The sequence below is a fragment of the Rhodobacter xanthinilyticus genome (genome assembly GCF_001856665.1).
GTDB classification, from domain to species: Bacteria; Pseudomonadota; Alphaproteobacteria; order Rhodobacterales; family Rhodobacteraceae; genus Rhodobacter; species Rhodobacter xanthinilyticus.
In genome coordinates this window covers 2,620,001-2,838,730 of the sequence record NZ_CP017781.1, presented here as the reverse complement: position 1 = coordinate 2,838,730, position 218,730 = coordinate 2,620,001, and the positions used below count along the sequence as shown (strand labels likewise).

The 218,730-nt window shown below is 67.4% G+C and carries 227 protein-coding genes and 7 tRNA genes (2 of these 234 only partly in view); 145 read left to right on the top strand and 89 right to left on the bottom strand.

Annotated elements, in window-relative coordinates; translation table 11 throughout:
• The 6 genes from fusA to LPB142_RS13860 form a co-directional block, all read left to right on the top strand.
• Positions 1–1,818, top strand: partial view of an elongation factor G gene (gene fusA / locus LPB142_RS13885; protein ID WP_071166713.1) — the 3' portion only. Its footprint begins 306 nt before the window's first position; 1,818 of the gene's 2,124 nt are visible here — the last part of the coding sequence; its start codon lies beyond the left edge, outside the window; it ends in the stop codon at positions 1,816–1,818.
• A gap of 68 nt (positions 1,819–1,886) precedes the next feature.
• Entirely contained in the window at positions 1,887–3,062 is a 1,176-nt protein-coding gene (tuf, locus tag LPB142_RS13880; protein WP_071166712.1) for an elongation factor Tu, read from the top strand.
• A gap of 211 nt (positions 3,063–3,273) precedes the next feature.
• Positions 3,274–3,582, top strand: a complete 309-nt coding sequence (rpsJ, locus tag LPB142_RS13875; protein ID WP_013066043.1) for a 30S ribosomal protein S10 — start codon at positions 3,274–3,276, stop codon at positions 3,580–3,582.
• A gap of 11 nt (positions 3,583–3,593) precedes the next feature.
• Positions 3,594–4,313 carry a 50S ribosomal protein L3 gene (gene rplC / locus LPB142_RS13870; RefSeq protein ID WP_071167262.1) on the top strand — a complete coding sequence of 240 codons (720 nt, stop codon included), beginning with the start codon at positions 3,594–3,596 and terminating at the stop codon, positions 4,311–4,313.
• On the top strand, positions 4,310–4,930 hold the full coding sequence (gene rplD / locus LPB142_RS13865) for a 50S ribosomal protein L4 (RefSeq protein ID WP_068765032.1): 621 nt from the start codon (positions 4,310–4,312) through the stop codon (positions 4,928–4,930). Before rplC ends, rplD begins: the two co-directional genes overlap by 4 nt.
• The gene (locus LPB142_RS13860; protein ID WP_068765031.1) at positions 4,927–5,223 is read left to right on the top strand and encodes a 50S ribosomal protein L23; all 297 of its coding nucleotides are present in this window, start codon (positions 4,927–4,929) and stop codon (positions 5,221–5,223) included. The genes rplD and LPB142_RS13860 overlap by 4 nt, the downstream gene beginning before the upstream one ends.
• A 56-nt stretch (positions 5,224–5,279) precedes the next feature.
• Here LPB142_RS13860 and LPB142_RS13855 read toward each other — a convergent pair whose 3' ends face one another.
• Positions 5,280–5,582, bottom strand: a complete 303-nt coding sequence (locus tag LPB142_RS13855; RefSeq protein ID WP_071166711.1) for an SH3 domain-containing protein — start codon at positions 5,580–5,582, stop codon at positions 5,280–5,282.
• Between the two features lie 273 nt (positions 5,583–5,855).
• On the opposite strand from LPB142_RS13855, the gene rplB reads away from it, so the two are divergent.
• The 17 genes from rplB to LPB142_RS13770 all read left to right on the top strand — a co-directional run bounded on the left by rplB (position 5,856) and on the right by LPB142_RS13770 (position 13,537).
• A complete protein-coding gene (rplB, locus tag LPB142_RS13850) occupies positions 5,856–6,692 on the top strand; it encodes a 50S ribosomal protein L2 (protein ID WP_068765029.1) in 837 nt (278 codons plus the stop codon).
• A gap of 3 nt (positions 6,693–6,695) precedes the next feature.
• Complete coding sequence (rpsS, locus tag LPB142_RS13845; RefSeq protein ID WP_068765028.1) at positions 6,696–6,974, top strand: 30S ribosomal protein S19; 279 nt, start codon at positions 6,696–6,698, stop codon at positions 6,972–6,974.
• Positions 6,975–6,979: 5 nt separating this feature from the next.
• Positions 6,980–7,360: a 50S ribosomal protein L22 gene (rplV, locus tag LPB142_RS13840; protein WP_068765027.1), complete on the top strand. Its 381-nt coding sequence runs from the start codon at positions 6,980–6,982 to the stop codon at positions 7,358–7,360.
• Positions 7,360–8,076 (top strand): 30S ribosomal protein S3, encoded by a 717-nt coding sequence (rpsC, locus tag LPB142_RS13835; RefSeq protein ID WP_068765026.1) that lies wholly within the window; start codon positions 7,360–7,362, stop codon positions 8,074–8,076. The genes rplV and rpsC overlap by 1 nt, the downstream gene beginning before the upstream one ends.
• 13 nt (positions 8,077–8,089) lie before the next feature.
• Complete coding sequence (gene rplP / locus LPB142_RS13830; RefSeq protein ID WP_068765025.1) at positions 8,090–8,503, top strand: 50S ribosomal protein L16; 414 nt, start codon at positions 8,090–8,092, stop codon at positions 8,501–8,503.
• A 179-nt stretch (positions 8,504–8,682) separates the two neighbouring features.
• Positions 8,683–8,883 (top strand): 50S ribosomal protein L29, encoded by a 201-nt coding sequence (gene rpmC, locus LPB142_RS13825; RefSeq protein WP_068765024.1) that lies wholly within the window; start codon positions 8,683–8,685, stop codon positions 8,881–8,883.
• A gap of 12 nt (positions 8,884–8,895) precedes the next feature.
• The gene (gene rpsQ, locus LPB142_RS13820; protein WP_068765023.1) at positions 8,896–9,129 is read left to right on the top strand and encodes a 30S ribosomal protein S17; all 234 of its coding nucleotides are present in this window, start codon (positions 8,896–8,898) and stop codon (positions 9,127–9,129) included.
• 89 nt (positions 9,130–9,218) lie between these two features.
• A complete protein-coding gene (rplN, locus tag LPB142_RS13815) occupies positions 9,219–9,587 on the top strand; it encodes a 50S ribosomal protein L14 (protein WP_013066055.1) in 369 nt (122 codons plus the stop codon).
• Positions 9,587–9,892 (top strand): 50S ribosomal protein L24, encoded by a 306-nt coding sequence (gene rplX / locus LPB142_RS13810; RefSeq protein ID WP_071166710.1) that lies wholly within the window; start codon positions 9,587–9,589, stop codon positions 9,890–9,892. The genes rplN and rplX overlap by 1 nt, the downstream gene beginning before the upstream one ends.
• Positions 9,892–10,449, top strand: coding sequence for a 50S ribosomal protein L5 (gene rplE / locus LPB142_RS13805; RefSeq protein WP_068765021.1), 558 nt, complete (start codon positions 9,892–9,894; stop codon positions 10,447–10,449). Before rplX ends, rplE begins: the two co-directional genes overlap by 1 nt.
• 18 nt (positions 10,450–10,467) lie before the next feature.
• Entirely contained in the window at positions 10,468–10,773 is a 306-nt protein-coding gene (gene rpsN, locus LPB142_RS13800; protein WP_068765020.1) for a 30S ribosomal protein S14, read from the top strand.
• Between the two features lie 12 nt (positions 10,774–10,785).
• Entirely contained in the window at positions 10,786–11,184 is a 399-nt protein-coding gene (gene rpsH / locus LPB142_RS13795; protein ID WP_068765019.1) for a 30S ribosomal protein S8, read from the top strand.
• 10 nt (positions 11,185–11,194) lie between these two features.
• Positions 11,195–11,728 (top strand): 50S ribosomal protein L6, encoded by a 534-nt coding sequence (gene rplF, locus LPB142_RS13790; RefSeq protein WP_068765018.1) that lies wholly within the window; start codon positions 11,195–11,197, stop codon positions 11,726–11,728.
• A 14-nt stretch (positions 11,729–11,742) separates the two neighbouring features.
• Positions 11,743–12,102 carry a 50S ribosomal protein L18 gene (gene rplR, locus LPB142_RS13785; protein ID WP_071166709.1) on the top strand — a complete coding sequence of 120 codons (360 nt, stop codon included), beginning with the start codon at positions 11,743–11,745 and terminating at the stop codon, positions 12,100–12,102.
• A gap of 118 nt (positions 12,103–12,220) precedes the next feature.
• On the top strand, positions 12,221–12,778 hold the full coding sequence (gene rpsE / locus LPB142_RS13780; protein WP_068765016.1) for a 30S ribosomal protein S5: 558 nt from the start codon (positions 12,221–12,223) through the stop codon (positions 12,776–12,778).
• 12 nt (positions 12,779–12,790) lie between these two features.
• Positions 12,791–12,979 (top strand): 50S ribosomal protein L30, encoded by a 189-nt coding sequence (gene rpmD / locus LPB142_RS13775; protein ID WP_068765015.1) that lies wholly within the window; start codon positions 12,791–12,793, stop codon positions 12,977–12,979.
• Between the two features lie 228 nt (positions 12,980–13,207).
• Complete coding sequence (locus LPB142_RS13770) at positions 13,208–13,537, top strand: ribonuclease E inhibitor RraB (RefSeq protein ID WP_068765014.1); 330 nt, start codon at positions 13,208–13,210, stop codon at positions 13,535–13,537.
• A 19-nt stretch (positions 13,538–13,556) separates the two neighbouring features.
• Here LPB142_RS13770 and LPB142_RS13765 read toward each other — a convergent pair whose 3' ends face one another.
• Positions 13,557–14,039, bottom strand: a complete 483-nt coding sequence (locus tag LPB142_RS13765) for a hypothetical protein (protein WP_068765013.1) — start codon at positions 14,037–14,039, stop codon at positions 13,557–13,559.
• A 214-nt stretch (positions 14,040–14,253) separates the two neighbouring features.
• On the opposite strand from LPB142_RS13765, the gene rplO reads away from it, so the two are divergent.
• From rplO to LPB142_RS13675, 18 genes are all read left to right on the top strand, one after another.
• Complete coding sequence (rplO, locus tag LPB142_RS13760) at positions 14,254–14,712, top strand: 50S ribosomal protein L15 (RefSeq protein WP_068765012.1); 459 nt, start codon at positions 14,254–14,256, stop codon at positions 14,710–14,712.
• A 102-nt stretch (positions 14,713–14,814) separates the two neighbouring features.
• On the top strand, positions 14,815–16,173 hold the full coding sequence (gene secY / locus LPB142_RS13755) for a preprotein translocase subunit SecY (RefSeq protein ID WP_083392693.1): 1,359 nt from the start codon (positions 14,815–14,817) through the stop codon (positions 16,171–16,173).
• Between the two features lie 20 nt (positions 16,174–16,193).
• Positions 16,194–16,784 (top strand): adenylate kinase, encoded by a 591-nt coding sequence (locus LPB142_RS13750; RefSeq protein ID WP_068765010.1) that lies wholly within the window; start codon positions 16,194–16,196, stop codon positions 16,782–16,784.
• A 171-nt stretch (positions 16,785–16,955) separates the two neighbouring features.
• Entirely contained in the window at positions 16,956–17,324 is a 369-nt protein-coding gene (gene rpsM, locus LPB142_RS13745) for a 30S ribosomal protein S13 (protein WP_068765009.1), read from the top strand.
• Between the two features lie 15 nt (positions 17,325–17,339).
• Positions 17,340–17,729 carry a 30S ribosomal protein S11 gene (rpsK, locus tag LPB142_RS13740; protein WP_068765008.1) on the top strand — a complete coding sequence of 130 codons (390 nt, stop codon included), beginning with the start codon at positions 17,340–17,342 and terminating at the stop codon, positions 17,727–17,729.
• Between the two features lie 122 nt (positions 17,730–17,851).
• Complete coding sequence (locus tag LPB142_RS13735; protein ID WP_068765052.1) at positions 17,852–18,868, top strand: DNA-directed RNA polymerase subunit alpha; 1,017 nt, start codon at positions 17,852–17,854, stop codon at positions 18,866–18,868.
• Between the two features lie 150 nt (positions 18,869–19,018).
• Positions 19,019–19,435: a 50S ribosomal protein L17 gene (rplQ, locus tag LPB142_RS13730; protein WP_068765007.1), complete on the top strand. Its 417-nt coding sequence runs from the start codon at positions 19,019–19,021 to the stop codon at positions 19,433–19,435.
• 304 nt (positions 19,436–19,739) lie between these two features.
• Entirely contained in the window at positions 19,740–20,324 is a 585-nt protein-coding gene (locus tag LPB142_RS13725) for a helix-turn-helix transcriptional regulator (RefSeq protein ID WP_231878928.1), read from the top strand.
• 51 nt (positions 20,325–20,375) lie between these two features.
• Positions 20,376–20,960 carry an acyl-homoserine-lactone synthase gene (locus LPB142_RS13720; protein ID WP_071166707.1) on the top strand — a complete coding sequence of 195 codons (585 nt, stop codon included), beginning with the start codon at positions 20,376–20,378 and terminating at the stop codon, positions 20,958–20,960.
• A gap of 151 nt (positions 20,961–21,111) precedes the next feature.
• Entirely contained in the window at positions 21,112–22,425 is a 1,314-nt protein-coding gene (locus LPB142_RS13715; protein WP_071166706.1) for a replication-associated recombination protein A, read from the top strand.
• 46 nt (positions 22,426–22,471) lie between these two features.
• A complete protein-coding gene (gene crcB, locus LPB142_RS13710) occupies positions 22,472–22,852 on the top strand; it encodes a fluoride efflux transporter CrcB (protein WP_068765003.1) in 381 nt (126 codons plus the stop codon).
• On the top strand, positions 22,849–23,931 hold the full coding sequence (locus tag LPB142_RS13705; protein WP_071166705.1) for an RluA family pseudouridine synthase: 1,083 nt from the start codon (positions 22,849–22,851) through the stop codon (positions 23,929–23,931). Before crcB ends, LPB142_RS13705 begins: the two co-directional genes overlap by 4 nt.
• The gene (locus tag LPB142_RS13700; protein ID WP_071166704.1) at positions 23,928–24,593 is read left to right on the top strand and encodes an HAD-IA family hydrolase; all 666 of its coding nucleotides are present in this window, start codon (positions 23,928–23,930) and stop codon (positions 24,591–24,593) included. Before LPB142_RS13705 ends, LPB142_RS13700 begins: the two co-directional genes overlap by 4 nt.
• Positions 24,590–25,300 (top strand): ATP12 family chaperone protein, encoded by a 711-nt coding sequence (locus LPB142_RS13695; RefSeq protein WP_071166703.1) that lies wholly within the window; start codon positions 24,590–24,592, stop codon positions 25,298–25,300. Before LPB142_RS13700 ends, LPB142_RS13695 begins: the two co-directional genes overlap by 4 nt.
• A 220-nt stretch (positions 25,301–25,520) precedes the next feature.
• Entirely contained in the window at positions 25,521–26,537 is a 1,017-nt protein-coding gene (locus LPB142_RS13690) for an amino acid ABC transporter substrate-binding protein (protein WP_068764999.1), read from the top strand.
• Positions 26,538–26,649: 112 nt separating this feature from the next.
• Positions 26,650–27,915: an amino acid ABC transporter permease gene (locus LPB142_RS13685; protein ID WP_071166702.1), complete on the top strand. Its 1,266-nt coding sequence runs from the start codon at positions 26,650–26,652 to the stop codon at positions 27,913–27,915.
• A 1-nt stretch (position 27,916) separates the two neighbouring features.
• Positions 27,917–29,224, top strand: coding sequence for an amino acid ABC transporter permease (locus LPB142_RS13680; protein ID WP_068764997.1), 1,308 nt, complete (start codon positions 27,917–27,919; stop codon positions 29,222–29,224).
• Positions 29,225–29,235: 11 nt separating this feature from the next.
• On the top strand, positions 29,236–30,027 hold the full coding sequence (locus tag LPB142_RS13675) for an amino acid ABC transporter ATP-binding protein (RefSeq protein WP_068764996.1): 792 nt from the start codon (positions 29,236–29,238) through the stop codon (positions 30,025–30,027).
• 81 nt (positions 30,028–30,108) lie between these two features.
• On the opposite strand, the gene LPB142_RS13670 is transcribed toward LPB142_RS13675, so the two are convergent.
• From LPB142_RS13670 to argB, 3 genes are read right to left on the bottom strand one after another with little or no spacing between them, the layout of a single operon-like run.
• Positions 30,109–30,630: a SixA phosphatase family protein gene (locus LPB142_RS13670; protein WP_071166701.1), complete on the bottom strand. Its 522-nt coding sequence runs from the start codon at positions 30,628–30,630 to the stop codon at positions 30,109–30,111.
• On the bottom strand, positions 30,627–31,256 hold the full coding sequence (locus tag LPB142_RS13665; protein ID WP_068764994.1) for a ferredoxin: 630 nt from the start codon (positions 31,254–31,256) through the stop codon (positions 30,627–30,629). Before LPB142_RS13665 ends, LPB142_RS13670 begins: the two co-directional genes overlap by 4 nt.
• Positions 31,253–32,131 (bottom strand): acetylglutamate kinase, encoded by an 879-nt coding sequence (gene argB / locus LPB142_RS13660; protein WP_071166700.1) that lies wholly within the window; start codon positions 32,129–32,131, stop codon positions 31,253–31,255. Before argB ends, LPB142_RS13665 begins: the two co-directional genes overlap by 4 nt.
• Before the next feature lie 130 nt (positions 32,132–32,261).
• Between argB and LPB142_RS13655 the strand changes: the two genes are divergently transcribed.
• A complete protein-coding gene (locus LPB142_RS13655) occupies positions 32,262–32,993 on the top strand; it encodes an SDR family NAD(P)-dependent oxidoreductase (protein WP_071166699.1) in 732 nt (243 codons plus the stop codon).
• Here LPB142_RS13655 and LPB142_RS13650 read toward each other — a convergent pair.
• Entirely contained in the window at positions 32,981–33,682 is a 702-nt protein-coding gene (locus LPB142_RS13650; RefSeq protein ID WP_068764991.1) for an HAD family hydrolase, read from the bottom strand. The genes LPB142_RS13655 and LPB142_RS13650 overlap by 13 nt on opposite strands.
• A gap of 155 nt (positions 33,683–33,837) precedes the next feature.
• Between LPB142_RS13650 and clpS the strand changes: the two genes are divergently transcribed.
• The 3 genes from clpS to LPB142_RS13635 are packed head-to-tail and all read left to right on the top strand — an operon-like array spanning position 33,838 to position 36,107.
• Positions 33,838–34,161 carry an ATP-dependent Clp protease adapter ClpS gene (clpS, locus tag LPB142_RS13645; protein ID WP_068765051.1) on the top strand — a complete coding sequence of 108 codons (324 nt, stop codon included), beginning with the start codon at positions 33,838–33,840 and terminating at the stop codon, positions 34,159–34,161.
• Positions 34,162–34,190: 29 nt separating this feature from the next.
• Positions 34,191–35,258 (top strand): methyltransferase, encoded by a 1,068-nt coding sequence (locus LPB142_RS13640; RefSeq protein WP_071166697.1) that lies wholly within the window; start codon positions 34,191–34,193, stop codon positions 35,256–35,258.
• 39 nt (positions 35,259–35,297) lie between these two features.
• Positions 35,298–36,107, top strand: a complete 810-nt coding sequence (locus LPB142_RS13635; protein WP_068764989.1) for an SDR family NAD(P)-dependent oxidoreductase — start codon at positions 35,298–35,300, stop codon at positions 36,105–36,107.
• 44 nt (positions 36,108–36,151) lie between these two features.
• Here the strand turns inward: LPB142_RS13635 and LPB142_RS13630 are convergent, their stop codons facing one another.
• Positions 36,152–36,556 (bottom strand): hypothetical protein, encoded by a 405-nt coding sequence (locus tag LPB142_RS13630; RefSeq protein WP_071166696.1) that lies wholly within the window; start codon positions 36,554–36,556, stop codon positions 36,152–36,154.
• 100 nt (positions 36,557–36,656) lie between these two features.
• Here LPB142_RS13630 and hemF point away from each other — a divergent pair, with 100 nt between their 5' ends.
• Positions 36,657–37,538, top strand: coding sequence for an oxygen-dependent coproporphyrinogen oxidase (hemF, locus tag LPB142_RS13625; protein ID WP_156506756.1), 882 nt, complete (start codon positions 36,657–36,659; stop codon positions 37,536–37,538).
• Positions 37,539–37,663: 125 nt separating this feature from the next.
• Positions 37,664–39,649 (top strand): DEAD/DEAH box helicase, encoded by a 1,986-nt coding sequence (locus LPB142_RS13620; protein ID WP_082872835.1) that lies wholly within the window; start codon positions 37,664–37,666, stop codon positions 39,647–39,649.
• A 54-nt stretch (positions 39,650–39,703) separates the two neighbouring features.
• On the opposite strand, the gene hemE is transcribed toward LPB142_RS13620, so the two are convergent.
• The gene (gene hemE, locus LPB142_RS13615; RefSeq protein WP_071166695.1) at positions 39,704–40,735 is read right to left on the bottom strand and encodes a uroporphyrinogen decarboxylase; all 1,032 of its coding nucleotides are present in this window, start codon (positions 40,733–40,735) and stop codon (positions 39,704–39,706) included.
• Positions 40,736–40,852: 117 nt separating this feature from the next.
• Here hemE and hemC point away from each other — a divergent pair, with 117 nt between their 5' ends.
• The 3 genes from hemC to LPB142_RS13600 all read left to right on the top strand — a co-directional run bounded on the left by hemC (position 40,853) and on the right by LPB142_RS13600 (position 44,593).
• The gene (gene hemC, locus LPB142_RS13610; RefSeq protein WP_068765049.1) at positions 40,853–41,800 is read left to right on the top strand and encodes a hydroxymethylbilane synthase; all 948 of its coding nucleotides are present in this window, start codon (positions 40,853–40,855) and stop codon (positions 41,798–41,800) included.
• Positions 41,801–41,938: 138 nt separating this feature from the next.
• The gene (locus tag LPB142_RS13605; protein WP_071166694.1) at positions 41,939–43,315 is read left to right on the top strand and encodes an FAD-binding oxidoreductase; all 1,377 of its coding nucleotides are present in this window, start codon (positions 41,939–41,941) and stop codon (positions 43,313–43,315) included.
• A gap of 69 nt (positions 43,316–43,384) precedes the next feature.
• Positions 43,385–44,593, top strand: a complete 1,209-nt coding sequence (locus LPB142_RS13600) for an MFS transporter (protein ID WP_068764985.1) — start codon at positions 43,385–43,387, stop codon at positions 44,591–44,593.
• Here LPB142_RS13600 and LPB142_RS13595 read toward each other — a convergent pair.
• Complete coding sequence (locus LPB142_RS13595) at positions 44,590–45,303, bottom strand: arylesterase (protein ID WP_071166693.1); 714 nt, start codon at positions 45,301–45,303, stop codon at positions 44,590–44,592. The genes LPB142_RS13600 and LPB142_RS13595 overlap by 4 nt on opposite strands.
• Between LPB142_RS13595 and LPB142_RS13590 the strand changes: the two genes are divergently transcribed.
• On the top strand, positions 45,287–45,970 hold the full coding sequence (locus LPB142_RS13590; RefSeq protein WP_071167261.1) for an ABC transporter ATP-binding protein: 684 nt from the start codon (positions 45,287–45,289) through the stop codon (positions 45,968–45,970). The genes LPB142_RS13595 and LPB142_RS13590 overlap by 17 nt on opposite strands.
• Positions 45,967–48,474: an ABC transporter permease gene (locus LPB142_RS13585; protein WP_071166692.1), complete on the top strand. Its 2,508-nt coding sequence runs from the start codon at positions 45,967–45,969 to the stop codon at positions 48,472–48,474. Before LPB142_RS13590 ends, LPB142_RS13585 begins: the two co-directional genes overlap by 4 nt.
• Before the next feature lie 114 nt (positions 48,475–48,588).
• On the opposite strand, the gene LPB142_RS13580 is transcribed toward LPB142_RS13585, so the two are convergent.
• Positions 48,589–49,053: a lytic transglycosylase domain-containing protein gene (locus tag LPB142_RS13580; protein ID WP_068764982.1), complete on the bottom strand. Its 465-nt coding sequence runs from the start codon at positions 49,051–49,053 to the stop codon at positions 48,589–48,591.
• A 114-nt stretch (positions 49,054–49,167) separates the two neighbouring features.
• Positions 49,168–51,615 (bottom strand): heavy metal translocating P-type ATPase, encoded by a 2,448-nt coding sequence (locus LPB142_RS13575; protein ID WP_071166691.1) that lies wholly within the window; start codon positions 51,613–51,615, stop codon positions 49,168–49,170.
• A 146-nt stretch (positions 51,616–51,761) separates the two neighbouring features.
• On the opposite strand from LPB142_RS13575, the gene LPB142_RS13570 reads away from it, so the two are divergent.
• From LPB142_RS13570 to mnmH, 3 genes are all read left to right on the top strand, one after another.
• A complete protein-coding gene (locus tag LPB142_RS13570) occupies positions 51,762–51,971 on the top strand; it encodes a YgaP family membrane protein (RefSeq protein WP_068764980.1) in 210 nt (69 codons plus the stop codon).
• A gap of 166 nt (positions 51,972–52,137) precedes the next feature.
• On the top strand, positions 52,138–52,740 hold the full coding sequence (locus LPB142_RS13565; RefSeq protein WP_068764979.1) for a L,D-transpeptidase: 603 nt from the start codon (positions 52,138–52,140) through the stop codon (positions 52,738–52,740).
• Positions 52,740–53,786 (top strand): tRNA 2-selenouridine(34) synthase MnmH, encoded by a 1,047-nt coding sequence (mnmH, locus tag LPB142_RS13560; protein ID WP_071166690.1) that lies wholly within the window; start codon positions 52,740–52,742, stop codon positions 53,784–53,786. The genes LPB142_RS13565 and mnmH overlap by 1 nt, the downstream gene beginning before the upstream one ends.
• Here mnmH and selD read toward each other — a convergent pair.
• The gene (selD, locus tag LPB142_RS13555) at positions 53,779–55,944 is read right to left on the bottom strand and encodes a selenide, water dikinase SelD (protein ID WP_071166689.1); all 2,166 of its coding nucleotides are present in this window, start codon (positions 55,942–55,944) and stop codon (positions 53,779–53,781) included. The genes mnmH and selD overlap by 8 nt on opposite strands.
• A gap of 144 nt (positions 55,945–56,088) precedes the next feature.
• Here selD and LPB142_RS13550 point away from each other — a divergent pair.
• Positions 56,089–56,165: transfer RNA gene (locus tag LPB142_RS13550), tRNA-Met, on the top strand.
• A 281-nt stretch (positions 56,166–56,446) separates the two neighbouring features.
• A complete protein-coding gene (locus LPB142_RS13545; protein WP_071166688.1) occupies positions 56,447–56,635 on the top strand; it encodes a DUF1127 domain-containing protein in 189 nt (62 codons plus the stop codon).
• A gap of 66 nt (positions 56,636–56,701) precedes the next feature.
• Here LPB142_RS13545 and LPB142_RS13540 read toward each other — a convergent pair whose 3' ends face one another.
• From LPB142_RS13540 to LPB142_RS13520, 5 genes are all read right to left on the bottom strand, one after another.
• Complete coding sequence (locus LPB142_RS13540; RefSeq protein WP_068764975.1) at positions 56,702–57,052, bottom strand: hypothetical protein; 351 nt, start codon at positions 57,050–57,052, stop codon at positions 56,702–56,704.
• Positions 57,053–57,135: 83 nt separating this feature from the next.
• Entirely contained in the window at positions 57,136–58,008 is an 873-nt protein-coding gene (locus LPB142_RS13535; RefSeq protein WP_071166687.1) for a 50S ribosomal protein L11 methyltransferase, read from the bottom strand.
• Positions 58,009–58,202: 194 nt separating this feature from the next.
• Positions 58,203–58,838, bottom strand: coding sequence for a peptide-methionine (S)-S-oxide reductase MsrA (msrA, locus tag LPB142_RS13530; RefSeq protein ID WP_071166686.1), 636 nt, complete (start codon positions 58,836–58,838; stop codon positions 58,203–58,205).
• 56 nt (positions 58,839–58,894) lie between these two features.
• The gene (locus LPB142_RS13525; protein WP_071166685.1) at positions 58,895–60,121 is read right to left on the bottom strand and encodes an MFS transporter; all 1,227 of its coding nucleotides are present in this window, start codon (positions 60,119–60,121) and stop codon (positions 58,895–58,897) included.
• 92 nt (positions 60,122–60,213) lie between these two features.
• The gene (locus LPB142_RS13520; protein WP_071167260.1) at positions 60,214–62,397 is read right to left on the bottom strand and encodes a primosomal protein N'; all 2,184 of its coding nucleotides are present in this window, start codon (positions 62,395–62,397) and stop codon (positions 60,214–60,216) included.
• Positions 62,398–62,634: 237 nt separating this feature from the next.
• On the opposite strand from LPB142_RS13520, the gene fsa reads away from it, so the two are divergent.
• From fsa to LPB142_RS13495, 5 genes are all read left to right on the top strand, one after another.
• The gene (gene fsa / locus LPB142_RS13515) at positions 62,635–63,288 is read left to right on the top strand and encodes a fructose-6-phosphate aldolase (protein ID WP_071166684.1); all 654 of its coding nucleotides are present in this window, start codon (positions 62,635–62,637) and stop codon (positions 63,286–63,288) included.
• 103 nt (positions 63,289–63,391) lie between these two features.
• On the top strand, positions 63,392–64,093 hold the full coding sequence (locus LPB142_RS13510; protein ID WP_071166683.1) for a DUF484 family protein: 702 nt from the start codon (positions 63,392–63,394) through the stop codon (positions 64,091–64,093).
• The gene (locus LPB142_RS13505; RefSeq protein WP_071166682.1) at positions 64,093–65,016 is read left to right on the top strand and encodes a tyrosine recombinase XerC; all 924 of its coding nucleotides are present in this window, start codon (positions 64,093–64,095) and stop codon (positions 65,014–65,016) included. Before LPB142_RS13510 ends, LPB142_RS13505 begins: the two co-directional genes overlap by 1 nt.
• A gap of 129 nt (positions 65,017–65,145) precedes the next feature.
• Positions 65,146–65,490 carry a hypothetical protein gene (locus LPB142_RS19440; RefSeq protein WP_198037837.1) on the top strand — a complete coding sequence of 115 codons (345 nt, stop codon included), beginning with the start codon at positions 65,146–65,148 and terminating at the stop codon, positions 65,488–65,490.
• Positions 65,491–65,573: 83 nt separating this feature from the next.
• On the top strand, positions 65,574–66,269 hold the full coding sequence (locus LPB142_RS13495; protein ID WP_071166680.1) for a CDP-alcohol phosphatidyltransferase family protein: 696 nt from the start codon (positions 65,574–65,576) through the stop codon (positions 66,267–66,269).
• Here LPB142_RS13495 and LPB142_RS13490 read toward each other — a convergent pair.
• The 6 genes from LPB142_RS13490 to LPB142_RS13465 form a co-directional block, all read right to left on the bottom strand.
• Entirely contained in the window at positions 66,266–67,102 is an 837-nt protein-coding gene (locus LPB142_RS13490; protein ID WP_068764966.1) for an EamA family transporter, read from the bottom strand. The genes LPB142_RS13495 and LPB142_RS13490 overlap by 4 nt on opposite strands.
• Before the next feature lie 181 nt (positions 67,103–67,283).
• Positions 67,284–70,190 (bottom strand): isoleucine--tRNA ligase, encoded by a 2,907-nt coding sequence (gene ileS / locus LPB142_RS13485; protein ID WP_071166679.1) that lies wholly within the window; start codon positions 70,188–70,190, stop codon positions 67,284–67,286.
• 357 nt (positions 70,191–70,547) lie between these two features.
• A complete protein-coding gene (locus tag LPB142_RS13480) occupies positions 70,548–71,459 on the bottom strand; it encodes a pirin family protein (protein WP_071166678.1) in 912 nt (303 codons plus the stop codon).
• Between the two features lie 119 nt (positions 71,460–71,578).
• Positions 71,579–72,205: a TadE/TadG family type IV pilus assembly protein gene (locus LPB142_RS13475; RefSeq protein WP_071166677.1), complete on the bottom strand. Its 627-nt coding sequence runs from the start codon at positions 72,203–72,205 to the stop codon at positions 71,579–71,581.
• Between the two features lie 10 nt (positions 72,206–72,215).
• On the bottom strand, positions 72,216–72,818 hold the full coding sequence (locus LPB142_RS13470; RefSeq protein ID WP_071166676.1) for a TadE/TadG family type IV pilus assembly protein: 603 nt from the start codon (positions 72,816–72,818) through the stop codon (positions 72,216–72,218).
• Between the two features lie 4 nt (positions 72,819–72,822).
• The gene (locus tag LPB142_RS13465; protein ID WP_198037836.1) at positions 72,823–74,571 is read right to left on the bottom strand and encodes a TadE/TadG family type IV pilus assembly protein; all 1,749 of its coding nucleotides are present in this window, start codon (positions 74,569–74,571) and stop codon (positions 72,823–72,825) included.
• 307 nt (positions 74,572–74,878) lie between these two features.
• Between LPB142_RS13465 and dnaG the strand changes: the two genes are divergently transcribed.
• From dnaG to ribD, 7 genes are all read left to right on the top strand, one after another.
• Complete coding sequence (gene dnaG / locus LPB142_RS13460) at positions 74,879–76,861, top strand: DNA primase (RefSeq protein ID WP_071166674.1); 1,983 nt, start codon at positions 74,879–74,881, stop codon at positions 76,859–76,861.
• A gap of 145 nt (positions 76,862–77,006) precedes the next feature.
• A complete protein-coding gene (gene rpoD, locus LPB142_RS13455) occupies positions 77,007–78,995 on the top strand; it encodes an RNA polymerase sigma factor RpoD (protein WP_068764959.1) in 1,989 nt (662 codons plus the stop codon).
• Positions 78,996–79,075: 80 nt separating this feature from the next.
• The gene (locus LPB142_RS13450; protein WP_198037835.1) at positions 79,076–79,549 is read left to right on the top strand and encodes a hypothetical protein; all 474 of its coding nucleotides are present in this window, start codon (positions 79,076–79,078) and stop codon (positions 79,547–79,549) included.
• A gap of 64 nt (positions 79,550–79,613) precedes the next feature.
• Positions 79,614–79,925, top strand: coding sequence for a hypothetical protein (locus LPB142_RS13445; protein ID WP_068764957.1), 312 nt, complete (start codon positions 79,614–79,616; stop codon positions 79,923–79,925).
• Positions 79,925–80,335: a secondary thiamine-phosphate synthase enzyme YjbQ gene (locus LPB142_RS13440; RefSeq protein ID WP_068764956.1), complete on the top strand. Its 411-nt coding sequence runs from the start codon at positions 79,925–79,927 to the stop codon at positions 80,333–80,335. Before LPB142_RS13445 ends, LPB142_RS13440 begins: the two co-directional genes overlap by 1 nt.
• A 144-nt stretch (positions 80,336–80,479) precedes the next feature.
• Positions 80,480–80,947, top strand: coding sequence for a transcriptional regulator NrdR (nrdR, locus tag LPB142_RS13435; RefSeq protein ID WP_068764955.1), 468 nt, complete (start codon positions 80,480–80,482; stop codon positions 80,945–80,947).
• Positions 80,944–82,035: a bifunctional diaminohydroxyphosphoribosylaminopyrimidine deaminase/5-amino-6-(5-phosphoribosylamino)uracil reductase RibD gene (gene ribD / locus LPB142_RS13430; RefSeq protein WP_083392692.1), complete on the top strand. Its 1,092-nt coding sequence runs from the start codon at positions 80,944–80,946 to the stop codon at positions 82,033–82,035. Before nrdR ends, ribD begins: the two co-directional genes overlap by 4 nt.
• On the opposite strand, the gene LPB142_RS13425 is transcribed toward ribD, so the two are convergent.
• The 3 genes from LPB142_RS13425 to LPB142_RS13415 all read right to left on the bottom strand — a co-directional run bounded on the left by LPB142_RS13425 (position 82,032) and on the right by LPB142_RS13415 (position 86,547).
• Entirely contained in the window at positions 82,032–84,053 is a 2,022-nt protein-coding gene (locus tag LPB142_RS13425) for a capsular polysaccharide biosynthesis protein (RefSeq protein WP_071166672.1), read from the bottom strand. The genes ribD and LPB142_RS13425 overlap by 4 nt on opposite strands.
• Positions 84,053–85,183: a polysaccharide biosynthesis/export family protein gene (locus LPB142_RS13420; protein ID WP_197474192.1), complete on the bottom strand. Its 1,131-nt coding sequence runs from the start codon at positions 85,181–85,183 to the stop codon at positions 84,053–84,055. Before LPB142_RS13420 ends, LPB142_RS13425 begins: the two co-directional genes overlap by 1 nt.
• A 77-nt stretch (positions 85,184–85,260) precedes the next feature.
• Entirely contained in the window at positions 85,261–86,547 is a 1,287-nt protein-coding gene (locus tag LPB142_RS13415; RefSeq protein WP_071166671.1) for a capsule biosynthesis protein, read from the bottom strand.
• Between the two features lie 160 nt (positions 86,548–86,707).
• Between LPB142_RS13415 and LPB142_RS13410 the strand changes: the two genes are divergently transcribed.
• The 7 genes from LPB142_RS13410 (at position 86,708) to LPB142_RS13380 (ending at position 91,168) form a co-directional block, all read left to right on the top strand.
• On the top strand, positions 86,708–87,298 hold the full coding sequence (locus LPB142_RS13410) for a riboflavin synthase (RefSeq protein ID WP_068764953.1): 591 nt from the start codon (positions 86,708–86,710) through the stop codon (positions 87,296–87,298).
• On the top strand, positions 87,295–88,428 hold the full coding sequence (gene ribB / locus LPB142_RS13405; RefSeq protein WP_068764952.1) for a 3,4-dihydroxy-2-butanone-4-phosphate synthase: 1,134 nt from the start codon (positions 87,295–87,297) through the stop codon (positions 88,426–88,428). Before LPB142_RS13410 ends, ribB begins: the two co-directional genes overlap by 4 nt.
• Positions 88,429–88,439: 11 nt before the next feature.
• Positions 88,440–88,991 carry a 6,7-dimethyl-8-ribityllumazine synthase gene (locus LPB142_RS13400; protein ID WP_068764951.1) on the top strand — a complete coding sequence of 184 codons (552 nt, stop codon included), beginning with the start codon at positions 88,440–88,442 and terminating at the stop codon, positions 88,989–88,991.
• Positions 88,988–89,488: a transcription antitermination factor NusB gene (gene nusB / locus LPB142_RS13395; RefSeq protein ID WP_068764950.1), complete on the top strand. Its 501-nt coding sequence runs from the start codon at positions 88,988–88,990 to the stop codon at positions 89,486–89,488. The genes LPB142_RS13400 and nusB overlap by 4 nt, the downstream gene beginning before the upstream one ends.
• Positions 89,489–89,597: 109 nt before the next feature.
• A complete protein-coding gene (locus LPB142_RS13390) occupies positions 89,598–89,939 on the top strand; it encodes a hypothetical protein (protein WP_071166670.1) in 342 nt (113 codons plus the stop codon).
• A 340-nt stretch (positions 89,940–90,279) separates the two neighbouring features.
• A complete protein-coding gene (locus LPB142_RS13385) occupies positions 90,280–90,678 on the top strand; it encodes a diacylglycerol kinase (RefSeq protein WP_071166669.1) in 399 nt (132 codons plus the stop codon).
• A gap of 31 nt (positions 90,679–90,709) precedes the next feature.
• A complete protein-coding gene (locus LPB142_RS13380) occupies positions 90,710–91,168 on the top strand; it encodes an MmcB family DNA repair protein (RefSeq protein WP_071166668.1) in 459 nt (152 codons plus the stop codon).
• Here the strand turns inward: LPB142_RS13380 and LPB142_RS13375 are convergent, their stop codons facing one another.
• Positions 91,169–91,420, bottom strand: coding sequence for a DUF6324 family protein (locus LPB142_RS13375; protein WP_068764946.1), 252 nt, complete (start codon positions 91,418–91,420; stop codon positions 91,169–91,171).
• 146 nt (positions 91,421–91,566) lie between these two features.
• On the opposite strand from LPB142_RS13375, the gene LPB142_RS13370 reads away from it, so the two are divergent.
• Together LPB142_RS13370 and LPB142_RS13365 are read left to right on the top strand one after the other, a co-directional pair.
• Positions 91,567–91,643, top strand: a tRNA-His gene (locus LPB142_RS13370).
• A gap of 70 nt (positions 91,644–91,713) precedes the next feature.
• Positions 91,714–92,109 (top strand): VOC family protein, encoded by a 396-nt coding sequence (locus LPB142_RS13365; RefSeq protein ID WP_071166667.1) that lies wholly within the window; start codon positions 91,714–91,716, stop codon positions 92,107–92,109.
• Between the two features lie 138 nt (positions 92,110–92,247).
• Here the strand turns inward: LPB142_RS13365 and ilvD are convergent, their stop codons facing one another.
• The 4 genes from ilvD to LPB142_RS13345 all read right to left on the bottom strand — a co-directional run bounded on the left by ilvD (position 92,248) and on the right by LPB142_RS13345 (position 97,484).
• Positions 92,248–94,083: a dihydroxy-acid dehydratase gene (ilvD, locus tag LPB142_RS13360; protein WP_071166666.1), complete on the bottom strand. Its 1,836-nt coding sequence runs from the start codon at positions 94,081–94,083 to the stop codon at positions 92,248–92,250.
• Between the two features lie 81 nt (positions 94,084–94,164).
• Positions 94,165–94,641, bottom strand: coding sequence for a YbaK/EbsC family protein (locus LPB142_RS13355; RefSeq protein ID WP_071166665.1), 477 nt, complete (start codon positions 94,639–94,641; stop codon positions 94,165–94,167).
• Positions 94,638–96,596, bottom strand: a complete 1,959-nt coding sequence (gene parE / locus LPB142_RS13350; protein ID WP_071166664.1) for a DNA topoisomerase IV subunit B — start codon at positions 96,594–96,596, stop codon at positions 94,638–94,640. The genes LPB142_RS13355 and parE overlap by 4 nt, the downstream gene beginning before the upstream one ends.
• Before the next feature lie 225 nt (positions 96,597–96,821).
• Positions 96,822–97,484 carry a glutathione S-transferase family protein gene (locus tag LPB142_RS13345; RefSeq protein WP_071166663.1) on the bottom strand — a complete coding sequence of 221 codons (663 nt, stop codon included), beginning with the start codon at positions 97,482–97,484 and terminating at the stop codon, positions 96,822–96,824.
• 161 nt (positions 97,485–97,645) lie between these two features.
• On the opposite strand from LPB142_RS13345, the gene ppk2 reads away from it, so the two are divergent.
• The 5 genes from ppk2 (at position 97,646) to LPB142_RS13320 (ending at position 102,007) form a co-directional block, all read left to right on the top strand.
• On the top strand, positions 97,646–98,683 hold the full coding sequence (gene ppk2 / locus LPB142_RS13340; protein ID WP_071166662.1) for a polyphosphate kinase 2: 1,038 nt from the start codon (positions 97,646–97,648) through the stop codon (positions 98,681–98,683).
• A gap of 102 nt (positions 98,684–98,785) precedes the next feature.
• Positions 98,786–99,382: an SAM-dependent methyltransferase gene (locus LPB142_RS13335; protein ID WP_071166661.1), complete on the top strand. Its 597-nt coding sequence runs from the start codon at positions 98,786–98,788 to the stop codon at positions 99,380–99,382.
• Positions 99,383–99,494: 112 nt separating this feature from the next.
• Entirely contained in the window at positions 99,495–99,941 is a 447-nt protein-coding gene (locus LPB142_RS13330) for a c-type cytochrome (RefSeq protein WP_068764938.1), read from the top strand.
• Positions 99,942–100,006: 65 nt separating this feature from the next.
• Complete coding sequence (locus LPB142_RS13325; protein WP_071166660.1) at positions 100,007–100,579, top strand: cytochrome b/b6 domain-containing protein; 573 nt, start codon at positions 100,007–100,009, stop codon at positions 100,577–100,579.
• 78 nt (positions 100,580–100,657) lie between these two features.
• On the top strand, positions 100,658–102,007 hold the full coding sequence (locus LPB142_RS13320; RefSeq protein WP_071166659.1) for an MATE family efflux transporter: 1,350 nt from the start codon (positions 100,658–100,660) through the stop codon (positions 102,005–102,007).
• Between the two features lie 7 nt (positions 102,008–102,014).
• Here LPB142_RS13320 and LPB142_RS13315 read toward each other — a convergent pair whose 3' ends face one another.
• Positions 102,015–102,824 carry an alpha/beta fold hydrolase gene (locus tag LPB142_RS13315; protein ID WP_071166658.1) on the bottom strand — a complete coding sequence of 270 codons (810 nt, stop codon included), beginning with the start codon at positions 102,822–102,824 and terminating at the stop codon, positions 102,015–102,017.
• Entirely contained in the window at positions 102,824–103,423 is a 600-nt protein-coding gene (locus tag LPB142_RS13310; protein WP_068764934.1) for a 2-hydroxychromene-2-carboxylate isomerase, read from the bottom strand. Before LPB142_RS13310 ends, LPB142_RS13315 begins: the two co-directional genes overlap by 1 nt.
• A 115-nt stretch (positions 103,424–103,538) precedes the next feature.
• Here LPB142_RS13310 and LPB142_RS13305 point away from each other — a divergent pair, with 115 nt between their 5' ends.
• On the top strand, positions 103,539–104,558 hold the full coding sequence (locus tag LPB142_RS13305; RefSeq protein WP_071166657.1) for a ribose-phosphate pyrophosphokinase: 1,020 nt from the start codon (positions 103,539–103,541) through the stop codon (positions 104,556–104,558).
• Positions 104,559–104,606: 48 nt separating this feature from the next.
• On the top strand, positions 104,607–105,461 hold the full coding sequence (locus LPB142_RS13300) for a DMT family transporter (RefSeq protein ID WP_071166656.1): 855 nt from the start codon (positions 104,607–104,609) through the stop codon (positions 105,459–105,461).
• Here the strand turns inward: LPB142_RS13300 and LPB142_RS13295 are convergent.
• From LPB142_RS13295 to LPB142_RS13285, 3 genes are all read right to left on the bottom strand, one after another.
• The gene (locus LPB142_RS13295; protein WP_071167258.1) at positions 105,458–106,522 is read right to left on the bottom strand and encodes a 5-(carboxyamino)imidazole ribonucleotide synthase; all 1,065 of its coding nucleotides are present in this window, start codon (positions 106,520–106,522) and stop codon (positions 105,458–105,460) included. The two genes, LPB142_RS13300 and LPB142_RS13295, sit on opposite strands and share 4 nt — an antisense overlap.
• The gene (gene purE / locus LPB142_RS13290) at positions 106,515–107,000 is read right to left on the bottom strand and encodes a 5-(carboxyamino)imidazole ribonucleotide mutase (protein WP_083392691.1); all 486 of its coding nucleotides are present in this window, start codon (positions 106,998–107,000) and stop codon (positions 106,515–106,517) included. The genes LPB142_RS13295 and purE overlap by 8 nt, the downstream gene beginning before the upstream one ends.
• A 68-nt stretch (positions 107,001–107,068) precedes the next feature.
• Positions 107,069–107,287, bottom strand: coding sequence for a YdcH family protein (locus tag LPB142_RS13285; RefSeq protein WP_068764930.1), 219 nt, complete (start codon positions 107,285–107,287; stop codon positions 107,069–107,071).
• A 198-nt stretch (positions 107,288–107,485) separates the two neighbouring features.
• Here LPB142_RS13285 and LPB142_RS13280 point away from each other — a divergent pair, with 198 nt between their 5' ends.
• Together LPB142_RS13280 and LPB142_RS13275 are read left to right on the top strand one after the other, a co-directional pair.
• Positions 107,486–107,908, top strand: a complete 423-nt coding sequence (locus LPB142_RS13280; RefSeq protein ID WP_068764929.1) for an Hsp20 family protein — start codon at positions 107,486–107,488, stop codon at positions 107,906–107,908.
• A complete protein-coding gene (locus LPB142_RS13275) occupies positions 107,908–108,135 on the top strand; it encodes a DUF1150 family protein (RefSeq protein ID WP_068764928.1) in 228 nt (75 codons plus the stop codon). Before LPB142_RS13280 ends, LPB142_RS13275 begins: the two co-directional genes overlap by 1 nt.
• Before the next feature lie 175 nt (positions 108,136–108,310).
• Here LPB142_RS13275 and LPB142_RS13270 read toward each other — a convergent pair whose 3' ends face one another.
• Together LPB142_RS13270 and trxB are read right to left on the bottom strand one after the other, a co-directional pair.
• Positions 108,311–110,017 (bottom strand): bifunctional sulfate adenylyltransferase/adenylylsulfate kinase, encoded by a 1,707-nt coding sequence (locus LPB142_RS13270; RefSeq protein WP_068764927.1) that lies wholly within the window; start codon positions 110,015–110,017, stop codon positions 108,311–108,313.
• A 275-nt stretch (positions 110,018–110,292) separates the two neighbouring features.
• Complete coding sequence (gene trxB, locus LPB142_RS13265) at positions 110,293–111,234, bottom strand: thioredoxin-disulfide reductase (RefSeq protein ID WP_071166654.1); 942 nt, start codon at positions 111,232–111,234, stop codon at positions 110,293–110,295.
• Positions 111,235–111,412: 178 nt separating this feature from the next.
• On the opposite strand from trxB, the gene LPB142_RS13260 reads away from it, so the two are divergent.
• On the top strand, positions 111,413–111,913 hold the full coding sequence (locus tag LPB142_RS13260) for an Lrp/AsnC family transcriptional regulator (protein WP_068764925.1): 501 nt from the start codon (positions 111,413–111,415) through the stop codon (positions 111,911–111,913).
• Positions 111,914–112,034: 121 nt separating this feature from the next.
• Here LPB142_RS13260 and LPB142_RS13255 read toward each other — a convergent pair whose 3' ends face one another.
• The 4 genes from LPB142_RS13255 to LPB142_RS13240 form a co-directional block, all read right to left on the bottom strand.
• On the bottom strand, positions 112,035–113,006 hold the full coding sequence (locus LPB142_RS13255) for a Gfo/Idh/MocA family protein (protein ID WP_068764924.1): 972 nt from the start codon (positions 113,004–113,006) through the stop codon (positions 112,035–112,037).
• Positions 113,007–113,076: 70 nt separating this feature from the next.
• Positions 113,077–113,976 carry an RNA polymerase sigma factor RpoH gene (gene rpoH / locus LPB142_RS13250; RefSeq protein WP_071166653.1) on the bottom strand — a complete coding sequence of 300 codons (900 nt, stop codon included), beginning with the start codon at positions 113,974–113,976 and terminating at the stop codon, positions 113,077–113,079.
• Between the two features lie 170 nt (positions 113,977–114,146).
• Entirely contained in the window at positions 114,147–115,412 is a 1,266-nt protein-coding gene (locus LPB142_RS13245; protein ID WP_071166652.1) for a hypothetical protein, read from the bottom strand.
• Between the two features lie 55 nt (positions 115,413–115,467).
• Positions 115,468–116,517 carry an RluA family pseudouridine synthase gene (locus LPB142_RS13240; protein ID WP_071166651.1) on the bottom strand — a complete coding sequence of 350 codons (1,050 nt, stop codon included), beginning with the start codon at positions 116,515–116,517 and terminating at the stop codon, positions 115,468–115,470.
• Between LPB142_RS13240 and LPB142_RS13235 the strand changes: the two genes are divergently transcribed.
• Together LPB142_RS13235 and LPB142_RS13230 are read left to right on the top strand one after the other, a co-directional pair.
• Positions 116,516–116,824: a DUF6476 family protein gene (locus LPB142_RS13235; RefSeq protein WP_231878927.1), complete on the top strand. Its 309-nt coding sequence runs from the start codon at positions 116,516–116,518 to the stop codon at positions 116,822–116,824. The two genes, LPB142_RS13240 and LPB142_RS13235, sit on opposite strands and share 2 nt — an antisense overlap.
• Entirely contained in the window at positions 116,821–117,249 is a 429-nt protein-coding gene (locus LPB142_RS13230) for an NUDIX hydrolase (RefSeq protein ID WP_071166650.1), read from the top strand. The genes LPB142_RS13235 and LPB142_RS13230 overlap by 4 nt, the downstream gene beginning before the upstream one ends.
• A gap of 123 nt (positions 117,250–117,372) precedes the next feature.
• Here the strand turns inward: LPB142_RS13230 and LPB142_RS13225 are convergent, their stop codons facing one another.
• Entirely contained in the window at positions 117,373–117,618 is a 246-nt protein-coding gene (locus LPB142_RS13225; protein ID WP_068764919.1) for an accessory factor UbiK family protein, read from the bottom strand.
• 157 nt (positions 117,619–117,775) lie between these two features.
• On the opposite strand from LPB142_RS13225, the gene lgt reads away from it, so the two are divergent.
• The 5 genes from lgt (at position 117,776) to LPB142_RS13205 (ending at position 122,006) form a co-directional block, all read left to right on the top strand.
• Positions 117,776–118,657 (top strand): prolipoprotein diacylglyceryl transferase, encoded by an 882-nt coding sequence (gene lgt, locus LPB142_RS13220; protein WP_071166649.1) that lies wholly within the window; start codon positions 117,776–117,778, stop codon positions 118,655–118,657.
• Entirely contained in the window at positions 118,654–119,763 is a 1,110-nt protein-coding gene (locus LPB142_RS13215) for a class I SAM-dependent methyltransferase (protein ID WP_071166648.1), read from the top strand. Before lgt ends, LPB142_RS13215 begins: the two co-directional genes overlap by 4 nt.
• Positions 119,747–120,508, top strand: coding sequence for a peptidoglycan editing factor PgeF (gene pgeF / locus LPB142_RS13210; protein ID WP_071166647.1), 762 nt, complete (start codon positions 119,747–119,749; stop codon positions 120,506–120,508). Before LPB142_RS13215 ends, pgeF begins: the two co-directional genes overlap by 17 nt.
• 236 nt (positions 120,509–120,744) lie before the next feature.
• Positions 120,745–120,918: a hypothetical protein gene (locus tag LPB142_RS19435; protein WP_197474191.1), complete on the top strand. Its 174-nt coding sequence runs from the start codon at positions 120,745–120,747 to the stop codon at positions 120,916–120,918.
• A gap of 398 nt (positions 120,919–121,316) precedes the next feature.
• Positions 121,317–122,006, top strand: coding sequence for a Hint domain-containing protein (locus tag LPB142_RS13205; protein ID WP_068764915.1), 690 nt, complete (start codon positions 121,317–121,319; stop codon positions 122,004–122,006).
• Between the two features lie 42 nt (positions 122,007–122,048).
• Here LPB142_RS13205 and LPB142_RS13200 read toward each other — a convergent pair whose 3' ends face one another.
• A complete protein-coding gene (locus LPB142_RS13200; protein ID WP_071166646.1) occupies positions 122,049–123,872 on the bottom strand; it encodes a M3 family oligoendopeptidase in 1,824 nt (607 codons plus the stop codon).
• Between the two features lie 86 nt (positions 123,873–123,958).
• A complete protein-coding gene (locus LPB142_RS13195) occupies positions 123,959–124,411 on the bottom strand; it encodes a hypothetical protein (RefSeq protein WP_071167257.1) in 453 nt (150 codons plus the stop codon).
• A 75-nt stretch (positions 124,412–124,486) separates the two neighbouring features.
• Here LPB142_RS13195 and LPB142_RS13190 point away from each other — a divergent pair, with 75 nt between their 5' ends.
• From LPB142_RS13190 to LPB142_RS13170, 5 genes are all read left to right on the top strand, one after another.
• Entirely contained in the window at positions 124,487–124,933 is a 447-nt protein-coding gene (locus tag LPB142_RS13190; RefSeq protein WP_068764913.1) for a MarR family winged helix-turn-helix transcriptional regulator, read from the top strand.
• Between the two features lie 142 nt (positions 124,934–125,075).
• Entirely contained in the window at positions 125,076–126,491 is a 1,416-nt protein-coding gene (locus LPB142_RS13185) for a circularly permuted type 2 ATP-grasp protein (RefSeq protein ID WP_068764912.1), read from the top strand.
• A 58-nt stretch (positions 126,492–126,549) separates the two neighbouring features.
• Positions 126,550–127,503: an alpha-E domain-containing protein gene (locus LPB142_RS13180; RefSeq protein WP_071166645.1), complete on the top strand. Its 954-nt coding sequence runs from the start codon at positions 126,550–126,552 to the stop codon at positions 127,501–127,503.
• A complete protein-coding gene (locus LPB142_RS13175; RefSeq protein ID WP_068764910.1) occupies positions 127,500–128,312 on the top strand; it encodes a transglutaminase family protein in 813 nt (270 codons plus the stop codon). The genes LPB142_RS13180 and LPB142_RS13175 overlap by 4 nt, the downstream gene beginning before the upstream one ends.
• Positions 128,313–128,344: 32 nt before the next feature.
• Positions 128,345–129,070 carry a peptidase gene (locus tag LPB142_RS13170; RefSeq protein ID WP_068765041.1) on the top strand — a complete coding sequence of 242 codons (726 nt, stop codon included), beginning with the start codon at positions 128,345–128,347 and terminating at the stop codon, positions 129,068–129,070.
• A gap of 7 nt (positions 129,071–129,077) precedes the next feature.
• Here the strand turns inward: LPB142_RS13170 and LPB142_RS13165 are convergent, their stop codons facing one another.
• Together LPB142_RS13165 and LPB142_RS13160 are read right to left on the bottom strand one after the other, a co-directional pair.
• Complete coding sequence (locus LPB142_RS13165) at positions 129,078–130,058, bottom strand: alpha/beta fold hydrolase (protein WP_071166644.1); 981 nt, start codon at positions 130,056–130,058, stop codon at positions 129,078–129,080.
• Positions 130,055–130,342 (bottom strand): SCP2 sterol-binding domain-containing protein, encoded by a 288-nt coding sequence (locus LPB142_RS13160; protein WP_068764908.1) that lies wholly within the window; start codon positions 130,340–130,342, stop codon positions 130,055–130,057. Before LPB142_RS13160 ends, LPB142_RS13165 begins: the two co-directional genes overlap by 4 nt.
• A 63-nt stretch (positions 130,343–130,405) precedes the next feature.
• Here LPB142_RS13160 and LPB142_RS13155 point away from each other — a divergent pair, with 63 nt between their 5' ends.
• The 5 genes from LPB142_RS13155 (at position 130,406) to LPB142_RS13135 (ending at position 135,440) form a co-directional block, all read left to right on the top strand.
• On the top strand, positions 130,406–130,966 hold the full coding sequence (locus LPB142_RS13155) for a tetratricopeptide repeat protein (protein ID WP_083392688.1): 561 nt from the start codon (positions 130,406–130,408) through the stop codon (positions 130,964–130,966).
• A 19-nt stretch (positions 130,967–130,985) separates the two neighbouring features.
• Entirely contained in the window at positions 130,986–133,799 is a 2,814-nt protein-coding gene (locus LPB142_RS13150; protein ID WP_071166643.1) for a helicase-related protein, read from the top strand.
• Between the two features lie 3 nt (positions 133,800–133,802).
• On the top strand, positions 133,803–134,117 hold the full coding sequence (locus LPB142_RS13145) for an RNA-binding S4 domain-containing protein (RefSeq protein WP_068764906.1): 315 nt from the start codon (positions 133,803–133,805) through the stop codon (positions 134,115–134,117).
• 106 nt (positions 134,118–134,223) lie between these two features.
• Complete coding sequence (gene fdxA / locus LPB142_RS13140; RefSeq protein ID WP_068764905.1) at positions 134,224–134,562, top strand: ferredoxin FdxA; 339 nt, start codon at positions 134,224–134,226, stop codon at positions 134,560–134,562.
• A 368-nt stretch (positions 134,563–134,930) separates the two neighbouring features.
• Complete coding sequence (locus LPB142_RS13135; RefSeq protein WP_068764904.1) at positions 134,931–135,440, top strand: CarD family transcriptional regulator; 510 nt, start codon at positions 134,931–134,933, stop codon at positions 135,438–135,440.
• 51 nt (positions 135,441–135,491) lie between these two features.
• On the opposite strand, the gene LPB142_RS13130 is transcribed toward LPB142_RS13135, so the two are convergent.
• The 5 genes from LPB142_RS13130 to LPB142_RS19115 all read right to left on the bottom strand — a co-directional run bounded on the left by LPB142_RS13130 (position 135,492) and on the right by LPB142_RS19115 (position 143,345).
• Positions 135,492–137,384, bottom strand: a complete 1,893-nt coding sequence (locus tag LPB142_RS13130; RefSeq protein WP_068764903.1) for a monovalent cation:proton antiporter-2 (CPA2) family protein — start codon at positions 137,382–137,384, stop codon at positions 135,492–135,494.
• A gap of 105 nt (positions 137,385–137,489) precedes the next feature.
• Positions 137,490–140,558: a hypothetical protein gene (locus LPB142_RS13125; RefSeq protein ID WP_071166642.1), complete on the bottom strand. Its 3,069-nt coding sequence runs from the start codon at positions 140,556–140,558 to the stop codon at positions 137,490–137,492.
• A gap of 162 nt (positions 140,559–140,720) precedes the next feature.
• The gene (locus tag LPB142_RS13120; protein WP_071166641.1) at positions 140,721–142,004 is read right to left on the bottom strand and encodes an O-acetylhomoserine aminocarboxypropyltransferase/cysteine synthase family protein; all 1,284 of its coding nucleotides are present in this window, start codon (positions 142,002–142,004) and stop codon (positions 140,721–140,723) included.
• 150 nt (positions 142,005–142,154) lie between these two features.
• Complete coding sequence (locus LPB142_RS13115; RefSeq protein WP_197474190.1) at positions 142,155–143,144, bottom strand: hypothetical protein; 990 nt, start codon at positions 143,142–143,144, stop codon at positions 142,155–142,157.
• A 117-nt stretch (positions 143,145–143,261) separates the two neighbouring features.
• Positions 143,262–143,345 (bottom strand) — tRNA-Tyr (locus tag LPB142_RS19115).
• A gap of 175 nt (positions 143,346–143,520) precedes the next feature.
• Here LPB142_RS19115 and rlmB point away from each other — a divergent pair.
• Both rlmB and LPB142_RS13105 read left to right on the top strand, forming a co-directional pair.
• On the top strand, positions 143,521–144,303 hold the full coding sequence (gene rlmB, locus LPB142_RS13110) for a 23S rRNA (guanosine(2251)-2'-O)-methyltransferase RlmB (RefSeq protein WP_068764900.1): 783 nt from the start codon (positions 143,521–143,523) through the stop codon (positions 144,301–144,303).
• A gap of 196 nt (positions 144,304–144,499) precedes the next feature.
• Positions 144,500–144,919 (top strand): CoA-binding protein, encoded by a 420-nt coding sequence (locus tag LPB142_RS13105; RefSeq protein ID WP_071166640.1) that lies wholly within the window; start codon positions 144,500–144,502, stop codon positions 144,917–144,919.
• A gap of 40 nt (positions 144,920–144,959) precedes the next feature.
• Here the strand turns inward: LPB142_RS13105 and LPB142_RS13100 are convergent, their stop codons facing one another.
• The 14 genes from LPB142_RS13100 to hisA form a co-directional block, all read right to left on the bottom strand.
• Entirely contained in the window at positions 144,960–146,264 is a 1,305-nt protein-coding gene (locus tag LPB142_RS13100) for an NAD(P)/FAD-dependent oxidoreductase (RefSeq protein ID WP_071166639.1), read from the bottom strand.
• A 3-nt stretch (positions 146,265–146,267) separates the two neighbouring features.
• A complete protein-coding gene (locus LPB142_RS13095) occupies positions 146,268–147,635 on the bottom strand; it encodes a glutamine synthetase family protein (protein WP_071166638.1) in 1,368 nt (455 codons plus the stop codon).
• A gap of 138 nt (positions 147,636–147,773) precedes the next feature.
• Entirely contained in the window at positions 147,774–148,454 is a 681-nt protein-coding gene (locus LPB142_RS13090) for a type 1 glutamine amidotransferase (RefSeq protein ID WP_068764896.1), read from the bottom strand.
• 223 nt (positions 148,455–148,677) lie between these two features.
• Entirely contained in the window at positions 148,678–150,009 is a 1,332-nt protein-coding gene (locus LPB142_RS13085) for a glutamine synthetase family protein (protein ID WP_071166637.1), read from the bottom strand.
• Positions 150,010–150,013: 4 nt separating this feature from the next.
• Positions 150,014–150,847 (bottom strand): ABC transporter permease, encoded by an 834-nt coding sequence (locus LPB142_RS13080; RefSeq protein WP_071166636.1) that lies wholly within the window; start codon positions 150,845–150,847, stop codon positions 150,014–150,016.
• Positions 150,844–151,725 carry an ABC transporter permease gene (locus LPB142_RS13075; RefSeq protein ID WP_071166635.1) on the bottom strand — a complete coding sequence of 294 codons (882 nt, stop codon included), beginning with the start codon at positions 151,723–151,725 and terminating at the stop codon, positions 150,844–150,846. Before LPB142_RS13075 ends, LPB142_RS13080 begins: the two co-directional genes overlap by 4 nt.
• A gap of 70 nt (positions 151,726–151,795) precedes the next feature.
• Complete coding sequence (locus tag LPB142_RS13070) at positions 151,796–152,512, bottom strand: transporter substrate-binding domain-containing protein (protein ID WP_068764892.1); 717 nt, start codon at positions 152,510–152,512, stop codon at positions 151,796–151,798.
• Positions 152,513–152,552: 40 nt separating this feature from the next.
• Positions 152,553–153,365 (bottom strand): ABC transporter ATP-binding protein, encoded by an 813-nt coding sequence (locus LPB142_RS13065; RefSeq protein WP_071166634.1) that lies wholly within the window; start codon positions 153,363–153,365, stop codon positions 152,553–152,555.
• A gap of 172 nt (positions 153,366–153,537) precedes the next feature.
• Positions 153,538–153,981, bottom strand: coding sequence for a tellurite resistance TerB family protein (locus LPB142_RS13060; protein WP_071166633.1), 444 nt, complete (start codon positions 153,979–153,981; stop codon positions 153,538–153,540).
• A 126-nt stretch (positions 153,982–154,107) separates the two neighbouring features.
• The gene (locus LPB142_RS13055) at positions 154,108–154,428 is read right to left on the bottom strand and encodes a DUF1330 domain-containing protein (RefSeq protein ID WP_068764889.1); all 321 of its coding nucleotides are present in this window, start codon (positions 154,426–154,428) and stop codon (positions 154,108–154,110) included.
• Positions 154,425–154,727, bottom strand: a complete 303-nt coding sequence (locus LPB142_RS13050) for a DUF1330 domain-containing protein (protein ID WP_071166632.1) — start codon at positions 154,725–154,727, stop codon at positions 154,425–154,427. The genes LPB142_RS13055 and LPB142_RS13050 overlap by 4 nt, the downstream gene beginning before the upstream one ends.
• A 70-nt stretch (positions 154,728–154,797) precedes the next feature.
• Positions 154,798–155,109 (bottom strand): phosphoribosyl-ATP diphosphatase, encoded by a 312-nt coding sequence (locus tag LPB142_RS13045; protein ID WP_068764887.1) that lies wholly within the window; start codon positions 155,107–155,109, stop codon positions 154,798–154,800.
• Between the two features lie 88 nt (positions 155,110–155,197).
• Positions 155,198–155,956 (bottom strand): imidazole glycerol phosphate synthase subunit HisF, encoded by a 759-nt coding sequence (hisF, locus tag LPB142_RS13040; RefSeq protein ID WP_068764886.1) that lies wholly within the window; start codon positions 155,954–155,956, stop codon positions 155,198–155,200.
• 181 nt (positions 155,957–156,137) lie between these two features.
• Positions 156,138–156,857, bottom strand: a complete 720-nt coding sequence (hisA, locus tag LPB142_RS13035) for a 1-(5-phosphoribosyl)-5-[(5-phosphoribosylamino)methylideneamino]imidazole-4-carboxamide isomerase (RefSeq protein ID WP_071166631.1) — start codon at positions 156,855–156,857, stop codon at positions 156,138–156,140.
• A 133-nt stretch (positions 156,858–156,990) separates the two neighbouring features.
• On the opposite strand from hisA, the gene LPB142_RS13030 reads away from it, so the two are divergent.
• Complete coding sequence (locus LPB142_RS13030; RefSeq protein WP_068764884.1) at positions 156,991–157,374, top strand: DUF2147 domain-containing protein; 384 nt, start codon at positions 156,991–156,993, stop codon at positions 157,372–157,374.
• A 31-nt stretch (positions 157,375–157,405) separates the two neighbouring features.
• On the opposite strand, the gene hisH is transcribed toward LPB142_RS13030, so the two are convergent.
• Both hisH and hisB read right to left on the bottom strand, forming a co-directional pair.
• On the bottom strand, positions 157,406–158,044 hold the full coding sequence (hisH, locus tag LPB142_RS13025; RefSeq protein WP_068764883.1) for an imidazole glycerol phosphate synthase subunit HisH: 639 nt from the start codon (positions 158,042–158,044) through the stop codon (positions 157,406–157,408).
• The gene (gene hisB, locus LPB142_RS13020; protein WP_068764882.1) at positions 158,044–158,631 is read right to left on the bottom strand and encodes an imidazoleglycerol-phosphate dehydratase HisB; all 588 of its coding nucleotides are present in this window, start codon (positions 158,629–158,631) and stop codon (positions 158,044–158,046) included. The genes hisH and hisB overlap by 1 nt, the downstream gene beginning before the upstream one ends.
• A 235-nt stretch (positions 158,632–158,866) precedes the next feature.
• Here hisB and LPB142_RS13015 point away from each other — a divergent pair, with 235 nt between their 5' ends.
• Complete coding sequence (locus tag LPB142_RS13015; RefSeq protein ID WP_156506751.1) at positions 158,867–159,319, top strand: hypothetical protein; 453 nt, start codon at positions 158,867–158,869, stop codon at positions 159,317–159,319.
• Between the two features lie 132 nt (positions 159,320–159,451).
• On the opposite strand, the gene LPB142_RS13010 is transcribed toward LPB142_RS13015, so the two are convergent.
• The 3 genes from LPB142_RS13010 to LPB142_RS13000 form a co-directional block, all read right to left on the bottom strand.
• Positions 159,452–159,526 (bottom strand) — tRNA-Gly (locus LPB142_RS13010).
• Between the two features lie 19 nt (positions 159,527–159,545).
• A tRNA-Gly gene (locus LPB142_RS13005) sits at positions 159,546–159,620 on the bottom strand.
• Between the two features lie 293 nt (positions 159,621–159,913).
• Positions 159,914–163,348, bottom strand: coding sequence for a pyruvate carboxylase (locus LPB142_RS13000; RefSeq protein WP_071166630.1), 3,435 nt, complete (start codon positions 163,346–163,348; stop codon positions 159,914–159,916).
• Positions 163,349–163,535: 187 nt separating this feature from the next.
• Here LPB142_RS13000 and LPB142_RS12995 point away from each other — a divergent pair, with 187 nt between their 5' ends.
• Positions 163,536–164,984, top strand: a complete 1,449-nt coding sequence (locus LPB142_RS12995) for a TrkH family potassium uptake protein (protein WP_071166629.1) — start codon at positions 163,536–163,538, stop codon at positions 164,982–164,984.
• A gap of 34 nt (positions 164,985–165,018) precedes the next feature.
• Here the strand turns inward: LPB142_RS12995 and LPB142_RS12990 are convergent, their stop codons facing one another.
• Positions 165,019–166,770 (bottom strand): peptidoglycan-binding protein, encoded by a 1,752-nt coding sequence (locus LPB142_RS12990; protein ID WP_071166628.1) that lies wholly within the window; start codon positions 166,768–166,770, stop codon positions 165,019–165,021.
• A gap of 180 nt (positions 166,771–166,950) precedes the next feature.
• Here LPB142_RS12990 and LPB142_RS12985 point away from each other — a divergent pair, with 180 nt between their 5' ends.
• The 8 genes from LPB142_RS12985 (at position 166,951) to glmM (ending at position 177,338) form a co-directional block, all read left to right on the top strand.
• The gene (locus LPB142_RS12985; protein ID WP_068764877.1) at positions 166,951–167,892 is read left to right on the top strand and encodes a glycine--tRNA ligase subunit alpha; all 942 of its coding nucleotides are present in this window, start codon (positions 166,951–166,953) and stop codon (positions 167,890–167,892) included.
• Positions 167,886–168,299 carry a DUF6446 family protein gene (locus LPB142_RS12980; RefSeq protein WP_068764876.1) on the top strand — a complete coding sequence of 138 codons (414 nt, stop codon included), beginning with the start codon at positions 167,886–167,888 and terminating at the stop codon, positions 168,297–168,299. The genes LPB142_RS12985 and LPB142_RS12980 overlap by 7 nt, the downstream gene beginning before the upstream one ends.
• Position 168,300: 1 nt before the next feature.
• Positions 168,301–170,361 (top strand): glycine--tRNA ligase subunit beta, encoded by a 2,061-nt coding sequence (gene glyS, locus LPB142_RS12975; protein WP_071166627.1) that lies wholly within the window; start codon positions 168,301–168,303, stop codon positions 170,359–170,361.
• Between the two features lie 104 nt (positions 170,362–170,465).
• A complete protein-coding gene (locus tag LPB142_RS12970; protein ID WP_071166626.1) occupies positions 170,466–173,009 on the top strand; it encodes a putative PEP-binding protein in 2,544 nt (847 codons plus the stop codon).
• A 293-nt stretch (positions 173,010–173,302) separates the two neighbouring features.
• Complete coding sequence (locus LPB142_RS12965; RefSeq protein ID WP_330390650.1) at positions 173,303–173,920, top strand: cell wall hydrolase; 618 nt, start codon at positions 173,303–173,305, stop codon at positions 173,918–173,920.
• 102 nt (positions 173,921–174,022) lie between these two features.
• Positions 174,023–174,937 (top strand): dihydroneopterin aldolase, encoded by a 915-nt coding sequence (locus tag LPB142_RS12960; protein WP_068765038.1) that lies wholly within the window; start codon positions 174,023–174,025, stop codon positions 174,935–174,937.
• Positions 174,938–174,975: 38 nt separating this feature from the next.
• Complete coding sequence (gene folP, locus LPB142_RS12955; protein ID WP_068764872.1) at positions 174,976–175,995, top strand: dihydropteroate synthase; 1,020 nt, start codon at positions 174,976–174,978, stop codon at positions 175,993–175,995.
• Positions 175,992–177,338 carry a phosphoglucosamine mutase gene (gene glmM / locus LPB142_RS12950; RefSeq protein ID WP_071166625.1) on the top strand — a complete coding sequence of 449 codons (1,347 nt, stop codon included), beginning with the start codon at positions 175,992–175,994 and terminating at the stop codon, positions 177,336–177,338. Before folP ends, glmM begins: the two co-directional genes overlap by 4 nt.
• A gap of 19 nt (positions 177,339–177,357) precedes the next feature.
• Here glmM and LPB142_RS12945 read toward each other — a convergent pair whose 3' ends face one another.
• The gene (locus LPB142_RS12945) at positions 177,358–177,747 is read right to left on the bottom strand and encodes a hypothetical protein (protein WP_068764870.1); all 390 of its coding nucleotides are present in this window, start codon (positions 177,745–177,747) and stop codon (positions 177,358–177,360) included.
• A gap of 81 nt (positions 177,748–177,828) precedes the next feature.
• A complete protein-coding gene (ilvC, locus tag LPB142_RS12940; RefSeq protein WP_071166624.1) occupies positions 177,829–178,851 on the bottom strand; it encodes a ketol-acid reductoisomerase in 1,023 nt (340 codons plus the stop codon).
• A gap of 126 nt (positions 178,852–178,977) precedes the next feature.
• On the opposite strand from ilvC, the gene LPB142_RS12935 reads away from it, so the two are divergent.
• The 6 genes from LPB142_RS12935 to ureC all read left to right on the top strand — a co-directional run bounded on the left by LPB142_RS12935 (position 178,978) and on the right by ureC (position 183,182).
• The gene (locus LPB142_RS12935) at positions 178,978–179,436 is read left to right on the top strand and encodes an Lrp/AsnC family transcriptional regulator (RefSeq protein WP_071166623.1); all 459 of its coding nucleotides are present in this window, start codon (positions 178,978–178,980) and stop codon (positions 179,434–179,436) included.
• Positions 179,433–179,891 (top strand): Lrp/AsnC family transcriptional regulator, encoded by a 459-nt coding sequence (locus LPB142_RS12930; RefSeq protein WP_068764868.1) that lies wholly within the window; start codon positions 179,433–179,435, stop codon positions 179,889–179,891. Before LPB142_RS12935 ends, LPB142_RS12930 begins: the two co-directional genes overlap by 4 nt.
• 142 nt (positions 179,892–180,033) lie before the next feature.
• Positions 180,034–180,849, top strand: coding sequence for an urease accessory protein UreD (locus LPB142_RS12925; protein WP_071167255.1), 816 nt, complete (start codon positions 180,034–180,036; stop codon positions 180,847–180,849).
• 9 nt (positions 180,850–180,858) lie between these two features.
• Positions 180,859–181,161 (top strand): urease subunit gamma, encoded by a 303-nt coding sequence (locus LPB142_RS12920; protein ID WP_068764867.1) that lies wholly within the window; start codon positions 180,859–180,861, stop codon positions 181,159–181,161.
• A 9-nt stretch (positions 181,162–181,170) separates the two neighbouring features.
• On the top strand, positions 181,171–181,476 hold the full coding sequence (locus LPB142_RS12915) for an urease subunit beta (RefSeq protein ID WP_068764866.1): 306 nt from the start codon (positions 181,171–181,173) through the stop codon (positions 181,474–181,476).
• The gene (gene ureC / locus LPB142_RS12910; RefSeq protein WP_068764865.1) at positions 181,476–183,182 is read left to right on the top strand and encodes an urease subunit alpha; all 1,707 of its coding nucleotides are present in this window, start codon (positions 181,476–181,478) and stop codon (positions 183,180–183,182) included. Before LPB142_RS12915 ends, ureC begins: the two co-directional genes overlap by 1 nt.
• Positions 183,183–183,252: 70 nt before the next feature.
• On the opposite strand, the gene LPB142_RS12905 is transcribed toward ureC, so the two are convergent.
• A complete protein-coding gene (locus LPB142_RS12905) occupies positions 183,253–183,618 on the bottom strand; it encodes a hypothetical protein (protein ID WP_068764864.1) in 366 nt (121 codons plus the stop codon).
• Between the two features lie 81 nt (positions 183,619–183,699).
• Here LPB142_RS12905 and LPB142_RS12900 point away from each other — a divergent pair, with 81 nt between their 5' ends.
• The 8 genes from LPB142_RS12900 (at position 183,700) to urtE (ending at position 191,692) form a co-directional block, all read left to right on the top strand.
• Positions 183,700–184,197 carry an urease accessory protein UreE gene (locus LPB142_RS12900; protein ID WP_071166622.1) on the top strand — a complete coding sequence of 166 codons (498 nt, stop codon included), beginning with the start codon at positions 183,700–183,702 and terminating at the stop codon, positions 184,195–184,197.
• Positions 184,184–184,831 (top strand): urease accessory protein UreF, encoded by a 648-nt coding sequence (locus LPB142_RS12895; RefSeq protein ID WP_071166621.1) that lies wholly within the window; start codon positions 184,184–184,186, stop codon positions 184,829–184,831. Before LPB142_RS12900 ends, LPB142_RS12895 begins: the two co-directional genes overlap by 14 nt.
• Complete coding sequence (gene ureG, locus LPB142_RS12890) at positions 184,828–185,460, top strand: urease accessory protein UreG (RefSeq protein WP_068764861.1); 633 nt, start codon at positions 184,828–184,830, stop codon at positions 185,458–185,460. Before LPB142_RS12895 ends, ureG begins: the two co-directional genes overlap by 4 nt.
• Positions 185,461–185,709: 249 nt before the next feature.
• Positions 185,710–186,984, top strand: coding sequence for an urea ABC transporter substrate-binding protein (gene urtA / locus LPB142_RS12885; protein WP_156894444.1), 1,275 nt, complete (start codon positions 185,710–185,712; stop codon positions 186,982–186,984).
• A gap of 54 nt (positions 186,985–187,038) precedes the next feature.
• Positions 187,039–189,024 (top strand): urea ABC transporter permease subunit UrtB, encoded by a 1,986-nt coding sequence (gene urtB / locus LPB142_RS12880; protein WP_082872829.1) that lies wholly within the window; start codon positions 187,039–187,041, stop codon positions 189,022–189,024.
• A 3-nt stretch (positions 189,025–189,027) separates the two neighbouring features.
• Positions 189,028–190,257, top strand: a complete 1,230-nt coding sequence (gene urtC / locus LPB142_RS12875; protein WP_071166619.1) for an urea ABC transporter permease subunit UrtC — start codon at positions 189,028–189,030, stop codon at positions 190,255–190,257.
• Positions 190,254–190,994 (top strand): urea ABC transporter ATP-binding protein UrtD, encoded by a 741-nt coding sequence (gene urtD / locus LPB142_RS12870; RefSeq protein ID WP_068764858.1) that lies wholly within the window; start codon positions 190,254–190,256, stop codon positions 190,992–190,994. The genes urtC and urtD overlap by 4 nt, the downstream gene beginning before the upstream one ends.
• A gap of 2 nt (positions 190,995–190,996) precedes the next feature.
• A complete protein-coding gene (gene urtE / locus LPB142_RS12865; protein ID WP_068764857.1) occupies positions 190,997–191,692 on the top strand; it encodes an urea ABC transporter ATP-binding subunit UrtE in 696 nt (231 codons plus the stop codon).
• A gap of 121 nt (positions 191,693–191,813) precedes the next feature.
• On the opposite strand, the gene LPB142_RS12860 is transcribed toward urtE, so the two are convergent.
• The 3 genes from LPB142_RS12860 to LPB142_RS12850 all read right to left on the bottom strand — a co-directional run bounded on the left by LPB142_RS12860 (position 191,814) and on the right by LPB142_RS12850 (position 194,074).
• The gene (locus LPB142_RS12860) at positions 191,814–193,019 is read right to left on the bottom strand and encodes a UbiH/UbiF family hydroxylase (protein WP_068765034.1); all 1,206 of its coding nucleotides are present in this window, start codon (positions 193,017–193,019) and stop codon (positions 191,814–191,816) included.
• Positions 193,020–193,087: 68 nt separating this feature from the next.
• Positions 193,088–193,303, bottom strand: a complete 216-nt coding sequence (locus tag LPB142_RS12855; RefSeq protein WP_068764856.1) for a hypothetical protein — start codon at positions 193,301–193,303, stop codon at positions 193,088–193,090.
• Positions 193,304–193,390: 87 nt separating this feature from the next.
• Positions 193,391–194,074 (bottom strand): pyrimidine 5'-nucleotidase, encoded by a 684-nt coding sequence (locus tag LPB142_RS12850; protein ID WP_071166618.1) that lies wholly within the window; start codon positions 194,072–194,074, stop codon positions 193,391–193,393.
• A 110-nt stretch (positions 194,075–194,184) separates the two neighbouring features.
• Here LPB142_RS12850 and LPB142_RS12845 point away from each other — a divergent pair, with 110 nt between their 5' ends.
• Entirely contained in the window at positions 194,185–194,820 is a 636-nt protein-coding gene (locus LPB142_RS12845; protein WP_068764854.1) for a GntR family transcriptional regulator, read from the top strand.
• A 3-nt stretch (positions 194,821–194,823) separates the two neighbouring features.
• On the opposite strand, the gene LPB142_RS12840 is transcribed toward LPB142_RS12845, so the two are convergent.
• Both LPB142_RS12840 and carA read right to left on the bottom strand, forming a co-directional pair.
• Positions 194,824–196,884, bottom strand: coding sequence for a glycosyltransferase (locus tag LPB142_RS12840; RefSeq protein WP_232230895.1), 2,061 nt, complete (start codon positions 196,882–196,884; stop codon positions 194,824–194,826).
• A gap of 130 nt (positions 196,885–197,014) precedes the next feature.
• Complete coding sequence (gene carA / locus LPB142_RS12835) at positions 197,015–198,181, bottom strand: glutamine-hydrolyzing carbamoyl-phosphate synthase small subunit (protein ID WP_068764853.1); 1,167 nt, start codon at positions 198,179–198,181, stop codon at positions 197,015–197,017.
• 168 nt (positions 198,182–198,349) lie between these two features.
• On the opposite strand from carA, the gene LPB142_RS12830 reads away from it, so the two are divergent.
• The gene (locus LPB142_RS12830) at positions 198,350–198,808 is read left to right on the top strand and encodes a GatB/YqeY domain-containing protein (protein ID WP_068764852.1); all 459 of its coding nucleotides are present in this window, start codon (positions 198,350–198,352) and stop codon (positions 198,806–198,808) included.
• Between the two features lie 179 nt (positions 198,809–198,987).
• Here LPB142_RS12830 and LPB142_RS12825 read toward each other — a convergent pair whose 3' ends face one another.
• Both LPB142_RS12825 and lipB read right to left on the bottom strand, forming a co-directional pair.
• Positions 198,988–199,392 (bottom strand): c-type cytochrome, encoded by a 405-nt coding sequence (locus LPB142_RS12825; protein WP_068764851.1) that lies wholly within the window; start codon positions 199,390–199,392, stop codon positions 198,988–198,990.
• A gap of 84 nt (positions 199,393–199,476) precedes the next feature.
• Positions 199,477–200,178: a lipoyl(octanoyl) transferase LipB gene (gene lipB / locus LPB142_RS12820; protein ID WP_071166617.1), complete on the bottom strand. Its 702-nt coding sequence runs from the start codon at positions 200,176–200,178 to the stop codon at positions 199,477–199,479.
• A 185-nt stretch (positions 200,179–200,363) separates the two neighbouring features.
• On the opposite strand from lipB, the gene LPB142_RS12815 reads away from it, so the two are divergent.
• The 6 genes from LPB142_RS12815 to LPB142_RS12790 all read left to right on the top strand — a co-directional run bounded on the left by LPB142_RS12815 (position 200,364) and on the right by LPB142_RS12790 (position 209,028).
• A tRNA-Leu gene (locus LPB142_RS12815) sits at positions 200,364–200,450 on the top strand.
• A 202-nt stretch (positions 200,451–200,652) separates the two neighbouring features.
• Positions 200,653–204,360 carry a Hint domain-containing protein gene (locus LPB142_RS12810; RefSeq protein ID WP_071166616.1) on the top strand — a complete coding sequence of 1,236 codons (3,708 nt, stop codon included), beginning with the start codon at positions 200,653–200,655 and terminating at the stop codon, positions 204,358–204,360.
• 85 nt (positions 204,361–204,445) lie between these two features.
• Positions 204,446–205,537: an ABC transporter ATP-binding protein gene (locus LPB142_RS12805; protein ID WP_198037834.1), complete on the top strand. Its 1,092-nt coding sequence runs from the start codon at positions 204,446–204,448 to the stop codon at positions 205,535–205,537.
• A gap of 97 nt (positions 205,538–205,634) precedes the next feature.
• Entirely contained in the window at positions 205,635–206,711 is a 1,077-nt protein-coding gene (locus tag LPB142_RS12800; protein ID WP_068764847.1) for an ABC transporter substrate-binding protein, read from the top strand.
• A gap of 94 nt (positions 206,712–206,805) precedes the next feature.
• On the top strand, positions 206,806–208,056 hold the full coding sequence (locus tag LPB142_RS12795; RefSeq protein ID WP_068764846.1) for an ABC transporter permease: 1,251 nt from the start codon (positions 206,806–206,808) through the stop codon (positions 208,054–208,056).
• Between the two features lie 12 nt (positions 208,057–208,068).
• The gene (locus LPB142_RS12790; RefSeq protein WP_071166614.1) at positions 208,069–209,028 is read left to right on the top strand and encodes an ABC transporter permease; all 960 of its coding nucleotides are present in this window, start codon (positions 208,069–208,071) and stop codon (positions 209,026–209,028) included.
• A gap of 220 nt (positions 209,029–209,248) precedes the next feature.
• Here the strand turns inward: LPB142_RS12790 and LPB142_RS12785 are convergent, their stop codons facing one another.
• From LPB142_RS12785 to LPB142_RS12755, 7 genes are read right to left on the bottom strand one after another with little or no spacing between them, the layout of a single operon-like run.
• Entirely contained in the window at positions 209,249–210,193 is a 945-nt protein-coding gene (locus LPB142_RS12785; RefSeq protein ID WP_071166613.1) for an AEC family transporter, read from the bottom strand.
• A gap of 27 nt (positions 210,194–210,220) precedes the next feature.
• Positions 210,221–211,021 carry an MBL fold metallo-hydrolase gene (locus tag LPB142_RS12780; RefSeq protein WP_071166612.1) on the bottom strand — a complete coding sequence of 267 codons (801 nt, stop codon included), beginning with the start codon at positions 211,019–211,021 and terminating at the stop codon, positions 210,221–210,223.
• Entirely contained in the window at positions 211,018–211,815 is a 798-nt protein-coding gene (locus tag LPB142_RS12775) for a TatD family hydrolase (protein WP_071166611.1), read from the bottom strand. Before LPB142_RS12775 ends, LPB142_RS12780 begins: the two co-directional genes overlap by 4 nt.
• 22 nt (positions 211,816–211,837) lie before the next feature.
• The gene (locus LPB142_RS12770; RefSeq protein ID WP_071166610.1) at positions 211,838–212,983 is read right to left on the bottom strand and encodes a DNA polymerase III subunit delta'; all 1,146 of its coding nucleotides are present in this window, start codon (positions 212,981–212,983) and stop codon (positions 211,838–211,840) included.
• On the bottom strand, positions 212,980–213,591 hold the full coding sequence (tmk, locus tag LPB142_RS12765) for a dTMP kinase (RefSeq protein WP_071166609.1): 612 nt from the start codon (positions 213,589–213,591) through the stop codon (positions 212,980–212,982). Before tmk ends, LPB142_RS12770 begins: the two co-directional genes overlap by 4 nt.
• A gap of 5 nt (positions 213,592–213,596) precedes the next feature.
• Complete coding sequence (locus LPB142_RS12760) at positions 213,597–214,760, bottom strand: D-alanyl-D-alanine carboxypeptidase family protein (protein ID WP_071166608.1); 1,164 nt, start codon at positions 214,758–214,760, stop codon at positions 213,597–213,599.
• Positions 214,761–214,774: 14 nt separating this feature from the next.
• Positions 214,775–215,692: an SPOR domain-containing protein gene (locus tag LPB142_RS12755; protein ID WP_068764838.1), complete on the bottom strand. Its 918-nt coding sequence runs from the start codon at positions 215,690–215,692 to the stop codon at positions 214,775–214,777.
• 282 nt (positions 215,693–215,974) lie between these two features.
• Here LPB142_RS12755 and LPB142_RS12750 point away from each other — a divergent pair.
• From LPB142_RS12750 to LPB142_RS12730, 5 genes are all read left to right on the top strand, one after another.
• Positions 215,975–216,064: transfer RNA gene (locus tag LPB142_RS12750), tRNA-Ser, on the top strand.
• A gap of 126 nt (positions 216,065–216,190) precedes the next feature.
• Entirely contained in the window at positions 216,191–217,744 is a 1,554-nt protein-coding gene (locus LPB142_RS12745; RefSeq protein WP_068764837.1) for an acyl-CoA carboxylase subunit beta, read from the top strand.
• Between the two features lie 11 nt (positions 217,745–217,755).
• Positions 217,756–218,160: an OadG family transporter subunit gene (locus tag LPB142_RS12740; RefSeq protein WP_071166607.1), complete on the top strand. Its 405-nt coding sequence runs from the start codon at positions 217,756–217,758 to the stop codon at positions 218,158–218,160.
• On the top strand, positions 218,160–218,543 hold the full coding sequence (locus LPB142_RS12735; RefSeq protein ID WP_071166606.1) for a biotin/lipoyl-containing protein: 384 nt from the start codon (positions 218,160–218,162) through the stop codon (positions 218,541–218,543). Before LPB142_RS12740 ends, LPB142_RS12735 begins: the two co-directional genes overlap by 1 nt.
• Positions 218,544–218,553: 10 nt before the next feature.
• Positions 218,554–218,730 carry the start of a sodium ion-translocating decarboxylase subunit beta gene (locus LPB142_RS12730; protein ID WP_071166605.1) on the top strand. The gene runs 951 nt beyond the window's last position, so the window shows 177 of its 1,128 coding nt (coding positions 1–177); its start codon is at positions 218,554–218,556; its stop codon lies beyond the right edge, outside the window.

Sequence of the window (218,730 nt, the reverse complement as noted above, 5' to 3'; positions counted from 1 at the left end):
ATCGAAGTCGAACGCTCGCTCGCGGTTCTCGACGGTGCGGTCTGCCTGCTCGACGCCAACGCCGGCGTCGAACCCCAGACCGAAACCGTGTGGCGTCAGGCTGACCGCTACAAGGTTCCGCGGATCGTGTTCGTCAACAAGATGGACAAGATTGGCGCGGACTACTTCAAATGCGTCGACATGATCAAGGATCGCACCGGCGGCACGCCTTGCCCCGTTGCGCTCCCGATCGGCGCCGAAGACCAGCTTGAAGGTCAGATCGACCTGATCAAGATGGAAGAATGGGTCTGGAAGGGCGAAGATCTCGGCGCGAGCTGGATCCGTCAACCGATCCGTGAAGAGCTGAAGGACCTCGCCGAAGAATGGCGCGGCAAGATGATCGAGCTCGCCGTCGAAATGGACGACGACGCCATGGAAGCCTACCTCGAGGGCAATGAGCCCGACGAGGACACGCTGCGCAAGCTGATCCGCAAGGGCACGCTGGCGATGGCGTTCTTCCCGGTGCTCGCCGGCTCGGCGTTCAAGAACAAGGGCGTGCAACCGCTCCTGAACGCGGTCATCGACTTCCTGCCCGGTCCGCTCGACGTTCCGGCCTATGTCGGCTTCGCCCCGGGCGACGAGACCGAAACCCGCAACATCGAGCGTCATGCCTCGGACGACGAGCCCTTCTCGGGCCTCGCGTTCAAGATCATGAACGACCCCTTCGTCGGCTCGCTGACCTTCACCCGGATCTATTCGGGCACCATGAAGAAGGGCGATTCGGTTCTGAACTCGACCAAAGGGAAGAAAGAGCGCATCGGTCGTATGATGATGATGCACTCGATCAACCGCGAAGAGATCGAAGAAGCGTTCGCGGGCGACATCATCGCGCTCGCCGGCCTCAAGGAAACCACCACGGGCGACACGCTGTGCGATCCGTCGAAACCGGTGGTCCTCGAAACCATGACCTTCCCCGATCCGGTGATCGAGATCGCTGTCGAACCGAAGTCGAAAGCCGACCAGGAGAAGATGGGCCTCGCCCTCGCTCGCCTCGCGGCCGAAGACCCGTCGTTCCGCGTCGAGACCAACTTCGAATCCGGCCAGACGATCATGAAGGGCATGGGCGAACTTCACCTCGACATCCTCGTCGACCGTATGCGTCGCGAGTTCAAGGTCGAGGCGAATATCGGTGCTCCGCAGGTGGCCTATCGCGAAACCATCTCGCAGCCGGCTGATATCGACTACACGCACAAGAAACAGACCGGCGGTACCGGCCAGTTCGCGCGCGTCAAGCTCGAGATCAAACCGACCGAGCCGGGCGAAGGCTATTCGTTCGAGAGCAAGATCGTCGGCGGTGCGGTTCCGAAGGAATACATCCCGGGCGTCGAAAAAGGGATCAAGTCGGTCATGGACTCCGGTCCGCTCGCCGGCTTCCCGGTTATCGACTTCAAGGTCGCGCTGGTCGACGGTGCGTTCCACGACGTCGACTCCTCGGTGCTCGCCTTCGAAATCGCGACCCGCGCCGCTATGCGTGAAGGCCTCAAGAAGGCCGGCGCGAAGCTGCTCGAGCCGATCATGAAAGTCGAAGTGGTGACCCCGGAAGAATACACCGGCGGCATCATCGGCGACCTGACCTCGCGTCGGGGCATGGTCCAGGGCCAGGACACCCGCGGCAACGCCAACGTGATCAACGCGATGGTGCCGCTGGCGAACATGTTCGGCTACATCAACACCCTGCGTTCGATGTCCTCGGGCCGTGCGGTCTTCACCATGATCTTCGATCACTACGAAGCCGTGCCGCAGAACATCTCGGACGAAATCCAGAAGAAATACGCCTGATCGGGCAGGGCGTCCGGGGCAACCCGGGCGCCACACCCCTCAGGATAACCGACTAAAGGAGGCCATTCATGGCAAAGGCAAAGTTTGAACGGACGAAACCGCACGTCAACATCGGCACGATCGGCCACGTTGACCACGGCAAAACGACTCTGACGGCTGCGATCACGAAGTATTTCGGTGAGTTCAAGGCCTACGACCAGATCGACGGCGCGCCGGAAGAGAAAGCCCGCGGGATCACGATCTCGACCGCGCACGTTGAATATGAATCGGCGACGCGTCACTATGCGCACGTCGACTGCCCCGGCCACGCCGACTATGTGAAGAACATGATCACCGGTGCGGCGCAGATGGACGGCGCGATCCTGGTGGTGAACGCGGCTGACGGCCCGATGCCGCAGACCCGCGAGCACATCCTGCTCGGCCGTCAGGTCGGCATCCCGTACATGGTCGTCTACATGAACAAGGTCGACCAGGTGGATGACGAGGAGCTGCTCGAGCTCGTCGAGATGGAAATCCGTGAACTGCTGTCGTCCTACGACTACCCCGGCGACGATATTCCGATCGTCCGTGGCTCGGCTCTGGCGGCGATGGAAGGCCGTGACCCGGAGATCGGCGAGAACTCGATCCGTGCGCTGATCGCGGCGGTGGACGAGTACATCCCGACGCCGGAGCGTGCGGTTGACCAGCCGTTCCTGATGCCGATCGAAGACGTGTTCTCGATCTCGGGCCGCGGCACCGTGGTGACCGGCCGTGTGGAACGTGGCGCGGTGAACGTCGGCGACGAACTCGAGATCATCGGGATCCGTCCGACCAAGAAAACCACCTGCACGGGCGTTGAAATGTTCCGCAAGCTGCTCGATCGCGGCGAAGCGGGCGACAACATCGGCGCGCTGCTGCGCGGCGTTGACCGTGACGGCGTCGAGCGTGGCCAGGTCCTCGCGAAGCCGGGCTCGGTGACCCCGCACACCGAGTTCGAAGCCGAGGCCTACATCCTGACCAAGGAAGAAGGCGGCCGTCACACGCCGTTCTTCGCGAACTACCGTCCGCAGTTCTACTTCCGCACGACCGACGTGACCGGGACCGTGAAGCTGCCGGAAGGCACCGAGATGGTGATGCCGGGCGACAACCTGAAGTTCACCGTCGAGCTGATCGCGCCGATCGCGATGGAAGAGAAGCTGCGCTTCGCCATCCGTGAAGGCGGCCGCACCGTCGGTGCCGGCGTCGTCTCGAAAATCCTCAAGTAATTGAGGGGGCGGGCGGGCTTTCGGGCCCGGCCGCGCGAGATCGGAAAATAACTGGGTGGCGCGCTTTCGGGCGCGCCATTTGCTCTTGACAGACTCAGGTATCGCGCATATCCGGCGCCCCTGATCTCCAAGAGATTGCGGTTCGATGCAGGCGTCGCATTCGGCGAAGTCTGCCTCTCAACCTGAAAGCCCCTGCGAGAGGCAAGACTAAATGAGTGGTCAAAACATCCGCATCCGGCTCAAGGCGTTCGATTACCGTGTGCTGGACGCCAGCACCCAGGAAATCGTGAACACCGCCAAGCGCACCGGTGCTCAGGTTCGCGGGCCCATCCCGCTGCCGAACAAGATCGAGAAATTCACGGTTCTCCGTGGTCCGCACATCGACAAGAAGTCGCGCGACCAGTGGGAAATCCGCACGCACAAGCGTCTTCTGGACATCGTCGATCCGACCCCGCAAACCGTGGACGCGCTGATGAAGCTCGACCTCGCCGCGGGCGTTGACGTCGAGATCAAGGTCTGAGGAGGGGCATGATGCGTTCTGGTGTTATCGCCAAGAAGCTGGGCATGACCCGGCTGTTCCTCGAGGATGGCAAGCAGGTCCCGGTGACCGTGCTCCAACTCGACAATCTGCAAGTCGTGGCTCAACGCACCGACGAGAAGGACGGCTACACCGCCGTTCAGCTCGGCGCGGGCGAAGCCAAGGCCAAGCGCACCACCGCGGCCATGCGCGGCCATTTCGCGAAAGCGAATGTGGCGCCCAAGCGCAAGCTGGCCGAGTTCCGCGTGTCGCCGGAAAACCTCATTGAAGTCGGCGCCGAGATCTCGGCCGAGCACTACAATGCGGGTCAGTTCGTCGACATCGCCGGCACCTCGATCGGTAAAGGCTTTGCCGGTGCGATGAAACGTCACAACTTCGGCGGCCTTCGCGCCTCGCACGGTGTGTCGATCTCGCACCGTTCGCACGGTTCGACCGGCCAGTGCCAGGACCCCGGCAAGGTGTTCAAGGGCAAGAAGATGGCGGGTCATCTGGGTGCGGTCCGTGTGACCACCCAGAACATCCAGGTCGTCAAGACCGACGCCGATCGTGGCCTGATCCTCGTCAAGGGCTCGGTTCCGGGCGCCAAGGGCGGCTGGGTCACCATCAAGGACGCCGTGAAGAAGCCGCTGCCGTCGGACGTTCCGATGCCGGCCGCTCTGAAGGGCGCTGCTGCTCCGGCTGAAGAAGTTTCGGTCGAAGGGGGTGAAGCATGAAACTCGATGTGATCAAGCTCGACGGCGCCAAGGCCGGTTCGATCGATCTCGACGAAGCGCTGTTCGGCCTCGAGCCGCGCGCCGACATCCTGCACCGCGTTGTCCGTTGGCAGCGCGCCAAGGCGCAGGCTGGCACCCACTCGGTGCTGGGCAAGTCGGATGTGTCGTACTCGACCAAGAAGATCTATCGCCAAAAAGGCACCGGCGGCGCTCGCCACGGGTCCAAGAAGGCTCCGATCTTCCGTCACGGTGGCGTCTACAAGGGCCCGACCCCGCGGTCGCACGCCCATGACCTGCCGAAGAAGTTCCGCGCTCTGGGCCTGAAGCATGCGCTTTCGGCGAAAGCCAAGGCCGGCAACCTCGTCGTGCTCGAAGCCGCCGAAATGGCCGAAGCCAAGACCAAGCTGCTGGCGCAAGCCGCCAAGGAGCTCGGCTGGAAACGTGTGCTCGTCATCGACGGCGCCTCGGTCAACGAGAACTTCGCCAAAGCCGCGCGCAACATCGAAGGCATCGACGTGCTGCCGTCGATGGGCGCCAACGTCTATGACATCCTCAAGCGTGACACGCTCGTGATCACGAAGGCGGGTGTCGAAGCTCTGGAGGCTCGCCTGAAATGAGCGCGAAAGCTGAACACTACGACGTGATCGTCAAGCCGATCATCACCGAGAAAGCCACCATGGCCTCGGAGAATGGTGCGGTTGTCTTCCAGGTGGCGAAAACCGCGACCAAGCCGGTCATCAAGGAGGCCGTCGAGGCGCTCTTCGGTGTCAAGGTCAAGGCCGTGAATACCACCGTCACCAAGGGCAAGACCAAGCGTTTCCGCGGCATGGCCGGCGTGCGCTCGGACGTCAAGAAAGCCTATGTGACGCTCGAAGACGGTCAGACGATCGACATCTCGACCGGCCTCTGAGCCCGTCGCAAGCGATTGGACAGGCCCTCGCGCAAGCGGGGGCCTTTTCCTTTGGCTCAGCGGCTTTCGCGCAGATAGGCGTCGGCGACATAACCGGTCAGCCCGCGCGCGATATCGAGCGAGACCTTGCACCAGCGCGTGCCGCCGATCAGCTCGCAGCTGCGCACATGCACCACCGTGTCATTGGGCAGGCCGAGGATGATCTTGTAGCCAAGCCCCGGCCCGGCGCGCAGCTTGAGCATATCCTCGCCCTTCACGCCATAGACCTCATAGGTGCCGCGGGTGCCGGCCTGGGCGGGGGTGGTAAGGGCGAGGGGGGCGGCCACGAGGGCGGCCAGGGCGAGGGAGAAGGGGCGCATCGTCGGTCCTGTCATCTGCTTTTGGCGCAGGTTAGACAGCCCGCCGCGCCGGGGGAATAGGGCAGGGCGCCGGGGCGGCATATTCCTGCCATCTTGGCTATAGACTCGCCCCCGCATCCCTGCTACATCGCGCCAGTCTCGCAGCCCCGGATTCGTTCCGGGGCTCATGACTTTTGAACTTTGGGACCTTCGGGGCCCTTTACACGTGGGACCTTCGGGGCCCTTGAACAGATAGCGGGGCAACCCGCTGCAAGCTAACGGAAGACAGAAAGCATGGCACTCAAGTCGTATAAACCGACGACGCCGGGCCAGCGTGGGCTGGTTCTGATCGACCGTTCGGAGCTTTGGAAAGGCCGTCCGGTCAAAGCCCTCACTGAGGGCCTGACGAAGACCGGTGGCCGGAACAATACCGGGCGCGTCACGATGTGGCACAAGGGTGGTGGCGCCAAGCGTCTCTACCGGATCGTCGACTTCAAACGTCGCAAGTTCGACATCCCGGCGGTCGTTGAGCGGATCGAATATGACCCGAACCGCACCGCCTTCATCGCGCTGGTGAAGTATTCGGACGGTGAACTCGCCTACATCCTCGCGCCGCAGCGCCTCGCCGTTGGCGACAGCGTGATCGCGGGCGCGAAACAAGACATCAAGCCCGGCAACGCGATGCCGTTCTCGGGCATGCCGATCGGCACGATCGTGCACAACGTCGAGCTGAAGCCCGGCAAGGGCGGCCAGCTGGCGCGTGCGGCGGGCACCTATGCCCAGTTCGTCGGCCGTGACGGCGGTTACGCGCAGATCCGCCTCTCGTCGGGCGAACTGCGTCTCGTGCGTCAAGAATGCATGGCCACCATCGGTGCCGTGTCGAACGCCGACCACTCGAACCAGAACTTCGGTAAAGCCGGCCGTATGCGTCACAAGGGCGTCCGCCCGACCGTGCGCGGCGTTGCCATGAACCCGATCGACCACCCGCATGGCGGTGGTGAAGGCCGCACCTCGGGTGGCCGTCACCCGGTGACCCCGTGGGGCAAGCCCACCAAGGGCAAGCGCACCCGGTCGAACAAGAAAACGGATAAATACATCCTCCGTTCGCGTCACGCTAAGAAGGGTCGTTAAGATATGGCACGTTCTCTTTGGAAAGGCCCTTTCGTTGACGCCTATCTGCTGAAAAAAGCGGAAAAAGCGCGCGCGTCGGGCAAGGGCGAAGTGATCAAGATCTGGTCGCGTCGTTCCACCATCCTGCCGCAGTTCGTGGGCCTCACCTTCGGGGTCTACAACGGTCAGAAGCACATCCCGGTCAACGTGACCGAGGAAATGATCGGCCAGAAGTTCGGTGAATATTCGCCGACCCGGACCTATTACGGTCACGCCGCCGACAAGAAAGCCAAGAGGAAGTAAGAGCCATGGGTAAGGAAAACAATCCGCGCCGCGTGGCGGATAACGAAGCCTTCGCCAAAACGAAGATGCTTCGCACCTCGCCGCAGAAGCTGAATCTCGTCGCCGCGCTGATCCGTGGCAAGAAGGTCGACAAGGCTCTGGCCGATCTGACCTTCTCGAACAAGCGCGTTGCGCTCGACGTGAAGAAGTGCCTGCAATCGGCGATCGCCAATGCGGAAAACAACCATGGTCTCGACGTCGACAGCCTCGTCGTCGCGGAAGCCTGGGTTGGCAAGAACCTCGTGATGAAGCGTGGCCGTCCGCGTGCCCGTGGCCGTTTCGGCAAGATCATGAAGCCGTTTTCGGAAATCACCATCAAGGTGCGTCAAGTCGAGGAGCGTGCGTAATGGGACAGAAGGTTAACCCCATTGGGATGCGTCTCCAGGTCAACCGCACCTGGGACAGCCGCTGGTATGCCGACAGCAAGGACTACGGCAACCTCCTGCTCGAAGACCTCAAGATGCGTGAATTCATCCACGAGGAAGCCAAGCAGGCCGGTATCTCGCGCGTGATCATCGAACGTCCGCACAAGAAGTGCCGCGTCACGATCCACGCCGCGCGTCCGGGCGTCATCATCGGCAAAAAAGGCGCCGACATCGAAGTGCTGCGCAAGAAGCTGGCGAATTTCACCGCTTCGGAACTGCACCTCAACATCGTCGAAGTCCGCAAGCCGGAGCTCGATGCGCAGCTGGTCGCCGAGTCGATCTGCCAGCAGCTCGAGCGTCGTGTCTCGTTCCGCCGCGCGATGAAACGCGCCGTGCAGAACGCGATGCGCATGGGCGCCCTCGGCATCCGTGTGAACGTTTCGGGCCGCCTCGGTGGCGCCGAGATCGCGCGGACCGAATGGTACCGTGAAGGCCGCGTGCCGCTGCACACGCTGCGCGCCGACATCGATTACGCCCTGGACGAAGCCATGACCCCCTATGGGATCATCGGTGTGAAAGTCTGGATCTTCAAAGGCGAGATCATGGAACATGATCCGCAGGCCCGTGATCGCAAGGCCGCCGAAGCCCAAGATGGCCCGGCGCCCCGCGGTCCGCGTCGCGACCGCGACGCACGCTGAGGAGTGACTCGAGATGCTGCAACCGAAACGGACGAAATTCCGCAAACAGCACAAGGGCCGCATCCACGGTGAGGCCAAAGGCGGCTTCAACCTGAACTTCGGTTCCTTCGCCCTCAAGGCGACCGAACCGGAGCGTGTGACCGCGCGTCAGATCGAAGCGGCCCGCCGCGCGATCACCCGCCACATGAAGCGTCAGGGCCGTGTCTGGATCCGCGTGTTCCCCGATACCCCGGTCTCGTCGAAGCCGACGGAAGTCCGGATGGGTAAAGGCAAGGGCTCGGTCGATTACTGGGCGGCCAAGGTCAAGCCGGGCCGGATCATGTTCGAGATCGACGGCGTGTCCGAATCGATCGCCCGCGAGGCGCTCCGCCTTGGCGCGAACAAGCTTCCGGTCATGACCCGCATCGTGGCCCGCGAAGACTGGTAATCCGGTCTCGTGCGACAGACAGGAGCCCCCGGTGCGCCGGGGGCTCTTTTTATTTCGGAATCGCTTGCAGGATGGGGCGCGCGGTGCTATGGCCCGCGGGTCCGCTTGCGGACTGACATAACCCACCAGACACAGGGTCACCCTCCGGGGGCCCTCTGGTGCCAAGAAAGGACCCTGGGATGAAAGCCCAAGAACTCAAGGCGAAGACGCCTGACGAGCTCCGTGACGCGCTCGTCGCGCTGAAGAAGGAAGCCTTCAACCTCCGCTTCCAGCAGGCCACCGGTCAGCTCGAAAACACCGCCCGCATGCGCGCTGTCCGTCGTGACGTCGCCCGCATCAAGACGGTTCTGAACGCCAAAGCCGCTGAAGCCGCGAACTGAGGAGAGCTTTCCATGCCCAAACGTATCCTTCAAGGCGTCGTGACCTCCGACAAGAACGATCAGACGATCACCGTTCTCGTGGAACGCCGCTTCAAGCACCCGCTGCTGCAAAAAACCGTGCGTAAGTCGAAGAAATACCGTGCGCACGACGCGGCGAACCAATTCAAGACTGGCGACGTTGTCCGCATCGAGGAATGCGCGCCGATCTCGAAGACCAAGCGCTGGACGGTCGTCGTCGAGGCCTGATTTTCATCAGGCCCGGCGATAAACACCAGTTTATCGAAACCCTGGGGCGATTAACTGCATAATCGTCTCCAAAGGTCGGGAGAAACCAAATGATCCAGATGCAGACCAATCTGGATGTCGCTGACAACTCCGGCGCTCGCCGAGTTCAGTGCATCAAGGTCCTGGGCGGCTCGCATCGCCGCTACGCCTCCGTGGGCGACATCATCGTGGTGTCGGTCAAGGAAGCGATTCCGAAAGGCCGTGTGAAAAAGGGTGACGTCCGCAAGGCCGTCGTCGTGCGCACCGCCAAGGAAGTCCGTCGCGAAGATGGCACCGCCATCCGCTTCGACCGCAACGCCGCCGTCATCCTGAACAACCAGGGCGAACCGGTCGGCACCCGTATCTTCGGGCCGGTCGTTCGCGAACTGCGCGCGAAGAACTTCATGAAGATCATCTCGCTGGCTCCGGAGGTGCTGTGATGGCTGCGAAACTCCGCAAAGGCGACAAGGTCGTCGTGCTCACCGGCAAGGACAAGGGCAAGCAAGGTGAAATCACCACCGTCATGCCCAAGGACAACAAGGCGATCGTCGACGGCGTGAACATGGCGATCCGCCACACCCGTCAGAGCCAGACCTCGCAGGGCGGCCGCATCTCGAAAGCGATGCCGATCGATCTGTCGAACCTCGCGCTCGTCGATGCCAACGGCAAAGCGACCCGCGTCGGCTTCCGCATGGAAGGCGAGAAGAAGGTCCGTTTCGCCAAGACCACCGGGGAGGCGATCTGATGCTCGACCAAGCCACCTATACCCCGCGCCTCAAGGCGCTCTATGCCTCGACGATCCGGGCCGCTCTGAAAGAAGAGTTCGGGTTCAAGAACGACATGATGATCCCGAAGCTCGAAAAGATCGTGATCAACATGGGCGTTGGCGAGGCCGTCAAGGACACCAAGAAGGTCAAGCAGGCCGCCGAAGAGCTCTCGCTCATCGCCGGTCAGAAGGCTGTCATCACGAAAGCCAAGAAATCGGTCGCCGGTTTCCGCGTTCGTGAAGAGATGCCGCTGGGCTGCAAGGTCACCCTGCGGGGCGACCGGATGTTCGAATTCCTCGACCGTCTGATCAACGTTGCGATGCCGCGCGTGCGCGACTTCCGTGGCGTGAAACCGGCGTTCGACGGCCGTGGCAACTTCGCCATGGGCCTGAAGGAGCACATCGTGTTCCCGGAAATCGACTTCGACAAAGTGGACGAAGTGCTCGGCATGGACATCATCATGGTGACCTCGTCGAAATCGGACGCTGAAGCCAAGGCGCTGTTGAAGGCTTTCAACATGCCGTTCAACGCCTGATCGCGGGGAGACAATCATATGGCTAAGAAATCCATGGTTGCGCGCGAAGTGAAGCGTCAGCAACTCGTCACCAAATACGCCGGCAAGCGCGCTGCGCTCAAGGCGATCGTTGCCAACGCGGACCTGCCGATGGAAGAGCGCTTCAAGGCGTCTCTGAAACTGGCGGAACTGCCCCGCAACTCGTCGGCCGTCCGCCTGCACAACCGGTGCCAGCTCACCGGCCGTCCGCATGCGTACTATCGTAAGCTCAAACTCTCGCGGATCATGCTGCGCGAACTGGCCTCCTTCGGCCAGATCCCCGGCATGGTGAAGTCGAGCTGGTAAGGGAGACCGGGAATGTCTGTGAACGATCCCCTCGGCGATATGCTGACCCGCATCCGCAACGCGCAAATGCGCGGCAAGTCCACCGTGAAAACCCCCGCGTCGAAGCTGCGCGCCTGGGTTCTCGACGTGCTTGCGGCGGAAGGCTACATCCGTGGCTATGAAACCAAGACCTGCGAGAAGGGCCTGCCCGAACTCGAGATCAGCCTGAAGTATTTCGAAGGCGCCCCGGTCATCCGCGAACTCAAGCGCGTTTCGACCCCCGGCCGCCGCGTTTATGCTTCGGTCAAGGAAATCCCGACCGTCCGTCAGGGCCTCGGCATTTCGATCGTCTCCACGCCGAAAGGCGTCATGACGGACGCGGCTGCGCGCACTGCCAACGTTGGCGGTGAAGTGCTCTGCACCGTGTTCTAAGGAGGTTCTGATGTCTCGTATTGGTAAGAAACCGGTCGAGCTGCCCGCTGGCACCACTGCCACGCTGGCCGGTCAGACCATCGAAGTGAAGGGCCCGAAAGGGACCCGCAGCTTCACCGCCACCGACGACGTGACGATCGCGATTGACGGCAACACCGTCACCGTGACGCCGCGCGGCACGTCGAAGCGCGCCCGTCAACAGTGGGGCATGGCCCGTTCGATGATCGAGAATCTCGGCATCGGCGTGACCACCGGCTTCAAGAAAGAGCTCGAAATTCAAGGTGTGGGTTACCGCGCCGCGATGCAGGGCAATGTTCTGAAGCTGTCGCTCGGCTATTCGCATGAAGTGAACTTCGAGGTTCCCGCCGGCGTGACCGTCGCGACCCCGAAGCAAACGGAAATCACCGTCGAAGGCATCGACCAACAGCTGGTCGGCCAGGTTGCGGCGAATATCCGTGAGTGGCGTCGTCCCGAGCCCTACAAGGGCAAAGGGATCCGCTATAAGGGCGAGTACGTCTTCCGCAAGGAAGGCAAGAAGAAGTAAGGGGCGCGAGAAAAATGGCGAACAACAAACGAGAGCTGTTCCTCAAACGCCGCCTGCGCGTCCGGAACAAAATCAAGGCGATGGCCAATGGCCGCGCTCGTCTGTCGGTGCACCGCTCGTCGAAGAACATCAGCGTCCAGCTGATCGACGACACGAACGGCGTGACGCTTGCTGCGGCTTCGACCCTCGAGAAGGATCTCGGGCTCGTCGGCAAGAACAACGTCGAAGCGGCCACCAAAATCGGTGCGACGATTGCCGAGCGCGCGAAAGCGGCTGGCATCGAAGAGTGCTACTTCGACCGCGGCGGCTTCCTGTTCCACGGGAAGATCAAAGCGCTGGCCGATGCGGCCCGCGAAGGCGGCCTGAAGTTCTGAGCCAGTGGGGGACGTCCGCGTCCCCCCGATGATCCGGGAGCGCCCCCGCGCCTGTGGCGGGCGCTCACCAGGATTGGATTGAACGGCGTGATACCACGCCTCACGAAAGGAATGCCTCATGGCAGAACGTGAAAACCGCCGGGAACGCCGCGCCGAGCGCGAGGAAACCCCGGAATTCGCCGATCGTCTGGTGACGATCAACCGCGTCTCGAAAACCGTGAAGGGTGGTAAGCGCTTCGGCTTCGCCGCGCTCGTCGTCGTCGGTGACCAACGTGGTCGCGTCGGCTTCGGCAAAGGCAAAGCGAAAGAAGTGCCGGAAGCGATCCGCAAGGCGACCGAGCAGGCGAAACGCTCGCTCGTCCGCATCCCGCTGAAAGACGGCCGCACGCTGCACCACGACATCGAGGGCCGTCACGGCGCTGGCAAGGTCGTGATGCGCACCGCGGTTCCGGGCACCGGGATCATCGCGGGCGGCCCGATGCGCGCCGTCTTCGAGATGCTGGGTGTTCAGGACGTCGTGGCGAAATCGCTCGGCTCGCAGAACCCCTACAACATGATCCGTGCGACCATCGACGGCCTCAAGCAGGAATCGTCGCCCCGTCACGTCGCGGCGCGCCGCGGCAAGAAGGTGGCCGACATCCTCGCGAAGCCCGAAGCCGAGTCGGCGGAAGCCTGAGGAGACTGACCAATGGCGAAAACCATCGTTGTGAAGCAAATCGCGTCCGCTGCCCGCCGTCCGGCGATCCAGGCGGCGACGCTCAAGGGCCTGGGCCTTGGCAAACTCAACCGCACCCGTGAGCTCGAGGATACCCCCTCGGTCCGCGGCATGGTCAACAAGATCCCGCATCTGGTGACCATCGTGGAAGAGCGCGGCTGATCCAGCCCCTCTGACGACATCGACGCGCCCCGGTCGCTTGGCCGGGGCGCGTTCGCGTTTCAGCCCCGATTGCGCGGTGCGCGGCGCGGGGCTAGCCTCTGGCCAAACGGGCGCGGGGGAATATGCGCCGTCTGGCGCGCTGTCTGACACGGGGCGGCGCCCGGCGTCGGTTTGGGCGCGGCGGCGGCTCAAGGCAATTCAGGCGCGCGCGGCGCGAAGGAGCAGGCGATGGAACTCGAGGAATTGAAGGCCGAAACCGCGAAGTTTTTCGCGCAGCTCGAGGCCGAGGGCGGGTTGCCCGCGCAGGCGGTGGCGGTGTTCCGGTTCCTGCCCGAGGGGCCGGATGCCGATTGGGACGCGTTTTCCGAGGCGGCCGAGGCGGGCGGGTTCGAGGTGAGCTGGTATGAGGCGGAGGGCGATGAGCCGGAGTGCCTCGAGGTCGAGACCCCGCCCGGCGTGCCCTCGGCGGCCTGGATCTGGAGCTGGGAGGAGCCCTTGATCCTGCTCGGCGCGCTGCATGGCTTTGCGGCCGAGGGCTGGGGGATCGAGGGGGTCTGAGCCCCCTCGCGGTCTCGGCTCAGAGGCAGGCGACGGTGACCGTGAAGGTCTGATAGACCGTCGGATAGGCGCTGGTGTAGCTGCGGACCGGCTTGTCGCCGACGCGCGAGATCTCGCGCCAGGCGCCGCCACAGGCGGTCTGCGCCTTTTTCGCGATATTGGGCTCGAGGAAGCGGCCGGCGAGGACGCCGTTGAGGGTCGTCGTCACGCGGATTTGGGCCGTGCGCCCGGTCGCTGCGGGGGCCGGATAGGCGGCGGGCGCCGACGCGGCGGCGGCATAGGGCGAGGCCATCGGCGCGGGCGCTTCGAGCACGGCGGGCACATCGGCGGCCGGGGCCGCCATCGGCGCGGCCGGGGCGGCCATCGCGACGGGCGCGGCGGGCGCGCCATAGCCCGGCGCGGCATAGGTTTGCGGGCTGTAGGGGGCGTTGACCGGGGCGGAGCCGCAGGCAGCCAGGGCGCCGCTCAGGGCGAGCGCGGAAAACGGGCGGAGAAATCGCATGGGAAGATCCTGAACCAATCGGGATAGTTTGACGGCGCCGAAGCTAGGGCAGGGGGGGGCAACAGCGCAAGGCCCGGCGGGCGGAAGGCTGTTGATTTGTGGGCGGGGCCGCTCTATACGCCCCCGGTGGCACTCGGCCACGAGAATCAATCAAGAAACGCCGCGTGTGCCCCTCTGTCGCTTGTGGGGGCATTTCCGGCAAAGGAGAAGCGACATGAAACTGAACGAACTTCGCGACAACGAAGGCGCTGCCCGCAAGAAAAAACGCGTTGCGCGCGGCCCGGGCTCGGGCAAGGGCAAAACCGCTGGCCGTGGTATCAAGGGCCAGAAATCGCGTTCGGGCGTGGCTCTGAACGGCTATGAAGGCGGCCAGATGCCGCTCTACCGGCGTCTGCCGAAGCGCGGCTTCACCAAGCCGAACCGCCTCTCCTTCGCCGTCGTGAACCTCGGCCTGATCGAGAAATTCATTGGGCTGGGCAAGCTCGACGCCTCGGTCGCGATCACCGAAGACGCGCTGGTCGCCTCGGGCCTCGTGCGCCGCAAACTCGACGGCGTGCGCGTGCTCGCCAAGGGTGAGATCACCTCGAAAGTGACCCTCGAAGTGACCGGCGCCTCGAAAGCCGCGATCGAAGCCGTCGAAAAGGCCGGCGGCAAGCTGACCGTTGCCGAATAATGTTGTGGGCGGGTCGCGGCCCGCTTACATAGGCAACAGTTTTCCAGGCGCCGCCGAACCGGGGAACGGTCCGGCGGCGCTTCGCATGAAAGAGACGGGCATATGGCATCTGCTGCAGAGCAAATGGCGGCGAACCTGAGCTGGGGCGCCCTGGGCAAGGCCACCGAGCTTCGCCAACGGATTTTCTTCACGATCGGTCTTCTGATCATCTACCGCCTCGGCACCTATATCCCCGTCCCGGGGATCGACGCCGATCGGCTGCGCGAATTCATGGAGGGGGCGGCCTCGGGCCTCGGGGGGATGCTCTCGATGTTCACCGGCGGCGCGCTTGGCCGCATGGGGATCTTCGCGCTCGGCATCATGCCCTATATCTCCGCCTCGATCATCGTGCAGCTGCTCACCTCGCTGGTGCCGTCGCTCGAACAGATGAAGAAAGAGGGCGAGCAGGGCCGCAAGAAGATCAACCAGATCACCCGCTATGCGACCGTGGGTCTGGCGACCTTCCAGGCGCTCGGCTTGGCGCGCTCGCTCGAAGCGGGCGATCTCGCGCATGACCCGGGGATGTTCTTCATCGCTTCGGTGGTGATCACGCTCGTGGGCGGCACGATGTTCCTGATGTGGCTCGGCGAGCAGATCACCGCGCGCGGCATCGGCAACGGCGTCTCGCTGATCATCTTCGTCGGCATCATCGCCAACATCCCGGCCGCTCTGGCGAGCTTCTTCGAGCAAGGCCGCGCCGGCGCGATCTCGACGCCGGTGATCCTTGGCGTGATGGTCATGGTGGTGCTGGTGATCGCCTTCGTGGTGTTCATGGAACGCGCGCTGCGCAAGATCCATATCCAGTATCCTCGCCGCCAGGTCGGCATGAAGATCTATGACGGCGGCTCCTCGCATCTGCCGATCAAGGTCAACCCGGCGGGCGTGATCCCGGCGATCTTCGCCTCGTCGCTGCTGCTTCTGCCGACCACGATCGCGACTTTCTCGGGCTCGCAGACCGGGCCGGTGATGTCGACGATCCTGGCCTATTTCGGCCCGGGCCAGCCGCTCTATCTCGCGTTCTTCACCGCGATGATCGTCTTCTTCGCCTATTTCTACACCGCCAACGTCGCCTTCAAGGCCGATGAGGTGGCCGAGAACCTGAAGAATCAGGGCGGCTTCATCCCGGGGATCCGCCCGGGCAAGAAGACCGAGGATTATCTCGATTACGTCGTCGCGCGCGTGCTGGTGATCGGCTCGGCCTATCTGGCGGCGGTCTGTCTGCTGCCGGAGATCCTGCGCTCGCAACTGTCGATCCCGTTCTACTTCGGCGGCACCTCGGTGCTGATCGTGGTCTCGGTGACGATGGACACGATCAACCAGGTTCAATCGCATCTTCTCGCGCATCAATACGAGGGTCTGATTGAGCGTTCGCAACTGCGGGGCAAGAAGAAGACGACCCGCAAAGCGCCGGCGCGGCGCTGATCCTTGAGGGGGGACATCCGATGACCAACATCATTCTTCTGGGGCCGCCCGGCGCCGGCAAGGGCACGCAGGCCACCCGTCTCGTCAAGGAGCGCGGCATGGTCCAGCTCTCGACCGGCGACATGCTGCGCGAAGCCAAGACCTCGGGCACCGAGATGGGCAAGCGCGTCGCCGAGGTGATGGACCGCGGCGAGCTCGTCACCGACGAGATCGTGATCGGGCTGATCGAGGAGAAGCTCAAGGCCGGTGGCGGCGCGGGCTTCATCTTCGACGGCTTCCCGCGCACGCTCGCGCAAGCCGATGCGCTCAACGCGCTTCTCGCCAAGCTCGGCCAGAAGCTCGAGGGCGCGATCCAGCTCGTCGTGGATGACGAGGCGCTGATCTCGCGGATCGTCGGCCGCGCCGACGAAGCCCGCGCCGCCGGCCTGCCGGTGCGCGCCGATGACAACCCGGAAGTCTTCGCCGACCGCCTGCGCGCCTATTACAAGAGCACCGCGCCGCTGATCGGCTATTACTACCATGCGGGCGATCTCTTCACCGTCGACGGGATGGCCTCGCCCGACGCGGTGGCCGGCCAGATCGCCGCGATCCTCGACCAACAAGCCGAATGAGCGAGATCTCGCTTGACCGGAAGGGCAATACCCTCTAGGTCACGGCGTCTCGACTGAGAATCGCCTGAGTCTGTTCGCAGGCTCAGGCGTTTTAGCGGCCCGGCCTTCTTACCGGGTCAGTTGTGAAAAAAGGTTCTGGGGCTACGGAACCGCAACAAAAGGAAAGTCGCTTTGGCACGTATTGCTGGCGTCAACATTCCGACCGGGAAACGCGTCCCGATCGCTCTTCAGTATATCCATGGCATCGGCCCGCTGTTCGCGAAGCAGATCGTCGACGCCGTGGGCATCGACGAGACCCGTCGCGTCAACGACCTCACCGACGCCGAAGTTCTCGCGATCCGCGAATACATCGACGCCAACTTCACCGTTGAGGGCGACCTGCGCCGTGAAGTCTCGATGAACATCAAGCGTCTGATGGACCTCGGCTGCTACCGCGGCCTGCGTCACCGTCGCAACCTGCCGGTTCGCGGTCAGCGCACCCACACCAACGCCCGTACCCGCAAGGGCCCGGCCAAGCCGATCGCCGGCAAGAAGAAGTAAGGGGGAGGGTGAGATATGGCTCGCGATAAGACCCGCGTCAAACGCAAGGAACGCAAGAACATCGCCGCTGGTGTGGTGCATGTGAATTCGTCGTTCAACAACACCAAGATCCTGATCTCCGACGTTCAGGGCAACGCCATTTCGTGGTCGTCCTCGGGCACCATGGGCTTCAAGGGTTCGCGCAAATCGACCCCCTACGCCGCCCAGATGGCTGCTGAGGACGCTGCCCGCAAGGCGCAGGAACACGGCCTCAAGACCGTCGACGTGGAAGTTCAGGGCCCGGGTTCGGGTCGTGAATCGGCGCTGCGCGCGCTGGCCGCTGTCGGCCTCACGATCACCTCGATCCGGGACGTGACCCCGATCGCGCACAACGGCTGCCGTCCGCCGAAGCGTCGCCGCGTGTGATCTGATATTTCCGGGTCGGGCCGTGTGGGGGAAAGCTCCGCGCGGCCCGGCCTCTTTGGCATTTTCCTCGGGCGTTCCGGTCTTTGGGACATGGGTCCGGAACAAGTATGGAGGCAGAGCGCATGATCCACAAGAATTGGGCTGAGCTGATCAAGCCGACGCAGCTTGAAGTCAAGCCGGGCAATGACCCGCAGCGTCAAGCGACCGTCGTCGCCGAACCGCTCGAGCGCGGCTTCGGCCTGACGCTCGGCAACGCGCTGCGCCGCGTGCTGATGTCGTCGCTGCAAGGCGCGGCGATCACCTCGGTGCAGATCGACAACGTCCTGCACGAGTTCTCCTCGGTCGCGGGCGTGCGGGAAGATGTCACCGACATCATCCTCAACCTCAAGGGCGTGTCGCTCAAGATGGACGTCGAAGGGCCCAAGCGCCTCTCGATCTCGGCCAAGGGGCCGGGCGTGGTCACCGCGGGCGACATCTCGGAATCGGCGGGCATCGAAGTGCTCAACAAAGAGCACGTCGTGTGCCACCTCGACGATGGGGCGGATCTGTTCATGGAACTGACCGTCAACACCGGCAAGGGCTATGTCGCCGCCGACAAGAACAAGCCTGAAGATGCGCCGATCGGCCTGATCGCGATCGACGCGATCTATTCGCCGGTCAAGAAGGTCGCTTACGAGGTCCAGCCGACCCGTGAGGGCCAGGTGCTCGACTATGACAAGCTGACGATGAAGATCGAAACCGATGGCTCGATCTCGCCGGAAGACGCGGTGGCCTATGCCGCGCGCATCCTGCAAGACCAGCTCTCGATCTTCGTGAACTTCGACGAGCCGGAAGCGGCGGGCAAACAGGACGCGGACGACGGGCTGGAATTCAACCCGCTGCTGCTCAAGAAAGTCGACGAGCTCGAGCTTTCGGTCCGCTCGGCGAACTGCCTCAAGAACGACAACATCGTCTATATCGGCGATCTCATCCAGAAGACCGAAGCCGAGATGCTCCGCACCCCGAACTTCGGCCGCAAGTCGCTCAACGAGATCAAGGAAGTGCTCTCGGGCATGGGTCTGCATCTCGGGATGGAAGTCGAAGATTGGCCGCCGGAAAACATCGAAGATCTGGCGAAGCGCTTCGAAGATCAGTTCTGATCCGAGCCGCTTGACAGCTTCGGGGGGCGCGGCTAAAGCGCCCCCCAGAAATGCCCGGTCAGCCGGGGAACCCTGGGCACCCGCCCCAACGACGCACCGCCCAACGCAGGCGGCGCAACACAAAGCAAAACGCAACTACGGAGATACCCCATGCGTCACGCCCGTGGCTACCGCCGCCTGAACCGCACCCACGAACACCGCAAGGCGCTGTTCGCCAACATGTGCGGCTCGCTCATCGAGCACGAACAAATCAAAACCACGCTTCCGAAAGCCAAGGAACTCCGCCCGATCATCGAAAAGCTGATCACCCTGGCGAAGCGGGGCGACCTGCATGCCCGCCGTCAGGTCGCGGCGATGCTGAAGGAAGACAAGGATGTCGCGAAACTCTTCGCCGTCCTCGGCCCGCGCTACAAGGAGCGCGCCGGTGGTTACACCCGCGTCCTGAAAGCCGGCTTCCGCTATGGCGACATGGCGCCGATGGCGATCATCGAATTCGTCGACCGTGACCCGGCCGCCAAAGGCGCCGCCGACAAGGCGCGTCTGGCTGCGGAAGAAGCCGCCGAGTAATCTTCTCGCCGCCGCGCGAGATCTGAAACCCCGCCCTGGTGGCGGGGTTTTGCAGTTTGCAACGAGTCTTCCGAACCGTTCGGTCGTGCGGATCTGTCAACTGGCGCCGGCGCCAACAGGTCAGAAAAATTAACCGCATCGGGCGATGATTTCGCCAACTTCCCCCGCGAAGAGTGTTCTGCGCGGCCAACGTTCTATATACAGGGCACACCCCCCACCGGGTCCCGAGAACTCAATTTAAAGTTGACGGATAGCCCCCCAACCTGTCTAAAAGGATATGTCATTTAACCGCGCAACGACGGAAATGTTGGACGAACTGGCTCAGCTTTCACCCCTCGGATTCACCGTAGGGCTGCATATTCGCTTCGCGACGCCGCTCGTCTATCACAGCACCTTCCCCGCGGGTTGGGTGCGCCACTACAACGACAACGCTTTTTATCTGCGCGATCCGCTCGTGTTCTGGGGGATTGGCACCACCGGTGTCACCCGCTGGAGCGAGATCACGCTGCCCGACCCGTTTGAGGTGATCAAACAGGCCGGTGACTTCGGCCTGAAATACGGGGCGACCTCGTCCTGTGGGCCGATTACGTCGCGTTCGATCGTCGGGATCGGTCGGGGGGACCGAGAGTTTACCGACGCGGAGCTGGCGAAGCTGGAGGGAATCGCGAGGCGGCTGCACGAGGAGAATACCCCTCCGAGTGAACTGACCCAGGCTCAAATCGAAGCATTGCAATGCATTTCGAATGGGGATCGCCACACTGCTGCGGCTGCCAAGCTGGGAATTTCCGAGAGCGCATTCAAGGCCCGACTGAAATCGGCGCGGATCCGGCTGCAAGCCCGGACGACCTCGGAAGCCGTGCGCAAAGCGCGAGAATACAGACTGTTGTAAGCCCGAGGTGGCGCTTCCCCTGAGGTTTTTAACCCCAAGGAGGCAAAACTCATGGAAGCGACCACTCTCTCCTACACCAACTTGCACAACCATGGCGAGCTTTTCGCCAATTTCTTTCGCGCGCGGCACGAAACCTTTATCGGCCGCAAGCGTTGGGATCTGCCGCAGGTCGATGGCATGGAATTCGACCAATATGACACGGCGGCGAGCCGCTGGGTGGCGGTGCATGACCGCGGCCAGGTGCTCGCGGGGGTGCGGCTTTTGCCCACCACCCACAGCTGCGGGATCTATTCCTACATGATCCGCGATGCGCAGCGCGGGCTCCTGGGCTCGATCCCGAGCCAGCTTTTGTGGCGCGAGGCGCCGATCGGCCAGCATATCTGGGAATGTTCGCGGATCTTCGTCTCCGAGGCGGTGCCCGCGCGCGCGCGTCTCGGCGTGCAGTTCCAGCTGATCCACGAAATGGTGCTCTCGGCGCGCGATTTGGGCGCCTCGATGGTGCTCGGGCTGATCCCGGCCAATGCGCCGCGGCTCGCGCGCCGGGTCGGGCTCGATTGCCAGCCGATCGGCGAGGTGATGCAGATCGGCGAGCCCCATGTCTGCGTGGAAATCTCGCTCGCGACGAAAATGCATTAACGTTACCGGCGTTAAGGCTTGCGTAAGGAGTCGGGGCGTAACCTGACCCTGTTGAGACCCATCGTTCTCTCCCTCCTGCCCCCGCGCCCGCGCGGGGGCTTTTCTTTGCGCCCCCCTTTCGCGGCGCGCCGCGCGGCGTTATCTCTGGCGCATGCCCGATCTTTTCGACGCCCCCGGGGCCGGCGAGGCCGCTCCGCCCGCCCATCGCCCGCTCGCGGACCGGATCCGCCCGCAACATCTCTCCGAGGTGATCGGGCAGGAACATGTGCTCGGCCCCGAGGCGCCCCTGGGCGCGATGCTCGCCGCGGGCTCGCTCAGCTCGCTGATTCTCTGGGGCCCGCCCGGTGTCGGCAAGACCACGATCGCGCGCCTCCTCGCCTCGGAAACCGACCGCGCCTTCGTGCAGATCTCGGCGATCTTCTCGGGCGTGCCGGAGCTGCGCAAGGTCTTCGAGGCGGCGAAACTGCGCGCCACCCAGGGCCGCGGCACGCTCCTCTTCGTCGACGAGATCCACCGCTTCAACAAGGCCCAGCAGGACAGTTTTCTGCCCTATATGGAGGACGGCACGATCCTCCTCGTCGGCGCCACGACCGAGAACCCGAGCTTCGAGCTCAACGCCGCCGTGCTCTCGCGCGCGCAGGTGGTGATCCTTGAGCGGCTGACGCTGGCGAGCCTCGAGCGGCTCGCGCAGCGCGCCGAGAAGGCGCTCGGCCGGGCCTTGCCGCTGAAGGCCCCCGCGCGCGAGGCGCTGCTCGAAATGGCCGATGGCGACGGGCGCGCGCTTCTCAACCTGATCGAACAGGTCACAGCCTGGAAACTCGCGCAGCCGCTCGATGTGGCGGGGCTCTCCAGCCGGCTGATGCGGCGCGCGGCGAAATACGACAAATCCGGCGATGAACATTATAACCTCATCTCCGCGCTGCATAAATCGGTGCGCGGCTCGGACCCGGACGCGGCGCTTTACTGGTATGCGCGGATGCTCGAGGGCGGGGAGGATCCGCGCTATCTCGCGCGGCGGCTGATCCGCATGGCGGTCGAGGATATCGGGCTCGCCGACCCGCAGGCGCAGAGCCACGCGCTCCACGCCTGGGAGACCTATGAGCGGCTCGGCTCGCCCGAGGGCGAGCTGGCGCTCGCGCAAACGGTGATCTATCTCGCGCTCGCGCCGAAATCGAACGCGGGTTATGTCGCCTACAAGGCCGCGCGGGAGGCCGCGCGCAAGACCGGCTCCGAGCCGCCGCCGCGCCATATCCTGAACGCGCCGACGCGGCTGATGGAGGAGCAGGGCTTCGGCGCGGGCTATCACTATGACCATGACGCCGAGGACGGGTTCTCGGGGCAGAATTACTTCCCCGAGACGATGAAGCGCCCGGTGCTTTACGCCCCCGTCGAGCGCGGCTTCGAGCGCGAGCTGAAAAAGCGGGTCGAGTGGTTTGCCAAGCTGCGCGAGAAGCGCGGCGGTTGACATTCGGGCGCGGCGGCGCTTTTGAGGCAGGCCAAAGGAGAGAGCCATGCTCGGAACCATTCTTCAGGTCGCGCTCGGAGGGGCGATCGGCGCCTCGGGGCGCTACCTTTCGGGGGTGGCGATCTTGCGTCTCTTCGGGCCGCAGGTGATCCCGCTCGGGGTGATCTTCGTCAATGTGCTCGGCTCGTTCCTGATGGGGGCGCTGGTCGCCTTTCTCGGCCAGAAGGGCCTGAGCCATTGGAACGCGTTTCTCGCGACCGGGGTCCTGGGCGGGTTCACGACGTTCTCGTCCTTCTCGCTCGAGACCTGGACGCTGATCGAGCGCGGCGATGTGGGCCACGCGGCCTTTTATGTGGCGTTTTCGGTGGTGGTCTCGCTGTCGGCGCTGGTGTTTGGGATTTATACAATGCGGTGGGTGCTGGCATGAGCGGAGTTCAGATCCTCAAGGTGACCGAGGATGAGGGCGAGCAGCGGCTCGACCGGTGGCTGAAGCGGCGGTTTGCGCAGCTCAGCCAGGGCGCGATCGAGAAGATGTGCCGCACGGGGCAGCTGCGCGTCGATGGCGGGCGGGTGAAGGCCTCGAGCCGCGTCGCGCCGGGGATGGAGGTGCGCGTGCCGCCCCTGCCGGCGGCGGCGCCTGTGCCCGAGGGCGAGGCCGCGGCGCGCGGGCCGCGGGGCCCGCGGGCTCCGGGCGGGCGGATCTCGGACGCGGATGCCGAGATGATCCAGGCCTGCGTGCTGTGGCGCGATGAGCATATCATCGCGCTGAACAAGCCGCCGGGCCTGCCCTCGCAGGGCGGCTCGGGGCAGGGCGACCGCCATGTCGACGGGCTGCTCGAGGCGCTCAAATTCGGCTACAAGGATCGCCCGAAGATGGTCCACCGGCTCGACAAGGATACCTCGGGCGTGCTCCTGATCGCGCGCACCGACCGGATCGCGCGCGCGCTCTCCGAGGCCTTCCGCCACAAGACCACCCGCAAGATCTATTGGGCCGCCGTCGCCGGCGTGCCGAGCCCGAAGATGGGCACGGTGCGCTTTGGCCTGATGAAGGCGCCCGGCCATGGCCGCGGCGGCGAGGGCGAGAAGATGGTCTGTATCCACCCCGCCAAGCTCGGCGATTACCCCGACGCCAAACGCGCCACCACCGATTATGCGGTGCTCGATGCGCTGGGGAGCCGCGCGGCCTGGATGGCGCTCGTGCCGATCACCGGGCGCACCCACCAGCTGCGCGCCCATATGGCCGAGATCGGCCATCCGATCGTGGGCGACGGCAAATATGGCGGCTCGAGCCAGGAAAACTTGGGCGATGGCTGGGGCGCGCAACTCGGCGGCGAGATCTCGCGCAAGCTGCATCTGCACGCCCGCCAGATCTCCTTCGACCACCCGATCACCAAGAAGCGCGTCACCGTCGTCGCGCCCTTGCCCGAGCACATGAAGCGCACCTGGAAGACGCTCGGCTGGGTCGAGAACGACGTGCCCGCCGACCCGTTCGAGGAGCTCGAATGAAGCTCGTCCTCTTCGACGTCGACGGCACGATCTCCGACAGCCAGGCGCAGATCTGCGCGGCGATGGATTACGGCTTCACCGAGCTCGGCCTGCCGGTGCCGCCGCGCGCGGCGATCTTGTCGATCGTCGGGCTGTCGCTGCCGGAGGCGGTGGCGCGGCTCGTGCCCGATCAGCCGCCCGCGGTGCAGGACCGGATCGTCGCCTATTACAAGCAAAGCTACATGGCGCACCGCAAGGTCGAGCCCGCGCCGCTCTACCCCGGCGCGGCGGAGCTTCTGCACCGGCTCGCCGCGCGCGAGGATATCTTTCTCGGCGTCGCGACCGGCAAATCGCGCCGCGGGCTCGAGGCGCTGATCGCCCATCACGGGCTCGAGGGGCTGTTCTTCACCCGGCAGGTGGCCGATGACCACCCCTCGAAGCCGCATCCCGCGATGGTCGAGGCGGCGCTCGCGGAGACGGGCGTGGCGCCCGGCGCGGCGGTGATGATCGGCGACACGAGCTATGATATCGAGATGGGCCGCGCGGCCGGGGTGGCGACGATCGGGGTGGCCTGGGGCTATCACCCGGTGGCCGATCTCGTCGCCGCGGGCGCGGGGCGGCTGGTGGCGGATTTCGCGGCGCTCGAGGCCGCGCTTGAGGAATTTCTGGGGGAGAGCGCATGAGCGGCTGGGCACCGAAACGGTTCTGGAAAGAGGCGACGGTCGTGGAGGCGGAGGGCGGCTATACCGTCTCGCTCGACGGGCGCGCGGTGAAGACGCCGGCGAAGGCGCCCCTTGTCGTGCCCGCGCGCGCGATGGCCGAGGCGATCGCGGCGGAATGGGAGGCGCAGGCCGAGAAGATCGACCCGAACACGATGCCGGTCACCCGCGGCGCCAATTCCGCGATCGACAAGGTCGCCAGGCAACATGCCGAGGTGGCCGAGCTGATCGCGGCCTATGGCGGCACCGATCTCCTGTGCTACCGCGCCGAGGCGCCCGAGCCCTTGGTCGCGCGGCAGGCGGCGGGCTGGGATCCGCTGCTTGATTGGGCCGCGGCCGAGCTCGGCGCGCGGCTGACCGTCACCGCCGGGGTGATCCCGGTGGCGCAGCCCGCCCCCGCGCAGGCCGCGCTTGCCGCGCGCGTCGCGGCGATGGACCCGTGGGAGCTCGCCGCGCTCCATGATCTCGTCGGCATCACCGGCTCGCTGGTGCTCGGCCTCGCGGTCGCCCTGGGCCGGATCGACGCCGCCACCGCCTGGGATCTGGCGCGCATCGACGAGGCCTGGCAGATCGAGCAATGGGGCGAGGATGAGGAGGCCGCCGAACAGGCCGCCTTCAAACGCGCAGCCCTGCTCGACGCCGAGCGATTCTGGCAGCTGCACCACGGCTGAGCCCGCGAGACCCCGCCCGGACCGGCCGGGAGGGGGCAATCTTTTTGGGCAGTTGTCCGAAAGAGAGGCACTTGGCGCGGCGGAAATCGGAAACGGTCCTTGACCTTCTTTGATCAAATGGCCCAAACTTTCTTCATTGGGGTCAACCCAAGGACGTTTCAGCCCAACAAGGGCCTAGGACCGCCTCACCAAGAGGCGGCAACTCAGGAAGAGGTAACCAATGAAGAAATCCGTATTTCTCGGCACGCTGGCGGTTGCGGCGCTCGCGGGTGGCATCGCCGGTGCCAGCACGCTCGATGACGTCAAGGCCCGTGGCGAGCTGAACTGCGGCGTGAACACCGGCCTCGTCGGCTTTGCCGCGCCGGACGCCAATGGCAACTGGTCGGGCTTCGACGTCGCGCTGTGCAAGGCCGTCGCCGCCGCCGTTCTGGGCGACCCGGCGAAGGTCAAATATGTGCCGACCACCGGCCAGACCCGCTTCACCGCGCTCGCCTCGGGCGAGATCGACATGCTGGCGCGCAACTCGACCTGGACCTTCTCGCGCGACACCGACCTCAAGCTCGATTTCGTCGGCGTGAACTATTACGACGGCCAGGGCTTCATGGTCCGCAAGGAAAGCGGCATCACCTCGGCGAAAGAACTCGACGGCGCCTCGGTCTGCATCCAGACCGGCACCACCACCGAGCTCAACCTGGCTGACTATTTCAAAGCCAACAACATCACCTACCAGCCGATCACCATCGACAGCAACGCCGAGGGTGAACAGCAATATCTGGCCGGCGCCTGCGACGCCTATACCACCGACGCCTCGGGCCTCGCGGCGACCCGTGCGGCCTTCGCCGACCCGGAAAACCACATCATCCTGCCGGAAATCATCTCGAAAGAGCCGCTCGGGCCGGCCGTGCGCCACGGCGACAACCAGTGGGGCGATATCGTCCGCTGGACGCTCAACGCGCTGATCGCCGCCGAAGAATACGGCATTACCTCGGCCAATATCGATGAGCTGGCCAAAGGCACCGAGAACCCGGAAATCAACCGTATCCTCGGCGTCGAAGGCGAGCTCGGCAAGATGACCGGCCTCGACAACGACTGGGCGGTGCGCGCGATCAAGGCGGGCGGCAACTACGGCGAGATCTTCGCCGCGACGATCGGCGAATCGACCCCGATCGGGCTGGCGCGCGGGCTGAACGCGCAATGGACCCAGGGCGGGCTGCTCTACACCCCGCCGTTCCGTTGATCTGACTTCGGCAGGGGCGCCCGGGTGGCGCCCCCGCCTTTACATGTGACCCGACGGCGCGAAGAAACGCGGGCAAAAGCCCGGAGGCACCGCGGGGACAGGGGAAACAACTATGACCAGCGCCTCAGATGTGCCGGAGCACCGCTTCCGGCTCAGTCAGCTCATTTACGACACCCGCTACCGCTCGCTGACGATCCAGGTCGTCACGCTGATGCTGGTGATGGCGGGGGCGGGCTGGCTGATCGACAACACGATCCAGAACCTCCACCAGCTCGGCAAGGATTTCAACTTCAGCTTCCTGGGCAACCGGGCGGGCTATGATATCGGCCAACAGCTGATCCCTTACACCAACGACAACACCCATGCCCGGGCGATGCTCGTGGGGCTCTTGAATACGCTCTGGGTCTCGGTGCTCGGCTGCGCGACGGCGACGGTGCTGGGGGTGATCATCGGCGTGCTGCGGCTCTCCAACAACTGGCTCGTGGGGCGGCTGATGACCGTCTATGTCGAGACCTTCCGCAACATCCCGGTGCTGCTGTGGATCCTCGTCTCGATCGCGCTGCTGACCGAGGTGACGCCGAGCCCGCGCGATTACAAGATCGACGCGGCGACGGGCGCGGCCAAGGCCGAGATGATCCTGTTCGACTCGATCGCCTTCACCAACCGCTATACCGCGATCCCGGCGGTGCGGTTCGAGAACAGCCTCGGCGCGATCCCGACCCCGCTCGCGCCGATCTCGCTGAATTTCCTCGCGCTCGCGGCGGTGCTGATCGCCTCGGTCTGGGCCAATCGCCGCCTCAAGGCCCATGCCGCACGGGTGCAGGAGACCACGGGCCGCCGCCCGGTGACCTGGTGGAAGAGCCTCGCGCTGCTGACCGTGCCGTTTCTGGGCGTGTTCGTCGCGCTCGGCGGGCATCTGGTCGAGCCCGCGCTCAAGGGCTTCAACTTCACCGGCGGGATGAATGTCTCGAACGCCTTTGTCGCGCTCTGGGCGGGGCTGTCGCTCTACACGGCGGCCTTCATCGCCGAGATCGTCCGCGCCGGCATCCTCGCGATCTCGAAGGGCCAGACCGAGGCCGCCTATGCGCTCGGCCTGCGCCCCAACCGCACGATGAGCCTCGTGGTTCTGCCGCAGGCGCTGCGGGTGATCGTGCCGCCCTTGATCTCGCAATATCTCAACCTGACGAAGAACTCCTCGCTCGCGATCGCGGTGGGTTACATGGATCTGCGCGGCACGCTGGGCGGTATCACGCTCAACCAGACCGGCCGCGAGCTCGAGGCTATCTTGTTGATGATGCTCATCTATCTCGCGGTGTCGCTGACCATCTCGGGGCTGATGAACCTGTTCAACAACGCCGTCAAACTGAAGGAGCGGTGAGATGAGCCCCCAATCCCAATCCTTCGTGCGCGCCGAGATGCTGCCCCCCAAGGCGCCGCCCGCGACCCAATCGGGCGTGCTCAAATGGCTGCGCGAGAACCTGTTTTCGGGCCCGCTCAACACGGTGCTGACGCTCGCGGGGCTCGCGGTCGTCTACCTTCTCGTGACGCATTTCTACCCCTGGTTCCGCCACAGCGTCTGGAACGCGAATTCGATGGCCGAATGTCGCGCCACGATCGCCGCGACCTGGGGCGAGGGGGCGACGGGCGCGTGCTGGGGCGTGATCCGCGAGCGCTGGCACCAGTTCCTCTTCGGCTTCTACCCGCCCGAGCTTTACTGGCGCCCGATCCTGACCTTCCTCGGCCTGTTCGTGGCGGTCGCGCCGGTGCTCTTCACCGGCCTGCCGCGGCAGATGCTCGCCTTCTCGGCGGCGTTTCCGCTGCTGGCGATCTGGCTGCTCTGGGGCGGCTCGGTCTGGCCGGTGGTGATGATCGCGGCGGGCTTTGCGCTCGGTTTTGCGGCGCTCAAGGTGCTCGGGCCGCGCTCGACGCTCCTTGCCACGATCGCGGCGGTGGTGGGGCCGGTGCTCTTTTGGCTCTTCGTGACCGGGCCGGTCGATGACCTGCTGACGCAGATCGTGCCGATCGCGCTGACCCCGGTCGCCTCGGACCGCTTCGGCGGGTTCCTGCTTGCCATCACCATCGGCGCGGGCGGTATCGCGCTCTCGCTGCCGCTGGGCGTGGTGCTCGCGCTTGGCCGGCAATCGAACATGTTCCTGATCAAATCGCTCTCGGTGATGTTCATCGAATTCATCCGCGGCGTGCCGCTGATCACGCTCCTGTTCGTGGCCTCGCTTCTGCTGAACTATTTCCTGCCGCCGGGCACCCAGTTCGACATCATTCTGCGCGTCATGATCCTCGTCACGCTCTTTGCCGCGGCCTATATCGCCGAGGTGATCCGCGGCGGGCTCGCGGCGCTGCCGCGCGGCCAATATGAGGCGGCCGACGCGCTCGGGCTCGATTACTGGAAGGCGCAGCGGCTGATCATCCTGCCGCAGGCGCTGAAGATCTCGATCCCGGGGATCGTCTCGACCTTCATCGGCATGTTCAAGGACACCACGCTCGTGACCTTCGTCGGCCTCTTCGACCCGCTCAAGGGCATCCCCGATTTCATCCGCGCCGATTTCGCCTGGAAAGGCATCTATTGGGAGCCCTTCCTCTTCGTCGGCGCGATCTTCTTCCTCCTCAACTTCAGCATGTCGCGCTACGCAATGTATCTCGAGCGCAAGCTGAAGCGTGACCATCGCTAAGGAGTTCCCCCATGACGGAACCGCATTTCGAACGCAACGTCGACCGCTCGCATATGCAGGTCTCTGACGAGGTCGCGATCCAGATCGAGCAGATGAACAAGTGGTATGGCCAGTTCCACGTGCTGCGCGACATCAACCTCACCGTGAACCGCGGCGAGCGGATCGTCATCGCCGGGCCCTCGGGCTCGGGGAAATCGACGATGATCCGCTGCATCAACCGCCTCGAGGAGCACCAGTCGGGCAAGATCATCGTCGATGGCACCGAGCTCACCTCGGATCTGAAGAACATCGACAAGGTGCGTTCCGAGGTCGGCATGGTGTTCCAGCATTTCAACCTCTTCCCGCATCTGACGATCCTCGAGAATTGCACCCTCGCGCCGATCTGGGTGCGTAAGGTGCCGAAGAAGGAAGCCATTGAAACGGCGATGTATTTCCTCGAGAAGGTGAAGATCCCCGATCAGGCGCACAAATACCCCGGCCAGCTCTCGGGCGGCCAGCAACAGCGCGTCGCGATCGCGCGCAGCCTGTGCATGAAGCCGCGGATCATGCTCTTTGACGAGCCGACCTCGGCGCTCGACCCGGAGATGATCAAGGAGGTGCTCGACACGATGATCGAGCTCGCCGAGGAGGGGATGACGATGCTCTGTGTGACCCATGAGATGGGCTTTGCGCAGGCGGTGGCGAACCGGGTGATCTTCATGGATCAGGGGCAGATCGTCGAGCAGAACAACCCGCACGATTTCTTCCACAACCCGCAGTCGGAGCGCACCAAGCTCTTCCTGAGCCAGATCCTCGGGCATTGAGGAAGGCCGGGGGCGCTGCCCCCGGACCCCCGGGATATTTTTGCATCATTGAAGGGGCGGCCGGCGGGCGGCCCCTTTTCTTCAGGCGCCCCGGTTCGAGGGGGTGAAGAAGTCGAGCATCGAGCCGAAGCCGGGTTTGACCTCGGACCAGTCGTCGATCTGGAAATCGATGATCAGGGTCGCGCAGGTCGGGAATTTGCGGAAATCGGGGTCGAAGACGGGGCGCGCGGGCAGGCGGGCGGCGAATTCGGCGATGCCGGGGTTGTGGCCGATCATCATCACCGTCGGCTGGGTGGCGTGGCGCAGATGGGCGAGCATGACATCGGGCGCGGCGTGGTAGAGGGCGTCGAGGTAGCGCACCTCGGGGCGGGTTTCGAGCACGGCGCCGGCGACGCGGTCCCAGGTTTCGCGGGTGCGCTGGGCGGTGGAGCAGAGCACCTCTTCGGGTTCGAGGCCGCGCGAGGCGAGGAAATCGCCCAGTTCGCGGGCGGCGGCGATGCCGCGGGCGTTGAGCGGGCGATCGTGGTCGCTCATCAGCGGGTCATCCCAGCTCGATTTCGCGTGGCGGGTGAGGATCAGACGGCGGTGACCGAGCGGTGTCATGGGTGGAAGTGCCTCATATGCCAAGCGGATTGTGAGGCCAGCCTGCCATAGCTTTGCCCGGGCGGGCAAGCGCGGCGCGCAAGGCAGCCGAAGGAAAGGCAGGTTTCGCCTTCCGGGGTGTTAAGAAATTCGTGGCAGCGGGGCACGTCATAGCCCGTCTCGGACATCGCGCCGACGGGGCAGGTGGTGGTGCAGGGGCGCGCGCAGGCGGCGCAAGGCGTGGGCGGCGGGGCGGCCTCGGGCGGTGCGCCGCCGATCTCGAGCGCGCCGCGCAGGCTGGCCCAGAGGCCCATTCGCGGATGGACGAGAAGCGCGACGGGGCTTGCGAAAAACGCCCCGGACGCCAGCGCCCATTGATAGAAGGGCGGCCAGGGCGGGCCCTCGAAGGGGAAGCGCGCGACGCCCTCGAAGCGCGCGGCGAGCCCCTCGATCACCCGTTTCGACCAGCGGTCGAGCGGGTCGGGCGCGCCGTCGGCCCATTCGGGCGCGGCGCTCAGATGCGCCCAGAATCCGGGCTCGTCGGGGGCGAGAAGGAGCCGTTGCCCCGTCTCGCAAGCCATTGACCCTGCGACGAAAAGCCGCTCGGCGGCGAGGGCCTCGGCAAGGCCCGGCGGCAGGCCGGTCATCCGCGGCGCGGCTTCACCCGCGGGATCGTCGAGCGGATCATCGAGCCCGCGCCATGTTCGGTGAAGAGCTCCAGGAGCACCGCATTCGAGACCCGGCCGTCGAGGATGACGACCGCGCGCACCCCCTCCTTCACCGCCTTGAGCGCGGTTTCGACCTTCGGAATCATCCCGCCCGAGATCGTCTCATCGGCGATCAGCGCGGTGACCTCATCGGGCGTCATCTGGGTGATGACCTCGCCGGCCTTGTTCTTCACCCCCGCGACATCGGTCAGCAGCAGCAGCCGGTCGGCCTGCAACGCGCCCGCGATCGCGCCCGCGGCGGTGTCGCCGTTGACGTTGAAGGTCTCGTTGTCGTTCACGCCCGTCGCCACCGGCGCGATCACCGGGATCATCCCGGCGCCATAGAGATCGCGGATCACCTGCACGTTCATCTCGACCGGGCGCCCGACGAAGCCCAGCTCCGGGTCATCGGCCTCGCAGACCATCAGGTCGTCGTCCTTGCCCGAGATGCCGACCGCGCGCCCGCCCTGATCGTTGATCGCCTGCACGATGCGCTTGTTCACAAGCCCCGAGAGGATCATCTCGACGACCTCGACGGTGGCCTTGTCGGTCACCCGCTTGCCGCGCACCCAATCCGATTTGATGCCGAGCTTGGCCAGCATCTCGTTGATCATCGGGCCGCCGCCATGCACCACGACCGGGTTCATGCCGACCTGTTTCATCAGCACGATATCGCGCGCGAAATCGGCCATCGCCTCATCGTCGCCCATCGCATTGCCGCCGAATTTCACGACGACGACCGCGCCGGTGTAGCGCTGCAGGTAGGGAAGGGCCTCGGAGAGGGTCCGGGCGGTGGCGATCCAGTCACGATCCATGGTCTGTTTTCTCATCATTTGCCCCCGGGGAAAACGCGCCCCCTTGTTACGGCCATTCGGGGGGGCTGCCAAGGGCATTGCCATTGCCGCGCGGGGGATTAGGTTCGGGGCAAAGTGCAGAGAGGATGCCATGGACGAGCGCAAGGTGATGCTGTTGACGGGGGCGAGCCGCGGGATCGGCCATGCCACGGTGAAGCGATTCGCGCGGGAGGGCTGGCGGATCATCACCTGCTCGCGCCAGCCCTTCCCGGAGAAATGCCCCTGGGGCGGCGGGCGCGAGGACCATATCGAGATCGACCTCGCCGACCCGAACGCGACGATCGCCGCGATCGAGGAGATCCGGGCGCGGCTCGGCGGCAAGCTTCATGCGCTGGTCAACAATGCCGGGATCTCGCCGAAGGGCCCGGGCGGGGCGCGGCTCAATACGCTCGACACCGATCTGCGGACCTGGGGGCAGGTGTTCCACGTCAATTTCTTCGCCTCGATCGTGCTGGCGCGCGGCCTGAAGGACGAGCTCTCGGCGGCGCGCGGCGCGGTGGTCAATGTCACCTCGATCGCGGGCAGCCGCGTGCACCCGTTCGCGGGCGCGGCCTATGCCACCTCAAAGGCCGCGCTGAAGGCGCTCACCCGCGAAATGGCCCATGATTTCGGGCCCTTGGGCGTGCGCGTGAATGCGATCGCGCCCGGCGAGATCGAGACCTCGATCCTCTCGCCCGGCACCGAGAAGATCGTCGAGGGCCTGCCGATGCGCCGGCTCGGCCAGCCCTCCGAGGTCGCCGATGTGATCTGGTTCCTGTGCACCGATGCCTCGAGCTATGTCACCGGCACCGAGATCGAGGTGAACGGCGGTCAGCACGTCTGAGCGATCCGCGCGACGAGGCCCGGCAGCGCGCCGAGATCGGCGATCTCGGCAAAGCGCGGCTCCTCGCGCGGCGGCTCGGCCGCCTCGAGCTCCCAGGTCAGGCCATGCGGCACATGGACCCCCCAGCCGCCCGCCTCGATCATCGGAATCACATCCGATTTCAACGAGTTGCCGACCATTATCGCCTGCTCCGCGCCGCTGCCGTGGCGGGCGAACACGGTGCGATAGACGCCCGCGCGCTTGTCCGAGACGATCTCCACCGCGTCGAAGAGCTCGCCCAGCCCCGATTGCGCGAGCTTGCGCTCCTGGTCGATCAGGTCGCCCTTGGTCACCAGCACGATCCGGTAGCGCCCCGCCAGCGCCTCGATCGCCGCGCGCGCCTGCGGCAAAAGCTCGATCGGATGGGCCAGCATCTCGCGCCCCGCGGCCAGAATCTCGCCGATCACCGCGCCCGGCACACGGCCGCCGCTCACCTCGACCGCGGTCTCGATCATCGAGAGCGTGAACCCCTTCACCCCGAACCCATAGGCGCCGATATTGCGCCGCTCGGCCGCCAGAAGCCGCTCGGCCAGCCGCTCGGGCGGGGCGTGATCGGCCATCAGCGCATGAAAATGCGCCTGCGTCAGGCGGAAGAACCGCTCGTTGTGCCACAGCGTGTCATCGGCATCGAACCCGATCGTGGTGAGCATTCCGTCAACTCCCGGCCTTGCGCGGCGCTATCGGGCCCGAACGCGGCGGAAAACGCAATTCCTTTCGCTCAAAGGGTTTTCAACCGTGACGATCTCCCTATATTCGCTCTGAGACCCACCCGATTCCTGCGAGAGTGATGCGCGAGCCCGTCCATATGATGGCCGATCAAGAGAACGATGCCGAGAACGATCTCGGCCTCGCTCTGAAGACGCGCCCGAAGACGCAGCGCCCGCCGATGTACAAGGTCTTGCTGCTCAACGACGATTTCACCCCGATGGAATTCGTCGTGCATATCCTCGAGCGGTTCTTCCACCTCGATCATGCGCAGGCCTTCGAGATCATGCTGATGGTCCATAAAAAGGGCCTCGCGGTGGTGGGCGTGTTCTCCTATGAGGTCGCCGAGACCAAGGTCACGCAGGTGATGGAGTTCTCGCGCCGCCACCAGCACCCGCTGCAATGCACCATGGAAAAGGAATGACCGGGCCGCATCCGGTCTTGTGAGGTCCGATGTCGCATCCCCGTCTGTCGCTGGCGCTTGCTGCGCCTGAGGCCCTCCCGTCCGAGGGGGTGATCGCGCTGTTTCGCCCGACCGCCGAGACCGATCTGTCCGATCTGCCCAAAGCCCGGCTCGAGGCGGTGCAGGGTTTTGCCCCCGATGCCGCGGCGCTCGAGGCCAAGGGCATCAAGACCCGCCCGACGCCGGGTGAGGGCTATGCGGCGGCGGTGGTCTTCCTGCCCCGCGCCAAGGCCGAGGCGCGCGCGATCCTGTTCGAGGCGGCGGCGCGGGTGGTGCCGGGCGGGCCGATCTGGGTCGATGGCGTGAAACATGATGGCGTCGATTCGGTCCTGCGCGATCTGCGCAGCTGGACCGAGGTCTCCGACCCGATCGCCAAGGCCCATGGCAAGATCTTCGCCTTCCGCGCCGGCGCCCCCGCGCCGGAGGCCTGGCGCGCGGTCGAGGGCCACCCGGCGCCCGGGTTTGTGACCCTGCCGGGGGTGTTCTCGGCCGATGGCGTGGATCGCGGCTCGGCGCTGCTCGCGGCGGCGCTTCCGGCGAAACTGCCCGGCCGGATGGCCGATCTCGGCGCCGGCTGGGGCTGGCTCTCGGCGCAGGTTCTGGCGCGCGAAGGGGTCGAGAGCCTCGATCTGATCGAGGCGGAGCATGCCGCGCTCGATTGTTCGAAAAAGAACATTTCTGACCCCCGCGCGCGGTTCATCTGGGCCGATGCGACGCGGTATACATCGGAAAATCGCTATTCCGGGATCGTGATGAACCCGCCGTTCCATGCCGCGCGGGCGGCCGATCCGGGGCTCGGGCTGGCGTTCATCCGCGCCGCGGCGGGGCTTTTGTCGCTGTCGGGCACGCTCTGGATGGTCGCGAACCGCCACCTGCCCTATGAAGAGGCGCTGCGCGGGCTGTTCCATGAGGTCGAGGAGATCGGCGGCGATGGCGGCTTCAAGCTGATCCGCGCCGCGAAGCCGATCGCCGGCGCCACCAAGGCCCCGCTGCGCGCGGCCCCCGAGGCGCCGCGCGCCGTCGCGTCACGCCGTCGCGCCCCTCGCCCGCGGCGTTAATTTCGGTTAAAACGCCCGTCACCTGATCAGGAGACCCGCATGTCGCTCGCAATCACCGGCAAGACCGCGATCATCACCGGCGCGGCGCATGGCATCGGCCTCGCGATCGCGCGCCATTTCATCGACCGCGGCGCGCATGTGATGTGTGCCGATATCGACGAGGCCAAGCTCAACGCCGAATTCGGCGACGAGGCGCGCAATGATGGCCCGGTGCGGATTTTCGCGGGCGATCTGTGCCAGAAGCTGACGGTGAACAACCTGCTCTCGGCGACCGTCGATGCCTATGACCGGATCGATATCCTGATCAACTCGGCGCGCGCTTTCGCGCCCTGCGACCCGCTCGAGCCGATCCAGGATGTGCTCGAGGATATGTTGCGCCAGAACATGATGGGCGCGCTGCGGCTCTCGCAGATGACCGCCAAGCGGATGATTTCGCTCGCGGAAAAGGAAAATCGCACGACCGGCGAGGTGGGCACGATCATCAATGTCTCGACGCTGGCGGCGCAGCGCGCCCAGCCTGAGCTGCTGGCCTATTCGATCGCTTGCGCGGCGCAGGATCAGGCGACGCGCAGCCTCGCGGTCGCGCTCGCGCCGTATCGGATCCGGGTCAATGGCGTCTCCTTCGCCTCGGTTATGAGTGCGTCCTTGCAGGCCGCGCTGAAGGAAAACGGCGATTGGCGCGAGGCGATTGTCGCGGGCACGCCGATGGGCCGCATCGCGCCGCCTTCGGAGCTTGCCGAGACGGTGCAATATCTCGCCTCCTCGGGCGCGGGCTTCGTCACCGGCCAGGTGATCCAGGTCGACGGCGGGCGTTCGGTGATCGACCCGATCGCGGTGCCGGTCTACTGAGCCATTAAGTAAATTTAACGCGCCCGCCCCGGAATAAGCGCGGCTTATTCCGGGTAGGTCGCCTTGCAGGCCGCGATATTGGCGCGCATCTGAGGGCCAATCGCGCGGATCTTGGCGCGCAGCCCGGCGGCCTTGCGCTCCTCGGCGCCGGGGTCGATGGCGATCTGGCGCTGGCGGGTGATGGTATCCTCGACGAGGCAGCGCTCGGGCTTTTCGATCACGGTGCCGTTCGGGCGGGTGATGGTGCGGGTGCCGCAGACCTCCCAGCGGGTGACCGGCACCTCATAGCTCTCCCAGGCGTAGCCGCGCGCGAGATTGCCCTCGACCTCGGCCAGCAGCCGCTCGAGGTTTTGCGTCTCGCGGGTGGCGCGGTAGATGCATTGTTCTTGCGGCGTGCCGCAGGCGGCGAGAAGGGCGAGGGCGGCGAGCGAGGCGAGAGCGAGGCGCATGTGGGTCTCCGAAATTGCGCCCATCCTGACGCGGGCGCGACGAAAACGCAATTCCCGCCCGCGCGGTGGCCTGCTAAGGAGGGCCAAAAGGGAGCGCGACATGACCGATATTGATTTCACCGAGCGCAAGGCGCGGGCGAGCGCGTGGTTCTCCGAGCTGCGCGACCGGATCGTGGCGCGGTTCGAGGCGCTCGAGGACGCCGGGCCCGGGGCCGGCGCGCCGGGGCGGTTCGAGGTCACGCCGACCACCCGCAAGGGCCCCGAGGGCGAGGATCATGGCGGCGGCAAGATGTCGGTGATGCGCGGCGGGCGGGTGTTCGAGAAGGTCGGCGTCAATATCTCGACCGTCTGGGGCACGCTGGCGCCGCGGGCGCAGGCGGCGATGGCGGCGCGCGGTGTGCCGGGGATGGCGGAGGATCCGCGGTTCTGGGCGAGCGGCATCAGTCTCGTGGCGCATATGCAAAACCCGCATACGCCGGCGGTGCATATGAATACGCGGATGTTCTGGACGCCGGGGGCGTGGTGGTTCGGCGGCGGCGCCGATCTCAACCCCTGTCTCGAATATGCCGAGGATACCGCGCATTTCCATGACACGCTGCGCGCGGCCTGCGAGGCGCATGATGCGGGCTATTACCCGCGTTTCAAGGCCTGGGCGGATGAGTATTTCTTCGTGCCCCATCGCGGGCGGGCGCGGGGCGTTGGCGGGATTTTCTATGATGATCTCAACACCGGCGACTGGGAGGCGGATTTCGCCTTTACCCGGGCGGTGGGCGAGGCGTTCTTGCCGGCTTTCGTGCCGGTGACCGAGCGGCGGCTCGGCACGCCGGCCTCCGAGGCCGACCGCGAGGCGCAGCTCATTCATCGCGGGCTCTATGCCGAGTATAATCTCGTCTATGACCGGGGCACGAAATTCGGGCTCGAGACCGGGCATAACGCCGATGCGGTGCTGATGAGCCTGCCGCCGCTGGCGCGCTGGCCGTGAGGGGGGAGGGGGCTCTGCCCCCGCTTGCGCTCCCCCGGGATATTTGGGCATCGTTGAAAGGGGCTTTCCTTTAGGGGGGAAAAGGTCTAGAACGCGCGCTTTCCGCCTCTCCGAAAGCTCCTGACATGACCCAGTTCGAACATCTCCCCGCGGCGCTCAACGAGGCGCTGGCCGCGAAGGGCTATGCGGCGCTTACGCCGGTGCAGGAGGCGGTGTCGCAGCCGGAGCTGGCGGGGCGCGATCTTCTGGTGTCGGCGCAGACCGGGTCGGGCAAGACGGTGGCCTTCGGTCTGGCGATGGCGCAGGAGCTGATGGCCGATGGCGGGCTCTCGCCTTACGCCGATCTGCCGCGCGGGCTGATCATTGCGCCGACGCGCGAGCTTGCGCAGCAGGTCAGCCGCGAGCTCTCCTGGCTTTTCGCGCAGGCGGGTGCGGTGATCACCGGGGCGGTGGGCGGTATGGACGCGCGGGCCGAGCGGCGCGCGCTCGAGCGGGGGGCGCATATCGTGGTGGGCACGCCCGGGCGGATTTGCGACCATATCCGGCGCGGGGCGCTCGATCTCTCGGCGCTCTCGGTCGTGGTGCTCGACGAGGCCGATGAGATGCTCGATCTCGGCTTCCGCGAAGACCTTGAATTCATTCTCGAAGGGGCGCCCGAGGCGCGGCGCACGCTGATGTTCTCGGCGACGGTTTCGCCCGAGATCGCGCGGCTGGCCACGACGTATCAGCGCGATGCCGAGCGGATCTCGACGATCGCGGCGAAGAGCCAGCACGCCGATATCGATTATCGCGCCTGTCTGGTCGACAAATCCGACCGCGAGAATGCGATCGTGAACCTGCTGCGGTTCCATGAGGCGGAGCGGGCGATCGTGTTTTGCTCGACGCGGGCGGCGGTGACGCATCTGACCGGCAAGCTTCTGAACCGCGGGTTCTCGGTGGTGGCGCTCTCGGGGGAGCTGACCCAGGACGAGCGCTCGCGCGCGCTGCAGATGATGCGCGACGGGCGGGCGCGGGTCTGTATCGCGACCGATGTGGCCGCGCGCGGCATCGACCTGCCGGGGCTCGAGCTCGTGATCCACGCCGATCTGCCGCAAAACCGCGAGGCGATGCTGCACCGCTCGGGGCGGACGGGGCGTGCGGGCTCGAAGGGGATCTCGGCGCTCGTGGTGCCGCTCAATGTGCGCACCAAGGCCGAGCGGCTGTTGCGCGAGGCGCAGATCAACGCGACCTGGGAGGCGGCGCCGGGGCCCGATGAGATCCTCGCGCGCGATGGGGAGCGGCTGTTGCGCGAGCCGGTGATCCTTGAGCCGGCGACGGCGGATGAGCTCGACGGGATCGAGCGGCTCCTGGCGACCTTCGAGCCGCGTCAACTCGCGGCGGCGGTGCTGCGCAATTTCCGCGCCGGGCGGTCGGCGCCCGAGGATCTGGTGCCGGTCACCGCCGAGGGGCCGAAGCCCCGCGCGCGCAATGAATTCGAGAATGCGGCCTGGTTCCGGCTCGCGATGGGCCATGATCAATATGTTGATCCGAAATGGCTTTTGCCGATGCTGTGCCGGGTTGGCGATCTGACGCGGCGCGATATCGGGATGATCCGCGTGCAGGAGAGCGAGACTTTCGTGCAGATCCATGCCGAGGCGGCGAGCCGCTTCGCGGCCGGGCTCGGGCCCTCCAAACGGCTCGAGGACAAATGTTTCGTCGAGCCGATGGCCGCCGCCCCCGAGGGGCTCGACCGGCCCGCGCCGAAGCCTGCGCGCTGGCGCGAAGGCGGCGATGCCCGTGGCCCGAAGAAGCCCCATCGCAAGGGCGGCCCGCGCGAAGAGGGCGAGGGCTATGCGCCCAAGGCCCGCAAGGCCGCGCCCTGGGCGCGTGAGGGCGGCCATGGCGCCGCCGCCGCCGAGGGGCGCCCGGCCAAGCCCAAATACGAGGGCAAACCGAAGTTCGAGGGCAAGGGCGGCTATGAGGCCAAGCCGAAGTTCGAGGGCAAGCCCAAGGCGAAATTCGACGCCAAGCCCGGCGCCAAACCGGGCGCCAAACCGGGCGCGAAATTTGGCGCCAAGCCCGCGCTGAAGGGCGGCAAATTCGCCCCGAAAGGCCCGCGCAAAGGCGCATGAAAAAGGGGGCTCCGGCCCCCTTCTTCTTGGCAAAAATACGCTCTTTTCCGCGGCTTAGCCCTTGCGGATCGTCTCGATCATGAGCGCGACATTCTCCGGGTCGGCATCGGGGGTGATGCCATGGCCGAGGTTGAAGATATGCGGCCCCTTCGAGAAGGCGCGCACCACCTCGCGGGTGGCCTCAACGAGCGCCACGCCGCCGGTGACCATATGGCGCGGGTCGAGGTTGCCCTGCACGCAGCCGTCCTTTTGCACATTGGCCGCCGCCCAGTCGGCCGAGACCGAATTGTCGATCGCGACACAATCGGCGCCGGTTTTCTGCGCAAACCCGACATAACCCTCGCCCGCCTCGCGCGGGAAGGCGATGATCGGCAGACCGGGGAAGCGCGATTTCAGCGCGGCGATGATCCGCGCGGCGGGCGCCACGGCGAAGTCCTCGAAATCCTGGCCCTTGAGGCTGCCTGCCCAGCTGTCGAAGAGCTTGATCACCTCGGCGCCGGCGACGACCTGCTGGCTGAGATATTCGATCGTGGCTTCGGTGAGCAGGTCGATGATCCCCGCGAAGGTCGCGCGGTCGGCGGCCTTGAGCGCATGGGCGGGGCCCTGATCGCGCGTGCCGCGGCCGGCGATCATGTAGGTCGCGACCGTCCAGGGCGCGCCCGCAAAGCCGATCAGCGTGGTCTCGCGCGGCAGCTCGCGGCGCAGGATCTTCACGGTTTCATAGATCGGCGCGAGTTTCTCATGCACATCGCCGGGCGCTTTCAGGGCGGCGAGCTCGGCCGCCGTCGTGGTGGTCGACATCCGCGGGCCCTCGCCGGTCTCGAACCACAGATCGACGCCGAGCGCCTGCGGCAGGAGCAAGATATCGGCGAAGAGAATCGCCGCGTCGAACCCGTAGCGGCGGATCGGTTGCAGCGTCACCTCGGCGGCGAGCTCGGAATTGTAGCACAACGACAGGAAATCCCCGGCCTGGGCGCGCGTCGCGCGATATTCGGGCAGGTAGCGGCCGGCCTGGCGCATCATCCACACCGGCGGCGTGGGCAGAACCTCGCCCTTCAGGGCGCGCAGGATCGTCTTGTCGGTCATCTCGGTCTCCTCGGTTGCCCCCCAAAAGCCTGCCCTGCGGCGCGATGTCAAGCGCGGGCGCCGCACGCACCGCTTGCGCGGGCCGTTTGCCGCAGCTATCGCTTGGCCATGACCAAGATGCCCTCCGAAACGGACCCGCTGAAGATCGGCACGCGCGGCAGCCCTCTGGCGCTGGCGCAGGCCCATGAGACCCGCCGCCGGCTGATGGCCGCGCATGGCCTGCCCGAGGGCGCCTTCGAGATCGTGGTGATCAAGACCACGGGCGACAATGCCGCGCTGATCGCCGCGGACAAGCCGCTCAAGGAACTGGGCGGCAAGGGGCTCTTCACCAAGGAGATCGAGGAGGCGATGCTCGCCGGGCGGATCGATATCGCGGTCCATTCGATGAAGGATATGCCGGTCGCGCAGCCCGAGGGGTTGGTGCTCGATTGCTACCTGCCGCGCGAGGATGTGCGCGATGCCTTCGTCTCGCCCAAGGTCGCGCGGCTGATGGATCTGCCCGAGGGCGCGGTGGTGGGCTCCTCGAGCCTGCGCCGGCGCGCGCAGCTCGCCAATCGCCGCCCCGATCTCAGAATGGTCGAGTTCCGCGGCAATGTGCAGACCCGGATGAAGAAGCTCTCCGAGGGGGTGGCCGAGGCGACCTTCCTCGCGATGGCGGGGCTGAACCGGCTCGGTATGGCCGAGGTCGCGCGCTCGGCGATCGCGCCCGAGGAGATGCTGCCCGCCGTGGCGCAGGGTGCGATCGGGATCGAGCGGCGCGGCGCCGATGGCGCGACCGCCGCGCTGCTCGCGCCGATCCACGACCGCCCGACGGGCGAGCGGCTCGCGGCCGAGCGCGCCTTCCTCGCGACCCTCGACGGCTCCTGCGAGACGCCGATCGCGGGGCTTGCGATCCTCGAAGGCGGCGCGATCTGGCTGCGCGGCGAGATCTTGCGCCCCGATGGCTCGGAGGCGATTGCGGGCGAGCGGCGCGGGGCGATCTCCGACGCGGCCGAGCTCGGCGCGGATCTCGCGCGCGAGCTTCTCGGCCTCGCGCCGAAGGGCTTTTTCGACTGGCGCGGCTGAGCCTTTGCTCGGCCGTTCGCGGCTGAGTAGGGCGGAATTTGCGTATTTCGGCCAAGAAGAAGCGCAGGGCTCTCCTCTTCTTCTTGGCAAAAATACGCAAAATCGACGGTGGGGGCGGGCGGGCGGCCGGGAGGGGATATGGCGTTTCTCGAGGCATTGCGGGCGGAAATCGGTGCGGCGCAGGTTCTGACCGGGGCGGAGGCTGCCGGGTTCGGGCGCGAATGGACCGGGCATTATCATTGGACGCCGCTGGCGGTGGCGCGGCCGGGGTCGACGGCGGAGGTGGCGGCGGTGATGCGGCTGGCCTCGGCGGCGGGGGTGGCGGTGGTGCCGGTGGGCGGCAATACCGGGCTCAATGGCGGCACTCATGCCGAGGGGGCGCTGATGCTTTCGCTGGCGCGGCTCAATCGGGTGCGGGGGCTGAACGCGGCGACGCGCACGGTGGTGGCGGAGGCGGGCGTGGTGCTCGAGCGGCTGCATGAGGTGGCGGCGGAGGCGGGGCTCGTCTTCCCGCTGACTTTCGGGGCGAAGGGCTCGGCGATGGTCGGGGGCTTTCTCTCGACCAATGCGGGGGGCTCGAATGTGGTGCGCCATGGCTCGGCGCGCGCGCTGTGTCTCGGGCTCGAGGTGGTGTTGGCCGACGGTCGGGTGATGGATCTGATGACCGAGTTGCACAAGGATAACACGGGCTATGACCTGCGCGATCTGATGATCGGGGCGGAGGGGACGCTCGGTGTGATCACCGCCGCCGTGCTCAAGCTCGTGCCGGCGCCGGCGGGCTATGGCACGGCGCTGATCGGGGTCGAGAGCCTCGAGGTTGCGCTCGATCTGCTCAACCGGGTGCAGGCGGGGTCGGGCGGCGCGGTCGAGGCGTTTGAATTCATGCCCGCGCGCTACATGGACCGGCTCGCGCGGCTCAAGCCGGAGCTTGCCTGCCCGTTCCCGCCGCAGCCGGTCAATATCCTGATCGAGATCGCCTCGACGCGGGCCGATGAGAGCCCGAGCGCGCTTCTCGAGGAGATCCTCGGCGGTGCGCTCGAGGCGGGGCTGATCGGCGATGCGGTGATCGCGGGGAGCGAGGCGCAGCGGCGCAAGCTCTGGCTGATGCGCGAATCAGCGGCCGAGATCACCTTCACGACGCCCAATCTCGTCGATACCGATGTGGCTTTCCCGCTCGACCGGCTGGAGACCTTCCTGCACCGGATGACGGCGCGGCTTGCGGTGCTCGACCCGGGGGCGGAGGAGTTGGTGATTGCGCATCTGGGCGATGGCAATATCCATTATACCGCCTATCCGACGCGCGACGACGCCGGTTTGCGCGACACAATCCGCGCGGCAGTGGCCGAGGAGGCGGTGGCGCTGGGGGGCAGTTTCTCGGCCGAGCATGGGGTCGGGCTCTCGAAGCGCCCGACGATGGCGGCGCACAAGAACCCGGTCGCGCTCGAGGTGATGCGCGCGATCAAGGCCGCGCTCGACCCGCGGGGGATCTTGAACCCGGGCAAGACGCTTCCGTGACCGGGGCCCCGCGCGGGGCGGGCTTGCATCGGCGCGCGGGGCGGCGCATCAGGGGGCGTGAGGTTTCCCATGCCATTGCCCGCGTCCCTGCGCCCGATCATCCGCGACCCGGTGTTGCTCCTTGCCGGGGCGCTTTTGGTGCTCTTTGGTGCCCATGCGGCGACGATTGCGCCCTATGTCTCGGCGCTGGCGGTCACGCTTTTTCACCTCAGCGACGGGGCCTATTCGGCGCTGCTGATTGTGGCCTCCGGGGTCTCGGTGGCGGCCTCGGTGGGCTTTGGCATCCTCGCCGATCAGCGCGCGAACCGGCGGGTGATCGCGCTGGCTTCGGGGGGCTTCTTGCTCACCGGCACGGCGCTGATGGTTCTGGCGCCGGGGCCTTTGGTCTTTGTCGTGGCCCATGCGCTGATCTTGCCGCTTTCGGGCTCGCTCTTTGGGCAATTCTTCGCGCTGGCGCGGCTCGCGGCGAGCCTGCACCCCGAGGCGGAGCGCCCGGCGATTCTCGCCACGCTGCGGGCGGCGTTCGCGCTGCCCTGGGTGGTGGTCTTGCCGATCTGGGCGGTGGTATTCGACGCGGGGGCGCCGCTTTTGGTGCTTTACCCGGTGACGCTGATCTTTGGCGGGGTGCTGTTGGGCCTCGTGTGGCGGTTCTGGCCGAAGGACGGCGCGACGCGCTGGCCCGACCCGCCCTCGGGGCTCAGCTTCGCGCAGAGCCTGCGGGAGATGGCCGAGGGGCGGGTGCTCGTGCGGGTTTTGGCGCTGGGCACGGTGCATGGCGCGGTGACGCTCTATCTCGTGGTCGTGGGGCTGGTCTTTGCCGCGATCCCGGGGCGGGGGGCGGCCGATACCGCGCTTTATGCGGGGATCGTGGCGGGGCTCGAGGTGCCCTTCATGCTGGCGCTGCCGCGGGTGCTCGGGCGGGTGTCGCAGACCGCGCTGATCTGGATCGGCATGGGGCTTTATGCGGTGCATCTCGCCGGGATCCCGCTTCTGGCCGAGACGCGCTGGGTCTGGGGGCTGACGCTGGCGGGGGCGGCGGGGGGCGCGGTGGTGCTGACCCAGCCGATGGCTTACCTGCAGGAGCTCCTAGCGGCGCGGCCCGGGGCGGGGGCCTCGCTGATGGCGCTGCAAAAGCTCGCGGGCGATGCGATTTGCGCCGCCGTCTTCGCGGTCGGCACCGGGCTTGGCGGCTATGGGCTCGCGGCGGGGCTCGGCGCGGGGCTCGGGCTTGTGGGCGCCGGGGCGCTCTGGGCGCTCGACCGGCGGGGGGCGCGTTAGGGCGCGGCTTTCGCGACGAGCTCCTGCACTTTGGGCCCGAGCGCCTCGACGACCATCGCGACGCCCTTCGCCGAGGGGTGGATATTGTCGCCCTGCATCAGCCCTTCGGCGGCGCGGGTTTCGGGCGGCAGCGCGGCGATCGGCGCGAGCAGATCGGGCAGCAGGAGCGCGCCGTGTTTGGCCGCCAGATCAGGCCAGATCGCGTCGAAATCGGCCTGATACGCGGCGCCGTAATTGCCCGGCGCCTTCAGCCCGACAAGCAGAACCGGCAGCCCGCGCGCGCCCACCGTGGTCAGGATCGCATCGAGATTGGCGCGCGCCTCTTCGGGGGCGAGCCCGCGCAACAGGTCATTGCCGCCGAGCGCCACGATCACCGCGCCGACCTCGGGGGTGAGCGACCACTCGACCCGCGCCCGCCCGCCCGCGGTCGTATCGCCCGAAACGCCCGCGTTGATCAGCTCGGCCTCGGTGCCATGGGCGGCGAGCCAGCGCCCGAGCTGCGGCACGAGCCCGTCCTCGGGCGGCAGGCCATAGCCCTGGGTCAGGCTGTCGCCGAGCGCGAGCACGGTGACCGGCGCGGCGAGCGTCGGCGCGCCAAAGGCCGCAAATATCACGAAAAAGAGCCCCGCCAGACGGTTGAGCCCGGCCCCGCGCGCCCCATATCGGAGGGAAGCGAGACGAAGGAGCCCCTTGATGACCGACCCGATCATGACCCTCAACGCGGCGCGGCTCACGCTCGATGGCAATGCCGGCCCCGTGGAAATCCTGCGCGGCATCACGCTGTCGGTCGCGCGGGGGGAAAGTCTCGGGCTGACGGGGCCTTCGGGGTCGGGCAAATCGTCTCTCCTGATGCTGATGGGCGGGCTCGAGCGCGCCACGGGCGGGCAGATCGCGGCGCTCGGCCATGACCTGACCGCGATGGGCGAGGATGAGCTGGCGCGCTTCCGCCGGGCTAATATGGGGGTGGTGTTTCAGTCTTTCCACCTGATTCCGACGATGACCGCGCTCGAGAATGTCGCGCTGCCGCTCGAGATCGCGGGGGCGGCGGATGCCTTTGCGCGCGCCGAGGCGGAGCTTGCGGCGGTCGGGCTCGGGCATCGGCGGGGGCATTATCCGGCGGAAATGTCGGGGGGCGAGCAGCAGCGCGTGGCGCTGGCGCGCGCGCTCGCGCCGCGGCCGGCGATCCTCTTGGCCGATGAGCCGACGGGCAATCTGGATGCCGCGAATGGCGCGGCGGTGATGGATCTGATCTTCGGGCTGCAGGAGGCTTATGGCGCGACCTTGATCATGGTCACCCATGCGCCCGAGCTTGCGGCGCGCTGTGGGCGGGTGGTGCGGCTCGCCGATGGGCAGCTCGTGGGCGAGGCGGTGGCATGAGCGGGCTTGCGGTCGCGGCCACCATCGCGCGGCGCGAGCTGCGCGGCGGGGTGCGCGGGTTTCGGGTGTTTCTGGCGTGCCTTGTGCTCGGCGTGGCGGCGATTGCGGCGGTGGGGCTCGTGCGCGAGGCGATCCGGTCGGGGCTGGCCGATCAGGGGGCGGAGCTTCTGGGCGGCGATGCGCGGCTCGAGTTCACCTATCGCGCGGCGAGCGCTGAGGAGCGCGCCTGGATCGAGGGGCGGGCGGGCGCGGTCTCCGAGGTGGTGAGCCTGCGCTCGATGGCGGGGTCGGGGGACGATCGCGCGCTGACCCAGCTCAAGGCGGTCGATGATGCCTATCCGCTGATCGGGGCGCTCGAGCTTGACCCGCCGGTCGGGCCGGGCGCGCTGGCGGGGGTGGGGGGGCTGCCGGGCGCGTTTCTCGACCCGCTTCTGGCCGATCGGCTGGGCCTTGCGCCGGGCGATCGGTTCACGCTCGGGGGGATCGACTTCGTGCTGATGGCGCGGCTCCTGCGCGAGCCCGATTCGCTGGGCACCGGCATGGCCTTCGGGCCGCGCTCGATCGTCTCGCTCGACGCGCTGCGCGGCACGGCGCTTCTGGCGCCCGGCGCGCTTTATGAGACGGAATATCGCGTGGCCTTCCCGCAAGGCACGGATCTTGCTGCAGAAAAAGCCGCCGCCGTGGCGCGGTTCGAGGGCGCGGGGATGCGCTGGGCGGATAGCCGCCGCGCGAGCCCGGCGGCCGAGCGCTTCACCGACCGGCTGGGCAGTTTCCTCGTGCTTGTCGGGCTCGCGGGGCTCGCGGTCGGCGGGGTGGGGATCTCGGCGACGGTGGCGGGCTGGCTCGAGCGCAAGGCGGCGACGGTCGCGACGCTGCGCGCGCTTGGCGCGAGCGGGGCGGTGATCCGCGGCGCCTTCCTGATCCAGCTCGCGGTGCTGACCGCGCTGGGGCTCGCGGGCGGCGTGACCTTGGGCGCGGGGGCGGTTTGGGCGGCCTCCGGGCCGATCGCGGCGGCGCTGCCCTTCAAGGTCGAGATCGCGCTCAGCGCGCGGCCCTTGGCGGAGGCGGCGCTTTACGGGGCGCTGATCGCGGCGATTTTCGCGCTCTGGCCGCTCGCGCGGATGAGCGAGATGCGCGCGGCGCTGCTCTACCGGGCGAGCGGGCGGGCGCGGCGGGTGCCGCCGCTGCGGGCGCTGGTGGTGATCGGGGCGCTGGGCGCGGTTCTGCTGGCGGCCGCGGTGATGTTTTCGGGGCTGAAGGGGCTGACGCTCGCGGCCTTTGCGGCGGTGACGGGGGCGCTTTTGGTGCTCGCGCTCGTCGCGCGCGGGGTGCGGTGGCTCGCGCGGCGGGCCGGGGCGGCGGCGCGCGGGCGCCCGATCTGGCGCACCGCCCTTGCCGCGATGGGCGCGCCGCGCTCCGAGGCGGGGGCGGTGATCGTGTCGCTCGGGCTCGGGCTCTCGGTTCTGGCGGCGGTGGGGCAGGTCGATGCGGGCCTGCGCGGGGCGATCGCGCGCGATCTGCCGAAGACGGCGCCGGCGTTTTTCGCCATCGATATCCAACCCGATCAGCTCGCGGCCTTCCGCGACCGGCTGACCGGCATGCCCGATGTGACCAAGGTCGAGACCGCGCCGATGCTGCGCGGGGTGATCACCGAGATCAACGGCCGCCCGGCGCGCGAGGTGGCGGGGGATCATTGGGTGCTGCGCGGCGACCGGGGCGTGACCTATGCCGAGGCGCCGCGCGAGGCGCTGACCGAGGGGGCATGGTGGGCGCCCGATTATGCGGGCCCGCCGCTCGTTTCGGTGGCGGCGAAGGAGGCCGGCGAGCTCGGGCTGAAGCTCGGGGACCGGCTGACGGTGAATATCCTCGGGCGCGATATCGAGGCCGAGATCGCCTCGTTCCGGGCGGTGGATTTCGCGACGATGGGGATCGGGTTCGTGCTGACCTTCAACCCCGCCGCGCTCTCGGCGGCGCCGCATTCGGCGCTCGCCACGATCTATGCGCCGCCCGCGGCCGAGGCGGGGATCATGCGCGCGCTGGCGCAAGAGTTCCCCAACGTGACCGCGATCGGCGTGCGCGAGACGATCGGGCGGGTCAGCGAGGCGCTCGGCGCGATTGCGCGGGCGACCTTGATGGCGGCCGGGGTGACGCTGGTGACGGGCTTTGTGGTCCTGATCGGGGCGGCGGCCTCGGGCGAGGCGGCGCGGGCGCGCGAGGCTGCACTGCTCAAGACGCTCGGCGCGACGCGGGGGATGATCCTCGGGGCCTTTGCGCTGCGGGCCGCGCTGATGGGGGCGGCGGCGGGCGTCGTCGCGATCGGCTTTGGCGGGCTCGCGGGCTGGGCGGTGGTCGATCTGGTGATGGGGGCGGAGTTCCGCTTCGCGCCGGCCAGCGCGATCGCCATCGTCGCGGGGGGCGTCGTCGCGGTTCTGGCGGCGAACCTGATCTTTGCGCGCGGCGCGCTTGGTGCCCGCCCCGCACAGGTCTTGCGCGCGCCGGAGTGAGGCAGCGGAATTTGCGTATTTGGACCAAGAAGAAACGGGGGAGTTTGCGAGCCCCTGCCGTTTCTTCTTGGCAAAAATACGCAAGCAACAGACGGCCTGGGCGCCGCGCCGGGATCAGCTTTTGAGGCCGGTTTCGCGCAGGATGCCGCGGCGTTTGGCTTCGTAATAATAGCCCTTCGAATACCACATCACCGCGCGGTCATGCGAGCCATCGGCGCACAGCCAGGCGCCGCGCAGGTATTTGACCGCATATTTGAGGTTGGTTTCGGCGCGCAGGAGTTCCCCCGGTTCGCCGCGGAAGCCCATGCCGCGGGCGGTCTGCGGCGAGATCTGCATCAGGCCGTAATACTGGCCGTTGCGGGCGGTGGGGTTGTAGCTGCTTTCGCGCCGCACGACGCGGTGGACGAGCGCGCGGGGCACTTCGTAGTGATCGGCGTAGCGGTCGATCAGGGCGCGCATCTCGGGCGTTTCGCCGGGGCGCATCTCGGTGGGCACGTTCTTCGAGGATTCGCGCGGGCCGCCGCCACAGGCGGAGAGGGCGAGCGCGGACAGGATCACGGCGCGGCGGGAGAGCTGCATGAAGGCCTCAAATCTCTTTGCTTCAAGAGAAATGCGCCGAAAACCCCTGTCTGGGAAGGAAATTTTACCACGATCGGCGGAGCTTTGCCGACGGGGCGGGCGCAGGCGGGCGCCTTAGCGGCCCGCGCGGCGCAGCCGGAGCGCGTTCGTGACCACGAAAACCGAGGAGAAGGCCATCGCGCCCGCGGCCAGCATCGGCGAGAGGCCGGGCCCGCCGAAGGGGCGCAGAACGCCCATCGCGACCGGGATCAGGGCGGTGTTATAGGCGAAGGCCCAGAAGAGATTTTGCTTGATATTGCGCATGGTTGCGCGGGAAAGGGCGAGTGCGCGGGCGACGCCCTGCGGGTCGCCCTGCATCAGCACGACATCGGCCGCTTCGATGGCGACATCGGTGCCGGTGCCGATCGCGATGCCGATATCGGCGGCGGCGAGGGCAGGGGCGTCATTGATGCCATCGCCGACGAAAGCGGTGACAGCGCGTTCGCGCAGATCCTTGACGGCGGCGACCTTGCCCTCGGGCAAAACCTCGGACACCACGCGCAAGATGCCGAGCGTGCGGCCGACGCTTTCGGCGGTGGCCTTCATGTCGCCCGAGATCAGCGCGACCTCGACGCCGTCATATTGCAGCGCGGCGACGGCATCATGGGCGTGTTTCTTGAGCGGGTCGGAGACCGCCATCAGCGCCGCGAGGCGGCCATCCTGCGCCAGCCAGAGCGGCGTCTTGCCCTCGCGCGCAAGCGCCTCGGCCACCGGCGCGAGGAAGGTGCAATCCACCCCGGCCTCGGCGAGCGCGCGGGCATTGCCGAGGAGGATCTCATGGCCCTCGACCTGCGCGCTGAGCCCGCGCCCGGGCAGCGCCTTGACCGCGCGGGCGCGTGCGGGGGCGACGCCGCGGGCGGCGGCTTCGGCCAGCACCGCATGGGCGAGGGGATGCTCGGAGCGCGCCTCGGCGCCCGCGGCGATGGCGAGGATCTGCTCGGGGGTGAAATCGGGTGCGGCGGGGAAGAGATCGGTCAGCGCGGGGCGGCCCTCGGTCAGGGTGCCGGTCTTGTCGAAGGCGACGATCCGGGCCTCGGCGAGGCGTTGGAGCGCATCTCCGCGCCGGAAGAGGAGCCCGAGTTCGGCGCCGCGGCCGGTGCCGACGAGGATCGAGACGGGGGTGGCGAGCCCCATCGCGCAGGGGCAGGCGATGATCATCACCGAGATCGCGGCGACGAGGGCGTGGGTGAGGCCCTGGCCCGCGGCCAGCCACAGAACGAAGGTCAGCGCCGAGAGCCCCATCACCGCGGGCACGAAGATGCGGGTGACCTTGTCGACGAGCGCCTGAACGGGGAGTTTCTGGCCCTGCGCCTCTTCGACGAGCGCGATGATCCGCGCCAGAACGGTATCGGTGCCGGTCGCGGTGACGCGGAAGGCGAGCGCGGCGGGGCCGTTCACGGTGCCGCCGGTGACCTTCATGCCCGGGGTTTTCTCGACCGGGGCGGGCTCGCCGGTGAGCATGCTTTCATCGACCCAGCCATGGCCCTCGATCAGCTCGCCATCGACCGCGATCCGCGCGCCGGGGGCGATTTCGACGATATCGCCGGGGGCGAGTTCCTCGACCGGCAGCTCGACGAGCCCCGCGGGGCGGCGGACCTGGGCGGTGGCGGGGCGCAGCGCGACGAGGCGCGAGATCGCCTCGCCGGCGCGGCCCTTGGCGCGCGCCTCGAGCCAGCGGCCGACGAGGATCAGGGTGACGATGGTGGCGGCGGCCTCGAAATAGATCTCGAGCGCGCTGGGCGGCAGGAGCCCCGGCGCGAGCATCACCACCGCCGAATAGCCAAAGGCCGCCAGCGCCCCCATCGCGACGAGCGAGTTCATCTCGGGCGCGCCGCGCAGGAGCGCGGGGATACCGAGCGCCAGAAAGCGCCGCCCGGGGAAGGCGAGCACGAGCGCGGTCAGCACGAACTGGATCCACCACATCACATCCTCGCCGATCATCCGCGCGAGCCAGTGGTGGAGCGGGTGATACATGTGGCTGACCATGGCGAGGAACACCACCGGCGCGGTGAGCAGGCTCGCCACGATCACATCGCGTTTGAGCGCGCGCGCCTCGGCGGCCTGGCGGGCGGCGACCGGGGCGGGGGGGGCGTCGGCGGTCTGCACGCGGGCGGGGTAGCCTGCGTCGGTGACGGTGCGGGCCAGCTCGGAGGGGGCGATGGCGCCTTGCGCATAGGTGACGGCGGCGCTTTGCGTGGCGAGGTTGACGGCGGCGGAGATCACGCCCGGGGTCTCGGCGAGGGCGCGCTCGACCCGGCCCGCGCAGCTCGCGCAGGTCATCCCCTCGATATCGAGCCGCGCCTGCGCCTCGTTGACCGGGTAGCCCGCCTTGGCCAGCGCGGCGGCGAGGCTCGCCGGGGTGGCGGGCGCGGCAAATTCGACCCGCGCCGAGCGCGCCATCAGGTTCGCCGCGGCCGAGGCCACCCCCGGCTCGGCGGCGAGCGCGCGCTCCACCCGCCCGGTGCAGGCGCCGCAATGCATGCCGTCGATGATGAAGGTGGTGTGCGACAGCGGCTCGGTCATGGCGGCTCTCCTTGTTCCCTCTCCCACTTGGCGCGCCGGGCGGGCGGGGTCAAGGTCGGTGGGCGGCGCAAAACATTCGAGACCTTGAATACATGCCCCGGGGATGTTACCTGAGAGCCCAGAAACCTTCCCTGACGGAGATCCCGATGTCGCTCGACCGTATCATGTTCGCTTTCGCCGGGGCCATGGTCCTGATCAGCGTGATCCTGACCCAACTCGTCTCGCCCTATTTCATGTGGTTCACCGTGTTCATCGGCGCGAACCTGCTGCAATCGGCCTTCACCGGCTTCTGCCCGGCGGCGAAGATCTTCGCCAAGCTCGGCTTCAAGACCGGCTGCGCCTTCGAGGCGAAGTAATCTCCGCTCATCGGCGGACGGCGCGGGCGGGGGCTTCCCCGCCCGTTTTCGTGAATCCCCCCCCGTTTTCGTGAACCCCCCCGTTTTCGTGAACCCTGAGCCCTGCTTGGGAGTTGAGCCGGAGAAAGGCGCCTGTTAGCCTGCCCCAAAGAGATCGGAGAAAGCCATGTTCCGCCGCCATTTCCTGACCACGCTCGCCGCGCTCGGCGCGACCGCGCCGCTGGGCGCTCAGGCTGCCAGCACCGCGCCGGAGGTCGAGACCGCCTCCGCCCCCGCCGAAGCGCCGAAATGGCCGATCGCGCGGCAATATTACCCGACCGAGGTGCGCGTGCGCCCCGAACTGCCGGTGGGCTCGATCATCATCGTTTCGGACAAGTTCTTCCTTTACCACATCATCGCGCCGGGGCGTGCGATGCGCTATGGCGTGGCGGTGGGCCGGGGCGAGCTGAAATTCCGCGGGCAGGCGGTGGTCGGGCGCAAGGTCGAATGGCCGAGCTGGAAGCCCACGCCCGAGATGGTGCAGCGCAGCCCCGAGCATTACGCCCGCTACGCCGAGACCGGCATGCCCGGCGGCCCGAAAAACCCGCTCGGCGCGCGGGCGATGTATCTCTATCAAAACGGCCATGACACCGCGATCCGCATTCATGGCACCACCGAGCCGAGCTCGATCGGCCATGCGGTCTCGAACGGCTGTTTGCGGATGGTCAACGACCATGTGATCGCGCTCTTCGATCAGGTGCCTGTCGGGACGCCGGTCACGGTTTACTGATGCGGCTGAGCACGGTGGACGAGCCCCTCGGCGCGGGGTTCGATACGATCATCGACGTGCGCGCGCCCTCGGAATTCGCCGAGGACCACCTGCCCGGGGCGATCAACCTGCCGGTGCTCGACGATGCCGAGCGCGCCCGTGTCGGCACGATCTACAAGCAGGTCTCGCCCTTTGACGCGCGCAAGATCGGCGCGGCGCTGGTGGCGAAGAATGCCGCGCGCCATATCGAGGGGCCCTTGGCGGCGATGCCGGGGGGCTGGCGGCCGCTCGTCTATTGCTGGCGGGGCGGGCAGAGATCGGGGTCTTTCGCGACGATTCTGCGCCAGATCGGCTGGCGGGTGGAGCTGGTCGAGGGCGGCTACAAGGCCTGGCGGGGCTTGGTCGTTGCGGCGGTGGCGGCGCCGGTGGTGCCGCGCGTGGTGGTGCTTGACGGCAATACCGGCTCGGCCAAGACCGAGATTTTGCTGGCCGCGCAAGGGCTTGGCGCGCAGGTGCTCGATCTCGAGGGGCTGGCGAACCATCGAGGCTCGATCTTCGGGGCGCGGCCGGGGGGGCAGCCCTCGCAAAAGGCCTTCGAGCGCGAGCTGGCGCTGGCGCTTGGCGGCTTCGACCCGGGGCGGCCGGTTCTGGTCGAGGCGGAGAGCTCGAAGATCGGTGCGATCAACCTGCCGAAGGGGATCTGGGCGGCGATCTGCGCCGCGCCCCGGGTGCAGATCGCGGCGCCTCTCGCGGCGCGGGCGGAGTATCTCGCGCGGGCCTATGGCGATGTTGCGGGCGACCGGGCGGAGCTTGCGCGGCTGATCGACAAGCTGCGGCCGTTTCAGCCGGCCGAGGCGGTCGAGCGCTGGCTTGGCTGGGGCGCGGCGGGGGCCCTCACCCCGCTCGCGGGCGAGCTGATGGCGCTCCATTATGACCCGCGCTACGCCAAGCACCGCGCGCGCCATGGCGGCGCAGCGGTCGAGATCGCGGCGCCGAGCCTTGCGCCCGAGGCGGTTGCGGGGCTTGCGCGGGCGGTGATCGCGGCGGCGGAGCGGCTCGTCAGCTGACCCGGATCAGGATCTCGCCGGGCTCGGTCATCTGGCCGATCCGCGCGGCGGCGATGCCGGCCTCGGCCAGCGCGGCGAGAAGGGCCGCGGCCTCGCGGGCGGGCACCGCGGCGAGGAGCCCGCCCGCGGTTTGCGGATCATGGAGCAGATCGGTGCGCGGCCCGGGCGGGGCGAGAACGCGGCCCGCGGTGGCGGCGATATTGGCGGGCAGGAGGCTCGAGCCATGGCCCGCCGCGGCCAGCGCCTCGGCCCCGGGCAGGAGCGGCACGGCGGCAAGCGCGATCTCGGCGCCGGTGTTCGAGGCCTCACAAAGCGCGCTCAGATGGCCGAGCAGGCCAAAGCCCGTCACATCGGTCATCGCATGGGCGCGCGGCGCGAGGATCGCGGCATCGCGCGCGAGCGGGCGCGACATCGCGGCGAGCGCGCTCGCCACCACCTCGCCGGGCGCGGATTTGAGCATCTCGGCGGCGAAAATGACGCCGGTTCCCAAGGGCTTGGTGAGGAGAAGCACATCGCCCGGGCGCGCGCCGCGGGTCTCGATCGCGCGGTCGGTCAGGCCGGTGAGCGCGAAGCCGAGGCTGAGTTCGGCGCCGAAGCTCGTATGGCCGCCGACGAGATCGGCGCCCGCCGCGCGCATCACCTCGCCCGCCGCCGCGAGGATCTCGGCGAGGGTGCGCTCGGCCAGCTCCTCGCTCATCCGAGGCAGGGTGACCTGCGCCAGCGCGGCCTGCGGCGCGCCGCCCATCGCCCAGATATCGCCAAGCGCATGGGTCGCGGCGATGCGGGCGAAGAGGCCGTAATCCTCGAGGAAGGCGCGCATGTGGTCGGTCGTGAAGATCTGGGTGCGCAGCCCGAGGCGCAAGATCGCGGCGTCATCGCCGGGGCCGGTGAGGACATCGTCGCGGGCCGGGGCGGGCAGGCTCGCGAGCGCCCCGCCGAGCGCGGCGCGGCCCAGTTTCGAGCCGCAGCCGCCGCAAAGGGGCTTTGGCCCGAGCGCCTCGGCGACGCCCTGCGCCAGATCGCGCGGCAGGGGGGGCGCGGGCATCGCGGGCAGGTCGTGGACCATCGCCATGAAGCGCGTGTCGATGCGGTTTTTCCAGCGCCAGAGCCAGCGGCCATCGAGCGGCAGGCCCCATTTGTCGGCGACCGCGTGTTGGTCGCCCGTCGAGATCAGCTTGAGGTAATCGCGCTGCGGGCGGTAGGGGCGCAAGGCGCGCCCCATTGCGGCGGCGCGCAGGTTGTCAAAGAGCACAGGCGCCGCGCGCACCGCGTAGACGCCGGCTTTCGGGCGGGGCGCGAAGGCGAGATGGGCGATGTCGCCGGCGGCGAAGATCGCGGGGTCGGAGCTTTGCAGGGTGGGCGAGACGGTGACGAAGCCCTCGTGCAGCGCGAGGCCGGTCTGGGCGAGCCAGTCGGCGGGGCGGGTCGCGCCGGTGCCGAGCGTGAAATCGGCCGCGACGGTGCGGCCATCGGCGAGGAGGAGCGCGCCCGGGCGGGCCTCGGCGACGCGGGCGTTTTCCTCGATCTCGACGCCGAGGCGGGCGCAATGGGCGCGCAGGCGCGCGCGCGCGCCCGGGCCGATCAGCGCGAGCGCCTCGGGGCCGGCCTCGTAGACGGTGACGCGGGCGTCGGGGCGGCGGTGCGCGAAGGCGAGCGCGAGTTCGACCCCCGCGACGCCGCCGCCGATCACCGCGATGCGGGGGCCTTCGGGGGCGGTGGCGGCGAAATGTTCCCAGGCGTCGGCGAAGGCGTTGAGCGGTTTGGCGGGGATGACATGGGCGGAAAAGCCCGGAAGATCAGGCATTTCGGCGGTGATGCCGGTATCGATCGAGGCGATGTCGTAGCGGATCGGGGCGCGGCCCGGCACGGTGATCTCGCGGGCGGCGCGGTCGATGCCGGTGGCGTGGCCGAGGATCAGCCGGGCGCCGGCGTGGCGGGCGAGGCGCACGAGGTCGAGTTGCAGCGCGGCGCGGGGGTAATGGCCGGCGATATGGCCCGGCAGCATGCCCGAATAGGCGGCGGTGGCGCGCGGGTTGATCACGGTCAGCCGCACGCCGGGAAGCGGCGCCATGCCCCACATCCTGAGCGCGATCGCATGGGCGTGGCCGCCGCCGATCAGGACGATGTCACGGGTGAGCGGCAGGGCGGAAGTTTCCATCGGCGACTCCTTCGTTGCGCCCGTGCTACCGCGCCCGGCGCGGCAGGCCAACGGGCAAAGTGCCCGGCGGATGCAAGTGCCGCAAAACTTTCTCGGTTTCGGCTCTTGACGGCCCGCGCGGCTTCGCTTAGTCAGCGCGCCAGTGGCTAGGTAGCTCAGTTGGTTAGAGCATGCGACTCATAATCGCAGGGTCGGGGGTTCGAGTCCCCCCCTCGCCACCACTTTCCTCCTTTCGTTAAACTTGTTCGCAGTTTCCCGCGGCCGGATTTCGGCTATCGGCTTGCGAATTTCGTTTGGCTGCGACGGATGGGCGCAAAAAACCGTTACATATCAGCCCTATCGAGGGGCTTGCGCGGGGGTGGCCCGGCACCGGCGCAGCCATTCGCGGCGTGCATGGCAGGGCTGCTCTCGCGGGGGTTGTTTTCGCATAGGGCCAAATATAGATGCGGCACCTCGAAGAACGAGCCTGAAACTTAAGCAGTTTATGAACGGAGACGGTCCGATGTCGGCTGTGGATACCAATCGCATGTCTTTCCGCGCGTCGCGGAATGGTCTGTTTGGCAAGATGATCGACGCCGTGCTGGCGTGGAATGAAGCGCGGATCACGCGTTCGGCGCTGTCGCGTCTGAGCGATCGCGAACTCAATGATATCGGGCTGACCCGCTACGATATCGACCGCGTCGCGCGCTGATGGCGGGCGATGAAGAAAGGGCCGCGCTCCGGTAGGAGCGCGGCCCTTTTGCTTGCCCGGACGGGCTCATCCCAGATGCAGGAACGGCCGCAGCGCGGCGGCGACGACATGGGTCGCGGGCTCGGCCTTCATCAGCCAGGCGCCGAAGCGCTCGAGCGGGTTGCCAGCGGCGAGCTCGGCCACGCGGGTATCATAGGCCGCGCCGAGCCAGGCATAGACGGTGCCCTTGAAGAGCAGTGCGCCGGCGAAGAAGAAGGTCATGCCTTTCCACGGCAGGCTGCGCCGCGCGGGCGGGCGCATCGCGTCGAAATAACTGCGCCCAAGCGCGCCGGTCGCCTCGAAGGCGCCGCCGCTGGCGTTGATTTTCTCGATCCGGTCGAGCCGGTCCTGGAAGGTCGGTCTGGTTTCGTTGGTCATGGCGAACACCCGGACTGCCGTGCTCCCTCAGCACGGCCCCAGTATGCGCCGAAATGCTTAACCTAACGATAACCAAGATCGGCTTACTGTTTCCGTTGCAGGACCAGTGTCGTCCAATCGCCGAATTCGTCGCGGGAAACGAGGGTAAAGCCCTGCGCCTGATAGGCGGCGATCACCTCATCGGCCTGCTCGTGGAGGATGCCAGAGAGGATGACATGACCTGATTCGGCACAATAGCGGCCCATATCGGGGGCGAGCCCGATCAGCGGCGCCTTCAGGATATTGGCGAAAATAAGGTCGAAGGGCGCGGCGGATTTGATTTCGGGGTGCTCGAAGCCCGCGGCCTCGAGGCAGATCACCCGATCGCCGAGCCCATTGCCGGCGCAATTGGCCGCGGCGGTCTCGACGGCGACCGGGTCGATGTCGGAGGCGAGCATTCGCTCGGGCCAGAGTTTCGCCGCCGCCATGGCGAGCACGGCGGTGCCGCAGCCGATATCGACGACGTTATGGGCACGCAGGCCCGCGCGTTCGAGCCGGTCGAGGGCGGTCAGGCAGCCGAGCGTGGTGCCATGATGGCCGGTGCCGAAGGCCATCGCGGCGTCGATGCGCAGCGGGATCGCCTCGGCGGGAACCTTGTCGGCGTCGTGGCTGCCATAAACGAAGAAGCGGCCGGCGACGACCGGGGCGAGTTCGCGCCGGACATGGGCGACCCAGTCGATCTCGGGGAGCTCGGAGACCACGAAGGGCTGCGCGCCATGGGCCGCGGCGAGGAGCAGGAGCGCGACCTCATCGGGGGCTTCGAGGAAATAGGCGCCGACCTCCCAGCGCTCGGACCCGTCCTCGATCTCGAAGACGCCGACGCCATAGGGCGCGGGGTCGAGCTCTTCGACGAGCTCGGAGAGGGCTTCGGCCGCGTCGCGGTCGGCCAGCGTGGTGAAGGCGGTATAGGTGGTCATGGCGGCTCCCCTTGGGCTTCTCCCTGCTTTGGCGCAGGGGGGCGGGCGGGTCAAGCCTGCCGGGCGGCGTGGCGCGTGGCTTCGGTGGAATTTGCGTATTTGGACCAAGAAGAAACGGGAACGTTTCCGAGAGCCCTGTCGTTTCTTCTTGGCTAAAATACGCATTCCCCGGCCGGGCGCAGGCGCGGCGTGGGTCAGAGGGCGAGCCCGATAGGGCAGCTCACGCCGGTGCCGCCGATGCCGCAATAGCCTTCGGGGTTTTTCGCCAGATATTGTTGGTGGTAGTCTTCGGCGAAATAGAAGGCTGGGGCGGGCAGGATCTCGGTGGTGATCGGGCCATAGCCGGCAGCGGCGAGGCGGGGGGCGTAGGCGGCGCGCGAGGCCTCGGCCGCGGACTGTTGCTCGGCGTCATAGGTATAGATGCCGGAGCGGTATTGGGTGCCCTGGTCGTTGCCCTGGCGCATGCCCTGGGTGGGGTTGTGGTTTTCCCAGAAGAGGCGCAGCAGGTCGGTGTAGGAGATTTGCGCGGGGTCGAAGGTGATGCGCACCACCTCGTTATGGCCGGTCAGCCCGGTGCAGACCTCGCGGTAGGTCGGGTTCGGGGTGAGCCCGCCGGCATAGCCGACCGCCGTCAGCCAGACGCCCTTCTGCCCCCAGAACTTGCGCTCGACGCCCCAGAAGCAGCCCATGCCGAACATCGCCTCGGCGTAGCCTTCGGGGCGGGGGGCGCGCAGCGGGCGGTGGAAAAGGAAGTGATCCTCGGCGAGCGGCATCGGTTCGGGGCGGCCGGGGAGGGCCTCGGTGGCGGTGGGCAGGCGGGTCGGGCGCATCTTCGGGCTCCTTCAGGGGGTGCCGGTAATATAGGGGCGGGGCGGCGCCGGTCCAGTCAGCGGCGGCGCGCGAAGATCGTCTCGTAGCCCTTTTCCGGGTGGCGCGGGATCAGGAGCGACAGGCCGAGCGAGACCGCCGCCATGCCCGCCGCGAGCGCGAAGACCGCCGCCGGCGAGGCGAGCCACAGATAGCCCAGCGCCGCGGGCAGGAACACCGCCGCGATATGGTTGATGGTGAAGGCCACGGCCGCGGTCGGCGCGATATCGGCGGGGTCGGCGATCTTCTGAAAGTAGGTCTTTTGCGCGAAGGCGAGGGCGAAGAACAGGTGATCGAGCACATAGAGCGCGGCGGCGACCCAGACGCTCCAGTTGAACCAGTAGAGCCCGCCGTAGGCGAGGAAGACGAAGATCAGCCCGATATATTCGACGCTGAGCGCGCGCCGCTCGCCCCAGCGGCCGACCGCGCGGCCCATCGCGGGGGCGGCGATCATATTGGCGGCGAAGTTGATCAGAAACAGCGCCGAGATCTCATCGACCCGGAAGCCGAAGCGTTCGACCATCATGAAGGCGGCGAAGACCACGAAGATCTGGCGTCGGGCGCCGGCCATGAATTGCAGCGCGTAATAGAGCCAGTAGCGGCGGCGCAGCACGAAGGTCTTGAGCTGCGGGTGGGGGGATTGAAACTGCGGGTAGAGGAGCGCGGCGGCGATGGCGAGGAGGAGCGTGGTGCCGCCCGCGACGCCATAGACGAGGCCATAGCTGAGGTTGAAGGTCTTCCAGGTCAGCACCAGCACCGCATAGGCCGCGAGCGAGGCGCCCGAGCCCACCGCGACGATCCGGCCCAGCGTCTGCGGCGCGCGGGCGCGGTCGATCCACTGGAGCTGGAGCGATTGGTTCACCGTCTCGAAATAGTGAAAGCCGACCGAGCTGAGGAAGGTCACGAGCATCATCCCGCCGACCTGCGGGAACATCGCGGTCACCGCCGTGGCCGCGCCAAGGAGGCCAAGCGCGAGGAGCGCGAGCACCTGTTCGCGCAGCACCCACAGCAGCACGATCACCCCGATCGCCAGAAACCCCGGGATCTCGCGCACCGATTGCAGCCAGCCGATCTCGCGGCCGGTGAAGGAGGCGACCTCGATGACGAAATTGTTCAAAAGCGCCGACCAGGTGGCGAAGGCGATCGGCATCGCGGCGGCCATCAGGTAAAGGAGCGCATCCGGCCGGCGCCAGCGCGGCAGGGTCTGGGCCTCGGAGAGCGGGAGTTCGGCGAAGAGCTTGGTCATGGCTCGCGATACGCCCGCGCGCGCAGGCGCGCAAGCGGGGCGATAAGCGCGCAGGCGCGGGCCCGGCTGCGCGCAAGTGCTCAGAAAAAGCGTTAGAGGAAGCTCTGCGGGTCGATGTCGATGGCGAGGCGGATCGCGGGGGGGATTTTCACCGCCCGCAGCCAGGCGCGGATCGCGTCTTGCAAGGCGGCGCTCTTCGGGGCCTTGATCAGCATCCGCACCCGGTGGCGCCCGCGCACCCGAGCGATGGGCGCGGGCGCCGGGCCGAAGAGCTCGGCGCCGATGCGGGCGAGCGGCGCGGGCGCGCGGGCGAGCGCCTGGCCGATCTCGAAGAGCGGCGCGAGTTCGGGGCCGGAGAGGATGATCCCGGCCATGCGGCCAAAGGGCGGCACGCCGGCTGCGCGGCGGCCCTCGGCCTCGGCGCGCCAGAAGGCCTCCTCCTCGCCCGAGAGGATCGCGCGGATCACCGGATGCTCGGGCTGGTAGCTTTGCAAGAGCGCCAGCCCCGGGCGCTCGGCGCGGCCGGCGCGGCCGGCGACCTGGCGCATGAGCTGGAAGGTGCGCTCGGCGGCGCGCAGATCCGAGCCCTGCAGCCCGAGATCGGCATCGACCACGCCGACGAGGGTCAGGAGCGGGAAGTTGTGGCCCTTGGCGACGATCTGGGTGCCGATGATGATATCGGCGCCACCCGCGGCGATCTCGGCGATCGTGTCTTTGAGCGCGCGCGCCGAGCCGAAGAGATCGGAGGAGAGCACCGCCACGCGCGCCGTCGGGAAGCGCTCGGCAACCTCCTCGGCGAGGCGCTCGACGCCCGGCCCGACGGGGGCGAGGCGGCCCTCGACGCCGCAGCTCGGGCAGGCGGCGGGGATCGGCTTTTGCTCGCCGCATTGGTGGCAGACGAGCCGGTTGAGGAACCGGTGCTCGACCATCCGCGCATCGCAATGATCGCAGGCGATCTGATGGCCGCAGGCGCGGCAGATGGTGACCGGCGCATAGCCGCGGCGGTTGAGGAAGAGCATCGCCTGTTCGCCGCGCGAGATCCGCTCGAGCACCGCGCCGACGAGGCTGGGCGAGATCCAGTGGACCGATTCGATGCGCTCCTCGCGCATGTCGATGGCGCGCATCTCGGGCAGTTCGGAGGCGCCGAAGCGGCTTTTCAGATCGATCCGGGCGTATTTGCCGGCCTCGGCATTGGCCCAGCTTTCGAGCGAGGGCGTGGCCGAGGCGAGCACCACCTGCGCCGAGGCGAGCGAGGCGCGCAGGACCGCCATGTCGCGGGCGTTGTAGAGGACGCCCTCCTCCTGCTTGTAGGAGCTGTCGTGTTCCTCATCGACGACGATCAGCCCGAGGTCGCGGAACGGCAGGAAGAGCGACGAGCGCGCGCCCACGACGAGCTGCGCCCCGCCCGAGGAGACCATCCGCCACAGCCGGCGCCGCTCGGATTGCGTGACGCCCGAATGCCACTCGCCCGGGCGCGCGCCAAACCGCGCCTCGACGCGGGCGAGGAACTCCGCCGAGAGCGCGATTTCAGGAAGCAGAACAAGGGCTTGGCGGCCGCGGGCGAGGCAATCGGCGACCGCTTCGAGATAGACCTCGGTCTTGCCCGAGCCGGTGACGCCCTTGAGCAGGGTGACCCCGAATTCGCCACCGCCCGCGCGCAGGGCCTCGGCCGCGGCGGCCTGATCGGGTGAGAGCGCCTTGCCGGGCGCGGCCGGGTCGAGGCGCGGATAGGGCAGATCGCGCGGCTGCTCGACCTCCTCGACGGCGCCGAGCTTGACGAGGCCCTTGACCACCTGCGGCGTGACGCCGGCGAGCTGGGCGAGCTCGCTGAGGTAGAAGGCCGCGTCCTGCTGCTCCTCGAGCACGGCGAGAACCTTGGCGCGCGCCTCGGTCTCGCGGGCGGGGGCGCCGCGGCCGAGCCGATAGACCTTGCGCGCGCCGGGCGGCTCGAAAAGCCCCGGCGTGCGGGTGGCGAGCCGCAGAACCGCCATCTGCGAGGCCATCACATAGCGCGCCATGCGGATCAGGAACTCGCGCAGCTCATCGCGCATCGGCGCCACCTCGAGCACCCGGGTGACGGGGCGCAGCCTGGCCGCCTCGAACCGCCCGTCGCCCGGGCCCCAGACCACGCCGATCACCCGCCGCGGCCCGAGCGGCACCTCGACAAAAGCCCCGAGAAAACAGCCGCCCTCCGGCGCGAGATAATCGAGCGGGCGCCCCACGGGTTCGGTGGTCAGCACCGAGACCCGCCCGCCCGCCTCGAACCAGCTCGGCATGCTCGTGCCCCGCGCGCTCAAGGGTCTTGCCTCCGGCGGGGATATTTATCGCATCGTTGAAGGGCAGGGCGCGGGCTCCCCTTCAATGATGCGGAAATATCCCGGGGGGTGAGGCCCGCAGGGCCGAGGGGGGCAGCGCCCCCTTTGCGCGCGGCGGGGCGGGCGCGGCGATTCCCCTCTGGCCCGGCGGGCCGGTTTGCGCTATCAGGCGCGCAACTGCTGCTCAGGAGACCTGCCATGAAATTCTTCGTCGATACCGCCGACGTCGCCGCGATCAAGGAGCTCAATGATCTCGGGATGGTCGATGGCGTGACCACCAACCCCTCGCTGATCCTGAAATCGGGGCGCGACATTCTCGAAGTGACCCGCGAGATCTGCGACATGGTCGAAGGCCCGGTCTCGGCCGAGGTCGTGGCCACCGAGGCCAAGGACATGATCGCCGAGGGGCTCAAGCTCGCCAAGATCGCCTCCAACATCGCGATCAAGGTGCCGCTGACCTGGGCCGGGCTGACCGCCTGCAAGGCTTTCGCATCCGAGGGCCATATGGTCAACGTCACTTTGTGCTTCTCGGCCGCGCAGGCGATCCTCGCCGCCAAGGCCGGCGCGAAGTTCATCTCGCCCTTCATCGGCCGGCTTGACGACATCAACCTCGACGGGATCCAGCTGATCGAGGACATCCGCACGATCTACGACAATTACGATTTCGACACCGAGATCCTTGCCGCCTCGATCCGCAACGTCAACCACATCACCGAGGTCGCCCGCATCGGCGCCGATGTGATCACCGCGCCGCCCGCCGTGATCAAGGCGATGGCGAACCATGTGCTGACCGACAAGGGGCTCGAGCAGTTCCTCGCCGACTGGGCCAAGACCGGCCAGAACATTCTCTGAGCGCGCCGCCAGGCCGCGGGGCAAGGGGGCGATTTTTCGCCCCCTTTTTTCATGAACTCGTGTAGAGTGGCAAAAAACGAGCAAAGACTTGAACGAGGCAGGCATGAGCGAGAACGCCCTGGCGGCTGAGCTGCGGGAAAAAATCATTTCGGATCCTGAGGTTGTGCTGGAGGACCGGGATCTGATGCGGGCGCTGACGGCGGCGAATGAGCGCGCGATGGGCGCCAATATCGTCGATCTGCGCGGCATCGCGATGCAGCGGCTCGAGGCGCGGCTCGACCGGCTCGAGGACACCCATCGCTCGGTGATCGCGGCGGCTTACGAGAACCTCTCGGGCACCAATCAGATCCATCGCGCGGTGCTGCGGCTTTTGGAGCCTTCGAGCTTCGAGGAGTTTCTGGCGGTGTTGCAGGGCGAGGTGGCCGAGGTGCTGCGCGTCGATGCGGTGCGGCTCGTGCTCGAGAGCCTGCACAGCGAGGCCGACCCGGCGCTCAAGCGGCTCGGCGATGTGCTCTGTGTGGCGGAGCCGGGGTTCATTCAGGAATACATGGGCAGCGGGCGCGGCCCGGCGCGGGGCGTGGTGCTGCGCCAGACGCAGGGGCTCTCGCGCGCGATCTATGGCGATGCGGCGGATTGGATCCGCTCCGAGGCACTGATGCGGCTCGATTTCGGGCCCGGCCGTCTGCCCGGGCTGCTGGTCATGGGCGCCGAGGATCCGCATCAGTTCAAGCCCTCGCAAGGGGTTGATCTGCTTGGCTTCTTCGCCGGGATCTTCGAGCGCGCGATGCGCCGCTGGCTCGGCTGATGGAGCTTGGCTTCAGCCCGGCGGCGGGCGAGGCCTTGGCGCGTTGGCTCGATCATCTGCGCGCGCTCGAGGGCGCGTCGGAGGCCACGGTGACCGCCTATCGCGCCGATGTCGCGGGGTTCTTGGGGTTTTTGCACCAGCATGAGGGCGAGAGCCTCGGGCTGGCGCGGCTGGCCGAGGTGGGGCCGCGCGAGATGCGCGCCTGGATGGCGGAGGCGCGCGGGCGCGGGCTCGGGGCGCGCTCGCTCGCGCGGGCGCTCTCGTCGGTGAAGAGTTTCTACCGCTGGCTCTCGGCGCGGGAGGGGTTCGACCCGACCCATGTTCTGGCCGCGCGGGCGCCGAAATTCACCCGAAAACTGCCCCGGCCGCTGAGCGAGGAGGCCGCGCGGGCGGTGATCGAGGCGGTCGATACTCAGGCCGCCGAGCCCTGGATCGCGGCGCGCGATGCGGCGGTGGTGACGTTGCTTTACGGCTGCGGGCTGCGGATTTCCGAGGCGCTGGGCCTTGAGGGCGGGGCGCATCCCTTGCCCGAGGTGCTGCGCATTCGCGGCAAGGGCGGCAAGGAGCGGCTGGTGCCGGTCTTGCCGGCGGCGCGGGCGGCGGTGGCCGAGTATGTGGGCCTTTGCCCCTATGATCTCGCCCCGGGCGAGGCGCTCTTTCGTGGCGCGCGCGGGGGGGCCTTGAACCCGCGCCAGATCGCGCGGGCGATGGAGCGCGCGCGGATGGGGCTTGGCCTGCCCGCGACGGCGACGCCGCATGCGATGCGCCATTCGTTCGCGACGCATCTTCTGGCCGCGGGGGGCGATCTGCGGGCGATTCAGGAGCTTTTGGGCCATGCGAGCCTGGCCACGACCCAGGTCTATACCGCCGTCGATGCGGCGCGGCTGATCGATGTCTATCGCGCGGCGCATCCGCGGGCGTAAGGGGCGGCGATCAAGCGGATGTGAGACAAATCGGGGGTAAACCCCCTGCGGCGGCGCAGCAATCGTAAGCCTTTCTTAGCAATTCGGGCGCAGGCTCCGGGGCGCGAGGTAGCAGAAAGGATGGTTGCGATGAACGTGACGTCCATCTCCGGCCTGTCGAGCCTCACGGCGCTTCAGTCCACGAATGCGGCTCAGACGAGCCAGACGACCCAGTCGAGCGAGACCGAGGAGACCAAGGGCTCCGGCCCGCCGCCCGGTGGCCCGCCCCCCGGTGGTCCGCCTCCGGGAGGCCCGCCGCCCGGCGGTGCGCCCGGTGGCTCTGAGGCCGCGTCCACCGAGGACGAGACCGAGACGCTTTATCAATCGCTCTTCGAGGCGCTGACCTCGGAGGACAGCGAGGAGAGCGAGGCCACAACGGTCAGCGTCGACCGCATGAAGACCGATCAGTTCCTGTCTCTTCTCTCCGAGATCTGAGCTGAAGAGCCCGCGCGCGCGCAAGCTTTGGCCGGCGCGCGCGTGTGGCTTGTGATCTTGCCCGCTTTGCGGCAAGAGGAGGCATGGATCTTCGTTTCAAAGCCCTCTCCGTCCACCTCCTGACCGCCACGGGCGCGGTGCTCTCGATGCTGGCGATGCTCGCCGCGGTCGAGGAAAAGTGGAGCCTGATGTTCCTGTGGCTCGTCGTCGCGCTTTTCGTCGACGGCATCGACGGCCCCTTGGCGCGCCGCTATCAGGTCAAGACGAACTGGCCGATCTATGACGGGGTTCTGATGGACCTGATCGTCGATTACCTGACCTATGTCTTCATTCCGGCCTATGCGCTCTTCAAATCCGGGCTGCTGCCGGGTTGGACGGGCTGGCTCGCGATCATCGCGATCACCTATGCGAGCGTCATCTATTTCGCCGATACCCGCATGAAAACGAAGGATAATTCCTTCTCCGGCTTCCCGGCGTGCTGGAATATGGTGGTGCTGGTGCTGTTCGCGCTGAAGCCCGGTTACTGGGTGACGCTCGCGGTGGTTCTGGTGCTGGCGGTGGCGATGTTCTTCCCGCTCAAGTTCATCCACCCGACCCGGACGCGGCGCTGGCGGGCGCTGTCGCTGCCGATGGCGCTGGGCTGGACGGTGTTCGCGGCCTGGGCGGCCTTTGTCGATTTCCACCCGCAAAGCTGGGCGCATTGGGGGCTCGTGGTGAGCTCGGTCTATCTGATGGGCGTGGGCATCTTGCAGCAGATCGTGCCCGCGCGGCGGGGCTAAAGCCGGGTCAGCATCACGCCGGCAACGATCAGAACCGCCGCAAGCGCCTTGGCGCGGGTCATCTTCTCGCCAAAGACCAGCCAGCCGATCACCACCGCAAAGAGGATCGAGGTCTCGCGCAGCACCGCGACGAGGGCAATCGGCGCGATCGTCATCGCCCAGATCGAGATCGCATAGGCGCCGTAGGAGGCCGCCGCGCCCGCGCCCGCCACTGCCCATTCACCGGGCCGGGCGCGCAGCATCGCGGGCCCGCGCAGCCCAAGCATCAGCGCCGCAAAGCCGAGGCCCCCGCCGATCATCAGCCAGCCGACATAGCCCACCGCATCGCCCGCGACGCGCGCGCCCATGCCGTCGACGAGCGTATAGGTCGCGGTGGCGAGCGCCGAGCCGAGCGCGAAGGGCAAGAGCCGCCGGCTCTCGCCATCGGTGAAGACCCCGCGTGCCATCAGCAAGATCCCGAGGCCGAGAACCGCGATCCCGGCGTAGCCCATCGGCGCGATGTGATCGAGCGCGAAGGCCGCCGAGACGATCGCGACGAGCATCGGCGCGGCGCCGCGCGCGATCGGGTAGACGCGGCTCAGATCGCCCTGTTCATAGGCCTGCGCGAGGAAGAATTTATAGGCGAAATGGACGAAGCCCGCGCCCGCGATCCAGGGCCAGGCGGCGGGGATCGGCATCGGGCGGGCCGCGGCGATGGCGGCGCCGACCAGGGCCTCCATCAGCGAGAGCATGACCATCGCGCGGATCTTCGAGCCGCCAAGCCGGATCAGCGCGTTCCACAGCGCATGGAGGAAAGCCGCGGCGAGGACGGACAGCAGGATCGGCAGGCTCATCGGCACCTCGGGCTCAATGGCACAGGCCTAGCCGAGCCTGTCGGGCCGGGCAAGGGGGCGCTGCCCCCTTGGACCCCCGGCGTATTTTTACCAAGAAGAAGAGGGGGTTTCTTCTTGGCGCAAATACGCCCGCCGGAGGCTTGAAGTCGGGGCGCCCGGGGCGCCCTTGTCTTGGTTCGGCTCAGCTCAGCGCGGCGTTGCAGCGCGCGCAGGTATGGGGATGCGCATGGGCGCCGACATCGGGCAGGATCTTCCAGCAGCGCTGGCATTTCTCGCCCTCGGCGCGTTCGAAGACCACCGAGACGCCGGCGATTTCGGGCAGGCGGAAGGCCTCGCCCGGGGCCGGGTCGGTGGTGAGCGCGAGGCCCGAGGTGATGCAGAGCTCGGCGAAATCCACCGATTTCAGCGCGCTCGCGAGGGTTTCATCCTCGACATGGACCACCGGCGCGGCCTCGAGCGAGGCGCCGATCACCTTGGCGGTGCGTTCGACCTCGAGCGCGGCGGTCACCGCGCGGCGGGCCCGGCGGATGCCCTCCCATTTCGCGGCAAGCGCCGGGTTCGCCCAATCGGCCGGCACCGGGGCGAAATCCTGCAGGTGGACCGAGCTCGTCTCGCCCGGGAAGCGCGAGAGCCAGACATCCTCCATGGTGAAGGGCAGGATCGGCGCGAGCCAGGTCGTCAGGCGGTGGAACAGGATATCCATCACCGTGCGGCAGGCGCGGCGGGTGAGCGAGCCGGGCGCGTCGCAATAGAGCGCGTCCTTGCGGATATCGAAGTAGAAGGCCGAGAGATCGACGGTCGAGAAGGTGAAGAGCGTCTGGAACACCGACTGGAAGTCGAAGCTGCGGTAGCCCTCGCGCACGGCCGTGTCGAGCTCGGCCAGGCGGTGGAGCACCCAGGCCTCGAGCTCGGGCATCTGGGCCAGATCGACGCGTTCGGCCTCGTCAAAGCCCGCCAGCGCGCCAAGCATGAAGCGCAGCGTGTTGCGCAGGCGGCGGTAGCTGTCGGCGGTGCCTTTGAGGATCTTCGGGCCGATGCGCTGATCGGCGGTATAGTCGCATTGCGCGACCCAAAGGCGCAGGATATCGGCGCCGTATTCGTCGATAACCTCTTGCGGGGCCACGGTATTCCCGAGCGATTTGGACATTTTCATGCCCTTCTCGTCGAGCGTGAAGCCATGCGTCACGACGTTGCGATAAGGTGCGCGGCCGATCGTGGCCGAGGCTTGCAAGAGCGAGGAATGGAACCAGCCGCGGTGTTGGTCGGTGCCTTCGAGATAGACATCGGCGATGCCGTCCTTGGTGCCATCGGCGCGGTCGCGCAGCACGAAGGCATGGGTCGAGCCGCTATCGAACCACACGTCGAGCACGTCGAAGACCTGCTCATAGGCCTCCGGGTCGGCGATGCCCTCGAGCACGCGCGCCTTGAAGCCGGTTTCATACCAGACATCGGCGCCGGCCTGTTCAAAGGCGGCGACGATGCGCGCATTCACCTCGGCCGAGCGCAGCAGGTAATCCGCGTCGGTCGGTTTGGCGCCGCGCTTGACGAAGCAGGTCAGCGGCACGCCCCAGGCGCGTTGGCGCGAGAGCACCCAATCGGGTCGGTTCTCGATCATCGAATGGAGGCGGTTGCGGCCGGTGGCCGGGGTGAATTTCACCAGCTCCTCGATCGATTTCAGCGCGCGGGCGCGGATCGTCTCGCCATAGGTGGCCATGTCATCGGCGAGTTTGACGTCGATCGCGGCGAACCATTGCGGCGTGTTGCGATAGATCAGCGGCGCTTTCGAGCGCCACGAATGCGGGTAGGAATGTTTCACCTTGCCCTTGGCCAACAGCGCGCCGCAATAGGCCAGCTGTTTGATATTGCTGACGTTTGCCGGGCCGTCCTTGCCGTTTTCGTCGATGATCGCCTGCCCGCCGAAGAGCGGCAGATCCTTGCGATAGCTGCCATCGGGCTCGACGTTGTAGGTCATCTTCAGGCCGAATTTCAGGCCGAGCTGATAGTCGTCATCGCCATGCGAGGGCGCGGTATGGACAAAGCCCGTGCCCGCGTCGTCGGTGACGTGATCGCCCGGCAGGAGCGGCACGTCGAAATCCCACTCGCCCGCGCCGCCCTCGACGCCGGCGTAGGGGTGGCGCAGGATCACGCCCTCGAACTCGGCTGCCGGCACGTCGCGCAGGCGCGTGAAGGCCTCGATCTTGGCGGCGCCACGCACGCTCTCGGCCAGCGCATCGGCGAGGATCAGCACCTCGCCCGCCACCGCGGTCGCGCCCTCGGCCACCGCATCGACCCGGTAGGCGCCATAGGCGATGGCCGGGTTATAGGCCACCGCGCGGTTTTGCGGGATCGTCCAGGGCGTCGTCGTCCAGATCACCACCGAGGCGCCCTCGAGCGCCGCGACCGGCTTGAAACGCACCCAGATCGTGTGGCTGGTATGGTCGTGATATTCGACCTCGGCCTCGGCGAGTGCGGTTTTCTCGACCGGCGACCACATGACCGGCTTCGAGCCCTGATAGAGCGCGCCGTTCATCACGAATTTCATGAATTCCTCGGCGATCACCGCCTCGGCGTGGAAATTCATCGTGAGGTAAGGGTCGGCCCAGTTGCCGGTGATGCCGAGACGCTTGAATTCCTCGCGCTGCACGGTGACCCAGTTTTCCGCGAATTTGCGGCATTCCTGGCGGAAGGAAACGATGTCGACATCGTCCTTGTTCAGCCCCTTGGCGCGGTATTGCTCCTCGATCTTCCATTCGATCGGCAGGCCGTGGCAATCCCAGCCGGGGACGTAGCGCGCGTCATGGCCCATCATCTGATGGCTGCGCACGATGATGTCCTTGATGGTCTTGTTCAGCGCGTGGCCGATGTGGAGATGGCCGTTGGCATAGGGGGGGCCGTCGTGGAGGACGAAGGGCGGGCGGGCCTCGGCGCGGCCCTTCTCGCGCAGCCGGTCGTAGACGCCGAGGCGCTCCCAGCGGGCGAGCCAGTCGGGCTCGCGCAGGGGCAGGCCCGCGCGCATCGGGAAATCGGTTTCAGGCAGGAAGACGGTGTCGCGGTAATCGACAGAAGTTTCGGGCGTATCGGCGCACATCTGGGGAGATCCTTGATCGAAGGAAGGGCGCGCGGCCCGCGCCCGAGGCTTTGCACATGTCCCGGCTACCCTGACGCGTCAGAGCGCCGGGCCGCTAATTCGATGGATATGCAAGAGCCGCGTCATGGCGGCCTTATAGGCGGCGCGCGGGCGCGCGGCAAGCGCGCAATCGGGCGGGATTTGCGGAGCGGCGGGGGCAGGGGGCGCTGCCCCCTCGGCCCTTCGGGCCTCACCCCCGGGATATTTTCGCATCATTGAAGGAGGGGGGGAGGCTGCTTTTCAACGATGGGAAAATATCCTCGGGGGGTGAATGCCGCAGGCAGAGGGGGGCAGACGGCCCCCCTGCGCCCGTCGGGATCAGTGTTGTGGCTTGATGAAGGTGCCGTTGCGCAGGTCGCGGAAGGCCTGGTGGAGTTCGGCCTCGGTGTTCATCACGATCGGGCCGTGCCAGGCGACGGGTTCCTCGATCGGTGCGCCGGAGATCAGCAGGAAGCGCAGGCCGCGCTCGCCGGCCTGCACGGTGACCTCATCGCCCGAGCCGAAGCGCACCAGCGTGCGGTTGCCCGAGAGGTCGCGGATATTGACCTCCTGGCCCATCACCTCTTTCTCGAGCAGCACGCCCTGGGGCGCGGAGGCATCGGTGAAGAAGCCGTCGCCGTCGAAGACATAGGCGAAGGCGCGGCGGTAGGTATCGATCTTGAAACGCTTTTTCACGCCGGCTGGGACGAAGATGTCGAGATATTGCGGGTCGGCGGCGATGCCGTCGACGGGGCCGCGCGCGCCCCAGAAGGTGCCGGTGATGACCTTCACGCGGGTGCCGTCATCGTCGATCACCTCGGGGATATCGGCGCCCTTGATGTCCTGGTAGCGCGGCGCGGTCATCTTCAGATCGCGCGGCAGGTTCGCCCAGAGCTGGAAGCCGTGCATCCGTCCCTGCGCATCGCCCGAGGGCATTTCCTGGTGCAAGATGCCTGAGCCGGCGGTCATCCACTGGATATCGCCCGCGCCGAGGGTTCCGGCGTTGCCGAGGCTGTCGCCATGTTCGACCGAGCCCGCGAGGACATAGGTGATGGTTTCGATGCCGCGGTGGGGGTGCCAGGGGAAGCCCGCCTGATAATCGGCGGGGCGCTCGCCGCGGAAATCATCGAACATCAGGAACGGGTCACATTCGCTCGGGTCGGTGAAGCCGAAGGCGCGGTGCAGGCGCACGCCGGCGCCCTCCATCGTCGGGCGGGCGCGGCGGGTTTCGAGAACGGGGCGGATCGACATGGGGCACCTCGGGGCTGGGATCGGTTGCCCCCAAGGTAGGCGAGGCGGGGCGCGCGCCCTAGGGCTTTTGGCTCACAGGGGGCTGAGCATGGGCGCACAGAGGCGGCTCAGGGGGCGGCTCAGGAGGCGCTGTCCCAGCTGTTGTCGACGCCGCGCGGGCGGGTCACGACGAAATTCGAAAACCGCAGCTTGCCGCCGAGCAGCGGGCCGAGGAAGGTGCCGGCATTGGCGAAGACCGGCAGGTAGAAGGTCGAGGTTTCGGTGATCACCGCGGTATCGGCGACGGCCATGATCGGGATCCGGTCGGCGACGGTCTCGAGCATCGCCTGGGTCAGGGGTTTTTGCCCGTCGGTGCCGTAGGAGCCCAGCAGCTGCGCGGATTTCTCGACCCCGTCGCAGGGGGCGTTCTTTTCTTCCGGGGTCATGTCCGGGTCTTCGCTGGCGAAGCACTGGATCACCGAGATCCGCACCCAGGACTGGTCCTGCGCCGCTTGGCCCGCGACATAGCCGATCACCTCCTTGGTCCCCTCGATATAGCTCGGGCCGATCGAGGCCTCGCGGCGCGACATCAGGTCGGCGAGCGTATAGGCGGCGCGCTGATTGACCATTTTCATGCGGAAGGCTTCGTAGAATTCGAAGGCCATCATGTACCAGCCCGCGAGGATCGCGGCGCCGATCAGCCCCTCGATCGGGACCGAGCCCCGTTCGGCGGCGAGAAAGCGGTGCAGGGTGCGGAAAATGCGCATCGGGGCCTCCTCAGCTGCCCGCGCCGGTTTGCGCGGCTTGCGGTTCGTTGACGAAGACGGTGCTCGAGATCAGCGCATATTTGCCGTCGGCCGAGGTCACCAGCGCGAGCGCGAGCGGATCGGCGGCGACCATCGGCGAGACCTTCATGCACACCCGCATCAGAACCATCTGGTTGACCGCGCCGGTCTGCAAGGTGACCTCCGGGTCGGGCAGATCCTTGTCGGTGCAGGTCACCGCCCCCGCGTCGGAGGTCCAGGTGCCGTCATCGATCTCGAAGAGCTCGACGGTGACGTTGTTGGCGCAATCGTCAAACAGGCCCAGCCCGTCGCAGATCGAGGCTTTCAGCGCGGCATGGCTCGAGATATCGGCAGCGCCGAGGCGGATGTCGCGGGTGGCGACATCGATGGCGCGGTCGAGCACGATCTGGCGCAGCATCAGCAGGCTCAGATCGACCGCCGAGATCATGAACATGATGAAGGTCGGCAGGAAGATCACCGCCGGGATGGTGGCGGCGCCGCTTTCGCAGCCGAGCCAGGCGCGCGCCCACGCGCCAAGCCGGGCGCGCAGCGGTGCGCGCGGGGCGGCGGGGCGGGTTTGCGGGCGGGCGGGCATCGGTTTACTCCACCAGCCGCAGCGCGGTGATCTTCTTGGCGATCGAGGCGAAGGTCGTGCTCAGCTGACCCGAGGAGGTCTTGTAATATTTGCCCGAGCCGGTGCCCTCTTCGGCGCAGGCCTTGAGCACTTTCGCGCCGTTGCTGGTATCCTCGACGTCGATCGCGATGGTGAAGACCTTGACGCCCTTGGCCTTGGCCGCCTTGCACAGTTTCAGCAAGTTGGCGTCCTTGTCGGAGAAGGTCGAGCGCAGCGCCATCTTGTCATAGGTCGCCTTCTTGATCGCGGCCGAGGTGCCATAGGGGCGCGACAGAACCTTGTCGGCCACCCAGTGCAGCGAGAGCTTCTGGGTTTTCCACAGCGTGTCATAGGTAATGTTGTAGAGTTTTGAGGAGGGGGTGCCCATCCAGCTGGCCGATTTGTAGCTGTAGTAGGGCGGATTGCGCGTGGGGTCGTAGTAATAGAGGCCGGTGGTCGAATAGCCGGTGATGTTGCCGTAGTAATCGGTGGTCAGGGTGAGCTTGCCGGTCGAGCTCGTGGTCATGAGCCCGGAGGCGCCGGTGCGATAGGCGGGCCGCGTCGAATAGGAGCGGGTGTTCTCGCCGTCGGTCATCAGCACCAGAACCTTCATCGCGGTATTGGCGGAATTGCCCGAGACATTGGTATAGGCGAAGGGGTGGCCGGTGAGGTCGCCGCTCACGTCCTTCGAGGCGATCAGCTTGGTGATCGCGGGGGCCGCGAGCGGGTCGAGCAGCGCCATCCCCCATTTCGCGCCGAAGTCGATGGCGGTGTCGCCCGAGGCGACGAGGTCGGTGATCTTCTGCTTCAGAACGGTCTCGTTGTTGCCATAGGCGAGGATCGCGCGCGAGCTGTTCTCGACGCAGTTCTCGATCGACCAGGTCGCCCAGGGCGAGACGTTGAAATCGTAGGAAAACACGCTGTCGCCATACATCGTGCGTTGCTGGGTGACATTTGCGTCGATGCCGAGCGTGCCGAAATCTGCCTCATGCAGGTCGATGCAGGTCTTCGCATAGCTGCCGTTGCTGACATCGGTGCTCAGCGTGTAGCCCTTGGTCAGCGTCGAGCCGAGCACGACGTTCTGGTTGTAGGGCACGATCGAGATCGCGAGACGCCCGGCGGGCGCGGTGGGCGTCTGGATCGTGTCGAACATCTGGCCGATGAAGCTGTTGGCCGCCGATTGCGTGACCGCGATCCGGGTCGAGGTGACGGCTTTGCCGGTGGATGGGTCGGTGTAGCTCACCGACTCGTTCATCGAGCCCGACACGTCGAGCACCAGCGAGATCTCCACCGTGCCGACGCTTTCCTCGGCCGCGCTCGAGACCTCGCTCGAGAGCGAATTGATCTTCAGGATCGGCCCGAAGATCGTCGGCATCGTATCTTGCACGGTGATCTCGACGCGGCGCCATTCATCGTTCAGCCCGCCGGTGGCTTTCGGCTGCGCGTTGAGATAGCTCAGCCCGGCCTTGTCGATATAATCCTTGGCGACGGTCTCGGGATCGACCTTCTGGTTGAGCGAGGCGGCGGCGAGCGCCGCGCGGTCGAGCGTGCTTTGCACCAGCGCGCGGCGTTCCTCGAAGCGCACGAAGTCGATCGCGATGCCGAGTGTGATCATCATGATGATGAAAATTTGCAAGCTCAGGATCAACAGCGAGCCGTCTTCCTCTCGCAGGAAGCGCCGCACTGCGGGGGCCGTTCGGGTCAAATCGGAGAGTTTACGCATGTTAACCGTCATCGCACTGTCCTCTGAGCGCCGGTTCTGACGCTTCTGTTCGTAAGAGTTAATATTCGTTTGGAGATGTGGCGAAACTGGGGCGATTTCTGCCTAAATCGTTAAGTTTGTTGCCACATTTTTTCTGCAAGCGGTTTGAGCGGCGGGATTGTTTCAATTGTAGACAAGACTTTGCGGCGCTCTCGGGGAACTCTGTGGCGCCGATGTGGCCGCGGGGCGCCGATTCGGGCCGCCCCCCCCGTTTCGTCCGCCCCGGCCGCGTGTCGCGAGGTCTCTCGACTCCGGGGCGCATCGCGACAATATAGGGGCCATGAGCCTGCCGCCCGGATTCCTCGACGAATTGCGAACCCGCACCTCGATCGCGCAAGTGGTCGGGCGCAAGGTCACATGGGACATGCGCAAATCGAACCAGGGCAAGGGCGACTGGTGGGCGCCATGCCCGTTCCATCAGGAAAAATCGGCGTCTTTCCACGTCGATGACCGCAAGGGCTATTATTACTGCTTCGGCTGCCATGCGAAGGGCGATGCGGTGAGCTTCGTGCGCGAGACCGAGAACGTCAGCTTCATGGAGGCGATCGAGATCCTCGCGCGCGAGGCGGGGATGGTGATGCCCGCGCGCGACCCGGTGGCCAGCCAGCGCGCCGACCGGCGCAGCGAGCTCGTCGGGGTGATGGAGGAGGCGGTGAAATATTACCGCCTGCAACTTTCCACGCAGGCGGGCGCGGTCGCGCGCGACTATATCGCGCGGCGCCGGCTCACCCCCGAGACGCAGGCGCGCTTTGAGCTCGGCTTTGCGCCCGATGTGCGGCAGGGGCTCTTTCAGGCGCTCACCGCCAAGGGGATCGCGCCCGATCTGATCGTCGAGGCGGGGCTTTGTGCGCGCCCGGAGGACGGCGGCGCGCCCTATGACCGGTTCCGCGGGCGGATCATCTTCCCGATCCGCGACGGGCGCGGGCGGGCGATCTCGCTCGGCGGGCGGGCGATGGACCCGAATGCGCGCGCCAAATATCTCAACGGGCCGGAGACGCCGCTCTTTGACAAGGGGCGCAACCTCTACAACCTCGGCCCGGCGCGCGAGGCCTGTGGCAAGGGCGCGCGGCTTGTCGTGGCCGAGGGCTACATGGATGTGATCGCGCTGGCGCAGGCGGGGTTCGGCGGCGCGGTGGCGCCGCTCGGCACCGCGGTGACGGAGGATCAGCTGCGGCTGATGTGGCGCATCCATGACGAGCCGGTGATCGCGCTCGATGGCGATGCGGCGGGGATGCGCGCGGCGCTGCGGGTGATCGACCTCGCGCTGCCGCTTCTCGAGGCGGGCAAGGGGCTCAGGTTTGCGATCCTGCCGGGCGGGCAGGACCCTGATGAGCTGATCAAGGCCGAGGGTGCGGAGGCGATGGAGCGGGTGCTCGCAGGGGCGCGGCCGATGGTCGATCTGCTCTGGACGCGCGAGACCGAGGGGCGGAATTTCGACAGCCCGGAGCGCAAGGCCGCGCTCGACAAGAGCCTGCGCGCGGCGATCCGGCGGATCGCGGACCCGTCGATCCGGGCGCATTACGGCGAGGAGATCAAGCGGCTGCGCGAGGATCTCTTCGGCACGCGCGGCAGCCGGCGGGGCGCGCGCGAGGGCGGATTTGCGCCGCGGGACGGGTTTGCGGGCGGCTTCACGGGCGGCTTCTCCAAGGGCTTCGGGCGCGAACGCCCGCCCGCGCAGCCCTTGCCGACGACGCGCTCGACGCTGCTTGTCGCGGGCGATGAACGGGTTGCGGAGCATCTGCGCGAGAGCATGGTGCTCGGGATTCTGGCGGTGCACCCGGAGCTGATCGCGGAGTTCGAGAGCCAGCTCGAGCGGGTGGTTCTGACCCACCCCGACCGCGAGCGGCTGCGCGCGGTGATGCTCGCCGCGGCGCATGTCGCCCCGGCCGAAATCGCCGCGCGGCTGGCGGCGGAAGCGGGCGCAGACCTTGAAAACCTGCTCGGTCTGCCCCATCTGCGCACTGCGCCCCCGATTCTCAAACGCGAGGACGGGGCGCTCGCGCGGCTCTGTCTCGCCGAGGAGCTGGCCAAGCTCGCGACGGAGCGGGCGGTCCGCGCCGAGGTGGAAGAGGCAATGGAGGATCTGGAGGGGCTTGCCGACGAGGGTTTGACCTGGCGCCTCGCGCAGGCCACGACCGCCCGGGAACGGGCCAAGCAATCGAAGCTCGACGATACGTCGGACATGGGCGAGGACCGCGCGGCGCTTTCCGCGCAGCTCAAGGCCATGATCGACGGGGAAATCTGGCGCAAACGCAAAAACTGAGCCCGCGCGGGGCCGGAGGGGTTGATTCGGCCCTGTGATTCGGTTCCGCGATTCGATAAAACCGCAGGATATGATTCGATCCTGTCTGGGCCGGGGCCGCCGCCCGCCGCGCGCGCCCGACCCGCAGCCCGACCAAGGAGCCCCCATGGCCGCCAAAGACATCGACGAAACGAAGCCCGATACGTCCAGCGACGAGGATCAGTCCTTCGATATGTCGAAGGCCGCTGTGAAGCGGATGATCGCGGAAGCGAAGGAACGCGGCTACATCACCTATGACCAGCTCAACGCGGTGATGCCCCCCGATCAGGTCTCCGGCGACCAGATCGAGGACGTGATGTCGATGCTCTCGGAAATGGGGATCAACGTCATCGAGGCGGAAGAGGGCGAGGAGGCCGAGGGCGGCGCCATCGTCGAGACCGGCTCGGGCTCGCGCGAGGTCGCGGTGGCGACGACGCAAAGCGAGACGCTCGACCGCACCGACGACCCGGTGCGGATGTATCTGCGCGAGATGGGCTCGGTCGAGCTGCTGTCGCGCGAGGGCGAGATCGCGATCGCCAAGCGCATCGAGGCGGGGCGCAACACGATGATCGCGGGGCTGTGCGAAAGCCCGCTGACCTTCCAGGCGATCACCATCTGGCGCGACGAACTTCTCAACGAAGAGATCTTGCTGCGCGACGTGATCGACCTCGAGGCGACTTTCGGGCGCTCGCTCGACGAGGACGGCGAGATGGATGAGCCGGTCGTCGACGGGATGGAGGTCGAGGCGCAGCCCAAGCGGCCCGCCTCCGACGAGCCTGAATATGACGCCGACGGCAACCCGCTGTCGCGCGTCGACGAGGATGACGACGAGGACGACGGCTCGAACATGTCGCTCGCCGCGATGGAGGCCGCGCTCAAGCCGAAGGTGCTCGAGACGCTGGAGATCATCGCGCGCGACTATACCCGGCTTGCCGAGATGCAGGATCTGCGGATGTCGGCCACGCTGAACGAGGACGGCACCTTCTCGGTGGCGGAAGAGGCGGCCTATCAGAAGCTGCGCTCGGAAATCGTGTTGCTGGTCAACGAGTTGCATCTGCACAACAACCGGATCGAGGCGCTGATCGACCAGTGCTACGGGATCAACCGCAAGATCATGTCGATCGACAGCGGCATGGTGAAGCTCGCCGATGCGGCGCGGATCAACCGGCGCGAATTCATCGAGGAATATCGCGGCTACGAGCTCGACCCGACCTGGGGCGACAGGATGATGGCCAAGGGCGCGCGCGCCTGGACGACGCTGTTCGAGAAATCGGGTGACAAGGTCGAGGATCTGCGCGCCGAGATGGCGCAGGTCGGCCAATATGTCGGCGTCGATATCTCGGAATTCCGCCGGATCGTGAACCAGGTCCAGAAGGGCGAGAAAGAGGCGCGTCAGGCCAAGAAGGAAATGGTCGAGGCGAACCTGCGTCTGGTGATCTCGATCGCCAAGAAATACACCAACCGCGGGTTGCAATTCCTTGATCTCATTCAGGAAGGCAACATCGGTCTGATGAAGGCGGTGGATAAATTCGAATACCGCCGCGGCTACAAGTTCAGCACTTATGCGACCTGGTGGATCCGTCAGGCGATCACCCGTTCGATCGCCGATCAGGCGCGCACGATCCGCATCCCGGTGCATATGATCGAGACGATCAACAAGCTGGTGCGGACCGGGCGGCAGATGCTGCACGAGATCGGCCGCGAGCCCACGCCCGAAGAGCTGGCCGAGAAGCTGCAGATGCCGCTCGAGAAGGTTCGCAAGGTGATGAAGATCGCCAAGGAGCCGATTTCGCTCGAAACCCCGATCGGCGACGAGGAAGACAGCCAGCTTGGCGATTTCATCGAGGACAAGAACGCGATCCTGCCGCTCGACAGCGCCATTCAGGAGAACCTGAAGGAGACGACGACGCGGGTTCTGGCGAGCCTGACGCCGCGCGAGGAGCGGGTGCTGCGGATGCGCTTCGGGATCGGGATGAACACCGACCACACGCTCGAAGAGGTCGGCCAGCAATTCTCGGTCACCCGCGAACGGATCCGCCAGATCGAGGCCAAGGCCTTGAGAAAGCTCAAACATCCGAGCCGGAGCCGGAAGCTGCGCAGCTTCCTCGACCAGTAAGAGAGGCGCCCCCGGAAGGGGGCGTTTTGTTTATGATATCCAAAACCACTCTGCTTGGTGCCGCTGGTGAGCATTATGTCATGGCGCAGTTGCTCACGCGCGGGCTGATCGCGGCGCTCGCGCCGCAAGGCGTGCCCAATCTCGATATCGTGGTGAGTGATATCGAGGGGCGCCGTCAGTTCGGTGTGCAGGTCAAGAGCCGCCAAAACCGCGGGAGCGATGGCGGCTGGCACATGGGGGAAAAGCACGAGACGATCGCGGCCCCGAGCCTCTTTTATTGCTTTGTGGATTTCGGCGATATCGGCGAGACGGTGCCCGTTTGCTATATCTTGCCGAGTGAGACGGTCGCAAAAGTGATCCGCGAGACGCATCAGGCTTGGCTCTCGCGCCCGGGGAGGCTCGGGCAGGTCCGCAATAACAGCAAGCTCCGCCGGTTGGTGCCGGATTATAGCTCCGCCTATGCTCCCGATCCTCCGGTCTATGCGCTGGGCTGGCTTGATCCCTATCGGGAGGCTTGGCATCTGCTGCCATCGCCCGACGACGCGTCGGATTGACGCCGCCCCCTTCCCCCCGTGCCCGCCCCTTGCTAGGCTCGCCAAAACCTCCACGGAGCCCCTGATGACCCGCCTTCTCCTCGCCGCCCCGCTTCTCCTCGCTGCCTGCGTCGAGGGCATGTCCACCCAGACCGGCGCCCCGCGCATGGATCAGGCGGGCACCTGTTTCGCCTTCGTCACCCCGGAGGAGGGCGGAACCTTCACCCTCACCACCGGCATCGGCGACGGCTCGAAAACCCCGCTCGGCGTGCAAAAGACCGGGCTCTCGGCGAAAGAGGTCGATGCGGCCTTCGCCAAGGAGCGCGCGATCATGGACATCAACCCCGAGTGCCTCGCGATCTCCGCCAAACCGCGCGCCGAGACGCCCGCCTCCTGATGCACCGCAGCTTCGAGATCGCCACCCGCGGGCCCGGGCTCTACGAGTTCACCCGCGAGGTGGCGGAGTTCGTGCGCCCCTGCGCGGAGGGGGTGCTGACGCTGTTCATCCGCCACACCTCCGCGTCGCTCCTCATTCAGGAGAACGCCGACCCCGAGGTGCAGAGCGATCTCGGCGCCTTCTTCGAGCGGCTCGTGCCGCCCTCGGACCGGCCGGAGATGGCCTATCTGACCCATACTTACGAGGGCCCCGACGATATGCCGGCCCATATCAAGGCGGCGCTTCTTCCGGTGAGCTTGCAGATTCCTGTCATTTCCGGGCGGCTCAGGCTCGGCACCTGGCAGGGAATTTACCTTTTCGAACATCGGCGCGCGGCGCACCGGCGCGAGGTGCTGGCGCTGCTGCGCTGAGTCAAACGCGCCACAGTTGCCCCCCACTGGATCTGGTGGGCTCACATTTTCGCTACCCAAAACTTCGGTTGCCCCCTATAGTTCTGTGGATAACTGGGGCGTCAGACCCCAATATGAGGCGGGAACAGAGAGAAGGGGGAAGCCATGCGCTGCCCGTTTTGCGGTAATGTTGATACTCAGGTGAAGGATAGCCGCCCGGCGGAGGATCATGTTGCGATCCGGCGTCGACGGTTTTGCCCCGCGTGCGGCGGGCGCTTCACCACCTATGAGCGCGTGCAGCTGCGCGACCTCGTGGTGATCAAAACCTCCGGCAAACGCGAGGATTTTGATCGTGACAAGCTCGAGCGGTCGATCCGGATCTCGATGCAGAAACGTCCGATCGAGCCGGAGCGGATCGATCAGATGATCTCGGGGATCGTGCGGCGGCTCGAAAGCCTCGGCGAGACCGATATCCCCTCGAAGGCGATCGGCGAGATCGTGATGGAGACGCTGGCGCGGATCGACACCGTTGCCTACGTGCGTTTTGCGAGCGTTTACAAGAACTTCCAAGCCGCGGACGATTTCGACAAATTCGTCTCGGAGCTGCGTCCGGGGGCGGGTGAGGCCGAGTGAGCGAGGCGGACCGGCGGTTCATGCGGCTGGCGCTTGCGCTGGCTGCGCGGGGTTTGGGCAACGTCTGGCCGAACCCCGCCGTCGGCTGCGTGCTGGTGCGCGAGGGGCGGATCGTCGGGCGCGGCTGGACCCAGCCGGGCGGGCGCCCGCATGCGGAGCGGCGCGCGCTCGATCAGGCGGGGGCGGAGGCGCGTGGCGCGACCGCCTATGTCACGCTCGAGCCCTGTTCCCATCATGGCAAGACGCCGCCCTGCGCTGAGGGGTTGATCGGGGCGGAGGTGGCGCGCGTCGTCAGCGCGATGACCGACCCGGATCCGCGGGTCGCCGGGCGGGGGCATGCGATGCTGCGTGCGGCGGGGATCACGGTCGACGAGGGCCTTCTCGAGCCCGAGGCGCGCGCGCTGCAGGCCGGGTTCTTGAGCCGGATCGAGCGCGGGCGGCCGTGGATTGCGGTCAAGCTCGCGACCAGTCTCGATGGGCGGATCGCGCTCGGTAATGGCGAGAGCCAGTGGATCACCTCGGCCGAGGCGCGGGCGCGGGTGCATGCGTTGCGCGCGCGGTTTGACGCGGTTCTGGTGGGGGGCGGCACCGCGCGGGCGGACGATCCGCTGCTCACCGTGCGCGGGTTTCAGCCGGCCCGGGCGCCGGTGCGGGTGGTGGCCTCCGCGCGGCTCGATCTGCCGCGCGGGCGGCTCGCGGGCTCGCTCGATCAGGCGCCGCTCTGGCTTGTGCACGGGCCGAACGCGCCGCGGGAGGCGCGTGATTTCTGGATGAACATCGGCGCGGAACTTATTGAAGTGGCTGAGGAAAAGGGCGCGCTTCAGCCGCGTGCCCTGGTCGAGGGGCTGGCCGCGAAGGGGCTGACGCGGGTGTTTTGCGAGGGCGGTGGGCAATTCGCCGCGAGCCTGATGCGGGCGGGGCTCGTCGACGAATTCATCGGGTTCACCGCGGGGGTTGCGCTCGGCGGGGATGGGCGGCCGGCGCTCGGGCCGCTCGGGCTCGAGCGGTTGGCGCAAGCGCCGCGCTATCGGCTGAGCGAGACGCAGGTGATCGGTGGGGATGTGCTCCACCGCTGGCGGCGCGATTAACGCCAGAGCCAGGCGTAAGAGGCGAAAATCCCTTGTAATTTTGCGAGAATCCGCAGCCCCAGGCGCGGCCCGGGCAGGCGGTTCGCGGCCAGCCGTTCTACGATGACTTCGGGCGGGCAGGGCAGGCCCGAGATCGGGTCGTGATAGCGCGGGTAAGCGATCAGCGTGGCATGGGCGAGTTGCGCGAGATCCGGGCGGGCGGTGCGGCGGGCGGGAACGGCCCCAAGATCGCGGGTCAGCCCCCAGCCGGCGTAGAAGGGCGCGCCGAGGCAAGTGACGCGCTTGCCCCGCAAAAGCGCCTCGAAGCCCAGGGTGGAGGTCATCGTCCAAATTTCCTCCGCCGCCTCGATTGCCGCGATCGGGTTCGATTTGTGCAAGATCAGATCGGCGTATCGCAGCGCGGTCGCGGGCGGGACGGCGCCGGGGCGCAGGCCGGCTTCGATATCCGGGTGAGGTTTGAAAATGATGGTTTTTGCGGCGTTTTGCGCGCTGACTTCGGCGAGCAATGTCTGATTTGTGCAAATCTTGCCCGCGCCGAGCCGCAGGGAAGCATCATCTTCCACCTGCGCGGGAACGAGGATCCGGGGCCCATCGGGGAGCGGCGGCAGGGCGGCGCCGATGTTGTATTTTGACAAGGAAGCCGCGCGGATCGCGCCGATCAGGCGCTCGGCGCGCGCCCGGCCGCCGGGGGGCGGCTCACGGGCGATCAGGGTCTCGAGATCGGAGGGGCGGGTCGGGTCGTAATAGAGGCCTTGCCGATCGGTGACGAGCGAGAGCGGCGGGGTCAGCTCGGCGCCGAGGCCGCGCGAGCGCAGGAAGCCGTCCTCGACATGGAGGGCGGGGGCGTCGCTTTGCCCCCAGATCAGCAGGGAGCGACCGGTCTCCGCTGCGATCCGCTGGCCCTGCTCGAGGGTCTTGGCAAAGCGCATCGGCCGATCCTGCCCGAAGAAGCCTTGCAAGGCGCGACGTTTCCACAGGCGCATGCCGACGGCGACATGGCCGCTGCGATCTTCGCGCCAGGCGCGGGTCTCGGCCTCGAGCTGGTCGACGGCCTCCTCGAAGCTGCAGATCCGCTGGCGGCAGGGGTCGAACCAGGTCGGCGCGATCAGATAGGCTGCGGCGAAGAGTTGGGCGCGGGTCAGGCGGCGGCTGCGGCGGGGGGGCGGGTTTTCGTCCTGAGTCAGCCCCCAGCCGGCGTAGAAGGGCTGGCCGAAGACCCGCGGCCGATGGCCGGCGAAGATCGCCTCGAGGCCGAGTTGCGAGGAGACGGTATAGACCGCGATCGCGCCTTCGAGGAGCTTCCAGGGCGAGATCGGGGCGTCACAAATCTCGGTGCGGGTGTCGCAATTCCCGGGGCCGTAATGGCCGGGGCGGGCGCCGGCGATCGTCTCGGGATGGGTCTTGATCAGGATCCGCGCGCCGGGGTTTTCGATCTGGGCGACGGCGAGCATTTCGCGGAAGCTGCGCGCCGAGGCGGCGCCATGGGCGATGGAGGCATCGCCCGCGGTCTGGTCGATGACGAGCACGTAGCCCGGCGGCGGGGGCTCCAGAGTTTCATCATGATTGTTGTATTTTGAAAGGTCTGAGGCCTGCAGCCGCGCCATTCCCTCGCGCGCGCGTTGCAAAATGGAAGCATCGTCGAGCGGGTCGCGGGCGAGGATACGTTCGAGGAGCGACGGCGTCGCGGCGTCGAAATGGACGCCATGGGGGTCGATGAGCAGGCCGAGCGGCCCGCGCCCCCCCGCGCGCCCGGGTTTGACCGAGCGCAGGAACGCGTCTTCCAGCCGGATCAGCCGCGCGCCGGTGCGCGCCGCCACCGCCTCGCCGCGCGCGGCATAGGGCGAGCGGCCCCAGACCACCACCCCATCCTCGGGCCCGGGCCGGCCGAGCCGCAGATCATGCCCCGCCGCGGCGAGGATCTGGCGCAGGCGCGGCTCTTTCCAGAAGCCCAGCGTGTAATGGAAAAGCCGCCGGGGCACCCCGGCGGCCTGATCGGAGCGCGGCGCCACCGCGGGCATCAGTTCCCGAGGTTGCTGAGCGAATTGGCGGTGGTGACCGGGCCGGTGATCGCGGAGAGCGATTTTTGCCACTGCACATAGGGCGCTTCGGTCACATAGACGGTGTCGCCGTCGCGGATGATGAAATCGCGCGCGAGGAACATGCCGTTCGGCTCGGTGAGGTTGAGCACATAGACCATGCGCTGATCGCCGACGAGATCATTGCGGCCGAGCACCACCGAGGCGATCTCGGCGGGTTCGTTGCGGAACACGAAGACGCCGGTCGGGTCGGCGAGGTTCGATTGCAGCCCGCCGACGGTGGCGATCGCTTCGAGCGCGGAGAGGGTCTGGGTCTCGAAGGGCACGCGGGCCTGAGCGCCGGTCGCGCCAAGCGAGGTGAAGGCGCGGGTGTCTTCCTCGACGAGGATCACATCGCCCGGGCGCAGCGCGATATCCATTTTCGGGTTGTCGTAGAGATCCTTGAGCCAGATCTCGCCCGAGGTGCCGCCGCGTTTGACGATGATCTTGGCGATCTCGGGTTTGATCGAGACGCCACCGGCGCGGGCGATCATCGCCGAGAGGGTGCGGGTCGGGCGTTCGATCGCATAGACGCCCTGCGCGCCGATCGCGCCCATGATCGAGACGGTCGAGCCATCGCCCGCGACGCGCACCACGGTGACCTGCGGGTCGGGGGTCTGGGCGTCGAGTTTCTCGGTGATGATCTTGCGCAGCCCGTCGGGCGAGTTGCCCGCGGCCTTGATCCGCCCGGCGTAGGGCACGAAGATATAGCCCGAGCCGTCGACCTGCATCTCGGTGAGCTGGGTGGCGTTGGTGCCCTGTTGGGCCAGGAGCCCGTCCTCGACGTTTTCCCAGATCGTCAGCGCGAGCGTATCGCCCGGGTTGATCGTATCGGAGCCGACGACGCCGGCGCCCTGGAAGCGCGAGGAGAAGCCGAGCGCGGGTTGCACGGCGGTGGCGCGGGCGACGTGGTCATTGACCTCGACGACGAAGGCATCGCCCTTGCGCAGCACGGAGCCGGCAAAGATTTCCTTCTTGTTGGGGCCCGAGCGCGGGAGGGCACAAGATGCGGTGCCGAGAACGGCAACGGAAAGCCCGGCCAGAAGGGCCCTGCGGGTAGGTTTGGCGGTCACTGCTCGCTCCTCTTGCGGGATGCTGCTTATGATTTTGCGTCAAACCTAAAGAAAGATTGGCAAAAAAGCCAGATAACTTATTTGACGACGCGCAACTGTTGCCTCGGTGCCGCTTTGCCGTGGGTGAGCGCGTCATAGGGGTCTTCGGGGGCGAGCATCATGTCGACCACCGCGCGCAGCAGCGTGCGCCGCCCGCGCGAGGAGTAGAAGCCGCCCGGGATCTGGCTGGTTTCGAGCAGGTAGTGGCGGTAATCGCGGTAGGCGCGGCTGTCGGGGCGGGCGGGGGCGGCGAAGAACTCGGCGAGCGGTTGCGGCGAGACGAATTCGGGTTTGTCATAGACCGCGCGGCCGAAGGATTTCAGCGGCAGGCCGCGCCAGAGCACCTGTTGGGCGGCGGTCGAGTTCACGGTGACGGCGGAGCGCGCCTGGGCGAGAAGCCCCGCGAGTTTGCCGCCGCGGACGAAATGCACCCGGCCCTCCAGGCCGAATTTCTCGGTGGCGGCGGCGATCGCGCGGGTGATCGGGGCGCGGCCATCTTCGAGCGGGTGGGCCTTGAAGACGAGGTGATGGTGGCGCGGCGCGCCTTCGGCAAAGCCCGCCATCACCATTTCGACGAATTCGGTCTGCGAGGCGAAGTTCGAATGCATGCGGAAGCTCGCGTCATGTTCGAGCTGCAGCAGCACGAGATGGAACGGCCAGCCGCCGAGCCGCACCCGCACCGTCGCGATCCAGCGTTCGGCCATATGCAGCGGCAGCGCGACGAGGCGGCGCAGGTAGAGGCGAAACTCCTCGACCACGCTCACGCCGCGATGCGGGCGGAAGCCGCGGTAGCGCCGGTTCGCGGCCATCACCAGGAAATGATAGAGCGCGCCGTAGAAGATATGCTGGCGCATGTCGCCCCAGCGCGGCGGGGCGTCGGGGAAATCGATCTCCGATTGCGCGAGTGCGGCGCGCATCTCGGGCACGGTGAGCTCCATCAGCCGCGAATGGCCGTTCGAGCCGCCGCGCTCATAGGTGACCCAATAGGGGCGGATATAGCCTTCCTCGAAGACATGCACGGTGAGCCCCGCGGCGCGGGCGGCGGCGACGGCTTCGGCATGGATCGGGCGGGTATCGCCGTAAAGGACGAGATCGGTGACCGCGTGCTCGGCCAGCAGCGCGGCGATCCGCGGGGCCCAGGCCTCGGGCGGCTCGGTGAAGCGGATCAGGCTCGCGCGGTCATGCCAGAAGGCCTCGTCGCCGGCGTTGAAGCTGACGCGCGTGACGCGGGCGCCCGCCGCGCGCAGCATCGCGCCAAGCTGGCGGAAGAAGGGCCCGTGGGGCCCTTGCAGCATCAGGAAATGGCGGTCGGCGTAGCGGTGCATGGGGCTTTCTCGCCCGAAACCGGGGCGCTGTCACGGCAAAATCGCGGCCTGTGCGCGGCGCGGCGGGCGGTCTGTGCGTATTGGCGCAAAGGAGGGGCGGCGCGGGCCTTGCGTGGGGGGGCGGGGCGGGCTAGGCAGGGGCAAAGCAAGGGGATTGGCCATGTTCACCGGGATCATTACCGATTTGGGCGAGGTGCGCGCGCTCGAGCAGGCGGGCGATCTGCGCGCGCGGATCGGCTGTCATTATGCGATGGAGGGGGTCGATCTGGGCGCCTCGATCGCGTGCAACGGCGTCTGTCTGACGGTGATCGAGACCGGCGCGGACTGGTTCGATGTGCAGATCTCGGCCGAGAGCGTCTCGAAGACCAATATCGGCGGCTGGGCCGTGGGCAGCGCGCTCAACCTCGAACGCGCGCTGAAGGTGGGCGACGAGCTCGGCGGGCATATCGTTTCGGGCCATGTCGACGGCGTGGCCGAGATTGTCGGGCTGCGCGAGGAGGGCGCCTCGACGCGTTTCACCTTCCGCGCGCCCGAGGCGCTGGCGCGTTACATCGCGCCGAAGGGCTCGGTTGCGCTCAACGGCACGTCGCTGACGGTCAACGAGGTGTCGGGCTGTGACTTCGGTGTGAACATCATCCCGCATACCAAGGCGGTGACGACCTGGGGGACGGCGGCGCTCGGCGACCGGGTGAACCTCGAGATTGATACGCTCGCGCGCTATGTCGCGCGGCTGCAGGAGTGGAAGGCATGACACAACCGGTCGACAAATCCGGCACCCACGATACCCCCGGCCCGGTCGAGAAGAGCTATTCCGACACGATTTCCTCGATCGAGGAGATCATCGAGGATGCGCGCAACGGCAAGATGTTCATCCTTGTCGATCACGAGGATCGCGAGAATGAGGGGGATCTGGTGATCCCCGCGCAGATGGCGACGCCGAATGCGATCAACTTCATGGCGATGCATGGGCGCGGGCTGATTTGCCTCGCGATGCCGGGGGCGCGGATCGATGCGCTCGGGCTGAGCCTGATGAGCGCGCAGAATTCCTCGCGCCACGAGACCGCCTTCACGATCTCGATCGAGGCGCGCGAGGGGGTGACGACCGGGATCTCGGCCCATGACCGGGCGCGCACGATTGCTGTCGCGATCGACCCGCTCAAGGGCGCGGCCGATATCGCGACGCCGGGGCATGTGTTCCCGCTGCGCGCGCGCGAGGGCGGGGTGCTCGTCCGCGCGGGCCATACCGAGGCCGCGGTCGATGTCGCGCGGCTCGCGGGGCTGAACCCCTCGGGCGTGATCTGCGAGATCATGAACGAGGATGGCACGATGGCGCGGCTGCCCGATCTGGTGGCGTTTGCGCAAAAGCACGGGCTCAAGATCGGCACGATCTCGGATCTGATCGCCTATCGCCGCCGCCACGACAACCTCGTGCGCGAGGCCGCGCAGGCGCCGGTTCATTCGATCCATGGCGGCGATTGGTCGATGCGGCTGTTTGCCGACGAGACCGAGGGCGCGGAGCATATCGTCCTGACGAAAGGCGATATTTCCGGGCCGGAGCCGGTGCTCGTGCGGATGCATGCGCTTGACCCGATGGCCGATGTGCTCGGGCTGAACGCCGCCAAGGCGGGCGAGATGGGGCGCGCGATGGAGGCGATCGCGGCCGAGGGGCGCGGGGTTGTGGTGCTCTTGCGCGAGACCTCGGCGAAGATGGTGCGCCCGGGCGAGGCGAGCCCGCAGACGCTGCGTCAATATGGGCTCGGCGCGCAGATCCTGTCGGCGCTGAACCTGACGAAGATCACGCTGATGACCAATTCGGGGCTCCCGAAGCTCGTCGGGATCGAGGGCTATGGCCTCGAGATCGCCGGCACCCGGACCTATTGAGGAGGCCCGAGATGGCTGCGAACGAAGCGCATTATACCCTCGATCTGCCGCGGTTCGACAAACCGGTGCGGATGCTGATCGTGGTGGCGCCCTATTACAAGGATATCGCCGACAATCTGGTCGCGGGCGCGCGCGGCGTGGCCGCGGCCTGTGGCGCGGTGGCCGATGTCGTCGAGGTGCCGGGCGCGCTCGAGCTGCCCACCGCGATCGGCATGGCCTCGCGGATGGCCGATTACGACGCCTATGTCGCGCTCGGCTGCGTGATCCGGGGCGAGACGACGCATTATGACACGGTGTGCAACGACAGCTCGCGGGGGCTGACGCTGCTCGGGCTGCAAGGGCTGTGCATCGGCAACGGCATCCTGACGGTCGAGAATCGCCCGCAGGCCGAGGTCCGCGCCGACCCGGCGGGCCAGAACAAGGGCGGCGGGGCTGCGGCTGCGGCCTTGCATCTTGTCGCGTTGTCGCGCAAATGGGCGGGCCAGACGAAAGGGATCGGCTTCCGCCCGCAAGGTGAGTCGCTCCGGATCGCCGGCGAGACCGAAGGACCGAGCCACGCATGACCGACACCGCCCCCGAGACCCCGAAGAAACGCACGCCCGACGAGAAGCGCCAGATGAAATCTGCGTCGCGGCTCTATGCCGTGCAGGCGCTCTTCCAGATGGAGGCCGCGGGGCAGGGCGTTGACCGGGTGATGCGCGAATTCGAGACCTATCGCTTCGGCGCGGCGCTCGAGGATGGCGGCGAGGAGCTTGTCGAGGGCGATATCGGCCTTTTCGAGCGGCTCGTAGAGGATGCGGTCGTCTGGCAGGCGAAGATCGACCAGGCGACCGACCGCGCGCTTGTCGCGAAATGGCCGATCGACCGGATCGACCCGGTGTTGCGCGCGCTCTTCCGCGCGGCGGGCGCCGAGCTTGCCAACCCCGCGACGCCGCCCAAGGTCGTGATCACCGAATTCGTCGATGTGGCGCGCGCCTTCTTCCCCGAGGGCCGCGAGCCGAAATTCGTCAACGCGGTGCTCGACCACATGGCGCGCGAGTTCCGCCCCGAGGCGTTCTGAGGGCCGCCAAAGATATATGCGACATTTCGCATCTACCTTTGACAAACCCGCGATTGGCTGTTTGCTTTTGTAATTTCCGCGTTACATTATTGGCAAAAGGGGGTGCGTCATGCCTGAGCTCATTCGTCTCTACATCCGCAACGTGTTTTACGGCTTTGGCCTCTCGGTGGCCTTTGTCGGGCTGCTGCTGTGGTTCAACGTCGCGAATCTGTGGCACCTGATCTCGACCTCCGACATCGGCTATATCGCGCTGGCGCTGCTGCTCGTGTTCAACACGGTGGTGTTCTCGGGCGTGAATTTCGCGATCACGATCATGCGGATGGCCGAGGATGAAACGCCCCCCGGCGGCGGCAAGCGCGATGCGATCCCCGCGGGGCTCGAGAAGACCGCGCAGATGGTGGCGGTGCCGGTGCCGGTCGAAAAGCCCGCACAGCGGCGCAAGCTGCGCTGAACGGCCCCTGATGGCGCGCGAGCCCTCCGGTTTCGGGGGGCTTTTTCGTCTCTGGGGGAGGGGTGGAGGGGTGGCGGAAACCGCAGCGACCGTGAAGGCGTGAATTTCCCGAGAGCCTGACTAAATCAGGTGGGAGCCAGTTACCGAGACCAGGATCCCGGCAGAGCCAGCCCCCTCGGAAATGCTTATCGGCCACTGGAAAAGGGCCTTGCACGCGAGGAGCAGTAACCGCCGAGCCCAGAGATAGGGCGCCGGGCGGGCTTCGGCAAGGGGCGTTCGGGGGTGACAGGCGCGCCGATCCGGGGCAGGCTGCGCCCGAGCCATCGCCTGAGGTGCCCCGATGCGTGACGACCCCGCCGCCCCGCCACCCCGTCCGCCCCGGGTGACGGGCCCCGCGCATCTTCTGGCCGCGACGCGCTATTCGCTGGCGGGGTTGCGGCGGCTGTGGCGCGAGACGGCGTTCCGCCATGAGCTTGGCGCGGCCTTGGTGGCGGGGCCGGCCTATCTGTGGCTGGGCGCGGGGGCGGTGGAGATCGGGCTCTTTGTGGGGCTTTTGTGCCTGCTCGTCGCGGTCGAGGCGCTCAATACCGCGATCGAGGAGATCGTCGACCGGCTCTCGCCCGAGGTCTCGGAGATGGCGCGCAACGCCAAGGATCTGGGCTCGCTCGCGGTGATGGCGGTGCTGGTGGCGCAGGGCGGGCTGGCGGTCTGGGTGATCTGGGGCGCGGTTGCGGGTTGAACTTCGTTCGCTTTTCGTTCATGTTTTCGCCATGCGCGACGATCTTTCCCCGCCTCAGCCCGGTCAGCTCCTCGCCCGCGGTGCGGCGCGGGCGCTCGTGGATCTCGGCTTTGCGGTGGTGGCGGAGATGCCGCTGCGGGCGCGGCTGCGGGCGGATCTGATGGCGCTCGGCCCCAAGGGCGAGCTCTGGATCGTCGAGTGCAAATCCTGCCGGGCGGATTTTCGGGCCGATCACAAATGGCAGGGCTATCTTGACTGGTGCGACCGCTATTTCTGGGCGGTGGATGCGGCCTTCCCGCGGGATCTGCTGCCCGAGGCGACCGGGGTGATTCTCGCCGATGGCTATGGCGGCGAGATCTTGCGGCAGGGCCCCGAGGCGCGGCTCGCGCCGGCGCGGCGCAAGGTGGTCACGCTCGATTTCGCCCGCGCGGCGGCGCAGCGGCTGCAGGCGCGGCTCGACCCGGGGGCGCCGCGCGCAGGGCTTTTGTGATCAGCGGTGCTTCTTCGGGCCCTTGCCGCCCGATTTGCCGCCCGATTTGCCGCCAGCCGCGCCGCCCGAGGCGATCTCGCGCGCGGCTTCGGCGGCGGCGAGCAGTTCCTCGGCGATTTCCTCGGCCTCTTCGGGCTCGAAATCGAGCGGCAGGTCGATGCCTTCGCCCTCGAGGTAGATCCGCACCATGCCGAGCGAGGTCGGGCCGATCTGCAGATTCGCGGCGGTATCGCTTTCGCTGTTGATGCTCATCGGGGGCTCCCTCGGCTCTGTGGTCTCTGGCCTGTCTCGGTAGCGCCAGAGCCCGCGCCGCGCAAGAAAATCCCGCGCGAAAAATGCGTTCGGCCCCGTCGAGGGCCTTGCATTCCCCCGCCATGGTCGGTAAATCGCCCCTCAGTGCCGCCTTAGCTCAGTTGGTTAGAGCACCAGATTGTGGATCTGGGGGTCCCCCGTTCGAGCCGGGGAGGCGGTACCACTCCCCCCGTTTTCCAGACTTGCAGCGCGCCCGGGGCCGCTTTAGGGTCGCGCAAAGGCAGGAGGGTTTCATGGCCAAGATGATCCATTCGATGATCCGCGTGCTCGACGAGGCGCGGTCTTTGGCTTTCTATGAGGCGGCGTTCGGGCTCAAGCCCGTGGAGCGGCTCGATTTTCCCGAATTCACGCTGATCTATCTCGCCAATGCCGAGAGCGAGTTCGAGCTCGAGCTGACGGTGAACAAGGGGCGCGCCGAGCCCTATGCGCCGGGCAATGGTTATGGGCATCTGGCGGTGTCGGTGGCGGATCTGGCGGCGGAGCATGCGCGGATGGAGGCGGCGGGGCTCGCGCCGCGCAAGATCATCGATTTTGCGCCCGCAGGCACGGTGATCGCGCGGTTTTTCTTCATCGCCGACCCCGATGGCTATCAGATCGAGGTGCTGGAGCGCGGCGGGCGGTATTTGTGAGGGCCGGCCGGGGAGGGGGCGCCGCCCCCGCCGATGCGGTGCATCGGCCCCCCGGGATATTTGGGCATCCTTGAAGCGGAGCGGAGCCCGCGGGCGCATGGGCGCCAGGAAAAAGGCCCCCTTGCGGGGGCCTTTGCGTTATTCGGGCAGGATCCGCACGCCGCCCTTGGCGGCCGAGGAGGCGAGCAGCGCATAGGCCTTGAGCGCGGTCGAGACGGCGCGGGGGCGGGGGGCGGCCGGTTTCCAGGGCAGCGGGCCCTTGGCCGCGCGGCGTGCGGCGAGGGTCGCCTCATCCACCGCGAGGTGGATCGTGCGGTTCGGGATGTCGATCTCGATCAGGTCGCCGGTTTCGACGAGGCCGATCAGCCCGCCCTCTTCGGCCTCGGGCGAGACGTGGCCGATCGAGAGGCCCGAGGTGCCGCCCGAGAAGCGGCCATCGGTCAGGAGCGCGCAGGACTTGCCGAGGCCTTTCGACTTCAGATAGGAGGTCGGGTAGAGCATTTCCTGCATGCCGGGGCCGCCGCGCGGGCCTTCATAGCGGATCACCACGACCTCGCCGGCCACGACCTTGCCGGTCAGGATGCCGGAGACCGCGTCGTCCTGGCTCTCGAAGACCTTGGCCGGGCCGGAGAATTTCAGGATCGATTCGTCCACGCCCGCGGTTTTCACGATGCAACCATCGAGCGCGATATTGCCCGAGAGGACCGCGAGGCCGCCGTCTTTCGAGAAGGCGTGTTCGGCCGAGCGGATCACGCCGCCCACGCGGTCGCGGTCGAGCTCCTGATAGCGGTTCTGGGTCGAGAAGGCCTGGGTCGTGCGCACGCCGCCCGGCGCTGCGCGGTAGAATTCCTCGACCGCGGGGTCATTGGCGGTCATCACATCCCATTTCGCGATCGCCTCGGCGAGCGTGTCGCTGTGGACGGTGCGGACATCGCCGTGCAGCAGGCCCGCGCGGTGCATCTCGCCCAGGATCCCCATGATGCCGCCGGCGCGGTGCACGTCTTCCATGTGCACGTCCTGTTTGGCGGGCGCGACCTTGCACAGGCAGGGCACCTTGCGCGAGAGCCGGTCCATGTCGGCCATGGTGAAATCGACCTTGCCCTCATAGGCGATGGCAAGGAGGTGCAGCACGGTATTGGTCGAGCCGCCCATCGCGATATCGAGGCTCATCGCATTCTCGAAGGCCTCGAAGGTGGCGATATCGCGCGGCAGGAGGCCGGGCTCCTCGCCCTCGTAATGGCGCTTGGTGATCTCGACGATCTTGCGGCCGGCCTCGAGGAAGAGCTCCTTGCGGTCGGCGTGGGTGGCCAGCATCGAGCCGTTGCCCGGCAGCGCGAGGCCGAGCGCCTCGGCGAGGCAGTTCATCGAATTGGCGGTGAACATCCCCGAGCACGACCCGCAGGTCGGGCAGGCGGATTTCTCGATCGCGAGGACTTCCTCGTCGGTATATTGGTCATCGGCCGCGGCGACCATCGCATCGACGAGGTCGAGGTCATGGCCGACGATCGCGGCGCCTTCCTTGCCGGCCTCCATCGGGCCGCCGGAGACGAAGATCACCGGGATGTTGAGGCGCATCGCGGCCATCATCATGCCGGGGGTGATCTTGTCGCAGTTCGAGATGCAGACCATCGCATCGGCGCAATGGCCGTTGACCATATATTCGACGCTGTCGGCGATCACCTCGCGCGAGGGCAGCGAATAGAGCATGCCGTCATGGCCCATCGCGATGCCGTCATCGATGGCGATCGTGTTGAATTCCTTGGCGACGCCGCCCGCTTTCTCGATCTCGCGCGCGACCATCTGGCCGAGGTCCTTGAGGTGGACGTGGCCGGGGACGAATTGCGTGAAGGAGTTCACGACCGCGATGATCGGCTTGCCGAAGTCGCCGTCCGTCATGCCGGTGGCGCGCCACAGGCCGCGGGCGCCGGCCATGTTGCGGCCGTGGGTGGATTTGCGGGAACGATAATAGGGCATCTGGCTCCTCCGAAAGCGGGCCGCAGCGGCGGCTGGCGCTTACTTAGCGCAGCCGCGCGGGAAATGCCAATGTTGATGGGCTCAGTCGGCGATCAGAGGCGCGGGGCGCGCGCGCGCGGCGGCGAGCGCCGCGGCGGGGGCGAGAGCCACCATCATCCCGCGTTTGCCGCCGTTCAGCACGATCTCCTCGGCGCCGAGCGCGGTCTCTTCAAAGGCGCAGGGGCTTTGGCGCTTCTGGCCGAAGGGGCTGATGCCGCCGGTGTGAAAGCCGGTCAGCCGTTCGGCCTTGGCCGGGTCCATCATCGTGGCATGTTTGCCGCCAAAGGCCGCCGCCACCCGTTTCATCGAAAGCGAGCGATCCGAGGGGATCACCGCGCAGGCGGGCTTGCCATCGACCTCGACCATCAGGGTTTTCAGCACCCGCTCGGGCGGCAGGCCGATCGCCGCGGCGGCATGAAGCCCGATCTTCTCCTGCCCGGCGACATAGTCATAATCGAGCACCCGAAACGCCGCCTTGGCCGCGGCGAGCGCGCGGGTTGCGGGCGTTTGCGTGCTCATACGTCGAGCTCCTCCACGAATTGCGCGTTTTCCTGGATATATTGGAAGCGCAGCTCGGGTTTCTTGCCCATCAGCCGCTCGACCAGATCGGCGGTTTCGCCGGGCGCATCGTCATGGATGGTGACGCGGATCAGCTTGCGGGTGGCGGGGTTCATGGTCGTGTCCTTGAGGTCCTTGGCGTCCATCTCGCCCAGGCCCTTGAACCGCTGCACGTCGATTTTGCCTTTGCCGCCAAGGCCTTTCGCGAGCCACTCCTCCTTTTCCGCATCATCGGCGACGTAGAGGCGGCGCGCGCCCTGGGTCAGCCGGTAAAGCGGCGGACAGGCGAGGTAGAGGTGGCCCTTGTCGATCAGCGGCCGCATCTGGGTGAAGAAGAACGTCATCAGAAGCGAGGCGATATGGGCGCCGTCGACATCGGCGTCGGTCATGATGATGACCTTGTCGTAGCGCAGGTCCTCGATGTTGAATTTCGTGCCAAGCCCGACGCCGAGCGCTTGGGCGAGGTCGTTGATCTCCTGGTTCTGGCCGAGTTTCGAGGAGGCCGCGCCGAGCACGTTGAGGATCTTGCCGCGCAAGGGCAGGAGCGCCTGGTGCTGGCGGTCGCGCGCCATCTTGGCCGAGCCGCCCGCCGAGTCGCCCTCGACGAGGAAAAGTTCGGTGCCGGAGCGGTTGGTGGCCGAGCAATCGACGAGCTTGCCGGGCAGGCGCAGCTTCTTGGTCGCGGTCTTGCGGCTGGTCTCCTTCTCGGCGCGGCGGCGCAGCCGCTCCTCGGCGCGCAGCACGAGGAAATCGAGGATCGCGCCCGCCGATTTCGGATCGGCCGCGAGCCAGTTGTCGAAATGGTCGCGCACCGCGCCCTCGACGAGGCGCTGGGCCTCGACGGTGGCGAGACGGTCCTTGGTCTGGCCGACGAATTCGGGCTCGCGGATGAAACAGCTCACCAGCGCGCAGCCGCCGGCGATCAGATCGTCGCGGGTGATCTGCTCGGATTTCTTGTTTTTCACGAGATCGCCATAGGCCCGGATCCCCTTCAGGATCGCAGACCAGAAGCCCGCCTCATGGGTGCCGCCCTCGGGCGTGGGCACGGTGTTGCAGTAGCTCTGGATGAACCCGTCGCGCGAAGGCGTCCAGTTGATCGCCCATTCGACCGAGCCGGGGACGCCGAATTTCTCCTGGAACTGGACCTTGCCGGCGAAGGGCTTGTCCGCGTAAGTGGCGGATTTTCCAAGCGTTTCATTGAGGTAATCGGCAAGGCCCCCGGGGAAGTGGAACACCGCTTCGGTGGGCGTCTCGCCGTCGTCGATCGCCGATTTCCAGCGGATCTCGACCCCCGAGAAGAGATAGGCCTTCGAGCGCACCATCTTCATCATCCGCCCCGGCTTGAAGCGGTGATGGCCGAAGATCTGCTCATCGGCATGGAAGGTGACGGTGGTGCCGCGCCGGTTCGGGGCCGCGCCGAGCTTCTCGACCGGGCCCTGCGGGATGCCGCGGGAGAATCGCTGCTCGAACAGCTCCTTGCCCCGCGCGACCTGCACCACCATGATGTCGGAGAGCGCGTTGACCACCGAGGCGCCGACGCCATGCAGGCCGCCCGAGGTCTGATAGGCGTCGCCCGAGAACTTGCCGCCCGCATGCAGCGTGCACAAGATCACCTCGAGCGCCGATTTGCCGGGGAATTTCGGGTGCGGGTCGATCGGGATCCCGCGGCCGTTGTCGCGGATCGTGACCGAATAATCGGCGTTCAGCTCGACCTCGATGCGGCTCGCATGGCCCGCCACCGCCTCGTCCATCGAGTTGTCGAGGATCTCGGCCACCATGTGATGGAGCGCGCGCTCATCGGTGCCACCGATATACATCCCCGGGCGCTTGCGCACCGGCTCGAGGCCTTCGAGCACCTCGATCGAGGAGGCGTCATAGGCTTTCTCGGCGCCGCCGGAGAGAAGATCGTCGGCCATGGCTCTCGCTTTCCTTGGTGGGTCTGGCGCTCACGGATACCGCAGCTTGGGGGGGCGGGGCAAGCGGGCGCGCCCATGCCCGCCGCGCGCGCCCGGCTCTGCCCGAAGAATTTGCGTATTTGGACCAAGAAGAAGGGGGAACGCCCGCTTCCTCTTCAACGATGCGAAAATATCCCGGGGGGCGGCGCAGCCGCGGGGGCAGCGCCCCCTCCGCCCTCGGATGCCTCACATCGGCTCGGCCTCGCGCGCTGCCCACATCTTCTGGAACGCTGGCCGCGCCTGACAATGTTTGAGCCAGCTCGCCACCCGGGGGAAGCGCGCCATCAAGGGCGCATGGCCCTGCGCATAGCGCAAGATCTCGGCCATGTTGATATCGGCGACCGTAAACCGCCCGCCGGTGATATGGCTATGCGCCGCGAGATGGGCCTCGAGCGCGGCGAGCGGACGCGCGAGCCGCTCGGCCGCCGCCGCGATCACCGTCTCGGCGTCATCACCCCCCGCCATCAGCGGATATTGGATCGCGAGCGCCGCCTCCTCGATCGCGGTGGCGCCGTAAAGCGCCCATTGCACCATCAGCGCCTCTTCCTGCGGGTTCTTCGGCGCGAGCGGGCCGCCGGCCTTTTTCGCGAGGTAGAGGTTGATCGCGAGCGATTCGGAGAGCACGAGCCCGGCATCCTCGAGCACCGGGATCGCGCCGGCGGGCGAGAGGCGCAGGAACTCGGGTGTGCGGGTGTTGAAGGGCGCCTCGGGGGTGAGCGGGTCGATACCCTTTGCCACCAGCCGATAGGCCTGCATCACGGGTTTGAGGGTATAGGGCAGGCCGAGCTCTTCGAGCAGCCACAGGTTGCGCGAGGCGCGCGAGCGGTAAACGCCGTAAAGGGTGATCATCGGGGGCTCCTTTTCGGGCAGGTTGCGCCGCGCCGCGCCGAAAGAAAAGCCGGAATTTCTCGGAAATCTTGCGATTTCAAGACGGTTTTTTGACGCGCATCAAGGAAAATTAACCCTGGCGGCGATAAGCTCCCTCCAGTCAATAAAACGGAGGGATTTGCATGGAAGATCAGAGCGCGAAGGTCGCGGTGCAGGCGGAGCCTGAGGCGCCGCAGGGGGTGGTCGGCGTGGAGCCCGCCGCGCCCGGCGTCGTCGAGAAGCCTGCGGATCCGGCCTCTCCGCATCCGGCCGTGGTGCCGGGCGACAGCGATGATGCGGGGCCGAAGCGGTTCCCGCGGATCGATCCGAATGCGATCCGTCTGGCCTTCGAGACCGGCAAATATCCCTATCCGCACCGCATGGGGCGCGTGGCCTATGAGAAGGAAAAGGCGCAGCTTCAGGCCGAGCTTCTGAAGGTCCAGCTCTGGGCGCAGGAGACCGGGCAGAAATTCGTGATCCTGTTCGAAGGGCGCGACGCGGCCGGCAAGGGCGGCACGATCAAGCGTTTCAACGAACATCTCAACCCGCGGTTCGCGCGTGTCGTGGCGCTCAACAAGCCCACCGACGAAGAGCGCGGCCAGTGGTATTTCCAGCGGTATATCAATCACATGCCGACCAAGGGTGAGATGGTGTTCTACGACCGCTCCTGGTATAACCGCGCCGGGGTCGAGCGGGTGATGGGCTTTTGCACCCCCACCGAATATCTCGAATTCATGCGCCAGGCGCCCGATCTCGAGCGGATGCTCGTGCGCTCGGGGATCCGGCTTTACAAATACTGGTTCTCGGTGACCCGCGACGAGCAGCGCGCGCGGTTCAAATCGCGCGAGACCGATCCGCTCAAGCGTTGGAAGCTCTCGCCGATCGACCTCGCCTCGCTCGACAAATGGGATGATTACACCGAGGCGAAGGAGGCGATGTTCTTCTACACCGACACCGCCGATGCGCCCTGGACGATCGTGAAATCCAACGACAAGAAGCGTGCGCGGCTCAACTGCATGAAGCATTTCCTGTCGACGCTCGATTATCCCGACAAGGATTACGAGATCGCCACGCCGCCCGACCCGCTGATCGTGGGCCATGCGAGCCATGTCATCCACCAGGCGGACCATATTCTGGGCGCCTCGCTGCATCCGGCACAGCAGCGCGCGACCAAGAGCTGATCGCGCGGTGGGGGGCGGTGCGACGCGTTGCCGCTTGTCGCGCCGCCCCGAAACCCCATCTTGCTCCAAAGCCCCGCGCAAGGGGCGCGCAAGAGGGGCGACATGGACTGGAATCACCGATTTGCCGGGGCGGAGTATGTCTACGGCACCGAACCTTCGGAATTTGTCGCGGCGCAGGGGTGGCGGATTGCGCCGGGGGCGAGTGTTCTCAGCCTCGCCGAGGGCGAGGGGCGCAACGCGGTTTACCTCGCGGGGCGGGGGGCGCGGGTGACCGGGCTCGAGGCCGCGCCGAATGCGATCGCCAAGGCGCGCGCGCTCGCGCAGGCGCGCGGCGTCGCGGCCACTTTTCTCGAGGCCGATCTGGCTCGCCATGACTGGCCCCAGCGCGCCTATGACGCGGTGCTCGGGTGCTGCATGCAATTCGCCGCGCCGCCCCTGCAGGGGCAGATCTTCGCCGGCATGGCGCGGGCCACGCGCCCGGGCGGGCTCGTGCTGATCCACGGCTTTGCCACGCGCCAGCCGGCCTATGGCTCGGGCGGGCCGGGGGCGGTCGAACAGCTCTACACGCTCGATCTCCTGCGCGCGGCCTTCCCCGGCTGGCGGGTGCTGCACCAGGCCGATTACGATGCCGAGATCTACGGCGGCGCGGCCCATTGCGGGCGCGCGGCGCTCGTTGACTTTATCGCGAGCAAACCCTGAAACGCTGGACTTGCCGCGCTGCGGAATGTCACATTCCAAAGGCATTATATTTTCGCGACAGATTTTCCTGCCGTGACCGTAGATATCGCAGGCACCCAACCAGGAGACCCAGATGCACAAGATCCTTTTCGCTGCCCTTCCGCTCGCGCTCGCCTTCGGCGCCGCCTCGGCCGAGCCGATGCAATCGATCGAAGCCCGTCAGGCCTATTTCAAAGCCCTCGGCGGGTCGATGAAGGCGATGGGCCCGCTTGCCAAATCCTTCGACGCCGAGGCCGCCAAGGCCGAGGCCGCCAAGCTCGAGGCGGTTCTCGCGACCGATACCTCGACCTTCTTCCCGGCCGGCACCTCGGATGCCGATTTCCCCGGCAAGACCCGCGCGATGGCGAAAATCTGGACCGACATGGATGATTTCGCCGCCAAGGGCAAAGCCACGAAAGAGGCCGGCGCCGAGCTGATCGCCGCGGCGAATGCGGGCGATGGCGCGGCCTTTGGCGCGGCCTTCGGCAAGCTCGGCGGCACCTGCAAGGCCTGCCACGACGACTATCGTCTGCCCGAATAAGACCCGAACAAGACAAGCTGCGCGCGCCTCCGCCGGGGGCGCGCCCCTTCCGAGCGAGAGAGCCGATGACCGACCCCGCCCCGCAATCGCCGCAGATCTGGGATCCGTTCGTGCGGCTCTTCCACTGGCTCCTGGTCGTCGCGGTGACGGGCGGCTGGCTTCTGGGCCATTTCGGCCCGTTGCAGATGAGCTGGCATTTCTACGCGGGCTATCTGGTGCTCGCGCTTCTCGTCTTCCGCCTGATCTGGGGCTTCATCGGGCCCCGCAACGCGCGGTTCGCGAGCTTCCTGCGCGGCCCCGGGGCGGTTCTGCGCTACCTCAAGACGCTGCCCGCCCGCCGGGCGAGCCAGAGCGAGGGCCACAACCCCTTGGGGGGCTGGTCGGTCGCGGCGCTGCTTATTGTGCTCGCGGGGCAGGTCGGCACCGGGCTGATCCTCGACCCGGAGGATTATATCAACACCGGCCCGCTCGCGGGCTATGTCTCGAGCGAGTGGAACCGCTGGGCGCTGGGCTGGCATCATCGGCTCGGGCTCTTGCTCGCCGTGCTCGTCGCTTTCCATGTCGGCGCGATCCTGTTTTACCGCTTCTGGAAGCGCGAAGATCTCGTCACGCCGATGATCACCGGCCGGCGCCGCTAAGCGCCACTGGACCTTGGGCGCGGCGCAGGCTAGCCTTGCGCGATGACCTCCCCGCAGCTCCCCCCCGCCCCGGGCCGGATGACCGTCCCCGCCCATTTGCGCGCGCTCCTCGCGCTCGGCCTGCCTTTGGTGGGCTCGAACCTTGCGCAGATGGGCCTGCATGTCACCGATACGATCATGCTGGGCTGGTATGGGGTGCCCGAGCTCGCCGCGGTGGTGCTTGGCGCGGGGTATTTCTTCATCCTCTTCATCCTCGGCTCGGGGTTTTCCTATGCGGTGATGGGGCGCGTCGCGGCCTCGCTCGGCGCGGGCGACGAGGTGCAGGCGCGGCGCGATACGCGGATGGGGCTGTGGCTCTCGATCCTCTTCGCGCTGGGCGTGATGCCCTTGATGTGGGCCTCGGGGCCGATCCTGCGCGCCCTCGGTCAGGAGCCCGCGATCGCCGCCCTCGCGCAGGATTACCTGCGCATCGCGATGCTCGGCATGGTGCCCGCGCTGATCATCGCGGTGCTCAAGGCTCTGCTCTCCGCCCAGGAGCGCACCCAGATCGTGATGTGGGTGACGCTCGCCGGGGTGGGCCTCAACATCGGGCTCAACTGGTTGTTGATCTTTGGCAATTTCGGCGCGCCGGAGATGGGGGTGCGGGGCGCCGCGGTGGCCTCGGTGGTGGTGCAGCTCGTGACCTGCGCCGCGCTCATGGTCTATGCGGGCCATGCGCGGGGGCTGCGCCAGATGGATCTCTTCGCGCGAGTCTGGCGCCCCGATTGGCCGGCCTTCCGCGCGGTGGCGCGGATGGGCTTGCCGATCGGGCTGACCTCGGTCTCCGAGGCGGGGATGTTTCAGGCCTCGGCGCTGATGATGGGCTGGATCGGCACGGTCGAGCTCGCCGCGCATGGCATCGCGCTCGAGCTCGCCTCGCTGACCTTCATGGTCCATATGGGGATCTCGAATGCCGCGACGGTGCGGGTCGGGCGGGCGCTCGGGGCGCGCGACCTCGTGCGGCTGCGCGATGGCGCCTGGATCGCGCAGCTCCTCTCGCTTGGCTTCGGGCTCGCGACGGTGGGGCTGTTTCTCGGCGCGGCGGGGCCGATGATCGGGCTCTTTCTCGATCGGACCGACCCGGCGGCGCCCGAAATCCTCGCTTTCGGCACCAAACTCCTCGCCGTCGCGGCGCTCTTCCAGCTCTTCGATTCGACGCAGGTGATGGCGCTCGGGCTGTTGCGCGGGGTGCATGACACGCGCGTGCCGATGTGGGTCGCGGCGGGGAGCTATTGGCTGATCGGCATCCCGGCGAGCTGGATCCTCGCCTTTCCGCTCGGCTTTGGCGGGGTGGGGCTGTGGTTCGGGCTCGTCATCGGGCTCGCCTGCGTGGCGCTGTCGATGATCGCGCGGTTCTGGCGCGGGCCGTGGCTGCGGCCCGCCGTCTGAGCCGGGTTCACGCCCGTTCGAGGTTCATCGCGATCAGCTCGCGCACCTGGCGCGCATGGGTCACCGGCAGCATATGGCCGCCGCCGGGGATCACCGCGGTGCCCACATCCTGGCACCGCGCGGCCAGCGCCTCGCAGACCCGCGCCACGATCGGCGGGCTCGCATCGCCGCGGATGATCATCACCGGCGCGTCGATCGCCTCGATCCCGCCCGCCCGCACGATCTGGCCCGGGTCGGAGAAATTCGCCGCGCTGATATTGCCAACCATCGGCATTTGTTGACAAAACCGCGCGCGTTGATGCTCGGGCAGCGCCTCCCACGGCACCCCCGCGCCCCAGGCGCCCATGAAGCCGCGCGCCGCGGCCTCGAGGTGGCCGGCGGCGATCTCGGCCTCGAAATGCGCCTGATGGGGGCGCATCTCGGCCCATTCCTCGGTGCCCTCGGCGGCGGCGAAGAGCACCGGCTCGATCAGCGTGAGGCTGCGCACCGCCTCGGGCGCGGCCACCGCGATGCGCAGCGCGACCGAGGCGCCGAAGCTGTGGCCGATCAGATCGACGGGGCGGGTGATGAACGAGGCTGCGATCTGGGTCACGAGCTGCTGGAAGGCGCCGGGCGCGGCGCCCTCGGCCTCCCAAGGCGCCGATTGGCCGTGGCCGGGCTGATCGAAGGCGAGCGTGGTGAGCTCGGTCAAGGGCTCGAGCACCGGCGTCCAGATCTGGCTCGCGCCGAGCGTGCAATGAATCGCGAGCGCCGGGCGGGGGCCCGCGCCGATCTCCTGCCAGAAGATCTCCTGGCCGTGACGGGTATCGCGCGGCATCAGAGCTCTCCCAGATGGGCGTCGAGGAAGTCGAGCCGGTCCTGGCCCCAGAAGCGCTGATCGGTTTCGGCGACGATATAGAAGGGCGAGCCGAAGACGCCGCGGTCAACCGCCTCCTCGAGGTTCTTCTCATAGGCCATCGCGCCGGTGAAGAGCCCGGTGGTGACGAGATCGCCCGAGAACCCGGCGGCGGTGAGCGCGGCGCGGATCACCTCATCCTCGGCGATGTTGCGGTCCTCGACCCAGAGCGCGCGGGCGAGCCCCTGCACGAGCGCGCCGGTATCGCCGCCGCCCGCCTGTTGCGCGGCGATGATCGCGTAAGACGCGGGCGCGGGGTTCGGCGGGTAAAGCGTCGGCTGCGCCAGCATCGGCACGCCAAGCCGCGCGGCCCAGCGGGCGAGCTCCTGGCCGCGGTAGGCCATCCGGCTGGGGTGGCGCGCGGCGGGGCGGGTGCCGCCGGTGCGGTCGAAAAGCCCGAGCAGATCGAGCGGTTTATAGGTCACGGTGGCGCCATGGCGCGCGGCGATGTCCTCCAGCCGGTTGCCCGCGAGATAGGTCCAGGGGCTGAACACGGAGAAAAAGTAATCAATCTGCGCCATAGTGGGCCTTTCCGGGGCTGCGGAGGTTTGCGGGAACGCTAGCCCGGTGTTAAGGCAGGCGCAATCTCCCCCGAATCCGCCGGCTCTGCCCCCGGCGACTGCCGAAAGGTGACCTATGCCTGCCATGACCGAACCGAAACTGATCTCCGGCAATGCCAACAAGCCGCTTGCCAATTCCATCGCGCGCCGGATGTCGATGCATCGGGGCATGTCGGTGGGGCTCGTCGACGCCCGCGTCGAGCGGTTCAACGATCAGGAGATCTTCGTCGAGGTCTATGAGAACGTGCGCGGCGAGGATATGTATATCATCCAGCCGACCTCGAACCCGGCCAATGACAACCTGATGGAGCTGTTGATCATCACCGATGCGCTCAAGCGCTCCTCGGCCGACCGGATCACCGCCGTCATCCCCTATTTCGGCTATGCCCGCCAGGACCGCCGCGCCAAGGCCCGCACGCCGATCTCGGCGAAACTCGTCGCGAACCTGCTCACCGAGGCGGGCGTCGACCGGATCCTGACGCTCGATCTGCATGCCGCGCAGATCCAGGGCTTCTTCGACATCCCGGTGGACAACCTCTATGCCTCGCCGGTCTTCGCGCTCGATATCCTGCATCATTTCAAGGGCCAGCTCGACGATGTGATGGTGATCTCGCCCGACGTTGGCGGCGTGGCGCGTGCGCGCGAGCTCGCCAAGCGGATCAACGCGCCGCTCGCGATCGTCGACAAGCGCCGCGAGAAGGCGGGCGAAGTCGCCGGCATGACCGTGATCGGCGATGTTTCGGGCAAGAAATGCATCATCGTCGACGACATCTGCGACACCGCGGGCACGCTGTGCAAGGCGGCCGAGGTGCTGATGGCGGCGGGCGCGACCGAGGTGCATGCCTATATCACCCACGGCGTGCTCTCGGGCCCGGCGGTCGAGCGCGTCACCAATTCGGTGATGAAATCGCTGGTGATCACCGATTCGATCGAGCCGACCGAGGCGGTGAAGGCCGCGAAGAACATCCGCATCGTGCCGACCGCGCCGATGTTTGCGCAGGCGATCCTGAACACCTGGTCGGGCACCTCGGTCAGCTCGCTCTTCGAGACCGACACGCTGGTGCCGATCTATGAGGGCCTCTACTCGCAGGTCTGATCGACGAAAGTCGTCTTGACGGGGCGCAGGGGGCGGGGACACTGCCTCATGCGCCTCTTTCTTTTGACCACGCTCGTGATGATCGCCTTTGCCGCGAATTCGGTGCTGAACCGGATGGCGGTGGGGGTGGCGGGGCTCGACCCGGGCGTGGCGGGGGCGGTGCGGCTCGGGGCGGGGGCGGCGGTGCTGCTTGTGCTCGCCGTTTGGCGCGGGGGCGGCGGGGTGGCGCGGCCGCGGCCCGCGGTCGCGCTCACCGGGGCGGGCACGCTCTTTCTCTATATCTTCGGGTTTACCGTCGCGAATGGCCGGATCGAGGCCGGGATCGGCGCGCTCATCCTCTTTGGCGCGGTGCAGATCACCATGTTCGCCGCGGGGCTCTTGATGGGCGAGCGGCCGGGGGCGGCGCGCTGGCTCGGCGCGGCGGTGGCCTTTGGCGGGCTTGTCGTGCTCGTCGCGCCGGCGGGGGGCGCGGGGGTCGACCCGCTCGGCGCGGCGATGATGGCGCTCGGTGGGCTCGGCTGGGGGCTCTATTCGCTCAACGGCCGCCGCGCGGGGGCGCCGCTCGCGGCGAGCGCGGTGAATTTCACGCTGGCGCTGCCGCTTGCGCTCGGGTGGGTGGCGCTGCGGGGCGGGGGAGATCTGACCTGGGGCATCTGGCCCGCGCTTCTGTCCGGAGCGGTGACCTCGGGGCTTGGCTATGCGCTCTGGTATGCGGTGGTGCCGCGGCTCGCGCCGAGCCTCGCGGCGGTGGCGCAACTCTCGGTGCCGGTGCTCGCGGCGCTGGGCGGGGCGGCTCTGCTGGGCGAGGTGCCGGGCGGGCGGTTCTGGCTCGCCGCGGCGCTGGTTCTCGGGGGCATCGGGCTGGCGCTGCGCCGCCCGGGGCGGAGCGGCGCGCGGGGTTAGAGCACCCGGTTGATATGGCCCATCTTGCGGCCGGGCTTGGCCTCGGCCTTGCCGTAGAGGTGGATCTGGGTGCGGCCCTCGCGCGCAAACTCCGGCACGCGCGCGACATCTTCGCCGATCAGGTTCAGCATCTCGACATCGGCATAGCGCGCGCCGTCGCCCAAGGGCCAGCCCGCCACCGCGCGGATATGTTGCTCGAACTGGTCGACGGTGCAGCCCGCCTGCGTCCAATGGCCCGAGTTGTGGACCCGCGGCGCGATCTCGTTGACGATCAGCCCGCCCGGCGTGACGAAAAGCTCGACCCCCATGACGCCGACATAGCCGAGCGCGTTGAGGATCCGCGCGGCGATCAGAACCGCATCGGTGCGCAGCGCCTCGGAGAGTTTCGCCGGCACCGTGGTTGTGTGCAAGATCCCGTTTTTATGGACATTTTCGCCCGGGTCATAGCAGGAGACCGCGCCATCGGCGCCGCGCGCGGCGATCACCGAGACCTCGGCGGAGAAGTCGATGAAGCCTTCGAGAACGGCCGTTGCGCCGCCCATCGCGGCGAGCGCCGCGGGCGCATCGGCGGGCGCCATGATCCGCGCCTGACCCTTGCCATCATAGCCGAGCCGGGTGGTCTTCAAGATCCCCGGCGTGCCGATCCGGGCAATCGCGGCCTCGAGGCTCGCGGCGTCGGTCACCTCGGCCCAGGGCGCGGTCGCGAGGCCGATTTCGTTCAGAAAGCTCTTCTCGAGGATCCGGTCTTGCGAGATCGCGAGCGCGCGCCGCCCCGGATGGATCGGCCGCAGGCTCTCGAGCAGGTCGAGCGCCGAGGTCGGGATATTCTCGAATTCATAGGTCACCACATCGACCCCTTCGGCAAAGGCGCGCAGCGCGGCCTCGTCCTCATAGGGCGCGGTATAGACCTTCTCGGCGACATGGCCCGCGGGCGGCGCCGCGCCGGGCTCGTAGATATGGGTCTTGAGCCCCAGCCGCGAGGCCGCGACCGAGAGCATGCGGCCGAGCTGGCCGCCGCCGAGGATGCCGATCGTCGAACCGGGGGGCAGCATCTCACTCATCGGCGGGCTCATCGGGGATCGAGGCGGAGAGCGCCTCGCGCCAGGCATCGAGCCGGGCGGCGAGATCGGGGTCGGAGATCGCGAGGATACCGGCGGCCATCAGCCCGGCATTGGCCGCGCCCGCGGCGCCGATCGCCATCGTCGCGACGGGGAAGCCCTTGGGCATCTGCACGATCGAATAGAGGCTGTCGACGCCCGAAAGCGCGCGCGTTTGCACCGGCACGCCGATCACCGGCACGCGCGTTTTCGAGGCCATCATGCCCGGCAGATGCGCGGCCCCGCCGGCGCCGGCGATGATCACATGCAGCCCGCGCTCGGCGGCGGTCTTGCCATAGCTCCAGAGCCGGTCGGGGGTGCGGTGAGCCGAGACGATCTTCTTCTCGTAAGCCACGCCGAGCTCGTCGAGCACGGTGGCGGCCTCGCGCATGGTCGGCCAGTCCGACTGGCTGCCCATGATGATTCCAACTTTTACGGTCATCCAAATCCCTCCGTCAGGCGGCCGCACTATAGGCGGCCCGGCCCGCAGGGCAAGGGGCCGCGGGCGGCTCAGGCGATGATGTCGGGGGTCAGCCGGTCCTCGATCCGCGCGATCTGGTCCTTGAGCGAGAGCTTCTGCTTCTTGAGGCGCACCAGGCGGAGCTGATCGGGGTGGCCGCTGTCCACCAGCGCGGCGATCGCCACATCGAGATCGCGGTGCTCGCGCCGGAGCATCTCCAGCTTCATGCGGAGCACCTCTTCGGGGTTCATCTCGAGATGGGCGTTCATGGCGGGCTCTGGCTTGCGGCGGGGAGGGCCGAGCGAGTCGGCCAATACCTCCCCACTATAGCAAAGCCGCGCGCCGCGGTAGAAAAAATCACGCATGCGCGGGGCCTTGCAGGGCGCGGGCGGGCCGCCCATATTGAGCCCAAGGGCCGCCGCAGGCGCGGGGCCCGTCTCGCATGTCGCTTTCGGAAGGGCTGCCTGATGACGAAATTGAGCTTTGGGGCGCACCCCTATCTTCTGGGCTTCGATCAACTCGAGCGCCTCGTGGAACGCACGGCCAAGACCGGCGCCGAGGGCTATCCGCCCTATAATATCGAACAATGTGGGCCCGATGCGTTCCGCATCACGCTCGCGGTCGCGGGCTTTGCCGAGGATGATCTCGCGATCACCATGGAGGACCGCGCGCTGGTGATCCGCGGCCGGCAGGCCGAAGACCCGGGCGAGCGGCTCTTTCTCCATCGCGGGATCGCCGCGCGCGCCTTCCAGCGCAGCTTCGTGCTGGCGGAAGGGGTCGAGGTCGCGGGCGCGGCGATGGAGAACGGGCTTTTGCACATCGACCTGACCCGGGCGCAGCCCGAGCCGGTCGTGCAACGGATCCCGATCCGCAACCGGGGGGGGCTGTGATGCACGCGCCTTATGATCTCGGCGCGGGGCCGGAAAACCGCATCGTCTATATCCGCCCGGTCGCGGTGGCCGAGCTGCCTGCGGAGCTGCGCGAGCGCGCGCCCGGCGTCGATAAACTCTACGCGCTCTGTGATGAAAGCGGCGCGCGGCTGGCCTTGGTGACGGACCGCCGCCTCGCCTTCGTGCTCGCGCGCCAGCATGATTTCGCCGCCGTCAGCGTCCACTGACCGCCCGGCCGCGTGCGGGGGGGAGGCGGATTTGTGCGTATTTGGGCCAAGAAGAAGCCCAAGCCGTTTCTTCTTGGCAAAAATACGCAAATCCGCCCTCGTCGCGCGCGCAGCGCTGATCTGAAAGCAAAACGCCCCGGCTCTCACCGGGGCGTTTTTATCTCTGGCGGGCCGATCAGGCCTTGATCAGGCCCATCGCCTCGAGCTTCAGGATCACCTGATGCGCGCAGTGATCGACATCGACGTCAACGGTGTTGACCGCGAGCTCGGGGTTGGCGGGCGCTTCATAGGGGTCGGAGATCCCGGTGAATTCCTTGATCTTGCCTTCACGCGCGAGCTTGTAGAGGCCCTTGCGGTCACGCTTTTCGCATTCCTCGATCGGGGTCGCGACATGGACCTCGACGAAGGCGCCATAGGCCTCGATCATCTCGCGCACGGCGCGGCGGGTCGAGGTATAGGGCGCGATCGGGGCGCAGATCGCGATGCCGCCGTTCTTGGTGATTTCCGAGGCGACATAGCCGATGCGCTTGATGTTGATGTCGCGGTGCTCTTTGGAGAAGCCGAGCTCGGAGGACAGGTGTTTGCGCACCACGTCGCCATCGAGCAGCGTCACCGGGCGGCCGCCCATTTCCATCAGCTTGACCATCAGCGCGTTGGCGATCGTCGATTTGCCCGAGCCCGAGAGGCCGGTGAAGAACACGGTGAAGCCCTGTTTGGCGCGCGGCGGCGAGGTGCGGCGCAGCTCGGTCACCACTTCGGGGAAGGAGAACCACTCGGGGATCTCGAGCCCTTCGCGCAGGCGGCGGCGCAGTTCGGTGCCCGAGATATCGAGCACGGTGCAGCCTTCCGGCACTTCGTTCGCGGGGAAATAGCTCGCCTTTTCCTGCACATAGACCATGTGCTTGAAGTCGACCATGGTCACGCCGATCTCGTCTTCATATTGTTTGAAGAGCTCTTGCGCGTCATAGGGGCCGTAGAAATCGACGCCCTGGCTGTTCTTGCCCGGGCCGGCGTGGTCGCGGCCGACGATGAAATGGGTCACGCCGTGGTTGGCGCGGATCAGCCCGTGCCAGACCGCCTCGCGCGGGCCCGCCATGCGCATCGCGAGGTTCAGAAGCGACATGGTGGTGGTCGATTGCGGGTATTTGTCGAGCACCGCCTCGTAGCAGCGCACGCGGGTGAAGTGATCGACATCGCCCGGCTTGGTCATGCCGACGACCGGGTGGATCAGCAGGTTCGCTTCGGCCTCTTTCGCGGCGCGGAAGGTCAGCTCCTGGTGGGCGCGGTGCAGCGGGTTGCGGGTCTGGAAGGCGACGATCTTGCGCCAGCCGAGCTTGCGGAAATAGGCGCGCAGCTCGTTGGGGGTGTCGCGGCGGGCCTTGAAATCATAGTGGACGGGCTGCTGGATGCCGGTGATCGGGCCGCCGAGATAGACCGGGCCCGCGACATTGTGCAGGTAGTTCACCGCCGGGTGGGCGAGATCATCGGCGCCGAAGACCTTCTCGGCCTCGCGGGCCTTGTTGGGCACCCATTTGTCGGTGACCGAGAGGATCGCGAGGATCACGCCTTCCTGGTCGCGCAGCGCGATATCCTGGCCCGGCGCGATGCCGTCGGCGAATTTCTCCGACACGTCGAGCGTGATCGGCATCGGCCAGAGGCTGCCATCGGCGAGGCGCATGTTCTCGACGACGCCGTCATAATCGGCCTCGCTGAGGAAGCCCTTGAGCGGGTTGAAGCCGCCGTTCATCAGCAGTTCGAGGTCACAGATCTGACGCGGGGTCAGGTCCCATGAAACGAGCTCACCCGCCTCGACTTTGAGTTTCTGGGCGGATTCGTGGGAAACGTAGAGCTCCGGGATCGGGGCGAGATTGGGAAGGGACATCTCTGGACCTGTATCGAGTGCGAAAAAATGGGGTCGGCCCTGCGAAAGGACCGCCAGCTCGAGGTTCGTTATCAACGGAAGTGTGAAGATTTCAAGGAAAATGCCGGCTCGAACGGTGACAAAAGACCGCTTTTGTGGGGCTTTGGGGCGTTGCGGGAGGTTCGCCCGATCGAGAGCGGTGCTCTGGAACCGGGGTTCGCATTCCGCCGGGCAGCGGAGCGGTTGTTCCGCGCGGGCGGGGGGGCGGCGCGGCGGGGGGCCGCGCCGGCGCGGGGTCAGTCCTGCTCGGCGAGCCAGCGTTCGGCGTCGAGCGCGGCCATGCAGCCCATGCCCGCCGAGGTGATCGCCTGGCGATAGGTGTGGTCGGTCAGGTCGCCCGCGGCGAAAACGCCCTCGATCGAGGTGCGGGTGGTGCCGGGCTCGACCCAGACATAGCCGCCCGCATGCAGTTTGAGCTGATCCTTGACGAGCTCGGAGGCGGGCGCATGGCCGATCGCGACGAAAAACCCGTCGCAGGGGATCTCGCGGGTCTCGCCGGTCTTGACGTCCTTCACCCGCACGCCGGTGACGCCCAGCGGCGCCTCGGTGCCGAGGATCTCCTCGACGGTGACGTTCCAGACGACCTCGATCTTGGGGTTCTTGAACAGCCGGTCTTGCAGGATCTTCTCGGCGCGGAAGCCCTCGCGGCGGTGCACGACGGTGACTTTCGAGGCGAAATTGGTCAGGAACAGCGCCTCTTCGACCGCGGTATTGCCGCCGCCGATCACCACCACCTCGCGGCCGCGGTAGAAGAAGCCGTCGCAGGTCGCGCAGGCCGAGACGCCGAAGCCCTTGAATTTCTCCTCCGAGGGCAGGTCGAGCCAGCGCGCCTGGGCGCCGGTGGCGAGGATCACCGCATCGGCCTCATAAACGGTGCCCGAATCGCTTTGCGCGGTGAAGGGGCGGGCGGAGAGATCGAGCGAGGTGATGTAATCGGAGATGATCTCGGCGCCCATCGCGCGGGCGTGCTCCTCCATCTGCACCATCAGATCGGGGCCCTGCACCTCTGTGTGGCCCGGCCAGTTCTCGACCTCGGTGGTGATGGTGAGCTGGCCGCCCGGCTGCAGGCCCTGCACCAGCACCGGCTCGAGCATCGCACGCGCGGAATAAACGGCCGCGGTATAGCCCGCCGGGCCGGAGCCGATGATCAGAACCTTGGATTTCTTCGTCGCGCCCATCGTGGCCTCCTCGTGTTTCCCGCCCGATATAGTGGGCGGGGGCGCGCTCGGAAAGCCCTTGCGCGGAGAGGCGCCGAGGCCAGCCTGCGGCGAATTGCTCTTGCGCCCGACGGTGCGAAATAATATTGCGCCTTTCCCGCGCTGCGGGTAAGTTCCGGCACAATAATCGGAGGTAAGCATGGCCAGCACAAAGCTTGATGAGATCGACCGGAAGATTCTGGCCGAGCTTCAGGCCGACGGGCGGATGACCAACGTCGAGCTGGCCAAACGCGTCGGGATCTCGGCGCCGCCCTGTCTGCGCCGGGTGCGCACGCTCGAGGAAGCGGGCTACATTCGCGGCTATCATGCCGATGTGAACCCGCGCGAGCTCGGCTTCGAGGTGCAGGTCTTCGCGATGGTGCGGCTGCACAGCCAGGCCGAGGCCGACCTGAGCGCCTTCGAGGCGCGCTGCCGGGCCTGGCCGCTCGTGCGCGAATGCCACATGCTCAACGGCGAGATCGATTTCGTGCTGAAATGCGCGGCGCCCGATCTGAGCACCTTCCAGAGCTTCCTGATGGGCGAGCTGACGCCGGCCGACAATGTCGCGAGCGTGAAGACCTCGCTCGTGATCCGCTGCGCGAAGGACGAGCCGGGCGTGCCGTTTGACGTGCTTGAGGAGCGCCTCGCCCGGCTGGCCTGAGGCGCGCCCTCGGGCTCGGTCGGATTTTGCGTATTTTTGCCAAGAAGAAACGGGCTTGGCTTCTTCTTGGCACAAATACGCTGGGGTCCGGGGCAAAGCCCCGGCGGCTGGATGCGGGCGCCTAGATCTCGCCGGCGCGCACCATATCAATCATCGCCTGACCCGCGCGGGCATCTTCGAGATGCCAGGGGTAGGGCGCGCCTTCGCGGATATGGGCGATGAACGCCTCGACCTGCACCACATATTGATTGATATCGGGGAAGCGGCGGGTCTCGGAGGCGTTCTCGCGGTGCAGGGTGACCTGCGCCTCGGCGAAGATGCCGGCGTTGAAGGGCGCGGTCAGGGTGATCCGGCCCTCGGTGCCCTGGAAGGTGACCTCCTGGCGCGGGAAGAGCCGCGTCGAGGTCATCGCGCCGAAGGAAAACCGCCCCAGGGGCCCCGCCATTTCGCCGATCACCTGGGTGCGGGTCTCGACGCCGTTCGCCCGCGCCATCACCGATTTCATCCACACGGGCTCGGCGCCGGTGGCGAAGCGCACGGAGGAATAGGCGTAGACGCCGATATCGGGGAGCGAGCCGCCGCCCATCTCGGGGCGGTTGCGGATATTGGTGGCGTCGTCGTTGAAGAAGGAAAACGCCGCATCGGCGTGGCAGAGCGTGCCGATGCGGCCCTCGGCGAGCCAATCGCGCACGAGCTGCCATTGCGGGTGATGCACGATCATATAGGCCTCGGTGCAAAACCGCCCCGAGGCGTCGCGCGCGGCGATCAGTGGGTCGATCTCCTCGGCGCGCAGCGCGAGCGGCTTTTCGCAGAGCACATGTTTGCCAGCGGCGAGCGCCTTCAGGCTCCACTCGACATGCAGCGTATTGGGCAGCGGGATATAGACCGCCTCGATCTCCGGGTCGGCGAGCAGGGCCTCATAGCTCTCATGGAGCCGCAGGTCGGGCGCAAAGGCCTGAAAGCCCTTGGCTTTTTCGGGCGATGAGGTGGCGAGTGCGACTAGCCGCGCGCCGCGCGCGGCATGGATCGCCGGGCCCATCCGGCGCCGCGCGAAATCCGAGGCGCCGAGAATTCCGAAATTCATCACCTGCATCGCACCCTCCTTGCGGCTTTCGCCCGAGCCTAGCGGCGTGGGCCGGGGGCGGCAAGCGGGGCGCGCTTGGTCAGGCGGGGATCCCCATGCCCTTTTCGCGGGCAAGCTCGCGGATGCGCTTTTGCAGCTTCTCGAAGGCGCGCACCTCGATCTGGCGGATCCGTTCGCGCGAGACGCCATAGGTTTCGGAGAGCTCTTCGAGCGTCACCGGGTCATCGCGCAGGCGCCGCTGCATCAGCACATCGCGCTCGCGTTCGTTGAGCGTATCCATCGCCGAGAGCAAGAGCGCGCGGCGCGCCTGCAGCTCGTCGGCCTCGGCGAAGGCCTCCGCCTGATCGGCATCCTCATCCTCGAGCCAGTCTTGCCATTGCGTCGCGCTGTCGCCCTCGGCCGAGCCGACCTGAGCGTTGAGCGAGGCATCCGCGCCCGCGAGGCGGCGGTTCATATCGACCACCTCCTGCTCGGTCACGTTCAGATCGCGGGCGATCCTGGCGACGTTTTCGGGGCGCATATCGCCGTCTTCATAGGCGCCGATCTTCGATTTCGCCTTGCGCAGGTTGAAAAACAGCTTCTTTTGCGCCGAGGTGGTGCCGAGCTTCACGAGGCTCCACGACCGCAGGATATATTCCTGAATCGCGGCGCGGATCCACCACATCGCATAGGTCGCGAGGCGGAAGCCCTTCTCCGGGTCGAACCGTTTGACGGCCTGCATCAGGCCGACATTCGCCTCCGAGATCACCTCGGCCTGCGGCAGGCCATAGCCCCGGTAGCCCATGGCGATTTTCGCGGCGAGGCGCAGGTGCGAGGTGACGAGCTGGTGCGCGGCCTCCGGGTCCTGATGGTCGGCCCAGCGTTTCGCCAGCATATACTCCTCCTCGGGCTCCAGAAGCGGGAACTTCCGGATCTCCTGCAGGTAGCGGTTGAGACCCTGTTCGGGGCTCGGTGCCGGCAGATTGGCATAACTCGTCATTCAGTCCCTTTCAGACCTGTCGCTTTGGCCCCGAAATGGGGTGACTCGGCGGCGCATTCAACCCTTCTGGGGCGCGCCGCGAAGCGTCTCACGAAAAGCTGAACGGAAGATGAACCGCTTTCCGTCGGCGTTCAAGGGGGCAGGGGCGGGGGCAGGGCGGGGGCGGGGGCTCAGGCGCTGCGGTCGAGCGCCGCGCCGGGCCAGAGCACCTCGGGCGGGCCCTCGCTCAGCTGCACCGCGATCATCCCCGCCGCGGCCACGCCGTGCAGCGTGATCGAGCCCGAGCCGAGGGTGAGGATCAGGCTGTCGTCGCCGCGGCTGAGCGCATAGCTCTCGATCGGCCGGGCGAGACGGATGATCAGCTCGGTCCCGGCGCCGAGCGTCACGGTGTCATGGCCGTCGACCGGGCCGGTGAAGAGCGAGACCGAGCCGCCCTCGAGGAAGATCCGGTCGTCGCCCGCCTCGCCTGCGACGCCGATCGGCCCGGCTGCGGCGATATGGATCTCGTCATTGCCCGCGCCGGCGGAGATCGCGCCGACGGTGGCGCTCGCGGCGAGGCGCGCCTCGGGGGTGGAGAGGTCGGGCACGGGCTCGATCTCGTCGCCCCAGCCGACCCATTGGCGCCCGGCAATGGCCTGCACCTCGATCCGGTCGTTGCCCGCGCCGGCGTAGACCGCGGCGACGAGCCCCGCCGCGATTGTGATCCGGTCATCGCCCGCGCCGCTGTCGATCATGTCGACACGCTCCGCCGCGAGGGTGATCGTATCATCGCCGCCGCCGGTGAAGACGCCCTCGACAAGCGCCGCCGCGATCGTGACGCTATCGGCGCCCGGGCGCGTGGTGGCGTCGCGGGTGTCCTCCTCGGTGAAAATGTTGCGCACCATCCGCGCCGCGATGACCAGCGTGTCGGCGTCGTTGCCGGTGTAGATCTGGCTCACCCGATCGGCCGAGATCGAGAGCGTGTCATCGCCGCCCGCGGTATCGACCTGGGTGACGAGATCGGCGCTGATCGTGACGCGGTCGGCGCGGCGGGCGTCGTTGTAATAATCGGCGGGCGAGAGGCCGGCCTTGAAATCGGTGTAGAGGCCCGCGACGCGCGTGCCCGAAACCGCGAGCGTGAAGCCCCCCGAGAGCCGCGCGGAGCCCGAGGCGAGGGCGGTCACGCCATTGGCCTGCGCGGCGAGCCCGGATGCCGCGGCCTGCGCCGCCACGAGCCGGTCGAGCGCGCGGGTCAGATGTTCGGTGCGCGCGCGCAGGCGCAGGGTCTCGCGCGTGGTCGGCGCGCCCGGCGGGGTCACGAAGACCTCCTCGAGCCAGGCCTGTTTCTCGGCCATCTCGGCCTCTTGCACCGGCAGATCGGCGGCATAGAGGCTCGCCGCGTCGCGCTTCGGGCTCGCGGCGGTGGTCAGGCTGACGGAGGGAATCGAGGAGAGCATCGCACGGGCTCCGGGCAGAACCCGCGCAGAATAGCCGCGCCCGGTTAACGCCCGCTTAAGCGCCCTCGGCCCCTGCCCGCAGCGCCGCCAGCAGCGCCTCGATATCGGCGGGCAGCGGCGAGCTGAAGCTCAGCTCTTCGCCGCTCACCGGATGGAGGAAGCCCAGCGTCGCGGCATGCAGCGCCTGCCGCGGGAAGGCCGCCGCCGCCTCGGCCGCCGCCGCGCCCACCGCCTTGGCCGGCAGCTTGCGCCGCCCGCCATAGGTCGGGTCGCCGATCAGCCCGTGGCCGGCATGGGCCAGATGCACGCGGATCTGATGCGTGCGCCCGGTCTCGAGCCAGCAATCGATGAGCGCCGCGGCGCCGGCGAACGCCTCGACGACGCGGGCGCGGGTGACCGCATGGCGCCCGCCGTGAAAGAGCACCGCCTGACGCTGACGGTCGGTCTTGTGGCGGGCAAGCTGCGAGGTGATCTTGAGGATGTTGCCCGCCTCGAAGCTCACCCCCGGCGTGCCGCGCAGCCGCGGGTCGGAGGCCTCGGGCACGCCGGTGCAGACCGCAAGATAATGGCGGTGGACGCTGTGCTTCTCGAATTGCGCCGCAAGGCCGTGATGCGCCCGATCGGATTTCGCGACGACGAGCAGCCCCGAGGTTTCCTTGTCGATGCGGTGCACGATCCCCGGCCGCGCCTCGCCGCCCACGCCGGAGAGCTTGCCGCCGAAATGATGCAAGAGCGCGTTGACGAGCGTGCCGTCCTCCGAGCCGGGCGCGGGGTGCACGACCATCCCCGCGGGCTTGTCGATGACGATCAGATCCGCGTCCTCCCAGAGCACGGTGAGCGGGATCTCCTGCGCCAAAGTCTCGACGCTGCGCGGTGGCTCGAGCGCGATCTGATAGATCTCGCCGGGGGCGACGCGCGCCTTCTGATCGGTTACCGCCACGCCGTCGCGCGTCACCGCGCCCTCGGCGATCATCCGCGCCAGCCGCGAGCGCGAGAGCGCCGCCTCCTCTGGCACAATCGCCGCCAAGGCCTTATCAAGACGGTCGAAGGGAGGGTTTCCGTCCTCTCCGGCCTCGATTTCCAGCCGCAGGATGCGTTCTTCCATGTCCGACATGATGCCTTCCGATCCGCCCCCGCTGCCCGAGGTGCGCTTTCTCAAATTGCTGGTGACGGCGCTGGCGGTCACGATGATCGCAGGGCTTATAACCATCGTCGCGCTGCTTGTCATCCGCCTGCCGGCCCAAGGGCGCGCGCCCGCGCTGCCCGCCGCGATCACCCTGCCCGAAGGCGTCACCGCGCTCTCGGTCAGCTTCGCCGAGGGCCGCGTCGTGGTGCTGGGCCAGGGCGGCGAGGTGCTCCTCTACTCCCCCGAGGGCGCGCTCCTCGGCCAGACCCGGCTCAGCGCGCCATGAGCGCGCCGGTGCCGCGGCTGGGCGTGCTCGCCGTCGCGCTGAATGCCTCGGCCAGCGAAGTGCTTCTGGTGCGCCGCGCCAACCCGCCCGATCAGGGGCTGTGGGGCTTTCCCGGCGGCAAGGTCGATTGGGGCGAGACCGTCGAGGCGGCCGCCGCGCGCGAACTGGCCGAGGAAACCGGCCTCACCGCCCGCCCCGGCGCGATCCTCGGCCAGACCGATGCGATCAGCCACGATGCCACAGGCGCCGTCGCCTTCCATTACCACCTCGTCGCGGTCGCCTGCCACGGCGCAACCGGCGCGCCCACCGCCGCCGATGACGCGCTCGAGGCCGCCTGGGTGCCCGTTGAAACCGTGCTCGCCCGCGCCCTGCCGATGTCGGCGCGCGTCGACGAGGTGCTCGCCCGCGCCCTCACGGCGCGCTGACGCCGCCTTTCATCTTGCCCCAAATATCCCCGCCGGAGGCTCCGCCCGCAAAACCCGCGCCCCGCCGGGCATGAAAAAACCGGGCCGAACCGACCCGGTTTGCGATCTCGCGCGGCAAGGGCCTCAGCCCGCCTTCGCCTCCAGCGCCTCGAGCCGGGCCTTGAGCGCCTCATTCTCCTCGCGCGCCTTCGCCGCCATCGCCTTCACCGCGTCGAATTCCTCGCGGGTGACGAAATCGCGGTCGGCCAGCCAGCGATCCATCCAGCTCTTCATCGCGGTCTCGGCTTCGGTCTTGGCGCCCTGCGCCACGCCCATCGCATTGGTCATCAGCTTGGACATTTCGTCGAACAATTTGTTGGGCGCTTGCATCGCTTTCTCCGCTTGGCTCCGCTTTCTCCCTATATGCGCAGGGATCCGCCCCGAGACAAGGCCCCGCAGAGCCAAGACCCCCCAGGCGCCGCCGCGCCCGGGTGGTTGACTTCGCCGCGCACTCAAGGCTTTCTCCGCCCCGACCCAGGAGGAGCTCATGGCCATTCCCTTCCCCGAGATCGACCCCAACGCCTTCGTCATCCCCGGGATCGACCTGCCGATCCGCTGGTATGCGCTGGCCTATATCGTCGGGCTCGTCGCGGGCTGGCGGATCATCGCGGGGCTGATGGAGCGCCCGAAACTCTGGGGCGGGGTGGCGCCGATGCGCCCGGGCCAGGTCGAGGACCTGCTCACCTGGGTGATCCTCGGCGTGGTGCTCGGCGGGCGGCTGGGCTTCGTGGCCTTCTACCAACCCGGCTATTACCTCGCCAACCCCTTGGAAATCCTCAAGGTCTGGCAGGGCGGCATGTCCTTCCACGGCGGCTTCCTCGGCGTCGTGGTGGCGATCGCGCTCTATTGCCGGCGCAATGCGCTGCCCACGCTGTCGGTGGCCGATGCCGCGGCGCTGGTCGCGCCGATCGGGCTCTTCCTCGGGCGGCTTGCGAATTTCATCAAGCCCGAGCTCTGGGGCCGGCCGACCGATGCGCCCTGGGGGGTGATCTTCCCGGTGCCCGAGGCGCAGCTCTGCGGGGCCTGGGCGGGCCAGGTCGACGGCGCCTGCGCGCGCCACCCCTCGCAGCTCTACGAGGCCGGGCTCGAGGGGCTTTTGCTCTTCGCGGTGCTCTGGCTGATGATGCAGGCCGGCGCGCTCGCCCGCCCGGGGCGGATCTTCGGCGCCTTCCTCGCGGGCTACGGGCTCGCGCGCGGCTTTGTCGAGCTCTTCCGCCAGCCCGATGCGCAATTCGCCTCCGACACCAACCCGCTGGGCTACGCGCTGCAATTCGGCGCGGGCGGGCTGACCATGGGCCAGATCCTCTCGATCCCGATGGTTCTGGTCGGCGTCTGGCTGATCGTGCGGGCGCGCGAGGCGCGGGCATGACGCCCTTGGGCGAGATCCTCGCGCGGCGGATCGCCGCCGAGGGGCCGATGCGGCTCGATCATTTCATGGCCGAGTGCCTCTTGAACCCCGCGCATGGCTATTACGCCACCCGCGACCCGTTCGGCACGGCGGGCGATTTCATCACCGCGCCCGAGATCAGCCAGATGTTTGGCGAGATGCTGGGCCTTGCGCTGGCGCAGGTCTGGATCGACCAAGGCCGGCCCGCGCCCTTCCTGCTCGTCGAGCCGGGGCCGGGGCGGGGCACCTTGATGGCCGATATGCTGCGCGCGATCGGCTCGGTGCCGGGCATGGCGGCGGCCGCGCAGGTGCATCTGATCGAGGCCTCGGCCACCTTGCGAGAGATCCAGGCCGCGCGCCTCGCGGGCCACCCGGTCACCTGGCACGAGAGCGCCGCGAGCCTGCCCGAGGGGCCGGTCTTCCTCGTCGCGAACGAGTTTCTCGACGCCCTGCCGATCCGCCAGTTCGAGCGCCGCGGCCCGGCCTGGTGCGAGCGTCAGGTCGGGCTCGGCCCCGCGGGCGGGCTTGCCTTCGGGCTCACCCCGCCGATGGAGGTGGCCGCGCTCGGCCCGCGTCTGGCCGACACGCGCGAGGGCGATGTGGTCGAGCTCTGCCCCGCCGCGCCGCCCTTCGTGGCCGAGATCGCGGCACGGATCGCGGCCCATGGCGGGGTCGCGATCTTTCTCGATTACGGCCATTGGCAAAGCCTCGGCGATACGTTTCAGGCGCTGCGCGGCCATGCGCCGGTCGACCCGCTGGCCGAGCCCGGCGCGGCCGATCTGACCGCGCACGTCGCCTTCGCGCCGCTCGCGCGCGCCGCCCGTGCCGTGGGCGCCGAGGTCTCGGCGATGACCGCGCAGGGCGTGCTGCTCGAGCGCCTCGGCATCACCGCGCGCGCCCAAAGCCTCGCGCGCGGGCTGACGGGCGCCGCGCTCGAGGCCCATATCGCCGCGCATCGGCGCTTGACCCACCCCGCGGAAATGGGTCAGTTGTTCCAAACGCTCGCGATCTTCCCCCGGACCGCGCCGCTGCCCCCGGGCTTCGACGCGGCCAGCTCCTCGAGGCCCTCCGATGTCGACCACGCTTGAAATCCTGACGTCTCAAGCCCTTGAGGGCGTCGCGCATGGGTTCTTCACCCGCAAGGGCGGCGCCTCTTCGGGGGTGTTTTCCGGGCTCAACTGCGGCCATGGCTCGAGCGATCTGACCGGCGCGGTCGATGTCAACCGCGCGCGCGTGGCCGCCGCGATGGGCGTCGCGCCCGAGCGGCTGATCGGCGTGCATCAGATCCATTCCCCCGATGTCGCGACCGTCACCGGCCCGCTCACCGAACCCGTGCGCGCCGATGCGATCGTGACCGCGACGCCGGGGCTCGCTCTCAGCGTCCTCACCGCCGATTGCGAGCCGGTGCTCTTTGCCGACCGTGCCGCGGGGGTGATCGGCGCGGCCCATGCCGGCTGGCGCGGCGCGCTCGAGGGGGTGCTCGAGGCCACCGTCGCCGCGATGGAGGCGCTCGGCGCCGAGCGCGCCAATATCACCGCCGTCATCGGGCCGTGCATCTCGCAGCGCGCCTATGAGGTCGGCCATGATTTCATGGAAAACTTCCTCGTCGAAGACCCGGACTATGCGCGCTTCTTCGCGGGCGGGCCGAACGGCAAGCCGATGTTCGATCTGCCCGCCTTCGGGCTTTACCGGCTGCGCGCGGCCGGGGTGGGCGCAGCCGAATGGACGCGGCATTGCACCTATTCCGACCCGGAGCGCTTCTATTCCTTCCGTCGCGCGACTCACGCGGGCGAGGCCGATTACGGGCGGCTGATCTCGGCGATCCGGCTCTGAGGCGGATCCCGGCAATTTTCATCAAATTGCCTCAATTTTGACGCGGCTCCCCGGCGGGGCCGCGTTTTTTGCTGATTTTTTCGGGTTTCGAAACAATCGCCCTGCCATATTTCCGGCGCGGGCGGCGCGAAAATTCCATCAAACTTGCCAAAACCTTGCCGCAATGGGGCGCGATAAAGGGTCATCCGGGCGACAGACCCGAAACAAACCCACGAGCACCAGAGCAGGAGCCGACCATGACCGTTTCCAACACCACCCCCCGCTGGATGAAATCGGTGATCCGCGACGCCGCGAAGACCGAGGTCGTGATGCCCTGGGCCCGGGGGCCGCGCCGCGCCGAGATGATCGCGCGCCGCGCCGAACGTGAAATTCCGCGTGCCCTCTCGGCGCGGGCGCTGCGCGCCAGCTGAGACCGCCGCGAGCGGCCGGGGGCTGCCACCCCCGGACCGCGCCTTTCCCGAAGACCGATTCGCCGCGAAAGATGGCGAAATTTCGGCAAATGTGGCGCCCGTGTGGCGCCCCGGGCCGCGCCCCGAAACAGTCCCTGCGCCACGCGCCGGACTGATGCGCAATCCGCCGTAATTACAGCAAAAATTTGACGAAACTGCGCGCAGAGGGCATCTTGGCCTTGTCTCTCTGCAACCGGTGGGGGCCGCCGCAGATGTGACCAGACCGAAAGGCTGATCGCATGTCGTTTCCTCACCGCTCCGCGGCTGGGCTCTCGCAGCCCGAAGCGGGGAAAGTTGTATCTGTTCCGGCCCAACTTCCACGGGCCACGCTGGGTTCTGACCGGCGGCCTCTGCGCGCGATGCCTCTGACGCGCCGTTACGAGGCCGCCTGGCTCACCCCCAACGGATTGATCGAGAATTCCACCCGTCTGGCGCCGGCCACACCCCTCTTCGAGGAGGCGTTCTCGGCGCTTGCCCGGGGCGCGGTTGTCGCCACCGAGGAGGGCCCCGTCGCGGTCGAAGACCTCGTGCCGGGGATGCGCGCGCTCACCGCCGAGGGGCGGGTCGAGACGATCACCTGGATCGGCTCGATGATGCTCTACCCCGGCGCGGGCGCCGAGGAGGGCGAGGCCGTCAGCCTGACGCGGATCACCTCGGATGCGCTCGGCGTTGGGCGGCCGAGCCCCGACCTTCTGCTCGGGGCGCGGGCGCGGATCTGTCTGCGCGATGCGCGGCTGCGCCGGGCGACGGGGCTCGAGGCGGCCTATGTGCCCGCCCGCGCCTTCATCGACGGGGTTTCGGTGATCGAGGTCACCCCCGTCGCGCCGGTCACGGTCTATCATGTCGTGCTCGCCCGGCAGGGCAGCCTGCGCGTGGCCGGGCTCGAGGTGGAGAGCTACCACCCGGGCGAGGGGCTCGCGGAGATGGTCGAGCCGCGGATGCTCAGCCTCTTCGGCGCGCTCTTCCCCCAGATCGAGAGCCTGCGCGACTTTGGCCCGCCGCTGCACCCGAGGCTCACCCGGTTCGAGGTGGAAAGCCTCTGGGACTGAGCCCAAAAGCAAAAGCCCCGCCGGTTGGCGGGGCTTTGTCGCTCAGGCCTCCATCGCCTCGAGCTCGTCGATGAAGCCCGCGATCATGTCGAGGCCCTTTTGCCAAAACGCCGGGTCGGAGGCATCGAGCCCGAAAGGCGCGAGCAGCTCCTTGTGGTGTTTCGAGCCGCCCGCCTTCAGCATGTCGAAATATTTCGCCTGAAACTCCGGCAGGCCGCCCGCATAGGCCGCGTAAAGCGCGTTCACCAGCCCGTCGCCGAAGGCATAGGCGTAGACATAGAAGGGCGAGTGGACGAAATGCGGGATATAGGCCCAGAAGGTCTCGTAGCCCGGCATGAACTCGAACGCCGGCCCCAGGCTCTCGGCCTGCACCGACATCCACAGCGCATTGATATCCTCGGGCGTCAGCTCGCCCGACGCGCGCGCGGCATGGAGCTTGCACTCGAAATCGTAGAACGCGATCTGGCGCACGACGGTGTTGATCATGTCCTCGACCTTGCCGGCGAGCAGCGCCTTGCGCTCGGCCGGGGTCTTGGCGGCGTCGAGGAGCGCGCGGAAGGTCAGCATCTCGCCGAAGACCGAGGCGGTTTCGGCGAGCGTCAGCGGCGTCTGGCTCAGCATCTCGCCCTGGCCCGCGGCCAGAACCTGGTGCACGCCATGGCCGAGCTCATGGGCGAGCGTCATCACATCGCGCGGCTTGCCGAGGTAATTCAGCATCACATAGGGGTGCACGGTGGTGACCGTCGGGTGGGCGAAGGCGCCGGGCGCCTTGCCGGGCTTCACCCCCGCGTCGATCCAGCCCTTCTCGAAGAACGGCCGCGCGATCTCGGCCATCTCGGGGGCGAAGGCGGCATAGGCGCCCATCACGGTCGCCTGCGCCTCATCCCATTTGATCGTGCGCGGCGCCTCGGTCGGCAGCGGCGCGTTGCGATCCCAGATCTGCAGCTTCTCGAGCCCGAGCCAGCGCGCTTTGAGCGCATAATAGCGGTGCGAGAGGCGCGGATAGGCCGCCACGACCGCATCGCGCAGCGCCGCGACGACCTCGGGCTCGACATCGTTGGAGAGGTGGCGCGCGGTCTGCGGGGTCGGCATCTTGCGCCAGCGGTCCTCGATCTCCTTTTCCTTGGCGAGCGAATTGTGCACGCGCGAGAAGATCTTGAGGTGGGCGGTGAAGACGCGGGCGAGCTCATGGGCCGCGGCCTCGCGTTTGGCGCGGTCGTGGTCGGAGAGGAGCGTGGTCGCCGCTTCGAGGCTCATCACCTCGCCGTCGATGGTGAATTCGAGCCCGGCGGTGGTTTCGTCAAACAGCCGGTTCCAGGCGGCGGCGCCGACAACCGATTGATCGTGCAGGAATTTCTCCAGCTCGTCGGAGAGCTGATAGGGTTTCATCGCGCGCATCCGGTCGAAGACGGGCTTGTAGCGGGCCAGCGCCGGATCGGCGAAGACCGCCTCATAGCGCGCGTCGTCGATGCGGTTGAACTCGAGCGAGAAGAACACGAGCGGCGTGGTGAAGGTGGTGATCCGGTCCTGCGCATCGGCCATCAGCTTGGCGCGGGTGGCGTCGACGGTGTTCTGGTAATAGCGCAGGCCCGCGTAAGACATGATCCGCCCGGCGGTGGTCTCGATCGCCTCGTAGCGGCGGATGCACTCGGCCATCGCCGGCGCGTCGAGGCCGGCGAGCTTGCCCTCGTAAGCGGCCGCGAAGGCCGCGCATTCGGTCTCGAGCCAGGCCATGTCGGCGGCATATTCGGGCGCGTCGGGGGCGGTGTAGAGGTCGCTCAGATCCCAATCGGGCAGGGTGCCGAAGGCGCCAGGGCCAGAGCCGGCTTCGGCGTCGAGAACGGGGCGGGGCAGGGGAAACGTCATGGCGGCCTCTCTTGTTGACCCCTAAGACATAGGGCGCCCCGGGGGGGTGGGGCAAGGGGCGCCGCCGTTCAGGCCGCGCCCGGCGGTCAGGCGGCGGCGGGCCGCGCGGGGCGCCGCATCTTCAGCCCGTCGCGCAGGTTCAGCCCGAGGAGCAGCACATTGGTGAGCGCGGCGAGCGTCTCGATCCGGGTCAGGAGCGCGAACCGCCCCTCGACCATGCCGCGCGCCGCGAGCCACCAGAGCGCCACCGCGAGCGGCAGAAGGACCACAAGCCCGAGCGCCGCCACCGCCTGCATCCGGCGCATCTTCGCCGCAAGGAGTGGCCCGCGCCGCCCGCGCCCGAGCCAGGCGCCCGAGCCCCCCGCGAGCGCCAGCGCCGGCACGAGGAGAAGCGCGACCACCCAGAGCGCGGCGGCCCGGCTGGCGGCGAGATCGGCGGCATAGCCGGTCTCGGCGAGGGCGAGGAAGGTTTGCAGCCCGAGGATGGTGACAAGGGCGAGGCCGCCCGCGGCGGCGTGAATTTTGGGGAGGGGGGACATCGGGATCTCCATGATAGATAGGGTACTATGTAGTATTCGCTTGAATAGCCTGCTATGCAAGTCTAATCTCGGCCCATGTCTGACAGCTCTCCCCCCGCCTTCGAAAAGGCCCGCTCGCCGGGCTATCTGGTCAACCGCCTCGCGCGGCTCTTTGCCAACCGGCTGGCGGCGGCGATCCGCCCGCTCGGGCTTGCGCCGGCGCAGTTCATGACGCTTCTCGAGCTCTGGGAGGAGGACGGGCTGACCCAGGCCGAGCTCGTCGCGCGGCTGGCGGTCGAACAGGCGACGATGGCGGGCACGGTGGCGCGGATGGAGCGCGACGGGCTGATCGAGCGGCGCCCGCATCCGGTCGACCGGCGCGCCCAGACGCTGCATCTGACCGCGCGCGCGCGCGCCCTGCGCGGCCCCGCGACGGCGGCGGCGGCCGAGGTCAACGCCCGCGCGCTCGCGGGGCTCGAGGCGCGCGACGGGCAGGTTCTGCTCGATTTGATCACCCGGATGGCGGGCAATCTGGCCGATTGACTCAATTGCCGCCCAAAAATTAGGCGATATGCACGGTTTTGGGCGTTTTTGACGGGTCGGCACCGGGCAAGCGCGGGGCATAGCTTCCGCTCGCCCGAGGGGCTGCCTAATCTGAGGGCAAGGCCGGAGGAATCAACGCCCGATGAGCACCACCTATTTCAACGAAATGTACGACAACGGTCACGTCCGCGAGCCCTATGCCCGGCTCGAGGATTGGACCAACGCGATGCCCGCCGAATTGCGCCAGATGAAACAGGCCGAGGCGGAGGCGCTGTTCCGGCGCATCGGCATCACTTTCGCGGTCTATGGCGAGGGCGGCGACCCGGATCGGCTGATCCCTTTCGACATGTTCCCGCGCGTCTTCACCCAGTTCGAATGGCGCCGGCTCGAGCGCGGCATCAAGCAGCGCGCCCGTGCGCTCAACGCCTTCCTGCTCGATGTCTATGGCCGCGGCGAGATCGTCCGCGCGGGCAAGATCCCGGCGAAACTCGTCTATCAGAACGAGGCCTTCGAGCGCGCCGTGGTCGGCTTCACCCCGCCGCGCGGGATTTATTCGCATATCGTCGGCATTGATCTGGTGCGCACCGGGCCCGATGAATTCTTCGTGCTCGAGGACAATTGCCGCACGCCGTCGGGGGTCTCCTACATGCTGGAGAACCGCGAGATCATGATGCGGATGTTCCCCAACCTGTTCCGCGAGAACCGCATCGAGCCGGTCGACGGCTATGCCGATGCGCTGCGCCGCACGCTCGCAAGCGTGGCGCCGGCGCGCTGCGACCGCGAGCCCACGGTGGCGATCCTGACGCCCGGCCATTTCAACTCGGCCTATTACGAGCACAGCTTCCTCGCGGATCTGATGGGGGTCGAGCTCGTCGAGGGCGCCGATCTCTTCGTCGAGGGCGGCTTTGTCTGGATGCGCACCACCGAGGGGCCGAAGAAGCTCGACGTGATCTATCGGCGCATCGACGACAGCTTCCTCGACCCGCTGTGCTTCCGCCCCGACAGCATGCTCGGCGTGCCGGGGCTGATGGATGTCTACCGCTCGGGCGGCGTGTCGATCTGCTCGGCGCCGGGCGCGGGCGTGGCCGATGACAAGGCGGTCTACACCTTCGTGCCGGAGATGATCCGCTTCTATCTCGGCGAGGAGCCGATCTTGCAAAACGTGCCGACCTGGCAATGCGCCAAGCCCGACGAATGCAAGTATGTGCTTGAAAACCTTGGAGACCTCGTCGTGAAAGAGGTCCATGGCTCGGGCGGTTACGGCATGCTCGTCGGGCCGAAATCGACCAAGGACCAGATCGAGACCTTCCGCATCAAGATCACCGAAGACCCGCAGAATTACATCGCGCAGCCGACGCTCGCGCTCTCGACCACGCCGACCTTCGTCGAGGAGGGGATCGCGCCGCGCCATGTCGATCTCCGGCCCTATTGCCTCGTGGGCGAGAAGATCGAGCTGGTGCCGGGCGGGCTCACGCGGGTCGCGCTGAAGGAGGGCTCGCTCGTCGTGAACTCCTCGCAGGGCGGCGGCGTGAAGGACACCTGGGTTCTGGCGGAGTGAGGCGATGCCCAAGGATCGTTTCGCAAGCCACAAGATCCATTTTCATCGGAGGGGCGGGATGCTGAGCCGGACCGCGGAGAACCTGTTCTGGATCGGGCGCTATATCGAGCGCGCCGAGACCATGGCGCGCTTGCTCGAGGTGGGGGCGCGGATCGCGCTGATGCCCTCGGCGGGACATGGCTACCGCTCGGAATGGGAGAGCCTGTTGCAGGCCTCGGGCACGGCGGAAGGCTTTGCCAGCAAATATGGCGACCCGGTGCAGCGCAATATCGAGAGCTACCTGTTCTTCGATCGCGACAACCCGAGCTCGGTGGTGAGCTGTCTGGAGCGGGCGAGGGAAAATGCGCGCATCGTGCGCACCGCGCTCACCGCGCAGGTCTGGGATGCGCTCAACTCCGCCTTTCAGGAGATGCGCAAGCTCGAGCGCAAGCCGCGCTCCGAGCTCGAGCTGACCGAGCTGACCGAATGGGTCAACCATCAGGCCGCCTCGATCCGCGGCGCGATGGATGCGACGCTTCTGCGCAACGACGGCTACAGCTTCCTCAACCTCGGCTTCTCGCTCGAACGCGCCGACAACACCGCGCGGCTGATCGACGTCAAATATTTCGTGCTGCTGCCCTCGGTGGATTTCGTCGGCTCCGGCCTCGACAATTACCAATGGCAGACGCTTCTGCGCGCGTTCTCGGCGCTGCGGGCCTTCCACTGGGCCTATGGCGGCGACATCACCGCGGCGAAGATCGCGCATTTCCTGATCCTGAACCGGCAAAGCCCGCGCGCGCTGATCTCGGCGCTCGAGACGACCAAGGACCATCTCGACGCGCTCGCGAAGGATTACGGCAAGACCGGCCCCGCGCAGCTGCGCGCGCGCGCGCTGCTGGGCGAGCTCTCCGACACGCGTGTCGAGGATATCTTTGAAGAGGGCCTGCATGAGTTCCTCACCCGGTTCATCCGCGAGGTGGGCGAGCTCTCCGACATGGTCCATAATGCTTATCTGAGCGGAGACGCGCGATGATCCTGACGGTCAATCACGTCACCACCTATCAATATGATGCGCCGATGCGCGCCGCGGTGCAGTCGCTGCGGCTGTTCCCCTCGCGTTTCGATGGCCAGCGGGTGATCTCCTGGGAAGTCTCGGTCGAGGGCGGCGTGCGGGGCGGGGGCTTCCGCGACGGCGCGGGCGACCGGATCGAGGGCTGGTCGGTGCGCGGCCCGGTCGAGGAGGTGACGATCTCGGTCGCGGGGCAGGTCGAGACGACCGATCTGGCCGGCGTGCTGCGCGGTCATCGCGAGCTGGTCTCGCCCATGGCTTACCTGCGCGAGACCACCGCGACCTGGATCGACGCCGATCTCGAGGCGCTGGGCCAGGAGGCGGTGGTGGGCGCCGAGGATGATCTCGAGCGCGCGCATCGCATCGCGCGGGCGGTGGCCGAGGCGATCGCCTACAAACCCGGCGTGACCCATGCCCATACCACCGCCGCCGAGGCGCTGGCGCTGGGCGAGGGGGTCTGTCAGGACCATGCCCATGCGATCATCGCCGCGGCGCGCGCGGTCGGGATGCCGGCGCGCTATGTCTCGGGCTATCTGCACGCGACCGAGGACGGCACGCCGCATGAGGCGGCCCACGCCTGGGCCGAGGTGCATGTGCCCGCGATCGGCTGGATCGGCTTTGATGCGGCCAACCAGTGCTGCCCGGACGGGCGTTATATCCGGCTGGGCTCCGGGCTCGATGCGCGGGAGGCCGCGCCGATCCGCGGGGTGGCGCAGGGGCTGGGCGAGGAGAGCCTCGAGGTGGTTGTTGCTCTGGAAGCGGTGCAGCAATAAAAGGCCGAGAGGCGAATCCCCGGGGGGACATGATGACCTATTGCGTTGGCTTGCTGCTCGAGGCGGGCATGGTGCTTCTGAGCGACACGCGCACGAATGCGGGGCTCGACAATATCGCGACCTATCGCAAGATGTTCCTGTTCGAGGAACCGGGCGAGCGGGTGATCGGGATCCTGACCGCGGGCTCGCTTTCGGTCACGCAGACCACCCTCGCGCGGCTGCGCGACGCGATCGAGGACAGCGACGCCTCGGGCGAGACCTCGATCATGCTCGCGCCCTCGATGCTCAAGGTCGCCGAGATCGTCGGCAATACGCTTGCCCATGTGCGCCAGGATATCGACGCGCGGATGGAGGCCTCGAAGGTCTCGACCTCGGCCTCGATGATCGTCGCGGGCCAGCGCCGCGGCGGCGCGATGCGGATGTTCCTCGTCTACCCGGAGGGCAATTTCATCGAGGCGACCGAGGACACGCCTTACCTGCAGATCGGCGAGCACAAATACGGCAAACCGATCCTCGACCGGGTGGTGACGACCGCGACCTCGCTCGATGAGGCGCGCAAGGCGGTGCTTCTATCGATGGATTCGACCCTGCGCTCGAACCTCTCGGTGGGCATGCCGCTCGATTTCGCGGTGATCGAGAAGGATGCCTGCAAGGTCTCGCTGCGCCGCCGGATCCAGAAGGAAGACCCGGATTTCACCCGCATGTCGCATGCCTGGTCGGATGCGCTGCGCGAAGGGTTCAGCCGGATCGAGATCTGAGGCGGCCTCAGCGCGGCATCGCCTCGAAGAGCGCGAGCGCCGCATCGAGGAAGCCGGTGCGCGTGGCGCCGCCCTCCATCATCAGCTCATGTTGCGCGCCGGGGAAGATCTCGAGCCGCGCCTCGCGCCAGCGCGCGGCCTGCGCCCGCACGGCGGCCGGTTCGACGATCCGCTCCTCGGCGCCAAGGCCGATATAGACGGGCAGGCGCGGCGGCGGCCGGGTGGCGAGATCGGCGCATTCGAGGATGCCTTCGGCGACCCACTGCAGCGAGGGCCCCGACAGGATCAGCCCCGGCACCGCGCCCACCTGCTCGATCAGCATCGCCCAGACGGCGGGGTCGGTGGTCAGCAGGTTATCGGCGAAGGGCTGGGCGAGCACATAGGTCTCCGGGCCGGTGCCCGGCGCGTAGAGCCGCGAGAGCGCGCTGTCATGGAGGAGCCGGGCGAGCGGGCGGGCCACGGCGCGCAAGGGCCGCGGCAGGCCGATTCCCCACATCGGCGCCGAGAAGGCGGCGGTGGCGAAAGGATGGGCGCCCATGAGCGTGCGCAGCGCGATCGCGCCGCCCATCGAATGGCTCAAGAGCCCCCAGGGGCGGGGCAGATCGAGCGCCTCGGCGAGCCGATAGAGCGCCGCGACATCGGTCTGGAATTCGGAAAAGCGCCCGACATGGCCCTTGAACGGGTCGTCGAGCGGGCGGTCGGCGAGGCCCTGGCCGCGCCAGTCGAGGGTGAGGCAGGCATAGCCCGCCGCGCTCAGCCGCACCGCGGTGGGCCCGTATTTCTCGATATATTCGGTGCGGCCGGGGAACAGGAAGACAGTGCCCCGGGGCGCGGCGGCGCCCGGCGCCGCGGGCCAAAGGGCCGCACGGATCCGCACATGATCTTCGGCGTAAAGCCAAAAGGCGCGGCCGCCCGCGGGGCCGCGCGCGATCTCCTCATGAAGGGGCGCCGGCTCGAGGGGCGCCCCGCGGAGGAGGCTCTCGCTCACCCGAGCGCCGAGCCGAGCTGCATCGCCAGGCCCATCGCGCCTTCGATCTTCAGCTTGCCGGTCATGAAGGCCATCGTCGGGTTCACATCGCCCTCGAGGATGCCCTTGAACGTGTCGGCGGAGGCGATCAGCGTCACATCGGCCTCATCATCGCCCGCGCGCACGCCCTCGGCGTCGATGATGATCGCGCCTTCGTCCTTGATCACGAATTTCGCGGTCGCGGGGAAGCCGTTGGGCAGCTTCTTGGCCAGGGCAGCAACCGCCGCCTCGATGATGTCGCTCATGAGTTCCTCCGAATGTGACTGCCGGGCTCTCGCTTTCTCCGGCATATGAGTTACAGTTTCGTTATGCGCGGTGCAAATCTGATAAACAAATGTATCGTTGCGGCACTTGCCGTAATCGTCAACCTGGCCCTGCCGGCGGCGGCCGAGACCGAGGGGCTCGACCGCGCTTTTGCGGAGCTCGCGGACCCCGATTATGCCGGCTGGGCGCGCGCGCAATCGGATATCGAGCGGGCCTGGTCGCGCTCGGGCTCGGCGGTGATGGATCTGCTGCTCAAGCGCGGGCAGGAGGCGCTCGACGCGGGCGACACGGGCGCCGCGATCGAGCATCTGACCGCGCTGACCGATCTGGCGCCCGCGTTCCCCGAGGGCTTTGCGAGCCGGGCGACGGCCTATTACATGGCGGGCTATTACGGGCCGGCGGTGGTCGATCTGCGCCGTGCGCTCGCGCTCGAGCCGCGGCATTGGGGGGCGCTGACCACGCTCGGGGCGATTCTCGACGATATGGGCGATGCAGGCCCGGCGCTGGCGGCTTATCGGGCGTCTTTTGCCTTGAACCCGCATCAGCAGGATGTGAAAGACGCGATCGACAGGCTGGAGACGGCGCGCGCGGGCACGGCGCTTTGAGGCGCTGGAGCGGGGGAGCATGGCATCGCGGATCACGGCCGTTCTGGGGCCGACCAATACCGGCAAGACGCATTATGCGATCGAGCGGATGCTGGCGCATCGCACCGGCGTCATCGGGCTGCCGCTCAGGCTTCTGGCGCGCGAGGTCTATGACCGGATCGTGAAGGCGCGCGGGCCCTCGGTGGTGGCGCTGGTCACCGGCGAGGAGCGGATCGTGCCCGAGCGCGCGGCCTATTGGGTCTGCACGACCGAGGCGATGCCCGAGATCGGCGCCGATTTCGTCGCCATCGACGAGGTGCAGCTTTGCGCCGACCCCGACCGCGGCCATGTCTTCACCGACCGGCTGTTGCACATGCGCGGGCTGCACGAGACGCTGTTTCTCGGCTCGGAGACGATGAAGGGCGCGATCGCGGCGCTGGTGCCCGGCGTGCAGTTCACCCGGCGCGAGAGATTTTCCGAATTGCGCTGGGCAGGTTCGAAAAAGATAAGTCGGATGGGCGCGCGGGCGGCGATCGTGGGCTTTTCGGTTGAAAATGTCTATGCGATCGCGGAGCTCCTGCGCCGCCAGAAGGGCGGGGCGGCGGTGGTGATGGGGGCGCTCAGCCCGCGCACGCGCAACGCCCAGGTCGAGATGTATCAAAACGGCGATGTCGATTATCTGGTCGCCACCGATGCGATCGGGATGGGGCTGAACCTCGATATCGAGCATGTCGCCTTCTCCTCGACGGTGAAATACGACGGCTGGCGGATGCGCGCGCTCTTTCCCCATGAGATCGGCCAGATCGCCGGGCGCGCGGGGCGGCATACGATGGACGGCACCTTCGGGGTGACGGGCGAGGCGCGGCCCTTCGCGCAGGAGGTGATCGAGGCGGTCGAGGGGCATCGCTTCGCGCCGATCCAGCGCCTGCAATGGCGCAACCCGCGGCTTGAATTCGGCACCATTGCGCGGCTCGTGCAGGCGCTCGAGGAGAGCCCGCGCGACGAATGGCTCACCCGCGGGCGCGAGGCCGATGACCTGCGCGCGCTCAAGACGCTCGCCGATTTCCCCGAGATCCGCGACCGGGTGACGCGCCCGGCCGATGTGCGTCTGCTCTGGGATGTCTGCCGGATCCCCGATTTTCGCTCGATCTCGCAGATGGAACATGCGACCCTTCTGGCGCGGATCTTCGGCTTTTTGCAAAGCGGCAAGGGGATCGCCTCGGACTGGCTCGCCGGGCAGATCGCCCGCATCGACCGCCCCGTCGGCGATATCGACACGCTCTCCAAACGGCTCGCCTTCATCCGCACCTGGACCTATGTGGCGCAACGCAAGGGCTGGGTCGATGACGAAACCCATTGGCGCGCGGAGACTCGCGCTGTAGAAGACCGCCTGTCAGATGCGCTTCACGGCGCGCTGACCCAACGATTTGTGGACCGGCGCACCTCTGTGCTGCTGCGCCGGCTCAAGCAGAAGGAGACCCTCGTGGCCGAGGTGAACGACAAGGGCGAAGTGACGGTCGAGGGCGAATTCGCCGGCCGTCTGGACGGGTTCCGCTTCCAGCAGGACCAAACCTCTTCGCCCGATGAGGCGAAGATGCTGGCGCGTGCGGCCTATGAGGCGCTCAAGCCGGAATTCCACCTGCGGGCGGACCGGTTCTACAACGCTCCCGATACGGAGATGGATTTCACCGAGCAGGGCGGGCTGATGTGGGGCACCACGGCGGTCGGCAAGCTGGTGAAGGGCTCCGAGCCGCTCAAGCCCTCGGTCGAGGCTTTCGTCGACGAGGAAGCGGGCGCGGATGTGGCCGAGAAGGTCAAGCGCCGCCTGCAGCATTTCATAGACCGCAAGGTCGCGGCGCTCTTCGAGCCGATGCTGGCGATGAGCCGCGATGAGGCTCTGACGGGGCTCGCGCGCGGGTTCGCCTTCCGCCTCGTCGAGGGGATGGGGATCATCCCGCGCGAGTCGGTGGCGGCCGAGGTCAAAGAGCTCGACCAGGACGCCCGCGGCGCGCTGCGCAAGCATGGCGTGCGCTTTGGCCAATACACGATCTTCATGCCGGCGCTGCTCAAGCCCGCGCCGACGCGGCTGCGCCTCGTGCTCGCCTCGCTCTGGGAAGGGCTGGCCGAGTTCCCCGAAAGCCCGCCGCCGGGCCTCGTGACGATCCCGCATATCCCCGAAGTCGGCGCGCAGGCCTATTCGCTCTCGGGCTACCGCCCGGCGGGCGCGCGCGCGATCCGCATCGACATGCTCGAGCGCCTCGCCGATATCCTGCGCACGCAAGACAGCCGCGCGGGGTTTGAGGCGAACCCGGATATGCTGTCGATCACCGGCATGACGCTCGAGCAATTCGCCGATCTGATGGAGGGCTTGGGCTACAAGGCCGAGAAGGGCGAGCGCGCCAAGACCCGGCCCGTGGCCGAGCCGAAGGCCCCCGAGGCGGGCGCCGAGGGCGCCGAGAACCCGATCCCGGAGGAAAGCTCGCCGGTGGCCGAGGCGGAAGCCGTGGCCGAGGCCGCCGAGCCCGAACTCGAGACCTTCTTCACCTTCACCTGGGCGCCGCGCCCGCGCCATGTGCGCCCCGAGCGGGGCGAGCGGGGCCCGCGGCGCGAGGGCGGCGGCGAGCGCGGTGAGCGCGGGCCGAAGCCCGAGGGCCGGGGCGAGCGCGGCGATCGTGGGGATCGCAAGGGTGGCGGCGAGAAATTCGGCGGCAAGCCGAAGGGCAAGGGCAAGCCGAAATTCGACGACGCCAAGAAAGGCGCGCGGCATTTCGAGGCGCATCCGCCCAAGAAGGAAAAGCCGATCGACCCCGACAGCCCGTTTGCGGTGCTCGCGGCGCTGAAAGGCAAGAAGTGAGCGATGGCGCACGGGTCTGACCGGCTGCGCCTCGACAAATGGCTCTGGCACGCGCGGTTTTGCAAATCGCGCGGGCTGGCTGCGGAGATGATCTCCGAGGGCCGGGTGCGGATCAACGGTCAACCCTGCGCGAAACCGGGCCGCGCGATCGGCCCGGGCGATGTGCTGACCTTTGGCTTGGGCGGCGAGGTGATGGTGGTGCGGATCCTCGCCTGCGGCACCCGCCGCGGCCCTGCGACCGAGGCCGCGACGCTGTGGGAGCCCTTGGGCGAGACCAAACGCCCCGCCGCCGCGCCGCCGCCGGAACAGGCGTTCTGAGCAACGGGCCAGATCGCCGCAGCCGGGCTTTTATATATCCCGCACTCTTGATTGTGCGCGGCCCTCCCGCTAGGAAACGGCAAGAACCAACGCTCCGGGGTGTCCCATGACCTATGTCGTCACCGATAACTGCATCGCCTGCAAATATACCGATTGTGTCGAGGTTTGCCCGGTCGACTGTTTCTACGAGGGCGAGAACACCCTGGTGATCCACCCCGATGAATGCATCGATTGCGGCGTGTGCGAGCCCGAGTGCCCGGCCGATGCGATCCGCCCGGATACCGAGCCGGGGATGGAGGATTGGGTCGAGTTCAACCGCAAATATGCGGAACTCTGGCCGGTGATCACCCAGAAGAAAGACCCGATGCCGGGCTATGAGGCCCGCGACGGCGAGACCGGCAAGCTCGAGAAATACTTCTCGCCGAACCCCGGCCAGGGCGATTGAGTCGTCGCCCCGGGCGGCGCCGGGCTGATTCTTCCACAGGCTGTGGATAAGGGCGCCGGGGGCGCCCTTTCTGATTCGAAGCGAAAAGACAGCCCCTGACGCAGGGTAAACATTAAGACAAATCTAAGGTTAAGCGCTGTTTGACGGGGAAAATTCTCCGCTCGCGCTTTCGTGCTGCACCGCCGCGCTTTGAAATGCCCTTATTTTATGCTACATTCCTGTAACAAGGAGTTCGATCCCGTCCCGCAGACCTGCTCGCCTCGCGGGAGATTTCAGCGACAGATACCGGACATCGCGGAGCCTCGGCGCCGTGGGTGTCTTGTGCGCTGATCGGGGGGAGAAAGTCGCGGCTGCAAGGAAGCATCTGAATGACCAAGACCAAGAAAACCGAGTTTCGCCCGGACGATTTCGTCGTCTATCCGGCTCATGGCGTCGGCAAGATCATGTCGATCGAGGAGCAGGAGATTGCCGGGCTGCGGCTCGAACTGTTCGTCATCTCCTTCGAGAAGGACAAGATGACGCTGCGCGTGCCCACCCACAAGGCGGTCGATATCGGCATGCGCGGCCTGAGCTCGCCCGAGATCGTCTCGAAAGCGCTCGAAACGCTGAAGGGCAAGGCCAAGGTGAAGCGCGCGATGTGGTCGCGCCGCGCCCAGGAATATGAACAGAAGATCAACTCGGGCGATCTGCTCTCGATCGCGGAGGTGGTGCGCGACCTGCACCGCGCCGATGATCAGCGCGAGCAGAGCTATTCCGAGCGTCAACTCTATGAAGCGGCGCTCGAGCGTCTGACGCGCGAAGTCGCGGCCGTGTCGGGCACCGATGAGGCCGGCGCGGCGAAGGCCGTGGACGAGGTTCTGATCGGCCGCGCGGCCTGATCGCCTCCACCGGATCTGACGGAGCGGGCCCCTCGGGGCCCGTTTCGCGTTTCAGCCCTCTTCGATGATGCCGTCCTCGGCGGGGCGGTCGTTGGGGTCGGGCTGGCTCGTGCGGCGCGCGAATCGGCCCATCATCTGGGCTTCCAGCTCGGCGTTGAGCGCCTTGGTGCGGGCGATGTAATCGGGGTTTTCCTCGATCGGCACATCGGGTTTCCAGACCTGGGCGAGCTCGCGGACATTGGCGCGATCGGTCTTGAAGAACAGCTTTTCGAGCTCGGCCGCCTCGAATTCGCTCAGGCCCACGTTCTCGAGCACATAGCGCCCGCAGCGCAGGCTCGAATCGAACATCTCGCGCACGATGTCATTGGCGCCGGCGCGGTAGAGCTCATAGACGTGGTAGCGGTCGCGGGCGCGGGCGATGATATGCAGATCGGGGCGCATCCGGCGGGCATAGCTGACGAGCCGGGTGATCGAGGCCTTGTCGTCGAGGCAGACGACGAGCACCTGCGCCGAGGCGAGGCCGGCGGCGGCGAGGAGATCCGGGCGCGTCGGGTCGCCGAAATAGGCCTTGAAGCCGAAGGTGCGCATCAGCTGGATGGTCTTGAGATCGGCGTCGAGAACGGTGGTGCGGAAGCCCGACATGGTGACGAGCCGGTTCACCACCTGCCCGAAGCGGCCGACGCCGGCGATGATGATCGGCTGTTGTTCCTCGATCTCGTCGGCGGCGGGGCCGGGCTCGGGGCGGCGCAGGCGGGCGAGATGTTCGTTGAGGATGAAGAGCAGCGGCGTGATCAGCATCGAAAGCGCGATCACGAGCAGCACCTTTTCGGCGGTCTGCGCGGGCAGGATCCTTTGGCTGACCGCGAAGGCGACGAGCACGAAGCCGAATTCGCCCGCCTGCGCGAGGCCGAGCGTGAAGAGCGTGCGGTCGGGGCCGGTGAGGCGGAAGATCCGCGCGAGCCCGTAGAGGATCGCGGCCTTGAGCCCGACGAGGGCGGCGACGAGGGCAAGCGTCTGGAAGGGCGCGGCGGTGAACACCTGGAAGTTGATGCCCGCGCCGACGGTGATGAAGAAAAGCCCCATCAGCAGGCCCTTGAACGGCTCGATATCGCTTTCGAGCTCGTGTTTGAACTCGCTGTCGGCGAGCACGACGCCGGCGAGGAAGGTGCCGAGCGCGGGCGACAGGCCGACGATGTTCATCAGCGAGGCGATCGAGACGACGATCATCAGCGCCATCGCGGTGTTCACCTCGCGCAGCCGCGCGGTATGGACGAAGCGGAAGAGCGGGCGCACGAGCAGGTGCCCCGCGAGGATCACCGCGGCGACGGCGGCGAGGGTGAGCAGCGTCACCCCCCAGCCGGGCAGCGATTCGATGAAATGGGTGACGGCATGGCCATCGCCCGCCTCGGCCTTGGCCAGCGCCCGCGCGCCCGGCAGCGCCAGCAGCGGCATCAGCGCCAGCATCGGGATCACCGCGATATCCTGTGTGAGCAGCACCGCGAAGGCCGAGCGTCCGCCCGCGGTCTGGATCAGGCGCCGTTCATTGAGGGTTTGCAGCACGATCGCGGTCGAGCTGAGCGAGAAGATCATCCCGATCGCGAGCGCGGTGCGCAGCGGCTGCTGGAGCGCGAGCGCGATCGCCGTGACGGCCGCCATCGTCAGCACCACCTGCAAGCCGCCAAGCCCAAGGAGCTTGTCGCGCATCGCCCAGAGCGCGCGCGGTTCGAGCTCGAGCCCGATCAGGAACAGCATCATCACCACGCCGAACTCTGCGAAATGCTGCAAATCGGTCATTTCGGTGCCCGAAAGCCCGGTCACCGGCCCGATCAGGATCCCGGCGAGCAGATAGCCCAGCACCGAGCCCAGGCCCGCGCGCGTCGCCAGCGGCACGGCGATCACCATGGCGAACAAATAGAGCGAGGCTTGCAGCAGGAAGCTTTCCATCAGGGTCCGGGTCTGGGGGAGGGGCGAGAGCGGTCAGGCGCCGATGGTACCCGTCGGGGGGCTCTGTTCAAGGCGAAAAAGCCTGAACTTTCCGTGTGCTGGCGGTCAGCTGCCCTTGAGGAGCTTGATCGTGATCGCGCGGCTGCCCTTTTGATAGGTGAGCTGGCCCTCGCCGATCGCGGTGACCTTGCCGCCATCGAGCCGGTCGCCGACCGAGACCTTGACGAATTTGCCATTCGGCATCCGCACCAGCGCGCGGCGGTTCGAGGAGGAGCCGTAGACGCCGATCAGGTTCATGTCGCCGAGCTTGATCGCGTTTTTCTCGGTGGCCTGTTTGGCGACCGAGGCCGAGGTCGGCAGGCGCGGCATCACCGAGGTGGGCTCGGGCTCGTCGAGTTCCTCGGGCGCGGGGGCGGCCGCGGCGGCGGCCTTGCTCGGCGCGGCGGGGGCGGCCACGGGGGCCACTGGCGCGGCGGCGGGCAGCGTCTCGGCCGCGATCGCGGCGGCGAGCGCGCTTTCGACCGAAGCGCGGAAGTTGCGCGGCTTGGCGACGGGGCGGCGCGAGACGGCGACGGCCTGAGCGGTGGCGCTGGCGGTGGCGGCGCGGGCGGCCTCCTCGGCGGCCTGGGCGGCGGCGGCTTCCTCGGCGGCGGCGTTGGCGGCGGCCGTTGCGGCGCGGCTCACGGCGGCGGGGCGGGCGCGCGGTTTGGCGCCGGCGAGTGCCGGATCGGCGGCGGGCGGCGCAAGGGCGGCGCCGTCCTCGGGCGTTTGCGCGGGGGCGGCCTCGGGCGCCGGAGCGGGGGGCGCCGCCGCGGCGGCTGCGGCGCGGGCGACGGCGGCGGGGCGCGCCTTCGGCTTGGCGCCCTTGAGCGCGGGGTCGGCATAGGGCGCCTCGGCGGCGGCCAACGCGGCGGCGGCCGCGGCGGCGATCGCGGCGGGGCGGTCGCGCGGGATGCGCGCGGGCTTGCCGGAGTAAAGGGTGAAATCGCCGGGCATTTGCACGCCCTCGGCGGTGGGGGCGACCGCGGCCACGGGGGGCTCGGCGGCGGTCTCGGCGGGGGCGGCCTCGGGCGAGGCGCTCGAGACACCGGCAAGCGAAAGCCCGAGCGCCTGGGCGGCGAGCGGGCTGGGCGGGATCGCGGCGGTCAGATCGGCGGCGCTGAGCGCGGGCGGGCTGGTGGCGGTGGCCTCGCCATCGGGGGCAACGGCGGGCTGCGGGGCGGCGGGCGCGGCGGCCAGCGCCTCGGCGGCGGTCGCGGGGGCGGGCGGGGCCTCGGGTTCGGCGGTGAGCGCGGCGGCCTCGGTCTGGGCCGGGGCGGGGGGCTCGGCGGCGCCGGTCTGCGCGGGCGCGGCCGTCTCGGGCGCAGGGGTCGCGGGGGCGGGGCTTTCGGGCGCCAAGGTCGCGGGCGCGGCCGGATCGAGCGCGCCGGTTTGCGCCCCACCGGCGGGCGGCGCGAGGCTTTGCGGCGCGCCGTCATCGGTGAGCGCGCTCGACCACAGCGCGACGACGCCGAGCAACAGCACCAGCGCGCCGGTCAGGATCAGGCCCAGATGGCGCGGTTTGCCGCCGACCGTCCGGGGCTGTTTGCGCCCGCCAAACACGGTCCGCTCGACCGGCGGCTCGGCGGGGCTGGCGGCGGCCTCCGGCGCGGCGGCGGGCTGCGCAGCCGGCGCCTTCACCGGCGTCTCGATCTTGCCAGAGCGCAGCACCGGCGGAGTGGGCTTCTTCGCGGGCGCCTTGTCCTTGCCGGGCTTGGCCACGACCGCGCGGGTGTTGACCTTCAGCGGCGCGGGGGCGGGCTCGGCGCCGGGCAGCACGAGGTCGGGCGAGGTGATCCGCGCCGCCCCGCTGCGCACGAGATCGGCCTTCGGCTCGGGCGCGGCGAGCGGCGGGGGCTCGGGCTGATCGGCCGGGCGCGGATGCAGCCGCGCAGCCCCGCCCAACGGCGGCGCCGCTCCGCCCTCGGGGGCGAGGTCGACATCCAGCTTGCGCCGCGAGGCGAAGGCGGGCAGCGGCGCGGCCTCGGCCTCGAGATCCTCGGGCTCCTCGATCATGGCGAAGGGCGCTTCGGGGGCCTCATCGGGCGCGGGCGCGGCCGGGGCGGCGGCGAGCGACTTGGTCTCGTGCGCCTCGGGCAGCGGCTCGGGCAGCGGCTCGGGCCGCGGCGCGGCGGCGGGCTCGGCGCGCGGCGCAAGGGGCGCGTTCAGCGCGAGGTCGAGATCGAGCAGCGCCTCGGGGTCGGTCAGTTCGTCGGTGAGATCCGCGTCGAGATCGGCCTCAAGCGCGGGGGCGGGCGTTTCGGCAGGCGTTTCGGGGGCCTGCACGGACGGCGCGGCCGCAAACAGCGGCAGCTCCGGGGCGGCCGGGATCTCGGGTTCGGGCAGGATTTCGGGCTCCGGCTCGGGCTCGGGCAGGATCTCGGGTTCCGGCGCGATCTCCGGCTCCGGTTCCGGCAGCTCCTCGGGCTCCGGCGCGGGCACCATTTCAGGTTCCGGTTCCGGCTCGGGCTCCGGCTCGGGCTCCGGCTCGGGCAGGGGCTCGGGCTCCGGCTCCGGCAGGGGCTCCGGCTCCGACTCGACCACCGGCTCCGGCTCGGGCTCCCCCGTCAGGGCGGCGGCCAAAGCGGCGGTCTCGGCCAGCCGCAGCGGCTCGTTGTCGCGCTCGACCTGGGCGCCCTCGGGCAGATGCGTCGCCGCGCTGCGGGTCGGGCCGAACCAGGGGTCGCCCTCGAACTGGTCGGGGCCGGGGATCGCGGCAAAGGAGATCGGCGCGAAGCCATGGGTCTCGGCGAAGGCCTCCGCCTCATCGAGGGTCTCGCGCGCGACCACCGCAACCTTCACCGTCTCGCCGCGGCCGGAAAAATCGAACACCAGATCCTCGACCGCATAGGGGGTCATACCGTCGAGCGCGGCCATGATCTGCGCGCGGCGCTGGCGGGGGCGGGGGCCCGGGGCCTCGATCTCGGTGTAGAGGATCTGCGAGGGCGGGATGATCAGCATCGTGGTCAGCCCCTCGGGCGCCACGGCAAGCGCCGCCTCGCGCAGCGCGCCAAGCTCGGCAGGCAGGTCGGCGGCGTCGAGCGCCACCTCGCCGAAGTCCTCCCAGCCGGTCTCCACACGGCGCAAAAGGCCGATGCCGTCAGGGGTGAGGTTGAGGGCAAAGCTGGGTTTCATGCGGGTCTCTTGCGATACCGGGAGCGGCCGGACGGGGGGAGGAACGGCGGGGCCGTGCTTCGGCCCTTGGTAAAGACTTTTTTGCCCCGTGAAAAGGCGCCCGCCGGGTCAGGGCGGGCGCTTGGTCGGGTTTTTGCCAAGTCGTGATCGGTCGCGGGCCGATCAGGCGGTGGCGAGGGTCAGGGCCTGATCGAGATCGGCGATCAGATCCTCGGCGCTCTCGGTGCCGATCGAGAGGCGCACCACATTCGGGCCCGCGCCCGCGGCGACCTGTTGGGCCTCGGTGAGCTGGCGGTGGGTGGTCGAGGCCGAGTGGATGATCAGCGAGCGGGTGTCGCCGAGGTTCGCCACATGGCTGAAGAGCTTGAGGCTGTCGACGAGCTTGACGCAGGCCTCATAGCCGCCCTTGACCGCCACCGTGAAGAGCGCGCCCGCGCCCGCCGGGCAGATCCGCGCCACCCGGTCATGCCAGGGCGAGCTCTCGAGCCCCGCATAGGTGACGTAATCGATCCGCGGATCGGCCTCGAGCCAGCGCGCCACCGCCTTCGCATTGGCGACATGCTTCTCCATCCGCAGGCTCAGCGTCTCGATCCCCATCAGCGTGTAATGCGCACCCTGCGGGTTCATCGTCATCCCCAGATCGCGCAGCCCGACCGCGATCGAATGGAAGGTATAGGCCATCGGCCCGAGCGCCTCGTGGAATTTCAGCCCGTGATAGGCCGGCTCGGGCGCCGAGAGCGAGGGGAACTTGTCAGAGGCCGACCAGTCGAACTTGCCGCTGTCGACGATCACGCCGCCGGTCACGGTGCCGTTGCCGGTCAGGTATTTCGTCGCCGAATGCACGACCAGCGTCGCACCATGCTCGATCGGGCGGCACAGATAGGGCGAGGCCAGCGTGTTGTCGACAATGAGCGGCACGCCCGCCTTGTCGGCCACCGCCGAGACCGCGTCGAGATCGGTGATATAGCCGCCCGGGTTCGAGATCGACTCACAGAACACCGCGCGGGTGTTGCCGTCGATCGCCGCCTCGAGCGCCGCCAGATCGTCGAAATCGACGAATTTCGCCGACCAGCCGAAGCGTTTGATCGTCTGGCTGAACTGGGTGATCGTGCCGCCGTAAAGGCGCGTCGAGGCGACGATGTTGAGCCCCGGCCCCATCAGCGGGAACAGCGCCATGATCTGCGCCGCATGCCCCGAGGAGCAGCACACCGCCCCCGCACCGCCCTCGAGCGCCGCCACCCGCGCCGCCAGCGCCGACACCGTCGGGTTGGTCAGCCGCGAATAGATATAGCCCACCTCCTCGAGGTTGAAGAGCCGCGCCGCGTGATCGGCATCGCGGAACACATAGGCCGTGGTCTGATAGATCGGCACCTGCCGCGCGCCGGTGGCCGGATCGGGCTCCGCGCCGGCATGGATCTGCAACGTGTCAAAGGAATAGTCGGTCATTCGCGCCTCCCGCAAAAAGTGGGGGCACCCTAACCCCGGGCCGGGGCGCCTTCAAACACATTCAGAAACGGCGATGCAGCCCGAATCCCTGGCCCTTCTTCTTGGCCCAAATACGCAAATTCCGTCCGCGCCACAGGCCCGCGGCCGCGCTCAGCGCAGCCACAGCCCCTCGCGCCGGATCGCATTGCGCAGCATCGCCTCCCGCGGCGGCAGATTGGCGCGATCGAATTTGCGACGCAATTTCATGCCCTTGCCCTGATAGATCAGCTTCTTGGCGGGGTCGTAGTTCTTCAGAACCTTCTTGACCGCATTGGGCGCCGTCACCCGCTCGACCATCTCGACCGCCGCGTCGCTTTCGCGCGCGTAAAGCAGCGGCAGCGCCCGGTAATGGCAACTGACATCGCCGTCGAGCCCCGCCAATTCCGGCCCCGGCCGGCCGCCGCCGAAGGAATGAATCACGAGCGGCAGCGCCACCTGATCGAGCCAGGGGTCGAGCGACTGGCTCGCCAGCTCATCGGGCGTATCCCAGCGGATGCCATGGGCATAATGCAAGAAGCGCTTGCCGAAGGTCACCGCATCGGCGCCGAAGAACCAGCCGGCGTTGAAATAGAGATAGCGCTGCCAATATTCGTCGAACTGGGTTTTATCGAGCGAGCTGTCGAACTCGAGCCCGAACTTGTCATAAAGGCTCTTCCAGATCGCGGTGTAGCCCGGCCCGTAAAGGGGCGGCTCGGGCCAGGTGCCCTCGCGGCGCATCGAGGCCGAGGGGCGGTTGAAATCGAAGCCCACCGAGGCGAGCGGCCCGGTGAAGACCGTATCGGTATCGAAGAACACGAAGGGCTCGGCCGGCAGAGCGGTCATCGCCTCGATCTTGTTGCCATAGGGGTAGCTTTCCCCGAAGTGCTTGTTCTCGAAGGGGATAATCTCGGCGCCCGCCTCTTCGAGGAGCGCCCGCACCGGGTCGGAGACCCGCGTCGTCTGGCTCCAGCGCGGCCCGCCGGGCTCGGCCATCAGCAGCCGGCCGAGAAACCCCGGGTTCGCCTCGCGGAACGAGCGCGCAAAGATCAGCGCCTCATATTCGAGCCGCCCCGATTGCACCACGCAAAAGACGTTGAAGTTGGGCGCCGTGCTCACTGCCATGACCTGCCTCGTTTCTTTGGCCGATACTATAGCGGGTTTCCGGGCGGGCAAAAGACCGCTTTCGCGGCGGGTCTGCGGCTGGCAGAGCGTCGGATGGATCACCAATTCTGGGGGAAGTGGTGGGTGACCCTGGAATCGAACCAGGCATGGGTCTCCCCGGCGGAGTTACAGTCCGCTGCCGCACCTTGCAGCTCGTCACCCGACGCGAGGCGGGGGATACCGAAGGGGGCGGGGGGCGTCAAGGGGGCAAAAGCGCGGCGCGAGAATTTTTCGCGCGCGGCGCGCGGCGGCGCCCGGGGCGGGCTTGCAGGCTTGCGATTTTGCGCGTTTGGCGTCAAAAGAGCCAATCCGAATGCGCCAATCCGCGGAGAGAGCGATGAAAAAGCCGAGCTGGGTGATCGACAAGGAACGCGCCAAGCGCGCGGCGGCGGCCGAGACCGTCTGGCTCTTCGGGCTGCATGCGGTGCGCGATGCGCTGATGAACCCGGCGCGGGTCAAGCTGCGGCTGGTGCTGACGAAAAATGCCGCCGACAAGCTCGGCCCGGCGATCGCGGCGGGCGGGCTCGAGCCCGAGATCGTCGATCCGCGCAAGTTCGACAGCCATGTCACGCTCGCCCCCGACAGCGTCCATCAGGGCGCCGCGCTCGAGGTCAAGCCGCTCAACTGGGGCAAGCTCGAGGATGTCGCGCTGACCGGGCGGGGCGAGCCGCTCGTTGTGCTGCTCGATCGGGTGACCGACCCGCATAACGTCGGCGCGATCCTGCGCTCGGCCGAGGTGTTTGGCGCGCGCGCCGTGGTGGCGCCGGCGCGCCATTCGGCGCCCGAGACCGGGGCGCTCGCGAAAACCGCCTCGGGCGCGCTCGAGCGTCAGCCCTATCTGCGGGTGACGAACCTCGCCGATGCGATGGTCGAGCTGCGCGACATGGGCTTTGTGCTCATCGGCCTTGCGGGCGAGGCGGAGGAGTCGCTGGCCGAGGGCCTCGCGGCGATTGGGCCGCGGCCGGTGGCGCTGGTGCTCGGCGCCGAGGGGCCGGGCCTGCGCGAGAAAACCCGCGAGACCTGTGACCGGCTGGTGAAGATCCCCTTCGCGGGGGAATTCGGCTCGCTCAACGTCTCGAACGCGGCGGCGGTCTCGCTCTACGCCGCCACACACCGCTGAGTCACGCCGCCTCACTTCCGCGCGATTTTGCCGCGACCCCCTTTAACGGCGGTTTTACATACCTATGTTTGATTTGTCGGAACGCAGCCTTGGAACCGCTGCGTTTCAGTTCACTGTCCCTCGTTCCACAACTTCGGCGCCCGGCCCTTGGCTCGGGCGCCTTTTTCATTAAGCTCACCGCCAAAGGGAGGACCGGATGCAAGATCAAGAGATTCGAGAAATTCTGAGCGATACCAAGGTGATCGCGGTGGTGGGCGTGTCGGCCAACGCGGCGCGGCCCTCGCATCATGTGGCCGAATTCCTGAAAGCCAAGGGCTATCGGATGATCCCGGTGAACCCGGGCCTGGCGGGGCAGGAGCTGATGGGCGAGCGGGTCTATGCGAGCCTCGCCGAGATCCCCGCCGAGATCGCGGTCGACATGGTCGACATCTTCCGCGCCTCTGAGGCGGTGCCGGGGATCGTCGCCGAAGCGGTGGCGCACCTGCCCGCGCTGCGCACGATCTGGATGCAGTTGGGCGTGATCAGCCCCGAGGGCGCCGAGGCCGCGCGCGCGGCCGGGCTGCGGGTGGTGATGGATCGCTGCCCGAAGATCGACTATCCGCGCGTGATGGGGTGAGCCAGAGGGGGCTCTGCCCCCCGGCTGCGCCTCCCCCTTCTCAGATCCCCAGCCGGTCGCGCAGCGCGTAAAAGCTCATCCCGGCGACAAGGATCGGCCAGCGCAGCGCGCCGCCGCCCGGGAACGGGTAGGTCGGCACCGCCGCCATCGCGTCAAAGCCGTCGCCCGTGGCGGTGATCGCCTCCGCCATCAGCCGCCCCGATAGCGTCGCGAGCGCCACGCCATGGCCCGAGAACCCCGAGGCCGAGAGGCAGTTCGGCGCGGGGCGGGCGAAATAGGGCATGCGGTTGAGGGTGATCGCGAGCGTGCCGCCCCAGGCATGGGTGATCTTCACGCCCTTGAGTTGCGGGTAGGTCTTCAGCATCGGCACCAGCGCCTTGCGCGCGATATCGCGCGGGAAGCGGTCGGTGACCGATTCCCCGCCGCCAAAAAGCAGCCGGTCTTCATGCAAGCGCCAGTAATTGACCACGAATTTCGTGTCATGCGCGGCGATGTTCTCGGTCAGCACCTCGCGCACCCGCTCCCCCAGCGGCTCGGTCGCGACGATGTAATTGTTGAGCGGCATGACGCGGGCGGTGATCTTCGGCTCGAGCCGGTCGAGATAGCCGTTCGCGGCGATCACGACATGATCCGCGGTGACCTCGCCGGTGGCGGTCAAGATGCGGCTCGGGGTGGTGGCGGTGCCGTGCTCGATACGGGTGACGACCGAGCGTTCATGGATCGTGGCGCCCGCGGCCTCGGCCAGCCGCGCCACTCCGAGCGCGAGGTTGAGCGGGTGAACATGACCCGCGCCGCGGTCGATATCGCCGCCGATATAGCGCGGCGAGGGGATCAGCGCGCGCAGGCCCGCGCGGTCGAGCGGTGTGATCTGCTCATAATCGTAATGCCGCGCGAGATGCTCGGCCATCTCATGGGCATGGCGCACCTCGGCGGGTTTGAGCGCGGCATGGGCGATGCCGCGATGGGTCGGCACGCCGGCGCGCGCGGCGAGATCGAAGGTCAGCGCCTTTGCCGCTTCGGCCAGATCCCACAGCCGCCGCGCGCCCGGTTTGCCGACCATCTTCTCGAGCTCGGTGACCTCGAGACGCTGGCCCGAGCCGATCTGCCCACCGTTGCGCCCCGAGGCGCCAAAGCCCACCCGATGCGCCTCGAGCACGATCACCCGCCGCCCGGCCTCGGCCAGATGCAGCGCCGCCGAGAGCCCGGTATAGCCCGCGCCGATCACGCAGACATCGGCCCGCACGGCGCCCGTCAGGGGCGCGCGCTCGGGCGTGGGGTCGGCGGTATCGGCATAGAAGCTGCGGGGGTATTCTCCGGGGCGGTCATTGGCGAAAAGCAGGTTCATGGCTCAGACATTCAGCAGCAGATGCTCGCGCTCCCACGGGCTGATGACCTGCAGGAACTCCTTGTATTCGTTGCGTTTTACCGCCTCGTAGACGGTGCAGAACTCGATCCCCAGAACCTCGCGCACGGGCGCGGAATCGGAGAGCAGATCGAGCGCATCGCCCAGGTTATAGGGCAGGTCCGTGTCATTCATATAGGCATCGCCCGTGCATTCGGGGCGCGGCATGCGCCGTTCCTTCAGCCCCAGATAGACGCAGGCGAGCGAGGCCGCGAGGCCGAGATAGGGGTTGCAATCCATCCCCGCGAGGCGGTTCTCGATCCGCCGCGCCTCGGGGCCCGAGATCGGCACGCGCAGCCCCGTCGTGCGGTTGTCGCGGCCCCATTCGAGGTTGATCGGCGCGGCGAAATCGGGGACGTAGCGGCGGTAGCTGTTCACATAGGGCGCGAGCAGGGCGATCACCGCGGGCAGGTGGTTTTGCAGCCCCGCGATCGCATACATGAACTCGATGCTCTCGCTGCCATCGGCTTCCGAGAAGATATTCGCGCCGGTCTTCACATCGATGACCGATTGGTGGATATGCATCGCCGAGCCCGGCTCGCCCTCGATCGGCTTGGCCATGAAGGTGGCGAAGCAATCGTGGCGCAGCGCGGCCTCGCGGATCAGCCGCTTGAAGAAGAAGATCTGATCGGCGAGCGCCACCGGGTCGCCATGGGCGAGGTTGATCTCGACCTGGCCCGCGCCGCCTTCTTGCAAGATCCCGTCGATCTCGAAGCCCTGCGCCTCGGCGAAATCATAGATATCGTCGATCACCTTGCCGTATTCGTCGACGGCGGACATCGAATAGGCCTGTTTGCCGGCCGCGCGCCGCCCCGAGCGGCCCATCGGCGGGATGATCGGCTGGTTCGGGTCGAGGTTGCGCGCGACGAGGAAGAACTCCATCTCCGGCGCGATCACCGGCTTCCAGCCCTCAGCCTCGTAAAGCCCGACGATCCGCTTGAGCAGGTTGCGCGGCGCGACCGGCACCGGGTTGCCCTGCTGGTCGTTCACGTCATGGATGACCTGCAGCGTGATATCGGCCGTCCAGGGGGCGGCGGTCGCGGTCGAGAAATCCGGGGTCAGGATCATGTCGGGCTCGGTGAAGGCGCCCATCGGGTTGTCGGCCCATTCGCCGGTGATGGTTTGCAAGAAGATCGAATTGGGCAGGAAGAAGCGATCCTGAAAGGCGAATTTCGAGGCGGGCATCGCCTTGCCGCGGGCAACGCCGGCGATATCGGCGACGATGCATTCGACCTCATCGAGGCGGCGCCCGGCGATATAATCGCGCGCGGCTTGCGGGAGTTGTTCGGTCCAGTCGGTGGGTTTCGAGGACATATCTGTAACTTTCCAAAGGGTTGCGGTGAAGGCGGCCTTGGTCAGTCAAGCGGGTCGGGCATCAGCCGGGCAAGCGGCTCGCCTTCGGCAAAGCCAAAGGCGGGGCAGGGGCAGCGGTGGGCAGCCGCGGGGCTCATCTCAGCTCCGCGGTTTGAGGAAGAACTCCGCGATGCGGTCGGCAATCGCGGCGGATTGGTTGGGCTGGCCAAGGCGGGTGCGCGCGGCCTCCATCAACGGGTCGGGCACGACGCCCTTGCCGCGGGTGTTCATCAGCCCCTCGACGAAACTGTCGGGGAATTCGGGGTGGGCCTGCACGGTGAAGGCGCGGTCGCCGTAAACCAGCGCGGCATTCTCGCAAAACGCGTTGCAGCCGACCACCTCGGCGCCCTCGGGGCGGCGGGTCACCTGGTCCTGGTGCCAGGCGTTCAGCGTCACCGTCTCGCCGCCGAAATCGTAATCCTGCGCGCCGACCGCCCAGCCGCCGGGGAATTTCTCGACCGTGCCGCCCATCGCCTGGGCGATGATCTGATGGCCAAAACAGATCCCCACCAGCGGCACGCCCGCCGCGATGATCTCGCGGATCAGCGCCTCGAGCGGTTTGATGAACGGGTGATCCTCATAGGCGCCATGGCGCGAGCCGGTGATCAGCCAGCCCTCGCATTCCTGCACATCGGCGGGAAACTCCATCGCCTCGACGTGATAGGTGCGGAAGGTCAGGCCGTGATTCGCCAGAAGGCGCGCGAACATGTCTGGGTAGTCGCCGGCCTCCGCCCGCAGAATATCGGGGGATTGGCCGGTTTGCAGGATGCCGATCAGCATGGGGCTCTCATTGGGTTGGATGACGAAAGCCTAGACCCGGGCCGATGGGCGGGCAAGGGGGCTCCGCAAGAATTTGATCAAATTTTCGAGCTCTGGAAAGGGGGCGCTGCCCCCTCGGCCCTGCGGGCCTCACCCCCGGGATATTTTTGCATCGTTGAAACCAGCTGCGCTTCAATGATGCAAAAATATCCCGGGGGGAGCGCAGCGGGGGGCGGCGCCCCCCTCAGACGGTGTCGAGGTAGAGCTCGGTCTGTTCCTCGTCGGAGAGCTCGGCCATGTAGTGGATTTCCTGGCGCTTGGTCATCAGGTAGTTCGCGACCAGCTCCTTGGGGAAGATCCGTTGCACCAGCGGGCAGGTCGCGAAGGTCTCGATCGCGAGGTTCCAGGTCGCGGGGAGCTGCGGCAGGCTTTGGGCATAGGCGTTGCCGGTGAGCGGCTCATCGGGGATCATCTTGTCCTCGAGCCCGACAAGGGCCGCGCCGAGCACGGCGGCGAGCATGAGGTAGGGGTTCACATCGCCCCCCGCGACGCGGTGTTCGATCCGCCGCGCGGCCGGGCCCGAGGCGGGGATCCGCAGCGCCGCGGTGCGGTTCTCATAGGCCCAGCCGATGCCGGTGGGCGCATGCGCATTGGGCACCAGCCGGTCGAAGCTGTTCTCATGGGGCGCGAAGATCAAGGTCGAGCCGGGCAGCGCCGCGAGGCAGCCCGCCACCGCATGGCGGAGCGCATCCGAGCCCTTCTCGGAGCCATCGTTGAAGATGTTGTTGCCATCGCGATCCAGGATCGAGAAATGCACATGCATGCCGTTGCCGGGCCAGAGGTCATAGGGTTTGGCCATGAAAGAGGCGGCGAAGCCGTGGCTGCGCGCCAGCCCTTTGACCAGCATCTTGAAGAGCCAGGCATCGTCGGCCGCTTTCAGCGCATCCGAGCTGTGCATCATGTTGATCTCGAACTGCCCCGGGCCCGCTTCGGAGATCGCGGTATCGGCGGGGATATCCATTTCCTCGCAAGCCTCGTAGAGCTTGGTGAAATAGCTGTCGAAGGCGTCGAGCGCGCGGAGCGACAGCGTCTCGCCGCCGGTGCGGCGCTTGCCCGAGCGGGGGCTGGGCGGCACGCGCAGGGTCTTGCCCGAATCGTCGATCAGGAAGAACTCGAGCTCGGTCGCGACGACCGGGGTCAGCCCCAGCGCGGTATAGCGGTCGAGCACGCGGGCCAGAACCTGGCGCGGGTCGCCGTCATAGGGGCGGCCGTCCATATGGAACATCCAGATCGGCAGAAGCGCGGTCGGCGCCTCGAGCCAGGGCATCGGCATGAAGCCGCGTTCGGTGGGCATCAACAGCCCGTCACAATCGCCCGATTCAAAAACCAGAGGGCTTTCCTCGATGTCCTCGCCCCAGATGTCGAGGTTCAGCACCGAGAAGGGGAAGCGGGTGCCTTCGGTAAATACCTTGCTCGCAAAACGTGCGGGGATGCGTTTTCCCCGCGCCACCCCGTTGAGGTCCGCCGCTGCGACGCGAATCGTGCGCACCTCGGGGTGATCTTTCAGCCAGTCCATGTCCTCACCTGATGATTTGCGGCCTGACCTTCAGTTTGGGGCGCTGGGCGCCCGGAAGATGCCGGTTCAGGCGGCGGTTGACCATCCCGAAGAGCCAGATCAGGGCCAGCGTCACCAGGACGAAATAGAAGGCCGCGATCGGGTAGGGGATGAAGGGGTTGTAAGTCTTGTCGGCGAAATATTTCGCGTAATAGAGCGCGTCGCCGCTTTGTTGATAGGCCGGGAAGCCCGAGAAGAAGACGAGCGTCGTGGCATGGACGAGGAAGATCGCCTCGTTGGTATAGGCAGGCCAGGCGAGCCGCAGCGTCGTCGGCCAGACCACTTTGCGGAACTTCTTCCAGCCGGTGAAGCCATAGGCATCGGCGGCCTCGAGATCGCCTTTGGGCACCGCACAAAGCGCGCCGTAGAAGATCTCCGCCGAATAGGCCGAGGTGTTGAGGAAGAGCACAAAAAGCGCCCCCGCCCAGGCTTTCGTCGTCCAGGCGGTCTCGATCGTCAGGCCGAAAATATTGATGCCCGTGCGCGGCAACAGCACGAGGAGCTCATAGGCCAGGAAGAACTGGATGAAGAGCGGCGAGCCGCGGAACACGAAGATGAACCATTCCGCCGGTTTGCGCAGCGCCGCGCGCGGGCTGGTCTTCGCCAGCGCCAGCGCATTGGCGAGGAAAAACCCCAGCGCCATCGCGACAAGGCCGAAATAGAGGTTCCAGATCAGCCCGGAGCCGATCAGCGTGAATTCATGGCAGAGCGTGAAATCGGAGCGCGGCAGCAGCCGCTCGCCGATGCCGATCGAGCGCAGGCCGTAATCGGAGATGATCTCGAGGCAGCTTTGGGTCATGCGCCGGCCTTTCGCATCGCTTCGCCGGCCATCGTGGCCTGGCCGCGCGAGAGCCGCGCCGTGAGGCGGCCGAGCAGGATCTCGGAGACCCGCGTCATGCCGAGGTAGAAGCCGAGCAGCACGAGGAAATACCACACGCGCCAATCGGGGTGGGGATAGGCGTAGATCGCCGATTTGGTGGCGCCGAGTTCGCGCGCCCAATAGACGATATCCTCGATGCCGAGCAGGAACAGGAGCGGCGTCGCCTTGATCAGGATCATCCACAGATTCGCAAGCCCGGGCAGCGCATAGGTCCACATCTGCGGGATCAGGATCCGCCGGCGCACCTGGGCGGGCGACATGCCATAGGCCTCGGCGGTCTCGAGCTGGGCGCGGGGCACGGCATTCATCGCGCCGTAAAGCACATTCGCGGCAAAGGCGCCGAAGACCACCGCGAAGGCCACCACCGCCAGCGCAAAGCCATAGGCCTCGTGCCAGATCTGCGGCGAGGTCGAGAGCGGGATCTTCGCCGCGGCGCAGACGTTGAATTCGTTATTGGCCCAGACCGGCGCATCGCTCGGCGGGCATTTCCACAGATGGCGCAGATATTCGAGCCCCTGGTCCATGGCGACCGGCACGAAGAGGAAGAAGATGATGTCGGGCACGCCGCGCACCATCGAGGTATAGCCCTTGCCAAAGAGCCGCAGCGGCAGGATCTGGCTGCGCGCGGCCAGCGCCCCGCCAAAGCCGAACAGGAGCGCCACCGGCGCGGTGACCACCAAGAGCGCGATCACGATCAGGAAGGAGCCGTAGAACAGGAACTGCTTGCCCGTGGTCAGGTAGCACAGAAGCCAGCTCAGGCCCTCGAGTTGGGATGGGTCAGCGCAATGGGTGAACATCTGGGAGAAACTTTGCGGGAGGGGCGGGCGCCCGGAGGCCCCCGCCCGAGGTCGTCGGACGGCGTCGGGGTCAGAAGCCCTTGACGTCGGGGCCGAACCATTTGGTGATCAGCGCGTTGAGCGAGCCATCGGCTTTCATCTCGGCGATCACGGCGTCGAATTTGCCCTTCAGCTCGGCATCGGTTTTGCGCAGGCCCATGCCCACGCCGCCGCCAAGCGCGACATCCTCGCCGACCCATTGGATGCCGCTCTCTGCGGTCACGAAGGCCGCGAGCGGGTCCTTGTCGGCGAAGACCGCATCGGCCTCACCGTTCTTGACCGCGGCGACGGTGTCGTCGAGCGTCGGGAATTCGAGCAGCGTTGCGCCCGATTTGGCGACGAAATCGGCCTGGATGGTGCCGACCTGGGCGGCAACGATGCCCTTCAAGTCGGCATCGGGTTTGAGCGCGGCATAGGCCGAGGGCGCGGGCGGATAATAGGCCTCGGTGAAGTCGATGACTTCCTTGCGCTCGTCGGTGATGCTCATGCCGGCCATGATCGTGTCATAGTTGCCCGAGAGCAGGTTCGGGATGATGCTGTCCCATTCATTGGTGACCCATTCGCAGGTCACGCCGGCCTTCTCGCACAGGATATCGCCGAGCTCGCGCTCAAAACCGTCGACCTCACCCTTGTCGTTGATGAAGTTGTAGGGAGGGTAGGCGCCCTCGGTGCCCATGCGCACGGTCTGCGCCGAGGCAAGGCCCGCGCTCAGCGCCAGCGCCGCGGCGGTCAGGATCAGCTTCTTCATGGTATCAGCTCCGCTGTTGAGAGTGTTTTTGGTCTTCAGATCACGCCGGCAGGGTTGCCGACAGGAATTGTTTCAGCCGCTCGGATTTCGGCGCGCCGAAGAGCGCCTCGGGCGGGCCCTCCTCCTCGATCTTGCCTTGGTGGAGGAAGATCACATGGTCGGAGACATCGGCGGCCAGGCGCATGTCATGGGTGACGAGGATCATCGTGCGGTGCTCGGCGGCGAGATCCTTGATGACCTTGACGACCTCCTGTTGCAGCTCGGGGTCGAGCGCGGAGGTCGGCTCGTCGAAAAGCAGCGCCTCGGGGCGCATGCACAGCGCGCGCGCGATCGCGGCGCGCTGTTGCTGGCCGCCGGAGAGCTGCGCGGGCCAGGCCTCGGCCTTGTCGCCGATGCCGACCTTGGCGAGAAGCTCGCGCGCGAGCGGCTCGACCTCCGCCACGGGGCGGCCGAGCACGGTCAGCGGCGCCTCCATCACGTTTTGCAGGATCGACATGTGCGACCAGAGGTTGAACTGCTGGAAGACCATCGAGAGATTGGTGCGAAAGCGGGTGACCTGGGCGCGGTCGGCGGGGCGGCGCGCAAGGCCCGCGCCTTGCCATTTCACCGCTTCGCCCTCGAACAGGATCTCGCCCGCCTGGCTGTCCTCGAGCAGGTTGCAGCAGCGCAGCAGCGTCGATTTCCCCGAGCCCGAGGAGCCGATCAGCGAGATCACCTGACCGCGGCGCGCGGTCACCGAGACGCCCTTGAGCACCTCGAGCGGACCGTAACTCTTGTGCAGGTCGCGAATTTCGATGACGGGCGCGGCGGAGGCTGCGGCGGCGTCGGCGGAGGCGGGAGCGGTCTGGGTCACTTTTGGGCTTCTCTTTGTCCGTTCGGTCAAGTTGGCGCGATTTCGGGGGCGATTGCAACGGGGCAATGACAGGTTCCGCAGGGAGAAGGGGGCGGACTTGGCCAAAAAGGCAGGCAGATTGCGCCAAAACGGGCGTTCTCGCCCGGGGTGCGGCAGCGGGCCGCGGCGGCGCTCAGCCCTCGCGGGCGAGAACGCGTTGCCGCGCGAAGGCCGAATCGCGGTCGTTGATGCCCAGCAGGCTGGCCGCGAGGCGGATCATCGCCTCTTCATCGGGGGCGCGCGCCTCATCGGCGAGCGCCACCTCCCACATCGCCTCGATCACCGCGATCCGGTCGTCATGGGCGATCTTGTCCTTCAGCGCGCGGGTGAAGCGCACGGTGTCGGGGGCGGTCTCTTCGAGCGCCTCGGCGCTGCGGCGCAGCTCGGTCGCCTCGAAGGGGCCAAGCCCGCGGCGGGCAGCGAGGATGCGGTCGATGCGGATCTGTTCGGCCTCGTCATAGCGGCCGTCGGAGCGCGCGAGGCGCACGAGAAGGGCGGCAAGCGCGAGCTCGGCGTCGTCGGCGGTCAGCGGATCGGGGTGGGGCGCGGCGAGGAGGCCGAGGAGGGTTTTGAACATGGGCTCACTCTAGCGGCGCGGGCGCGGGAGGCAAGGGCGCGGGAGGCAAGGGCGCGGGAGGCAAGGGCGCGGGTGGCAAGGGCGGAGGGGGCGCGGGGGGCGCTGCCCCCCCGGCCCATGCGGGCCTCACCCCCGGGATATTTCGGCATCGTTGAAGGGCAGGCCTTCGAGGATGGTCAGATCGACCGCGGCGGCGGCGTCGCGCGCGGCGAGGGTGGCTTGATAGGGCGCGCCGAAATAGCAGGCGCGGGCGGCGGCGAGGGAGGGGAATTCGACGATCACGGTATCGGGGCGCATCTGGCCCGCGACGGTGTCTTGCGGGGCGCCGAGCGCGCGGATTCGCCCGCCGGCGGCGGCGATCGCGGGGGCGGCGGCGGCGCGGTAGGCGGCGTAGCCCGCCGGGTCGAGGATCGTGACATGGGCGACCCAGAAGCCGGGCGCGCTCACTCCGCCCAGCCCTCGACGATGCACAGATCGGCCTCCGAGACCGGTGTGCGCAGCGCGAGCGCGTGTTGGTATTCGGGGCTGAGGTAGCAGGCGCGGGCGGCCGCGAGGGAGGGGAATTCGATCACCACCGCGCGCGGGCGCAGATCGCCCTCGACGACCTCTTGCGCGCCGCCGCGCACGAGGAATTTGCCGCCGAATTTCTCGAAGGCGGCGGCATTTGCCGCGCGATAGGCCTGATAGGCCTGCGGATCGTCGACGGTGACGTGGCCGATCCAGTAACCCTTGGGTGTCGGTGTCATTTTCCCCTCCCGTTTCACGCGAAGTCTGCGCGCGGGGCGGGCGTCTGGCAAGGCGGTTCAGGGTCGCGGCTCAGCCGCGGGCGGCCTTTTCGGCAAGGCCCGAGGTGCCCTCGCGGCGGGCGAGTTCGGCCAGCACCTCCTCGAGCGTGACCTCGCGCGCGGCGAGCATCACCAGCAGGTGGTAGAGCACGTCGGCGGCCTCGTAGACGAGGTTCTCGCGGTCGCCCTTGGCCACCGCCATGCAGGCCTCGATCGCCTCCTCGCCGAATTTCTGGGCGCATTTCTCCGGGCCCTTGGAGAGCAGTTTCGCGGTCCAGGAGCTGTCCGGGTCGGCGGATTTGCGCGCCTCGATGGTGGCGGCGAGCTGGGCGAGGATGGTCATGGGCGGGCTCCTTTCGCGGCGGCGATGCGGGGGGGCGGCTCGGTTGGCACGGTGGCCGTGTCGGCGGGGCGATAGCTCAGCTCGCGCCTCACAGCCGCACCGGGATGCCTGCGGCGGCCATGTGTTCCTTGGCCTCGCGGATGGTGAATTCGCCGAAGTGGAAGATCGAGGCGGCGAGCACGGCCGAGGCGCCGCCCTGGGTCACGCCCTCGACGAGGTGGTCGAGCGTGCCGACGCCGCCGCTGGCGATCACCGGCAGCGCCACGGCATCGGAAATCGCGCGGGTCAGCGCGAGGTTGAAGCCCGCGCGGGTGCCGTCGCGGTCCATCGAGGTCAGCAGGATCTCGCCCGCGCCCTTGGCCTCGACCGTGCGGGCGAATTCGACCGCGTCGATGCCGGTGGATTTGCGCCCGCCGTGGGTGAAGATCTCCCAGCGGCCCGGGGCGACGGTCTTCGCGTCGATCGCGACGACGATGCATTGGCTGCCGAAACGGTCGGCGGCCTCGGCCACGACATCGGGGTTGGCCACCGCGGCGGAGTTGAACGAGACCTTGTCGGCGCCGGCGAGCAGGAGCTTGCGCACGTCTTCATGGCTGCGCACGCCGCCGCCGACCGTCAGCGGCATGAAACATTGCTCGGCGGTGCGGGTGACGAGATCGAACATCGTGCCGCGGTTTTCGTGGGTGGCGTGGATGTCGAGGAAACAGAGCTCATCCGCGCCCGCCGCGTCATAGGCCTTGGCGGCCTCGACCGGATCGCCCGCATCGATCAGGTTGACGAAATTCACGCCTTTGACGACACGGCCATCGGCCACGTCGAGGCAGGGGATGATGCGCGTCTTCAGCATGGGCGGGCTCCTTTGCGGTCTGCATAACCCCTGCGGGCGCGCAAGGAAAGCGCCGCGAGCGGGGCGCTGCCCCGCACCCCGGGATATTTTTGGCAAGATGAAATGGCGCTTGGTTTCATCTTGCCGAAAATATCCCGGGGGTGAGCCCGGAACGGGCGAGGGGGCGGCGCCCCCTTCTCCCTCAGCCCTTGAGCGCGGCGAGTGCCTGGCCGAGATCGAGCGCGCCGTCATAGATCGCGCGGCCCGAGATCGCGCCCGAGATCACGCCGGTGTCGCGCAGTGCGATCAGGTCGGGCAGCGAGGAGACCCCGCCCGAGGCGATCACAGGGATCGACACCGCGCGCGCGAGCGCTTCGGTCGCCTCGATATTCGGGCCGGTCATCGCGCCGTCGCGCATGATATCGGTGTAGATGATCGCCGCGACGCCCGCGTCCTCGAAGCTGCGCGCCAGATCGGTGACCATCACATCGGTCTCCTCGGCCCAGCCCTTGGTCGCCACGCGCCCGCCGCGCGCATCGATGCCCACCGCCACCTTGCCCGGGAATTCACGCGCCGCCTCGCGCACGAGGGCGGGGTTCTCGACGGCCACAGTGCCGAGGATCACCCGCGAGAGGCCCTTCTCGATCCAGGTGGCGATGGTCGCCATCGTGCGGATGCCGCCGCCGAGCTGGGCGGGCACCTTGATCCGCGCCAGGATTGCCTCGACCGCCGCCGCGTTCACCGGCTCGCCCGCGAAGGCGCCGTTCAGGTCGACCAGATGCACCCATTCGCAGCCCGCGGCCTCGAATTTCGCCGCCTGCGCGGCCGGGTCGTCACCGAACACGGTGGCCTTGTCCATCTCGCCATGCAGCAGGCGCACGCATTGGCCGTCCTTGAGGTCGATCGCGGGGTAGAGGATCATCGGGCTCTCCTTTGGTTGCCGCCTCATGCCATGCGCGCAGGCCTCGGGCAAGGCCGGGGCGGCAACGCCACGTCAATCTTGCCCGGAATCGGGCGTCGTGGCCTGATGGCGCGGGATTTTGGGAGGAGATACCATGAAAACCACCATTCTGGCCGCCGTTCTGGCGCTGACTGCGGGGATGGCCGCCGCTGACCCGATCGAGGGGATGTGGAAGACGCAGCCCGACGACGGCTCCTATGCGCTCGTGAAGATCGGGCCCTGCGGCGCGAATTTCTGCGGCACGATCCAGCGCACCTTCAACGAGCAGGGCGAATACAAATCGCCCAATATCGGCAAGAAGATCGTCATCGACATGGCGCCGAAGGGCGACGGCGCCTATGAGGGCCAGGTCTGGCGGCCCTCGAACGACAAGATCTACATCGGCAAGATCGCGCTTTCGGGCAAGTCGATGAAGCTCTCGGGCTGTGTCGCGGGCGGGCTTTTGTGCAAGGCGCAGAGCTGGTCGAAGGCGGACTGAGACGAAAACGCCCCCGCGAGGGGGCGTTTTTTCAAGGTTTCCAGGCGAGGAAATTGGCGATCAGCCGCAGCCCCGTCGCCTGGCTTTTCTCCGGGTGGAACTGGGTGCCGACCATGTTGTCGCGCCCGACGATCGCGGTGATCGGCCCGGCGTAATCGACATGGGCGAGCAGGTGTTCGGGCCGCGCCACCTTGAAATGGTAGCTGTGCACGAAATAGGCGTGATCGCCGGTTTTCAGCCCCGCGAAGACCGGGTGCGGCTGATCGAGGACGAGATCGTTCCAGCCCATATGCGGCACCTTCAGATGCGCATCCGCCGGGGTGATCCGGTCAACCTCGCCGGGGATCCAGCCAAAGCCCTCGGTCGGCTCGAATTCGAGCCCGCGGCTTGCCATCATCTGCATGCCGATGCAGATGCCGAGGAAGGGCTTGCCCTGACGGTGCACGCCCTCCTCGATCGCCTCGAAGAGCCCGGTGAAGCGGTCGAGCGCATGGCGGCAGGCCGGGAAAGCGCCGTCGCCGGGCAGCACGATGCGGTCGGCTTTCGCGACCACATCGGGCTCGGAGGTGACGACGATCGTGCCCGAGCCGGCCTCATGGGCCATCCGCTCGAAGGCCTTCTGCGCCGAATGCAGGTTGCCCGAATCGTAATCGACGAGCGCGGTGAGCATCACAGCGCCCCTTTCGTCGAGGGCAGCACGCCCGCCATCCGCGGATCGGGCTCGACCGCCATCCGCAGCGCGCGCGCCACCGCCTTGAAGGCGCTCTCGGCGATGTGGTGGCTGTTGAAGCCATGCACCCGGTCGATATGCAGCGTGATCAGCCCGTTGGTCGAAAGCGCCTGGAAGAATTCGCGCACGAGCTCGGTGTCGAAGCTGCCGATCTTCTGGGTCGGCATGTCGCAGTTCCAGACGAGGAACGGCCGGCCCGAGAGATCGAGCGCGCAGGCGACCTGCGTGTCATCCATGGCGAGCGCGAAATGGCCATAACGGCGGATGCCGCGCTTGTCGCCGAGCGCCTTCGTCAGCGCCTGGCCGAGCGCGATGCCGGTATCCTCGACGGTGTGGTGGTCGTCGATATGCAGATCGCCCGTGGCGCGGATCTTCAGGTCGATCAGCGAATGGCGCGCGAGCTGGTCGAGCATGTGGTCGAAGAAGCCCACGCCGGTCTGGTTGTCATAGACCCCGGTGCCGTCGAGGTTGATCTCGACCGAGATCTCGGTCTCGGCGGTCTTGCGCGTGATGGTGGCGGTCCGCATCGGTCATCTCCTTGCCTCTGAGCGCCTTATAGGGCGCCGGGGCGGGCTTGTTAAGCACAAGCCGCGTTGCGGCGCGATGTCGCGAGGCTCGGGAAAATTGATCATCCGTTAAGTGTTATTTGGTTTCCTGTGCGCAGGGAAGGGAATCGCAATGCATGTGCTCTTGATGGACAGGCCCTCACCGCGAACAGCGCGATTTTGCGACCTGATGCGCGCGGATGGCCATGAGGTCACCGTGGTTCCCACGATCGAGCGCGCCATGGGCCGGGCGCGCAGCCATCCGCCGGATCTGCTGATCTCGGTGCTCTTCCCGAATGGCAACCGGCCCGGCGCGCCGACCGGGTTGAGCCTGTTGCTCGCGGCCCAGCAGCACAACCCCTCGATGCATGCGCTGCTGCTCTCCGAGGAGATGCTCTTCGCGCATGGCGAGCTGTTCATGATGCTGTCCTCGCTGCGCTGCGTGCTGCCGGCCGAGCTGACGGCGGAGGATTTGCACGCGGCCTGTGTCAATGTGGTGCGCACCATCGAGGCCCATGAGCGCGAGGCCCATCTGCCGGAGGTCTGCGCCAAATGCTATGTGCGCCACCAATGCGTCCATGCGGCGGAAGGCCGGACCTGCTCGTCGCCGCAACCGGAGGCGGGGCAACCGGAGGCGGTGCGGGTGCCGTCAGGGCGGTTCGGGAGCTGATCGGCAGCCCGGCCGGGCGCGCCACCATACCGGCGCCGGGTCAGCCGGGCAGGGCCGCCCGCCACATCCACTTCGCCGCGCAAGGCCTTGGCCAGAATGACAAAAGCCTCCCCGAAGGGAGGCTTTTCGTATTGGAGCGGGCGATGAGATTCGAACTCACGACCCTTACCTTGGCAAGGTAATGCTCTACCCCTGAGCTACGCCCGCATCCTGGCTATGTCCGAACTGGAGCGGGCGATGAGATTCGAACTCACGACCCTTACCTTGGCAAGGTAATGCTCTACCCCTGAGCTACGCCCGCGCTACCGGTTCGGTGGAGGCGGATTTAGGGGATCGCGCGGGGGGCCGCAAGAGGAAATTTGCGCCGATCTGCAAAAAAGTCGATCCAGTTTTGCGCCGCACTTCGGCGGGGCCAAGGAATGCAGGGAAAAAGAAAGGGGGCGCTGCCCCCTCGCCCGTTCCGGGCTCACCCCCGGGATATTTCGACATCGTTGAAGGGGTGCGGATTTTCGCTTCAATGATGTGGAAATATCCCGGGGTGCGGGGCAGCGCCCCGCTCTGCAGGCGCCCCCCCCTGTTGGGGGGGCGTCTGACTCAGTCGAGTTCGATCAAGAGATCCTTGGCGTCGATTTGGGCGCCGGGGCTGACATGGAGCGCCTTGATCGTCGCGGCGCGGTCGGCGTGGATGCCGGTTTCCATCTTCATCGCCTCGATGGTGAGCAGGAGATCGCCCGGCTGCACCTTCTGGCCGACGCTGACCGAGAGCGCGGCGACCACGCCCGGCATCGGTGCGCCGATATGGGCGGGGTTGCCGGCCTCGGCCTTCGGGCGCGCCTTGGTGGCGGCGGCGGCCGAGCGGTTGGGCACGCGCACGGCGCGCGGCTGGCCGTTGAGCTCGAAGAACACCTTCACCTCGCCCGCCTCGTCGGTCTCGCTCTTCGTCTGGAAGCGGATCTCGAGGGTCTTGCCCGGGTCGATTTCGGCCGAGATCTGCTGGCCCGCCTCCATCCCGTAGAAGAACACCGGCGTCGGCAGGGTGCGCACCGGGCCATATTGGCGGTGGCGGCCCATGTAGTCGAGGAAGACCTTCGGATACATCAGATAGCCCGCGAGATCCTCGTCATCGACCGGGTAACCGTTGAGCTCGGCCGAGAGTTTGGCGCGGGTGGCTTCGAGATCGACGGGGGCGAGATGGGCGCCGGGGCGTTCGGTCGAGGCGGCCTCGCCCTTGAGCGCCTTGGCCGAGATCGCCGCGGGCCAGCCGCCCGGCGGTTGGCCGAGGTTGCCCTTGAGCATGTCGACGACCGACTCGGGGAAGGCCATTTCCTTCGCCGGGTCGAGCACATCGGCCTTCGTCAGCCCCTGCGCCACCATCATCAGCGCCATGTCGCCCACCACTTTCGAGCTCGGCGTGACCTTGACGATATCGCCGAAGATCTGGTTGGCGTCGGCATAGGCCTGCGCCACCTCGTGCCAGCGCTCCTCGAGCCCGAGCGAGCGCGCCTGGGCCTTGAGGTTGGTGAACTGGCCGCCCGGCATTTCATGGAGATAGACCTCCGAGGCCGGCGCGCGGGTGCCCGATTCGAAGGCGGCATATTGGTTGCGCACCGCCTCCCAGTAGTTCGACATCCGCCGGATCGCCGCGATATCGAGGCCGGTGTCGCGCTCGGTATGTGCGAGCGCCTCGACGATCGAGCCCAGGCACGGCTGCGAGGTCCCGCCCGAGAAGGCATCCATCGCCGCATCGACCGCATCGACGCCCGCCTCGGCCGCCGCGAGCACGGTGGCGCCGGCGATCCCCGAGGTGTCATGGGTGTGGAAATGGATCGGCAGGCCGACCTCGTTTTTCAGCGCGGTGACGAGCGCGCGCGCCGCCGCCGGCTTCAGGAGCCCCGCCATATCCTTGAGGCCGAGCACATGCGCCCCCGCGGCCTCGAGCTCCTTCGCCATGCCGACGTAATAGGCGAGATCATATTTCGCGCGGGCCGGGTCGAGGATATCGCCGGTGTAGCAGATCGTGCCTTCGCAGATCTTCTCGGCCTCGATCACGGCATCCATCGCGACGCGCATGTTCTCGACCCAGTTGAGACTATCGAACACCCGGAACACGTCGACGCCGGTTTTTGCCGCCTGAGATACGAAAAATCGAACAACGTTGTCCGGGTAGTTCGTGTAGCCCACGCCGTTCGAGGCGCGCAGCAGCATCTGGGTCAGCACGTTGGGCATCGCGGTGCGGATGTCGCGCAGGCGCTGCCAGGGGCATTCCTGCAAGAAGCGATAGGCCACGTCGAAGGTCGCGCCGCCCCAGCATTCGACCGAGAAGAGATCACCGAGGTTCGCCGCATAGGCGGGCGCGGCCTTGATCATGTCGATCGAGCGCATCCGGGTGGCGAGGAGCGATTGGTGCCCGTCGCGCATCGTCGTGTCGGTGAGCAGGAGCTTCTTCTGGCCGAGCATCCAGTCGGCGACCGCTTTCGGGCCCTGCGTTTCGAGGAGTTGGCGCGTGCCGGGGCGCGGCGCGCCCTTGGCCTCGGGCGGGCGCGGCGCCTTCGCCTCGGCCGCCGGGCGCGGACGGCCCGCGGTCTCGGGGTGGCCGTTCACGGTGATGTCGGCGATATAGGTCAGGATCTTGGTGCCGCGGTCGCGCCGCTTCTTGAACTGGAAGAGCTCGGGCGTCGTGTCGATGAATTTCGTGGTGTAGCCCATGCTCAGGAAGGTCGGGTGCTTGAGCAGGTTGATCACGAAATCGATGTTGGTCGAGACGCCGCGGATGCGGAATTCGCGCAGCGCCCGGTCCATGCGGTGGATCGCCTGATCGGGGGTCTGCGCCCAGGCGGTGACCTTGACCAGAAGGCTGTCATAATAGCGGGTGATGACGCCGCCGGCGTAAGCCGTGCCGCCATCGAGCCGGATCCCCATGCCGGTCGCGGTGCGATAGGCGGCGATGCGGCCGTAATCGGGGATGAAGTTGTTTTGCGGGTCCTCGGTCGTCACCCGGCATTGCAGCGCATGGCCCGAGAGCGTGACCGCGCCCTGATCGGCGGCGCCGGTCGCCTCGGCCAGGCTCGCGCCCTCGGCGATGCGGATCTGCGCCTGCACGATGTCGATGCCGGTGACCTCCTCGGTCACGGTATGCTCGACCTGCACGCGCGGGTTGACCTCAATGAAGTAGAATTCCTGGCTGTCCATATCCATCAGGAATTCGACGGTGCCGGCGTTCTGGTAGCCGACCGCATTGCCGATCTTCAGCGCGAGCGCGCAGACCTCGGCGCGTTGTTCGGCCGAGAGATAGGGCGCCGGGGCGCGTTCGACGACCTTCTGGTTGCGCCGTTGCACGGTGCAATCGCGCTCATAGAGGTGGTAGAGCGCGCCATGGGTATCGCCCAGGAGCTGCACCTCGACGTGGCGGGCGCGCAGGATCATCTTCTCGAGATAGCCCTCGCCGTTGCCGAAGGCGGCCTCGGCCTCGCGGCGGCCCTCGCGGACCTTCTCGATCAGCTCCTCGGGGCCGTTGATCGGGCGCATGCCGCGCCCGCCGCCGCCCCAGCTCGCCTTGAGCATCAAGGGATAGCCGATCTCGCCCGCCTCGGCCTTGATCGCATCCCAGTCATCGCCCAGCACTTCGGTCGCGGGGATCACCGGCACGCCGGCCTTGATCGCGACATGGCGCGCCGAGGCCTTGTCGCCGAGCGCGCGCATGGTTTCGGCGCGCGGGCCGATGAAGGTGATGCCGGCGGCGTCGCAAGCCTCGACGAAATCGGGGTTTTCCGAGAGCAGCCCATAACCCGGGTGGATCGCATCCGCGCCGCATTCCTTCGCGACCCGGATGATCTCCGGGATCGACAGATAGGCGCCGACGGGGCTCAGCCCCTCGCCGATGCGATAGGCCTCGTCGGCCTTGAAACGGTGCAGGCTGAGCTTGTCCTCCTCGGCGTAGACGGCGACCGTCTTCTTGCCGAGCTCGTTGGCCGCGCGCATGACGCGGATCGCGATTTCGCCGCGGTTGGCGATGAGAATTTTACGGAACATGAGGGGTCTCCCGGGTCATTCGGGCGCCAAGCTAGCCCCGCTGCGCTGCGGCGCAAGGAAAATCTGCGAAATTGAGCAAATTAACTGACCAATTCGGGCGTATTTGCAAAGTTTCCCCAAGGGCCGCCGGGCGCCGGCGCCGCGCGGGCGATTGACAGGCCGGGGCGCGGGCGGGCAATCAGGGCGGATGATGGATCTGCGCCCGGTGGGCTATATCATCGGACTGCTCTCGGCGGTCCTGGGGCTCGCGATGCTGATCCCCGCGGCGGTGGATTACGCGGCGGGGGATGACAATTGGTATGCCTTCGTCGAATCCGCGATCATCTGCATGACGGTGGGCGGGCTTTTGGCGCTCGCGGCGCGCGATGGGCTGCGCCATACGCTCAGCCTGCCGCAGAGTTTCGTGCTGACCTCCTTCGTCTGGGCCAGCCTGCCGGGGTTCGGCGCGCTGCCGATGATCATCGGGGCGCCGGGCCTGGGCTTTACCGACGCCTATTTCGAGGCGATGTCGGGGCTGACGACGACCGGCACCACGGTGATCCCCGAGCTCGACGCGCTGCCCGCGGGCACGAACCTGTGGCGCGCGATCCTGCAATGGCTCGGCGGGCTCGGGATCATCATCGTGGCGATGATCTTCCTGCCGGTGATGCGGGTCGGGGGGATGCAGTTCTTCCGCTCGGAAGGCTTTGATACGCTTGGGAAAATCCTGCCCCGCGCGATGGATATCTCGACCGCGCTGATCCGGGTCTACATCGGGCTGACGGCGGCCTGCGCGCTGACCTATGCGGCGCTGGGCATGACCGCCTTCGACGCGATCGTGCATGCGCTGACCACGCTCTCGACCGGGGGCTTCTCGAATTATGACGCGAGTTTCGGGGCCTACAAGGGCGCGCCGGAATATGCGGCCTCGGTGTTCATGCTGCTCGCGGCGATGCCCTTCATCCGCTTCGTGCAGCTCGCGCAGGGCTCGGTCGGGCCGATCTGGCGCGACCCGCAGGTGCGCGCCTTCCTGCGCTGGCATCTCTACGCGATCGCGATCATCGTCGCCTACCGGCTGATCCGGCATGAGGCGGAGTTCTGGGGCACGCTGCGCGAGGTCACGTTCAACGTCGTCTCGACCTTTACGGGCACGGGCTATGCCTCTGAAGACATTACCAAATGGGGGCATCTGGCGTTTGTGGTGCTGATCCTGACGGGGCTGATCGGCGGCTGCACCTCCTCGACGGGCTGCTCGGTCAAGGTGTTCCGCTATCTGATCCTGTTTTCGGCGATCCGCGCGCAGATCCGGCGGATGTATAGCCCGCATCGGCTGGTGCGGGTGCGCTATGCCGGCCGGCCGGTCGAGGAGGAGGTGGTGAACTCGGTGATCGCGTTCTTCTCGCTCTTCATCCTGACCTTCGGGGTGCTGATCGTGGGGCTCTCGCTCACCGGGCTCGAGACCCGGACCGCGCTGACCGCCGCCTGGACCGCGATCGCCAATGTCGGGCCCGCCTGGGGGCCGGAGGTTTCGGGCAATGGCGCGATCGACGCCTTTCCGGCCTCGGCGAAATGGCTGATGTCGGCGGGGATGTTCCTCGGGCGGCTCGAGCTGATGTCGGTGCTGGTGCTGCTCTTGCCGCGGTTCTGGCGCGGCTGAGGGGGGGCGGGCCCGCCAAGGCCCGCCGCCGGGTTCAGTTCCAGCAGGCCACGCGGGCCGAGATTTTCTGAGCGATATCCGAGAGATCCTCGGCCGGCAGCGCGCGGGTCTCGGTGGCGGCCTCGGGCGCAAAGCCCGCCGCCGTCAGCACCGGCGCGAGCGCGCGCGCCTGCACCGCCACCGCGAGATCCTCGGGCAGGCGTTTGTCGGGCGTGGCGGCGGCGGGCAGCAGCATCCCCATCACCGCGCCCGTCGGGTCGATCACCGCGCCGCCCGCATCGCCGGGCAGGGTGCGCACCGCAAGCCGCGCCTGCGCCGCCTCGCCCGCGAGCCCGCTCAGATCCGAGAGCGTGCCGAAGCTCAGCACCGGCGCCGAAAGCGCCTCGGGGTAGGAAAAGCCCGCGACCGCGATCTCGAGCCCCGCGCCCAGTTCGGCGGTCTGGAACCGCGCGACGGCGGGGGCGGCGGTCGGGTTTTCGGGGGTGATCACCGCCACGCCGAGGCCCGCGTCGAGGAAGCTGATCTTGGCGGGCTGGTCCTCGAGGGTGACGCGCGCGCAAGCGTCGAGCCCGGCGGCCGCGGTCAGCACATCGCCCTTCGCCGCCAGATAGACGCCGGTGCGGGCGAATTCCGGGTGGCGTTTGTCGAGCCCGGAGAGCAGATCGGCGCGATTGACCGCGAGCGGTTTGCCGAGCGTCGGGTCGAGGGCCTTGGTGCCCATCGGCTTGAAGCTCGCCTGCATCGCGGCCAGAACGCGCGCCATGCGGGCCTCGTCGGCGGCCGGATAGACCAGCGTGAAGCCCTTGATCAGCCCGCCCGAGAGCGCGGCCTCGGTATGCGAATGGATCTTGTCGTTCTGCCCGGTCAGGCGGAAGGCGCTGCGCCCGCGCTCGCGTTCGCCCTCGACCGGCACGATCTCGAGCGTCTGCATCACGTCATAGAGCCCGAAAAGCGCGTTTTCATCGCCCGGTTCGGAGATCAGGAGCACCGAGACGCCGGAGCCGTCCTTGGCGCGGTAATGCACGAAGGGCGGGTCGTAATGGTCGAACTCGACCAGCCCGAGCGGCAGCTCGATCGCGATCCCGGCCTCGGGTTCCTCGACCGGGGCGAGGCCAAGCGCCGCGCGGTCGGCGGCGACGGCCTCGAGAAGCGCGGCCTGCTGGGCCGAGGAGAGCACGCCAGTGGGCTCGGCGCCCTGCGCCTCTTGCCAGGCGGCGATCGAGGCGCGGGTGCCGCGGCCAAAGGCGCCGTCGATGGCGGAGGCGTAGAAACCTTGCCATTGCAGCGCGGATTGGATCTCCATCCGGGTCTCGCGCGGCAAGGCGGCCTCGAGGCGGCGCGAGTCGGCCAGCGTCTCGGGCGCGGCTTCGGGCGCGGGTTCGGCTTCGGCCACAGGGGCAGGGGGTTCGGCGGGCGCCTCGGCGGCGGGTTCGGCCGCAGGCTCGGCCGCCGCGCCTTCGGCGGGCCAGAAGGCCGCGCCGAAGCGCTTGCCATCGGCCAGATAGCTGTCGGGCGGGATCTTGCCTTCGCGCTTGAGCGCGCGCATCTGCGCATCGGCCTCTTCGGCGGTGGCAAAGGGCCCGAGCGCGATCGCATACCAGCCGGTCGTCATCGCATAGCCCGAGACATCGGGGAACTGCCCGGCCCAATCGCGGGCGCGTTCCTCGGCCTGAGCGCGCTGCGGGCGGGCCTCGATCTGCACCCAGGTCGGCTCGGCCCAGGCCAGGCCCGTCCAGATCAGCCCCGTCAGCCCCGCCGCGACAACCGTCGAAACCGCCCTGCGCATCCCTCGCATCCTAGAACACCTTCCTCGAAATTCACTCGTGGCGGCAAGTTACCGAAGTTTCGCCCCGCGTCACCCCAAAATGCGCAAAATCCGCCGCCTTGCGCGCGCCCGGCCCGCCGCGCCCCGTTGACCCCTGCGCGCCCCTTGCCTAGAGAGGGGGCGTTCAGCCAGAGGTGAGCCATGTCGAAACCCGCAGCCCCCCGTTCGTTCCAGGAAATCATCCTGCGCCTGATGAGCTATTGGGCCTCGAAGGGCTGCGCGATCTTGCAACCCTATGACATGGAAGTCGGCGCGGGCACTTTCCACCCGGCGACCACGCTGCGCGCGCTGGGCTCGCGGCCCTGGGCGGCGGCCTATGTGCAGCCCTCGCGCCGCCCGACCGATGGCCGCTACGGCGAAAACCCGAACCGCCTCCAGCATTATTACCAATATCAGGTGCTGATCAAACCGAGCCCGGCGAACCTGCAAGAGCTCTATCTCGGCTCGCTCGAGGCGATCGGCATCGACCTCGGCCTGCATGACATCCGCTTCGTCGAGGACGATTGGGAGAGCCCGACGCTCGGCGCCTGGGGGCTTGGCTGGGAGGTCTGGTGCGATGGGATGGAAGTCTCGCAATTCACCTATTTCCAACAGGTTGGCGGCTATGATTGCCGCCCCGTGCCGGGCGAGCTGACCTATGGGCTCGAGCGGCTGGCGATGTATGTGCTCGGCATCGATCACGTCATGGACATGCCCTTCAACGACCCCGAGGCGCCGATCCCGCTGAAATATGGCGATGTCTTCCGCCAGACCGAGGAAGAATATTCGCGCCACAATTTCGATGGCGCCACGACCGAGATGCTCCTGCGCCATTTCGAGGATGCCGAGGCCGAATGCGAGCATCTGCTGGCCTTCCCGGCGGAGGACCCGAATTCCGGCAAGCGGATCGTCATGGCGCACCCCGCCTATGATCAATGCATCAAGGCCTCGCATCTCTTCAACCTGCTCGATGCGCGCGGGGTGATCTCGGTGACCGAGCGGCAGGCCTACATCGGCCGGGTGCGGGCGCTGGCGAAGAAATGCGCCGATGCCTTCGTGCTGACCGAGGCCGGCGGCTGGAGTGCGGAGAGCGCGACTTGCTGAAGACGCTCACCCTCGGCGCACTCGCCTGGTCCTTGCAGGCCGGGGCCCAGGAGGCCCTCGCCGGGGCGCGGGCGGCTGACGAGATCCGGCTGACCTCGGTGCAGACCGGCGAGCCGGAGACGATCCTTGCCGAGGCGATGACGGCGGAGGGGGCGGAGGCCTGTTTCCGCACGCCGATGTCGCTGGCGCTGCTGACCGAGACCTATGCGGTTTACGAGCGGCCCGCGCCCGAGCCGGGCCCCGGCTGCCTCGATGCGCGCCGCCTGCGCGCCGATCTCGCGACCGGCACCGCGGTGGCCTTTCTTTCCGAACGTGAGGTGGCGCCCGGCATGGACCGGGTCGTCGCCATCTATCCCGACGGGCGCGCCTACGCCTGGATCCAACTGAACGAGAAAGCGGGGAAGTGACATGCCCGATCTGCTGATTGAACTCTTCTCCGAGGAAATTCCGGCCCGGATGCAGGCCCGCGCGCGCGAGGATCTGAAGAAACTCGTCACCGACGGGCTCGTCGAGGCGGGGCTGACCTATGGCCACGCCCATGCGCTCTCGACGCCGCGGCGGCTCTGCCTCGCGATCGAGGGGCTGAGCGCGGAAAGCCCCACCCTGCGCGAAGAGCGCAAGGGCCCGGCCGCCGGCGCGCCGGAAAAGGCGATCGAGGGGTTCCTGCGTTCGACCGGGCTCACGCTCGATCAGCTCGAGCTGCGCGACGAGAAGAAGGGGCAGGTCTATTTCGCCGTGGTCGAAAAGCCCGGCCGCAAGGCGCCCGAGATCATCGCCGAGGTGCTCGAGCGGGTGATCCGCACCTTCCCCTGGCCGAAATCCATGCGTTGGGGGATGGGCGGGCTGCGCTGGGTGCGGCCGCTGCATTCGATCCTGTGCCTGCTCAGCTCCGAGGCGGGGGCCGAGGTCGTGCCCTTCGAGATCGAGGGGATCGTCGCCGGCAACACCACCGAGGGCCACCGGTTCATGGCGCCGGGGCGGTTCGCGGTCAGCGGGTTCGACGATTACTGCGCCAAGCTCAAAGCTGCGAAAGTGGTGCTCGACAGCGCCGAGCGCGAGGCGATCATCTGGAACGATGCGCAGAACCTCGCTTTCTCGCGCGGGCTTGAAGTCGTTGAAGACAAAGGGCTTCTGGCCGAGGTCGCGGGGCTGGTCGAATGCCCGGTCGTGCTGATGGGGGCGATTGCGGAGGATTTCCTCGGCCTGCCGCCCGAGGTGTTGCAGACCTCGATGAAAGAGCATCAGAAGTTCTTTTCGGTGAAGAACCCGGCCACCGGGCGGATCGAGGGCTTTGTCACCGTCGCGAACCGCGAGACCGTGGACCAGGGCGCGACGATCCTGAAGGGCAACCTCAAGGTGCTCTCGGCGCGGCTCTCGGATGCGAAATTCTTCTGGGAGCATGACCTGCGGATCGTCAAGACCGAGGGGCTCGAGGGGATGGGCGCGGGGCTGGCCAATGTGACCTTCCACAACAAGCTCGGCAGCCAGGCGGCGCGGATCGAGCGGATCGAGGCGCTGGCGCGCGAGATCGCGCCGCGCGTGGGCGCGGCGCCCGATCTCGCGGCCGAGGCGGCGCGGGTGGTGAAGGCCGATCTGCGCTCGGCGATGGTCGGCGAATTCCCCGAGCTGCAGGGCGTGATGGGCGGCTATTACGCGCGCGCGGCGGGGCTGCCGGCGGCGGTGGCCGAGGCTTGCAAGGGTCATTATTCGCCGCTCGGGCCCTCCGATGCGGTGCCGGTCGAGCCGGTCTCGGTCGCGGTGGCGCTGGCGGACAAGATCGACACGCTGACGGGCTTCTGGGCGATCGACGAGAAACCCACCGGCTCGAAAGACCCCTTCGCTCTGCGCCGCGCGGCGCTTGGTGTGATCCGTCTCATCTTGACGAATGATCTGCGCCTGAATCTGCTCGAAATGTTCGAAAAGTCCAACTCGGGCGCGGATGCGGGGGACCTTCTGGGCTTCTTCCATGACCGTCTGAAGGTCCATTTGAAGGATCAGAACATCCGCCATGACGTGATCGACGCGGTGCTGGCGATGCCCGGCTCGGATGACCTGTGCCTCGTCGTCAAACGCGCCGAGGCGCTGGCGGAGTTCCTCAAAGCCGAGGATGGCGAGAACCTCATTCAGGGCTACAAGCGCGCGGCGAATATCCTTGCGCAGGCCGAGGCGAAGGACGGGGTCGAATACAGCTTCGGCGCCGATGCCAAATTCGCCGAGAGCGACGCGGAGCGGGCGCTCTTTGTCGCGCTCGACGGCGCCGAGGCGGCGATTGGCCCGGCGATGGCGGCGGAAGATTTCGGCGCGGCGATGGGCGCGATGGCGGGCCTGCGCGCGCCGATCGACGCCTTCTTCACCGCGGTGCAGATCAACGCCGAGAACCCGATCGTGCGGCGCAACCGCCTCAACCTGCTCTCGCGGATCCGCCAGATCTGCCTGAGCGTGGCCGATCTGGGGCGCCTCGAGGGCTGATCGCGCGCGACGCGGCGGCATCTCGCCGCGTCCGTCATCCAATTGTCGCACTTGCGCGAGGCGCAATTCGGCCTATCCTGACACGGGATGAGGGGCTTGCTGCAATGCAGAAACACGCTGATTTCGTGGAATTTGTCGAGCTGACGCCGAGCGCGGAGGTGCGGGTTGCGCGCCACGGCTGGCGGGCGAAATGCTTGCAGCGGCTGATCCGGCTCGACCTGCCGGTGCCGCGGGTTGTGGCGCTGCCCTGCGAGTCGGTGCGTGCGATCGTGGCCGGGCAGATGCCCGACACGCGCGCGATCGCGGCGCGGTTCGGGCCGGATTTCCTTGTCTCCGTGCGGTCTTCGCCGGAAAACCCGGAATGGGGCGGGCCGGGCACGGTGCTCAATGTGGGCATGAACGACGCGACCCATGCCAAGCTCGTCGAGAGCCACGGGCGCGAGGCGGCGGATGCGCTCTATCTGCGGTTCGTGCAGAATTACGCGACCCATGTGGCGCGGCTCGACCCGGACATGTTCCACGACGAGCCCGGCCCCGAGGCCTTGGCGCGCGCGCTTGCGGCCTATGAGGCGGAGATGGACGAGCCCTTCCCGCAAGACGCCGCGCGCCAGCTTGCGGAGGTTCTGCGCTCGATGGCGCGGGCCTGGGAGGGCACGACGGCGCGGCTCTTGCGTCAGGCCAAGGGCGCGCCGCCCGAGGCGGTTTTGGGGCTTGTGGTGCAGGAAATGGCGCTTGGCATCGGGCCGGGGCTTTCCGGCTCGGGGACGATGCAATTCGTCGATGCGGTGACCGGCCAGCCGAAGATCACCGGGCGGTTCCGCGGCCAGAGCCAGGGCCGGCGCGCCTCGGTCGAGACGCTTTACCTGACGCGCGATCCGCGTGGCGCCTCGCTCGAGGAGGCGGCGCCCGAGCTTTTCGAGGAGCTGCGCCACTATGGCGCGGCCTGCCGGCGCAAGCTGCGCGAGGAGATGCAGCTCGAATTCGCGGTCGAGGGCGGGCGGGTCTCGATCATTGATGCGGTGCGGGTGGCGCGGTCGTCGCGCGCTTCGGTGAAAATCGCGGTGGCGCTGGCGGAAGACGGCGTGATCTCGCGCGAGGATGCGCTGCTGCGGGTCGAGCCGCGGGCGCTCTCCGAGCTCTTGCACTATCAGGTCGACCCGCGCGCGCCGCGCGACCGGCTGGCGCGCGGCATCGCCGCGAGCCCGGGCGCTGCGACCGGCAAGATCGTCTTCACCGCCGCCGCCGCGCAGGCCTCGGCCGCGCGCGACGAGCCCTGTATCCTCGTGCGCCGCGAGACCGCGCCCGAGGATATCCGCGGGATGCATGCCTCGGTCGCGGTGCTGACCGAGCGCGGCGGCATGACCTCGCATGCCGCGGTGATCGCGCGCGGGCTCGGGCTGCCCTGTATCGTCGGCTGTTCCGATATCCAGATTTCCTCGCGCGACCGGCAGTTGCGCGCCCCCGATGGCCGGATCTTCCGCGAAGGCGAGGTGATCACGGTTGATGGCACCAATGGCGAGGTGCTCGTGGGCGTGGCCGAGATGCTCGAACCCGCGCTCGACGACGGGTTCCGCACGCTTTTGCGCTGGGCCGACAATGTCCGCGATATCGGCATCCGCGCCAATGCCGACACCCCCGACGACGCCCGCACCGCGCGGATGTTCGAGGCCGAGGGGATCGGGCTCGCGCGCACCGAGCACATGTTCTTCGACGAGGATCGGCTCACGCTGATGCGCGAGATGATCTTTGCCGATACCGCGAATGACCGGCGGATCGCGCTCGAGCGGCTGTTGCCGATGCAGCGCGCCGATTTCATGACGCTTTTCGACATCATGGCGGGCTCGCCGGTCTGTATCCGGCTCTTTGACCCGCCGCTGCATGAATTTCTGCCCCATGACCGCGAGGGGATGCGCGAGCTTGCCGAGGCGCTCGACCGGCCGCTTTCCGAGGTGACGCGGCGCTGCGAGGCGCTCTCCGAGTTCAACCCGATGCTCGGGATGCGCGGCGTGCGGCTCGGGGTGACGGTGCCCGAGATCTACGACATGCAGGCGCGCGCGATCTTCGAGGCGACGATCGAGGCGAGCCGGCGGGGCGCGCCGGTGGTGCCCGAGGTGATGATCCCGCTGGTGTCTGCGGCGCGCGAGGTCGAGATCGTCAAGACCCGGATCGACGCCGTCGCGGCGGCGGTGAAGACCGAGATGAAGGCCGAGTTTACCTATCGGCTCGGCGTCATGGTCGAGACCCCGCGGGCGGCGCTGCGCGCGGGCGAGATCGCGGAACACGCGCATTTCCTCTCCTTCGGCACCAACGACCTCACCCAGATGACCTATGGCCTGTCGCGCGACGACGCCGGGCGGTTCATGAATACCTACGTCAATCAGGGCGTTTACGCCGAGGACCCGTTCCATATTCTCGATGTCGAGGGGGTGGGCGAGCTTTTGCTGATCGGCGCGGGGCGGGGCCGCGGCGCGCGGCAGGATCTGACGATCTCGGTCTGCGGCGAGCATGGCGGCAACCCCGAATCAATCGCCTTTTGCCGGGCGGCGGGGTTCGATTATGTCTCTTGCTCGCCGTTCCGGGTGCCGGTTGCGCGGCTCGCGGCGGCGCATTTTGCGCTTTTGGCGCCGCGCGGACGGTCGGCGCCCTGAGGCCCGGAATCCTCAATTTGGTAACACTTTCCACTGGTGTTTTCAAAATCTTGTGGGTATTCCATTAAGAAGTTCGTGAAAGCGAATCATCTCCTTCGTCGGCATGAATCCGCCGCTTTTGCGGCCCCGGATCATGCTTGCCCATTCGAAGGGTGGACAGGCGCGGCCTTTTCGGGCTACGAGCGCTTTGTCGCGGCTCCGGCCGGGGCGATTGAACTTATCGAAAGTAAAACATGTCAGTGCTGAAAAGCTGGACGGGGGGCGCCGTTGTCCTCCTGGCCCTCGCCGGAGGCTTGCGTGCCGAAGTAACGGTAAGCCAGTCGAACAACCCCTCGGGGATGTCGGAGCAGGGCTTGGTATCGATGCTGTTGCAGGAGCGGACCGGGTTCGGGGCGCTGTCGGCGGGCCGTATTTCCGAGATCACCACCACGCCGCGGGCGAAGGCGGGCGAAGAGACGCCCGAACGGATCACCGCGGATTGGCTTGCGGCGCAGCCCGCGGCCTCGGGCGGCGAGCAGTTCGAATGTCTCGCCAATGCGATCTACCATGAGGCGCGCGGCGAAAGCGTGTCGGGGCAGGTCGCGGTGGCCGAGGTGATCCTCAACCGGGTCGATGATCCGCAATTCCCGAAAACCGTCTGTGGCGTCGTCCATCAGGGCAATGCGCGCGGTTGCCAGTTCAGCTGGACCTGCGACGGGCGCGCCGACCGGATCGCGAATTCGGCCGTCTACAGCACCGCGGCGAAGATCGCCCGCGCGATGCTCGACGGCGCGCCGCGGCGGCTGACCGAGGGGGCGACCTTCTTCCACACCCCCGCCGTGCGGCCCGACTGGTCGCGCCGCTTCGTGCGCACCGCGCAGATCGGCGCGCATATCTTCTACCGCAAGCCGGTGCAGACGGCCTCGAACTGAGGTCGCATGTCGCCCCTGGGGCGACGTTTCGGGGTGGGCCTTGGCCCGCCCTTTGCTTATGGTGGCGCCAAATTCTACCGCCGCAACCAGGTTGAGCCGCCGATGACCAGCGACATTTCTCTTGCTTTTGCGCATCCGGAGGAGCGCGCGCTGGCCTCGGCCACGGCCGACCCGCGCGACCGGATCAGCCTGCGCGACCATATCGTGAGCGCCGATATCGGCGCGTTCCAGCAAGAGCGCGGCCATGAGCAGCGGCTGCGGTTCAACGTGGTGGTCGAGGTGCGGCCCGCGCCTGCGCCGCTCGAGGATGATGTCGACCGGATCCTGTCCTACGACAAGATCACCGAGGCGATCGCGGCCGAGCTCGCGGCGGAGCGGCTGAACCTGCTCGAGACGCTGGCCGAGCGGGTGGCGGAGCGGATCCTCGGCGCGCCTCAGGCGATGCGGGTTTTCGTGCGCGTCGAGAAGCTCGACCGCGGCCCCGGCGCGCTGGGCGTCGAGATCGTGCGCGCGCGCGCGGCGGTGCCGGTCGCGGCGGCCGATCCGGCGGCCGAGGCGCTGCATCCGGTGGTGGCCTATCTTTCGAATGAGGCGATCGGGGCGGCCGATCTGCCGGCGCGGCTGGATCGGCTCGCGGCGTCGGGCGCGCCGGTGATCTTGTGCGTGGGGATGCCCGAGGCGGCGGCGCCCGAAACCGGTCATCGCCCGACGCAGCGGCGCATCGACCTGCTCGCGATCGAGCAGAACGCCTGGGTTCTGGCGGCGCGCGACCGGCGCTGCGTGGTGGTGGCGACGCGCACCGAGATCGACTGGGCGATGCGGCACGGCGAGATGGTCGTCTGGGCGCCCTCGAAGCTGGTGCTCGATGCGGTGGACGGGCCGAAGGGGGCGGCGCGCGATGCGGTGGCGCTGGCGCTGTGGCTGGCCGAGACCATGGCGGCGCAGCGGCTCGAGCTTCACGGCGATGTTTCAGCCCCGGCAGGAAGCCGCGTGCCGGTGACGCGCGCGGCGCTCTGAGCCTTGCCAAGCGGGCGCGCTTGGGCTCAAAGGGGCGCATGGAACAGAGATATTATCGCCCGATCGTGCAGACCGATGCCGCGCGGCCCGAAGGGGCGCTGACGCTCGCCGGGGGCTGGGCTTGGTTTTCCGAGGTGGAGTGCATCGAGCGCGGCGGTGCGCGCGAGCTGATCCCGGCGGCCTGGCTGCCCGAGGAGGTCGCCGAGCGGCTCACCGCGTCGCGCGCGCCGGTGGCCGGGCTCGGCATGGAGCGGCCCCGGATCATGGGGATCTTGAACGTCACGCCCGACAGCTTCTCCGACGGCGGGCGCTTCGATGCGCTCGAGGCGGCGCTGGAGCGCGCCTGGGATCTCGTCGAGGCGGGGGCGGAAATCCTTGATATCGGGGGGGAATCCACCCGCCCCGGCGCGGCGGAGGTCGATCTCGAGGAAGAGATCGAGCGCACCGCCCCGGTGATCGCGGCGCTGCGCGATGCGGGGTTTTCGGCGCCGATCTCGATCGACACGCGCAAGGCGATGGTCGGCGATGCGGCGGTCGAGGCGGGCGCGGATATGCTCAACGATGTCTCGGCGATGGAATTCGACCCGGAGATGGCGGAATTGGCCGAAATCTCCGGCCTGCCGATCTGCCTGATGCATGCGCAGGGCCTGCCCGAGACGATGCAGGACGACCCCGATTACGGCGATGTGCTGCTCGATGTGTATGACTATCTCGAGGGGCGGATCGCGCTCGCCGAGGCGCAGGGGATTGCGCGCGACAAGATCGTGGTCGACCCGGGCATCGGCTTTGGCAAGACGCTGGCGCATAATCTGGCGCTGCTGCGGGGGGTGAGCCTGTTTCACGGGCTCGGCTGCGCGATCTTGCTCGGGGTGTCGCGCAAGCGGTTCATCGGCACGATCGGCGGCGCGGCCGAGGCCGGTGCCCGTGCGCCCGGCACGCTGGCGGTGACGCTCGCGGGCGTGGCGCAGGGGGTGCAGATCCACCGCGTCCATGATGTTGCGGAAATCGCCCAAGGGTTGAAACTTTGGCGCGCGCTTTCAGAGGGTTACGAGGAATGACGAGAGAGCTTTTCGGCACCGACGGGGTGCGCGGCGAGGCCAACAGCTACCCGATGACGGCGGAGCTCGCGCTGCGGCTCGGGGCGGCGGCGGGGCGGTATTTCCGCCGCGACAGCTCGCGCGGGCATCGCGTGGTGATCGGCAAGGATACGCGGCTCTCGGGCTATATGCTGGAAAACGCGCTGACCGCGGGGCTGACCTCGACGGGGATGAATGTGCTGCTGCTCGGCCCGGTGCCGACGCCGGCGGTGGGCTATCTGACGCGCTCGATGCGCGCCGATCTCGGGATCATGATCTCGGCCTCGCACAACCCGGCAAAAGATAACGGAATCAAGTTCTTCGGCCCGGATGGGTTCAAACTTTCCGATGAGGCGGAGGCCGAAATCGAGGCGATCGTGGCGGGCGAGATCCGGCTCGCGCAGCCGCAAAACATCGGCCGCGCCAAGCGGATCGACGACGGGCTTGGCCGCTATGTCGAATATGCCAAGACCACCTTCCCGGCGCGTGACCGGCTGAGTGGGCTGAAGGTCGTGGTCGATTGCGCGAACGGGGCGGCCTACAAGGCGGCGCCGGAGGTGCTCTGGGAGCTGGGCTGCGAGGTTATTTCCGTTGGTGTTTCTCCCAATGGTCTGAATATCAACGATAAATGTGGCTCGACCCATGCCGCGACAGCGGCCGAGGCGGTTGTCGCCCATGGCGCCGATCTCGGGATCGCGCTTGATGGCGATGCGGATCGGGTGATGATCCTCGACGAGACCGGGCGGGTTGCGGATGGCGATCAGATCATGGCGCTGTTTGCCCGCCGTTGGGCGGAGAAGGGCGTGTTGCGCGGCGGTGCGCTGGTCGCGACGGTGATGTCGAACCTCGGGCTGGAGCGGTTTTTGACCGGGCGCGGGATCGGGCTTGAGCGCACCAAGGTCGGTGACCGCTATGTGGTCGAGCGGATGCGCGAGGGGGGCTTCAACCTCGGCGGTGAGCAATCGGGCCATATCGTGATGACCGATTATGCGACCACGGGCGACGGGCTGATGGCGGGGCTGCAATTCCTCGCGGCGATGGCCGAGACGGGGCGGCGGGCGTCGGAGCTTGTCCAGCAATTCGAGACCGTGCCGCAATTGTTGAAGAATGTAAGGTATCGGGCCGGTCAGGCGCCGCTCGAGGCCGAGAATGTTCGAAAAGTGATAGCGGCGGCCGAGGCCGAGATCGCCGGAAAGGGCCGGATCCTGATCCGCAAATCGGGGACCGAGCCGTTGATCCGGGTGATGGCGGAATGCGAGGATGAGGGGCTGTTGCGCGCGACGGTCGAGGGGATCGTCGGCGCGGTTGAGGCAGAGACGGCCTGAGCCGTCTCTTTTCAACGCCTTACGCGGCGAGGTTCATCCACGCATAGCCGATGAGCCCGGCCGCTTCGATCGCCGTCCAGAGGATGCCGGTGATGCGCCATGCCTTCGGGCCCGGGGTCGCGACGCTCGCCGAGATCAGCGCGCGCAAGATCGCCACCCGGTAGAGCCCGGCCACCAGCGCGATCGCATAAAGGATCGGCGCCATCTGCCCCGGCGCGGCGATCGCGAGCAGCATCGCCAGCAGCACCACCGTCGGAACGACGAAGAGCAGCACCCCGTAATTGCCGAGCCAGAACGTATCCCCAGGGCTCAGCCGGCCGGAGACAAGGCTCATAAACCATTTCGGCGTAAAGATTTTTTGCCGTTCGGCGAGGATCTCGTCGAGTTCGGCCTGCGGCATGTCTTGCATCGCGCTCTCCTGTTCTGCGGGGACCGTAAAAGCAAAAGGGGCGCCCCGCAAGGCGCCCCTCTCGATACCTATGGTCGCAGATCAGTTGCGGGTCTTGTCGACCATCTTGCCCTTCGAGATCCAGGGCATCATCGCGCGCAGCTTCTCGCCGACTTGCTCGATCTGATGCTCGTCGTTGATCCGGCGGGTGGCCTTGAAGAACGGCTGGCCGACGGCGTTTTCTTGCATGAAATCGCGCACGAACTTGCCGTTCTGGATGTCGGTCAGCACGGCTTTCATGCGGGCCTTGGTTTCTTCGTAGGGCAGAACGCGCGGGCCCGAGACATATTCGCCATATTCGGCGGTGTTCGAGATCGAGTAGTTCATGTTCGCGATGCCGCCTTCATAGATCAGGTCGACGATCAGCTTCACTTCGTGCAGGCACTCGAAATAGGCCATTTCCGGCTCGTAACCGGCTTCCACGAGGGTCTCGAAGCCCATGCGGATCAGCTCGACGAGGCCGCCGCAGAGCACGGCTTGTTCGCCGAACAGGTCGGTTTCGCATTCCTGACGGAAGTTGGTCTCGATGATGCCCGAGCGGCCGCCGCCGATCGCCGAGCAATAGGACAGCGCGATGTTCTGCGCCTTGCCGGTGGCGTCGTTATGCACCGCGAAGAGGCAGGGCACGCCGCCGCCCTTGGTGTATTCGCCGCGCACGGTGTGGCCCGGGCCTTTCGGCGCCATCATGATCACGTCGATGCCCGGCTTCGGCTCGATCAGGCCGAAATGCACGTTCAGGCCGTGGGCGAAAGCGATCGCCGAGCCTTCTTTCAGGTTGTCGTGGACGTATTTCTTGTAGGTCTCGGCCTGGAGTTCGTCGGGCATGGTGAACATGATCACGTCGCACCAGGCCGCCGCTTCGGCGATGCCCATGACTTTGAGGCCTTCGCCTTCGGCTTTCTTGGCCGAGGGCGAGCCTTCGCGCAGCGCGACGACGATGTTCTTGGCGCCCGAATCGCGCAGGTTCAGCGCATGGGCGTGGCCTTGCGAGCCATAGCCGAGGATGGCGACTTTCTTGTCCTTGATCAGGTTCACATCGCAATCGCGATCGTAATAAACGCGCATCGGGCGTCCTCCATTGTTTGCTGCGGCCAGAATACGGAGGTTTTGCCGAAATGGCATTCAATGTTTGAGGAAATCACGAAAATGAAATAAAGATCATTCTCAATTGCGGCATTGAGTGAAAAAATCATGCAAATTGACGATACCGATCGCCGGATCTTGCGGCAGATGTTGGCGGCGCCCGGCCTGCCGATGGCGGAGCTCGCCGAACGCGCGGGGGTGACGGCGGCGACCTGTTGGCGCCGGGTCGAGCGGCTGCGCGCGGGCGGGGTGATCTTGGGCGAGCAGGCCGAGATCAACTGGCGCAAGCTCGGCTATGAGGTCGAGGTGAGTCTGCGGTTCACCCTCGACAAGACCCATCCGCGGGCCTTTGACGAGTTCATCGCCGCGGCGCGAGATGTGCCGGAAGTTCTTGAAATTCAAACGTTTCTTGGCCAGACGGATGTGCGCCTCAACGTCATTGCGCGGGATATGGCGCATTATCAGGAGATCTATCGCGCGCGGATCCTGACCTTGCCGCATATCGCCGATACCGATGCGCTGATGCTGATTTCGACGATCAAGGATAGCCCGGAGCTGCCGCTGTGATTGCGCTCGATGATATGGATCGGGCAATCTTGCGCGCGCTCGAGGCGGATGCGACGCAATCGGCGGGGGCGCTCGGGCGGGCGCTTGGGCTTTCACAGCCGGCGTGCTGGCGGCGGATCCGGCGGCTCGAGGCGGAGGGGGTGATCGCCGGGCGGCGCCTGACGATCGATGCGGCGGCGCTTGGCTTCGGGGTGACGGTGTTTCTTGGCGTCAAGCTCGCGACCAAGGGGCGGGTCAGTCTTGAGGATTTCGAGCGCGCGGCAACGGCGATCCCCGAGGTGCAGGTGGTGCAGCACGTGCTCGGCCTCTTCGATTACCGCCTCAAGGTGCGCGCGCGCGACATCGTGGATTTCGAGCGGGTGCTGCGGCGGCGGGTGATGACGCTGCCGGGGGTCGGGCAGGTCGAGGCGAATGTGGTGCTCTCGGAGGAGCGTCGGCCGGGGCCGCTTGGGTAGTTTTCGGGGCGCCTAAATCGCGGGCATTTCGGTTGTTTTTTGGGCGGCATTGCGGCAGGCATCGCCCCGCGCTCGGTGCGGGGGCCGCGCTGCGTGGACGGGCCGGGCGAAGCGCGATTGGATGGCGGGCAAGAGGATGACCATGTTCGACAGACCCGCCCCGATCCGGATGCAGCGCAGCCACGGCGAGGCCGCCGTGCGCTTTTCTGCGGGCGCGCGGCTTTCGGGGCTGCGGCAGAAGGGGTCGGCCAAGGCGCTCTTGCCGCGGGTGCGCGGGGTGCCGGAGGTGGTGTTCTTGAACACCTCGGGCGGGCTGACCTCGGGCGATACGCTGTCTTATCGGCTCGATCTTGCGCCGGGGGTGCGGACCGTCGCGACGACGCAGGCGGCGGAGCGGGCCTATCGCGCCGATGAGGGCGCGGCGCGGGTGCGGGTGGCGCATCGCGTCGGGGCCGGGGGCTGGCTCGATTGGCTCCCGCAGGAGACGATCCTGTTTGACCGCGCAAATTTGCACCGCGAGACCCGGATCGACCTCGCGGAGGGGGCGGGGTGTCTCTTGCTCGAAGCGGTCGTCCTGGGCCGGGCGGCGATGGGCGAGACGGTTCGTGACTTGCACTTTTACGACAATCGACAGGTATTTCGGGGCGAAAAGCCCGTTTTTCTTGAGCCTTTGGTGCTGAATTCGAACATTTTGGCCAAGGGGCTGCGCGGGGCTCTGCTGGGCGATGCGCGGGCCTTCGCGACGCTTGCCTTGATCGCGCCGGGTGCCGAGGATGCGGTCGGTGTGGCGCGTGGGGCGCTCGGCGTCCCCGGTGTCGAGGCGGCGGCTTCGGGCTATGACGGAAAATGTGTGGTGCGGATGCTGGCGGCCGATGGCTGGCCGCTCCGGCGCCAGATCCTGAGGCTGATGGAGGCGCTGCGGCGCGGGGCCGCCCCGCCGCGCGTCTGGCAACTTTGAGAGGGTGAGATGAATCTGACGCCGCGTGAGAAGGACAAGCTGTTGATCAGCCTCGCCGCGATGGTCGCGCGCAACCGGTTGGCGCGGGGGGTGAAGCTCAATCACCCCGAGGCGATCGCGATCATCAGCGATTTCGTCGTCGAGGGCGCGCGCGAGGGGCGTAGCGTCGCCGATCTGATGGAGGCGGGCGCCGAGGTGATCACCGCCGAGCAATGCATGGTGGGCATCCCCGAGATGATCCATTCGATCCAGGTCGAGGCGACCTTCCCCGACGGCACCAAACTCGTCACCGTCCACAACCCGATCCGCTGAGGTAAGTCGATGATTCCCGGAGAGATTTTTCCTACCGAGGGCGATATCACCCTCAATGAAGGCGCCGCGGCGATCACGCTGATGGTGGCCAATGCCGGTGATCGGCCGATCCAGGTCGGCTCGCATTATCATTTCGCCGAGACCAACCCGGGGTTGCAGTTCGATCGCGCGGCGGCGCGTGGCTACCGGCTCGACATCGCGGCGGGGACGGCGGTGCGCTTTGAGCCGGGCCAGAGCCGCGAGGTTCGGCTCGTGCCCTATCGGGGGGCGCGCAAGGTCTTCGGATTCAACCAAAAAGTGATGGGAGAGCTCTGATGCCCGCCACGATTTCGCGTGCGACTTATGCCGATATGTTCGGGCCAACGACCGGCGACCGGGTGCGGCTCGCCGATACCGATCTGATCATCGAGGTCGAGAAGGATCTCACGATTTACGGCGAAGAGGTCAAGTTCGGCGGCGGCAAGGTGATCCGCGACGGGATGGGCCAGAGCCAGGTGAGCCGCGCGGGCGGCGCGATGGATACGGTGATCACCAATGCGCTGATCGTCGACCATACCGGGATCTACAAGGCGGATGTGGGTCTGCGCGACGGGCGGATCGCGGGGATCGGCAAGGCCGGCAACCCCGATACCCAGCCGGGCGTCACGCTGATCATCGGGCCGGGGACGGAGATTTTGGCGGGCGAGGGCAAGATCCTGACGGCGGGAGGGATGGATGCGCATATCCATTTCATCTGTCCGCAGCAGATCGAGGATGCTCTGGCCTCCGGGATCACGACGATGCTTGGCGGCGGCACCGGGCCCGCGCATGGCACGCTCGCCACCACCTGCACGCCGGGGCCCTGGCATATCAGCCGGATGTTGCAGGCCTTCGAGGCCTTTCCGATGAACCTCGCCTTGGCGGGCAAGGGCAATGCGAGCCTGCCCGAGGGCCTTGAGGAGATGGTCAAGGCGGGGGCCAGTTCCTTGAAATTGCACGAAGATTGGGGGACGACGCCGGCTGCGATCGATTGTTGCCTCTCGGTGGCCGATGCGATGGATGTGCAGGTGATGATCCACACCGATACGCTCAACGAGAGCGGGTTCGTGGAGAATACCCTCGCGGCGATCAAGGGGCGGACGATCCACGCCTTCCATACCGAGGGCGCGGGGGGCGGGCATGCGCCCGATATCTTGCGCGTGGTCTCCGCGCCGAATGTGATCCCGTCCTCGACCAACCCGACGCGGCCCTATACCAAGAACACGGTCGAGGAGCATCTCGACATGCTCATGGTCTGCCACCACCTCGACAACAAGGTGCCCGAGGATGTGGCCTTTGCCGAGAGCCGGATCCGCAAGGAGACGATCGCGGCGGAGGATATCCTGCATGACATGGGGGCGATGTCGATCATCAGCTCGGACAGTCAGGCGATGGGGCGGGTCGGCGAGGTGATCATCCGCTGCTGGCAGACGGCCGACAAGATGAAGAAGGGGCGCGGGCGGCTGGCGGAGGAAACCGGCGCGAACGACAACATGCGGGTGCGCCGCTATATCGCGAAATACACGATCAACCCGGCGATCTGTCACGGGCTTTCGGCGCATATCGGCTCGATCGAGGTGGGCAAGCGGGCGGATCTGGTGCTCTGGCATCCGGCGTTTTTCGGGGCGAAGCCGGAGATGGTGCTGATGGGCGGGATGATCGTCTCGAGCCAGATGGGCGACCCGAACGGCTCGATCCCGGCGCAGCCGTTCTACACGCGCAACATGTTCGGCGCCTATGGCAAGGCCTTGCCGGCGGTTTCGGCGACCTTCGTTTCGGCGGCGGCCGAGGCGGACGGGGTGGCGGCGCGGCTCGGGCTCGAGAAGCAGGTGCTTGCCGTGCAGGGCACCCGCGGGATCGGCAAGGCGGATATGAAGCTCAACACCGCGAGGCCGCAGATCGAGGTCAACCCGGAGACATACGAGGTGCGCGCCGATGGCGAGTTGCTGGTCTGCGAGCCGGCGGAGAGCCTTCCGCTTGCGCAGCGTTATTTCCTGTTCTGAGCAGGAAAAGCCCGGGCGCGGTGGTTGCTGGCGCGATGGGGGGCCGGCTTTGCCCGCCCCCCGATCCGGCTCAGGAGCCGCGAAGCGCTCTGACCAGGGGCGAGCGCGGCCGCGCGCGGGGGCGGAAGACCGACAGGCCCTCCGCTTCGGCCACCAGTTCCGGGAAGGCCGGGCGGGCGCCTATGCGCGTCGAGCGCAGGATATGCGTCACACGCTCGCGCCGATAGGCGGGGTCGTTGCGGATTTCCTCCGGCAACAGCCGGGGATCGAAGATGTTCGCACGCTGGGTCAGGACTTCGACCCGATGCCATCGGCCGATTTTCGGCAACTCGGTATCGGTGAGATAAGCGGCGCGCAATTCGGCTTCGCGCCGCTTCAACCGCGCGATTTCCGCGCGAATGCTGGCGAGTTCGTCCGCCGGGCTGAGATTGAACATCTGGAGCCTCCCGTTCTGGGTATGTTCATGTTCACTCTCGCGCGACAAGGTTAAGAAAATGACAAGAACAAAGGGAAAACAATGAGCGATCTTCCGAAGGCGGTGGCGGTGGCGCCGAAGGGGAAATGGGCGGGGGCGGCGGATGTCGTGGCGCTCGATTACGAGGGGCGGTTTCTGCGCCGCAAGCGGCTGATCGCGGCGAGCGGGGCGGGGTTTCTCGTCGATCTGCCGGAGGTGACGAACCTCACCGGCGGCGAGGCTTTCGTGTTGGCCGATGGGCGGTTTGTCGAGGTGCGCCCGGCGCTGGAGCCGGTGCTGGTGATCACCGGCGATCTGGCGCGGCTCGCCTGGCATATCGGCAACCGCCACACGCCCTGTCAGATCGAGCCCACGCGGCTCGTGATCCGGGCCGATCATGTGCTCGAGGGGATGGTGCGGGGGCTTGGCGGCAAGGTTGTCGCCGCGGTCGAGCCGTTCCAGCCCGAGGGGGGCGCCTATGGGATGGGCCGGACGATGGGGCATGATCACGGCTTTGGCGGGCATAGCCACGGGCCGGGGCAGTTTCATGTCCACCCCTGAGGCGGCGCGGGCACTTTTGAGCCTCGTGCAATGGCTCTCGCCGGCCTTCCCGACCGGGGCTTTCGCCTATAGCCATGGGCTCGAGCAGGCGGTGGCGGCGGGCGAGATCGGGGACGCGTCGGGGCTTGCGGCCTGGCTCGAGGATATTCTCGCCCATGGCGCGGGGTGGAATGATGCGGTGCTGCTCGGCTGCGGTTTGCGGGGCGAGGATCTGGGCGAACTGGCCGATCTGGCGCGGGCGCTGGCGGGCTCGGCGGAGCGGTTGCGCGAGACCGAGGAGCAGGGCGCGGCCTTCTCGCGCGCGCAAGGAGAGATGCGCGGCGAGCGGCTTTCGCCGCTGCCCCTGCCGCTCGCCGTGGCCCGCGCCGGGCGGGATCTGGCTTTGCCGGCGGAGCAGGTGATTGCACTTTTCCAACATTCCTTCGCCTCAAACCTGGTCTCTGCGGGGGTCAGATTTATACCTTTGGGACAATCGGCCGGGCAGAAGGTGCTCTCGGGTCTGCATGAGCTGATTGCCGATCTGTCTGTGCGGGCGGCCGCTGCCGCGCGCGCCGATCTGGCGCAATCGGCCTTCCGGGCGGAGCTCGGGGCGATGGCGCATGAAACGCTGGATGTGAGGATTTTCAAGACATGACGACGGGACCTTTGCGCGTGGGGATCGGTGGGCCGGTGGGGGTGGGCAAGACCACGCTGACCGAGCAGCTCTGCCGCGCGCTCGCGCATCGCTGCTCGATGGCGGTGGTGACGAATGACATCTACACCCGCGAGGATGCCGAGGCGCTGATGCGGGCGCAGGTTTTGCCGGCCGAGCGGATCCGGGGGGTGGAGACGGGCGGCTGCCCGCATACCGCGATCCGGGAGGATGCCTCGATCAACCTCGCCGCGATCGCCGAGTTGAGCGGGGCTTTCCCGGACCTCGATCTGGTGTTGATCGAATCGGGGGGCGATAACCTCGCGGCGACCTTCTCGCCCGAGCTTGCGGACCTGACGATCTATGTGATCGACACCGCGGCGGGGCAGGATATCCCGCGCAAGCGCGGCCCCGGGGTGACGCGTTCGGACCTTCTGGTGGTCAACAAGACCGATCTTGCGCCCTATGTGGGCGTCGATGTCGCGCTGCTCGAGGCCGATACGCAGCGGGCGCGGGGCGCGCGGCCCTATGTGCTCGCGCAACTGCGGCAGGGGCGGGGCGTCGCGGAGATCGTTGCCTTTCTTGCCCGGGAGGGAGGGCTCGAACTGGCGGCCGAATCCGACGTTTTGTAAACGAATCGCGGCTTTCTGATCGTTCTGGCGCCCATAAATTCGGCAAATGCGCATTTGTTGCCCAAACGGTATACGGTCCTCCCCCTCTCTTGCATCCCCGCGATGCCGCGCCGCGGCAAGATCTTGCTGGCGCGGCACGCCCTAGCCCAGGCTGGGGCGCGGCCGATCGAGGCCCGTGAAAACAAGAACAGCCAGGCGACAGCGCCGGCATTCACCAAGAGGGACATAATGACTGGCATCAAGAAGTTCATGCTGAGCGCCGCGCTCGCGACCCTGTTCACCTCGGGGGGCGCTTTCGCCGCCGAGGACACGATCAAGATCGGCGTGCTGCACTCGCTGACCGGCACGATGGCGATCTCGGAAACCACGCTCAAGGACACCGTTCTGATGCTCGTCGACGAGCAGAACAAGAAGGGCGGCGTGCTGGGCAAGAAGCTCGAGGCGGTCGTGGTCGACCCGGCGTCGGATTGGCCGCTCTTTGCCGAGAAGGCGCGTGAGCTGCTGACCGTCAACGATGTCGATGTGATCTTCGGCTGCTGGACCTCGGTGAGCCGCAAATCGGTGCTGCCGGTGATCGAAGAGCTCAACGGGCTGATGTTCTACCCGGTGCAATACGAGGGCGAGGAGAGCTCGAAGAACGTGTTCTACACCGGCGCCGCGCCGAACCAGCAGGCGATCCCGGCGGTGGATTACTTCCTCAACGAGCTCGGCGTCGAGAAATTCGCGCTCCTGGGCACCGACTATGTCTACCCGCGCACCACGAACAACATCCTCGAGGCCTATCTGACCTCGAAGGGCATCTCGAAGGACGATATCTTCGTCAACTACACCCCGTTCGGCCATTCAGACTGGTCGAAGATCGTGGCCGACGTGAAGGCGCTGGGCGCTGATGGCAAGAAGGTCGGCGTGATCTCGACGATCAACGGCGATGCCAACATCGGCTTCTACAAAGAGCTCGCGGCGAGCGGAATCACCGCCGAGGATATCCCGGTCGTGGCCTTCTCCGTGGGCGAGGAAGAGCTCTCGGGTCTGGGCTCGGGCGATCTGAAGAACCTCGTCGGCCAGCTCGCCGCCTGGAACTATTTCGAAAGCGCCGACACCCCGGAAAACAAGGCCTTCATCGAGGGCTGGCACGCCTTCACCGGCAATGACAAGCGCACCACCAACGACCCGATGGAGGCCACCTATATCGGCTTCAACATGTGGGTGAATGCGGTGACCGAGGCCGGCACGACCGAGGTCGACAAGGTCGAGGAAGCGATGATCGGTCAGAAATTCCCGAACCTGACCGGCTCGACCGCCGAGATGCTGCCCAACCACCATCTGACCAAGCCGGTGCTGATCGGCGAGATCCGGGCCGATGGCCAGTTCGACATCATCTCGCAGACCGACCCGGTGCCGGGCGATGCCTGGACCGATTTCCTGCCCGAATCGGCGGTGCTCGACTCGGATTGGAAAGATCTCGACTGCGGGATGTACAACACCGAGACCAAGACCTGCGTTCAGCTGAAGTCGAACTACTGATCTGACATGCGGGAGGGGGGCGCCCCCCTCCCGGTTCTCTGACCGGAGGCAGGAATGCGCATCCCTCTCTTGGCGCTGACGGCGGTGATCTGCCTCGCGCTCCCGTCCTTCGCGCAGGAGGCTGCGCCTCTGGATCCCCAAGAAATTCAAACAGTTACGCCAGAGCTCTCGGGGCTTGCGAAGGTGCTGGCCGAGAATGCCGCGGCGATCGCGAGACCCTCGCGCCAGACGATCGGGCCGGTGATCGAAGCGATCGGCGCCTCGGGGCCGGGGGCGGCGGCGTTCCTCGAGGCCTGGGCCGAGAAGCGCGTCGGCCAGCGCAAGGATGGCGCGTTTTTCCTGATCGAGAAGACGGCGGCGGGCTGGGCGCTCAGCGATCCGGTGACGGGGGCGGCGGCGGGCGAGGCGGCCAAGGCCGAGATCACTGAGCTCAAACCGAATTCCGGCGTGCGCGGGCTGATTTCCTCGGCGCTGGTGGCGTTTCAGCTCAACGACCCCGATCCGGCCAAGCGCCGCGCCGCGCTCGAGGCGCTCGCACGGGTCGGTGCGGCCGAGCATCTCGAACCGCTGCGCGCCTCGATCGCGGGCGAGACCGACCCCGCGCTGCGCGCCCAGAAGGACCGGCTCGAGCGGCTGATCACCATCCGTTACGGCAGCTCGACCGAGAAACGCGTCGCCGCGATCGAGAGCTTTGGCGCCGATCTCGGGCTCGATCTGCGCGCCGCGCTGAACCCCTTGGTGGCCACGACGCGCAAGGCTTTCGCCGCCGCGCCGGAGGGCAATGTCGCGCAAACCCTGCGGCCCGGGCGCGAGATTTCCGCCGATGAAGCCTATCAATTGCTGGTCGATCAAGGGCTTGCGCCCGCGCGGCTGACGCGGGCCGAGCTGCGCGCGGCGCTCGAGGCGCATGTGGTCGAGGGCTCGGTGGGCGGGGTTGCGCTGGCCGAGCTCGCCGACCCCGCGCGGCGCGATGCGGCCTATACCGCGCTCGAGGCCGCGGGCACAGTGCCCGCCGCCGCGACCGATGACGAGGTTGCCGCCGCGGTCGCCGCGCATCGCTACGCCGATCTCTACGCCGAGCCCGACCGCGCCGTCACCACCGCCGCCGCCGCCGCGCTCAAGCGCATCACCCTCAAGGTCGATGCGATGCAGGCCGCCGATCTCGGCCTCGACGCGCTCTCGCTCGCCTCGATCTACTTCCTCGCCGCGATCGGCCTCGCGATCACCTTCGGGGTGATGGGGGTGATCAACATGGCGCATGGCGAGTTCATCACCCTGGGCGCCTATACCGGCTATGTTGTGCAGCAATATATCTCCGACTACACGATCTCGATCCTGGTCGCGCTGCCGCTCGCCTTCCTGGTGACCTTCGCCGCCGGCGTCGCGATGGAGAGGCTGGTGATCCGCCATCTCTACAAACGCCCGCTCGAGACGTTGCTCGCGACCTTCGGGATCTCGATCGCGCTGCAACAGATCTTCAAGAACATCTTCGGCACCCAGGCCCGCCCGCTCACCTCGCCGCCCTGGCTTGACGGCGCCTGGGCGCTCAACGATGTCGTCTCGATCTCCTATATCCGCATCGCGATCTTCGTCCTTGCGCTTGTTTTCCTTGGGGTTTTTCTCTTCGTGATGAAGCGCACCCGGCTCGGGCTCGAGGTCCGCGCGGTGACGCAAAACCCCTCGATGGCGGCCTCGATGGGCATCAACCCGGACCGCATCAACATGCTTACCTTCGGGCTCGGCTCGGGCATCGCCGGGGTTGCGGGCGTCGCGATCGGGCTCTTCGCCAAGGTCACCTCCGAGCTCGGCGCCGATTACATCGTGCAGAGCTTCATGACCGTCGTGGTCGGCGGCGTCGGCAACATCTGGGGCACGCTCGCGGGCGCCGGGCTGATCGGCACGCTGCAAAAGGGCATCGAGTGGCTCAACCCCTCGAATACGCTCGCCGCCCAGACCTACATGATCCTGTTCATCATTGTTTTCATCCAGTTCCGGCCGCGCGGGATCATCGCGCTCAAGGGCCGCGCGGCGGGGGATTGATCCATGAAACCCGGCTTTCTCGCCAAGAACCCCTCGGTTCTGACCTTCCTTCTGGTGCTGGCGGTGGTCACGCTCGGCGTGACCTTCCTCTCCGAGGCCTATGGCTCGGGCGTGATCTCGACCTCGATGGTCAAGACGCTGGGCAAGACGCTGTGCCTGTGTCTGATCGCGATCGCGATGGATCTGATCTGGGGCTATACCGGCATCCTCTCGCTCGGCCATTTCGCGTTTTTCGGGCTTGGCGGCTATATGGTCGGCATGTGGCTGATGTATGCGCGCACCCGCGAGATCGTGCTCTCCTCGGCCGCGGGCGTGCTGCCGATGACGCCGCAGGAGCTGCAAGACGCGATCGCGACGCAGATTTTCGGGGTCGTGGGCTCCTCCGATCTGCCGCTGGTGTGGAGCTTCGCGGGCTCGCTGCCGATGCAGCTTCTGCTGGTGGTGCTGGTGCCCGGGGTGCTCGCGTTTCTCTTCGGCTGGTTCGCGTTCAAGTCGCGGGTGACGGGGGTGTATCTCTCGATCCTGACCCAGGCGATGACGCTCGCGCTCTCGCTCTACCTCTTCCAGAACGACTCCGGCCTGCGCGGCAACAACGGGCTCTCGGGGCTGCAAAACATCCCCGGTCTCGAGGCCGCGGGCCAGGATGCGGTCTCGGTGTGGTTCCTCTGGGCCTCGGCGGGCGCGCTGGCGCTGGGCTATCTGGCGGTGGCCTTCGTCGTCTCGGGCAAGTTCGGCTCGGTGATCCGCGGCATCCGCGATGATGAGGCGCGCGTGAGGTTCCTTGGCTACTCCGTTGAAACCTATAAACTCTTTGTCTTCACCCTGACCGCGGTCATCGCCGCGATCGCGGGCGCGCTCTATTACCCGCAGGCCGGCATCATCAACCCCGCCGAGATCGCGCCGATCGCTTCGATCTATCTCGCGGTCTGGGTCGCGATCGGTGGGCGCGGGCGGATCTATGGCGCGGTGGTGGGCGCGGCTTTCGTGTCGCTCGTCTCGACCTGGTTCACCGGCGGGCGCGCGCCGGACCTGCCGCTCGGCTTCTACACCGTCAAATGGGTCGATTGGTGGTCGGTGCTCTTGGGGCTGAGCTTCGTGCTGGTCACGCTGTTCGCGCCGAAGGGGCTGGCAGGGCTCGTCGATCTTTTCGAGGGCCTGCGCCCGCCCAAACGCGGCGGCACACCGCTCGGCCCAAGCGAAGGCAGCCTGCGCGAAGAGGAGGCGGTAGAATGAGCCAACTTCTTGAAGTTTCGGGCGTTTCCGTCACCTTCGACGGGTTCCGCGCGATCAACAACCTGTCCTTCTCGATCGGCGAGGCCGAGCTGCGCGCGATCATCGGGCCCAATGGCGCCGGCAAGACGACCTTCATGGATATCGTCACCGGCAAGACCAAACCCGATGAGGGCCGCGTGCTCTGGGGCGAGAAATCGCAAAATCTGCTGCGCATGAACGAGGCGCAGATCGCCCGGATCGGCATCGGCCGCAAGTTCCAGCGCCCCACCGTCTTCGAGGATCAATCGGTCGCCGAGAACCTGATGATGGCGCTCAGGGCCGATCGCGGCCCGTGGTCGGTGCTCTTCTGGCGGCCCTCGCGGGGCGATCATTTCAAGGTCGAGGCGCTGGCGAGCCAGGTCGGCCTCGGCGATCAGCTCGCGCGGAAATCCGGGGAACTGTCGCACGGGCAGAAACAATGGCTCGAGATCGGCATGTTGCTCGCGCAGGAGCCGAAGCTGCTCCTCGTCGATGAACCCGCCGCCGGCATGACGCTCGCCGAGCGCGAACAGACCACGGCGCTGCTCGTCGAGCTCGCGAAAACCCGCGCGGTGGTGGTGGTCGAGCATGACATGGACTTCGTGCGCCGCCTTGGCTGCAAGGTCACCGTGCTGCATGAGGGCTCGGTGCTGGCCGAGGGCTCGCTCGACCATGTCACCGCCAACCGGCAGGTTATCGAAGTTTATCTGGGGCGCTGAAAATGCTGCAAACAAAAGGTCTTACGCTCCATTATGGCGGGTCGCAGATCCTCCATGGCATCGATATGGAGGCGCGCGCGGGTGAGGTGACCTGCATCATGGGCACCAATGGCGTCGGCAAGACCTCGCTTCTGAAGGCGATCTCGGGCACCCATCCGCGCTCGGGGGGCGAGCTTGTGCTCGATGGCGCGTCAGTCGGCCGGGTGCCGCCGCAGGCGATGGCGCGGCGCGGGGTCGGCTATGTGCCGCAGGGGCGGATGATCTTTCCGCTGCTCACCGTGCGGGAAAACATGGAGACCGCCTTCGCCTGCTTGCCGCGTTCGGAGCATTTCATCCCCGATGAGATCTATGAATTGTTTCCGATTTTGAAGGAGTTCCTGCATCGCCGCGGCGGCGATCTGTCGGGTGGCCAGCAACAGCAACTCGCCATTGCGCGCGCGATGCTGACCAAGCCGAAGCTGCTGCTCCTCGACGAACCGACCGAGGGGATCCAGCCCAATATCATCCAGCAGATCGGCCGCGTGATCGAATATCTGCGCGACAAGGGCGATATGGCGATCGTCCTCGTCGAGCAATATTTCGATTTCGCCCATGCGCTCGGCGACCGGTTTTATGTTCTCAAACGCGGTGCGGTGGCCATGGAGGGCACCAAGGCAACGCTCACCCGCGAGGCCTTGCGCGAGGTCGTCAGCGTCTGAAAGGGGCGCTGCCCCTCGCCCCTGCGGGGCTCACCCCGAGATATTTATGGCAAGATGAAGGGATCTCCTTTCGCCTTGCTTCAAATATCCCGGGGGTCCGGGGGCAGCGCCCCCGGCGCGGTCAACGCACGCCGAGACCGGCCTTCATGAGCGTCTTGCGCACCGGCTTGAGCGAGTAAAGCGCGCCGAGCACGCCCGCGCGCAGGTCACGCAGCGGTCGCGGTGCCATCATCGAGGCGCGGTTGAGCAGGTCGATGCCGACCTCGCGCGCCTTCACCTCGGGCCAGCGGCGCCGGTTGTAGGCCGCGAGCATCGGCGCCTCGCCGATATGGGCGGGGTCTTTCTCGCACAGGCGCAAGAGGCAGGTCAGATCGGCGAGCGACATGTTCAGGCCCTGCGCCCCGATCGGCGGGATCACATGGGCGGCCTCGGCGATCAGCGCGACGCGTTGCGCGGTGAAGCGCTCGGCGATCTGGGTCATCATCGGCCAGACCGAGCGGCGGGTGACGAGGGAGAGCGGGCCCAGAAGCCCGGTCGAGCGCGCGTTCATCTCGGCTTCGAACTCGGCCACCGGCAGCGCGGCGAGGCGTTCTGCCTCGGCGCCGCGCTCCATCCAGACGATCGCCGAGCTGTGCTGCCCGTCGCGATCGGGCAGCGGGATCAGCGTGAAGGGCCCGCCCGAGCGGTGGATCTCGGTCGAGACATTCTCATGCGGTTTCGGGTGGGTGACCGCGAAGGCCAGCGCCTTTTGCCCGTAACGCGTTGTTTTCACGTCGATCCCAGCGGCTTCACGGATGAAGGAGTTGCGTCCGTCGGCGGCCACGACGAGCCGGGCCTGCACGCGCGAGCCATCCGAGAGCGCGACTTCGGCGCCGCTGTCGCGGGTGATCAGGCCGGTGGTGGCGACGCCGGGGCGGAAATCGACGAGCGGGATCTCGGCGAGGCGTGCGACCATTTCGCGCCGCAGGAGCCAGTTGGGCAGGTTCCAGCCGAAGGGCTCGTCGGAGATTTCAGCCGCGTTGAAATCGCGCGTCAGTCGCGCGACCGGCTCGGCGCCGCCCGCATCGATGATCCGCATGATCTGGAGCGGGGCGGCATAGGGGGCGAGGCGCGCCCAGAGCCCCGAGCTTTCCAGCACGCCGCGCGAGGGGTGCAGGAAGGCGGTGGTGCGCATATCCGCGCCCGGGTCGCTTTCCGAGGTGACGGGGGGGGTCGGATCCACGCAGATCGTGGTGAAGCCCGCCGCGCCGAAGGCGGCGGCCGCGGTCAAACCGGCGACGCCGCCGCCGGAGATCAGGATATCGGTTTTGAGCAACTGGTCTGGCATCGGGCCCTCCATTCGGGCGCCATATTAGCGGCGCCCGCGCGGAAGACCAGTGCCGCGCCGTCGCAGGCTCAGCTGCCGTAGGTCAGCAGCACGAGGAAAGCGAGGATCACCCAGGTCGCGCCGACCCCCGCGAGGATCAGCCCGCCAAGGCCCATGGTCGCGATCATCCCGCCGACGACGACGAGGATCAGCGCCGCGAGCAGGTACATGTAGATCGGCTTGATCTGGTTCTTGTGGTAGTTGACGAGGTTTTCATGGATGTCGTGATGGTCGGCTGCGGCCATGGTGGAATCTCCCCTGTTAGTCTCCCAGACTATCGAGGCGTTCTTAACGTCCGGTTCCTTTCAGGAAAACCCGTTATTTGCGCGGCCTCACGGATTTCGGGGGGTGTGACGGGCATGCCGCAGCGCGCGCAGAAAGCCGGTGAGGTCGGCGGTGTGATACTCGATCTGCGGGGCCGGGGCGGGCTCGGGGGCGACATGGACGGTGCGCATGCCCATTGCGCGCGGCGCGACGAGGTTGCGCGGATCATCTTCGAACATCGCGGCGCGGGCGGGGGTGATGGCGGCGCGGGCGAAGACCGTCTCGAAGGCGCGGGGCTGCGGCTTGGGGTGGTAATCGGCATGTTCGACGCCGAAAATCCCGTCGAAAAGGCCGCTCAGGCCGCGGGCGTCGAGGACGCGCTCGGCATAGGGGGCGGAGCCGTTCGTGTAGACGATCTTGCGCCCGGGCAGGGCCGAGATCTCGGCGCGCAGATCCGGGTCCGGGCGCAGGGCCGCCATGGAAACGTCATGCACATCAATGAGATAGGGGCCCGGATCAAGCCCGTGTTCATGCATCAGCCCGGCGAGCGTGGTGCCGTAGAGCTGCCAGTAATGGTTGCGCAGATGATCGGCCTCGGCGCGTTCGACCTTGAGCGCGCGCATCACATAGGCGGTCATACGGGCCTCGATCTGCGGGAAGAGGCAAACCTGGGGCGGGTAGAGGGTGTTGTCGAGGTCGAAGACCCAATCGGTGACATGGCCGAAATCGGCGAGGGGGGGGGGCGTATCCATCGCGCGAGCCTAGCTTGGGCGCGGGGCGGGTGCAATCGGGGCGACGAAAGTCGGCTTGTCAGGGGCGCGAGGCAGGTCTAGGGTCTCGGCCTCGACCGGGAGAAAAAGCAATGCAGAAAGACGCTTACACGCTGATCCTCGAGGCGATCGACAACGGGGTCTATCGCCCGGGCGATCGGTTGGTCGAATCCGAGCTGGCGGAGCGCTTCGGGGTGTCGCGCACGCCGGTGCGCGAGGCGCTGCAGCGGCTCGAGACGCAAAGCATGCTCGCGCGCGACGGGCGCTCGCTGATCGTGGCCTCGCTCGATCACAACCAGCTGGCCGAGCTTTACGTCGTGCGCGCCGAGCTCGAGGCGCTGGCGGCGGCGCTGGCGGCCAAACATGCCGCGCCCGAGGAGGTGCGGGTGTTGCAGGAGATGGTCGAGGAAGACCGCAACTATCTCGACGACCCGGTGGCGCTCGCCCGCGCCAACAAGCGCTTCCACCGGCAGATCCATCTCGCCTCGCACAACCGCTATCTCGTGCAGCAGCTTGACCTCGTGCACCGCTCGATGGCGCTCGTCGCGACGACCTCTCTGGCCGCGCAGGGGCGGGGGGAGACGGCGCTGGCGGAGCATCAGGCGATCGTCGATGCGATCGAGGCCGGCGACGAGGGGGCGGCCGCCGCGGCGCTGAAGGTTCATATTTCCAAGGCCTTCGAGACGCGGCTGAAGCTCGATGCGGGGGCCGGGCGCGTGCCGCGCTGAGGCTCAGTCGATGAGCGGGGCGAGCGGCGTGCGGGTCTCGACCGGCGCCATCTTTCCCGCGGCCGCGATCGCGGGGACGAGGTCGGAGCGTGCGCCGGGCATGACATGGTGCAGCGTGTCGAAGACGCCATGGGTGGTCTTGTCCCAGTAAAACGGCTTCACGATCACCTCATAGATGCCCTTCCAGCCCGCCAGCGCGCCGAGCGGGAAGTAGAAATGCAGCGTCGGCACCCAGGGGATCAGGTGGCGATGCTCGGGGCCGCGCACCGCCCAGGCGCCGACGGTGATATTGATCAGCTCGGTCAGCACGAAGGTGCCAAGGAGCACATATTCGAGCTCGCGCGACATGATCGCCTCGACCGGGTGCCAGATCCCGAAGGGGATCAGCCAGAAGCTCCAGAGCACCGGCGCGAGCAGATATTGCGAGAGCGCGCCGAAGATCAGCACCTGCACGCCGAAGAACCGCCAGGCGCCGAGATCGCGCCAGAGCCGGGCGGGGTTGCGCATATGCACGGCCCAAGTCATCGCATAGCCCTTCAGCCAGCGCGAGCGTTGCTTGACCCAGGGCAGCGCGCGGCAGTTCGCCTCCTCATGGGTCACCGCGGGGATCAGTTCGGTGCGGTAGCCCTGGCGGGCGAGGCGGATGCCGAGATCGGCGTCCTCGGTGACGTTATGGGCATCCCAGCCGCCGAGTTTCTCGAGCGGCTCGCGCAGGAAGAAGAGCGTGGTGCCGCCGAGCGGCACGACGAGGCCCATCCGCGCCAGCCCCGGCAGCATGGCGCGGAACCAGGCCGCATATTCGACCGTGAAGCAGCGCGCGAGCCAGTTGGTGCGCGGGTTGTAGTAATCGAGAATGCCTTGCAGGCAGGCGACATCCGGCCTGCTCTGGGCAAAGCGGCGCACGACGATATGGAGCTGTTCGGGCTCGGGCATGTCCTCGGCGTCATAGACCCCGATGATCGAGCCGCGGCAGAAGTTCAGCGCATAGTTCAGCGCGCGTGGCTTGGTCTTGATCGGGCCGTCAGGGACGGTCACGACCCGGATCCAGCGCGGCAGCTCGGCGCCTGAGAGCGCCTCGCGGGTGGTGAAATCGTCCTCCTCGACGACGAGCAGGATGTCGAGGAGTTCGCGCGGGTAGTTCAGCCGGCCCAGCCGGGAGACGAGCCGCGTGGCGATGTCGCGCTCCTTGAAGAGCGGCACCATGATCGAGATGATCGGCAGGCGCGCGGGCACCGGCGGCGGGGCGTCGGGGGCGCGTCTGAGCCGCGCCTGCGCGCGCATTTCGGTGATCCAGGCGGCGAGTTTGAGCCCCATCGTCGCCAAAAGCGTCAGCATCGCCCAGCCGAACAGCACCGCAAACACCACGACCGGCGCGACGATGAGGCCGAGAACGGCGGTTGCGATCACGCCAAAGGCGATCCGCGAGGCGAGCTTTTCGTTGCGGGTGCGGCAGCTTTGCTCCGGGTCGACCTTGGCCTCGGCTCGGCGGATCAGCGCGGTCTGACGGCGGGCGAGCAGGCTCTGGTGGACATCATATTCCGGCGCGAGAACCATCCGGTAGGGCCCGTAGGCCTCCGGCAAGCTCTTGACAAGGCGGGCGAATTCCTCCGGGCGGGCGGTGGCGATGACGGTCGTCGCGCCGATCCGGCGCCAGGGCACCATCGCCTCCTTGAGGCACAGCTCCGGGCCGATCGCATCGATCATCCGCGGGTCGGGGCGCTCGGCGAGCAGGTCGACAACCGCCGCCTTCCACTGCCGGGCGAGCGCCGCCATCAGATCGGCCTCGGTCACCCAGCCATGGGTCAGCAGAATATCGCCCAGCCGCACATCCTGACGGTTGCGCAGCGCCAGCGCCTTGAGCAGATCGCCCGGCGCCACCGCGCCCATCTCGAGCAGGATCTGGCCGAGCGGCGTGCGCCGCGGGCGCGCCGCCTCCGCCGCAGGGGCCTCCTGCGCGGGCTGAGCCGCGAGCCGCGCGGCGCCTGACTGTTCGAGCTCGGAAAGCGCGCGCGGCTGAACGGCCGGCGGCTCCGACACGAGCCGCAGCTGTGCCATATTCGTCATCTCGGTCCCCAAAACCGATACCTGTCCCGTCGACCACTCTCGCGGGGTTTGGTTAATGGGCCGTTAACGGAAAATGGCCCCGCGGAGGCTTTTCCGCGAGGCCATTTGGGCAGGCTTTGATTTCAGGGGCTTAGGCGCTGCGACGCGCGCGCATCGCCTCGGCGAACCGCTCGAAAAGATAGTAGCTGTCCTGCGGGCCGGGGCTCGCCTCGGGGTGATATTGCACCGAGAACACCGGCCGATTCTCCATCGCGATACCGCAGTTCGAGCCGTCGAAGAGCGAGACATGGGTCTCGGCGACGCCGGCGGGCAGGGTCTGGGCATCGACCGCGAAGCCGTGGTTCATCGAGGTGATCTCGACCTTGCCGGTGGTCAGATCCTTGACCGGGTGGTTCGCGCCATGGTGGCCGTGGTTCATCTTGATGGTCTTGGCGCCGAGCGCCAGCGCCAGCATCTGATGCCCGAGGCAGATCCCGAAGACCGGCAGCTCGGTCTCGAGCACGCCCTTGATCATCGGCACGGCATAGGCCCCCGTCGCGGCCGGGTCGCCCGGGCCGTTCGAGAGGAACACGCCATCGGGGTTCAGCGCGAGCACCTCCTCGGCCGTCGCGGTCGCCGGCAGCACCGTCACATCGCAGCCCGCCGAGGCAAGGCACCGCAAGATGTTGCGTTTCGCGCCAAAGTCGACCGCAACCACTTTGAGGCCCGGCTCGCTGCGCTTGGCATAACCCTCGGGCCAAGCCCAGCGCATCTCATTCCACTGATAGCTCTGCGCGCAGGTCACGTCCTTGGCCAGGTCGAGCCCGACGAGCCCTTTCCAGTCCCGCGCCTTCTGGACCAGCGCCTCGATGTCGAACACGCCGTCGGGGTTGTGCGCAATGGCGACATGCGGCGCGCCTTGCTGACGGATCGCACGGGTCAGCCGGCGGGTATCGACCCCGCCCACGCCGATCCGGCCGCGCTTCGCGAGCCAGCCCACGAGATCCTCCGCCGCGCGCCAGTTCGAGGGCTCGGTCGGATCCCATTTGACCACGAGGCCGGCGGCGACCGGCTCGGCCGTCTCGTCATCCTCGGGGGTCACGCCGACATTGCCGACATGGGGGAAGGTGAAGGTCACGATCTGCCCGGCATAGGAGGGATCGGTCATGATCTCCTGATAGCCGGTCATCGCGGTGTTGAAGACAAGCTCGGCGACCGTCTCGCCGGTGGCGCCGAACCCGCGGCCGTAAAACAGCTGCCCATCCGCCAGCGCGATCAGCGCGGTGGGTTTTTCCGATGACTGGTGGCTTGCAGGCATGGCGCGACTCCCCGGGGCAAAATCTGCTGGAACCTACGGGGGGAGGCGGGCGCGGTCAAGGGGGGAATGGATATTCCTGTTATCCTTTTATTTCAATGGCTTGGCGCTATTGTGCCGGGGGGCGGTTGCGGCTATTCTGGCGGTCTGAGGGATAATGAGGAAGATCTCATGGAGATGCGCGAGCGGATTGCCATGGCGCTCAAGGACGCGATGAAAGCCAAGGAACAAGACCGGCTTTCGACGCTGCGGCTGATCAATGCCGCGATCAAGGACCGCGAAATCGCGCTGCGCAGCTCGGGCGACGGGGCCTCGGTGGGCGATGCCGAGGTGCTCGCGATCATGGGCAAGATGGTCAAACAGCGCCAGGAATCGGCGCGCGCCTATGAAGAGGGCGGGCGGCTCGAACTCGCGGAGAAGGAACTCGGCGAGGTCAAGGTGATTGAGGAATTCCTGCCGCGCCAGCTCGCGCCCGAGGAGGTCTCCGCCGCCGTCGACGCCGCGATCGCCAAGGTCGGCGCGAGCTCGATCCGCGACATGGGCCGCGTCATGGCCGAGCTGAAGGCGAAATACACCGGCCAGATGGATTTTGGCGCCGTCGGCCCGATGGTCAAGGACAAGCTCGGCTGAGGCCGCCGTTCGCGCCGCCGATCAAAGGGGCTTCGGCCCCTTTTTTCATGCCGTTTCAACGATGTGCAAATATCCCGGGGGGCGGCCGCAGGCCGGGGGGCAGCGCCCCCTCCGCGCCCGGCCATGAAAAACCCGGCCGGAGTGGCTCCGGCCGGGTTTTCTACCGCAATCGCGGAGGATTATTTCTTGACCGAGGCGAGATAGGCCGCCACGTCTTCGCCGCCCTTGGCGAGCTTGAAGGTCATCTTCGATTTGCCTTCGCCGCCGTGGGTGTCGATGAACTTGGTCGGGTCGACGACATATTCGGTGATCAGCGCTTCGTCCCAGACGAGGCCAGCCGCGGCCGCGGCCATGATGCCGTCGCCATATTTGAAGCCCTCTTCCGAAGCCGCCGGACGGCCGACGATGCCGTAGAGGTTCGGGCCGACCTTGCCGCCCTTCACGATCGCGGTGCCGTCATCGGCGATGATCGAGTGGCAGGCCTTGCATTTGGTGAAGAGTTTCTCGCCGGCGGCGACATCCCCGGCGAAGGACGGGGTAGCAAGCACGAGAGCGGCGAGCGTGGCGTAGAGGCTGATCTTCATCGCGTCTTCCTTAAATCTCTAGGGCGGCCCGGGCGAGCCGGGGGTTAGCGGCTATTAAGCCATGCCCGGTGGTCATACCACGGGTCAAAAGGTCGCGTTAGAACTTTCTTGCGCGGCCGGGCAGCTGATGGCGCTACCTTCGTCGAATATCTCTTCAAATTTTTGTCGAAGCACCGCATCGAGGTCGTCCATCGTCACCGGCAGCCCGAGATCGACGAGGCTCGTCACCCCGTGATCGCGAATCCCGCAAGGCACGATTCCCCCGAAATGGCTCAGATCGGGTTCGACATTGATCGAGATGCCGTGAAAGCTCACCCAGCGGCGCAGCTTGATGCCGATCGCGGCGATCTTGTCCTCGGCGGGGGCGCCATCCGGGCCCGGCGCGCGGTCGGGGCGCGTCACCCAGACGCCCACCCGCCCGTCGCGGATCTCGCCCTTGACGTTGAAACTCGCCAGCGTCGCGATCACCCATTGCTCGAGCCGGCGCACGAAACAGCGCACGTCGCGGCCGCGCTTGTTGAGATCGAGCATGACATAGACGACGCGCTGGCCGGGGCCGTGGTAGGTATATTGCCCCCCGCGCCCCGCCTCGTAGACCGGGAAGCGGTCGGGCTCGACCAGATCCTCGATCCGCGCCGAGGTGCCGGCGGTATAAAGCGGCGGGTGCTCGAGCAGCCAGATCGCCTCATCGGCCTCGCCCGCCGAAATCGCCGCGACTCGTGCCTCCATGAAGGCCAGCGCCTCGGGGTAGGGCACGCGCCCGTCGGAGTGTATCCATTCGACCATTTGCGCCTCCTTCTCTCCCCTCCGACTTAGGAGATCGGCGCGCCCAAGGGAAGCGCCGTCCCGTGTTCATTGGGGTTTCGCGCGGGCCGGGCGGGGCGGGGCGAAAAAAGTTTTCGCAAAGGCGAAAATTCCGCTTTTCATTCCCGAAAGCCTCGGCTAAATCGCCCCTCACCAAGCCAGAGCGTGCGGTTGTGGCGGAATTGGTAGACGCGCAGCGTTGAGGTCGCTGTGGGGTAACTCCCGTGGAAGTTCGAGTCTTCTCAACCGCACCACTGGCCTGAAGCCGAAGCCCGGACGCAAGTCCGGGCTTTGTCGTTTTCGGGCCCTGGCTCTGCGGCGCCGGCCGGGATTCATTCTGAATCAAAACAAAATCCGCGTAACCATCGGCCGAAATTAACCGCATTTTGGGGATTGCCCGCCAAGTTTGAGCCCAGGTGAAAAGGCGGATTTCTGTCCGCGGTGGGGCTTGGGGTCATGGCGACCTACAATTTGACAGGCTATTGGGGGGGCGACCTGCTGATTGCAGGCGGCGGCTCGACGCTCAACGTCGGCACCCAGTTCATGCTCGACCCGACCTGGGACGCCACCGTCGACGTTCGCCATTTCAACTTCACCGATGATGACAGCTCGATCGCGGGCGATGCGCTCTTCAACGAACTCGGCGATGACAGCAACCAGAGCCTCGTCGTCACCGATGCGCTGGGCACCACGCTCTATTCCGGCCGCGCCTATATCGAGAGCGCGGTCGATTTCACCGCGCCCGACGGCTCCACGATCACGATGTATATCCTCGAGATCGGCGGCACCGTGGTCGGCGAGATCACCACCCAGCCGCTGATCCCCGGGGTCACCTATCAGGTCACCCAGACCGCTGACGTCAACTCCCTCAACCAGCCCGCCTATACCACCATCGCGGCGGCGACATTCGACCCCGATCTCGCCAACACCATCCGCGGCGGCATCTATGCCGATTCGATCCTCGCCGGCGCCGGTAATGACTCGATCGATGCGGGCGCGGGCGCCGATTACATCTCGGGCGGCGACGGCAATGACACGATCATCTTCGGGTCCGGCGGCGCCACCTCGACCGTGGGCGATACCGTCTATGGCGGGGCGGGCGATGATGTCATCGACGATTTCTCGGGCTCCTCCTATTCCTACAATGCCGTCCTCTATGGCGAGGCCGGCAACGACTCGATCTGGTCGGGCGACGGCAATGATTATGTCGACGGCGGCGCGGATAATGACTCGATCTCGGGCGAGAACGGCAATGACACGCTCCTTGGCGGCACCGGCAATGACTGGATCTCGGGCGGGGCGGGCAATGACTCGATCTCGGGCGGCGATGGCGCCGATACGATCTACGGCGGCGACGGGGCCGATACGATCAACGGCGATGCCGGCAATGATCAGATCTATGGCGAGGCCGGCACCGACCTGATCTATGGCGGCGCCGGCACCGATATCATCCTGGGCGGGATGGACAATGACACGATCTACGGCGGCGACGGCGTGGATTATCTGGCGGGCAATATCGGCACCGATGTCCTCTATGGCGATGCCGATGGCGACCATTTCTATTTCGAGGACGGCTGGGGCGCCGATACCGTCTATGGCGGCTTGACCGTCACCACCGGCACCGATGAAGACTGGCTCGATTTCACCTATGTGACCGCCTCGGGCGTCACCGTCACCTTCACCGATTGGGAAGACGGCACCGCCTCGGGCAATGGCAGCACTGTCGTCTTCGACAATATCGAGGCGGTGCTCGGCTCGGCGCAGGCCGATTCCATCACCGCCGCCGCCGATGGCTCGGGGCTGTGGCTCGATGGCGCGGCGGGCAATGACACGATCACCGGCGGCTCGGGCGACGATACGATCTACGGCGGGGCAGGGGCCGATACCGTCTGGGCGGGGGCGGGCAACGACCTCATCTATGGCGGCGATGGCAATGACACGCTGCAAGGCGCGGCGGGCAATGACACGCTCTCGGGCGGCGCGGGCACGAACCAACTGCATGGCGGCGACGACCGCGATACCTTCCTGCTCGACACGCTCTCGGGGGCGAGCTCGATCTATGGCGGCGAGGGCGGCAGCGATTGGGACACGATCGAGCTGAGCAACTCGACCGGCGCCGCGACCGTCACCTGGACCGGCTTCGAGAGCGGCACGATCACGCTCGCGGGCGGCGCGACCACCTCTTTTTGGGAAATCGAGCAGGTCAACGGCACCACCTACGCCGACAGTTTCAACGCGGCTTCGGCGGGTTCGGCCGTCTCGATCACCGCCGATGGCGGCAACGATACGGTCGTCGGCTCGGCCTATGCCGACACGATCTTGGGCGAGGCGGGCAATGATTCGCTCTCGGGCGGCGCGGGCGCCGATTCGATCCTGGGCGGCGACGGGCTCGACACGATCTCGGGCGGCACCGGCAATGATTACCTCGACGGCGGCGCCGACAAGGATCTCTTCGTCGTCCAGGACGGGTTCGGCACCGATACGATCTTCGGCGGCTCGGGCGCCGGCACCACCCAGGACGACGATTCGATCGACCTCGCGGCGCTCTCGAGCGGGGTCACGGTGGTGTTCACCGGCGATGAGGCCGGCACCGTCACCAATGGCGCCAACACGATCACCTTCACCGATATCGAATCGATCGAGGGCACCAATTACGCCGACCTGATCAACGCCACCGCCGATACCTCGGGCGTCTACCTCGGCGGCGATATCGGCAATGACACGATCCTCGGCGGCTCGGGGGCCGATACGATCGAGGGCGGCGCGGACAGCGATTCCCTCGACGGCGGCGCGGGCGCGGATTGGATCGACGGCGGCTCGGGCAATGACACGATCGCGGGCGGGCTCGGCAATGACACGATCCTCGCCGGCTCGGGCGCCAATTCGATCTCGGGCGGCGATGGCGATGACAGCATCACCGGCTCGACGACGAACGGCAATGACACGCTCTCGGGCGATGCCGGCAACGATACGATCGCCGCGGGCGCCGGCAACAACCTGATCGACGGCGGCACCGGCAATGACAGCATCACCGCCGGCGCGGGCGCCGATACGGTCACCGGCGGCGCGGGGGCCGACACGATCGACGGCGGCGACGGCAACGATTCCATCGCTGGCGGCGCGGAGAACGACTCGCTGATCGCGGGGCTGGGCAACGATACGCTGATCGGCGGCACCGGCAATGACACGCTCTCGGGGGGCGCGGGCGCCGATCATTTCGTGCTCGCCGATCTCGACGGCGACGATCTGATCCTCGATTTCGACATGACCGACAGCGGGGCGGGGTTCACCACCGACCAGATCGATGTCAGCGACCTGACCGATGCGCTGGGCAACCCGGTCAATGTCTGGGATGTGAGCGTGAGCGACGACGGCACCGGCAATGCCGTTCTCAGCTTCCCCGGCGGCGAGTCGCTGACGCTGATCGGGGTCGCGCCCGCGCAGATCGCTTCCACCGGCACGCTGCATGCGATGGGGATCCCCTGTTTCGTCACCGGCACCCGGATCGCCACCCCGCGCGGCGAGATCGAGGTGGAGCTCCTGCGCCCGGGCGATCTCGTCTCCTGCCGCGACGGGCCGCCGCTGCCGGTGCTCTGGGCCGGCACGCGCCGGGTCAGTGCTGCGGAAATGACCATCTCCCCGCGCCTTCGTCCGATCGAGCTTCGGGCGGGGGCTTTGGGCAATGCGCGCGCGCTGCGGGTGTCGGCGCAGCATGGGCTGTGGCTGCCGGTCGGGGCCGGGGGGGCGCTTGGCCGGGCGGCGCATCTGGCCGATACGCGCTGGGGCGGCGCGCGCTGGATGCGGGGGGCGCGGGGCTGCACCTACCACCATATCCTGTTGCCCCGCCATGCGCTGATCCGGGCCGAGGGGCTCTGGGCGGAGAGCTTCTGGCCGGGCCGCGACGCGATCGCCGCGCTCAGCCCCGCCGCCCGATTCGGGTTGATTCGCGCCCTGCCACGCCTTGCCGGGGCGGTGTTCGGCGCTACCTCCCCCGAAACCCTCTATGGCCCGCGCGCCTGCGCAGTTTTGCAGCGCAAACAGATTGATCATGCTGCATGCGCAAACTGGTCGCGCATCGCACGACAGATGACGCATTTTGACGGTTTTGTAACCGAAACGGTGGGCGCCTCGCGGCCGGGCAAGAAAGCGGGATTTGCGGGTTGAAATCTGTGTAAATCCTCGATTTAGTTGGCCCCACGGGAGCTAACGAACAAATAAATCCGACGGGGAGCCCGACTTGAATACTGCTGTGACCGACGATGGATTCGTCGTTTTTGACCATGTTCAGAAGAGCTACGACGGCGAAACGCTGGTCGTGAAAGACCTGAACCTTTCGATTGGCAAGGGCGAGTTTCTCACCATGCTCGGGCCCTCGGGGTCGGGCAAGACCACCTGCCTGATGATGCTGGCCGGGTTCGAAACCGCCACCCATGGCGAGATCCGCCTGGGCGGGAAGAACATCAACGACATGCCGCCCCACAAGCGCGGCATCGGCATGGTGTTCCAGAACTACGCGCTCTTTCCCCATATGACCGTGGCCGAAAACCTCGCCTTCCCGCTGGAAGTGCGCGGCATCGGCAAATCGGACCGCGAGGCGAAAGTCATGCGCGCGCTCGACATGGTGCAGATGGGCAAGTTCGCCAACCGCCGCCCCGCCCAGATGTCGGGCGGTCAGCAACAGCGGATCGCGCTGGCCCGGGCGCTGGTCTTCGACCCCGAGCTCGTGCTGATGGACGAACCGCTCGGCGCGCTCGACAAGCAGCTGCGCGAGCATATGCAATTCGAGATCAAGGCGCTGCATGAGCGGCTCGGGATCACCGTGGTCTATGTGACCCACGACCAGGGCGAGGCGCTGACCATGTCGGACCGCGTCGCGGTGTTCAACGACGGCCGCATCCAGCAACTCGCGCCGCCCGACGAGCTCTATGAGCGGCCGAAAAACAGCTTCGTGGCGCAGTTCATCGGCGAGAACAACAGGCTGCCGGGCACCGTCGAGGAATATTCCGACGACAAATGCCTCGTGCGGCTGCGCACCGGCGAGCTGATCGACGCGACGCCGGTCAATATCCGCAAACCCGGCCAGGAAACCTTGGTCTCGATCCGCCCCGAGCGGGTGGAGTTCAAGCCCGAGATGATGCCGCCGGGCGCCCATATGATCGAGGCGGAAGTCCTCGAGGTGATCTACATGGGCGATATTTTCCGCACCCGGATGCGGGTTGCGGGGGCCGAGGATTTCGTGATGAAATCGCGCAACACGCTGGGGCAGACGAAGCTCGTGCCCGGCGAGAAGGTCCGCATCGGCTGGCATCCGCAGGACGCCCGCGCGCTGGACATGATCTGATCGGGGGAGCCGGTGCGCCGCCTCGTCTCTGGCCGGCGCGGCCTGTCCGCCCGGCCCAACGACATAAAGTCACAATAAAACCAACTGGGAGTAACCAATGAAAAAACTGATGCTCAGCACCGCGCTGATCGCCGCCGGCTTCGCCGTTGCGGCGCAGGCCGAAGAGATCACCGTCCTGTCCTGGGGCGGCCAATACGAGAAGAGCCAGGTCGAGGCCTATGCCAAGCCCTTCACCGCCGCCACCGGCATTGCCGTGAAGACCGAAGCCGCCGACAACCCGGCCGCCCCGGTGAAGGCGCAGGTCGAGGCTGGCAACGTCTCCTATGACGTGGTCGACGTCGAATATGCCGACGGCGTGCGCATGTGCGACGAAGGCCTGCTCGAAACCATCGACCCGGCCATCCTCGAAGCGGGCGCCGATGGCACCCCGGCGATGGACGACTTCCTGCCCGGCGCCGTTACCGATTGCTTCGTCGCGACGATCGTGTTCTCGACCGTCTACGCCTATGACACCACCAAGTTCACCGGCGAAGCCCCGACCACCATCGCGGATTTCTTCAACCTCGAGAAATTCCCGGGCAAGCGTGGCCTGCGCAAAGGCGCCAAGGTCAACCTCGAGATGGCTCTGATGGCTGACGGCGTTCCCGCCGATCAGGTCTACGAAACGCTCGGCACCCCGGAAGGCGTGGACCGCGCCTTCGCGAAGCTCGATACGATCAAGGACTCGGTCGTGTGGTGGGAAGCCGGCGCGCAGCCGCCGCAGCTCCTCGCCGATGGCGAAGTCGCGATGACCACCGCCTATAACGGCCGGATCTTCGGCGCCGCCGTGGCGGAAGGCAAACCGTTCCAGACCATCTTCGACGGTCAGGTCTACGAATATGACGGCTACGTCATCCCGAAAGGCGCGCCGCATCTCGAGGCCGCTCTCAAATATCTGACCTTCGCGACCACCACCCAGGCGCTCGCGGATCAGGCGAAATACATCTCCTACGGCCCGGCGCGCAAATCGTCCGGCCCGCTCGTCGGCCTCTTCGAGGACGGCAAGACCGAGATGGGCCCCTACATGCCCACCGCCGCCGAGAACCTGACCAACGCGCTGCCCTCGTCCTATGAGTTCTGGGTCGACCACGACACAGAGCTGAACGAGCGCTTCAACGCCTGGCTGGCCGGCTGATCCGAGCTTTCCGCAGGGCGCGCGAGACCTTCGCGCGCCCTTTTTCCTAGGCTGCCTGCACGCGGCCCGTCCCCTCATATCTGCTGTGAGCCGAATGACTGACGCAACCCTCCCCCTCACCACAGCCGACGGCAAGCCGCTCAAGGCGGCGCTGGCCGCTTCGCTGGCCGTCCGCCGGCGGCGCGCGCTCTTGCTCGTTGCACCGCTCTTTCTGTTCATCTTCCTGACCTTCATCGTTCCGATCGGCCAGATGTTGGTGCAGTCCTTCCACAATGACAGCTTCTCGGCCAATGCGCCCAATCTCGGCCTGTGGTTCTCCGAGCACCCCGAGGGCTCGGCGATCGACGAGAGCGCCTGGGCGGCGCTCGCGGCCGATCTCAAGCTGATGCGCGAGCAAAAGACCGCGGGGCAAGCCGGCACCCGGATCAACTACGATGTGTCCGGCACGCGCTCGCTCTTCACCTCCTCGGCGCGCAAGGCCGACAAGCTCGAGCCGCCCTATGCCGACAGCGTCGCCGCGCTCGACAAGAAATGGTCCGACCCGAACGTCTGGCGCGCGATGCGCTCGGCCTCCTCGGCCTATACGCTCGATTTCTACCTCGCCGCGCTCGACCTGACCCATGACGAGACCGGCAAGATCATCCCGGTGAAGGAAGACCAGCGCGTCTACAAGAAGCTGTTCTGGCGCACGATCCAGATGTCGCTCGAGATCACGGTCCTGTGCCTCGTGCTCGGCTTCCCGATCGCCTTCCTGCTCTCGGCGGTGCCGCTGCACCGGGCGATGCTGCTGATGATCCTCGTGCTCCTGCCGTTCTGGACCTCGCTTCTGGTGCGCACGACGGCCTGGATGGTGCTCTTGCAAAGCCAGGGCGTGGTCAACGACCTCCTGGTCTGGATCGGCCTCATCGGCGAGGATGGCCGTCTCCAGATGATGTATAACGAGACCGGCACGATCATCGCGATGACCCATATCTTGTTGCCCTTCACGATCCTGCCGCTCTATTCGGTGATGAAGACGATCCCGCCGAGCTATGTCCGCGCGGCGCGCTCGCTCGGCGCGACCTCCTGGACGGCGTTCCGCCGGGTCTATCTGCCGCAAACCCTCCCGGGGATCGGCGCGGGCGGGCTGCTCGTGTTCATCCTGGCGATGGGCTATTACATCACCCCCGCCCTCGTCGGCGGCGCGGATGGCCAGATGATCTCGAACATGATCGCCTTCCACATGCAGAAATCGCTCAACTGGTCGCTCGCGGCCGCGCTGGCTGCGATGCTGCTCGCCATCGTCCTCATTTTCTTCTGGATCTACGACCGCCTCGTCGGGATCGACAAGATGAAGCTTGGCTAAGGAGAGAAACCCATGGCATTGCCCACTTACGCAAGCCCGCTCGAAAAGGCCTGGCATTACACCTACCTGACGATCTGCGCGGCGATCTTCGTGTTCCTGATCGCGCCGATCGTGATCGTGATCCCGCTGTCGTTCAACGCCGAGCCCTATTTCACCTTCACCGAGAAGATGCTGACCTTCGACCCCGAGGGCTACAGCCTGCGCTGGTATGACAAGCTGGTCACCTTCGGCATGCAGGCCCCCGAGGCCGAACGCGGCTCCTCGTTCTGGCTCGATTTCTGGAACAACGCGACCTGGCTGCAGGTGGCGAAGAACTCGGTGATCATCGGCGTGGCGGCGACGCTGCTCTCGACGACGCTCGGCACCATCGCGGCGCTCGGTCTGACGCGGCCGGAAATGCCCTACCGCAAGCAGATCATGGCCGTGCTGATCTCGCCGATGATCGTGCCGATCATCATCTCGGCGACCGGCATGTTCTTCTTCTACTCGTGGATGCGGGTGCCGATGATCAGCTTCGAGGGCGGTCTGCATATCGAGATGAGCCGCCTGGCGGGTTCCTATCTCGGCATCATCATGGCCCATGCGGCGCTCGGGATCCCCTTCGTGATCATCACCGTGACGGCGACGCTCTCGGGCTTCGACCAATCGCTGGTGCGCGCCGCGGCAAGCCTCGGGGCGAACCCGCGCACGACCTTCTTCAAGGTGGTGATGCCGCTGATCATGCCGGGGGTGGTCTCGGGCGGGCTCTTCGCCTTCGTGACCTCGTTCGACGAGGTGGTCGCGGTGCTGTTCATCGCCAATGCCGATCAGCAGACGATCCCGCGGCAAATGTGGAACGGGATCCGCGAACAGATCTCGCCGGCGATCCTGTCGGTGGCGACGCTGCTCGTGCTCGTCTCGATCCTGCTCTTGACCACGGTGGAACTGCTGCGCCGCCGCTCGGAACGGCTGCGCGGCATGAGCCCGCAGTAACCGGCGACAGCCTGTCTGGAAACCGAAGAGAGGGGGGCTGTCTGCCCCCCTCTTTGCCTTTCAGGCAAATTCACCCCCCGAGGATATTTGGGGCAAGATGAAACGGGGACGGGGCAGGCGCGCAGGATAGGCGCCAGATCCCTTTCATCTTGCTTCAAATATCCCGGGGGCGCCGGCGCAGCCGGGGCGGGGCGGAGCCCCTCGACCTCGGGTCAGCGGATCAGGGCAGGATCGCGAGCCAGCCCCAGATGGTGAGGATCGAGAGCGCGGTGGCGACCAGAACCGCCGAAGCGGCCACCCGTTTCGCCGCGCCATACATGTTTGCAAAGAGATAGGCGTTGACCCCGGGGGCCATCGCGGCGGTCATCACCGCCGAGCGCAGCGCCTCGGTGCCGAGCCCGAAGCCGAACCGGCCGAGCAGATAGGCGGTGCCCGGGTGGATGAGGAGCGAGAGCGCCGCGATCATCGCGATCGCGCGGCTGTCGCCCTCGGGGCGGTAGCGCAAAAGCACCCCGCCGAGCCCGAAGAGCGCCGCCGGCAGCGCCGCGCGCGCGACCATGTCCATCGCCGCCCAGACCGGTTCGGGGAGATCCTGACCGCTGAGCGCCTGGCCCGCCTGGATGGTGAAGCCGGTCAGGATGCCGATCACCAGCGGCGTGCGCAGCACCCCCTTGAGCGCGTTGACCGCCACCGCGCCGAGCCCGCCGCCGGCGCTGCGGGTGGCCTCCATCGCGAGGATCCCGGCGGTATAGAGAAGCGGCGAATGGATCGAGATGATCGCGAAATTGCCCGCGAGCGCCCCCGCCCCGAAGGCGCGTTCGGTGATCGGGATGCCGAGGAGGAGCGAGTTCGAGAACAGGCAGCAAAAGCCGATCGCGACCGCATCCTCGGGGCTGCGGCCCAGCCAGAGCCGCGCCGCCGCGAGGCCGATCGCGAAGGAGAGAAACGCCCCCGCGTAGAAGGAGATCATCAGCCCCGCATCATAGCTCGCGCCGAGGTCGAGTTTGGCGATCGAGCGCGCGAGCAGCACCGGCACCGCGAAATTCTGCGCAAACCGCATCAGCCCGTCGACCGCGCTGTCGGAGAAGAGCCCCCGCCAGGCCGCCGCATAGCCAAAGCCGATCACCAGAAAAACCGGCAAGATGACGTTCAATAGATCGCTCATCGGGGGCCTCCCGGGGCAGGGCAGGGGTCAGGGGGCCGCGAGTTCGAGCACCATCCCGTCGAAGGCGGGGCGGATATGGGCGGGGGTTTCGGCCGCCACCGCCTCGTAATCGAGGTCGATATGCATGTTGGTCAGCACCCCCTCGCGGGCCTTGGCGCGCGCGAGCCATTCGAGCGCGAGGGCGAGATGGGCATGGGTCGGGTGCGGCGTGCGGCGCAGCGCGTCGAGCACCCAGATCTCGAGCCCCTCGAGCTCGGCCCAGGCGGGGTCCGGGATCGCCGAGACATCGGGCAGATAGGCGAGCCCGCCGATCCGGAAGCCGAGCGCGTCGATATTGCCATGCTCGACCCGGAACGGCCGGAACGGGATCGCCCCGCCCGCGCCGGTGATCTCGAAGGGGCCGTGGATCGCATTGAGCTCGCAGATCGGTTGGTAATTGCTGTCGGGGGGCTGCACGAAGGCATAGCCAAAGCGCGAGATCAGCGCCTCGGTGGTGTCGCCATCGGCCCAGACGGGCAGGCGGCGGCGCATGTTGAAGGTGATCTGGCGCAGGTCGTCGAGGCCATGGACATGGTCGGCGTGGCTATGGGTGTAGACCACCGCGTCGAGCTCGCCCACGCCGGTCTGCAGGAGCTGTTCGCGCAGGTCGGGCGAGGTGTCGATCAACACCCGCGTGGTGCCCGAGGGCGCCACCCGCTCGACCAGCATCGAGCAGCGCTGGCGGCGGTTTTTCGGGTTCGTCGGGTCGCATTCGCCCCAATGCCCGCCGATCCGCGGCACGCCGCCCGAGGAGCCACAGCCGAGGATGGTGAAGCGCAGGCGGGTCATGGGCGGGCCTTCCGGAACAGGCGGTCGAAATTGGCCGAGGTGGCGGCGGCGAAGTCGGCATAGCTCAGCCCGTAGAGCGCGGCGCCGAGCTCGGCGGTCATCGCGGTATAGGCAGGCTCGTTGCGTTTGCCGCGCTTGGGTTTCGGGGCGAGATAGGGGCTGTCGGTCTCGACGAGGATCCGATCGAGCGGCGCCGCGGCGAAGATATCGCGCAGCTCTTGCGATTTCGGGAAGGTCGCGATGCCGGACATCGAGAGGTAGAACCCCATCTCGAGCGCCGCGCGCGCGAGCCCCGGCCCCGAGGAGAAGCAATGCATCACGCAGGAATAGGGCGCCCGCGCCAGCCCCTCGGCCAGAATCGCCGCCATATCCGCATCGGCGTCGCGCGAATGGATGATCAGCGGCAGGCCGGTTTCCTGCGCGGCCTCGATATGGATGCGCAGCGAGGTCTTCTGCACCTCGGCGCTGTCGGGGGTATAGTGATAATCGAGCCCGGTCTCGCCGATCCCCACGAATTTCGGATGCGCGGCGAGCGCGACCAGCGCCTCCACCGTCGCCATCGGCTCTTCGGCGGCGCTCATCGGGTGGGTGCCGGCGGCGTAATAGACGCCCGGATGCGCCTCGGCGATGGCGCGCACGGCGGGCTCGTTCTTGAGCCGGGTGCAGATCGTCACCATCCGCGTGACGCCCGCGGCACGCGCGCGCGCGATCACCTCGGGCAGCTCCTCTGCGAAATCGGGGAAATCGAGGTGGCAGTGGCTGTCGACGATTTCGGGGAGGGGGGTCTCGGCCACGGGTCTTCCTTTCGCGCGCGGCTTACGCAACGGCCGCGGTCATCTCCAGAACCATATCCATGACCAGCGCGGCGGGGTCAAGATTGACCGCCTTGCCATGGCGCGCGCGGGCGCCGAGGCTTTGGTGCAATGCCGCCCATTTCATCGCCGCATGGCCATCGGGCGAGAGCCGCGCGAGAAGCTGGGCCTCGCCGGGCGCGCCTTCGAGCGCGGGCGGGCCCGCGAGGCCTGCGCGCGCCGCGCGGGAGAGGAAGAGCTCGATCAGCGTCAGGAGCAGATCGAAGCGCGCCTCGTTTTGCTTGCCGGTGATGCTCTCGGCCAGGGCGAGCGCGCGCACCCGGTCGAGCCGCGGCAGGGTGGAGAAGAGCGCCACGAGCTTTTCATAGGTCGCGAGCCCGTCGAGGTTCAAAAGCCGGATCGCCTCGCCGACCGAGCCGCCCGAGAGCGCGGCGAGCGCGGCGGTCTGGCCCTCGGCGCTCTCTTCGCCGGCATCTGCGAGCGCTTCGGCCATCTCCTCGGGGGCGAGCGTGCCGAGCCTGAGTTCCCGGCAGCGCGAGCGGATCGTCGGCAAGAGCCGCGCGGGCTGGTGCGAGATCAGGAGGAAGGTGACGCGCTCGGGCGGCTCCTCGAGCAGTTTGAGGAGCGCATTCGCGGCTTGCGTGTTCATCTCGTCGGCGGCGTCGACGATCACCACGCGCCGCCCGCCCTCGGCCGAGGAGAGATGCAGGAAGCTCTTCAGCTTGCGCACCTCATCGACGCGGATGTCTTGCGAGAGGCCGGTTTCCGAGGCGTTCAGCCCGCGTTTGAGCACGAAGACGCCGGGCTCCGAGCCCGCATGGATGCGCCGCGCGACCGGGTGGTCGGGGTCGGTGGCGAGGCTCGTGGGCGCGGGCGGCGCGCCAAAGAGCCCGGTCTCGGCCGCGAGCGGCTGCGTCAGCAGGAACCGCGCGATCCGCCAGGCGAGCGTCGCCTTGCCGGTGCCGCGCGGGCCGGTCACCAGCCAGCCGTGATGCAGCCGCCCGGCGGTGAAAGCGTCGAGAAAATCGGCCTCGGCGCGCCTCTGGCCGATCAGGATCATCGTGTCGCGCGGGTGGCGGGCGCCTTCGATCTGGGTCGGGTCGAGGGTCTCGGGCGCGGGTTTCTCGGCTTTTGCGGCGCGCGCGCTCATGCGAGCGCCTCGCGCGCGCGCGCAAGGATAGAGGCCGCGACCGCATCGGGCGCCCGCGCGCCGTCGATCACGCAAAACCGCGGCGCGAATTCCTGCGCGAGCGCGAGAAAGCCCGCGCGCATCTGCTCTTGCAGCCCGAGGCCGAAATCCTCGAACCGCTCCTCGGCGGTCTGGCGGCCCTTGGCGCGCGCCAGCCCCACCGCGGGGTCGATGTCGATCAGGAACGTCAGATCCGCCTCGCGCCCGATCATCAGCCGGTGCAGCGCATCGACCTCGGCGCGCAGATCGCCGCGGCTGAGGCCCTGATACATGCGGGTGGAATCGACGAAGCGGTCGCAGATCACGATCTTGCCCTCGGCCAGCGCGGGGGCGATCAGCCGCTCGAGATGGTCGCGCCGCGCGGCGGTGAAGAGCAAAAGCTCGGTCGCCGCCGACCAGCGCGCCGGGTCGCCTTCGAGGACGAGGCGCCGGATCTCCTCGGCGCCGGGCGAGCCGCCGGGCTCGCGGGTGAGCACGACGGGCCGCCCCTCGGCCTCGAGCGCGGCCGCAAGGCGGCGCGCCTGGGTCGATTTGCCCGATCCGTCGATGCCCTCGAAGGTGATGAACATCGCGCTCAGCTGCCTGCGGCCTGCATCACGCGGTTGGTCAGCCGCCCGGCGGCCGCCTTCACGCGCACGCCAAAACCGCCCGCCGCCACGTCGCTTTCCGCCACCAGCGGCACGCGCCGCGGCTCGGCCACGCCCGGGATCGTCAGCACGAGCTCGGCCAGTTGATCGCCCGCCTTGACCGGCGCGGGCACCGGGCCGGTATAGGCGACCTCGGCCTTGATCGCATCATGCGAGCCCGCCGGGATCAGCAGCGTGATATCTTCGGCCGGCACGAGGCCGACGCTTTGCGCCTCGCCGAGCCAGACCGGCGCCTCGGCGAGCCGCGAGCCCTTCGGCGCGAGCGTCTTGAGCACGAATTGCCGGAACGCCCAGTTCGCCACCGCCTCGGCCTCCTGCGCGCGCTCGGTCTCGGAAGTGAGCCCGGTGATCACGAAGACGATCCGCCGCTCGCCCATCACCGCCGAGCCGACAAGGCCGTAGCCCGCTTCCTCGGTGTGGCCGGTCTTGAGCCCGTCGGCGTGCCAATCGGCCGCGGCGATCTTCAGGAGCGGGTTGCGGTTGTGGGAATTGGCGGGCGCGCGGTCCTTGTAGTTGAACTGGGTTTCCGCAAAGAGCGGGTATTGCTCGGGGAATTCGGTGATCAGCCGCACGGCGAGGATGCCCAGATCATGCATCGACATGCGCTGGCCGGGGTGGGGCCAGCCCGAGGCATTGGCGAACATCGAATGGTTCATGCCGAGCTGTTTGGCGCGGGCGGTCATCTGCGCCGCGAAGGCCTCTTCGGAGCCCGCGAGCCCCTCGGCGACCACCACGCAGGCGTCATTGCCGGAGTTGATGATGATCCCGTGCAAGAGCTCGCGCACGCTCGGCCGGTCGAGCTCGTTGAGGAACATCGTCGAGCCGCCCATCGCCTTGGCCTTGGAGGAGACCGCGAAGGTCGTGTCCATCGTCACGCGGCCGTCTTTGAGCGCCTCGAAGAGCAGGTTGACGGTCATCAGCTTCGACATCGAGGCCGGCGGCAGCGGGATATCGGCGTTCTTCTCGAGGAGCACCGTTTGCGAGCTCAGATCATAGACCCAGGCGGAGGTGGCGCGGGTCTCGAAAGCGGCGGCCGGCAGCGCGGCGCCCAGAACGAGCAAAAGCGGGGCGAGAAGGCGGATCAATCGCATCGGGATGTCGGTCCTCATTTCGTCACGGCATAGGCGTCGGGGTAGCCCAGGCCCTTGATTTTCTTCATGAGAGCGTCGCGGTCAGCGGCGTTCGCGGCGGGGCCGGCCAGCACGCGCCAGAAGGTCTTGCCCTTGGCCTCGTCCTTCTTGACCGCGGCCGAGACACCGGCTTTCGACATTTGCTCGGCGGCGCGCTTGGCATTGGCCTCGACGCTGAAGATGCCAAGCTGCACATACATCTTGCCCGCGGGCGCGCTCGCGGCGGGTTTGGCGGGCGCGGGTTTCGCCTCGGTCTTGGCCAGCGCGCCGGTGGCGGCGGCGGCGATCGCCTCGGGCGTCTTCGCGGGCGCATCGGCTTTCGCGGGGGTCTTGGCGGCGGGGCTGGCGGGGGCCTTGCCGTCGATCGGCGCGGCCGCGATCGCCTCGGGCGCCGCGATCACCGGGTCGGTGACGAGCGGCGCGTTCTCCGCCGGCGCCTCCTCGCGGCGCAAAGCCACGACCGAGAGCTTGGCCGGCGCGCCCGCCAGCAGGTCGAGCGCGGCGGCGGCATCGGAGGAGACTTGGAGTTTCGGGCCCGGGTTGTCGAGCTCGCGCCGGAACAGCGCACCGATCACGAATTTGCCGTTGGCGGGGTTGCGGATGATCACCCGCTCGGGGTCTTTCACGCTCGGATGCGCGACCCAGACCCCGCCGAGCGAGGGCCGGCCATCCCAAAGCCCCTGTTCCTCGACCGAGAACACCTGCGGCGCCTCGACATCGCGCTCGACGAGCCGGGTGGAGGAGCTTTGCGCGACGCCCGCCGCGGCCTCGTCGGCGCCGTCTTTCGGCGCGCCCTTGAGCATCGAGAAGGACGGCCCGCCCTCCTGACACGCCGCCAGACCCAGCGCCGCGCTCAGCAGCAGCCCGTATCGAACCATCGATCGCTTGCTCATTCTTGCCCCTTCTGCGCGGATTGGCCCGCGTCTGATCTGGCTCCGGCCGGGTGACCGGGCGCCACCCGCCTCGTTGATCCGCGCCCCCGCGCGGCTGATTTTGCGGCGACTTTACCCAATCGGGGGGCGCATGAAAAGCGCGCCAAGGCCCCGCGCGCGGATTTCGGCGCGCGTTCGGGGGGCTTGCGCGATAAGTTTTGCGTGAGGCCGGCGGGCGGCGGGGGGATTGCGGGGGCGCGCGCCCTCGGTTAGGTCTGGCGCATGCGGGCGCGCCCGCCCGGAGGAAGCGTGGCCGAGTGGTTTAAGGCTCTGGTCTTGAAAACCAGCGTGGGGGAGACCCCACCGTGGGTTCGAATCCCACCGCTTCCGCCAGGCCCGCCGCCGCGCAGCATTTTCCCCGATTTTCGTCAGATCAAGGCTTTATCTCGCGCGGGGATGGGGGCACACTCGGGCCGAGCGGCGCCTTGACGGCACGCCCGAGACAGCAGGAGCGGTCAGATGACGATTTCCCCCGCACTCGCGGAAGAGCTCGAGAAGCGGCGCGCGGCCGCGCTGGCGGGGGGCGGGGCCGAGAAGGCCGCCAAGCGCCATGCCGAGGGCCGCATGACCGCGCGCGAGCGGCTCGAGGCGCTGTTCTCGGCGGGCACGTTTCAGGAATTCGGGCTCCATGCCCAGCACGCCACGCGCCATTTCGGCATGGAGGGCAAGGCGATCCCGACCGATGCGGTGATCACCGGGGCGGGCTTTGTCGACGGCCGCCCGGTGGCCGCCTTCAGCCAGGATTTCGGGGTTTCGGGCGGCTCGCTGGGCGAGATCCATGCCCGCAAGATCTGTCACACGCTCGATCATGCGATGAAGGCGGGGGTGCCGGTCGTGGGGTTCAACGACTCGGGCGGGGCGCGGATCCAGGAGGGGGTCGGCGCGCTCTCGGCCTATGGGCAGGTGTTTTACCGCAACGTGCAGCTCTCCGGCGTGGTGCCGCAGATCTCGGTGATCGCGGGGCCCTGCGCGGGGGGCGCGGCCTATTCGCCGGCGCTGACCGATTTCGTGATCATGACGCGCGAACATGCGCAGATGTTCATCTGCGGGCCCGAGGTGATCCGGGCGGTCACCGGCCATGCGACCACGGCCGAGGAGATCGGCTCGGCCGATGTGCAGGCGAGCGTGGCGGGCAATATCCATTTCATCGCCGAGAGCGACGCGCATGCGGTGGCGCTGGTGCATCGGCTGTTGAGCTTTTTGCCCTCGAACAACATGCTCGACCCGCCGCACCGGATCGAGCCGGATCTGTGCGTGGCCGAAGACCCGCGGCTCGATGAGCTGATGCCGGCGGATGCGAAGGCGCCTTTCGATGTGCGCGAGGTGATCCGGGTTCTGGCGGATGGCGGCGATTTTCTCGAGGTGATGGAGGCGTTCGCCGCCAATATCGTGATCGGTTTTGGCCGCGTGGGCGGCATCGTGGTGGGCTTTGTCGCGAACCAGCCGCTGGTGAAGGCCGGCGCGCTCGATATCGACGCCTCCGACAAGGCGGCGCGATTCGTGCGGTTGTGCAATGTCTTCAACATCCCGCTGGTGACGCTGGTCGATGTGCCGGGGTTCTTGCCCGGGGTGGTCGAGGAGCGGCGCGGCATCATCCGCCACGGCGCGAAGATGCTCTTTGCCTATGCCTCGGCGACGGTGCCCAAGATCACGGTGATCCTGCGCAAGGCCTATGGCGGGGCCTATATCGCGATGTGCAGCCAGGACATGGGCGCCGATCTCGTGCTCGCCTGGCCCTCGGCCGAGATCGCGGTGATGGGCGCGGAGGGGGCGGTCAACATCCTCTACCGCAAGGAGCTCGGCGAGGCCGAGGACAAGCGCGCCCGCGCCGCCGAGCTCGCGGCCGAATACCGGGCGGAATTTGCCTCGCCCTATCTCTCGGCGGGGCGGCTCTTTGTTTCGGATATCGTGCAGCCGCGCCAGACCCGCTCGGCGATTGCGCTGGCGCTGCGCGGGCTGATGTCGAAACGCGAGACCCGCCCGCCGAAGAAACACGGCAATATTCCGCTCTGAAAGGCCGCGCGATGCTCGATAACCTGGAACTGATCGGGACGGGGTTTGGCGTCGTGATGGCGGTTCTGGCGGCGCTTTGGGCGATCAGCGCAGGCGTGGGGGCGCTTTTCCAGCGCGCCGCGCGCCCGCCGGCCCCGGCTCCGGCCGCGCCGGTGGCGCCGGTCGCCGCGCCGGTCGCCGCGCCTGGTGGCGCGATCCCGCCCCATCATCTGGCCGCGATCGCTGCGGCGGTCGCGCATCTGATCGGGCCTGGCGCGCGGGTGACCCATGTCGCCGCGCCCGCCCACAAGGTCTCCAACTGGCCGCTCGAGGGCCGGATCGAGACCTTCACCGCCCATCGCATCCGCACCGACTGGGGCCCGACGCGGCCCACGCTCGGCGGCGAGACGCCCGATATTCTGAGAGGGAAGAGCTGATGAAACGTTTGCGGATCACGGTCGAGGGCGTGGCCTATGAGGTCACGGTGGAAGAGCTCGACGGCCCGGCGGCGGCGCCCGCCGCCCCGGCGGGCGCTTTGGCCCCGCCGGCCGCGCCCCCTCGGCCCGCCGCGCCGCCGCCCGTGGCCGCACCCGCCGCGCCCGCGGGGCCCGGCGCGGTGCCGAGCCCGCTGGCCGGCACGGTCGTTTCCGTCGCCGTCGCGCCCGGCCAACAGGTCGCCGCGGGGGCGGAGCTTCTCATCCTCGAGGCGATGAAGATGAACACCACGATCGGCGCGCCGCAGGCGGGCACGGTCGCCACCGTCCATGTGACCCCCGGCGCCACGGTGACCGAGGGCCAGGTGCTGATCACCCTCGCCTGAGGAGGGCCGAATGGACCAACTGAGCGATCTTCTCGCGCTGACCGCGCTCGGCGCGCTGACCTGGAAGATGGTGGCGATGTGGGGCGTGGTGGCGGTGCTGCTCTATCTCGCGGTCTATCGCCAGTTCGAGCCGCTGCTCCTGATCCCGATCGCCTTCGGGGCGCTCTTGGCCAATCTGCCGACCGAG

Bases quoted from the DNA above. Each gene is read 5' to 3' on its own strand.
- tuf (WP_071166712.1), top strand. From the start codon at position 1,887: ATGGCAAAGGCAAAGTTTGAACGGACGAAACCGCACGTCAACATCGGC.
- rpsJ (WP_013066043.1), top strand. From the start codon at position 3,274: ATGAGTGGTCAAAACATCCGCATCCGGCTCAAGGCGTTCGATTACCGT.
- rplC (WP_071167262.1), top strand. From the start codon at position 3,594: ATGCGTTCTGGTGTTATCGCCAAGAAGCTGGGCATGACCCGGCTGTTC.
- rplD (WP_068765032.1), top strand. From the start codon at position 4,310: ATGAAACTCGATGTGATCAAGCTCGACGGCGCCAAGGCCGGTTCGATC.
- LPB142_RS13860 (WP_068765031.1), top strand. From the start codon at position 4,927: ATGAGCGCGAAAGCTGAACACTACGACGTGATCGTCAAGCCGATCATC.
- LPB142_RS13855 (WP_071166711.1), bottom strand. From the start codon at position 5,582: ATGCGCCCCTTCTCCCTCGCCCTGGCCGCCCTCGTGGCCGCCCCCCTC.
- rplB (WP_068765029.1), top strand. From the start codon at position 5,856: ATGGCACTCAAGTCGTATAAACCGACGACGCCGGGCCAGCGTGGGCTG.
- rpsS (WP_068765028.1), top strand. From the start codon at position 6,696: ATGGCACGTTCTCTTTGGAAAGGCCCTTTCGTTGACGCCTATCTGCTG.
- rplV (WP_068765027.1), top strand. From the start codon at position 6,980: ATGGGTAAGGAAAACAATCCGCGCCGCGTGGCGGATAACGAAGCCTTC.
- rpsC (WP_068765026.1), top strand. From the start codon at position 7,360: ATGGGACAGAAGGTTAACCCCATTGGGATGCGTCTCCAGGTCAACCGC.
- rplP (WP_068765025.1), top strand. From the start codon at position 8,090: ATGCTGCAACCGAAACGGACGAAATTCCGCAAACAGCACAAGGGCCGC.
- rpmC (WP_068765024.1), top strand. From the start codon at position 8,683: ATGAAAGCCCAAGAACTCAAGGCGAAGACGCCTGACGAGCTCCGTGAC.
- rpsQ (WP_068765023.1), top strand. From the start codon at position 8,896: ATGCCCAAACGTATCCTTCAAGGCGTCGTGACCTCCGACAAGAACGAT.
- rplN (WP_013066055.1), top strand. From the start codon at position 9,219: ATGATCCAGATGCAGACCAATCTGGATGTCGCTGACAACTCCGGCGCT.
- rplX (WP_071166710.1), top strand. From the start codon at position 9,587: ATGGCTGCGAAACTCCGCAAAGGCGACAAGGTCGTCGTGCTCACCGGC.
- rplE (WP_068765021.1), top strand. From the start codon at position 9,892: ATGCTCGACCAAGCCACCTATACCCCGCGCCTCAAGGCGCTCTATGCC.
- rpsN (WP_068765020.1), top strand. From the start codon at position 10,468: ATGGCTAAGAAATCCATGGTTGCGCGCGAAGTGAAGCGTCAGCAACTC.
- rpsH (WP_068765019.1), top strand. From the start codon at position 10,786: ATGTCTGTGAACGATCCCCTCGGCGATATGCTGACCCGCATCCGCAAC.
- rplF (WP_068765018.1), top strand. From the start codon at position 11,195: ATGTCTCGTATTGGTAAGAAACCGGTCGAGCTGCCCGCTGGCACCACT.
- rplR (WP_071166709.1), top strand. From the start codon at position 11,743: ATGGCGAACAACAAACGAGAGCTGTTCCTCAAACGCCGCCTGCGCGTC.
- rpsE (WP_068765016.1), top strand. From the start codon at position 12,221: ATGGCAGAACGTGAAAACCGCCGGGAACGCCGCGCCGAGCGCGAGGAA.
- rpmD (WP_068765015.1), top strand. From the start codon at position 12,791: ATGGCGAAAACCATCGTTGTGAAGCAAATCGCGTCCGCTGCCCGCCGT.
- LPB142_RS13770 (WP_068765014.1), top strand. From the start codon at position 13,208: ATGGAACTCGAGGAATTGAAGGCCGAAACCGCGAAGTTTTTCGCGCAG.
- LPB142_RS13765 (WP_068765013.1), bottom strand. From the start codon at position 14,039: ATGCGATTTCTCCGCCCGTTTTCCGCGCTCGCCCTGAGCGGCGCCCTG.
- rplO (WP_068765012.1), top strand. From the start codon at position 14,254: ATGAAACTGAACGAACTTCGCGACAACGAAGGCGCTGCCCGCAAGAAA.
- secY (WP_083392693.1), top strand. From the start codon at position 14,815: ATGGCATCTGCTGCAGAGCAAATGGCGGCGAACCTGAGCTGGGGCGCC.
- LPB142_RS13750 (WP_068765010.1), top strand. From the start codon at position 16,194: ATGACCAACATCATTCTTCTGGGGCCGCCCGGCGCCGGCAAGGGCACG.
- rpsK (WP_068765008.1), top strand. From the start codon at position 17,340: ATGGCTCGCGATAAGACCCGCGTCAAACGCAAGGAACGCAAGAACATC.
- LPB142_RS13735 (WP_068765052.1), top strand. From the start codon at position 17,852: ATGATCCACAAGAATTGGGCTGAGCTGATCAAGCCGACGCAGCTTGAA.
- rplQ (WP_068765007.1), top strand. From the start codon at position 19,019: ATGCGTCACGCCCGTGGCTACCGCCGCCTGAACCGCACCCACGAACAC.
- LPB142_RS13725 (WP_231878928.1), top strand. From the start codon at position 19,740: ATGTTGGACGAACTGGCTCAGCTTTCACCCCTCGGATTCACCGTAGGG.
- LPB142_RS13720 (WP_071166707.1), top strand. From the start codon at position 20,376: ATGGAAGCGACCACTCTCTCCTACACCAACTTGCACAACCATGGCGAG.
- LPB142_RS13715 (WP_071166706.1), top strand. From the start codon at position 21,112: ATGCCCGATCTTTTCGACGCCCCCGGGGCCGGCGAGGCCGCTCCGCCC.
- crcB (WP_068765003.1), top strand. From the start codon at position 22,472: ATGCTCGGAACCATTCTTCAGGTCGCGCTCGGAGGGGCGATCGGCGCC.
- LPB142_RS13705 (WP_071166705.1), top strand. From the start codon at position 22,849: ATGAGCGGAGTTCAGATCCTCAAGGTGACCGAGGATGAGGGCGAGCAG.
- LPB142_RS13700 (WP_071166704.1), top strand. From the start codon at position 23,928: ATGAAGCTCGTCCTCTTCGACGTCGACGGCACGATCTCCGACAGCCAG.
- LPB142_RS13695 (WP_071166703.1), top strand. From the start codon at position 24,590: ATGAGCGGCTGGGCACCGAAACGGTTCTGGAAAGAGGCGACGGTCGTG.
- LPB142_RS13690 (WP_068764999.1), top strand. From the start codon at position 25,521: ATGAAGAAATCCGTATTTCTCGGCACGCTGGCGGTTGCGGCGCTCGCG.
- LPB142_RS13685 (WP_071166702.1), top strand. From the start codon at position 26,650: ATGACCAGCGCCTCAGATGTGCCGGAGCACCGCTTCCGGCTCAGTCAG.
- LPB142_RS13680 (WP_068764997.1), top strand. From the start codon at position 27,917: ATGAGCCCCCAATCCCAATCCTTCGTGCGCGCCGAGATGCTGCCCCCC.
- LPB142_RS13675 (WP_068764996.1), top strand. From the start codon at position 29,236: ATGACGGAACCGCATTTCGAACGCAACGTCGACCGCTCGCATATGCAG.
- LPB142_RS13670 (WP_071166701.1), bottom strand. From the start codon at position 30,630: ATGACACCGCTCGGTCACCGCCGTCTGATCCTCACCCGCCACGCGAAA.
- LPB142_RS13665 (WP_068764994.1), bottom strand. From the start codon at position 31,256: ATGACCGGCCTGCCGCCGGGCCTTGCCGAGGCCCTCGCCGCCGAGCGG.
- argB (WP_071166700.1), bottom strand. From the start codon at position 32,131: ATGGATCGTGACTGGATCGCCACCGCCCGGACCCTCTCCGAGGCCCTT.
- LPB142_RS13655 (WP_071166699.1), top strand. From the start codon at position 32,262: ATGGACGAGCGCAAGGTGATGCTGTTGACGGGGGCGAGCCGCGGGATC.
- LPB142_RS13650 (WP_068764991.1), bottom strand. From the start codon at position 33,682: ATGCTCACCACGATCGGGTTCGATGCCGATGACACGCTGTGGCACAAC.
- clpS (WP_068765051.1), top strand. From the start codon at position 33,838: ATGATGGCCGATCAAGAGAACGATGCCGAGAACGATCTCGGCCTCGCT.
- LPB142_RS13640 (WP_071166697.1), top strand. From the start codon at position 34,191: ATGTCGCATCCCCGTCTGTCGCTGGCGCTTGCTGCGCCTGAGGCCCTC.
- LPB142_RS13635 (WP_068764989.1), top strand. From the start codon at position 35,298: ATGTCGCTCGCAATCACCGGCAAGACCGCGATCATCACCGGCGCGGCG.
- LPB142_RS13630 (WP_071166696.1), bottom strand. From the start codon at position 36,556: ATGCGCCTCGCTCTCGCCTCGCTCGCCGCCCTCGCCCTTCTCGCCGCC.
- hemF (WP_156506756.1), top strand. From the start codon at position 36,657: ATGACCGATATTGATTTCACCGAGCGCAAGGCGCGGGCGAGCGCGTGG.
- LPB142_RS13620 (WP_082872835.1), top strand. From the start codon at position 37,664: ATGACCCAGTTCGAACATCTCCCCGCGGCGCTCAACGAGGCGCTGGCC.
- hemE (WP_071166695.1), bottom strand. From the start codon at position 40,735: ATGACCGACAAGACGATCCTGCGCGCCCTGAAGGGCGAGGTTCTGCCC.
- hemC (WP_068765049.1), top strand. From the start codon at position 40,853: ATGCCCTCCGAAACGGACCCGCTGAAGATCGGCACGCGCGGCAGCCCT.
- LPB142_RS13605 (WP_071166694.1), top strand. From the start codon at position 41,939: ATGGCGTTTCTCGAGGCATTGCGGGCGGAAATCGGTGCGGCGCAGGTT.
- LPB142_RS13600 (WP_068764985.1), top strand. From the start codon at position 43,385: ATGCCATTGCCCGCGTCCCTGCGCCCGATCATCCGCGACCCGGTGTTG.
- LPB142_RS13590 (WP_071167261.1), top strand. From the start codon at position 45,287: ATGACCGACCCGATCATGACCCTCAACGCGGCGCGGCTCACGCTCGAT.
- LPB142_RS13595 (WP_071166693.1), bottom strand. From the start codon at position 45,303: ATGATCGGGTCGGTCATCAAGGGGCTCCTTCGTCTCGCTTCCCTCCGA.
- LPB142_RS13585 (WP_071166692.1), top strand. From the start codon at position 45,967: ATGAGCGGGCTTGCGGTCGCGGCCACCATCGCGCGGCGCGAGCTGCGC.
- LPB142_RS13580 (WP_068764982.1), bottom strand. From the start codon at position 49,053: ATGCAGCTCTCCCGCCGCGCCGTGATCCTGTCCGCGCTCGCCCTCTCC.
- LPB142_RS13575 (WP_071166691.1), bottom strand. From the start codon at position 51,615: ATGACCGAGCCGCTGTCGCACACCACCTTCATCATCGACGGCATGCAT.
- LPB142_RS13570 (WP_068764980.1), top strand. From the start codon at position 51,762: ATGTCGCTCGACCGTATCATGTTCGCTTTCGCCGGGGCCATGGTCCTG.
- LPB142_RS13565 (WP_068764979.1), top strand. From the start codon at position 52,138: ATGTTCCGCCGCCATTTCCTGACCACGCTCGCCGCGCTCGGCGCGACC.
- mnmH (WP_071166690.1), top strand. From the start codon at position 52,740: ATGCGGCTGAGCACGGTGGACGAGCCCCTCGGCGCGGGGTTCGATACG.
- selD (WP_071166689.1), bottom strand. From the start codon at position 55,944: ATGGAAACTTCCGCCCTGCCGCTCACCCGTGACATCGTCCTGATCGGC.
- LPB142_RS13545 (WP_071166688.1), top strand. From the start codon at position 56,447: ATGTCGGCTGTGGATACCAATCGCATGTCTTTCCGCGCGTCGCGGAAT.
- LPB142_RS13540 (WP_068764975.1), bottom strand. From the start codon at position 57,052: ATGACCAACGAAACCAGACCGACCTTCCAGGACCGGCTCGACCGGATC.
- LPB142_RS13535 (WP_071166687.1), bottom strand. From the start codon at position 58,008: ATGACCACCTATACCGCCTTCACCACGCTGGCCGACCGCGACGCGGCC.
- msrA (WP_071166686.1), bottom strand. From the start codon at position 58,838: ATGCGCCCGACCCGCCTGCCCACCGCCACCGAGGCCCTCCCCGGCCGC.
- LPB142_RS13525 (WP_071166685.1), bottom strand. From the start codon at position 60,121: ATGACCAAGCTCTTCGCCGAACTCCCGCTCTCCGAGGCCCAGACCCTG.
- LPB142_RS13520 (WP_071167260.1), bottom strand. From the start codon at position 62,397: ATGCCGAGCTGGTTCGAGGCGGGCGGGCGGGTCTCGGTGCTGACCACC.
- fsa (WP_071166684.1), top strand. From the start codon at position 62,635: ATGAAATTCTTCGTCGATACCGCCGACGTCGCCGCGATCAAGGAGCTC.
- LPB142_RS13510 (WP_071166683.1), top strand. From the start codon at position 63,392: ATGAGCGAGAACGCCCTGGCGGCTGAGCTGCGGGAAAAAATCATTTCG.
- LPB142_RS13505 (WP_071166682.1), top strand. From the start codon at position 64,093: ATGGAGCTTGGCTTCAGCCCGGCGGCGGGCGAGGCCTTGGCGCGTTGG.
- LPB142_RS19440 (WP_198037837.1), top strand. From the start codon at position 65,146: ATGAACGTGACGTCCATCTCCGGCCTGTCGAGCCTCACGGCGCTTCAG.
- LPB142_RS13495 (WP_071166680.1), top strand. From the start codon at position 65,574: ATGGATCTTCGTTTCAAAGCCCTCTCCGTCCACCTCCTGACCGCCACG.
- LPB142_RS13490 (WP_068764966.1), bottom strand. From the start codon at position 67,102: ATGAGCCTGCCGATCCTGCTGTCCGTCCTCGCCGCGGCTTTCCTCCAT.
- ileS (WP_071166679.1), bottom strand. From the start codon at position 70,190: ATGTGCGCCGATACGCCCGAAACTTCTGTCGATTACCGCGACACCGTC.
- LPB142_RS13480 (WP_071166678.1), bottom strand. From the start codon at position 71,459: ATGTCGATCCGCCCCGTTCTCGAAACCCGCCGCGCCCGCCCGACGATG.
- LPB142_RS13475 (WP_071166677.1), bottom strand. From the start codon at position 72,205: ATGCGCATTTTCCGCACCCTGCACCGCTTTCTCGCCGCCGAACGGGGC.
- LPB142_RS13470 (WP_071166676.1), bottom strand. From the start codon at position 72,818: ATGCCCGCCCGCCCGCAAACCCGCCCCGCCGCCCCGCGCGCACCGCTG.
- LPB142_RS13465 (WP_198037836.1), bottom strand. From the start codon at position 74,571: ATGACGGTTAACATGCGTAAACTCTCCGATTTGACCCGAACGGCCCCC.
- dnaG (WP_071166674.1), top strand. From the start codon at position 74,879: ATGAGCCTGCCGCCCGGATTCCTCGACGAATTGCGAACCCGCACCTCG.
- rpoD (WP_068764959.1), top strand. From the start codon at position 77,007: ATGGCCGCCAAAGACATCGACGAAACGAAGCCCGATACGTCCAGCGAC.
- LPB142_RS13450 (WP_198037835.1), top strand. From the start codon at position 79,076: ATGGCGCAGTTGCTCACGCGCGGGCTGATCGCGGCGCTCGCGCCGCAA.
- LPB142_RS13445 (WP_068764957.1), top strand. From the start codon at position 79,614: ATGACCCGCCTTCTCCTCGCCGCCCCGCTTCTCCTCGCTGCCTGCGTC.
- LPB142_RS13440 (WP_068764956.1), top strand. From the start codon at position 79,925: ATGCACCGCAGCTTCGAGATCGCCACCCGCGGGCCCGGGCTCTACGAG.
- nrdR (WP_068764955.1), top strand. From the start codon at position 80,480: ATGCGCTGCCCGTTTTGCGGTAATGTTGATACTCAGGTGAAGGATAGC.
- LPB142_RS13425 (WP_071166672.1), bottom strand. From the start codon at position 84,053: ATGCCCGCGGTGGCGCCGCGCTCCGATCAGGCCGCCGGGGTGCCCCGG.
- LPB142_RS13415 (WP_071166671.1), bottom strand. From the start codon at position 86,547: ATGCACCGCTACGCCGACCGCCATTTCCTGATGCTGCAAGGGCCCCAC.
- LPB142_RS13410 (WP_068764953.1), top strand. From the start codon at position 86,708: ATGTTCACCGGGATCATTACCGATTTGGGCGAGGTGCGCGCGCTCGAG.
- ribB (WP_068764952.1), top strand. From the start codon at position 87,295: ATGACACAACCGGTCGACAAATCCGGCACCCACGATACCCCCGGCCCG.
- LPB142_RS13400 (WP_068764951.1), top strand. From the start codon at position 88,440: ATGGCTGCGAACGAAGCGCATTATACCCTCGATCTGCCGCGGTTCGAC.
- nusB (WP_068764950.1), top strand. From the start codon at position 88,988: ATGACCGACACCGCCCCCGAGACCCCGAAGAAACGCACGCCCGACGAG.
- LPB142_RS13390 (WP_071166670.1), top strand. From the start codon at position 89,598: ATGCCTGAGCTCATTCGTCTCTACATCCGCAACGTGTTTTACGGCTTT.
- LPB142_RS13385 (WP_071166669.1), top strand. From the start codon at position 90,280: ATGCGTGACGACCCCGCCGCCCCGCCACCCCGTCCGCCCCGGGTGACG.
- LPB142_RS13380 (WP_071166668.1), top strand. From the start codon at position 90,710: ATGCGCGACGATCTTTCCCCGCCTCAGCCCGGTCAGCTCCTCGCCCGC.
- LPB142_RS13375 (WP_068764946.1), bottom strand. From the start codon at position 91,420: ATGAGCATCAACAGCGAAAGCGATACCGCCGCGAATCTGCAGATCGGC.
- LPB142_RS13365 (WP_071166667.1), top strand. From the start codon at position 91,714: ATGGCCAAGATGATCCATTCGATGATCCGCGTGCTCGACGAGGCGCGG.
- ilvD (WP_071166666.1), bottom strand. From the start codon at position 94,083: ATGCCCTATTATCGTTCCCGCAAATCCACCCACGGCCGCAACATGGCC.
- LPB142_RS13355 (WP_071166665.1), bottom strand. From the start codon at position 94,641: ATGAGCACGCAAACGCCCGCAACCCGCGCGCTCGCCGCGGCCAAGGCG.
- parE (WP_071166664.1), bottom strand. From the start codon at position 96,596: ATGGCCGACGATCTTCTCTCCGGCGGCGCCGAGAAAGCCTATGACGCC.
- LPB142_RS13345 (WP_071166663.1), bottom strand. From the start codon at position 97,484: ATGATCACCCTTTACGGCGTTTACCGCTCGCGCGCCTCGCGCAACCTG.
- ppk2 (WP_071166662.1), top strand. From the start codon at position 97,646: ATGGAAGATCAGAGCGCGAAGGTCGCGGTGCAGGCGGAGCCTGAGGCG.
- LPB142_RS13335 (WP_071166661.1), top strand. From the start codon at position 98,786: ATGGACTGGAATCACCGATTTGCCGGGGCGGAGTATGTCTACGGCACC.
- LPB142_RS13330 (WP_068764938.1), top strand. From the start codon at position 99,495: ATGCACAAGATCCTTTTCGCTGCCCTTCCGCTCGCGCTCGCCTTCGGC.
- LPB142_RS13325 (WP_071166660.1), top strand. From the start codon at position 100,007: ATGACCGACCCCGCCCCGCAATCGCCGCAGATCTGGGATCCGTTCGTG.
- LPB142_RS13320 (WP_071166659.1), top strand. From the start codon at position 100,658: ATGACCGTCCCCGCCCATTTGCGCGCGCTCCTCGCGCTCGGCCTGCCT.
- LPB142_RS13315 (WP_071166658.1), bottom strand. From the start codon at position 102,824: ATGCCGCGCGATACCCGTCACGGCCAGGAGATCTTCTGGCAGGAGATC.
- LPB142_RS13310 (WP_068764934.1), bottom strand. From the start codon at position 103,423: ATGGCGCAGATTGATTACTTTTTCTCCGTGTTCAGCCCCTGGACCTAT.
- LPB142_RS13305 (WP_071166657.1), top strand. From the start codon at position 103,539: ATGCCTGCCATGACCGAACCGAAACTGATCTCCGGCAATGCCAACAAG.
- LPB142_RS13300 (WP_071166656.1), top strand. From the start codon at position 104,607: ATGCGCCTCTTTCTTTTGACCACGCTCGTGATGATCGCCTTTGCCGCG.
- LPB142_RS13295 (WP_071167258.1), bottom strand. From the start codon at position 106,522: ATGAGTGAGATGCTGCCCCCCGGTTCGACGATCGGCATCCTCGGCGGC.
- purE (WP_083392691.1), bottom strand. From the start codon at position 107,000: ATGACCGTAAAAGTTGGAATCATCATGGGCAGCCAGTCGGACTGGCCG.
- LPB142_RS13285 (WP_068764930.1), bottom strand. From the start codon at position 107,287: ATGAACGCCCATCTCGAGATGAACCCCGAAGAGGTGCTCCGCATGAAG.
- LPB142_RS13280 (WP_068764929.1), top strand. From the start codon at position 107,486: ATGACGAAATTGAGCTTTGGGGCGCACCCCTATCTTCTGGGCTTCGAT.
- LPB142_RS13275 (WP_068764928.1), top strand. From the start codon at position 107,908: ATGCACGCGCCTTATGATCTCGGCGCGGGGCCGGAAAACCGCATCGTC.
- LPB142_RS13270 (WP_068764927.1), bottom strand. From the start codon at position 110,017: ATGTCCCTTCCCAATCTCGCCCCGATCCCGGAGCTCTACGTTTCCCAC.
- trxB (WP_071166654.1), bottom strand. From the start codon at position 111,234: ATGGGCGCGACGAAGAAATCCAAGGTTCTGATCATCGGCTCCGGCCCG.
- LPB142_RS13260 (WP_068764925.1), top strand. From the start codon at position 111,413: ATGGCCAGCACAAAGCTTGATGAGATCGACCGGAAGATTCTGGCCGAG.
- LPB142_RS13255 (WP_068764924.1), bottom strand. From the start codon at position 113,006: ATGCAGGTGATGAATTTCGGAATTCTCGGCGCCTCGGATTTCGCGCGG.
- rpoH (WP_071166653.1), bottom strand. From the start codon at position 113,976: ATGACGAGTTATGCCAATCTGCCGGCACCGAGCCCCGAACAGGGTCTC.
- LPB142_RS13245 (WP_071166652.1), bottom strand. From the start codon at position 115,412: ATGCTCTCCTCGATTCCCTCCGTCAGCCTGACCACCGCCGCGAGCCCG.
- LPB142_RS13235 (WP_231878927.1), top strand. From the start codon at position 116,516: ATGTCCGACATGATGCCTTCCGATCCGCCCCCGCTGCCCGAGGTGCGC.
- LPB142_RS13240 (WP_071166651.1), bottom strand. From the start codon at position 116,517: ATGGAAGAACGCATCCTGCGGCTGGAAATCGAGGCCGGAGAGGACGGA.
- LPB142_RS13230 (WP_071166650.1), top strand. From the start codon at position 116,821: ATGAGCGCGCCGGTGCCGCGGCTGGGCGTGCTCGCCGTCGCGCTGAAT.
- LPB142_RS13225 (WP_068764919.1), bottom strand. From the start codon at position 117,618: ATGCAAGCGCCCAACAAATTGTTCGACGAAATGTCCAAGCTGATGACC.
- lgt (WP_071166649.1), top strand. From the start codon at position 117,776: ATGGCCATTCCCTTCCCCGAGATCGACCCCAACGCCTTCGTCATCCCC.
- LPB142_RS13215 (WP_071166648.1), top strand. From the start codon at position 118,654: ATGACGCCCTTGGGCGAGATCCTCGCGCGGCGGATCGCCGCCGAGGGG.
- pgeF (WP_071166647.1), top strand. From the start codon at position 119,747: ATGTCGACCACGCTTGAAATCCTGACGTCTCAAGCCCTTGAGGGCGTC.
- LPB142_RS19435 (WP_197474191.1), top strand. From the start codon at position 120,745: ATGACCGTTTCCAACACCACCCCCCGCTGGATGAAATCGGTGATCCGC.
- LPB142_RS13205 (WP_068764915.1), top strand. From the start codon at position 121,317: ATGCCTCTGACGCGCCGTTACGAGGCCGCCTGGCTCACCCCCAACGGA.
- LPB142_RS13200 (WP_071166646.1), bottom strand. From the start codon at position 123,872: ATGACGTTTCCCCTGCCCCGCCCCGTTCTCGACGCCGAAGCCGGCTCT.
- LPB142_RS13195 (WP_071167257.1), bottom strand. From the start codon at position 124,411: ATGTCCCCCCTCCCCAAAATTCACGCCGCCGCGGGCGGCCTCGCCCTT.
- LPB142_RS13190 (WP_068764913.1), top strand. From the start codon at position 124,487: ATGTCTGACAGCTCTCCCCCCGCCTTCGAAAAGGCCCGCTCGCCGGGC.
- LPB142_RS13185 (WP_068764912.1), top strand. From the start codon at position 125,076: ATGAGCACCACCTATTTCAACGAAATGTACGACAACGGTCACGTCCGC.
- LPB142_RS13180 (WP_071166645.1), top strand. From the start codon at position 126,550: ATGCTGAGCCGGACCGCGGAGAACCTGTTCTGGATCGGGCGCTATATC.
- LPB142_RS13175 (WP_068764910.1), top strand. From the start codon at position 127,500: ATGATCCTGACGGTCAATCACGTCACCACCTATCAATATGATGCGCCG.
- LPB142_RS13170 (WP_068765041.1), top strand. From the start codon at position 128,345: ATGACCTATTGCGTTGGCTTGCTGCTCGAGGCGGGCATGGTGCTTCTG.
- LPB142_RS13160 (WP_068764908.1), bottom strand. From the start codon at position 130,342: ATGAGCGACATCATCGAGGCGGCGGTTGCTGCCCTGGCCAAGAAGCTG.
- LPB142_RS13155 (WP_083392688.1), top strand. From the start codon at position 130,406: ATGCGCGGTGCAAATCTGATAAACAAATGTATCGTTGCGGCACTTGCC.
- LPB142_RS13150 (WP_071166643.1), top strand. From the start codon at position 130,986: ATGGCATCGCGGATCACGGCCGTTCTGGGGCCGACCAATACCGGCAAG.
- LPB142_RS13145 (WP_068764906.1), top strand. From the start codon at position 133,803: ATGGCGCACGGGTCTGACCGGCTGCGCCTCGACAAATGGCTCTGGCAC.
- fdxA (WP_068764905.1), top strand. From the start codon at position 134,224: ATGACCTATGTCGTCACCGATAACTGCATCGCCTGCAAATATACCGAT.
- LPB142_RS13135 (WP_068764904.1), top strand. From the start codon at position 134,931: ATGACCAAGACCAAGAAAACCGAGTTTCGCCCGGACGATTTCGTCGTC.
- LPB142_RS13130 (WP_068764903.1), bottom strand. From the start codon at position 137,384: ATGGAAAGCTTCCTGCTGCAAGCCTCGCTCTATTTGTTCGCCATGGTG.
- LPB142_RS13125 (WP_071166642.1), bottom strand. From the start codon at position 140,558: ATGAAACCCAGCTTTGCCCTCAACCTCACCCCTGACGGCATCGGCCTT.
- LPB142_RS13120 (WP_071166641.1), bottom strand. From the start codon at position 142,004: ATGACCGACTATTCCTTTGACACGTTGCAGATCCATGCCGGCGCGGAG.
- LPB142_RS13115 (WP_197474190.1), bottom strand. From the start codon at position 143,144: ATGGCAGTGAGCACGGCGCCCAACTTCAACGTCTTTTGCGTGGTGCAA.
- rlmB (WP_068764900.1), top strand. From the start codon at position 143,521: ATGAAAAAGCCGAGCTGGGTGATCGACAAGGAACGCGCCAAGCGCGCG.
- LPB142_RS13105 (WP_071166640.1), top strand. From the start codon at position 144,500: ATGCAAGATCAAGAGATTCGAGAAATTCTGAGCGATACCAAGGTGATC.
- LPB142_RS13100 (WP_071166639.1), bottom strand. From the start codon at position 146,264: ATGAACCTGCTTTTCGCCAATGACCGCCCCGGAGAATACCCCCGCAGC.
- LPB142_RS13095 (WP_071166638.1), bottom strand. From the start codon at position 147,635: ATGTCCTCGAAACCCACCGACTGGACCGAACAACTCCCGCAAGCCGCG.
- LPB142_RS13090 (WP_068764896.1), bottom strand. From the start codon at position 148,454: ATGCTGATCGGCATCCTGCAAACCGGCCAATCCCCCGATATTCTGCGG.
- LPB142_RS13085 (WP_071166637.1), bottom strand. From the start codon at position 150,009: ATGGACTGGCTGAAAGATCACCCCGAGGTGCGCACGATTCGCGTCGCA.
- LPB142_RS13080 (WP_071166636.1), bottom strand. From the start codon at position 150,847: ATGACCCAAAGCTGCCTCGAGATCATCTCCGATTACGGCCTGCGCTCG.
- LPB142_RS13075 (WP_071166635.1), bottom strand. From the start codon at position 151,725: ATGTTCACCCATTGCGCTGACCCATCCCAACTCGAGGGCCTGAGCTGG.
- LPB142_RS13070 (WP_068764892.1), bottom strand. From the start codon at position 152,512: ATGAAGAAGCTGATCCTGACCGCCGCGGCGCTGGCGCTGAGCGCGGGC.
- LPB142_RS13060 (WP_071166633.1), bottom strand. From the start codon at position 153,981: ATGTTCAAAACCCTCCTCGGCCTCCTCGCCGCGCCCCACCCCGATCCG.
- LPB142_RS13050 (WP_071166632.1), bottom strand. From the start codon at position 154,727: ATGACACCGACACCCAAGGGTTACTGGATCGGCCACGTCACCGTCGAC.
- LPB142_RS13045 (WP_068764887.1), bottom strand. From the start codon at position 155,109: ATGACCATCCTCGCCCAGCTCGCCGCCACCATCGAGGCGCGCAAATCC.
- hisF (WP_068764886.1), bottom strand. From the start codon at position 155,956: ATGCTGAAGACGCGCATCATCCCCTGCCTCGACGTGGCCGATGGCCGT.
- hisA (WP_071166631.1), bottom strand. From the start codon at position 156,857: ATGATCCTCTACCCCGCGATCGACCTCAAGGACGGCCAATGCGTGCGC.
- LPB142_RS13030 (WP_068764884.1), top strand. From the start codon at position 156,991: ATGAAAACCACCATTCTGGCCGCCGTTCTGGCGCTGACTGCGGGGATG.
- hisH (WP_068764883.1), bottom strand. From the start codon at position 158,044: ATGCTCACCGCGCTCGTCGATTACGATTCGGGCAACCTGCATTCGGCG.
- hisB (WP_068764882.1), bottom strand. From the start codon at position 158,631: ATGCGGACCGCCACCATCACGCGCAAGACCGCCGAGACCGAGATCTCG.
- LPB142_RS13000 (WP_071166630.1), bottom strand. From the start codon at position 163,348: ATGTTCCGTAAAATTCTCATCGCCAACCGCGGCGAAATCGCGATCCGC.
- LPB142_RS12995 (WP_071166629.1), top strand. From the start codon at position 163,536: ATGATGGATCTGCGCCCGGTGGGCTATATCATCGGACTGCTCTCGGCG.
- LPB142_RS12990 (WP_071166628.1), bottom strand. From the start codon at position 166,770: ATGCGCAGGGCGGTTTCGACGGTTGTCGCGGCGGGGCTGACGGGGCTG.
- LPB142_RS12985 (WP_068764877.1), top strand. From the start codon at position 166,951: ATGTCGAAACCCGCAGCCCCCCGTTCGTTCCAGGAAATCATCCTGCGC.
- glyS (WP_071166627.1), top strand. From the start codon at position 168,301: ATGCCCGATCTGCTGATTGAACTCTTCTCCGAGGAAATTCCGGCCCGG.
- LPB142_RS12970 (WP_071166626.1), top strand. From the start codon at position 170,466: ATGCAGAAACACGCTGATTTCGTGGAATTTGTCGAGCTGACGCCGAGC.
- LPB142_RS12960 (WP_068765038.1), top strand. From the start codon at position 174,023: ATGACCAGCGACATTTCTCTTGCTTTTGCGCATCCGGAGGAGCGCGCG.
- folP (WP_068764872.1), top strand. From the start codon at position 174,976: ATGGAACAGAGATATTATCGCCCGATCGTGCAGACCGATGCCGCGCGG.
- glmM (WP_071166625.1), top strand. From the start codon at position 175,992: ATGACGAGAGAGCTTTTCGGCACCGACGGGGTGCGCGGCGAGGCCAAC.
- LPB142_RS12945 (WP_068764870.1), bottom strand. From the start codon at position 177,747: ATGCAAGACATGCCGCAGGCCGAACTCGACGAGATCCTCGCCGAACGG.
- ilvC (WP_071166624.1), bottom strand. From the start codon at position 178,851: ATGCGCGTTTATTACGATCGCGATTGCGATGTGAACCTGATCAAGGAC.
- LPB142_RS12935 (WP_071166623.1), top strand. From the start codon at position 178,978: ATGCAAATTGACGATACCGATCGCCGGATCTTGCGGCAGATGTTGGCG.
- LPB142_RS12925 (WP_071167255.1), top strand. From the start codon at position 180,034: ATGTTCGACAGACCCGCCCCGATCCGGATGCAGCGCAGCCACGGCGAG.
- LPB142_RS12920 (WP_068764867.1), top strand. From the start codon at position 180,859: ATGAATCTGACGCCGCGTGAGAAGGACAAGCTGTTGATCAGCCTCGCC.
- LPB142_RS12915 (WP_068764866.1), top strand. From the start codon at position 181,171: ATGATTCCCGGAGAGATTTTTCCTACCGAGGGCGATATCACCCTCAAT.
- ureC (WP_068764865.1), top strand. From the start codon at position 181,476: ATGCCCGCCACGATTTCGCGTGCGACTTATGCCGATATGTTCGGGCCA.
- LPB142_RS12905 (WP_068764864.1), bottom strand. From the start codon at position 183,618: ATGTTCAATCTCAGCCCGGCGGACGAACTCGCCAGCATTCGCGCGGAA.
- LPB142_RS12900 (WP_071166622.1), top strand. From the start codon at position 183,700: ATGAGCGATCTTCCGAAGGCGGTGGCGGTGGCGCCGAAGGGGAAATGG.
- LPB142_RS12895 (WP_071166621.1), top strand. From the start codon at position 184,184: ATGTCCACCCCTGAGGCGGCGCGGGCACTTTTGAGCCTCGTGCAATGG.
- ureG (WP_068764861.1), top strand. From the start codon at position 184,828: ATGACGACGGGACCTTTGCGCGTGGGGATCGGTGGGCCGGTGGGGGTG.
- urtA (WP_156894444.1), top strand. From the start codon at position 185,710: ATGCTGAGCGCCGCGCTCGCGACCCTGTTCACCTCGGGGGGCGCTTTC.
- urtB (WP_082872829.1), top strand. From the start codon at position 187,039: ATGCGCATCCCTCTCTTGGCGCTGACGGCGGTGATCTGCCTCGCGCTC.
- urtC (WP_071166619.1), top strand. From the start codon at position 189,028: ATGAAACCCGGCTTTCTCGCCAAGAACCCCTCGGTTCTGACCTTCCTT.
- urtD (WP_068764858.1), top strand. From the start codon at position 190,254: ATGAGCCAACTTCTTGAAGTTTCGGGCGTTTCCGTCACCTTCGACGGG.
- urtE (WP_068764857.1), top strand. From the start codon at position 190,997: ATGCTGCAAACAAAAGGTCTTACGCTCCATTATGGCGGGTCGCAGATC.
- LPB142_RS12860 (WP_068765034.1), bottom strand. From the start codon at position 193,019: ATGCCAGACCAGTTGCTCAAAACCGATATCCTGATCTCCGGCGGCGGC.
- LPB142_RS12855 (WP_068764856.1), bottom strand. From the start codon at position 193,303: ATGGCCGCAGCCGACCATCACGACATCCATGAAAACCTCGTCAACTAC.
- LPB142_RS12850 (WP_071166618.1), bottom strand. From the start codon at position 194,074: ATGGATACGCCCCCCCCCCTCGCCGATTTCGGCCATGTCACCGATTGG.
- LPB142_RS12845 (WP_068764854.1), top strand. From the start codon at position 194,185: ATGCAGAAAGACGCTTACACGCTGATCCTCGAGGCGATCGACAACGGG.
- LPB142_RS12840 (WP_232230895.1), bottom strand. From the start codon at position 196,884: ATGACGAATATGGCACAGCTGCGGCTCGTGTCGGAGCCGCCGGCCGTT.
- carA (WP_068764853.1), bottom strand. From the start codon at position 198,181: ATGCCTGCAAGCCACCAGTCATCGGAAAAACCCACCGCGCTGATCGCG.
- LPB142_RS12830 (WP_068764852.1), top strand. From the start codon at position 198,350: ATGGAGATGCGCGAGCGGATTGCCATGGCGCTCAAGGACGCGATGAAA.
- LPB142_RS12825 (WP_068764851.1), bottom strand. From the start codon at position 199,392: ATGAAGATCAGCCTCTACGCCACGCTCGCCGCTCTCGTGCTTGCTACC.
- lipB (WP_071166617.1), bottom strand. From the start codon at position 200,178: ATGGTCGAATGGATACACTCCGACGGGCGCGTGCCCTACCCCGAGGCG.
- LPB142_RS12810 (WP_071166616.1), top strand. From the start codon at position 200,653: ATGGCGACCTACAATTTGACAGGCTATTGGGGGGGCGACCTGCTGATT.
- LPB142_RS12800 (WP_068764847.1), top strand. From the start codon at position 205,635: ATGAAAAAACTGATGCTCAGCACCGCGCTGATCGCCGCCGGCTTCGCC.
- LPB142_RS12795 (WP_068764846.1), top strand. From the start codon at position 206,806: ATGACTGACGCAACCCTCCCCCTCACCACAGCCGACGGCAAGCCGCTC.
- LPB142_RS12790 (WP_071166614.1), top strand. From the start codon at position 208,069: ATGGCATTGCCCACTTACGCAAGCCCGCTCGAAAAGGCCTGGCATTAC.
- LPB142_RS12785 (WP_071166613.1), bottom strand. From the start codon at position 210,193: ATGAGCGATCTATTGAACGTCATCTTGCCGGTTTTTCTGGTGATCGGC.
- LPB142_RS12780 (WP_071166612.1), bottom strand. From the start codon at position 211,021: ATGACCCGCCTGCGCTTCACCATCCTCGGCTGTGGCTCCTCGGGCGGC.
- LPB142_RS12770 (WP_071166610.1), bottom strand. From the start codon at position 212,983: ATGAGCGCGCGCGCCGCAAAAGCCGAGAAACCCGCGCCCGAGACCCTC.
- tmk (WP_071166609.1), bottom strand. From the start codon at position 213,591: ATGTTCATCACCTTCGAGGGCATCGACGGATCGGGCAAATCGACCCAG.
- LPB142_RS12760 (WP_071166608.1), bottom strand. From the start codon at position 214,760: ATGCGATTGATCCGCCTTCTCGCCCCGCTTTTGCTCGTTCTGGGCGCC.
- LPB142_RS12755 (WP_068764838.1), bottom strand. From the start codon at position 215,692: ATGAGCAAGCGATCGATGGTTCGATACGGGCTGCTGCTGAGCGCGGCG.
- LPB142_RS12745 (WP_068764837.1), top strand. From the start codon at position 216,191: ATGACGATTTCCCCCGCACTCGCGGAAGAGCTCGAGAAGCGGCGCGCG.
- LPB142_RS12740 (WP_071166607.1), top strand. From the start codon at position 217,756: ATGCTCGATAACCTGGAACTGATCGGGACGGGGTTTGGCGTCGTGATG.
- LPB142_RS12735 (WP_071166606.1), top strand. From the start codon at position 218,160: ATGAAACGTTTGCGGATCACGGTCGAGGGCGTGGCCTATGAGGTCACG.